Source organism: Lentzea cavernae (assembly GCF_014653695.1).
Taxonomy (GTDB): Bacteria; Actinomycetota; Actinomycetes; order Mycobacteriales; family Pseudonocardiaceae; genus Lentzea; species Lentzea cavernae.
On the sequence record NZ_BNAR01000015.1, the window covers coordinates 1 to 187,693 of the forward strand.

At 69.4% G+C, this 187,693-nt stretch carries 183 protein-coding genes, 4 tRNA genes and 1 pseudogene; 84 read left to right on the forward strand and 104 right to left on the reverse strand.

The annotated features are described in order from the left end of the window. Window positions 1–211 precede the first annotated feature (211 nt). Window positions 212–334, reverse strand: a complete 123-nt coding sequence (locus tag IE307_RS47355; protein ID WP_268250447.1) for a hypothetical protein — start codon at window positions 332–334, stop codon at window positions 212–214. Between the two features lie 141 nt (window positions 335–475). Here IE307_RS47355 and IE307_RS35685 point away from each other — a divergent pair, with 141 nt between their 5' ends. The 3 genes from IE307_RS35685 to IE307_RS35695 all read left to right on the forward strand — a co-directional run bounded on the left by IE307_RS35685 (window position 476) and on the right by IE307_RS35695 (window position 4,448). Further along, the gene (locus IE307_RS35685; RefSeq protein WP_191303843.1) at window positions 476–1,429 is read left to right on the forward strand and encodes a lycopene cyclase family protein; all 954 of its coding nucleotides are present in this window, start codon (window positions 476–478) and stop codon (window positions 1,427–1,429) included. A 123-nt stretch (window positions 1,430–1,552) separates the two neighbouring features. After that, a complete protein-coding gene (locus IE307_RS35690; protein ID WP_191303844.1) occupies window positions 1,553–3,229 on the forward strand; it encodes a GGDEF domain-containing protein in 1,677 nt (558 codons plus the stop codon). Between the two features lie 154 nt (window positions 3,230–3,383). Then, window positions 3,384–4,448: a carboxylate-amine ligase gene (locus IE307_RS35695; protein WP_229905405.1), complete on the forward strand. Its 1,065-nt coding sequence runs from the start codon at window positions 3,384–3,386 to the stop codon at window positions 4,446–4,448. Window positions 4,449–4,467: 19 nt separating this feature from the next. Here the strand turns inward: IE307_RS35695 and IE307_RS35700 are convergent, their stop codons facing one another. The 14 genes from IE307_RS35700 to IE307_RS35765 all read right to left on the reverse strand — a co-directional run bounded on the left by IE307_RS35700 (window position 4,468) and on the right by IE307_RS35765 (window position 13,304). Continuing rightward, the gene (locus IE307_RS35700) at window positions 4,468–4,914 is read right to left on the reverse strand and encodes an NUDIX domain-containing protein (protein ID WP_229905406.1); all 447 of its coding nucleotides are present in this window, start codon (window positions 4,912–4,914) and stop codon (window positions 4,468–4,470) included. Between the two features lie 16 nt (window positions 4,915–4,930). Beyond that, the gene (locus IE307_RS35705; protein ID WP_505744288.1) at window positions 4,931–5,782 is read right to left on the reverse strand and encodes a DUF72 domain-containing protein; all 852 of its coding nucleotides are present in this window, start codon (window positions 5,780–5,782) and stop codon (window positions 4,931–4,933) included. A gap of 56 nt (window positions 5,783–5,838) precedes the next feature. After that, window positions 5,839–5,916: transfer RNA gene (locus IE307_RS35710), tRNA-Ile, on the reverse strand. Between the two features lie 88 nt (window positions 5,917–6,004). Beyond that, a tRNA-Leu gene (locus IE307_RS35715) sits at window positions 6,005–6,077 on the reverse strand. Window positions 6,078–6,162: 85 nt separating this feature from the next. Continuing rightward, window positions 6,163–6,235, reverse strand: a tRNA-Gly gene (locus tag IE307_RS35720). 15 nt (window positions 6,236–6,250) lie between these two features. Further along, window positions 6,251–6,319 (reverse strand) — tRNA-Trp (locus IE307_RS35725). 417 nt (window positions 6,320–6,736) lie between these two features. Continuing rightward, window positions 6,737–7,114: a metal-sulfur cluster assembly factor gene (locus IE307_RS35730; protein WP_191303846.1), complete on the reverse strand. Its 378-nt coding sequence runs from the start codon at window positions 7,112–7,114 to the stop codon at window positions 6,737–6,739. Beyond that, window positions 7,111–7,551, reverse strand: coding sequence for a Fe-S cluster assembly sulfur transfer protein SufU (gene sufU, locus IE307_RS35735; protein ID WP_191303847.1), 441 nt, complete (start codon window positions 7,549–7,551; stop codon window positions 7,111–7,113). Before sufU ends, IE307_RS35730 begins: the two co-directional genes overlap by 4 nt. Before the next feature lies 1 nt (window position 7,552). Beyond that, on the reverse strand, window positions 7,553–8,830 hold the full coding sequence (locus tag IE307_RS35740) for a cysteine desulfurase (protein WP_191303848.1): 1,278 nt from the start codon (window positions 8,828–8,830) through the stop codon (window positions 7,553–7,555). Between the two features lie 26 nt (window positions 8,831–8,856). After that, entirely contained in the window at window positions 8,857–9,630 is a 774-nt protein-coding gene (sufC, locus tag IE307_RS35745; RefSeq protein WP_191303849.1) for a Fe-S cluster assembly ATPase SufC, read from the reverse strand. 33 nt (window positions 9,631–9,663) lie between these two features. Beyond that, window positions 9,664–9,978, reverse strand: a complete 315-nt coding sequence (locus tag IE307_RS35750) for a non-heme iron oxygenase ferredoxin subunit (RefSeq protein ID WP_191303850.1) — start codon at window positions 9,976–9,978, stop codon at window positions 9,664–9,666. Then, window positions 9,975–11,132 carry a Fe-S cluster assembly protein SufD gene (gene sufD, locus IE307_RS35755; protein WP_191303851.1) on the reverse strand — a complete coding sequence of 386 codons (1,158 nt, stop codon included), beginning with the start codon at window positions 11,130–11,132 and terminating at the stop codon, window positions 9,975–9,977. Before sufD ends, IE307_RS35750 begins: the two co-directional genes overlap by 4 nt. A 1-nt stretch (window position 11,133) precedes the next feature. After that, complete coding sequence (gene sufB / locus IE307_RS35760; protein WP_191303852.1) at window positions 11,134–12,588, reverse strand: Fe-S cluster assembly protein SufB; 1,455 nt, start codon at window positions 12,586–12,588, stop codon at window positions 11,134–11,136. Beyond that, window positions 12,585–13,304, reverse strand: coding sequence for a helix-turn-helix transcriptional regulator (locus tag IE307_RS35765; protein WP_229905407.1), 720 nt, complete (start codon window positions 13,302–13,304; stop codon window positions 12,585–12,587). Before IE307_RS35765 ends, sufB begins: the two co-directional genes overlap by 4 nt. 94 nt (window positions 13,305–13,398) lie before the next feature. Here IE307_RS35765 and mptB point away from each other — a divergent pair, with 94 nt between their 5' ends. From mptB to IE307_RS35785, 4 genes are all read left to right on the forward strand, one after another. Continuing rightward, the gene (mptB, locus tag IE307_RS35770; RefSeq protein WP_191303854.1) at window positions 13,399–14,946 is read left to right on the forward strand and encodes a polyprenol phosphomannose-dependent alpha 1,6 mannosyltransferase MptB; all 1,548 of its coding nucleotides are present in this window, start codon (window positions 13,399–13,401) and stop codon (window positions 14,944–14,946) included. Window positions 14,947–15,019: 73 nt separating this feature from the next. After that, window positions 15,020–18,667 carry a patatin-like protein gene (locus IE307_RS35775; RefSeq protein ID WP_191303855.1) on the forward strand — a complete coding sequence of 1,216 codons (3,648 nt, stop codon included), beginning with the start codon at window positions 15,020–15,022 and terminating at the stop codon, window positions 18,665–18,667. After that, complete coding sequence (locus IE307_RS35780) at window positions 18,664–19,203, forward strand: TetR/AcrR family transcriptional regulator (RefSeq protein WP_191303856.1); 540 nt, start codon at window positions 18,664–18,666, stop codon at window positions 19,201–19,203. The genes IE307_RS35775 and IE307_RS35780 overlap by 4 nt, the downstream gene beginning before the upstream one ends. An 83-nt stretch (window positions 19,204–19,286) precedes the next feature. Then, on the forward strand, window positions 19,287–20,129 hold the full coding sequence (locus IE307_RS35785) for an oxidoreductase (protein ID WP_191303857.1): 843 nt from the start codon (window positions 19,287–19,289) through the stop codon (window positions 20,127–20,129). Between the two features lie 51 nt (window positions 20,130–20,180). Here the strand turns inward: IE307_RS35785 and IE307_RS35790 are convergent, their stop codons facing one another. Next, window positions 20,181–22,166 carry a glycosyltransferase gene (locus tag IE307_RS35790; protein WP_191303858.1) on the reverse strand — a complete coding sequence of 662 codons (1,986 nt, stop codon included), beginning with the start codon at window positions 22,164–22,166 and terminating at the stop codon, window positions 20,181–20,183. Then, window positions 22,163–22,738, reverse strand: a complete 576-nt coding sequence (locus tag IE307_RS35795; protein ID WP_191303859.1) for a DUF998 domain-containing protein — start codon at window positions 22,736–22,738, stop codon at window positions 22,163–22,165. The genes IE307_RS35790 and IE307_RS35795 overlap by 4 nt, the downstream gene beginning before the upstream one ends. A 201-nt stretch (window positions 22,739–22,939) precedes the next feature. Here IE307_RS35795 and IE307_RS35800 point away from each other — a divergent pair, with 201 nt between their 5' ends. From IE307_RS35800 to IE307_RS35810, 3 genes are read left to right on the forward strand one after another with little or no spacing between them, the layout of a single operon-like run. After that, entirely contained in the window at window positions 22,940–23,845 is a 906-nt protein-coding gene (locus tag IE307_RS35800; protein ID WP_229905436.1) for an ABC transporter ATP-binding protein, read from the forward strand. Continuing rightward, the gene (locus IE307_RS35805; protein WP_229905408.1) at window positions 23,842–24,600 is read left to right on the forward strand and encodes an ABC transporter permease; all 759 of its coding nucleotides are present in this window, start codon (window positions 23,842–23,844) and stop codon (window positions 24,598–24,600) included. The genes IE307_RS35800 and IE307_RS35805 overlap by 4 nt, the downstream gene beginning before the upstream one ends. Before the next feature lie 20 nt (window positions 24,601–24,620). Next, entirely contained in the window at window positions 24,621–25,535 is a 915-nt protein-coding gene (locus tag IE307_RS35810) for a COX15/CtaA family protein (protein WP_229905409.1), read from the forward strand. Here the strand turns inward: IE307_RS35810 and IE307_RS35815 are convergent. The 7 genes from IE307_RS35815 to IE307_RS35845 all read right to left on the reverse strand — a co-directional run bounded on the left by IE307_RS35815 (window position 25,514) and on the right by IE307_RS35845 (window position 32,129). Next, window positions 25,514–26,617 (reverse strand): ankyrin repeat domain-containing protein, encoded by a 1,104-nt coding sequence (locus IE307_RS35815; RefSeq protein WP_191303861.1) that lies wholly within the window; start codon window positions 26,615–26,617, stop codon window positions 25,514–25,516. The two genes, IE307_RS35810 and IE307_RS35815, sit on opposite strands and share 22 nt — an antisense overlap. 9 nt (window positions 26,618–26,626) lie before the next feature. Beyond that, the gene (locus tag IE307_RS35820) at window positions 26,627–27,091 is read right to left on the reverse strand and encodes a GbsR/MarR family transcriptional regulator (RefSeq protein WP_191303862.1); all 465 of its coding nucleotides are present in this window, start codon (window positions 27,089–27,091) and stop codon (window positions 26,627–26,629) included. Between the two features lie 103 nt (window positions 27,092–27,194). Then, window positions 27,195–27,761 carry a Uma2 family endonuclease gene (locus IE307_RS35825; protein ID WP_191303863.1) on the reverse strand — a complete coding sequence of 189 codons (567 nt, stop codon included), beginning with the start codon at window positions 27,759–27,761 and terminating at the stop codon, window positions 27,195–27,197. Window positions 27,762–27,941: 180 nt separating this feature from the next. Then, window positions 27,942–28,460, reverse strand: a complete 519-nt coding sequence (locus tag IE307_RS35830) for an ATP-binding protein (protein WP_191303864.1) — start codon at window positions 28,458–28,460, stop codon at window positions 27,942–27,944. Between the two features lie 79 nt (window positions 28,461–28,539). Then, entirely contained in the window at window positions 28,540–29,085 is a 546-nt protein-coding gene (locus IE307_RS35835; protein WP_191303865.1) for a DUF742 domain-containing protein, read from the reverse strand. A 3-nt stretch (window positions 29,086–29,088) separates the two neighbouring features. Next, window positions 29,089–29,508, reverse strand: coding sequence for a roadblock/LC7 domain-containing protein (locus IE307_RS35840; RefSeq protein ID WP_191303866.1), 420 nt, complete (start codon window positions 29,506–29,508; stop codon window positions 29,089–29,091). Continuing rightward, a complete protein-coding gene (locus IE307_RS35845) occupies window positions 29,505–32,129 on the reverse strand; it encodes a sensor histidine kinase (RefSeq protein ID WP_229905410.1) in 2,625 nt (874 codons plus the stop codon). Before IE307_RS35845 ends, IE307_RS35840 begins: the two co-directional genes overlap by 4 nt. Window positions 32,130–32,462: 333 nt before the next feature. On the opposite strand from IE307_RS35845, the gene IE307_RS35850 reads away from it, so the two are divergent. Both IE307_RS35850 and IE307_RS35855 read left to right on the forward strand, forming a co-directional pair. Beyond that, entirely contained in the window at window positions 32,463–32,873 is a 411-nt protein-coding gene (locus IE307_RS35850; RefSeq protein WP_191303867.1) for a DUF485 domain-containing protein, read from the forward strand. After that, window positions 32,870–34,447, forward strand: coding sequence for a monocarboxylic acid transporter (locus IE307_RS35855; RefSeq protein WP_191303868.1), 1,578 nt, complete (start codon window positions 32,870–32,872; stop codon window positions 34,445–34,447). Before IE307_RS35850 ends, IE307_RS35855 begins: the two co-directional genes overlap by 4 nt. Here the strand turns inward: IE307_RS35855 and IE307_RS35860 are convergent. Continuing rightward, window positions 34,433–35,218, reverse strand: coding sequence for an alpha/beta fold hydrolase (locus IE307_RS35860; RefSeq protein ID WP_191303869.1), 786 nt, complete (start codon window positions 35,216–35,218; stop codon window positions 34,433–34,435). The genes IE307_RS35855 and IE307_RS35860 overlap by 15 nt on opposite strands. A 68-nt stretch (window positions 35,219–35,286) precedes the next feature. Here IE307_RS35860 and IE307_RS35865 point away from each other — a divergent pair, with 68 nt between their 5' ends. After that, window positions 35,287–36,582, forward strand: a complete 1,296-nt coding sequence (locus IE307_RS35865) for an aminotransferase-like domain-containing protein (RefSeq protein ID WP_505744289.1) — start codon at window positions 35,287–35,289, stop codon at window positions 36,580–36,582. Here IE307_RS35865 and IE307_RS35870 read toward each other — a convergent pair. Together IE307_RS35870 and IE307_RS35875 are read right to left on the reverse strand one after the other, a co-directional pair. Continuing rightward, window positions 36,571–37,419: an ATP-grasp domain-containing protein gene (locus IE307_RS35870; RefSeq protein ID WP_191303871.1), complete on the reverse strand. Its 849-nt coding sequence runs from the start codon at window positions 37,417–37,419 to the stop codon at window positions 36,571–36,573. The two genes, IE307_RS35865 and IE307_RS35870, sit on opposite strands and share 12 nt — an antisense overlap. Further along, window positions 37,416–37,706 (reverse strand): hypothetical protein, encoded by a 291-nt coding sequence (locus IE307_RS35875; RefSeq protein WP_229905411.1) that lies wholly within the window; start codon window positions 37,704–37,706, stop codon window positions 37,416–37,418. Before IE307_RS35875 ends, IE307_RS35870 begins: the two co-directional genes overlap by 4 nt. Window positions 37,707–37,742: 36 nt before the next feature. Here IE307_RS35875 and IE307_RS35880 point away from each other — a divergent pair, with 36 nt between their 5' ends. Further along, a complete protein-coding gene (locus tag IE307_RS35880) occupies window positions 37,743–39,329 on the forward strand; it encodes a DUF885 domain-containing protein (protein WP_229905412.1) in 1,587 nt (528 codons plus the stop codon). Window positions 39,330–39,342: 13 nt separating this feature from the next. Here IE307_RS35880 and IE307_RS35885 read toward each other — a convergent pair whose 3' ends face one another. Beyond that, the gene (locus IE307_RS35885; RefSeq protein WP_191303873.1) at window positions 39,343–40,131 is read right to left on the reverse strand and encodes a glycoside hydrolase family protein; all 789 of its coding nucleotides are present in this window, start codon (window positions 40,129–40,131) and stop codon (window positions 39,343–39,345) included. 185 nt (window positions 40,132–40,316) lie between these two features. Here IE307_RS35885 and IE307_RS35890 point away from each other — a divergent pair, with 185 nt between their 5' ends. Beyond that, on the forward strand, window positions 40,317–41,258 hold the full coding sequence (locus IE307_RS35890; RefSeq protein ID WP_191303874.1) for a quinone oxidoreductase family protein: 942 nt from the start codon (window positions 40,317–40,319) through the stop codon (window positions 41,256–41,258). 51 nt (window positions 41,259–41,309) lie between these two features. Here IE307_RS35890 and IE307_RS35895 read toward each other — a convergent pair whose 3' ends face one another. Continuing rightward, entirely contained in the window at window positions 41,310–41,837 is a 528-nt protein-coding gene (locus IE307_RS35895; RefSeq protein ID WP_191303875.1) for an FKBP-type peptidyl-prolyl cis-trans isomerase, read from the reverse strand. A 305-nt stretch (window positions 41,838–42,142) separates the two neighbouring features. On the opposite strand from IE307_RS35895, the gene IE307_RS35900 reads away from it, so the two are divergent. The 4 genes from IE307_RS35900 to IE307_RS35915 are packed head-to-tail and all read left to right on the forward strand — an operon-like array spanning window position 42,143 to window position 44,899. Then, window positions 42,143–43,216 (forward strand): hypothetical protein, encoded by a 1,074-nt coding sequence (locus IE307_RS35900; RefSeq protein WP_373306068.1) that lies wholly within the window; start codon window positions 42,143–42,145, stop codon window positions 43,214–43,216. Window positions 43,217–43,222: 6 nt separating this feature from the next. After that, window positions 43,223–43,870, forward strand: coding sequence for a hypothetical protein (locus IE307_RS35905; protein WP_191303876.1), 648 nt, complete (start codon window positions 43,223–43,225; stop codon window positions 43,868–43,870). Between the two features lie 58 nt (window positions 43,871–43,928). Next, window positions 43,929–44,582 (forward strand): HD domain-containing protein, encoded by a 654-nt coding sequence (locus IE307_RS35910; protein ID WP_373306069.1) that lies wholly within the window; start codon window positions 43,929–43,931, stop codon window positions 44,580–44,582. After that, a complete protein-coding gene (locus IE307_RS35915; protein ID WP_191303881.1) occupies window positions 44,546–44,899 on the forward strand; it encodes a hypothetical protein in 354 nt (117 codons plus the stop codon). The genes IE307_RS35910 and IE307_RS35915 overlap by 37 nt, the downstream gene beginning before the upstream one ends. Here IE307_RS35915 and IE307_RS35920 read toward each other — a convergent pair. Next, on the reverse strand, window positions 44,892–46,805 hold the full coding sequence (locus tag IE307_RS35920) for a hypothetical protein (RefSeq protein WP_191303882.1): 1,914 nt from the start codon (window positions 46,803–46,805) through the stop codon (window positions 44,892–44,894). The genes IE307_RS35915 and IE307_RS35920 overlap by 8 nt on opposite strands. Window positions 46,806–46,827: 22 nt before the next feature. Further along, window positions 46,828–47,760, reverse strand: coding sequence for a heme o synthase (locus tag IE307_RS35925; RefSeq protein ID WP_191303884.1), 933 nt, complete (start codon window positions 47,758–47,760; stop codon window positions 46,828–46,830). Window positions 47,761–48,012: 252 nt separating this feature from the next. Here IE307_RS35925 and tkt point away from each other — a divergent pair, with 252 nt between their 5' ends. Genes tkt through pgl form a run of 6 tightly spaced genes read left to right on the forward strand, consistent with a single transcriptional unit; the run spans window position 48,013 to window position 56,157 of the window. Then, complete coding sequence (tkt, locus tag IE307_RS35930) at window positions 48,013–50,103, forward strand: transketolase (RefSeq protein ID WP_191303886.1); 2,091 nt, start codon at window positions 48,013–48,015, stop codon at window positions 50,101–50,103. Continuing rightward, a complete protein-coding gene (gene tal, locus IE307_RS35935) occupies window positions 50,100–51,212 on the forward strand; it encodes a transaldolase (protein WP_191303887.1) in 1,113 nt (370 codons plus the stop codon). Before tkt ends, tal begins: the two co-directional genes overlap by 4 nt. 25 nt (window positions 51,213–51,237) lie before the next feature. Further along, entirely contained in the window at window positions 51,238–52,824 is a 1,587-nt protein-coding gene (locus tag IE307_RS35940; RefSeq protein ID WP_229905413.1) for a phosphoglucose isomerase-related protein, read from the forward strand. A gap of 53 nt (window positions 52,825–52,877) precedes the next feature. Next, complete coding sequence (gene zwf, locus IE307_RS35945; RefSeq protein WP_229905438.1) at window positions 52,878–54,365, forward strand: glucose-6-phosphate dehydrogenase; 1,488 nt, start codon at window positions 52,878–52,880, stop codon at window positions 54,363–54,365. Continuing rightward, window positions 54,362–55,381: a glucose-6-phosphate dehydrogenase assembly protein OpcA gene (opcA, locus tag IE307_RS35950; protein WP_191303891.1), complete on the forward strand. Its 1,020-nt coding sequence runs from the start codon at window positions 54,362–54,364 to the stop codon at window positions 55,379–55,381. Before zwf ends, opcA begins: the two co-directional genes overlap by 4 nt. After that, window positions 55,378–56,157 (forward strand): 6-phosphogluconolactonase, encoded by a 780-nt coding sequence (gene pgl, locus IE307_RS35955; protein ID WP_191303892.1) that lies wholly within the window; start codon window positions 55,378–55,380, stop codon window positions 56,155–56,157. Before opcA ends, pgl begins: the two co-directional genes overlap by 4 nt. 2 nt (window positions 56,158–56,159) lie before the next feature. On the opposite strand, the gene IE307_RS35960 is transcribed toward pgl, so the two are convergent. Continuing rightward, window positions 56,160–57,050, reverse strand: coding sequence for a M48 family metalloprotease (locus IE307_RS35960; protein ID WP_191303893.1), 891 nt, complete (start codon window positions 57,048–57,050; stop codon window positions 56,160–56,162). Between the two features lie 149 nt (window positions 57,051–57,199). Here IE307_RS35960 and IE307_RS35965 point away from each other — a divergent pair, with 149 nt between their 5' ends. Beyond that, the gene (locus IE307_RS35965; RefSeq protein WP_191303894.1) at window positions 57,200–57,634 is read left to right on the forward strand and encodes a GNAT family N-acetyltransferase; all 435 of its coding nucleotides are present in this window, start codon (window positions 57,200–57,202) and stop codon (window positions 57,632–57,634) included. Here IE307_RS35965 and IE307_RS35970 read toward each other — a convergent pair. Next, window positions 57,618–58,982, reverse strand: a complete 1,365-nt coding sequence (locus tag IE307_RS35970; RefSeq protein WP_191303895.1) for a hypothetical protein — start codon at window positions 58,980–58,982, stop codon at window positions 57,618–57,620. The two genes, IE307_RS35965 and IE307_RS35970, sit on opposite strands and share 17 nt — an antisense overlap. Window positions 58,983–59,099: 117 nt before the next feature. On the opposite strand from IE307_RS35970, the gene IE307_RS35975 reads away from it, so the two are divergent. Continuing rightward, complete coding sequence (locus tag IE307_RS35975) at window positions 59,100–61,922, forward strand: substrate-binding domain-containing protein (RefSeq protein ID WP_191303896.1); 2,823 nt, start codon at window positions 59,100–59,102, stop codon at window positions 61,920–61,922. Here IE307_RS35975 and IE307_RS35980 read toward each other — a convergent pair. Further along, on the reverse strand, window positions 61,910–62,299 hold the full coding sequence (locus IE307_RS35980; protein ID WP_191303897.1) for a response regulator: 390 nt from the start codon (window positions 62,297–62,299) through the stop codon (window positions 61,910–61,912). The two genes, IE307_RS35975 and IE307_RS35980, sit on opposite strands and share 13 nt — an antisense overlap. Window positions 62,300–62,583: 284 nt before the next feature. Between IE307_RS35980 and IE307_RS35985 the strand changes: the two genes are divergently transcribed. The 3 genes from IE307_RS35985 to IE307_RS35995 all read left to right on the forward strand — a co-directional run bounded on the left by IE307_RS35985 (window position 62,584) and on the right by IE307_RS35995 (window position 65,214). Next, window positions 62,584–63,120, forward strand: coding sequence for a DUF4360 domain-containing protein (locus tag IE307_RS35985; RefSeq protein WP_229905414.1), 537 nt, complete (start codon window positions 62,584–62,586; stop codon window positions 63,118–63,120). A 75-nt stretch (window positions 63,121–63,195) separates the two neighbouring features. Beyond that, a complete protein-coding gene (locus IE307_RS35990; RefSeq protein WP_191303901.1) occupies window positions 63,196–63,825 on the forward strand; it encodes a DUF4360 domain-containing protein in 630 nt (209 codons plus the stop codon). Between the two features lie 132 nt (window positions 63,826–63,957). Further along, window positions 63,958–65,214: a sensor histidine kinase gene (locus tag IE307_RS35995; RefSeq protein ID WP_191303902.1), complete on the forward strand. Its 1,257-nt coding sequence runs from the start codon at window positions 63,958–63,960 to the stop codon at window positions 65,212–65,214. On the opposite strand, the gene IE307_RS36000 is transcribed toward IE307_RS35995, so the two are convergent. After that, window positions 65,204–66,295: a glycoside hydrolase family 113 protein gene (locus IE307_RS36000; RefSeq protein WP_191303904.1), complete on the reverse strand. Its 1,092-nt coding sequence runs from the start codon at window positions 66,293–66,295 to the stop codon at window positions 65,204–65,206. The genes IE307_RS35995 and IE307_RS36000 overlap by 11 nt on opposite strands. Before the next feature lie 39 nt (window positions 66,296–66,334). Here IE307_RS36000 and IE307_RS36005 point away from each other — a divergent pair, with 39 nt between their 5' ends. Continuing rightward, on the forward strand, window positions 66,335–66,955 hold the full coding sequence (locus IE307_RS36005; protein ID WP_191303905.1) for a TetR/AcrR family transcriptional regulator: 621 nt from the start codon (window positions 66,335–66,337) through the stop codon (window positions 66,953–66,955). Here the strand turns inward: IE307_RS36005 and IE307_RS36010 are convergent. Next, the gene (locus IE307_RS36010; RefSeq protein ID WP_191303906.1) at window positions 66,942–68,552 is read right to left on the reverse strand and encodes a serine/threonine-protein kinase; all 1,611 of its coding nucleotides are present in this window, start codon (window positions 68,550–68,552) and stop codon (window positions 66,942–66,944) included. The genes IE307_RS36005 and IE307_RS36010 overlap by 14 nt on opposite strands. Then, entirely contained in the window at window positions 68,549–69,268 is a 720-nt protein-coding gene (locus IE307_RS36015; RefSeq protein ID WP_229905415.1) for a hypothetical protein, read from the reverse strand. Before IE307_RS36015 ends, IE307_RS36010 begins: the two co-directional genes overlap by 4 nt. A 110-nt stretch (window positions 69,269–69,378) precedes the next feature. On the opposite strand from IE307_RS36015, the gene IE307_RS47080 reads away from it, so the two are divergent. Then, window positions 69,379–70,266 carry a hypothetical protein gene (locus IE307_RS47080; RefSeq protein ID WP_229905416.1) on the forward strand — a complete coding sequence of 296 codons (888 nt, stop codon included), beginning with the start codon at window positions 69,379–69,381 and terminating at the stop codon, window positions 70,264–70,266. 79 nt (window positions 70,267–70,345) lie between these two features. Here IE307_RS47080 and IE307_RS36025 read toward each other — a convergent pair whose 3' ends face one another. From IE307_RS36025 to IE307_RS36050, 6 genes are all read right to left on the reverse strand, one after another. Next, window positions 70,346–70,690 carry an RNA polymerase-binding protein RbpA gene (locus IE307_RS36025; protein WP_191303907.1) on the reverse strand — a complete coding sequence of 115 codons (345 nt, stop codon included), beginning with the start codon at window positions 70,688–70,690 and terminating at the stop codon, window positions 70,346–70,348. A gap of 69 nt (window positions 70,691–70,759) precedes the next feature. Further along, window positions 70,760–70,999 carry a preprotein translocase subunit SecG gene (gene secG, locus IE307_RS36030; RefSeq protein ID WP_030478109.1) on the reverse strand — a complete coding sequence of 80 codons (240 nt, stop codon included), beginning with the start codon at window positions 70,997–70,999 and terminating at the stop codon, window positions 70,760–70,762. 174 nt (window positions 71,000–71,173) lie between these two features. Next, window positions 71,174–71,962 carry a triose-phosphate isomerase gene (tpiA, locus tag IE307_RS36035; protein WP_191303908.1) on the reverse strand — a complete coding sequence of 263 codons (789 nt, stop codon included), beginning with the start codon at window positions 71,960–71,962 and terminating at the stop codon, window positions 71,174–71,176. After that, a complete protein-coding gene (locus IE307_RS36040; protein WP_191303909.1) occupies window positions 71,962–73,155 on the reverse strand; it encodes a phosphoglycerate kinase in 1,194 nt (397 codons plus the stop codon). Before IE307_RS36040 ends, tpiA begins: the two co-directional genes overlap by 1 nt. A gap of 16 nt (window positions 73,156–73,171) precedes the next feature. Then, a complete protein-coding gene (gene gap / locus IE307_RS36045; RefSeq protein ID WP_191303910.1) occupies window positions 73,172–74,176 on the reverse strand; it encodes a type I glyceraldehyde-3-phosphate dehydrogenase in 1,005 nt (334 codons plus the stop codon). Window positions 74,177–74,291: 115 nt separating this feature from the next. Then, the gene (locus tag IE307_RS36050) at window positions 74,292–74,498 is read right to left on the reverse strand and encodes a hypothetical protein (protein WP_191303911.1); all 207 of its coding nucleotides are present in this window, start codon (window positions 74,496–74,498) and stop codon (window positions 74,292–74,294) included. Between the two features lie 88 nt (window positions 74,499–74,586). Between IE307_RS36050 and IE307_RS36055 the strand changes: the two genes are divergently transcribed. Further along, window positions 74,587–74,877, forward strand: a complete 291-nt coding sequence (locus tag IE307_RS36055; RefSeq protein WP_191303912.1) for a hypothetical protein — start codon at window positions 74,587–74,589, stop codon at window positions 74,875–74,877. After that, window positions 74,861–76,930, forward strand: a complete 2,070-nt coding sequence (locus IE307_RS36060) for an ATP-binding protein (RefSeq protein ID WP_191303913.1) — start codon at window positions 74,861–74,863, stop codon at window positions 76,928–76,930. The genes IE307_RS36055 and IE307_RS36060 overlap by 17 nt, the downstream gene beginning before the upstream one ends. A 3-nt stretch (window positions 76,931–76,933) precedes the next feature. Here the strand turns inward: IE307_RS36060 and IE307_RS36065 are convergent, their stop codons facing one another. From IE307_RS36065 to IE307_RS36100, 8 genes are all read right to left on the reverse strand, one after another. Continuing rightward, window positions 76,934–77,842 (reverse strand): NAD-dependent epimerase/dehydratase family protein, encoded by a 909-nt coding sequence (locus tag IE307_RS36065; RefSeq protein ID WP_191303915.1) that lies wholly within the window; start codon window positions 77,840–77,842, stop codon window positions 76,934–76,936. Between the two features lie 124 nt (window positions 77,843–77,966). After that, window positions 77,967–78,953 (reverse strand): DNA-binding protein WhiA, encoded by a 987-nt coding sequence (gene whiA, locus IE307_RS36070; RefSeq protein WP_089912944.1) that lies wholly within the window; start codon window positions 78,951–78,953, stop codon window positions 77,967–77,969. After that, window positions 78,944–79,912 carry a gluconeogenesis factor YvcK family protein gene (locus IE307_RS36075; protein WP_191304028.1) on the reverse strand — a complete coding sequence of 323 codons (969 nt, stop codon included), beginning with the start codon at window positions 79,910–79,912 and terminating at the stop codon, window positions 78,944–78,946. The genes whiA and IE307_RS36075 overlap by 10 nt, the downstream gene beginning before the upstream one ends. Window positions 79,913–79,917: 5 nt before the next feature. Next, window positions 79,918–80,775 (reverse strand): RNase adapter RapZ, encoded by an 858-nt coding sequence (gene rapZ, locus IE307_RS36080; RefSeq protein ID WP_191304029.1) that lies wholly within the window; start codon window positions 80,773–80,775, stop codon window positions 79,918–79,920. A gap of 602 nt (window positions 80,776–81,377) precedes the next feature. Then, window positions 81,378–83,279, reverse strand: a complete 1,902-nt coding sequence (gene uvrC / locus IE307_RS36085) for an excinuclease ABC subunit UvrC (RefSeq protein ID WP_191303917.1) — start codon at window positions 83,277–83,279, stop codon at window positions 81,378–81,380. 42 nt (window positions 83,280–83,321) lie between these two features. Then, entirely contained in the window at window positions 83,322–83,804 is a 483-nt protein-coding gene (locus IE307_RS36090; protein ID WP_191303919.1) for a Rieske (2Fe-2S) protein, read from the reverse strand. Between the two features lie 106 nt (window positions 83,805–83,910). Next, the gene (locus tag IE307_RS47085) at window positions 83,911–84,315 is read right to left on the reverse strand and encodes a Rieske (2Fe-2S) protein (protein WP_308436431.1); all 405 of its coding nucleotides are present in this window, start codon (window positions 84,313–84,315) and stop codon (window positions 83,911–83,913) included. Window positions 84,316–84,318: 3 nt separating this feature from the next. Further along, entirely contained in the window at window positions 84,319–84,813 is a 495-nt protein-coding gene (locus IE307_RS36100) for a hypothetical protein (RefSeq protein WP_191303922.1), read from the reverse strand. A gap of 380 nt (window positions 84,814–85,193) precedes the next feature. On the opposite strand from IE307_RS36100, the gene IE307_RS36105 reads away from it, so the two are divergent. The 4 genes from IE307_RS36105 to IE307_RS47090 all read left to right on the forward strand — a co-directional run bounded on the left by IE307_RS36105 (window position 85,194) and on the right by IE307_RS47090 (window position 88,943). Next, window positions 85,194–86,627: a helix-turn-helix domain-containing protein gene (locus tag IE307_RS36105; RefSeq protein ID WP_229905418.1), complete on the forward strand. Its 1,434-nt coding sequence runs from the start codon at window positions 85,194–85,196 to the stop codon at window positions 86,625–86,627. Further along, window positions 86,627–87,103, forward strand: coding sequence for a hypothetical protein (locus tag IE307_RS36110; RefSeq protein WP_191303925.1), 477 nt, complete (start codon window positions 86,627–86,629; stop codon window positions 87,101–87,103). Before IE307_RS36105 ends, IE307_RS36110 begins: the two co-directional genes overlap by 1 nt. Before the next feature lie 524 nt (window positions 87,104–87,627). Then, window positions 87,628–88,089 (forward strand): hypothetical protein, encoded by a 462-nt coding sequence (locus IE307_RS36115; protein WP_191303926.1) that lies wholly within the window; start codon window positions 87,628–87,630, stop codon window positions 88,087–88,089. Beyond that, complete coding sequence (locus IE307_RS47090; protein WP_229905419.1) at window positions 88,065–88,943, forward strand: hypothetical protein; 879 nt, start codon at window positions 88,065–88,067, stop codon at window positions 88,941–88,943. Before IE307_RS36115 ends, IE307_RS47090 begins: the two co-directional genes overlap by 25 nt. 38 nt (window positions 88,944–88,981) lie before the next feature. On the opposite strand, the gene IE307_RS36125 is transcribed toward IE307_RS47090, so the two are convergent. Then, window positions 88,982–89,173: a S1 RNA-binding domain-containing protein gene (locus tag IE307_RS36125; RefSeq protein ID WP_191303927.1), complete on the reverse strand. Its 192-nt coding sequence runs from the start codon at window positions 89,171–89,173 to the stop codon at window positions 88,982–88,984. A 179-nt stretch (window positions 89,174–89,352) separates the two neighbouring features. Between IE307_RS36125 and IE307_RS36130 the strand changes: the two genes are divergently transcribed. Beyond that, window positions 89,353–90,315, forward strand: coding sequence for a helix-turn-helix transcriptional regulator (locus IE307_RS36130; protein WP_191303928.1), 963 nt, complete (start codon window positions 89,353–89,355; stop codon window positions 90,313–90,315). Next, complete coding sequence (locus IE307_RS36135) at window positions 90,312–91,229, forward strand: sigma-70 family RNA polymerase sigma factor (protein ID WP_191303930.1); 918 nt, start codon at window positions 90,312–90,314, stop codon at window positions 91,227–91,229. Before IE307_RS36130 ends, IE307_RS36135 begins: the two co-directional genes overlap by 4 nt. Here the strand turns inward: IE307_RS36135 and IE307_RS36140 are convergent. Further along, complete coding sequence (locus tag IE307_RS36140; RefSeq protein WP_191303931.1) at window positions 91,189–92,955, reverse strand: LamG-like jellyroll fold domain-containing protein; 1,767 nt, start codon at window positions 92,953–92,955, stop codon at window positions 91,189–91,191. The two genes, IE307_RS36135 and IE307_RS36140, sit on opposite strands and share 41 nt — an antisense overlap. A gap of 81 nt (window positions 92,956–93,036) precedes the next feature. On the opposite strand from IE307_RS36140, the gene IE307_RS36145 reads away from it, so the two are divergent. Further along, on the forward strand, window positions 93,037–93,756 hold the full coding sequence (locus IE307_RS36145) for a sulfite exporter TauE/SafE family protein (RefSeq protein WP_191303933.1): 720 nt from the start codon (window positions 93,037–93,039) through the stop codon (window positions 93,754–93,756). Between the two features lie 122 nt (window positions 93,757–93,878). Further along, window positions 93,879–94,028 (forward strand): hypothetical protein, encoded by a 150-nt coding sequence (locus IE307_RS47095; protein WP_229905420.1) that lies wholly within the window; start codon window positions 93,879–93,881, stop codon window positions 94,026–94,028. On the opposite strand, the gene IE307_RS36155 is transcribed toward IE307_RS47095, so the two are convergent. From IE307_RS36155 to IE307_RS36180, 6 genes are all read right to left on the reverse strand, one after another. Next, window positions 94,013–95,593, reverse strand: a complete 1,581-nt coding sequence (locus IE307_RS36155; RefSeq protein ID WP_191304031.1) for an alpha/beta hydrolase — start codon at window positions 95,591–95,593, stop codon at window positions 94,013–94,015. The genes IE307_RS47095 and IE307_RS36155 overlap by 16 nt on opposite strands. Before the next feature lie 108 nt (window positions 95,594–95,701). Further along, window positions 95,702–97,294 (reverse strand): alpha/beta hydrolase, encoded by a 1,593-nt coding sequence (locus IE307_RS36160; protein WP_191303936.1) that lies wholly within the window; start codon window positions 97,292–97,294, stop codon window positions 95,702–95,704. Window positions 97,295–97,357: 63 nt separating this feature from the next. Next, window positions 97,358–98,329, reverse strand: coding sequence for an L-histidine N(alpha)-methyltransferase (gene egtD, locus IE307_RS36165; protein WP_191303937.1), 972 nt, complete (start codon window positions 98,327–98,329; stop codon window positions 97,358–97,360). Then, entirely contained in the window at window positions 98,326–99,051 is a 726-nt protein-coding gene (gene egtC / locus IE307_RS36170) for an ergothioneine biosynthesis protein EgtC (RefSeq protein ID WP_191303939.1), read from the reverse strand. The genes egtD and egtC overlap by 4 nt, the downstream gene beginning before the upstream one ends. 4 nt (window positions 99,052–99,055) lie before the next feature. Further along, entirely contained in the window at window positions 99,056–100,360 is a 1,305-nt protein-coding gene (gene egtB, locus IE307_RS36175) for an ergothioneine biosynthesis protein EgtB (RefSeq protein ID WP_191303941.1), read from the reverse strand. Further along, a complete protein-coding gene (locus tag IE307_RS36180; RefSeq protein ID WP_444543467.1) occupies window positions 100,357–101,547 on the reverse strand; it encodes a glutamate-cysteine ligase family protein in 1,191 nt (396 codons plus the stop codon). The genes egtB and IE307_RS36180 overlap by 4 nt, the downstream gene beginning before the upstream one ends. Window positions 101,548–101,696: 149 nt before the next feature. On the opposite strand from IE307_RS36180, the gene IE307_RS47100 reads away from it, so the two are divergent. Further along, entirely contained in the window at window positions 101,697–101,867 is a 171-nt protein-coding gene (locus IE307_RS47100; protein WP_229905421.1) for a hypothetical protein, read from the forward strand. Here the strand turns inward: IE307_RS47100 and IE307_RS36185 are convergent. Continuing rightward, window positions 101,857–104,325 carry a PQQ-dependent sugar dehydrogenase gene (locus IE307_RS36185; RefSeq protein ID WP_229905422.1) on the reverse strand — a complete coding sequence of 823 codons (2,469 nt, stop codon included), beginning with the start codon at window positions 104,323–104,325 and terminating at the stop codon, window positions 101,857–101,859. The genes IE307_RS47100 and IE307_RS36185 overlap by 11 nt on opposite strands. A gap of 613 nt (window positions 104,326–104,938) precedes the next feature. Between IE307_RS36185 and IE307_RS36190 the strand changes: the two genes are divergently transcribed. Together IE307_RS36190 and IE307_RS36195 are read left to right on the forward strand one after the other, a co-directional pair. Continuing rightward, window positions 104,939–105,532: a TetR/AcrR family transcriptional regulator gene (locus IE307_RS36190; RefSeq protein ID WP_191303944.1), complete on the forward strand. Its 594-nt coding sequence runs from the start codon at window positions 104,939–104,941 to the stop codon at window positions 105,530–105,532. Window positions 105,533–105,564: 32 nt separating this feature from the next. After that, window positions 105,565–106,845 carry a cytochrome P450 gene (locus IE307_RS36195; protein ID WP_191303946.1) on the forward strand — a complete coding sequence of 427 codons (1,281 nt, stop codon included), beginning with the start codon at window positions 105,565–105,567 and terminating at the stop codon, window positions 106,843–106,845. 166 nt (window positions 106,846–107,011) lie between these two features. On the opposite strand, the gene IE307_RS36200 is transcribed toward IE307_RS36195, so the two are convergent. After that, complete coding sequence (locus IE307_RS36200; RefSeq protein ID WP_191303947.1) at window positions 107,012–108,487, reverse strand: peptide MFS transporter; 1,476 nt, start codon at window positions 108,485–108,487, stop codon at window positions 107,012–107,014. A 142-nt stretch (window positions 108,488–108,629) separates the two neighbouring features. Here IE307_RS36200 and IE307_RS36205 point away from each other — a divergent pair, with 142 nt between their 5' ends. Further along, complete coding sequence (locus tag IE307_RS36205; RefSeq protein WP_191303949.1) at window positions 108,630–109,193, forward strand: TIGR03086 family metal-binding protein; 564 nt, start codon at window positions 108,630–108,632, stop codon at window positions 109,191–109,193. 213 nt (window positions 109,194–109,406) lie between these two features. Here the strand turns inward: IE307_RS36205 and IE307_RS36210 are convergent, their stop codons facing one another. Both IE307_RS36210 and IE307_RS36215 read right to left on the reverse strand, forming a co-directional pair. Further along, window positions 109,407–109,874, reverse strand: a complete 468-nt coding sequence (locus IE307_RS36210; protein WP_229905424.1) for a GNAT family N-acetyltransferase — start codon at window positions 109,872–109,874, stop codon at window positions 109,407–109,409. Next, window positions 109,871–110,371, reverse strand: coding sequence for a DUF4262 domain-containing protein (locus tag IE307_RS36215; protein ID WP_229905425.1), 501 nt, complete (start codon window positions 110,369–110,371; stop codon window positions 109,871–109,873). Before IE307_RS36215 ends, IE307_RS36210 begins: the two co-directional genes overlap by 4 nt. A gap of 151 nt (window positions 110,372–110,522) precedes the next feature. Between IE307_RS36215 and IE307_RS36220 the strand changes: the two genes are divergently transcribed. Both IE307_RS36220 and IE307_RS36225 read left to right on the forward strand, forming a co-directional pair. Continuing rightward, a complete protein-coding gene (locus IE307_RS36220) occupies window positions 110,523–111,335 on the forward strand; it encodes a helix-turn-helix domain-containing protein (protein WP_191303951.1) in 813 nt (270 codons plus the stop codon). After that, entirely contained in the window at window positions 111,332–111,511 is a 180-nt protein-coding gene (locus tag IE307_RS36225; protein WP_191303953.1) for a DUF397 domain-containing protein, read from the forward strand. The genes IE307_RS36220 and IE307_RS36225 overlap by 4 nt, the downstream gene beginning before the upstream one ends. Here IE307_RS36225 and IE307_RS36230 read toward each other — a convergent pair. Beyond that, a complete protein-coding gene (locus tag IE307_RS36230) occupies window positions 111,479–112,054 on the reverse strand; it encodes a TetR/AcrR family transcriptional regulator (RefSeq protein WP_191303954.1) in 576 nt (191 codons plus the stop codon). The genes IE307_RS36225 and IE307_RS36230 overlap by 33 nt on opposite strands. A gap of 116 nt (window positions 112,055–112,170) precedes the next feature. Between IE307_RS36230 and IE307_RS36235 the strand changes: the two genes are divergently transcribed. The 3 genes from IE307_RS36235 to IE307_RS36245 all read left to right on the forward strand — a co-directional run bounded on the left by IE307_RS36235 (window position 112,171) and on the right by IE307_RS36245 (window position 114,306). Continuing rightward, window positions 112,171–113,097, forward strand: a complete 927-nt coding sequence (locus tag IE307_RS36235; RefSeq protein ID WP_191303955.1) for an alpha/beta hydrolase family protein — start codon at window positions 112,171–112,173, stop codon at window positions 113,095–113,097. A gap of 73 nt (window positions 113,098–113,170) precedes the next feature. Further along, on the forward strand, window positions 113,171–113,836 hold the full coding sequence (locus tag IE307_RS36240; protein WP_191303956.1) for a DddA-like double-stranded DNA deaminase toxin: 666 nt from the start codon (window positions 113,171–113,173) through the stop codon (window positions 113,834–113,836). Next, window positions 113,833–114,306 (forward strand): Imm1 family immunity protein, encoded by a 474-nt coding sequence (locus tag IE307_RS36245; RefSeq protein WP_191303957.1) that lies wholly within the window; start codon window positions 113,833–113,835, stop codon window positions 114,304–114,306. The genes IE307_RS36240 and IE307_RS36245 overlap by 4 nt, the downstream gene beginning before the upstream one ends. Window positions 114,307–114,362: 56 nt before the next feature. On the opposite strand, the gene IE307_RS36250 is transcribed toward IE307_RS36245, so the two are convergent. The 5 genes from IE307_RS36250 to IE307_RS36270 form a co-directional block, all read right to left on the reverse strand. Continuing rightward, the gene (locus IE307_RS36250) at window positions 114,363–115,112 is read right to left on the reverse strand and encodes a YebC/PmpR family DNA-binding transcriptional regulator (RefSeq protein WP_189155925.1); all 750 of its coding nucleotides are present in this window, start codon (window positions 115,110–115,112) and stop codon (window positions 114,363–114,365) included. Beyond that, window positions 115,109–115,738, reverse strand: a complete 630-nt coding sequence (pdxT, locus tag IE307_RS36255) for a pyridoxal 5'-phosphate synthase glutaminase subunit PdxT (RefSeq protein ID WP_191303958.1) — start codon at window positions 115,736–115,738, stop codon at window positions 115,109–115,111. Before pdxT ends, IE307_RS36250 begins: the two co-directional genes overlap by 4 nt. Before the next feature lie 24 nt (window positions 115,739–115,762). Beyond that, on the reverse strand, window positions 115,763–116,623 hold the full coding sequence (locus IE307_RS36260) for a DUF1963 domain-containing protein (protein WP_191303959.1): 861 nt from the start codon (window positions 116,621–116,623) through the stop codon (window positions 115,763–115,765). Window positions 116,624–116,691: 68 nt separating this feature from the next. Then, complete coding sequence (locus tag IE307_RS36265; protein WP_191304034.1) at window positions 116,692–118,023, reverse strand: amino acid permease; 1,332 nt, start codon at window positions 118,021–118,023, stop codon at window positions 116,692–116,694. A gap of 140 nt (window positions 118,024–118,163) precedes the next feature. Continuing rightward, the gene (locus IE307_RS36270; RefSeq protein WP_191303960.1) at window positions 118,164–119,351 is read right to left on the reverse strand and encodes a trans-sulfuration enzyme family protein; all 1,188 of its coding nucleotides are present in this window, start codon (window positions 119,349–119,351) and stop codon (window positions 118,164–118,166) included. A 74-nt stretch (window positions 119,352–119,425) separates the two neighbouring features. Here IE307_RS36270 and IE307_RS36275 point away from each other — a divergent pair, with 74 nt between their 5' ends. Then, entirely contained in the window at window positions 119,426–119,866 is a 441-nt protein-coding gene (locus tag IE307_RS36275; protein ID WP_191303961.1) for an Lrp/AsnC family transcriptional regulator, read from the forward strand. Here the strand turns inward: IE307_RS36275 and IE307_RS36280 are convergent. Together IE307_RS36280 and IE307_RS36285 are read right to left on the reverse strand one after the other, a co-directional pair. Continuing rightward, the gene (locus IE307_RS36280; protein WP_191303962.1) at window positions 119,863–120,171 is read right to left on the reverse strand and encodes an AzlD domain-containing protein; all 309 of its coding nucleotides are present in this window, start codon (window positions 120,169–120,171) and stop codon (window positions 119,863–119,865) included. The genes IE307_RS36275 and IE307_RS36280 overlap by 4 nt on opposite strands. Then, window positions 120,150–120,851, reverse strand: coding sequence for an AzlC family ABC transporter permease (locus IE307_RS36285; protein ID WP_191303963.1), 702 nt, complete (start codon window positions 120,849–120,851; stop codon window positions 120,150–120,152). Before IE307_RS36285 ends, IE307_RS36280 begins: the two co-directional genes overlap by 22 nt. A gap of 58 nt (window positions 120,852–120,909) precedes the next feature. Here IE307_RS36285 and IE307_RS36290 point away from each other — a divergent pair, with 58 nt between their 5' ends. After that, window positions 120,910–121,464, forward strand: a complete 555-nt coding sequence (locus tag IE307_RS36290) for a helix-turn-helix domain-containing protein (protein WP_229905426.1) — start codon at window positions 120,910–120,912, stop codon at window positions 121,462–121,464. Here IE307_RS36290 and IE307_RS36295 read toward each other — a convergent pair. Beyond that, a complete protein-coding gene (locus IE307_RS36295) occupies window positions 121,461–122,285 on the reverse strand; it encodes a hypothetical protein (protein WP_229905427.1) in 825 nt (274 codons plus the stop codon). The two genes, IE307_RS36290 and IE307_RS36295, sit on opposite strands and share 4 nt — an antisense overlap. A gap of 178 nt (window positions 122,286–122,463) precedes the next feature. On the opposite strand from IE307_RS36295, the gene helR reads away from it, so the two are divergent. The 3 genes from helR to IE307_RS36310 all read left to right on the forward strand — a co-directional run bounded on the left by helR (window position 122,464) and on the right by IE307_RS36310 (window position 126,135). Next, window positions 122,464–124,641 carry an RNA polymerase recycling motor ATPase HelR gene (helR, locus tag IE307_RS36300; RefSeq protein WP_229905428.1) on the forward strand — a complete coding sequence of 726 codons (2,178 nt, stop codon included), beginning with the start codon at window positions 122,464–122,466 and terminating at the stop codon, window positions 124,639–124,641. A gap of 42 nt (window positions 124,642–124,683) precedes the next feature. Next, window positions 124,684–125,478: an LppU/SCO3897 family protein gene (locus IE307_RS36305; protein ID WP_191303965.1), complete on the forward strand. Its 795-nt coding sequence runs from the start codon at window positions 124,684–124,686 to the stop codon at window positions 125,476–125,478. A gap of 174 nt (window positions 125,479–125,652) precedes the next feature. After that, the gene (locus IE307_RS36310; protein WP_191303966.1) at window positions 125,653–126,135 is read left to right on the forward strand and encodes an LppU/SCO3897 family protein; all 483 of its coding nucleotides are present in this window, start codon (window positions 125,653–125,655) and stop codon (window positions 126,133–126,135) included. Between the two features lie 51 nt (window positions 126,136–126,186). Here the strand turns inward: IE307_RS36310 and pdxS are convergent, their stop codons facing one another. Next, window positions 126,187–127,080 carry a pyridoxal 5'-phosphate synthase lyase subunit PdxS gene (gene pdxS / locus IE307_RS36315; protein ID WP_191303967.1) on the reverse strand — a complete coding sequence of 298 codons (894 nt, stop codon included), beginning with the start codon at window positions 127,078–127,080 and terminating at the stop codon, window positions 126,187–126,189. Between the two features lie 235 nt (window positions 127,081–127,315). Between pdxS and IE307_RS36320 the strand changes: the two genes are divergently transcribed. Together IE307_RS36320 and IE307_RS36325 are read left to right on the forward strand one after the other, a co-directional pair. After that, window positions 127,316–129,370 (forward strand): elongation factor G-like protein EF-G2, encoded by a 2,055-nt coding sequence (locus IE307_RS36320; protein ID WP_191303968.1) that lies wholly within the window; start codon window positions 127,316–127,318, stop codon window positions 129,368–129,370. Window positions 129,371–129,420: 50 nt separating this feature from the next. Then, on the forward strand, window positions 129,421–129,900 hold the full coding sequence (locus IE307_RS36325; RefSeq protein WP_191303969.1) for a hypothetical protein: 480 nt from the start codon (window positions 129,421–129,423) through the stop codon (window positions 129,898–129,900). On the opposite strand, the gene IE307_RS36330 is transcribed toward IE307_RS36325, so the two are convergent. Continuing rightward, window positions 129,885–132,710, reverse strand: coding sequence for a CHAT domain-containing protein (locus IE307_RS36330; protein WP_191303970.1), 2,826 nt, complete (start codon window positions 132,708–132,710; stop codon window positions 129,885–129,887). The two genes, IE307_RS36325 and IE307_RS36330, sit on opposite strands and share 16 nt — an antisense overlap. 161 nt (window positions 132,711–132,871) lie before the next feature. Further along, entirely contained in the window at window positions 132,872–133,579 is a 708-nt protein-coding gene (locus IE307_RS36335) for a DUF6338 family protein (protein ID WP_191303971.1), read from the reverse strand. Between the two features lie 95 nt (window positions 133,580–133,674). Between IE307_RS36335 and IE307_RS36340 the strand changes: the two genes are divergently transcribed. Further along, complete coding sequence (locus tag IE307_RS36340; protein WP_191303972.1) at window positions 133,675–133,851, forward strand: hypothetical protein; 177 nt, start codon at window positions 133,675–133,677, stop codon at window positions 133,849–133,851. Window positions 133,852–133,949: 98 nt separating this feature from the next. After that, the gene (locus tag IE307_RS36345; RefSeq protein ID WP_191303973.1) at window positions 133,950–134,240 is read left to right on the forward strand and encodes a hypothetical protein; all 291 of its coding nucleotides are present in this window, start codon (window positions 133,950–133,952) and stop codon (window positions 134,238–134,240) included. Window positions 134,241–134,336: 96 nt separating this feature from the next. Here the strand turns inward: IE307_RS36345 and IE307_RS36350 are convergent, their stop codons facing one another. Then, window positions 134,337–135,836, reverse strand: a complete 1,500-nt coding sequence (locus IE307_RS36350) for a CoA-acylating methylmalonate-semialdehyde dehydrogenase (RefSeq protein WP_229905429.1) — start codon at window positions 135,834–135,836, stop codon at window positions 134,337–134,339. After that, window positions 135,833–137,116 carry an aspartate aminotransferase family protein gene (locus IE307_RS36355; RefSeq protein WP_191303974.1) on the reverse strand — a complete coding sequence of 428 codons (1,284 nt, stop codon included), beginning with the start codon at window positions 137,114–137,116 and terminating at the stop codon, window positions 135,833–135,835. Before IE307_RS36355 ends, IE307_RS36350 begins: the two co-directional genes overlap by 4 nt. A 122-nt stretch (window positions 137,117–137,238) precedes the next feature. Between IE307_RS36355 and IE307_RS36360 the strand changes: the two genes are divergently transcribed. Next, window positions 137,239–138,831 (forward strand): PucR family transcriptional regulator, encoded by a 1,593-nt coding sequence (locus tag IE307_RS36360; protein ID WP_191303975.1) that lies wholly within the window; start codon window positions 137,239–137,241, stop codon window positions 138,829–138,831. A gap of 31 nt (window positions 138,832–138,862) precedes the next feature. On the opposite strand, the gene IE307_RS36365 is transcribed toward IE307_RS36360, so the two are convergent. Continuing rightward, the gene (locus IE307_RS36365) at window positions 138,863–139,318 is read right to left on the reverse strand and encodes a hypothetical protein (RefSeq protein WP_191303976.1); all 456 of its coding nucleotides are present in this window, start codon (window positions 139,316–139,318) and stop codon (window positions 138,863–138,865) included. Between the two features lie 485 nt (window positions 139,319–139,803). Between IE307_RS36365 and IE307_RS36370 the strand changes: the two genes are divergently transcribed. The 3 genes from IE307_RS36370 to IE307_RS36380 are packed head-to-tail and all read left to right on the forward strand — an operon-like array spanning window position 139,804 to window position 141,636. After that, window positions 139,804–140,463 carry a hypothetical protein gene (locus IE307_RS36370; RefSeq protein ID WP_191303977.1) on the forward strand — a complete coding sequence of 220 codons (660 nt, stop codon included), beginning with the start codon at window positions 139,804–139,806 and terminating at the stop codon, window positions 140,461–140,463. A gap of 9 nt (window positions 140,464–140,472) precedes the next feature. Beyond that, window positions 140,473–141,096 (forward strand): class I SAM-dependent methyltransferase, encoded by a 624-nt coding sequence (locus IE307_RS36375; protein WP_191303978.1) that lies wholly within the window; start codon window positions 140,473–140,475, stop codon window positions 141,094–141,096. A 36-nt stretch (window positions 141,097–141,132) separates the two neighbouring features. Further along, a complete protein-coding gene (locus IE307_RS36380) occupies window positions 141,133–141,636 on the forward strand; it encodes an RDD family protein (RefSeq protein ID WP_191303979.1) in 504 nt (167 codons plus the stop codon). On the opposite strand, the gene IE307_RS36385 is transcribed toward IE307_RS36380, so the two are convergent. Continuing rightward, on the reverse strand, window positions 141,617–142,318 hold the full coding sequence (locus IE307_RS36385) for an alpha/beta hydrolase (protein ID WP_191303980.1): 702 nt from the start codon (window positions 142,316–142,318) through the stop codon (window positions 141,617–141,619). The two genes, IE307_RS36380 and IE307_RS36385, sit on opposite strands and share 20 nt — an antisense overlap. A 143-nt stretch (window positions 142,319–142,461) precedes the next feature. On the opposite strand from IE307_RS36385, the gene IE307_RS36390 reads away from it, so the two are divergent. Genes IE307_RS36390 through IE307_RS36410 form a run of 5 tightly spaced genes read left to right on the forward strand, consistent with a single transcriptional unit; the run spans window position 142,462 to window position 149,265 of the window. After that, window positions 142,462–143,970 (forward strand): NCS1 family nucleobase:cation symporter-1, encoded by a 1,509-nt coding sequence (locus tag IE307_RS36390; RefSeq protein ID WP_191303981.1) that lies wholly within the window; start codon window positions 142,462–142,464, stop codon window positions 143,968–143,970. Then, a complete protein-coding gene (locus IE307_RS36395; RefSeq protein WP_191303982.1) occupies window positions 143,967–144,809 on the forward strand; it encodes a nitrilase-related carbon-nitrogen hydrolase in 843 nt (280 codons plus the stop codon). The genes IE307_RS36390 and IE307_RS36395 overlap by 4 nt, the downstream gene beginning before the upstream one ends. Beyond that, window positions 144,806–146,191 (forward strand): dihydropyrimidinase, encoded by a 1,386-nt coding sequence (gene hydA / locus IE307_RS36400; RefSeq protein ID WP_191303983.1) that lies wholly within the window; start codon window positions 144,806–144,808, stop codon window positions 146,189–146,191. Before IE307_RS36395 ends, hydA begins: the two co-directional genes overlap by 4 nt. A gap of 16 nt (window positions 146,192–146,207) precedes the next feature. Further along, complete coding sequence (locus IE307_RS36405; RefSeq protein ID WP_191303984.1) at window positions 146,208–147,200, forward strand: TIGR03842 family LLM class F420-dependent oxidoreductase; 993 nt, start codon at window positions 146,208–146,210, stop codon at window positions 147,198–147,200. Between the two features lie 16 nt (window positions 147,201–147,216). Further along, entirely contained in the window at window positions 147,217–149,265 is a 2,049-nt protein-coding gene (locus IE307_RS36410; protein ID WP_191303985.1) for an NB-ARC domain-containing protein, read from the forward strand. Here the strand turns inward: IE307_RS36410 and IE307_RS36415 are convergent. From IE307_RS36415 to IE307_RS36455, 9 genes are all read right to left on the reverse strand, one after another. Continuing rightward, complete coding sequence (locus IE307_RS36415; protein ID WP_191303986.1) at window positions 149,262–150,212, reverse strand: NUDIX hydrolase; 951 nt, start codon at window positions 150,210–150,212, stop codon at window positions 149,262–149,264. The two genes, IE307_RS36410 and IE307_RS36415, sit on opposite strands and share 4 nt — an antisense overlap. Next, window positions 150,209–151,321: a glycosyltransferase family 4 protein gene (locus IE307_RS36420; RefSeq protein ID WP_191303987.1), complete on the reverse strand. Its 1,113-nt coding sequence runs from the start codon at window positions 151,319–151,321 to the stop codon at window positions 150,209–150,211. The genes IE307_RS36415 and IE307_RS36420 overlap by 4 nt, the downstream gene beginning before the upstream one ends. Continuing rightward, window positions 151,318–152,220, reverse strand: a complete 903-nt coding sequence (locus IE307_RS36425) for a phosphatidylinositol mannoside acyltransferase (protein WP_191303988.1) — start codon at window positions 152,218–152,220, stop codon at window positions 151,318–151,320. The genes IE307_RS36420 and IE307_RS36425 overlap by 4 nt, the downstream gene beginning before the upstream one ends. Further along, the gene (pgsA, locus tag IE307_RS36430; protein ID WP_191303989.1) at window positions 152,217–152,819 is read right to left on the reverse strand and encodes a phosphatidylinositol phosphate synthase; all 603 of its coding nucleotides are present in this window, start codon (window positions 152,817–152,819) and stop codon (window positions 152,217–152,219) included. The genes IE307_RS36425 and pgsA overlap by 4 nt, the downstream gene beginning before the upstream one ends. Window positions 152,820–153,262: 443 nt before the next feature. Then, complete coding sequence (locus IE307_RS36435; RefSeq protein WP_191303990.1) at window positions 153,263–154,102, reverse strand: helix-turn-helix domain-containing protein; 840 nt, start codon at window positions 154,100–154,102, stop codon at window positions 153,263–153,265. Between the two features lie 276 nt (window positions 154,103–154,378). Next, window positions 154,379–154,558 (reverse strand): hypothetical protein, encoded by a 180-nt coding sequence (locus tag IE307_RS36440; protein ID WP_191303991.1) that lies wholly within the window; start codon window positions 154,556–154,558, stop codon window positions 154,379–154,381. 56 nt (window positions 154,559–154,614) lie between these two features. After that, window positions 154,615–155,163 (reverse strand): HIT family protein, encoded by a 549-nt coding sequence (locus tag IE307_RS36445; protein ID WP_191303992.1) that lies wholly within the window; start codon window positions 155,161–155,163, stop codon window positions 154,615–154,617. Continuing rightward, a complete protein-coding gene (thrS, locus tag IE307_RS36450; RefSeq protein WP_229905430.1) occupies window positions 155,160–157,208 on the reverse strand; it encodes a threonine--tRNA ligase in 2,049 nt (682 codons plus the stop codon). The genes IE307_RS36445 and thrS overlap by 4 nt, the downstream gene beginning before the upstream one ends. Before the next feature lie 35 nt (window positions 157,209–157,243). After that, window positions 157,244–157,735: a GNAT family N-acetyltransferase gene (locus tag IE307_RS36455; RefSeq protein WP_191303993.1), complete on the reverse strand. Its 492-nt coding sequence runs from the start codon at window positions 157,733–157,735 to the stop codon at window positions 157,244–157,246. A gap of 138 nt (window positions 157,736–157,873) precedes the next feature. Here IE307_RS36455 and IE307_RS36460 point away from each other — a divergent pair, with 138 nt between their 5' ends. Together IE307_RS36460 and IE307_RS36465 are read left to right on the forward strand one after the other, a co-directional pair. Beyond that, window positions 157,874–158,188, forward strand: coding sequence for a hypothetical protein (locus tag IE307_RS36460; RefSeq protein ID WP_191303994.1), 315 nt, complete (start codon window positions 157,874–157,876; stop codon window positions 158,186–158,188). Beyond that, entirely contained in the window at window positions 158,185–158,757 is a 573-nt protein-coding gene (locus IE307_RS36465) for a hypothetical protein (protein WP_191304042.1), read from the forward strand. Before IE307_RS36460 ends, IE307_RS36465 begins: the two co-directional genes overlap by 4 nt. A 139-nt stretch (window positions 158,758–158,896) precedes the next feature. Here IE307_RS36465 and IE307_RS36470 read toward each other — a convergent pair whose 3' ends face one another. The 6 genes from IE307_RS36470 to IE307_RS36495 all read right to left on the reverse strand — a co-directional run bounded on the left by IE307_RS36470 (window position 158,897) and on the right by IE307_RS36495 (window position 165,590). Continuing rightward, on the reverse strand, window positions 158,897–160,465 hold the full coding sequence (locus tag IE307_RS36470; RefSeq protein ID WP_229905431.1) for an AMP-binding protein: 1,569 nt from the start codon (window positions 160,463–160,465) through the stop codon (window positions 158,897–158,899). A gap of 261 nt (window positions 160,466–160,726) precedes the next feature. Beyond that, complete coding sequence (locus tag IE307_RS36475) at window positions 160,727–161,425, reverse strand: FadR/GntR family transcriptional regulator (RefSeq protein WP_191303996.1); 699 nt, start codon at window positions 161,423–161,425, stop codon at window positions 160,727–160,729. Further along, on the reverse strand, window positions 161,426–162,193 hold the full coding sequence (locus tag IE307_RS36480; protein ID WP_191303997.1) for a 3-oxoacyl-ACP reductase: 768 nt from the start codon (window positions 162,191–162,193) through the stop codon (window positions 161,426–161,428). It lies immediately after the preceding gene. A gap of 28 nt (window positions 162,194–162,221) precedes the next feature. Further along, window positions 162,222–163,574, reverse strand: coding sequence for an aldehyde dehydrogenase family protein (locus IE307_RS36485; protein ID WP_191303998.1), 1,353 nt, complete (start codon window positions 163,572–163,574; stop codon window positions 162,222–162,224). Further along, complete coding sequence (locus tag IE307_RS36490) at window positions 163,571–164,263, reverse strand: gamma-glutamyl-gamma-aminobutyrate hydrolase family protein (RefSeq protein WP_229905432.1); 693 nt, start codon at window positions 164,261–164,263, stop codon at window positions 163,571–163,573. The genes IE307_RS36485 and IE307_RS36490 overlap by 4 nt, the downstream gene beginning before the upstream one ends. Next, window positions 164,250–165,590: a glutamine synthetase family protein gene (locus IE307_RS36495; RefSeq protein ID WP_191303999.1), complete on the reverse strand. Its 1,341-nt coding sequence runs from the start codon at window positions 165,588–165,590 to the stop codon at window positions 164,250–164,252. Before IE307_RS36495 ends, IE307_RS36490 begins: the two co-directional genes overlap by 14 nt. 111 nt (window positions 165,591–165,701) lie before the next feature. Between IE307_RS36495 and eat the strand changes: the two genes are divergently transcribed. From eat to IE307_RS36515, 4 genes are all read left to right on the forward strand, one after another. Beyond that, window positions 165,702–167,126: an ethanolamine permease gene (gene eat, locus IE307_RS36500; RefSeq protein WP_191304000.1), complete on the forward strand. Its 1,425-nt coding sequence runs from the start codon at window positions 165,702–165,704 to the stop codon at window positions 167,124–167,126. Window positions 167,127–167,324: 198 nt separating this feature from the next. Continuing rightward, complete coding sequence (locus tag IE307_RS36505; protein ID WP_191304001.1) at window positions 167,325–168,083, forward strand: IniB N-terminal domain-containing protein; 759 nt, start codon at window positions 167,325–167,327, stop codon at window positions 168,081–168,083. Window positions 168,084–168,095: 12 nt separating this feature from the next. Continuing rightward, a complete protein-coding gene (locus IE307_RS36510) occupies window positions 168,096–168,989 on the forward strand; it encodes an NAD-dependent epimerase/dehydratase family protein (protein WP_229905433.1) in 894 nt (297 codons plus the stop codon). Continuing rightward, on the forward strand, window positions 168,982–169,845 hold the full coding sequence (locus IE307_RS36515) for a 3-hydroxybutyryl-CoA dehydrogenase (protein ID WP_191304002.1): 864 nt from the start codon (window positions 168,982–168,984) through the stop codon (window positions 169,843–169,845). Before IE307_RS36510 ends, IE307_RS36515 begins: the two co-directional genes overlap by 8 nt. 87 nt (window positions 169,846–169,932) lie before the next feature. Here the strand turns inward: IE307_RS36515 and IE307_RS36520 are convergent, their stop codons facing one another. From IE307_RS36520 to IE307_RS36565, 10 genes are all read right to left on the reverse strand, one after another. Beyond that, the gene (locus IE307_RS36520) at window positions 169,933–170,514 is read right to left on the reverse strand and encodes a GTP-binding protein (RefSeq protein WP_191304003.1); all 582 of its coding nucleotides are present in this window, start codon (window positions 170,512–170,514) and stop codon (window positions 169,933–169,935) included. Next, on the reverse strand, window positions 170,495–170,860 hold the full coding sequence (locus IE307_RS36525; RefSeq protein WP_089913169.1) for a DUF742 domain-containing protein: 366 nt from the start codon (window positions 170,858–170,860) through the stop codon (window positions 170,495–170,497). Before IE307_RS36525 ends, IE307_RS36520 begins: the two co-directional genes overlap by 20 nt. Further along, window positions 170,860–171,294: a roadblock/LC7 domain-containing protein gene (locus tag IE307_RS36530; protein WP_090103215.1), complete on the reverse strand. Its 435-nt coding sequence runs from the start codon at window positions 171,292–171,294 to the stop codon at window positions 170,860–170,862. Before IE307_RS36530 ends, IE307_RS36525 begins: the two co-directional genes overlap by 1 nt. Then, a complete protein-coding gene (locus IE307_RS36535; protein WP_308436433.1) occupies window positions 171,291–173,633 on the reverse strand; it encodes a sensor histidine kinase in 2,343 nt (780 codons plus the stop codon). Before IE307_RS36535 ends, IE307_RS36530 begins: the two co-directional genes overlap by 4 nt. A gap of 233 nt (window positions 173,634–173,866) precedes the next feature. Further along, complete coding sequence (locus IE307_RS36540) at window positions 173,867–174,766, reverse strand: NHL repeat-containing protein (RefSeq protein WP_191304005.1); 900 nt, start codon at window positions 174,764–174,766, stop codon at window positions 173,867–173,869. 98 nt (window positions 174,767–174,864) lie between these two features. Then, complete coding sequence (locus tag IE307_RS36545; protein WP_191304006.1) at window positions 174,865–175,707, reverse strand: helix-turn-helix domain-containing protein; 843 nt, start codon at window positions 175,705–175,707, stop codon at window positions 174,865–174,867. 112 nt (window positions 175,708–175,819) lie between these two features. Beyond that, window positions 175,820–176,557: a hypothetical protein gene (locus IE307_RS36550; protein ID WP_191304007.1), complete on the reverse strand. Its 738-nt coding sequence runs from the start codon at window positions 176,555–176,557 to the stop codon at window positions 175,820–175,822. A 50-nt stretch (window positions 176,558–176,607) separates the two neighbouring features. Continuing rightward, window positions 176,608–176,931 (reverse strand): hypothetical protein, encoded by a 324-nt coding sequence (locus tag IE307_RS36555; RefSeq protein WP_191304008.1) that lies wholly within the window; start codon window positions 176,929–176,931, stop codon window positions 176,608–176,610. 66 nt (window positions 176,932–176,997) lie between these two features. After that, window positions 176,998–177,252: a hypothetical protein gene (locus IE307_RS36560; RefSeq protein WP_191304009.1), complete on the reverse strand. Its 255-nt coding sequence runs from the start codon at window positions 177,250–177,252 to the stop codon at window positions 176,998–177,000. Between the two features lie 9 nt (window positions 177,253–177,261). Continuing rightward, window positions 177,262–178,701, reverse strand: coding sequence for a PucR family transcriptional regulator (locus IE307_RS36565; RefSeq protein WP_191304010.1), 1,440 nt, complete (start codon window positions 178,699–178,701; stop codon window positions 177,262–177,264). A 140-nt stretch (window positions 178,702–178,841) separates the two neighbouring features. On the opposite strand from IE307_RS36565, the gene uraH reads away from it, so the two are divergent. The 9 genes and pseudogenes from uraH to IE307_RS36610 all read left to right on the forward strand — a co-directional run. After that, entirely contained in the window at window positions 178,842–179,144 is a 303-nt protein-coding gene (gene uraH, locus IE307_RS36570; RefSeq protein ID WP_229905434.1) for a hydroxyisourate hydrolase, read from the forward strand. A gap of 2 nt (window positions 179,145–179,146) precedes the next feature. After that, window positions 179,147–180,007, forward strand: a complete 861-nt coding sequence (locus tag IE307_RS36575) for an FAD binding domain-containing protein (protein WP_191304012.1) — start codon at window positions 179,147–179,149, stop codon at window positions 180,005–180,007. Continuing rightward, a complete protein-coding gene (locus tag IE307_RS36580; protein ID WP_191304013.1) occupies window positions 179,998–180,459 on the forward strand; it encodes a (2Fe-2S)-binding protein in 462 nt (153 codons plus the stop codon). The genes IE307_RS36575 and IE307_RS36580 overlap by 10 nt, the downstream gene beginning before the upstream one ends. Next, window positions 180,456–181,808, forward strand: coding sequence for an 8-oxoguanine deaminase (locus IE307_RS36585; protein ID WP_191304014.1), 1,353 nt, complete (start codon window positions 180,456–180,458; stop codon window positions 181,806–181,808). The genes IE307_RS36580 and IE307_RS36585 overlap by 4 nt, the downstream gene beginning before the upstream one ends. After that, on the forward strand, window positions 181,805–183,991 hold the full coding sequence (locus IE307_RS36590) for a molybdopterin cofactor-binding domain-containing protein (RefSeq protein ID WP_191304015.1): 2,187 nt from the start codon (window positions 181,805–181,807) through the stop codon (window positions 183,989–183,991). Before IE307_RS36585 ends, IE307_RS36590 begins: the two co-directional genes overlap by 4 nt. Window positions 183,992–184,010: 19 nt before the next feature. Next, complete coding sequence (locus IE307_RS36595; RefSeq protein WP_229905435.1) at window positions 184,011–184,472, forward strand: nucleoside deaminase; 462 nt, start codon at window positions 184,011–184,013, stop codon at window positions 184,470–184,472. A 95-nt stretch (window positions 184,473–184,567) separates the two neighbouring features. Continuing rightward, window positions 184,568–185,974 carry an NCS2 family permease gene (locus tag IE307_RS36600; RefSeq protein WP_191304016.1) on the forward strand — a complete coding sequence of 469 codons (1,407 nt, stop codon included), beginning with the start codon at window positions 184,568–184,570 and terminating at the stop codon, window positions 185,972–185,974. Between the two features lie 55 nt (window positions 185,975–186,029). Further along, a complete protein-coding gene (locus tag IE307_RS36605) occupies window positions 186,030–187,112 on the forward strand; it encodes an XdhC family protein (RefSeq protein ID WP_191304017.1) in 1,083 nt (360 codons plus the stop codon). Beyond that, a pseudogene (locus IE307_RS36610) lies at window positions 187,009–187,326 on the forward strand (allophanate hydrolase-related protein); the annotation flags it as partial. The gene IE307_RS36605 and the pseudogene IE307_RS36610, both read left to right, overlap by 104 nt. Window positions 187,327–187,693: the final 367 nt, after the last annotated feature.

Here is a 187,693-nt window from a genome sequence, read left to right on the forward strand (position 1 = left end):
CACCGCAGTCACATCAGCTTTTCGCTGACTTACTTCCGGGGCTGTGTTTGAAGCTTATTTGGTCCTGCGAGCCGGTGTCAAATCGGCCTCTGAGAGGCTTTCAACTTCCGGCTTTTGTGTCAGGCCCGTTCCGGCTTGTTTTCCGGCCCGTGTCGCTCTGACTTGGAGAACATTACACGGGGCACTTTCGATCTCCAAATCGGGGGGTCCCTCAAGCGTCGAAACCGCCGCTGACCTGCGTGTTCGTCACCGCGAAGACCACGTGGCGGTCTGCCTCCGCCTCGAACGCCGAGACGGCGTCCCCGACCCGTGCGGCGGAGAAAGGCCTAGTCACGGGCTCTTCGCGTACATAAGTGGCGTGTACCGGCGCCACAACAGGTGCGGAAACCTCGTTCAAAATGGCTTGACGTGACCTACGTCCCTCTCGCGGAGGCGCTGACGGTGAGTTTCGGCCACACGGTCAATCATGGACGTCATGACGTTCGACGTGATGGTGATCGGTGGAGGTCCTGCGGGCCGTGCGCTCGCACGGGCCTGTGCACGGGAAGGGCTCAACACGGCGATCGTCGACCGTCACCCGGAACGCCCGTGGCCAGCGACGTACGGCGCGTGGGCCGACGAGCTCCCACCCGACACCCCAGTGAAGACGACGAGCACGACTGTTCGCGCGTACGTGCGCGAGGAGCACAAGATCGACCGCACCTACGTGGTTCTCGACAACGCGCGTCTGCACGAACTGCCGGAAGAGGTCACTGTCCTCCAACGGCCAGAGCCGGCACGGCACACGTTCAACGCCACGGGTGCGCGCAAGGGCCGTGCCGAGCAAACGGCTGTAGGCACGATCATCGAGTCGGACAGCACCGAGACCACGTTGATGGACTGGCGCGGCGACGGCGAGACGTTCCTCTACACAGTCCCTCTGGGCGATAACCGCCTTCTGGTCGAGGAGACCTGTCTGGCGCGCAGGCCGGGCATGCCGCTCAACGAACTGAGAGAACGTCTGCACGCTCGGCTCGAGCCGAGCGACGAAGAAGAACGCGTGCGCTTCCCCCTCGACGCACCCAGGGCAGGAGGAGCGTTCGGCGCGGCGGCCGGGTTCATCCACCCCGCGACGGGCTACAGCGTCGCCACCGCGCTCCAGCTTGCACCGCGGGTGGCCGCGGCCGTGAAAGCGGGCAAGGACCCGAAGCACGTCATCTGGTCTCCCAAGGCGCGGATCGTGCACGCGATGCGCAAGCACGGCCTGGAGGTCCTGCTCCGCTTCAACGCCGAGGAGACGAAGGACTTCTTCGAGGTGTTCTTCCGGCTCCCGCCCGAACTGCAGCGCGCCTACCTCTCCGGGCGCGAGGACCTGACGGGCAACGTCAAGGCCATGAACACCCTGTTCCTGACCGCTCCAGCCCACCTCAGGTGGAAACTCTTCTTCTGACGAACTCCCAGCGTGAACGCCGTGTCACCGAACGCAGCGCGGGTGTGGCAAATGGTCGCCAACACCGTGAACAGCTGGTGAACCCGCTTGGTGGTCGTCGTTCGCACCGGCACGATCGGAGGCGTGCCCGCATTGCTGGATGACGTCAGGTTCGCCTTCCAGCCGCTGTTCAACCTGAACACCGGGGGCGTCGTCGCGATCGAGGCTCTGGCCCGGCCGCACGACGGCAGCGTGCAGGATCTGCTCCAGGCCGCCTTCCGGGCGGGCCTGCTGGCCAACGCCGACGTCGGACTGGCCTGCCGCGCCATCCGCTCCGCGGCCGACTTCGACCTGATGCTGCCGTTGCACGTGAACCTGCTCGCGATCACGATCGCGGACAAGCCCGAGGTCATGAGCCCGATCTACGGCGCGCTGAGGGACGCGGGCCGTTCGCCGGACAGCGTCGTCGTCGAGATCGGCGAACCGTACTCACGGGCCAATCGCGCGCGCCTCGCTCGTGGCCTGCAGACGCTGCGGAACAACGGCTTCCGCATCGCGCTCGACTGCGTGGGCGAGGGCGACGTGCCGCTCGGCCTGCTGACCAGCGCGTCACCGGACTACATCAAGCTCGACCGCGAGATCGTCCGCACGCTGCCCGACGACGCCGCGCGGGGTGCGCTGGTGAAGTCGCTGGTGCACCTCGGCGAGTACACGGGCGGCCAGGTCGTGGCCGAGGGCGTGGAGACCGAGGCGGAGCTCGCGTACCTGCGCAAGCTGGGGGTGGGGTACGCGCAGGGCCGCTTCCTCGCTCCCCCGCAGCGAAGACCGGCGGTGAACGCCCGCATCGCGCCCGAGGCGGTCACGGAGACCGGGGAGATCCGCCGCAGCAACACCGGCCCGCGGATCACGGCCTTCCTGCACCCCGCGACGACGTTGCCCGAGCACGCGACCAGCGAAGAGGTACGTGAGGTCCTGGCGTCGCAGCCGTCGGTGACGGGTGTCGTGCTGCTGGACGACGAGGGCCGCCCGAAGTGGTCGGTGGACCGCAACCGGTTCCTGCTCGCCGTCACCGGGCCGTACGGGCACGCGTTGCACGCCAAGAGAGAGGCCGCACGGCTCGCGGACAAGCCTCACGTCATCGGCACCGAGTCGTCGGCGCTGGACCTGCTGGACGTGGTGGCGGGTGCGAACCGTGAGCGCACCAACGACGACCTCATCGTCGTGGACCACAACGAGCGGTGCATGGGCGTCGTGCGCGTGGCGGACGTTGTGCGCGGTGTCGCCGAGCTCAAGGTGGAGCAGGCGGCCGCGCTGAGCCCTCTCACGCGGCTGCCCGGCAGTGACGCGGTCGCGAAGGAGGTGGACCGGCGCATCGAGGCCGGTGAGATCTTCGCGATCTCGTGGCTGGACGTCGACGGCTTCAAGCTGGTCAACGACTCCGTCGGGTTCGCGGCGGGAGACGATCTGATCCGCGAGATCGGGCACGACCTGGCGGACCTCGCGCACGCGTTCCCGGGCGTTCACGTCGGGCACGTGGGCGGTGACGACTTCCTCCTCCTCGCGGGCCTCGACGAGACGGTGCCGCTGAGTGCTCGTCTGCTCGACAAGCCGTACACGGCAGAGGGACGACACATCACCGTCTCTCTTGCGACCCTTATCTGTGCTCCAGGATCAGTGGGGTCGTATCGCGAGGTGTCGCGGTTGCTGGCACCAGTGAAGGAGCACGCGAAGTCGCTCGCCGGATCCAGCTGGGTCATGGGCAGGCCGGGCACCGAACGACGCGACGTGCTGCGTGGTGTCGCGCAACGTGCGGTGAGTTGAGAAGTACAACCAAACGCCTCCTGTGCGGCGCACTGATCACTCATAGCATCGAGAGTGCTACTCAGTGCACAGGAGGTTCGGCGTGCAGGTCGGCAGCAGAACTCAAGCGGTACCCGCGCAACGCAGAAGCATGGACGGCCTCCTGACTGTTGGCGTGGAAGAGGAATTCGTTCTCGTAGAAGCCTCCACAGGCCATTTGGCCAACCGTGCCAACGAAGTTCTCGCCGGCGCCGACCGGTACGAGGTCGACCTGCAGCCGGAAATCGCGCAATACCAGGTGGAATCGGCCAGCGGCATCTGCACGGACATGGCCGTGCTGCGCGAGCAACTGGCCGTGGCGCGCAGGGCGTTGATCGAACGGGCCGCGGGTCACGACGCGAGGCTGGCCGCGACCGGGACGCCCGTGCTGGGCCTCACGATGCCGACGCCGCTGACGAACTCCCCGCGCTACCACCGGATGGCGCAGGAGATGGGCGCGCTCACCAACGACCTCGCGATCTGCGGCTGCCACGTGCACGTGGGCCTGCCCGACGACGAGTCGAAGATCTTCGTGAGCAACCACATGCGCCCGTGGCTGCCGACGTTGCTGGCGCTGGGCGCGAACTCGCCGTACTGGCTCGACGGCGACACGGGGTACGCGAGCTGGCGGTACGTGGTCTGGAACCGTTGGCCCACTTCGGGTGCGCCGCCGCACTTCGACTCCGCGGCCGAGTACTACGCGGCACGGGAGGAGATCGTCGCGAGCGGCGCGGCGATGGACGCCGGGATGCTGTACTGGGACGTCCGGCTCTCCGCCCGTCACCCCACGCTGGAGCTGCGCGTCTCCGACGTGGCGCCGACGGTCGAGGAGGCCGTGCTGATGGCCGCTCTGGTGCGCGGGATCGCCGCCACCGCGCTGAGTTCCGGCACGGCGCCGCTCAAGGTCCCGCCACACCTGCTGAAGGTGGCGATGTGGCGGGCCGCGCGCGACGGCCTGGAGGGCTTCGGCATCGACCCGGTGACGGGCGCGCCCACACCCGCATCGTCGATCGTCGCGTCGTTGCTGCGGTGGATCCGGCCGGCGCTCGAGTTCGCCGGCGACCACGAGATGGTGACCACGGCGATCGACCGGTTGCTGCTCGACGGCACCGGGGCGGTGCGGCAGCGCAGGGCGTTCGCGCGCCGCGGCCGGCTGGACGACGTGGTGGGGTTCCTGGTGGCGCAGACGGCTCCGGTCTGAGCCTCGAACGGGTCTGCGCCTAGCGCCTGCTGACGCCGTGTTCCAGGTAGCGGGTCTCGCCTGATTCCCGCGCGCGCAACGCTTCCGCGACCCTGCGCGCGAGTCTGGGGATCAGGCGTTCGCCGGCCAGCGGCGGCGGCACGAACTCGTAGGACCGCAGTTCCTCCGCCTGCAACCGGATCTCGTCCGCCGCGGTGATCAGGCCGCCCTCGAACACGAACAGCACGCGATCCTCGCCGTCGCGCGGAGCCCAGTCGGCCACGAGCAGTCGACCGGGTTCCCTGGCCAGGCCCAGTTCTTCCTCGATCTCCCGGCGGCAGGCCTCGCTCGGCGTCTCCCCGCGTTCGATCGCACCGCCCGGAATCTCCCAGTCCGGCTTGTAGGTGGGCTCGACGAGCAGAAGGCGCCCCGCTTCGTCGAAGAAGAGGGCGCCCGCCGCGGACAGTGCTCTGCTGGTGTGGTCCACGATCCCTTTGTACGGCTCAGAACAGGGTGGCGGGCTCGACCGGTTCCGGCTCGGGCAGCGGATCGAGCGCGGGAACCAACGCGCGCACGTCGTCGTGGAAGCGGCGGGCCAGCGCGGGCGCGTCGTCGTTGTTGGGCGTGTGCACGAAGAACGTCGGCGAGAGGCCCTCGTGAAGCCAGCCCGCGACCACCTCGGTCCACGGCCCCCACCCCCGCACGGTCTCCTCGACGGAGTCCCGGCCCAGGTAGCGGACGACCGGCCGGTCGGTCAGCGCGCGCGTCCGCCGCGGCATCCTCGGCTTCTTGGCCCACGCCTCCGCTTCGCCCTCGCTGGTCGGCGGGCTCTGGAACAGGACTTCGGTGTCGAACGGCACCCACTCGGCGGACGCGTCGCCGAGCGTCTCCTCGAGCAGCGACTCCGCACGCGTGTCGGTGAAGAAGTCGAGGTGGCGCACCTCCACCAGGCGCCGGCGGTCGGCGGGCAGCCTGCGCAGGAACCGGCCGAGGGCGTCAACGTCGTTCGGACCGAACGACGCGGGCAACTGGGTCCACAGGACGGCCCGCTCGCCGAGGGGCTCGATCGCGTCCAGGAACGCCCGCATCTCCGCCTCGACCCCGGCGAACCGGCGCTCGTGCGTGACGACCTTCGGCAGCTTCACCACGAACCGGAAGTCCGGATCGGTCTGCTGCGCCCAGGTCTGCACGGTGGTCCGGGCAGGGGTCGCGTAGAAGGTCGTGTTGCCCTCGACCGCGTTGCACCAGCCCGCATACGCCCGCAGGCGTTCCTTCGGGGGCAATGGCTGCGGCAGGAACCGTCCTGGCCACGCCTTGTGGTTCCACATCGCGCAGCCGACGTGCAGACGCGCCACTCCACCCACTCCCGTCGGTCGTGGGCTTGGAGTTTACTGGTTCGTGTGCGAACGTTTGGTCGTCCCGCCAGGACTTGAACCTGGGACCTACCGCGTATCAGACGGACGCTCTCACCGGACTGAGCTACGGGACGTGAGTGGAAGACGAGGGTGTCGAACCCTCCGGGGCGATCTTGCAAGGATCACCTGCGCGCCGGCGCGTCCCCCGATTCAGTTGTGCAGTGCCGCGGGCAGGATTCGAACCTGCACTGGACGCGTTCTGAGCGCGTTGCCTCTTCCGTTGGGCTACCGGGGCGTGCGGATCCGGGGAGTCGAACCCCGACTGTCATGGCCCTCGACCATGTGCCTCTGCCTATTGGGCTAGATCCACTTGTGTGCCGAGCGGTCGGAGGGCATCGAACCCTCTGCTTCGGTTTGGAAGACCGACGTGTCCGCCGAGTTCACCACGACCGCATTGTTTTCGAGCAGCACCGGTGGAAGGAGTCGAACCCTCGGGAAACGGGTTTGGAATCCGTTCCGCTTCCAAAGCTCACCGGTAGGCAAAAAGAAAACCGCCCACGTCGTCGTGGGCGGCTCCGAGGTCATGACCTGGGGATCAGGTCATGGCGTGGAGCCCCACGCCACCGCCAGCAGACCGCCGGCGATGAGGGCGAGAATTCGCCATCCCGCGAGCTGTGCGTTGGCAAGCATGTCTTCCTCCGGTTGATCTCTGTTGTTCGTGATGGGATCAAGTTATGGGACCGGCGCACCGGGGTGCAACGCATTTAACGGAGCTTCTCGCGGTGTTCCAGATCGTGGATTTCTGTTTCGATGGTGTTCATGACGGGTACGGGGCCTGCGCTCGGTGAGCGGCACCGCCCGGCGCGAGGTGCACGCCTGCCGCAGACCGTCCTCCGACCCTGAACGACGAACGGCGCGCACCCCGCAGGGCGCGCGCCGTCGTGGACGAACAGGTCAGACGGTGAAGCCCAACGCCCGCAGCTGCTCGCGGCCGTCGTCGGTGATCTTCTCCGGGCCCCACGGCGGCATCCACACCCAGTTGATGCGGAAGTCCGACACGAGACCGCCGCCGGTGAGGGCGGCGCGGGTCTGGTCCTCGATGACGTCGGTCAGCGGGCAGGCCGCCGACGTGAGCGTCATGTCGATGGTGGCGACGTTCTTCTCGTCGACGTGGATGTCGTAGACGAGGCCGAGGTCGACCACGTTGATGCCCAGTTCCGGGTCCACGACGTCGCGCATCGCTTCTTCCACGTCGTCCAACGCGGCGACGTCAGCCTTGGGCTCGAAGACCGGCATGCCTTCGGCTCCCCGGACCACTTCCTCGGTGCTCATGCTGCTCCCTGGCTTCGTGCTACTGCGTCTTTGAAGGCCATCCAGCCCAGCAGCGCGCACTTCACGCGCGCCGGGTACTTCGAGACGCCGGCGAAGGCGATGCCGTCTTCGAGGACGTCCTCGTCGGGCTCGATCTGGCCGCGGCTCTGCATCAGCTCGACGAACGCGTCCATCTTCTTGAACGCCTCGCCCACGGGCTTGCCCACGACGAGGTCCGTCAGCACCGACGTCGACGCCTGGCTGATCGAGCAGCCCTGGCCGTCGTAGGAGACGTCGGAGACGATCTCGCCGTCGAGCTTGACCCGCAGCGTCACCTCGTCGCCGCAGGTCGGGTTGACCTGGAACGACTCCGCGTCGAACGGGTCGCGCAGGCCTCGGCCGTGCGGGTTCTTGTAGTGGTCCAGGATGATCTCCTGGTACATCTGCTGGAGCTGCATCTCAGGCCACCCCGAAGAACTTCTGCGCTTCGCGGACGCCGTCGACCAGAGCATCGACCTCGTCCAGCGTGTTGTACAGGTAGAACGTCGCGCGCACCGACGACTGGGCGTTCAGGCAGCGGTGCAGCGGCCACGCGCAGTGGTGGCCGACGCGCACGGCGATGCCCAGGCTGTCGAGCACCTGGCCGGCGTCGTGCGGGTGGACGCCCTCGATCTCGAACGGCACGGCGCCGCCGCGGTTCACGGCGTCGGACGGGCCGATCAGCCGGACGCCCTTGACGGACGACAGACCCTCGAGGGCGGCAACGGTCAGCGCGTGCTCGTGGGCGTTGATCCGCTCCATGCCGACGACGCTCAGGTAGTCCACCGCGGCACCCAGGCCGACGGCCTGGGACGTCATCGGCGAACCGGCCTCGAAGCGCTGCGGCGGCGGGGCGAACGTCGAGCCCTCCATCTTCACCAGCTCGATCATCGAGCCGCCGGTGATGAAGGGGGGCAACGCCTCCAGCAGCTCACGACGTCCATAAAGGACACCGATGCCGGACGGGCCGAGCATCTTGTGGCCGGAGAACGACGCGAAGTCCACGCCCAGCTTCCGGAAGTTCACCGGGCTGTGCGGAACGGACTGGCACGCGTCCAGCACCGTCAGCGCGCCGACCTTCTGCGCCGCCGCGACGAGCACGTCGACCGGGTTGATCACGCCGGTGACGTTCGACTGGTGCGTGAACGCGACGACCTTGGCGCGCGGGGTGATCACGCTGTCCACATCGGACAGGTCGAGCCTGCCGTCGGGGGTCAGCTTGAACCACTTCAGCGTCGCACCGGTCCTAGCGGCGAGCTGCTGCCACGGAACGAGGTTCGCGTGGTGCTCCATCTCGGTCACGACGATCTCGTCGCCGGGACCCACGACGAAGCGCGCGGCCTCGGGACCCGAGGTCGCGGCGTTGCCCATCGCGTACGCCACGAGGTTGAAGCCCTCGGTGGCGTTCTTGGTGAACACCAGCTCGCCGAAGTCGGCGCCGACGAAGTCCGCGATGCGCTGACGCGCACCTTCGTACGCGTCGGTCGCCTCTTCAGCCAGCTGGTGGGCGCCGCGGTGCACAGCGGCGTTGTGCTGCTGCAAGAACGCTTTCTCAGCGTCCAGAACCTGCGTCGGGCGTTGCGAGGTGGCGCCGGAGTCCAGGTAGACCAGGCGCTTCCCGTCACGAACGGTGCGAGACAGGATGGGGAAGTCCGCCCTGAGGGCGGTTACGTCCAGTGGTGCTGCGGTGGTGGTCACAGCGCCTCCTCTCAACACCTTTAACGCTAGGAAAGTGCGGCGGCTTCCGTCTTGCCGGTGTACTTCACGTAACCCTCGGACTCGAGCACGTCGGCCAGCTCGCGGCCACCGGACTCGACGATCCGGCCGTTCGCGAAGACGTGCACGAAGTCCGGCTGGATGTACTTGAGGATCCGGGTGTAGTGCGTGATCAGCATGACGCCGACCTCACCGGAGGCCTTGTAGCGGTTGACGCCCTCGGACACGACGCGCAGGGCGTCGACGTCGAGACCCGAGTCGGTCTCGTCGAGGATCGCGACCTTCGGCTGGAGCAGGCCCAGCTGCAGGATCTCGTGGCGCTTCTTCTCACCGCCGGAGAAGCCCTCGTTCACCGAACGCTCGGCGAACGCCGGGTCGATGTCGAGCTCGGACATCGCACCCTTGACCTCCTTCACCCAGTGGCGAAGGGCCGGGGCCTCGCCGCGGACGGCGGTGGCGGCGGTGCGCAGGAAGTTCGACATCGAGACGCCGGGGACCTCGACCGGGTACTGCATGGCGAGGAAGAGGCCCGCGCGGGCGCGCTCGTCGACGGACATCTCGAGGACGTCCTCACCGTCGAGCGTGACGGTGCCCGAGGTGATCGTGTACTTCGGGTGCCCGGCGATCGCGTAGGACAGCGTGGACTTGCCGGAGCCGTTGGGGCCCATGATGGCGTGCGTCTCGCCGGCCTTGATCGTCAGGTCGACGCCCTTGAGGATCTCCTTGGGAGCATCCTCGCTGACGACCGAGACGTGCAGGTCCTTGATCTCAAGGGTGGCCATGACTTGCCGTTCTCCTGGTGGTGTAGCTAGAAGTCAGTTCGTGGTGACGGTGACGTCGACGAAGACGTCGCCGTCACGGATGTCGACGGCGTAGACGTCGACCGGTTCGCTTGCGGGCGGCGACGAGGGCGCGCCGGTCTCCAGGTCGAAGCACGACCCGTGCAACCAGCACTCGATCCCCTTGCGGGAGACCTCGCCCTCGCTCAGCGACACCGCGGCGTGCGAGCACAGATCCGCGAGCGCGTGCACCCGCTCGCCGTCGCGCACCAGAACGACATCGGTTCCCTCGACGTCGGCGGCGAACGGCTTGCGGTCGTCCAGTGAGGACAGTGCACACACCTTGATCACGCGCCGACCGCCTCGAGCTCTGCCTCGATGGCGGCCTCGAGGCGCTCGCGCACCTCGGGGACGGCGATCTTCGCGATCAGCTCCTGGAAGAAGCCGCGCACGACGAGACGCCGTGCCTGCTCCTCCGGGATGCCGCGCGCCTGCAGGTAGAAGAGCTGCTCGTCGTCGAACCGGCCGGTGGCGCTGGCGTGGCCCGCACCCTCGATCTCGCCGGTCTCGATCTCCAGGTTCGGCACCGAGTCGGCGCGGGCGCCGTCGGTCAGGATCAGGTTCCGGTTCAGCTCGAACGTCTCGGTGCCCTCGGCGGCGACACGGATGAGCACGTCACCGATCCACACGGCGTGCGCGCCCTCGCCCTGCAGCGCGCCCTTGTAGACGACGTTGCTGCGGCAGTTCGCCTGCGCGTGGTCGATGAACGGCCGGTGCTCCTGGTGCTGGCCCGCGTCCGCGAAGTACAGGCCGAACAGCTCGGCGTCTCCGCCGCGGCCCGCGTACTGCACGACCGGCGTCACGCGCACGACGTCGCCGCCGAGCGTGACCACGGTGTGCTTGATGGTCGCGTCGCGACCGAGCTTCACGTGGTGCTGCGAGACGTGCACGGCGTCGTCGGCCCAGTCGTGGATGGTGATCACCGTGAGGTGAGCGCCGTCCGCGACGAGGAACTCGACGTTGTCCGCGTACGCGCCGGAGCCGCGGAAGTCCAGGATCACGGTGCCCTCGGCGAACTGCGAGGCCTTGACCTGGATGTGGCCGTAGGCGACGGCACCGACGCCCGCGCCGGTCACCGTGACGGTGGTCGGCTCGGACTTGGCGTCGCCGGGCAGCGTCACGATCGTGGCGTTCTCGAAGGACGAGTACGCCTGCGCCGCGACGCGGTCACCGGGGACTCCGGCCTTGCCGAGGCGGTCGTCGTCACGACCGACCGTCTCGACGGTGACACCGGAGGCGGCGTTCACCTCGACGGCAGCGGAACCCGTTGCCGCAGCGCCGGAGTGCAGACCGGCGAGACGCTTGAGAGGCGTGAAGCGCCAGATCTCCTCACGGCCGCCCGGGACCTCGAACGCGTCCACGTCGTAGGACGTGAAGTGCTCCGCGCGAGAGGTCACCGGGACGACGGCACCGTGGGAGTGAGGTTGAGTCGACAGGGCGGCCATGTCAGCCGACGGCCCCTTCCATCTGCAGTTCGATCAGGCGGTTCAGCTCGAGGGCGTACTCCATGGGGAGCTCGCGCGCGATGGGCTCGACGAACCCGCGCACGATCATCGCCATGGCCTCGTCCTCGTTGAGGCCGCGCGACATCAGGTAGAACAGCTGGTCCTCGGAGACCTTCGAGACCGTGGCCTCGTGGCCCATCGCGACATCGTCCTCGCGGACGTCGACGTACGGGTAGGTGTCCGAACGGCTGATGGTGTCGACCAGCAGCGCGTCGCACTTCACTGTGGACTTCGAGTGGTGCGCCCGCTTGTTGACCTGGACCAGGCCGCGGTAGGACGTGCGGCCACCGCCCCGCGCGACCGACTTCGAGATGATCGTCGAAGAGGTGTGCGGTGCCATGTGGACCATCTTGGCGCCGGCGTCCTGGTGCTGGCCCTCGCCCGCGAACGCGATCGAGAGGACCTCGCCCTTGGCGTGCTCGCCCATCAGGAAGACGGCCGGGTACTTCATGGTCACCTTGGAGCCGATGTTGCCGTCGACCCACTCCATGGTCGCGCCCTCTTCGGCCTTGGCGCGCTTGGTGACCAGGTTGTAGACGTTGTTCGACCAGTTCTGGATCGTCGTGTAGCGGCAGCGGCCGCCCTTCTTCACGATGATCTCGACCACGGCCGAGTGCAGCGAGTCCGAGGAGTAGATCGGCGCCGTGCAGCCCTCGACGTAGTGCACGTAGGCACCCTCGTCGACGATGATCAGCGTGCGCTCGAACTGGCCCATGTTCTCGGTGTTGATCCGGAAGTAGGCCTGCAGCGGGATGTCCACGTGCACGCCCTTGGGGACGTAGATGAACGACCCACCGGACCACGTCGCGGCGTTCAGCGCGGAGAACTTGTTGTCACCCGCGGGGATGACCGAGCCGAAGTACTCCTTGAAGAGCTCCGGCTGCTCCTTGAGCGCCGTGTCGGTGTCCAGGAACAGGACACCCTTCTCCTCCAGGTCCTCGCGGATCTGGTGGTAGACGACCTCGGACTCGTACTGGGCGGCGACACCGGCGACGAGGCGCTGCTTCTCGGCCTCCGGGATGCCCAGGCGGTCGTAGGTGTTCTTGATGTCCTCGGGCAGGTCCTCCCAGGAGGTGGCCTGCTTCTCGGTCGAACGCACGAAGTACTTGATCGAGTCGAAGTCGATCCCAGAGAGGTCAGCGCCCCAGCTCGGCATCGGCTTGAGGTCGAAGAGCTTCAGCGCCTTCAACCGGTACTCGAGCATCCACTCGGGCTCGTCCTTCTTCGCCGAGATGTCGCGGACGACGTCCTCGTTGATTCCTCGGCGGGCGCTCGCGCCGGCAACGTCGGAGTCGGCCCAGCCGAACTCGTAGTTGCCCAGAGACGCAATCGTCTCTTCCTGCGTGAGCGGAGACTGCACCGTGGTGGGCGTGCGCTGCTCGGCAGCGGCAGTCATGCGGGCTCCCCTCCATCATCTGGGATGAGCTTTCCGGCAGAGCCGGGCTGAACGTTCGGGATGTGCGTCGTGCACACGGCGTGGCCGCGGGCGATCGTCGCGAGGCGCTGCACGTGGGTACCGAGGAGGTTCGCGAACGTCTCCGTCTCGGTCTCGCACAGCTGGGGGAACTCGGCGGCAACGTGGGCGACCGGGCAGTGGTGCTGGCACAACTGCTCACCCACCCCGACGTTTCGCGCCGATGAAGCGTAACCCTCCCTGGTCAACGCGGCTGCGAGGGCCTTCGCCCGTTCGGCGGGCGTGACCTGGGCCACGATCGCCGACCGATGCCGGTCCACCAGTGCGTCGACACGACTTTGCGCAAAAGCGCGCACAGCCTCTTCCCCACCCGTTTGGGCGAGGAACCTGATCGCGGCGACCGCGAGGTCGTCGTAGGCGTGGCCGAACCGGGCGCGTCCGGCATCCGTCAGCAGGAAGAGCTTCGCGGGACGGCCACGACCACGTTGGGTCTGCCGCGGTGCGTCCCTCGTGATCGCCTCGCCGTCCGTGAGCAGCGCGTCTATGTGACGACGCACGGCCGTGGGACTGATGCCCAGCTCCTCCGCGACAGCTGCCGCGGTGACCGGGCCCTGCTCCAGCAGGAGCCTGGCAACGGCGCGCCGAGTCTTGCCGTCGTGCTGGTGCACGGCGTCAAGGTGGGTCTCGGCGTTTTTCACAACACCAGTGTTGCGTATTTCGGCGGAGGTCGCAAAGATCGCGGTCACAGGGTGACCTGACTCACGGCTGAACAGGGCTCGATACTCTCCTGACATGCCCACCAACGGCGGAGTCGTGACTCCGGAGAGCGACCTCCTGAACGGCCGGGAGCGTCGCCAGCTGGACATCGTGCGCCGCTGGGGAACCATCGGCGCGTTGCTCCTGACCGTGGGCTCTCTGGGCGGCGGCGCGGCACCCATCTACTCACCGCTCTACGGCGTGCCCGTGCTGGGCCTCTTCTCCCGCATGCCGAGCGTCGCGATGGGCGTCGTCTGGACCGGCATCTTCATGATCGTGTCGGCCTGGCTGGCGCTGGGCCGGTTCGTCAAGCCCGGCAGGCCGAGGCTCATCTCGCGCGGTCAGATGGACCGCACGCTGCTCATGTGGACCGTTCCGCTGGTCTTCTGCGTGCCGATGTTCTCCCGCGACGTCTACTCCTACCTGGCGCAGAGCGAGATCGCGGCGCGCGGGCAGGACCCGTACGAGCTGGGCCCGGCGACGGCGCTGGGCGTCGACCACGTGCTGACGCGCGGTGTGCCGAACATCTGGCGCGAGACGCCGGCGCCGTACGGGCCGCTGTTCCTCGCGTTCGGCCGGTTGACCGCGATGCTGACGGGCGACCACGTGGTGTCCGGCGTGTTCGTGCACCGGCTGCTGGTGCTGGTCGGCCTGGGCATGATCGTGTGGGCGCTGCCCCGGCTCGCGGCCCGGTTCGGGGTGCCGCCGGTCGGCGCGTTGTGGCTCGGCGCGCTCAACCCGCTGGTGCTGTTCCACATCGTCATCGGCGTGCACAACGACGGCCTGGCGCTCGGCCTCATGCTCGTCGGCCTGGAGCTCGCGATGCGCGGGCTGGAACCGTTGAAGTGGTCGTGGATCGCCTTGGGGTCCGGGGTCATAGTCTGCGGCGCGATGGTGAAGATCCCCGCGATGGCCGCTCTGGGCTTCCTCGGTGTGCTGGTGGCGCGCAAGCTCGGCGGTCAGCTCAAGCACCTCGCGCTGGTGGCCGGGATCATGGCGGTCATCGCCGCCGTCGGGGTGGTGGTGATCTGCCTCGGCACCGGGTTCGGGTTCGGCTGGGTCGAGACGCTGAACGTCGCGTCGACCGTGAAGTCGTGGATGTCGCCGCCGACGGCGCTGGGCTTCCTCGGCGCCGGCACGGGCATCCTGCTCGGCCTGGGCAACCACACCGAGGCCATGATCTCGCTGACCCGCCTGCTCGGGCAGGCCGTGTCCGTGGTGATCACGGTCGTGCTGCTGTGGCGCAGCTTCAAGGGCCGGATCAAGGCGATGAACGGCCTCGGCGCGGCGCTGGGCGCGATCCTGGTGCTCGGGCCGGTGCTGCAGCCCTGGTACGTGCTGTGGGCCGCGCTCCCGCTGGCCACGGCGGTGGTCGGGCCGAAGTTCCGGATGTTCGCCATGGTCACCTCGGCGATCATCGCGATCATCCTGCCGCCGACCGGGTCCGCGTTCGACGGGCGCGCCTACACCGTGCCGCAGGCCGTCGCGGGCGCGGTGATCACGTTCGCTGTCTGCGTGCTGATCGCGCGCAAGCGGGTCGGGCCGTTCCTCAAGTCCGACCCCGCCGGTGGCGGACACGTCTGACAGCCGTAACCCGGAACCTCCGGCGGACGAGTAACGGGCATAGGAAGATCGTCGCCGGAGGGGGTGACGTGGCATGTCCGAAGAACCCATGTCGCGGGAAGAGGTCCGGTTCGCCGTCGTGCTCAACGGGGGCGTGAGCCTGGCCGTCTGGATGGGCGGCGTCGTGCTGGAGCTCGACCGGCTGACCAGGCCGGGATCGGTGTACCAGCCGCTGCTCGACCTGGTCGGCTGCACGGCGCGGGCGGACGTCATCGCGGGCACGTCGGCCGGTGGCATCAACGGGGCCGCGCTGGCGTTGTCGCAGGTCAACAAGCAGGCCGACCTGACGCGGCTGCGGGACCTGTGGGCCGAGCAGGGCCGGATGGAACAGCTGCTGCGGACGCCGTTCCGCGGCTCGCCCGCGTCGCTGCTCAAGGGCGACGAGTTCTTCCTGCCCCGGCTGCAGGAGGCGCTGGCCCGCCTCACCACCGACTTCGAGCCGACCGAGCGCAACGAGCGCCCGATCGACCTGCGGATCACCACCACGCTGCTCGGCGGCGTCCCGGCCACCAGCTACGACGACCTGGGGCAGCCGCTCACGCAGTCGGTGCACCAGGGCTCGTTCTCGTTCCGCCGCGACCCCTACGACTGGGTGTCCGGGGACACGCGCGACGACTTCACGGCGGAGTCGCTGAACTACCGCGTGCTGCAACTCGCGCTGGCCGCCCGCAGCAGTGCCAGCTTCCCGTTCGCGTTCGAGCCGAGCTTCATCCCCGTCGGCGGCCAGGCCACGCCGGACCGCCCGGACATGGCCGACGTCGCGAGCTGGGCCGGCAGCGGCGACCGCAGCCGGTTCGCGGTCGACGGCGGTGTTCTCGTGAACACGCCGACGAAGGAGGCGCTGGAGGCCATCGACCGGATGCCCGCGGACGGGCCGGTGCGGCGCGTGATGCTGCTGGTCTTCCCGCACGCCGAGCCGCTGGGCTCCGAGCCGGTGGCGGACGTGGTCGGCAAGGGGCTGACGACGGTCGGGTCCGGCGGCAAGCTGCTGGGAGCGATGTCCAGCCAGGCCGGCAGGACCTACGTCGAGAAGATCGAGGAGCACAACCGGCGGGCCGCGAGCAGCAGGGGCGGCCGGATGGCGTTGCTGGAGCGGCTGCACAAGGCGGGCGACGACGTCGTCGGCGAGGTGTACTCGTTGGCGGACAAGCTCTTCGGCCACTACGAGGACGTCGAGATCCGGCTCGCCGCCCGGCAGGTGACCGCGCAGCAGTTCGCGCTGCCCAGGGGGAACCCGGCGAACTGGTCGTTCGAACGGGCGCGCCGGGCCGCGGAGACCGCCCAGCGCAAGTGGAAGGAGCTGCACGGCGTCCTCCCCTACGTGCCGGGGGTGAGGCTGCCGGGTGTCGTGTGCCGCGGGGACGTGGGCTGGGAGTGGGGCATCACGATGGCCGAACGCCTCGGGGCGTCGGCGCTCGACCTGCTCAAGCGGCTGGTGTGGGTGGCGCCCGACGGCAAGGCCGCTGAGATCGCCGTCGCCCGCCGCGAACTCCACCAGGTCCGCGCGGAGCTCCGGAAGCTGCGGGAGGAGCTGTTCGACTGGAAGCCGTCCGACTCCCTCGGCGAGACCTACTGGACCGGCAGGCTCGGGAGCTACCACGAGCACATGATCGACGGGCACCTCGGCCTGGAGGTCCGGGCGCAGGTCGCCGAGATCGGCCGGATCGTCGGCGAGGCCCAGCGGGTGATCACGTCGCTCGACGGGCACCGGATGAAGCTCGGCGGGCTCGTCTGCTGGAACGCCCTGCTGGGTGCCCCCGCCACGCCGGCGGAGGCCGGTCTCGGTGACGCCGAGCGGTGGCTGAGCCGCATGCTGGCGCTGGAGATCGCCGGCACGTGCCTGTCCGACGACTCCTCGACGGGGCTGGACACGCCGGTCGAGCTGGTGCAGGTGTCGCTGCAGACGCGCAACGCGTTCGCGCGGCAGTCGATCACGGCCGACGACAAGGCGGGCGGCGCCTCGCTGTCGCGGTTCTCCGGGTTCCTCAAGCGGTCGTGGCGGGTCAACGACTGGATCTGGGGCCGCCTGGACGGCGCCACCATGCTGTGCCGCGTCCTGTTCGACCCCCGCCGGTTGCGGCGCATGGACCTGCTGGGCCGCCCGGAAGGCGACGAGCGCACGGCCGACGAGCGCGCGCAGGCCGTGGTCGACGACGTTCTGAAGAGCATGTTCGGGCTGGAGCTGCCGGTCCAGGTGGCGGCGTGCGCCGAGGAGGCGCGCAAGGAGCTCGCCGGCATCTACGAGACCGAGAACGAGCTGTCGCCGTCGTCGATGAAGCTCGCCGAGCTGGCCGCGTGGGGCCTGCACTGGCGGATCATCTGCGAGGAGCTCCCCCGGCTGCGGGCGGCGATCATCGCCGACCGCGGCGACGGCGCGGACAAGCGCTCGCGGGGTGAGCTGTTCCTGGAGGAGCACGCGGACCTGTTGCGGCGCCTGGAGAACCCGCAGGAGCACACGGTCTCGCTGGGCATGAGCGCGCTGAACGCCTTCGACCGCGCGGGCATCGGCCGCGAGCCCCTCACCCAGGAGGCGGCGTCGGACCAGATGATCCGCACGGCCGCGACCGCCGCGGCCGTCGCCGTCACGGTCGCCGACTCCGAACGGTCCGGGCTCGCCGCGGTGAGGCCCGTGACGCGGGTCGTGCGCGGCGCCGCCCTGCTCCCCTACTGGACGATCACCGGTCTGACCCGCGGCGGTCAGCTCGCGCAGTTCCTGGGGCTGCTGGGGCTGGCGGTCGGCGGCGCGCTGGTCGTGATGGCGTTGTTCGGCATGCTTCCGACCTGGGCCGCCGGTCCGGGCGCGGCGCTCGGCGCGGCCAGCCTGCTCGGCGCTTTCGGTTACGCGGCGCTGAGAAGCGGCACGATGCTGCACGGCCTGGTGCTGCTGTCGCCCGTGATCCCGTTGGTGGCCATAGCCGTCGACCGGCTGCCCGACGACCGTTCGGTGCTCACGACCGGCACGATCACGGTGGCCGGGGTCGCGTTCGTCGTGGCGGCGTTGCTCGTCCTCGGTTCGCTGCCCTCCCCGATCCGCACGCCGCTCGCGGTGCTGGCCGACTTCCGGCCGTGGCGGATCGTCGAGCGCCGCTGGAAGCAGGTGGCCGTGACGCTGGTGGTGGCGGCGATGGTGTGGTCGGTGTGGCGGTTCGAGCTGCACACCAAGCCGTGGCTGGTGATTCCCGTGTCCGTCCTCTGTGGAGCGTTCGGCGTCCACATGGCGCTGAGCGGCGGCAAGTCGCTGCAGCGGTGGCGCCGGGTCGAGGGCGTGTGGGGCACGGAACGCGCCGAACCGCCCGCCGCCGCGACCGCGGGATGGGCCGTGGTCTACGGCATCGGGTACCTCGCGGTCGCCGACGTGCTGCTGGTCGCCGGGCCGCGCGGGTGGGGCTGGCAGGCGGTGATCGGCACGGCGCTGGCGTTCGGACTGACGTTGCTGCTGATCACGCCCTGGTACGTGCCGCGCATCGAGCGCCGCCGGCTGCGCGAGCAGCTCGTCGACGAGGCGATCCCGGCGATCTACCCGCCCGGCTGCGACGTCGCGGCGACGTTGCGCGAACGGCTGGAGGGGCACGCCTCGCTGTACCGGTTCCTGGTGCACGGCGACGGCGAGCACCCGGCGGAACTCACGCTGTCGCAGGCCGGACTGGCTGTGGCGCAGAGGATCGAGGCCAAGCTCACATGAGGGCCGACGCGACCCGCAACATCCAGGCGGTGCTGCACGCGGCCGCCCGTGTGTTCTCCACCGACCCCCTCGCGCGGATCTCCGACGTCGCCGCCGCCGCGGGCGTGGACAAGCGGACCGTCTACCGCCGCTTCGACTCGCGCGAGGAGCTGCTGCTGGCGGTCTACCGCGCCCGGCTGGACGAGCTGGAGGCGTTGATCGACGCGACCCTCACCGGCGACCGGCCGGTGCGCGACGCGCTGCTGGCGTTCGCCGAGGGCGGCATCCGCCTGAGCCGCGACTGGCCCGTCGACATCCGCGCGGTGACCGACCCGGCCGTCCGGGAGCGGCGCGAGGAGCTGGACGCGCGGATGGCCGGTTTCCTGGACCGCGCCGAGGAGTCGGGGGTGATCGCGGCCGGGCTGCCGGCCGGGTGGTCGCTGCGGACGTTGCAGACCCAGCTGCACACGGTCGCGCAGGAGATGCCCGCGCTGCGGCCCGGTCCGGCCGCGGCCCTCGTGGTGGAGACGTTCCTGCACGGCGTCGGGGCCGTGTGACGAGGGCCATGTCCGCACCGGGCATTTCCGGGCCGGGTTCCGCGTCATAAGTGTCATAGAAAGTGACACTTAAGGAGCGGACGATGTCGAGGACGTGGCTCATCACCGGAGCGTCGAGGGGGTTCGGGCGCAAGCTCGCCGAGGCCGCGGCGGAGGCGGGCGACCGCGTCGTGGCGACCGCACGGCGGCCTGAGCAGCTCGAAGACCTGGTCGAGCGGTACGGGGACCGGGTGCGCGCGGTCGCGCTGGACGTGACCGACCCGGAGGCGGCCCGCCAGGCCGTCAAGCAGACCGTGGAGGCGTTCGGCTCGCTGGACGTGGTCGTCAACAACGCCGGCTACGCCAACAGCGCGCCCATCGAGGAGATGTCCGAGGCGGACTTCCGCGCCCAGGTCGAGGCGAACCTGTTCGGCGTCGTGAACGTGACCCGCGCGGCGCTGCCGGTGTTGCGCCAGCAGCGATCCGGGACCTTCGTGCAGTTCTCGTCCGTCGGCGGCCGCGCGGGCGGCACGCCGGGCATGGGCGCCTACCAGACCGCGAAGTTCGCGGTGGAGGGCTTCTCCGAGGTGCTGGCGAACGAGGTGGCGCCGTTCGGCGTGCGGGTCGTGATCGTCGAGCCGGGGGCGTTCCGCACGGACTGGCAGGGTTCGTCGATGGTCCGCCACGAGGTCGGCGCGGACTACGAGGAGACCGTAGGGGCGATCAACCGGTTCCGCGACGAGACCGACGGCAGGCAGCCGGGCGACCCCGGCCGTGCGGCTCGGGTGATCCTCGACGTGGTCGGCTCGGACTCACCGCCGCGCCGGTTGGTGCTGGGCGCCGCCGCCGTGGAGACGGTGCTGGCGGCGGAGGCCTCGCGCACCGCCGAGACCGAGAAGTGGGCCGCCGTGAGCGCGTCCGCGGACTTCCCGTCCGACGAGCGGTGACCGTCCCGCACGTCAGCCCGGCCGCGTGACGCGACCGGGCTGACCCCTCGATCAGGCCGCCAGCGCGATGACCGGCACCGTCTGCCCCATCGCCCGCGCGTACAGCGCCTCGAACCGGTCCAGCGTCGTGGCCAGCGCGTGGTGCGAGATGATCTCGCTGCTCGCGGCGCCCATCCGGGCCCGCATCGGCTCGTCGTGCACGAGCGTGTGCAGGCGCTGCGCCAGCTGGTTCACGTCACCGGGCTCGAACAGCCAGCCGTTGCGGCCGGGCTTCACCAGGTGCGGCAGCGCCATGGCGTTCGCCGCGATCACCGGCTTCCCGGCGGCCATGGCCTCCATGGTGGCGAGGCTCTGCAGTTCGGCGACGCCGGGCATGACGAACAGGTCGCAACGGGCGTAGGCGTCGAGCAGGTCGTCCTCGGAGACGAAGCCGTGGAAGCGGACCCGGTCGGTGATGCCCAGGTCGCGGGCCAGCAGCTCCCACTCCGCCTTGCACGTGCCGTCGCCGACGATCTCGCCGAACGCGCCGGGCACGCGGGCCAGGGCGCGCAGGAACTCGTCGACGCGCTTCTCCTCGTCCAGGCGGCCGACGAACAGCGCGGTCGGGCGGTCGTTGTGCGTCACCGAACGCTGGTAGCGGGCGATGTCGATGCCGCACGACACGGGCACCGCGGTCGCCGGGAAACCGCTGTCGTGCAACAACTGCACGGCGCGCGGGGTCGGTGCCGTGACCACGTCGGCGCGGCCGAAGACGCGGGCGAGGTCGCGGTAGGCCCACTTGCGCGAGAGGCCCTGCAGGAACGCCGGCACGTGGGCGTGGCTGAACAGGTTCTCCGGCATGAAGTGGTTCGTGGCCAGCGTCGGGATGCCTTGCGCCACAGCGGAGTTCAGGACGAACCGGCCCACCACGAAGTGCGCCTGCACGTGCACCACGTCCGGCTTGAGCGACTTGACGAGCGCGTCGGCCTCGCGGGAGGCCTGCCACGGCAGGCAGAAGCGGAAGTCCGGGTAGAACGGCAGCCGGTGCGACCGCAGCCGGTGGACCGTCACACCGGGGATCTCCGTCGCTCTGGGCGAGTCGGGGGCGATGACGTGGACGTCGTGGCCCTTCTCGGCGAGACCGACCGCCAGGCGCTGCGCGAAGCGCGCGGCACCGTTGACGTCCGGCGGGAACGTGTCGGCGGCGATGACGACGCGAAGCGCGCTGGAGGTGTTCACGGGAAGCTCCGTTCGGATGTTTTCACGAGGTTGACGAGCAAGTGCGAACACGCCGCAAACTGCGGCGAGAGAGCAGACGAACAGCGCGACACCGGTCACAGGGGACAAATGGGCTGCTTCGCCGAGCAGGAAGGCGCCGAGGCCAACGGCGACCAACGGGTCCACCACGGTCAGGCAGGCGACGGCGAGATGAGGGGGCCCGCCGGCGTAGGCGTGCTGGACGAGCCAGCCGCCGACAGCGAGCGAGAGCGCGATGCCGAGCACGGACGCGAGGTGCGAGAGGCCGAAACCGCCTTGCTGCACCGACTGCGAGACGGCGCGCATCAGCACCGACACGTACCCGTAGGCGACGCCACCGGCTGATGCGAACGCCACGGCGCGGATGCGTGCGTTGGACGTAAGGGCCGCGATGACGCCCGGCACCGCAATGAGGCCGAGAGTGACGAGTCCGGCCGTGAGTTCGACGTCCGGCACGACCTTCGTCGCGGTCGCACTGCCCGAGGCGAAGAACACGAACACACCGACGCCCACGGTCGTGAGCAGGATCGCCGGCAGTTCGCGGAAGCGGCGGTCCATCAACGCGGTCATGCCGATCGCGAGCACGCCGATCGGCTGCACGACGGTCAGCGGCGCCATGCCCAGCGCGGCCGCGTGCACTCCGGCACCGGCGACGAGCAGCGCGAGCCCGCCGAGCCAGCGGGGCTGCCTCAGGACGCTGGCGCGGGCACCGGTCGCGGCGACCGCGTCGTGCTGCAGGCGGGCGGCGAGCGCGAAGCACACGGCGCCGAGCACGGCGAGCGTGATGGCGAGCAGGGTCATGACGTGCGCCTCACCTGTAGTGCCGCGATGGCGAAAAGGAGAACGTAAAGAGATGCGAACAAAACGCGTTCCGTAAGTCCGCGAGCTTCGAAACCGCCGAAGGAAACGTGACTGACGAGAAACGCCGCGCTCGAGATGGTCGCCGTTGTTGCGATACCGAGCAGGGCCGGAAATTGACGGGCGATGAGCACTCCGGCGGCGGGCAACGCCACGAACATGACCGCGCCCGCGTACCGGTGGACGTAACCCGACATCGAGGTCGGCTCTCCCGTCGGGTCGGTCGGGAAGATCGTGGCCACGGTCAGACCTGCCGACCAGATTCCGATCAGCCACTGCGCTGACCTGCCTACACCCCGCAGGTTGACGGCGAGCAACGCCGAAACGGCCGCGAGGCTAAGAGACGTCGCCGCCAGCCAGCCCGTGCCGTTGTCGACGAACACGTAGTCGCTGATGACGTCCGAGACCGGGTTGAGCTGACCTGCCGACACCACATGCAGGTAGAGAATCGGGACCAGTGAGAACACCAGTCCCCCGACCACCAGACCTCGTCTTTTCGCCCCCGCTTCGACCACGGGAAAAGTCTCTTGTGAACGAGGTGATCAACCAATGGGGAACTCCCCCGAGGGGACCCTGAGGTGTCCCTGAGTCGCCGGGGTAGGGCTAGCCCCACCTTTTTCAGCTGTGCTTCAGGAATGGGCCGAATGACCCAACTGCGTGCGGATCGCCCGGTTCGCCTAGGCTGCGTGCTCGTGAGCCCGAATCCCCAGCCTGCGGTGGAAGTGTCGGGGCTGGTCAAGAGGTACGGCTCGAAGACCGCCGTCGACGGCCTCGATCTCGTTCAGCAGCCCGGCACCGTTCTCGCCCTGCTCGGGCCCAACGGCGCGGGCAAGACGACGACCGTCGAGATCTGCGAGGGCTTCCGCAGCGCCGACGCCGGTTCCGTGCGCGTGCTCGGACTGGAGGCCGGTTCCGAGGCGCTGCGGCCCCGCATCGGCGTGATGCCGCAGGGCGGTGGCGGTTATCCCGGCATCCGCGCCGAGGAGATGCTGAACCTCGTCGCGGCGTGCGCCGCGAACCCGCTCGATCCGAAGTGGCTGATCGAGGTCCTCGGGCTCGGCGGCGCGGTGCGCACCCCGTACAAGAGGCTCTCCGGCGGCCAGCAGCAGCGGTTGTCGCTCGCGTGCGCGTTGATCGGCAGGCCCGAGCTCGTGTTCCTGGACGAACCGACCGCGGGCATGGACCCGCAGGCGCGCCGTCTGGTGTGGGACCTCGTGGGCGCTCTGCGCGAAGACGGCGTGGCCGTGCTGCTGACGACGCACCTCATGGACGAGGCCGAGGCGCTGGCCGACGACGTCGTGATCATCGACGAGGGCCGCGTGGTCGCGCAGGGCTCGCCCGCCGAGCTGACCGCGAACCGCGCCGACGACCAGCAGCTGCGGTTCCGCGCCCGGCCGGGTCTCGACACGTCGTTGCTGTCCGCCGCACTGCCCGAGGGGCTGAAGGTGCGCGAGGCGACGAGGGGCGGCTACGTCGTGGAGGGGCTGATCGACCCGCAGGTCGTCTCCACCGTCACGTCGTGGTGCGCCCAGCAGGGTGTGCTGGCCGAGGAGCTGACGGTCGCCAAGCGCAGCCTCGAAGACGTTTTCCTGGAGCTGACCGGCAGGGAGCTGCGCTCGTGACCACCTTCGCTCCCGGCACGTTCAAGCCCGCGCCCGGCCGCGGTTCGTTGCCGCGCATGCTCTTCGTGCACGCGCGCACCGAGGCGATGCTGACGTTGCGCAACGGCGAGCAGATCCTGCTCACCGTGATCATCCCGCTGGCGCTGCTCGTTGCCCTGTCGGTGATGTCGGTGATCCCGATGCCCGAACCCCGCGTGGGGTCGGCGACCGCGCGGATCTTCGCGCTGGCGATCATCTCGTCGGCGTTCACCGGACAGGCCATCGCTCTCGGGTTCGACCGGCGCTACGGCGTGTTGAAGCGGCTTTCCGCCTCGGCGCTGCCCCGGTGGCTGCTCGTGGCCGGACGGGTGTGCGGCGCGCTGGTCGTGGTGGCGCTCCAGATCGTGCTGCTGGCGGTCACGGCGTTGATCCTGGGCTGGCGCTTCCCGTTGAGCGGTCTGCCCTGGGTCGTGTTGCTGATCATCCTGGGCACGCTGACGTTCGGTGCCCTGGGTGTGCTGCTGGGTGGCGCTCTCCGCGCCGAGATCGTGCTGGCGCTGGCGAACATCATCTGGTTCGTGCTGCTGATGGTCGGCGGTGTGGCGCTGTCGGTGCCGGTCGGGTTCGTGCACCTGCTGCCGTCGGCCGCTCTCGCGCAGGCCCTGGAGACTTCTGTGGTGCACGGCACGGCTCCGGGTGTGGGCCCCGTCGCAGTGCTCGTGGCCTGGGGCGTTGTGGCGGGCGCCTTGGCGACCCGGACGACTCGTCTTACCTAGCGAGACATACCATCAGGGGCGTGTCGAAGCTGACCGCCTTCCTCGTGTCCTGGCAGCGCGCGTTCGCGATTGCCGTCGTCATCGCGCAGGCCGGAATCGCGGTCACCGGGTCGATCGTCCGCGTGACCGGCTCGGGTCTCGGCTGCCCGACGTGGCCGGAGTGCGTCGACGGCAGCGTCGTCCCGGTGGAACACCCCGAGGTCGCGGCCCTGCACCAGTGGGTCGAGTTCGGCAACCGCACGCTGACCGGTGTCGTCGGCATCATCGCGGGCTTGTGCGTGCTGGCGGCGTGGTTCCACCTGCCGCGGCGCAGGCGGGTGCTGGTGCTCTCGCTCGTGCAGCTCGTCGGTGTCGCCGTGCAGGCGGTCGTCGGCGGCATCACGGTGCTGACGGGCCTCGCCTGGTACACCGTGTCGATCCACTTCATGATCTCCATGGGCCTCGTGTGGATGGCCGTGCTGCTCGTGAGCTCGCTGTCCGAGGGCGACGGTCCTGCCCGCCTGAAGGTGCCGGCGCCGTTGATGAAGCTCCAGGTCGTCATGGCCGTCGTGCTGGGCTTCCTGCTGCTCGCGGGCACCTGGGTGACCGCCGCCGGCCCGCACGCCGGTGACGCGTCGACGCCGCGCCTGGGCGTCGAGGTGGCCACGCTCGCGCAGGTCCACGTGGACCTGCTCTTCCTGTTCCTGGGCCTGCTGATCGCGGTCGGGTTCTTCACCCGCACCCGCACGTACTGGACGTTGGTCGGCGTCGTGCTCGCCCAGGGCGCGCTGGGCATGGTCCAGTACTGGACCGGTGTGCCCGAGGTGCTCGTGTCGATCCACGTGCTCGGCGCCGGCGCGGTCGTCGTCGCCACGGCGGCACTGTGGACGTCCTCACGCGAACGCACGCACGAGGTCGCACTGCCGTCGGACGATCAGGCGCTCAGCAAGGCCTGAGCTTCACCCTGGTCGTTGTGGCCGGCCCAGTTCGCGGGCGTGGCCTCGAAGTTGACGTCGGTGATGGACCTGTCGGCGCCCGCGTCCAGCAGGATGCGGATGACCGGCAGGTGGCCTCGTTCGGCCGCGAGGTGCAGCGCCGTCACGCCCTCGCCGTGCATCGGACCGCCGAACGTCGTGCGCTGGTTGGGGTTCGCGCCCAGGTCGAGCAACGTGCGGGTGGCGTTCTCCAGCCCGCACCACGCAGCCCACGCGAGCGCCGTGCCGCGGTAGACGTCCGCGTCGATCCGGGCACCGCGCTTGAGCAGGTCGCCCAGGACTTCCGCGCGGTCGTTGCGCGCGGCCCACGACAGCGCCTCGTCGAGCACTTCCTGCGGGTCGTTCGTCGGCCACCAGCGCGGGAACCCGCTGTGCGGGCGGTAATAGCCGCGCTTCGTCTCGGGTTCGGTGGCCAAGTCCAGGTTCCCCAGTCCGGCGGCCGTGCGCAGGTTCGGCGGGAGCACTCCGTGCCGCGCCAGGAGTTCGGCCGTCTCCGCGTTGCCCCAGAACAACGCGACGGTCAGCGGCGTACCGCCCTCGCCACGCGCGTCCAGGCCGGTGCTCGCGCCGTGGGCCAGCAGCAACTCGGCGAGGTTCCGCTGGTTCGCGTAGGCGGCCTGGTGCAACGCCGTCCACCCGTGGACGTTCTGGTGGTCGATGTCGGTGCCGTCGTTGAGCAGCACCTCGACCAGTCGCTCGTCGCACTTGGCCGTCGCGAGGCCGAGCAGGTCGTTCCCGTTGGTACCACTGGCCTTCACGAGCCACGGGTCCCGTGTGATGATCGCCTTGAGCTCACCGGGGTTCTGCATCTCGATCGCCTGGTAGGCACGGGCGAACGGGCGCGGCTTGCGAATGTTCGCCCTCAGCGCCTTCCAGTCCTCGCACCCGTGGGCCTGCGCGAGCACCATGTGCGCGCCCTCATCCGTCAGCGGGACGTCGTCGAAGACCTCCACCGCACCCGGCACGCCGTCCCACGCGGAGGCGAGCAGACCACGCGCTCGCTCCTCGTAGTACTCGATGTCATCGCGAAACGGGTGCCACATGGCACCACGCTACTTCGGCGAGGCGGGCCTGCGCTCCCACAAAGCGGGCAGTTCCTCCGAGAGCCAACCGTAGAGGTTGTCGACGGCCTTGAGCCTCTGCGCCCGCTCCGGGTCACCGCTGAGCAACCGCATACCGTCGTCGGTCAGCAGCTGGACGCTCGCGATCGCGGTGAACTTGCGCTGGATGAAGTCCGTCCACGCCTTCTCGTTGATCCGGTACTCGGCCGCCTGCCGCCCGCGCCGGGTCCGCTTGGTCACCAGACCGACGTTGACCAGGTACTTGAGGTTCGTGCTGATCGACCCGCTGCTCGCCTCCAACTCCTGCGACAGCTCCGCGGCCGTGCGCTCCACCGGCTGGCACACCAGCAGGTAGCCGAGGATGCGGCCGCCGATCAGCGGGATGCCCTCCTCGGCGAAGTGGGCGGCGAACCGCTCGATCCAGGCGGACAGTCTCGTCTCACGTCCGACGCTCACGATGATCCCTTTCGGTCAACACTGAAATCATCGTAGCTATCTTGTCAACGGTTCGGGGCATGAGAAAGGCCGGGAGGTCGTCCTCCCGGCCTCGTTCACGAGTTCAGCGGCGGCCGCGAGTCAGATCAGCCGGGTCGAACGTGACCGACACGGTGCTGGTGATGCTCACCGTCCCAGCCGTACCGGCTGTCAAAGTCGCCACCAGGGAATAGGCGCCTTCGTCCAGCTCGTAGCAGTAGATGGTGGGCTCGCCGCCGCCGACCATCTCCACCCGCCAGAAGCGTTCGACGCCGGCAGCCGCGAAGGCCGCGGGCTTCTCCAGCCTGTCGTTCTTCTTCGTGGACGGGCTGACCACCTCGACGACCAGTGTGACATCTCGGACGTCGACCGAACTCTCGTCGATGAACTCCGATGTCACGACGACATCGGGGATGTATCCGAGAGTTCGGTTGACGCGGACCGCGATCGCCGTCAGCGCTTCCATGCCCTCACGCGCGACAGCCGCGTCGAGCAGGGTCTGAAGCCGGTCAGCCACTCGCTGGTGCTTCATGGCGGGGGCCGCGTTCACGACGAACCGCCCGTCGACCAGTTCGATGCGGCGGCCCTCTTGAGGGTCAAGACTCTCCCAGTCGTCCAGCGTGTAGCCGTCCAGACGCCGCGCAGTGGTCACAGACTCTTCCCTTGCCTGGCTCTCTGACTCCGGTCGACCCACAGTTCAGTGTTACACGTGAGGCCACCATTGCCACAGCAACGACAACCGCCAGAACCGACGCTAGGAGGCGGAAGCCTTCCAACGCCAGCTGTGGGGGTCGGACAACCAGAAGGTGTGAGTGCTTGAAGCAGCTCCAACTCAGCACACAGGCGCGAGCGGAGTCGTCTCGTCGGGCCCGGGCCGCCGGCGCCACCGGTCCAGCTTCGCGTGCTCGGTCAGCGAGATCAGCGCCTCCCGCACGGAGGTGCGCACGCGCGGGTCGCAGTTCATCACCGGCACGTCGGGCGAGATGCCCATGCCGCGGATGATGGCGTTCACGTCCGACCGGACGGAGGAGTGCACGTTGTTCAGGGCGAGGACGTAGGGGATGTGGTGGTCCTCGAAGTACCGCATCGCGTCCACCGAGTCGGCGGGACGCATGATGTCGAAGAGCACGACGGCGCCCACGGCGCCGCGCACCACGTCGGTCCAGCCCGCGCGGGCGTCCTGCCACTGCGGTGCCACGAAGAGGTGCAGTGCGAGGCCCGGGTCGAGCCACACGCGTCCGAACTGGATGCGGACCAGTTCCGTAACGCCGCCCGCGCGCTCGGGCGGGAGTGCGCTCATCGAGAGGAGATCGCTCTCCACGATGGACCTGATGAAGGTGCTCTTGCCCACGCCGAAGCCACCGGCGACGACGATCTTGGCCGAGGTCAGCTCCCGACCGGGCGGCCCGGGGGGCCCGAATTGGGGAAATCTAGAGCCGACGTAGTCCACTAAGCACTCTCTCCATCAACCCGAGGTCCGGCGTGTCACCGCCTGCGGAAGCGGTCTGGTGCACGTCCACCAGACCTCGTTCCGCCATGTCGCCGAGCAGCACCTTCACGACTCCCAGCGGGAGGCGCATCAGTGCCGCCACCTCCGCGACGGATCGCGGGGTGTGGCAGAGCTCGACGACGCGTTGGTGCTCCGACTGCAAGATACCTGTCGAGTGCCGACTCTGATCATTGGCGGAGACAAGTGTCTCGATCTCGAGGTTGATGTTCGACCGAGTGCGCCCGCCCGTCCAGGCATATGCACGAACGATCGAGGCGTCGGACGGCTCCGCGAAGACGGAGTCGAACGACGGCACTTCCGGTTGCGGTGCAACGGGAGCCGCGTCCCGCGCGGGCACCTCGTCCGGTGCGGGCGCGCGCTTTCGGCCCGAGTCCAGGGAGAACCCGTTCATCAGGTCGGCGAAAGTCTGCTCGGCGGGCGTTTCGGCCCGCCTCCGTCGTCGGTGCGCGTCAGAGGACGAACTCATGGATCACCTCACGCTGTGCAGCTGCGCTCGCAGTTCGGGGGTGAGGATCTGGCCCACCTGGTCGACGACCACGGTCATCTCGTAGGCCACTTGACCGACATCGCTGTCGGGGGCGGCGAGAACCGCCAGACAGGACCCGTCTCGAATGGACATGAGGAGCATGATCCCGTAGTCCATCTCGATCACGGTGCGCAACACTCCGCCGCCGTCGAAGCAACGTGAGGCGCTCAGCGTGAGCGCCACGACGCCCGAGGCGATGGCCGAGAGCTGGTCCGCCCGCTCGGGCGGCAGGCCTGTCGACTTGGTGAGCAGCAGACCGTCCACGGAGATCACGATCGCGTGGGCGACACCGGCCACGCGGTCGGTGAAGTTCGTGATCAACCAGCCGAACTGGTCGATCTGCCGCGACTGAGGCGTGCTCATGCCTTCTCCCCGTTGTACTGGCCGTTCGCCTGGCCGTTCCCGTTCCCGTTGCTGCCGAGCGGCGCCTGGCGCAGGCCCGTCTGGTAGCTGGCGAGAAAGCCCCGTGCTCGTTCCGGATCGCGCTTCGGACCCGTGGTGGGACGCCCGCCGTTGTCGGGACGTTCCGCGAGATCGGGGAGCAGGTTCTTGCGCGGTGCCCGTTTCGGCAACCCGGCACCGGTCTCCCCGGCGTCCGTCACCGGGTCTCCTGCCTGCTCCCAGACGGTCCCGCCGGGCTTCTTGCCGAACCAGGATGCCACTACTGACGGTGACGACGTTGGGGAGGGTCCGAGGTCGGGCCGGGGTACCGGACGGTCGCCGCCGGACTGGTCCTCCTGGACCCCGCTGCCCGCGAACCAGGAGGACGTCGTCTCCGCCGGCGACTCGGGCGGCACGCCGTTGTGCGCGGCCGAGGCGGGACGGGGAGTGCGCTGCGGCAGCGACTCGTCGATCGCGGCGCCGCGGAACGACGACCACTCGGCCGACTCGCGCGGCTGCTCGATGGCCGGGGCGGGTGCAGGCGGCGGCGCGAGGTTCGGCGTCTTCACGACGACGTGCGGCTGCTTGGCGATCGCCGGCTTCGGCTGGGGCAGCGCGGCGTGGCGCGGCTGCGACGGTGCCGGGGCCTCGTCGTGCGTGCGGACGAGCTCCGCGGGCACGAGCACGAACGCGCGCAGGCCCTCACGGCCCTCTCCCGCACCGCGCAGGCGGACGGTGATGCCGTGGCGGCCCGCGAGCCTGCCGACGACGAACAGACCCATCTGGCGCGAGACGGGCACGTCTTCCTCGGTGCCCGACGACAGCCGCTCGTTGGCCTCGGTCAGCTCGGCCGGGCCCATGCCGATGCCCTGGTCGGCGACCTCGACGAGCACGGCGCCCTGCTGGTCGAGCCGCGAGCCGATCATGACCTGCGTGGTGGGCGCGGAGAACGCGGTGGCGTTGTCCAGCAGCTCCGCGATCAGGCGCACGAGGTCGCTGGCCGCGTAGCCGACGATCTCGACCGACGGCGTCGACTTCACCACGACGCGCTGGTAGTGCTCGATCTCCGACGCGGCGGCGCGCAGCACGTCCGCGAGCGGGACGGGCTGGTGGAACCGGCGGGCGACGTCGGTGCCGGACAGCACCATCAGGTTCTCGTTGTTGCGGCGCATGCGCGTCGCGAGGTGGTCGAGCTTGAACAGGTTCGCGAGCTGCTCGGGGTTCTCCTCGTGGCGCTCGAGCTCCTCCATGAGCTTGAGCTGGCGTTCGACGAGGCCCTGCGAGCGGCGCGAGAGGTTGACGAAGATGTTCTTCATGCCCGACCGCAGCGACGACTGCTCGACGGCGGAGCGGATGGCCTGCTCGTGCACGGCGTCGAACGCGCGTGCCAGCTGGCCGAACTCCTCCATGGAGTGCACGGGCACCGGCTCGATCTCGGTGTCCGGCTTGCGGTCGGCGCGGATCGCGGCCACGACCTCGGGGAGGTGGTGGTGCGCCACGTCGAGGGCGGAGCGCCGCAGCTCGGACAGCGAGCGCAGCAGGTAGCGGCCGATGACGAAGCCGAGCGTGCCGGCGATCAGCAGCATGGCGAGCAGGATGACCGCGGCGGCGCCCGCCTTGTTGGACGTGTCGTCCTGCAGCGAGGCGGCGGTGTTCGCGAGCTCGTCCTGCAGGCCGCGGGCGACCTGTTCCATCAGCCGCGCGGTGGTGCCGGAGGCCTTGTTCCAGTCCTCGACGGCGATGCCGAACTCCGCCGGGGGCTTGGGCTGGCCCGGTCGCGTGGCGGGCGGCGGGGTGCCGTCGGGCTGGGTGAGCGCGCGCTCCACGAACGCGTTGCGCAGCGCCACGGCGGCGCCGGTCACGGTCTGGTCGTAGGAACGGCGCTGCTCGGTGGTGCCGATGGCCTGGAAGTCGTTCAGGCGGTCCTGCAGGCGGATGTCGGACTGCTCGAGCGCGCGGACCTCGGGTCCGAGCAGCTTCGTGCGGCCGATCCCGGCTAAGACGATGGCGTGCTGCAGCGAGACCTGCTCCTGCGCGATGACCATGTTGTGCAGCGCCACGGCGGTGCCGGAGATGGCGTTGTCGTTGAACTGGCCGACGAGCGCCTGTTCGAAGTCCAGCAACGACTTCACGATCGCGGTGTAGCCGGAGGTGCCGCCCGACGGGTCGCCGCCGTCGCCGCCCTGCACGACCTTCTCGCGCAGGTTCTTGAGCGTCTCCAGCTGGCCGCCGAGCTCGAGGAACCGCTGGCGCGCGACGTCGCTGACGCCCTCGGTGCGCTCGACGCGGCGGCGCACGGTCGAGGCGGCGTTGTCGGTGGCGCTGATCTGGTTCTGGTAGGCGCCGACGCCGGAGCCGCTGGTGGCGCTCTGCGCGGCGAGCGTGCGCTCCTGCTGGACGCTGGAGATCAAAGGCGCGAGATCCGCCCTGAGACGAACCAGGCCCTGCATCTGGACGTAGTTGTCGGACCGGTCGACGTAACCGGAGATCTGCATCGCTCCCGCGCCGACGGCCACCGCGACCGGGACGGCCAGCACGACGCCGAGCTTGACGGGCAGGCGCCAGTTGCGCCAGTCGCTGATCTTTCTCCACTCGACATTCACGAAATGATCCCCAAGGCGCGCTCGAAGTGCCCCACTATCGGCTACCTCCTGGCCTGGTGAATCCCCGCGAGTCGATGTCCCCGCAGCTCGATATCTCCATCAGCCGTATCGGGTGTGAGCGGATAGTAGGCCAGAGAGCGTGACGCGACAACGACCTGGGGCGTGCACGATCGATCACCCACCGTGACCACCGACCTTTTGGGGTGGTCCTGCAGGTTCAGGGGATTGACTCGCCGCCACGCGTGGTTACGCTTGCGCCTCCCACCCCCGGATCGGACGCGCTGTGTGCGCGGAGCCTCGCCGGGCACTCCCCGTAACGAATGCGAGCGGTTGATGACGAAGGCGCTGCCCTCCGTGTCACGCCCGGCCACCCCCGGTTTCGCGACCTTTGACGAGACTCCTCACTCATTGCTCATCGATGGTGACGGTGAGCCTGATTTCGGTGCCATCCAAACGAGTGACGATTTCCTCGACCTGAAGCGACGGGTGAAGCGTTTCATTCTCCCGGCAACGCTGGCGTTCCTCGCTTGGTACGTCACGTTCGTATTGCTTTCCGCTTACGCCGCCGACTTCATGAGCACTCCGCTGTTCGGAACGGTGAACGTCGGCTTGACGATGGGATTCCTCCAGATCGTCACCACCATCATCATCACAATGGCGTACGCGCGTTACTCCAAGCGGAAGCTCGACCCCCAGGTCGACAAGGTGCGCGCGCTCGTGGAAACCGACGAGGAGCTCGCGTGACCGGGGCGAACACCGCGATCAACCTTTCCGTTTTCGGCATCTTCGTACTGCTGACGCTCTACATCGTTTATCGGGCGTCCACGCGGAACGTCAGTGCGTCGGACTACTACGCGGCGGGAAGCAGCTTCACGGGCACGCAGAACGGCATCGCGCTCTCGGGCGACTTCCTGTCCGCCGCGTCGTTCCTGGGCATCTCCGGCGCGATCGCCGTGAACGGCTACGACGGCTTCATGTACTCGATCGGGTGGGTCGTCGCCTGGCTGATCGGTCTCATGCTGATCTCGGAACGCCTGCGCAACACCGGCCGTTTCACCATGGGCGACGTGATGGCGTTCCGCATGCGCCAACGCCCCGTGCGCGCGGCCGCGGCGAACGCGACTCTGGTGATCTCGCTGTTCTACATGATCGCGCAGATGGCGGGCGCCGGCGGCCTGATGGCGTTGCTGCTGGACGTGCACAGCAAGGTCGGCCAGGCCATCATCATCGCGGTCGTGGGCATCGTCATGGTGCTGTACGTGCTCGTCGGCGGCATGAAGGGCACCACGTGGGTGCAGATCATCAAGGCCGTGCTGCTGCTCCTGACCGTGTCGCTGCTGACGATCTTCCTGATCGGCAAGTTCGGCTTCGACTTCTCCTCGATCCTCGACCGCGCGACCCAGCGCTCCCCGCTGGGTGAGGCCGTGTTGTCGCCGGGCGTGAAGTACGGCGCCTCGGACCTGTCGAAAATCGACTTCATCTCTCTCGCATTGGCTTTGGTGCTCGGCACCGCGTCATTGCCGCACGTGCTGATGCGCTTCTACACGGTGCCGAATGCCCGTGAAGCGCGTAAATCCGTCGTGTGGGCCACGTGGATGATGGCGATCTTCTACTCGTGCACCCTCGTCATCGGCTTCGGCGCGATGGCCCTGGTGGGCACCGACAAGATCACCAGCGCCCCCGGCGGCGAGAACTCCGCCGCACCGCTGCTCGCGTTCCAGGTCGGCGGCACCGTGCTGCTCGGCATCGTCTGCGCCGTGGCGTTCGCGACGATCCTCGCGGTGGTCGCGGGCCTCACCCTGACGGCGTCGGCCTCGTTCGCCCACGACGTCTACGCCAACGTGATCAAGCACGGCGAGGCCGACCCGCGCGACGAGGTGAAGGTCGCGCGCATCACCGCGGTGTGCGTCGGCGTCCTCGCGATCGTGGGCGGCATCGCCGCGAACGGCCAGAACGTCGCCTTCCTGGTCGCCCTCGCCTTCGCCCTGGCCGCCTCCGCGAACCTGCCGACGCTGCTGTACTCGTTGTTCTGGAAGCGGTTCAACACGCGCGGCACCCTGTGGAGCATCTACGGCGGCCTCACGTCGTGCGTGCTGCTCATCGTGTTCTCCCCCGCCATCTCCGGCTCGAAGTCGTCGGTGTTCCCGGACGTCGACTTCGCGCTCTTCCCGCTGTCGAACCCCGGCATCGTGTCGATCCCGCTGTCGTTCCTGGCCGGGTTCCTGGGCACGGTGATCGGCGGGGAGAAGGCGGATCCGGACAAACAGGCGGAGATGGAGGTGCGCGGGCTGACCGGTATCGGGTCAGGCCTGCGCTAGCAGTTCCTCCACCGCCTCGTTGAACACCTCGGGGCGTTCCAGGTTCGGCATGTGGGCGGCACCGTCGACCACGACCAGCGTCGAACCTGGAACCCGCGAGCTCATGTACTCGGCATCGCCGACGGGCGTGTACTCGTCCTCGCTGCCGACGATCACCAGCGTGGGCACGGCGATCGTGGACAGAATCTCGGTGTAGTCGGGACGTTCCGCACGCCCCCGCAACGCTGCTGCCGCGCCCTCCGGCGGCGCGTCGTGCATCAGCCGCGCGACGAACTCGCCGACGGCCTGGTTGTGCGGCGCCACCATCTTCCACCGCACCTCGGTCGCGTAGCCGGACATGCCCTCGCGCAGCAACCGGTCGGCCATGTCGTTGCGGGTGCGGCGGCCCTGCTCGGTCTCGGCCTGGGCGAACGTGTCGGCGAGGACCAGGCCGCGCAGGCGTCCGGGGAACGTCCGCGCGCACTCCAGGACGATCTGGCCGCCCATCGAGAGGCCGCCGAGCACGAACCTCTCCACGCCGAGGTGGTCCAGCAGGCCCGCGATGTCGGACGCGAAGACGTGCAGCGGTGTGGTGCCGGGAACGACGGTGGTCTCGCCGTAACCGCGCAGGTCCGCGGCGATCACGCGCCAGCCGGCGGAGACGAAGTGCTCGACCTGCGGGTGCCACATCGTGCGGTCGAAGGGGTGGCCGTGCACCAGCACCAGGACGTCGTCGCCGGCGCCTTGGTCGTCGTAGCCGATGGTGATGCCGTTGACCGTCGCGGTGCTCATGGATCCGACCGTAACCAGGGGTTTTGCTCGGTACAATCAACATTGCTCTCGGTGCAATGGGGGTTCTCGTGGAGGACTACCGCCGGATCGCCGACGCCGTGGCCGCGGACGTCGCGGCCGGGCGGCTTCGGCCGGGTGATCGGCTGCCGCCGCAACGCGCGTTCGCACGGCGGCGGCGCATCGCGGCGTCCACGGCGGCTCGGGTGTACGGCGAGCTGGCGCGGCGGGGGCTGGTCGTCGGGGAGGTCGGGCGCGGGACGTTCGTGCGCGCGGGAGCCGTGGAACCGGCGCTCGCCGATCCCGGTGGCGCGCCGGTCGACCTGCAGCTGAACTTCCCGGTGCTGCCCGAGCAGTCCGCGCTCATGGCGGCGAGCCTGGCCACGATGCTGCGCCCGGACGTGCTGGCGGAGGCGTTGCGGGCGGGCGGCGTGACGGGCACGGCGGCTGCCCGTGCCGCCGCGTCAGAACTGTTGGCGCGCACCGGGTGGCAGCCCTCGCCGTCGCGGATCCTGTTCACCGGCAACGGGAAGCAGTCCCTGGCGGCGACGATCGCGGCGCTCGTCCCGGTCGGCGGGCGGCTCGGGGTCGAGGCGCTCACCTACCCGGTGGTGCGCACGATCTGCGCGCGGCTCGGGATCACCGCGGTGCCGCTGGAGATGGACGAGCACGGCGTCGTCCCGGACTCGGTGCGCGCGGCGGCGGTGCGGGCGGTCTACCTCCAGCCCGTGCTGCACAACCCGCTGGGCGTCACGATGCCTCCGGCGCGGCGCGAGGACGTCGTCGCGGTGCTGGAGGAACTGGACCTCCCGGTGGTCGAGGACGCCGTGTACACGTTCCTGAGCGACGAGCCCCCGCTGGCCGCGCTCGCCCCGGAGCGCACGGTGCTGGTCGACAGCCTGTCCAAGCGGATCGCGCCGGGGCTGACGCTCGGTTTCGTCGTGCCGCCGGACCGGTTCTTCGACGAGATCGCCGCGACCGTGCGAGGTGGCGGGTGGACGGCGTCCCGGTTCGCGGTCGACGCGGCGGCGCACCACATCTCGGACGGCACGGCAGCCGTCGTCCAGCAGGCCAAGCGCGCCGACGCGAGGGCGCGCCAGCGGCTCGTCGCGGAGAAGCTGGACGTGCGGGCCGATCCGCGGGCCTACCACTGCTGGTGGGAGTTGCCGCCGCCGTGGCGGGCCGACACGTTCGCCGCCGCCGCGGCGGCGGAGGGCATCGCCGTGACGCCGGCTTCGGCGTTCGCGATCGGGGCGGCACCGAACGCCGTGCGGCTCGCGCTGGCCTCTCCGCCCGTGGACCGGTTGAGCGCGGCGCTCGACGTGCTGGCGCGCATCGCCCGCGGCACACCGGACCTAGACTCCTGAAGCGGCCGCCTGGATCACCTTGCTGAACCGCGACGCGGCATCCTCGGTCGTCAGCTTGAAGCCCAGCGACGGCTCGGTCAGCTCCAGTTCGAGCAGCAGCGGTTCACCGTCGGGACCTTCGACGACGTCCACACGGGCGTAGAGGAAGTCGCTGCGCCGCAACGACAACAGCGACGCGGCCTCGTCGAGCACCTGGTTCGCCAGCTCGAGCTGCAGCGAGGACGGCTCGATGCTGCCCAGCCGTTCCTCGACGTAGAGGCCGGACTCCGCCTCGGCGAGGCCCTGCGCCAGCATCGGTCCCTTGTGGAACGAGTGGGAGTACTCGCCGGCGAAGAAGACGAGTGCCGTCTCGCCGTGGGCGTCCACACTGGACTGGTACGGCTGCACCAACGCCTTCACGCCCAACGCGGAGAGGTGTGCGCGGGCCTCGGCGTGGTCGGTGAACCGGCCCGCACCGCGCGATCCCGCGCCCACGGCGGGCTTCACGACGAACTCGCCGCCGGGGAAGGCGGGCTCCTCCCCCGGCAGCACCACGGTGGTGGGCACCACGGCGACACCGCGCGACGCGAGCTCGGCCATGTAGGACTTGTCGATGTTCCAGCGGACCACCGGAAGCGGGTTCGCGAGCGCGGGCACGGTGGAGCACCACGTCAGGAACTCGTCCAGGTGGTCGGGGTAGTCCCAGGTGGTGCGCAGGACCACGAGGTCGGCCTCGACCTCACTGCCCCACGGCTGCCAGACGACGTCGACGCCGTCGCGCGTCAAAGCGGCCACGAGTGCTTCCTCGTCGCCGTCTCCGTTCGGCAGCCGCGAGCAGGAGGCGAGCACGACCTTCATGACTGCATCTTGGCCATCTTGCGGCGGTGGGCGGGGCCGATCTTGGTCGCGCCGGTGGTCTCGCGGTCCCACTCGGCCTGCTCGACGCCGTCGGAGGCCTCGACGGCGCTGGTGGCGGACTCGACGTCCTTCGCCATCACGTCCCCCATGGCGCCGTCCGCGCCGACCAGCACGATCCGCGCGCCGGCGCGGCCGATCGGCTCGACCACGGCCCTGACCGCCGTGCCCGGCTTGCCGTGGGCCTTCACGAACTCGGCGATGCGCTTCTGAATGGTTTGATCAGACACCCCCACACTGTAAAACCAGCGGGTAACTTCAGCCGGGTGACCACCGACACGCTGACGTCGTTCCTCTCGTGGTACTTCGACCACCATCCCGCGCACGCCGCGGGAGTCGGCTCGCTCGACCACCACTCGACGTTCGGGGACTTCTCCGCGGCGGCGTTCGAGCAGCGGACCAGGGAGAAGGGGACCTGGCTCGCGCGGCTGGAGGCGTTGCCGAGGTCGGTGGACCGCGACCTCGCCGTGTCGGTGCTGCGCGGGGCGTCGGCGATGGAGGCGTGGCCCGGCTGGCGGCGTGACCCGCACGAGTACTCCGGGATGATCTTCTTCGGGCTCCTGGGGCCGTTCCTGCACCGGTTGCTGCCCGAGGCCGACCTCGTCACCTCGGCCGTCGCCAAGCTGCGCGAGGTGCCGTCGGTCCTCGCGGCCGCGGAGGCGAACCTCGACGCGTCCCTGACGTCGTCGCTGGTCGTGCTGCGCACGCTCGGCCAGGTGCGGACGGGGCGCTCGTTCCTGCTGGACCAGCTGCCGCTGCAGGTGTCGACGCCCGAGCGGCGCGCGACGCTGGTCGCGGCCGCCGGACCGGCGGCGGACGCGTTCGACCGGCACGCGGTGTTCCTCGAGGACCTGGCGCTCAGGGCGTCAGGTGACTGGCGGATGGGCGAGAAGCTCTACTCCAGCATGTTGCAGGACAAGGAGCTCCTCGGCTACGGCGCACCGGAGCTGCACCAGCGCGGGCAGGACGCCTACGCCTCGCTGGAGGCCGAACTGGTCGAGCTCGCGGGCTCGCCGGACTGGCGTTCGGTGATGAGCTCGCTGCAGGACGACCACCCACCGACGATGGAGGCGATGCGGGCGGAGTACGAGGCGGAGACCTCACGAGCGCGCGCGGCGCTGATCGAGCACTCGCTCGTGACGATGCCCGAGGGCGAGGACTGCCAGGTCGTGTCGTCGCCACCGTTCCAGCGGGCGCTCATGTCCGTGGCGAGCTACCTCGGGCCACCCCCGTTGACCTCGAAGCGGACCGGCTACTTCTTCGTGCCGTTCACGCCCGACGGCGCGTCGGACGAGCAGGTCGCGCAACGCCTGCGCACCAACGCGCGCTCGCAGCTGCCGACGATCTCGGTGCACGAGGCCTACCCCGGCCACCACTGGCACTCGGCGTGGCTGGCGGCGCAGGGCCCGGCGCACCCGCTGCGCAAGGTGTTCCGGACGTCGTACTTCTCCGAGGGCTGGGCGCTGTACTCGGAGAAGCTGCTGCGCTCGGTCGGTTACTACCAGACCAAGGGCGCCCTGATGGGACACGTCGAGGCACGGCTGTTCCGGGCGGCGCGGATGATCGTCGACACGGCGTTGCACTGCGGCGACATGACTCCGCCCGAGGCCGAGGAGTTCATGGTGGCGCGCACGGCTTTGACGCCGGGCACGGCCGCGGGCGAGGTCAAGCGGTACTGCGCGTGGCCGACGCAGGCGCCGTCGTACCTGACGGGCGCGTTGGAGATCGACCTGATCCGCGACGAGTACCTGGCCGCGGAGCTGGGGTCGTTGCGCGACTTCCACGACAGGATCGCGGGGTCCGGCGCGCTGCCGCTGGGGCTCGCGCGCCGGGTCGCCCTCGGCGAGGACTAGGCGCAGGACAGCACTAGGCGGCCCTGTAAGCGTTTCCCGCCGCCGTCAGCGCGGTGCCGGTGGACAGTCCCGTGGGGCTGGTCTTCGTGGACAGGGTGAACCACGAGTACCGCTCCACGAAGGACAGTCCGTCGAGCATCCGCGTCGACGCGGTGATGAACGCCGTCTGCTGTTGCTGGCTCGGGTAGACGGCGCGGCCGGAGCGCCAGTCGATCAACGCGTACTCCGTGAGCCAGATCGGCTTCTTGTAACGGTTGTAGACGTTGCGCAGGTACGACTCCAGGTGTCCCGTGGCGGCCGCGGAGAAGTCCTGGCCGTACCAGTGGATCGGGATGAAGTCGACGCGCAGGTTGCGCGCCTTCGCCCCCGCCATGAACCGGTCGAGCCAGCCGCCCGCGACGTCCCCGCCGAACGCGACGCCGGGCGCGCCGAGCCTCAGCCCGGTGTTCTGCAGGCGTGGCCAGAGGTCGAGCGCGCGTTCGACCGTCATGTTCGCCTGGCCGGCCATGTCGGGTTCGTTGAACCCGAGCAGCTGCCTGCCGTTGGCCTTCGCCGTGTTCAGGTCGGCGTCGTTGACGTTGCCCGCGCCCCAGATCATGGGGACGAACTCCGCGTTGCTCTGAATCCCCCGGCGGTCCACGGCCCAGGTCCAGTACCAGCGGGCGTCGAGGGCGGTCATGGCCGCGCCGGCCGGGCCGGGGTCGTCGGCCGCGTTCACGCCCTTCTTGGCGGACGCGGCATGGGATGGAAGCGCTCCCATGAGAAGCAGACATGCGATCAGCAGCAGGGTTGTTTTTCGCATGGAACGGTCTTACCAGTGCCGTGTGTCCCCCGTCACCACACGAGCACTGAGAGTGCGGAAAGACGTGCCGAGCGAGACGGGCCGATCACGACCATGCTGGGGCCGCGGCGGATCCCAGCCGCTGGGAACGGGAAGATCGGGGCCGCGGCCCGGGTTGTGCGGGTCGAGTCGATCGAGGAGGACAGATGCCCAAGGCAGTGGTGGTGCGTTCGGCCGGTGGTCCGGAGGTGCTGGAGCACACCGACGTGCCGCCGCCCGTGCCCGGAGACGGCGAGCTGCTGGTGAAGGTGGCCGCGGCGGGCGTCAACTACATCGACACCTACCAGCGCAGCGGTCAGTACCAGATCCCGCTGCCGGCCACCCTGGGGCTCGAGGGCGCAGGCGAGGTCGTCGTCAGCAACTCCCCCGAGTTCGCCGTCGGCGACAAGGTCGGCTGGATGGGCGTGCTGGGCAGCTACGCGTCCGAGGTCGTCGTGCCCGCGTCGGCCGCGGTCCGGGTGCCGGACGGGCTGGACGTCGAACTCGCCGCGGCCTCGTTGCTGCAGGGCATCACCGCGCACTACCTGACCCACTCGACGCACGTCGTGAAGGAGGGCGACCGGGTGCTGGTGCACGCGGCGGCCGGTGGTGTCGGGTTGCTGCTGACGCAGTGGGCGAAGTCCAAGGGCGCCACGGTCGTCGCGACGGTGTCGACGGACGAGAAGGAGGCGCTGGCCCGCGAGGCCGGGGCCGACCAGGTGCTGCGGTACGGGGACTTCGCCTCGCAGATCGAGAAGGTCGACGTCGTGTACGACGGCGTCGGCGCGGACACGTTCGACCAGTCGCTGGCCTCGCTGAAGCCGCGCGGTCTGCTGGCGCTGTTCGGTGCGTCGTCCGGGCCGGTGCCGCCGGTCGACCCCCAGCGGCTCAACGCGGCCGGGTCGGTGTTCCTCACGCGCCCGTCGACCGGGTTCTACCTGCTCGACCGCGCGGAGCTCGAGTGGCGTGCGGGCGACCTGTTCTCCGCGATCGCGTCCGGTGAGCTGAACATCCGGATCGGCGGCCGCTACGAGCTGGAGGAGGCTGCGCAGGCGCACACCGACCTGCAGTCGCGCAGGACGACCGGCAAGCTGCTGCTCCTGCCGTGAGCGGACGACGAAGGCCCCGACCGGTGCCGGTCGGGGCCTTCGTCGCGAGGATCAGGCGGGGGTGACCTTCACGCCGTCGATGACGAAGACGAGCGTCTCGTTCGCCTTGATGCCCTGACCGCCCTTGCCGTAGCCCTTGGCGGGCGGCACCACCAGCAGGCGGCGGCCCTTCTCCTTGAGCCCGACGATGCCCTCGTTCCAGCCGTCGATGACCGGCGCCTGGCCGACGTTCTCAACGTCGAACGGCGCACCGCGCTCGAAGGAGCTGTCGAGGATCTTCTTGTCGGAGAACGTCGTGAGCTGGTAGTTGACCGAGGCCGTCGTGCCCGCCTTCACCTCGGCGCCGGTGCCGGGCACCAGGTCCTTGACGAGGAGCTCGTCGGTGGGCTTGCAGGACGGGATCTCGACCTTGGGCGCAGCGCCGAAGTCGCCGCTGACCTTGAAGTCGTCGATCTTGCAGGGGTTCGTCGGCGTGGCGGTCGACGACCCGCCCGCCGAGGGCTGGGCCGAGCCGGCGCAGCCGCTGAGGCCGGCGGCCGCCGCGAGCGCGACAGAAGCGATGAGCAGGACGTTACGCATGGTGGGTGAGCGTATTCGGACGGGTGTGAGCGGCGTGTAGCAGGCCGCGCCACCTCGTCTGGACCGCTCCGCCCGGCGGCCCAGCGCCGTGGAGGGCCGAGCGGGCTAAAACACGCGTGATGGGTGCGTTCGGGTGGGTGGGTCACCCTCATCCGACTCGTCGAGCGGCGGTGGCGACAGGGCGTCACCAACGCGCACGAGTGCGGACCGGCGACTGGGCCCAAGGGCGGTTATTCCGGTTCTGGATATCGCACGAATAGCAGCTTCCTTATCTTTTGACCGACGCGTACAGTAACTCCGCGCACATGATCGGACACCGAGAGCATTCGTCCGTTCGGGTAGCGACCAATCTGGTGACCCAGGAGGTGGAACACGTGTCCGCGGAGGCCGGAGGCATCCGCAGCAACCTGATCAGTGAGTTGTTCTGGACTCGGACCGGGTTGCTCCTCCTCATACTCGTCGTGACGTCGGGTGCGTCGCTGGCCATTTCCAGTCAAATGGATTCCGGGGCAGCGAGAAACCTGCTGACAGCGTTGGGGACGGGCACGCTCATTTCGGCGGTGGTCAGCTTCACGCAGACGCTGATCACGTCGAAAGCCGCGCAGAAAGCACTTCTCGCGCCGGTGATCGAGGAGAGCCGCAAGGCCCTGCGGGAGCTCACCCAGGAGTACCGGGCGCTCGACCGCGAGTTCTTCCCCAGTCACGTGTTCGAGCCGACGGCCAAGCCGGACCCGATGTTCAACCAGCTGATGATGCAGGACCTGGAGCGGACGCGGCTGTACTGCTTCCGCGGGTTCGCCGGGCGCTACGCGGCGGGAAGAGTGCTGCTCAGCCAGACGGAGTGCGAGCTCAGGGCCGTGCTGGCCGACCCGCGCGACGACAACGCGATCAGCGGCCGGGCGCGGTACCTGCTGCGCAACGAGGGCGCCGACGGCGACTACGACGAGATCCAGCGACAGCTCAAGGAGCAGATCTCCATAGGGCTCGTCGGGCTCTACGCCGCGCGCAGCCGGTGCACTCGCATCGACGTCACCATCGTTTCGGATCCGCCGCGCGACCGGCTCGAGTTGTTCGACGACTCCGTGTGGCTCACGCTCTACAGCAACACCGCGGGAGTGCTCAGGCCGTATCCGCGCACGCTCAGGTTCACCGAGAGCTCGTTCCTTTACGCGATGGAGCGCGCGGAGTTCCTGCGCATCAGCAATTCCAGGGCCGGCTACCACTTCGCCATCACGCCGGCGACGACGCGCGACGACTTCCTGGCGTTGTTCGAGAAGATCACCGGCGAAGCACTCACCAAAGACGGTTTCGCCGAACTCGAAGCCAAGTTCCACGCATTCCGTCGCGAATTCTCCGCATCCGCTCAGTTGAGGAGCTGATCGATCTTGCTAGCCGAGTTCACCGGGTTGTCCGCGCTCGAGGAGCTCGCCGCGCGGGTGAAGCGCGCCGAATTTCCCGTGGTCGACCACTGGGCCGACGTCGGCACCTGGTTCACCGAGTGGGCGGCCCGGCCCGAGCTGCGCAAAGAACTGCGCGCGCACATCGACGGCCTCTCGCCCCAGGACGCGACCTGGGTGATAGCGCACTCCCGCGAGACGACGACGCACTTCGCGTGGTGCCTCAGAGACGAAGCGGACGACCCGTTCACGTTCTGGCTGCACGAGTACAAACCGCTGGCCGACTGGCGGGCCGGCTACGCCGACTCCGTGCACAACCACCGCTACCACTTCTGCACCACCATCCTGAGCGGCGCCTACCTGCACGAACGCTTCGACGCCCGGCTCGGCATCGGCGGACGCACGATCGTCGGCACGGAGCTCACGAACCGCACCCAGTGCACCGAGGGCGCCACGGGCACGATGCTCGCGCACGAGTTCCACCGCATCCCCCGTGCGGCGGACGGGACCATGACGTTCCTGGTCAAGTCGCGCGCCGTGAACCCGTGGAGCCTGAGCTACGACCCGGACACCGGCATCAGCCACCGGCACGTGCCCGTCGAGGACAGGTTGGAGGATCTGACGAACCACCTGTGAAGCGCCACTGAGGCGCGTGCGACACGCCTACCATCAGCCCACCTGGTCGGGAGGGCTGATGATGCGTACGCGCACAAGGATTCCGAGGTCTGCCACAGCGGACGTGGAGCAACGGGTGAAGCGGCTGTGCGAGGACCTGGCCGCCAAGCTGCAGTTCCACGGCTGGCACCACGTGAGCTTCGTCCGCGACAAGTCCGTGCACTTCGCCGAACGCAACGGCGCCGCACGGGACGTCGTGGAGGTCGCGGCACTGGTGCACGACCTCAACTACATGGTCCGCCGCAACTCGCTGCCGACGGACGGGGCGGCGTTGCGCCGGAAGGTCCTCTTCGTCGCCGGCGTCTCGCAGGGCGACATCGAGTGGATCGAGCAGATCGTCCTCGAGGCCGAGATGCGCACGCGCTCCCGCGACATCTCGCTGGAGGCGCAGGCGCTGTCCGACGCGGACACGCTGTTCAAGGCGCTGCCGGTCACGCCGGTCGTCCTGGCGCACAAGTACCTGCAGGAGAACGGCATCACCTTGCGCGAACTCGCGCACAAGATCGTGGGCGAGCAGGTGGGCAAAGCCGACGAGGGCTACTACTTTTACGACCCGGAGGCCGCCGCGACCTACACCAAGTGGGCCGAGACGAACCTCCTGTTGTGGAAGTGCATCGTTGAGTCCCTCGACGACCCGTGCGTCGAGGACCTGCTGACCAAGGTGGCGTTCTGAGCACGTTCTTCGTCGAAAACGGCACGGAGTCGGTCGCCGCCGGCGACTACGACCCGCGTGAGGCCGTCGTCGTGTGGCATGAGGTGTTCAACGAGGTGTGGGCACCTCTGCCCGACGACAACGTTGTCGCGCTGCCCGAGGCGCTCGTGGCGCAGCTCGTCAAAGCCGATCCGGCGCGGATGCACGATGTCGCGCTCTCGTGGGCGCCTCTCGTCGGCATGGGCTTCCACGAGGCGTTCGCGCACCTCAGCGAGTTGTCGCAGCTCGCGCGCACGGCCGTGAGCCGAGCCGGGACGGTCTACCTGGAGATCACCTGAGGCGCAGGTCCGCGCCGGCGTGCAGGGCGTAGGCGAGCCCCAGCACGTTGCCGCGGCCGAGCATCTCCCAGCGCGTGCGCCGCACGGCCTCTCCAGCGGGCATGCCGCCGACGAGCCTCGCGAGCAGCATGCCGCTCACCCACCCCGCCATGCCCTGGTCGACGGGCACCTCCGGGCAGATCACGCCCGCGGCGCCCGCCCGGTTCACGAACGGGTCCACGAGGTGCCCGGCCGGTGAGGTCGTCACGACCAGGGGCCGGTGGGGCCAGCCGTCGATCTCCACGTCCTGCAGGACGCCGTCGCCGTAGACGAGGTGCAGGACGTCCGCGCGCACGTCCGCCAACGCGCGCGCGACCTCGGGTGGGCTGACGTAGGCGGACCAGAACGACTCCGGCGGCAGGAACGACATCAGCTCGGCCACGTGCCGCTGGCTCAGCGTCCTGTCCATGCCGGGGTCCACGGTCACCGCGACCTCGACCTGGCGCTCGGCCGGTGCGACCTGCCACGCGAGCGGGCCCGCCGGCTGTTCCAGCACGCGGGAGAGTCCCCAGAAACCGAAGGGGCACAGCACGTTGCCGCCGTGGTCCGGTTCCGGGCACAGCGGCGGGACCTCTCCCCCGGCGCCGAACGGGCCGAACCGCGACACGGACGCGCAGAGCCGGTACGGGCCTTCGGTGAACGGCAGTTCGTAGACGTGGGCCCACGGCACGCGCGTCGGGCCCACCACCGCGATCCCGCCACCGCGCCGGATCGCCGCGCCGTCCGGGAACAGCCGTGCGTGCAGCGCCGCACCCCGCACCGCGAACGCGGCCAGGTCCTCGCAGTACGCCGGGAAACCCTTGCCGTACCAGGGATCCAGCCCGGACACGGCGGGCAGCTCACCGGCGGCGCCCACGCCGGTCCACGACGGCACCCCGCCGGCCGACACCAGCCCTCGTTCGCCGAGCACCAGCACCGACGCCGCCCGCGAGGACAGCGGCCCGAGATCGGCGAACGTCCGCGACAACCGGAGCCGCAGGCGCGTGCGGGACTCACCGCCTCCGACCGGCAGCACGACCTGCTGGACGTGCACCGGCACGGCACCGCGGTAGACGACCAGCTCACCGGTCCACGGCACGGACGCGTAGGGCGTCGTCACCGGGAAGCTCACCCACGGCGGGGCCCCGTCGGCGGGCAGCACGAACGGCTCGGAAAGCACCTCGCGCCCGTTCATCGCGAGCACGATCCGCATGTCGAGGTCGGCGGGCAGCACGGGACCGGAGCCGACGCGCGCCCACACCTCGTACTCGGCACCCGGCCGCAACGCCCCCGCGATGCCCTCGGTCGCGCCGGGGAGCGCGACCATGACCGTCACGGACCGGTCCACGACCACGGGAGGCGGGGCGGGCAGCGAGGTGTAGGTCATCATCCGGCGCCGTTCCAGCTCGCGGAACTGCCAGATGACGTCCTCGACGCGACCCTCACCGGCACCGCGCGGCACGGCGAGCACCGTGTGGGGAGCGCTCCAGCCGACCAGCACCGACGCGGTGTCCACACCGGGCACCCACGTGTGGATGGCGGTGAACAGCACGACCGGCCGCCCGAGCCCGCGCAGTGACGCCACGACCGGCGCCGTGTCCCAGGAGCGCGTGTCGTGCAACGCCACGACGTCGCCGGGCACGGCCGCGAGCGAGGGCAGCGAGGAGGCCGACGAGAAGTGCCGGAGGTCGAGGACGGCGAACCGCAGCACGCGCACCTGCGTCGGCACCGCGGACGACCCGGCCGCTCCGACCGGCAGACCCCGGCTGACCTGCGCCCAGCCGCCCGGATCGGTGATCACGACGAGCGAGGAGGCCGGTGTCAGCGCCGCGACGAAGTCCAGTGGCGAGCCTTCACCACCGGTGACGGTGAACTCAACGGGCGCCACAGCCGTACGCCTGGAGGTGCAGCTAGAACGGCCAGCCAAGCACCGGCAACCCGACCACGGCGTCCACGGCGAGACCGCAGAACACGAGCATCAGGTAGAGGTTCGACATGTGGAAGAACTTCATGGTGTTCGTGGATCCGCCGCGGCGCACGACGTTGTGCAACTTGTGCGCGAAGACGGCGAACCACACGCCGGACAGCGCCGCGATCGCCACGTAGATCCACGAGGTGACCGGAGCCAGGGCGAGCGTGCAGAAGACGGTGATCCAGCTGTAGATCACGATCTGCCGCGTCACCTGCTGAGCTGTGGCCACCACGGGCAGCATCGGCACGCCTGCTCGGGCGTAGTCCTCCTTGAACTTCATCGCGAGGGCCCAGGTGTGCGGCGGGGTCCAGAAGAAGATCACGCCGAACATGACCAGGGCAGGCCACTCGACGGTGCCCGTCACCGCGCTCCAGCCGATGATCACCGGCATGCAGCCCGCCATGCCGCCCCAGATGATGTTCTGGGACGTGCGGCGCTTGAGGACCAGCGTGTAGACGAAGATGTAGAAGAGGATGGTCGCCACCGCGAACGCGGCCGACATCAGGTTGACGAAGATCCACAGGAACGCGAACGAGAAGACGCCGAGCGCGATGCCGAAGATCAGGGCGTTGCGCGGGGGGATGGCGTTGTGCGCGAGCGGGCGGGAGGCCGTCCGCTTCATGACCGAGTCGATGTCGGCGTCCACGAAGCAGTTGAGGGCGTTTGCCGACCCCGCGGCGAGGGTACCGCCGGTGAGAGTGCAGGCGATCAGCCACAGCGGCGGCAGGCCGTGCTGGGCGAGGAGCATCGCGGGGATCGTGGTGATCAGCAGGAGCTCGATGACCCGCGGCTTGGTGAGCGCCACGTAGGCGCCGACCACCTGGCGAGGCGTCCTCTGCGGGGCCTCAGCAACGAGATTGCCGGCACTCATCGCGTGAACGCTCCTCGTGTAGCAAGTGGTGGGAAATCCAGCGACTGATGGTAACCGCGGGAAGAATTCACAGCCCGTTCGGGTGCTGGTGTGCCCCGCCACACATGTGCCTGGGACCTTTCGGAGCACCTTCTGAATCTTCCAGGACTAGGCTGGCCGGAGGACGTGGGAGAGACGCGGGTGAGGCTCTTCGGGATCGATTCCGAAGGGGCTGCGCACCCGCCCTAGCGACAAGTTTGGAGCTGTAAGTCCGTGACCGTCACCGACGACATCGCCCGGCTCACCAAGGCCGATCTGCCTGACGACTGGACCGATCTCGACAAGCGCGCCGTCGACACCGCGCGCGTGCTCGCGGCGGACGCCGTGCAGAACGTCGGCAACGGCCATCCCGGTACGGCGATGAGCCTCGCCCCGCTCGCGTACACGCTGTTCCAGCGCGTCATGCGGCACGACCCCGCCGACGCGGACTGGATCGGCCGCGACCGGTTCGTGCTCTCCGCGGGCCACTCCAGCCTCACGCTGTACGTCCAGCTGTTCCTGTCGGGCTACGGCCTGGAGCTCGACGACCTCAAGCACCTGCGCAAGTGGGGCTCGAAGACGCCGGGCCACCCCGAGCACGGCCACACCAGGGGCGTCGAGATCACGACGGGCCCGCTGGGCTCCGGTCTCGCCTCCGCCGTCGGCATGGCCATGGCCGCCCGCCGCGAGCGCGGCCTGTTCGACCCGTCCGCCGCGCAGGGCGAGAGCCCGTTCGACCACCACATCTTCGTGATCGCCTCCGACGGTGACATCGAGGAGGGCGTCACCTCCGAGGCCTCGTCGATCGCGGGCACGCAGCAGCTGGGCAACCTGGTCGTCTTCTACGACGACAACAAGATCTCCATCGAGGACGACACGACGATCGCGCTGTCCGAGGACACCGCGGCGCGCTACGAGGCCTACGGCTGGCACGTCCAGGTCGTGGAGTCCGGCGAGAACGTCAAGGGCATCCTCGAGGCCGTCGAGAAGGCCAAGGCCGTCACCGACAAGCCGTCGTTCATCCTGCTGCGCACGATCATCGGCTTCCCTGCGCCGAACAAGCAGAACACCGGTGCCGCGCACGGTGCGGCGCTCGGCGTCGACGAGGTCAAGGCCACCAAGGAGATCCTCGGCTTCGACCCGGAGAAGTCCTTCGACGTCGCCGACGAGGTCCTGGCGCACGCCCGCGAGGTCGTCAAGCGCGGCGAGCACGCCAAGGCCGAGTGGCAGAAGAGCTTCGACGCGTGGGCCTCGGCCAACGCCGAGAACAAGGAGCTGCTCGACCGCCTCGTCGCCCGCGAGCTGCCGCAGGGCTGGGACGCCGACCTGCCCGCCTACGAGGTGGGCGGCAAGGAGATCTCGACCCGCAAGGCCTCCGGTGAGGCCATCAACGGGCTGGCGAAGCGCCTGCCCGAGCTGTGGGGCGGTTCGGCCGACCTGGCCGAGTCGAACCTGACCACGATCAAGGACGCCAAGTCGTTCGGCCCGGAGTCGATCTCCACGAAGATGTGGAAGGCCGACCCGTACGGCCGCGTGCTGCACTTCGGTGTCCGCGAGCACGCCATGGGCGCCATCCTCAACGGCATCGCGCTGCACGGCCCGACCCGCCCGTTCGGTGGCACGTTCCTCGTGTTCTCCGACTACATGCGCCCGTCGGTGCGCCTCGCCGCGATCATGCAGGCCGCCGTCACGTACGTGTGGACGCACGACTCCATCGGCCTGGGCGAGGACGGCCCGACGCACCAGCCGATCGAGCACCTCGCCGCCCTGCGCGCGATCCCGGACTTCGCCGTCGTCCGCCCCGGTGACGCGAACGAGACCGCGTACGCCTGGAAGGCCACCATCGAGCAGCTCGGCCCGGTCGGGTTCGCGCTGAGCCGGCAGAACCTGCCGATCCTGGAGGGCACCTCCGCGGAGGGCGTCAAGCGCGGCGGCTACGTGCTCTCCGGTGACGACAACCCCGAGATCGTGATCATCGGCACAGGCTCTGAGCTGCAGGTCGCCGCCGAGGCGGGGAAGGTCCTGCAGGGCGAGGGCGTTGCAGTGCGCGTGGTCTCCATGCCGTCGATCGAGTGGTTCGAGAAGCAGGACGCCGAGTACCGCGAGTCGGTCATCCCGTCCTCGGTCAGGGCGCGCGTCGTGGTGGAAGCCGGTATCGCGCAGCCGTGGTACCGCTACGTCGGCGACGCCGGCGAGATCGTCTCGATCGAGCACTTCGGTGCCTCGGCCGACTACCAGGTCCTGTTCAAGGAGTTCGGCTTCACGACGGACGACGTCGTCGCCGCCGCACGCCGTTCCCTTGACAACGTGAGGGGTAACAAGTGAGCAAGCCGAATCTGGACGCCCTGTCCGGCGCCGGAGTCTCCATCTGGCTCGACGACCTGTCCCGCGAGCGGCTCACCAGCGGCAACCTGGACGAGCTGATCCGCGACTGGAACGTCGTCGGCGTGACGACGAACCCGACGATCTTCGCGGGCGCCCTGTCGAAGGGCGAGTCCTACGACGAGCAGGTGCGCGAGCTGTCGTCGCGCGGTGCCGACGTCGAGGCGACCATCCGCGAGGTCACGACCACGGACGTGCGCAACGCGTGCGACAAGTTCCGCGACATCTACAACTCGACGAACGGTGTGGACGGCCGCGTCTCCATCGAGGTCGACCCGCGCCTCGCGTTCGAGACGGACAAGACCGTCGCCGAGGCGCAGGACCTGTGGAAGACCGTGGACCGGCCGAACCTGCTGGTGAAGATCCCGGCGACCGAGGCGGGCATCCCGGCCATCACCAAGGTGATCGCCGAGGGCATCTCCGTCAACGTGACGCTGATCTTCTCCGTCGAGCGGTACGAGAAGGTCATGGAGGCCTACGTCGCGGGCCTCGAGCAGGCCAAGGCGAACGGCCACGACCTGCGCTCGATCCACTCGGTCGCGTCGTTCTTCGTGTCGCGGGTGGACACCGAGATCGACAAGCGCCTGGACAAGATCGGCACGGACGAGGCGACCGCCCTCAAGGGCAAGGCCGCCCTCGCCAACGCGTGGATCGCCTACGGAGCGTTCGAGAAGACGTTCCAGGGCGAGCGCTGGGAGGCCCTCAAGGCGGACGGCGCCCACGCGCAGCGTCCGCTGTGGGCGTCGACCGGTGTGAAGGACCCGAGTTACTCCCCCACCCTCTACGTCGACCAGCTCGTCGTCGCCGACGTCGTGAACACGATGCCGGAGAAGACGCTGCACGCGGTCGCCGACGGCGGCAAGATCACCGGTGACACGGTCACCGGTCGCGCTGCCGAGGGCCAGGAAGTGTTCGACCGGCTCGCCGCCGTGGGAATCGACCTCCAGGACGTGTTCGTCGCGCTGGAGACCGAGGGCGTCGAGAAGTTCGAGAAGTCCTGGGTGGAGTTGCTCGAGACGGTGAAGAACCAACTGGCTCAACTGAAGGGCTGATCACCAAGTGACCTCCGTCGAAATCGTGAGGTCACCGAACGCCGACCAGGTCAGCACGATCGCTGCTGACCTGGTCGCGGATTCGGTGCCGAGCAAGCTGACCGCGCAGGACCCGACCCTGTGGGGGCCGGAAGCCGAGTCCGAGGCGAGCATTCGCCTCTCGTGGACGACGTTGCACGAGACGTCCCGTGCTCTGCTCCCCGATCTCGTGGCACTGCGCGAGGAACTGCACGCCGAGGGCGTCGACCGCGTCGTGCTCGCCGGGATGGGCGGCTCGTCGCTCGCCCCCGAGGTGATCACGCGGACCGCGGGCGTGCCGCTGGTCGTGCTGGACACCACCGATCCCGCCCAGGTCGCCGACGCTCTCGCCGGTGACCTCGAGCGCACGGTGATCGTGGTGTCGTCCAAGTCCGGTGGGACCGTTGAGACCGACAGCCACCGGCGCATCTTCGAGAAGGCCTTCACCGACGCGGGCATCAACGCCGCGTCGCGCATCGTGGTGGTCACCGACCCCGGCTCGCCGTTGCAGAAGGCGTCCGAGGAAGCGGGCTACCGCAAGGTGTTCCTGGCCGACCCGAACGTCGGCGGCCGGTACTCGGCGCTGACGGCGTTCGGCCTGGTGCCGTCCTACCTGGCCGGTGCGGACGTCGAGGAACTCCTCGACGACGCGGCCGAGGTCGCGAAGCTGGTCTCGGAGGACTCCGCCGAGAACCCCGCCGTCGTCCTCGCCGGGATCTTCGGCGCCGCGCACGCGCACGGTGCCGAGAAGATCGTCTTCGCCGACACCGGTTCCGGCATCAAGGGCTTCGGCGACTGGGCCGAGCAGCTGATCGCCGAGTCGACCGGCAAGAACGGCACCGGCCTGCTGCCGGTCGTCGTCGAGGGCCCCGGCGCTCCCGGTTTCGTGGACGCGCGTTCCGACGCCACGACCGTCGCGATCGGTCCGGCCACCGGCTCCGCGCACGTCGCGGTCGAGGGCAAGCTCGGCGCGCAGTTCCTGTTGTGGGAGTACGCGACCGCGCTCGTCGGCCGGGTGCTCGGCATCAACCCGTTCGACCAGCCCGACGTCGAGGCCGCGAAGAAGGCCTCCCGCGCGCTGCTCGACGCGCCGGCCGTCGCCGCGACCGTTCCGTCTTTCGTGGACGGTCCGGTGCAGGGCCACGGCACGGACTGGGCGCCGCGCAAGGTGCACACCGTCGCGGAGGCGCTGGCGGCGATCGTCGAGGTGGCGCCCGAGCACGGCTACATCTCCGTCCAGGCGTACCTGGACAGGATCGACGACGCGTCGTTCGAGCTGCTGCGCGCGGAGATCGCGAAGAAGACGCACCTGCAGACCACGTTCGGCTGGGGCCCGCGCTTCCTGCACTCGACCGGCCAGTACCACAAGGGCGGTCACCAGAACGGCGTGTTCGTCCAGATCACCGGCGAGTCCGGCGACGACCTGGAGGTGCCCGGCCGTCCCTACACGCTGGCGCAGCTGCAGCTCGCGCAGGCGCTCGGCGACGGTCAGGTGCTCGCCGAGCACGGTCGCCCGGTGCTGCGCCTGCACCTCGAGGACCGGATCTCCGGACTGGCCCAGCTCGTCGAGGCAGTCCAGGAGGACGGCTCGTGACCACATCCGCCGCCCAGTGGAACAACCCGCTGCGGGACGCGCGCGACAAGCGCATGCCCCGCATCGCGGGCCCGAGCGCGCTGGTCATCTTCGGTGTCACCGGTGACCTGTCGCGCAAGAAGCTCATGCCGGCGATCTACGACCTCGCGAACCGGGGTCTGCTGCCGCCGGGCTTCGGTCTCGTCGGGTTCGCCCGCCGCGACTGGGCCGACCAGGACTTCATGAAGGTCGTCCACGACGCCGTCAAGGAGCACGCGCGCACGCCGTTCAACGAGGCCGTGTGGCAGCAGCTCGCCGAAGGCATCCGGTTCGTGCAGGGCACGTTCGACGACGACGCGTCGTTCGACAACCTGGCCTCGTGCCTGGCCGCCCTGGACGCCGAGCGCGGCACGGGCGGCAACCACGCGTTCTACCTGTCGATCCCGCCGGGCGCGTTCCCGACGGTGGTCAACCAGCTCAAGCGCGCGGGCCTCGCCCAGACGGCACCGGACCAGTGGCGCCGCGTCGTCATCGAGAAGCCGTTCGGTCACGACCTGGCCTCCGCCAAGGAGCTCAACCGCACGGTCAACGAGGTCTTCCCCGAGGAGTCGGTGTTCCGCATCGACCACTACCTCGGCAAGGAGACCGTGCAGAACATCCTGGCGCTGCGGTTCGCGAACCAGCTGTACGAACCCATCTGGAACTCGAACTACGTCGACCACGTGCAGATCACCATGGCCGAGGACATCGGTCTCGGTGGCCGCGCGGGGTACTACGACGGCATCGGCGCCACGCGTGACGTGATCCAGAACCACCTGCTGCAGCTGCTCGCGCTGATCGCGATGGAGGAGCCGGTCTCGTTCAAGCCGGCCGACCTGCGCGCGGAGAAGGTGAAGATCCTCTCGGCGACGCGTCCCGCGCAGCCGTTCGAGGAGACCACCTCGCGCGGTCAGTACACCGGTGGCTGGCAGGGCGGCCAGAAGGTCCCGGGCCTGCTCGAGGAGGGCGGTTTCTCGCCCGAGTCGAAGACCGAGACGTTCGGCGCGATCACCTGCGAGGTCAACACCCGCCGCTGGGCCGGGGTGCCGTTCTACCTGCGCACCGGCAAGCGCCTGGGCCGTCGTGTCACCGAGGTGGCCGTGGTGTTCAAGCGGGCGCCGCACCTGCCGTTCGACGACACCGCGACCGAGGAGCTCGGTCAGAACGCCCTGGTGGTCCGGGTTCAGCCGGACGAGGGCGTGACGATCCGGTTCGGGTCGAAGGTGCCGGGCAACACGATGGAGGTCCGCGACGTCACGATGGACTTCGGCTACGGCCACTCGTTCACCGAGTCGTCGCCGGAGGCCTACGAGCGGCTGCTGCTCGACGTGCTGCTCGGTGAGCCGTCGCTGTTCCCGAAGAACGACGAGGTCGAGCTCTCCTGGGAGATCCTCGACCCGATCCTCGACTTCTGGGCGCGCAAGGACGAACCCGCTCTGGAGAAGTACAAGGCCGGAACCTGGGGCCCGCCGTCGGCGGAGACGATGACCTCCAGGACCGGAAGGCAGTGGAGGCGTCCGTGATCATCGACCTGCCCTCGACCACCACCTCCCAGATCAACTCGCGGCTGGTCCGCCTCCGTGACGAAGGCGGTGCGACGACCCTGGGCCGCGTGCTGACCCTCGTGATCGTCACGGAGGACGGCCAGCGCACCGACGCCGCGATCGACGCGGCCAACGACGCCTCGCGCGAGCACCCGTGTCGCGTGATCGTCGTGGCCCGCGGCGCTCGTCAGGCGGCTCCCCGCCTGGACGCGCAGATCCGCGTCGGTGGCGACGCGGGTGCCTCGGAAGTCGTCGTGCTGCGGCTCTACGGTGAACTGGCCAAGGAAGGCGCCTCGTGCGTCATGCCGCTGCTGCTGCCGGACACCCCGGTCGTGGCGTGGTGGCCGTTCGACGCGCCGGTGTCGCCGTCGAAGGACCCGATCGGCCAGCTCGCGCAGCGCCGCATCACCGACGCGGCCGCCGAGAAGAACCCGATCAAGGCCCTGGAGACCCGACGTGCGCACTACGCGCCGGGCGACACGGACCTGGCGTGGACGCGCCTGACGTTGTGGCGCGCCATGCTCGCCTCGTCGCTGGACCTGCCCCCGTACGAGAAGGTCTCGGAGGCGGAGGTGACCGGCGAGGCCGACTCGCCGTCCACGGACCTGCTCGCCGCGTGGCTGTCGGACCGGCTGAAGGTGCCGGCCAAGCGCTTCAAGGCGACGTCGGGTGAGGGCATCGTGGAGGTGCGGCTCGTCCGCCCGTCCGGCGACGTCGACCTGTTGCGCCCGGACGGCAAGGTGGGCACGCTCTCGCAGCCCGGCCAGCCCGAGCGCAGGGTGGCGCTGCAGCGCCGTTCGGTGCGCGACTGCCTCGCCGAGGAGCTGCGCCGTCTCGACCCCGACGAGGTCTACGCGGCGGCGCTGAAGTCGCTGGCGAAGGTCTCGAAGGGCCGTGCGCACGCTCCGAAGTCCGAGGAGCAGGCCGCGGACGCGTCGAACGGCGAGGCGGCCGCCCCGGTCGCGAAGAAGTCCAAGGCGAAGGCGAGTTCGTGAGCACTCCCCAAGTCGTGGTGCACCGCGACGGCGACCTCCTGGCCGCCGCCGCGGCGGCACGCCTGGTCACCCGCATGGTCGACGCCCAGGCCGCACGCGGCCACGCGTCGGTCGTGCTGACCGGCGGCCGCACCGGCACCGCCGTCCTGGAACACCTGAACCGCAACGCGGCACGCGACGCCGTGGACTGGTCGCGCGTCGACCTGTTCTGGGGCGACGAGCGCTTCCTGCCTTCCGGGCACCCGGATCGCAACGAGACGCAGGCCCGCGCCGCCCTGCTGGACCACGTCCCGCTGGACCCGTCGCGGGTGCACGTGATGGAGCCCTCGGACGGCAAGTTCGGCGACGACCCCGAGGCGGCCGCCGCGGCCTACGCGGACGTGCTCGCCTCGTTGGCCCGGCCGGAGGACCACAGCGACGTGCCCACGTTCGACGTGTGCCTGCTGGGCGTCGGCGAGGAGGGGCACGTGGCGTCGGTGTTCCCCGACTCCCCTGCCGTGCACGAGGAGGAACGCACGGTCGTCGCCGTGCGCAACTGCCCGAAGCCGCCTCCCACCCGTGTCTCGCTGACGTTGTCGTCGGTGCGGCGCGCGCAGGAGGTCTGGCTGATGACGACAGGCGAGGCCAAGGCCGCCGCGGTGGCCATGGCCCTGACCGGCGCCGGCGAGGTGCAACTGCCCGCCGCGGGTGCCACGGGGCAGCGCAGGACGTTGTGGCTGCTGGACACGGCGGCCTCCTCGAAGGTCCCGGCGTTGTTCACACCGCCACTGGCTTGACGTCAGGCCCTCAGGCTCCGGCCTGAGGGCCTTTCCTTTTCGTGCAGCTTCCTGATGCGATGCGCGCACGACGGGTGCGAGGCCAGCATCCGCGCCTTGAGGCCGGCCCTGGCGCGTTGCTCGTCGTGCCCCTGCTTCACCCACCGCTGCAACACCTCGAGCAACATCGGCCCGTACCCCAGCTCGGCCGAGATCCGGTCCGCGTACAACTCGGTCCGCCTGCTCGACAGCGCCAGCAACGGCGCGATCACCGGCACCAGCAAGACCCACGGACTCGCCACCACCGCCACCGCCGCCAGCCCCACGATCACCACGACGCTGGCGGCCAGCGCCCACCAGGTGCCGATCCTCCGCCCGATGCCGTAGACGCCCGCCCCCGTGCGCACCACGAGCCGCACCACCGCCCGCGCCGGCAACTCGTACCACCACCGCAACAACGAGATCCTGGTGTGCCCGGCGAGGTGGTGCCCGACCTCGTGCGCCAGCACCGCCTCCAACTGCCGCGCGGGCAACCCGAGCGCCGCCGTCGACACCGCCACGACGTGCCCGCCGACCGCCATCGCGTTGATCTCCTTGGAGTTCTCGATCCGCAGCCAGTACCGCACCGGATCCACCCCCGCCGCCCCGCACACCTCCTCGAGCAACGGCTCCAGCACAGCGCGCTCCTTCCCTGTCGGCCCGCGCAGGTTGAGGGCGAGGACGGCGATCGCCCGGTCCATCAGCGGCACGAACACGACCAGCCCGGACACCAGCCACAGCACCGGGAACAACCACAGCCGCTCCGGCACCACGGCCCTGCCGACGAGGCCGACCAGCAGCAGGCTGCTCAGCACCGTCGGCACCCCGAGCAGCAACTCGAACACGGCGGGCAGGTCGAAGCGTCGTCGGCGCACCGTCATCACCTCGACGGTCGAGCGTTCCAGCCGGTTCCCGTTTGTGTCCAGCCGATTCGCCCGTCCCGCCCAGTGCGGCCGGGGTGCGATCGGGGGAGGTGAGTTCGGGATCGAGACGTGGTTGGGTGGAGGGGTCAACCGAGGGGGTCGTGTTGCACATCCGGGACGTGCTGGCGGAGGACGCGCCGGCGATCTGCCAGATCAACCGCGAGGCGCTGGGCTACGAGTTCCCGCTGCCCGACACGCTGGCCCAGTTGGAGCGCATCATCAAGGCTCCCAACGTGGTGCTGCTCGTGGCCGTCGACGGCGCGGAGGTGCTCGGGTACGTCCAGCTCAGCGACTACGAGAACACCTACCACCGGCCGTTGAAGAACCTGATCACCCTGGCCGTCTCGCCCCGGCACCAGCGCCGGGGTGCGGGGTGGGCGCTGCTGGCCGCCGGCGAGGAGTGGGCGCGTGCCGACGGCGCGTTCGGGGTGCGGCTGGTGACGGGGGCCAACCGGGTGGACGCGCGGGAGTTCTACGCGGCCAACGGGTACGTGGTCCGCAAGGAGCAGACCAACCTGATCAAGTGGTGGGACTGACCGGCACCAGGCGCTCCATCACCCGCACCGGCAGCGAGGGGTTCGACGCCGCCGCCCTCGCCGTGAACTCACTGCCCAGCATCCTGACGATCTCGTCCACCGGCAGATGGGGGTGACCGGCGGCGAGGTACCGGGCCTGGGCATCTCCCAAGCACAGCAACAAAGTCTCCCCCGATGCGTTCGGGTGCCGGGCAATCGCCCGGCAGGTCTCCCCCACCGAAGAACCCCGCAAAGCCATGTGCTGCAACAACTCGGCCGGACACAAGGGATTCAGCGCCACACGGGGAAACACCCCAGGGCGCGAGACCAGCTCCCACAGCTGCGCGACCGAAACCGAAGGGCTGGTCACCACCGCCGCCACGACACCGTCATCGGGATCGCCCACCAACCCGGCGACCACGTCCAAGGGCAGATCGGGCCGCGCGGCCACCATCATCCGCACCTGCGCCACCGGTGACGCCGCCAGCTCACGAAGCTCGGCGGCAGAAGCAGAAGCGATGCGCGGCACCGGATCAGAGCCGATGCGGGCGACCGGGGCCAGCTCCACCAGCAGGTCGAGCGGAACCGCCGGGTTGCGCAGCAGCACGTGCCGCAAAGCGCGGGTGTCGGTGAGCTGACGCAGCACGTGCGCCGGGACGGCCGGGTTCGACGCGAGCCGGGTGAGGATGCCGGGCTCGAACTCCGACGCGAGCTCCTCGTACACCGGCACGGGCAGGTCGGTGCGCGAGGCGAGGAAGTAGCGGGAGGCGTGGTGGCGCACCAGGTCCGCGGCCACCGGCGGTGGTGTGGCGGGGTTCGACGCCAGCTCGCGGGCGAGGTCGTCCTCAGAGCTCAGGGCCACCAGCACCGGAGCCGAAGTGAAGGAGCTGGCGGCCACGGCGCGGCGCACGTCGATGCTCGGGTGGCGGCTCAACGCCCAAGTCACAGCAGGGGGAAGGGCGTGGGAGGCGGCCAGTTCGGCGGCCACCTCCGGGGTGTCGCAGGCCAGGCGGTCGATCACGTCCGCGGGCAGGGAGTGAGCGTGTTCGGGGAGGCGCCGGCGGACGGTGGGGTCCGGGTGGAACGCCAGCGCGCGGGTCAGGGAGGAGTCCGTGGCGGGGTGGCCGGTCAGGACGAGTGCTACTGACTCGTTGGCGACGGGGACGTCCGCCGGATGGACCAATCCCTTCTCCAGCAGTGTGTGCACGGCTGAGGGGTTGCCGTGAGAGAGCAGGGTGCGCACGTGGGATGCCGACAGGTCTGCACGTTCGGCCAGCAAGGGCGCCAACGACGGGATGGCGGCCAAACGGTCGAGCAAGGGGGCCGGTAGCGCCGGGTTCGACGCCAGGCCCTCCAGTTCAGCGCTCACCACTCTCCCCGGTAACACGGCAGGCATTCCCCCCGACAACGCGTATCATCCCCAATCGCGTTGAGTAGCGGGGGTTTTGTGGCTGACGGCAGTGCGAGGCGACGTCCCACCATCGGGATGATCACCGCTGGACCGCTCATCGAGCTCGCGGGTGAGCAGTGGCGCGGTGTGAGTGACGGCGCTCGGCACCACGGGTGCGACCTGGTCTGCTTCGTCGGCAGCGAGTTGGACCACCCGGATCCGCACAAGCGACGGGCCAACACCGTCTACGACCTCATTTCGCCGAACCGCATCGATGCGCTCGTTGTGTGGAGCACGCGCGTGGGGCAGCTCATCGGCTCCGAGGGCATGCAGGAGTACGTGAAGCAGTACGCGCCGATGCCGATCGTGAGTGTGGAGACGCCTCTCGCGCAATGGCCCACCATCCTGATGGACAACCGCAACGGGATGAAGCAGGCCGTCGACCACCTCATCGAGGTGCACGGCAAGCGCAGGATCGCGTTCATCAGGGGGCCGCAAACGCATGCGGGCGCCCAAGAGCGGTTCTGGGGTTACGCGGACTCGTTGCGCAACCACGGGATCGCGTTCGACCCGGCCCTCGTGAGCATGCCGGGGTCGCTGATCTGGGAACCGAACCGCGCCGCCGACACCGTGCGCCGGATGCTCGCCCGTGCCGGGGAACCGCCGGACGCCATCGCGGCCGCGAACGACGACTACGCGATCGGTGTCGTGTCCGCGCTGGAGGAGATGGGTTTCCGCACGCCCGAGGAGATCGCCGTCGTCGGGTACGACAACCACACCAACGTTCGCACGAACGATCTCACCACCGTGCGCGCGCCGTTCCGCGAGATGGGCTTTCGCGCCGTGGAACTGGCCGTGGCACTGGTGAAGGGCGAGCACACGCGTCACCGCCAGACCATGCCGACCGAGCTGATCGTGCGGCGGTCGTGCGGTTGCCTGCCGTCCGGGCTCGGCGACCACGCTCCCGCGCACGACCGGCTCACCATCAACGAGTCCGCGACGGCGTCCACGGTCGCCGACCACCTGCGCGACTCGCTCGGGCAGGCCTCGGGGTCGTTGCCGGACGGCTGGGCGGAGCAGCTCGTCGTCGAGCTGATGGCGGCGGGGCGCGGTGAGGTCGAGGGTGCCGAGTTCCTGAAGCTGCTGGCCGAGTACATCCGCTGGAGCGCGCGCGTCGGGTGTGAACCGGCGCAGTGGTGGCCACCGCTGTTCGACCTGCATCGGTTCGTGACGGCGCGCATCAGTGACGCGACGATCATCAACGACCTGTGGTTGCGCGTGCAGCTGCTCCTGGGCGATGCGTTCGCCACGGACGCGCGCTTCAAGTACCTCTCGCACGAGCGTCACGACCAGACGGTGCGTGAAGCAGGGCAGAGGCTCATCGCGTCGAGGGACGTCTACGAGCTGACGAACGCCCTCGCCGAGGAACTCCCCCGCCTCGCCATCCCCGGTTGTCACGTCATGGCGTACGACACGCCAGGCACGGCGCGCACACTCGTCCGGTACGAGAGCGGCGAGCTGAAGGCGCCGACGGCCACACCGTTCCCCACGATCAACCTGACGCCGTACCCGTTCCGGCGCGACGTCCCGTTCAGCGCGCTCGTCGCCCCGCTCTACACCGACGAGGACCACCTCGGGTACGTGATCTTCGAGGAGGGCCCGAAGCCCGGCTGGATCTACGAGGCCGTGCAGCAGCAGCTCAGCAGCGCGTTGCGGAGCATCAGGCTGATGCAGGAGCTGAAGGACGCGCGCGCACGTCTCGAAGAACGCGTCGGCGAGACGGAAGCGCAGCTGCGGCACGCACAGAAGATGGAGGCCATCGGCCGGTTGACCGGTGGCATCGCGCACGACTTCAACAACATCCTCACGGTCGTGAACGGCAACAGCGAGATGCTGCTGCGCCGCACCCTCCAGGACGATCCGAGGCGCACGGCGATCGAGGACATAAGGCACGCGGGCGAACGGGCCGCGAACCTGACCAGGCAGCTGCTCGCGTTCACCCGCCAGCAGGTCCTGCACCCGGAGTCCCTGGACCTCAAGGAGAACCTCACCAAGGTCCACTCGATGCTGCGCACGCTCGTCGGCGACCACATCGAGCTGGAGATGCACTTGCCCGAGGACGTCGCGCAGGTGTGGGCGGACGCGGGCCAGGTCGAGCAGATCCTGTTCAACCTCGCGGTCAACTCCCGCGACGCCATGCCCGACGGCGGCCTGCTCAGGGTCGAGATCGCGAACAGGCCCCTGCACGGCGACGACACCGGCCGCATCGTCGGCGTGCGGCCGGGCGAGTACGTCGTGATGCGCGTCCAGGACACCGGCGCCGGCATGGCCCCGGACGTGCAGGCGCAGGTGTTCGAGCCGTACTTCACCACCAAACCGGTCGGCAAGGGCACGGGACTCGGCCTGTCCACGGTGTTCGGCATCGTGCAGCAGTCCGGCGGCCAGATCGAGCTGATCAGCGCACCCGGCGAGGGCACGACCGTGGAGGTCTACCTGCCGGTGCCGATCGAACACAACGGCACGCCGGAAGCACCGTGCGCGCGTCGCACCACCACGCACCAGGGCGTCGGCACGGTGCTCCTCGTGGAGGACGACGCGCAGGTGCGGATCATGACCAGGCGGTCGCTGGAGACCGCGGGCTACGCGGTGATCGAGGCGGGCGACGGCCAGGAGGCGCTGCAGTTCGCCACGGCGCACCGCAGCACGATCGACCTCGTGCTCACCGACGTCGTGATGCCGAAGATGGGCGGCCCCGAGCTCGTCCGGCTGCTGCGCTCGACCGGCGCGGCGCCCGCCGTGATCTACATGTCCGGGTACACGACCGACGAGTTCCTCGACGACGAGGTGCTGATCACCAAGCCGTACGTGGAATCGGTCCTGCTCGAACGCGTCCGCCAGGTCCTGAGTCAGGACGCCTGAGCCCGGCCGGTCACGGCGCGGCGGACCGTCTCGTCGAGCGTCTCGATCCGGAACGGCTTCTGCAGGTAGCCGGCGATGTCGTGCCCGGCGAACCGCCGCTCGAGCGACGCGCGGTCGTAGCCGCTGGTCAGCACCACCGGCACGGTCAGGCCCTCGCGCTCCAGCTCGGCGAGCACCTCCTCGCCGGACAGGCCGGGCATGCTGTGGTCGAGCAGCATCGCGATGATGTCGGCGGACCTCTCGCGCACGAGCGCGATCGCCTCGACGCCGTCGGTGGCCTGCAGGACGGTGAAGCCCAGCTCCTCGAGCAGGCTCACGGTGTACCTCCGCACGGGGTCCTCGTCCTCGACCACGAGCACCAGCCCAGCCAGCGACATGTCGGCAAGTATGCCTGAAACTATTCGTTCCCTCAGCACCAGGTGGCCGACTATTTCTGGTAATTCTTCACGAACTGCTCCATCAGGATGACATGGGCCATTTGGATCACACCATTGGTTGAGGGTCTGCGCTAACCTTCGCGGCACCGCTGCCGCTCCACGCTGAGAAAGAGGCACCAGGAAAGGCCAACTTCATGCGTAAAGCGACGGCAGCAGCCGCTCTGGCCGTGCTGTTCACATTGTCGTCAGCACCCGCTCACGCCGCGACGATTCCTACCGAGCGCGTGACGATCGACGTGGTGACGGTGAACGGTTCCGGGTGCAAGCAGGGCACCGCCGAAGTGGTCGTCTCCCCGGACAACACCTCGTTCTGGGTCATCTACAGCGACTACCTGGCCCAGGCGGGCAAGGGCGCCGGTGCGACCGACTTCCGGAAGAACTGCCAGCTGACCTTGCAGGTCAACGTCCCGCAGGGCTTCTCGTACGGCATCGCGGAAGCCACCTACGCGGGCTACGGGTACCTCAAACCCGGCGCCAGCGGGTACCAGACGGTGAATTACTACTTCCAGGGACAATCGGCCACCACCACGTGGAAGCACAGCTTCAACGGGCCGTTCGACGACAACTGGTCGATCACTCATCGAACCGAGTTCTCGGAGATCGTCTACGCGCCGTGCGGCGAGAAGAAGAATCTCAACGTCAACAGCTCCCTGCGCGTCGACAAAGGTAGCTCGGACGCCAATGCGAACAGTTTCATGACCATGGACCACCAACGCGGAGAAGTGCGCACTCTGCACCACTTCTCCTGGAAGCGCTGCTGATTTCCCGATAAAGGCCGCCGCCACCGAAGTCCAACCGCCGCCACACCCTGCACGTTGCGTTGGAAAGGTGCCCCCATGCTCAACGCGGTTGCCGCTGCCCTGCTGGCCTCGGTCATCGTCATCCCACCCGGCGCGCCGAACGAGACGCCGCCGCCCGACCACATCACCATCGACGTCGTCACCGTCAACGGCTCGGGCTGCCCGGCCGGCACGGCGGCCGTCGCGGTCTCGGAGGACAACAAGGCGTTCACCGTCACCTACAGCGACTACCTGGCCCAGGTCGGCGTCGGCGCGCGGCCGACCGACTTCCGCAAGAACTGCCAGCTCAACCTGAGGGTCAACGTCCCGCAGGGCTTCACCTACGGCATCGCCCAGGCCGACTACAGAGGGTTCGCGCACCTGGAGAGAGGCGCGTACGCCATCCAGAAGGCCAACTACTACTTCCAGGGCATGTCGCAGAACGACTCGGCGCAGCACCGGTACAACGGCCCGCACAGCGACGACTGGCAGGCCACGGACACGACCGAGGTCGCCGCGATCGTCTACTCGCCGTGCGGCGAGAAGCGGAACTTCAACATCAACACAGAGCTCCGCGTCTACCCCGGCTCGTCGAACACGGCCACGACGACGAGCTTCGTCTCGATGGACTCCACGGACGGTGCGATCGACACGACCTACCAGTTCTCCTGGAAGACATGCCCTTAGTAGTGCTGTGGCTACCGCACGCGCTCGCACGAGCGTGTGCGGTAGCACATATGTGAGCCAACAGCCGTACAGATTCGCGTGTGCGGGCGTCTTACCCCCATGACGGGGCAGGTCGGGGTGAAGGGGCAGCCAATGCCAACCGCCGCATACGCGCAGTACGGTGAGGGTCAGAAGGCTCACAGGGGAGGTCGGATCCTGACCACGACGCTGCTTCCGGCCAGACGGTCGGAGGAGACCGCGGCCGGTTCGCGCTGGCCGCTGAGTGGTGACTACCGCCAGGTCCTCGCCGATCTGGCGCTGATCTTCTTCGCCGTGCTCGACGTCTGGCTGTACGGGCTGTGGCTCGAAGCCGACCCGATCACGGACCTCCCGCCGATCGAGGACTACCAGCTGTGGCTCAACTGGCTCGCGGTCGGCGCGCTGGTGCTGCGCCGCCGGTTCCCGTTCCTGACGCTGGTGCTGACCATCCCCGGCTTCTTCGTCGGCTGGTCGCAGCTCGCCGCGATGATCGCCCTGTACTCGGTCGCCCGCCGCTACGTCGGCGGCTGGCAGACGGGCCTCGCGGCCGCGCTGGTGTGGCTCTGCAGGTTCGTGGCCTGGCCGTTCGAGGAGCTGATCGAGAGGCCCGCGTCGGGCCACTTCCACTCGGCGATCTACGGCTTCCTGGTCTCGGGCCTGCCGATCGCGATCGGCCTGCTGGTGCACGTCCGCCAGCAGCTGTCGGACCGCATCTCCGAACTGGCCGAATCCCGCGAGAGAGAGCGTGTGCTGCACGCGCACGCCATCCGTGCCGACGAACGGGCAAAGCTCGCTCGCGAGATGCACGACGTCGTGTCGCACCAGGTCAGCCTCATCGCCATGCAGGCGGGCGCGCTGCGCATGGCCGTGGTCGACGCCGAGCACAAGCAGGTCGCCGGCACCATCCGCACGTTGTCGACGCGCACGCTCGACGAGCTCCGTCAGCTGGTGTCCGTCCTGCGCACCACGGACGACAACCAGCCGAGTCTCGACGACCTGCCCGACCTGGCCGCCGACGCGGGCTTCGAGGTCACCATCCAGCTCAAGGGCCCGGTCGAGGACCTGGCCGCACCGGTGTCCGGTGCCGTCTACCGGACGGTGCAGGAGGCCCTGACCAACATCCGCAAGCACGCCGTGGGAGCGAGCGCGACGGTCTTCATCGACGCCCAGTACGACGACAACGTGCAGGTCGAGGTGCGCAACACCGCCCCGTCGAGCCCGTCGTCGTCGCTGCCCGGCGGAGGTCACGGCCTGGTCGGCCTGCGCGAGCGCGCCACGTTGCTCGGCGGCGAGTTCTCGGCGGGGCCGACCGAGGACGGCGGCTTCCTGGTGACGGCGTCGTTCCCGAGGGAACGCGTCATCAACGATTGAAGCGCTGGAAGGCGTGGAACGACTTCTTGGGCTCCAGGCGGTAAGGCGATCTCTCGTCGTCGAACCGCTCACGAACCGTGCGCAGCAAGCTGTACGAGGCCATGTCGTAGTCGAGATCGCGGGACGTCGGGTGGTGCGGCGAGTCCGGCGCGATGATCGAGTACAGGTGTGAGCCCTCGACATCGGGCTGTGCGGCGAACACGCGCAGCATGCGGGCGACGTGGTCGGCCTGCTCGCGTTCGTTCCGCACGTAGCCGGGCTTGATCACCGGCGGGACGGCCTCCCAGTCGACGATGTCCCAGCCGAGCCCGCCCGCCTCCGCGGCGCCGGTGAACGTGCAGCAGCCGTACTCGAGGACCATCAGCGGCTTGCCCCAGCGCCGGTACCGCTCCAGGTCCGTCGCGTACTCGGTGTCGGTCTCGAAGTGCCGGTAGTAGTCGAGGCCGACCAGGTCGAACAACGACCAGTCGTTCCACTCGGCGTCGGCGCCCGCGGCCGCGCCGTAGGTGATGCGGCCGCGGAACTCCCGGCGCGCCACCTCGACGGCCCGCGCCATGAACTCGCGGAAGCGCTGGATGACCGCGGGCCAGTCCGTGATCGCCGGGATGTTCGCGAGCCGGTCCAGGAACGTGTCGCCGGGGATGATGCCCGGCGTGAACAGGAAGTGCTCGCAGCCGGCGACGAACGTGATGTCGTCGCCACGCCGCTTCCGCTCGGCCGTGCGCGCGGCCTCGGCCATGTGCTCCAGGACCTCGTCCTGCGGGTGGTCGTAGAGACGGGGCTGCACGAAGACCTTCAGACCGCGGCGCAGTGCCACGTCCGTCGTCTCGGCGAGGCGGCCGAGCTCCGTGCCGAACGCCGTGATCGACGGGCACCGCAGATCGGCGATCAGGCCGATCTCCCGTTCCAGCAGCCGGCGGCTCCACCGCACCCGGCTCAACGGGCCCCCTGCCGCGTGCAGCACGCCCACGTCGTAGCAGACCCCGCCGCGCTTCCCCGGCGACGCTGACGCCGTTCCGCTGACGCTCGCCAGCGCGACGGCACCCGCGACGGACTTCAGGAACACCTTTCGACTGATCATCGTTCCCCCCGAACTAGTTGCTCAACTAGGATGCTGTTCATGCAACCAGAAAATCGGCCGGGCGGCCAGAAGCGCAGCTTCATCGAGGACGCCCGGCGCGGTCAGATCGTGGCCGCGACCATCGCGACGATCGCCGAGATCGGGTACGCCAAGGCGTCGTTCGTGCAGATCGCCCAGCGTGCGGAGATCAGCCCGGGCCTCATCACGTACCACTTCGCCAAGCGCGGGGAACTGATGAAGCAGGTCATGCTGACCGTGCACGACTCGATGGACCGGGCGCTGACCGCGTACACCGAGAACGCCACGGACCACGTCACGGCGCTACGGCAACTCATCAAGGGCTTCGTGCACTACTGCGCCGAGCACCCTGCGGAGCTCATCGCGATCTCCCAGATCGCGGCCGCCGCACGCGACGCCGAAGCCGCACGGGCGTGGGCGGAGGCGCAGAACACGGCCACACTGGACGAGTTGGAGGACATGTTCCGCGAGGGCCAGGCGCTCGGCGAACTGCGGGCGTTCTCGCCGCGCGTGATGGCCGTGTCGGTGCTGGCCGCGATGGAGGCGGCACCGGCCGAGCTGATGACCCGGCCGGACACCGACGTCTCCGAGTACGCGAAGGAGCTCGCGGACCTGTTCGAACGAGCGGTCAGGGCCGCTTAGAAGCCAGCGACGCGCTCAACGCCGCCGCCGCACCCAGCACACCGCAGGTGAGCGCGATCGACATCGTCGGCTCGCGCGTGAGCAGCACCGACACCAGCAGCCACACGGCGAGCCCCAGCACGAGCCCGAGCGGCACCGACGCGATGATCGCCGCCACGCCGGTCTGCCGCCGCCGCAACGCGCGCAGGTTCGACTCCAGGTACGCGAACGCGAACAGCAGCAACAGCACCGAACCGGTGCCCATGAGGCTCAGCCACGGCGTCTGGCTCGACACCAGCAGGAACGGCGGCTGCTCGTCGACCTGGGCCCGCACGGCGCCGCCGACGATCCACCGCGTGACGCCGGGCAGCACGAAGCCCTCCGGCGTGCGCTCCGGCACGTCCGCGATCGGGATCCCCGCCGCCGTCACGACGAGGTGCGTGCCCTCGGCCTTCACCGGATCCGCGAGGTCCAGCGTGACCGACGTCGTGAGCGTGTTCGCCGTCGCCACGAACGGCACGACGACCATGGCGATCAACGCGAGCGCGGCCACCAGCCACAACGCCCACGGCGTCGACGGCGGCTTGATCACCTGCGCGGCCGGCACCAGCGTGCTGCTGCCGCTCAGCCGCGCGGCCGGGACCGGGTCGACCAGCGTGGCCCGGATCCGCTGCCCCGTGAGCGTCACCGTGTCGCGTTCGGGCACGGGCCGCAGCGACGGACGCGTGGACGACGCCGACACCTGCGGTGCGAGGTGCACGGGCATACCGAGGCGCACGAGCCAGTCAGGACCGAACAGGTGCCCCGCCGCGCTCGCCAGGTCGATCGCGAACGTCTCGGCGTTGCGGTAGCGCGCCTCCGGTTCGCGCGCGATGCTGCGCATGACCACGCCCGCAAGTGGTTCCGGCACCTTCGGCAACGGCCGCGGTTCCTGGAACACCCGCTTCTGGATCATCGCGATCGGACCGCCACCGCGTTCGAACGGCAGGTCGCCGCAGAGCAGTTCGTAGAGCATCGTGCCGGTCGCGTAGACGTCCGCCGCCGGCGACAGCGGGTTGCCCATCGCCTGTTCCGGCGCGATGTACGCGGGCGTGCCGAGCACCGCGCCACCGTGCGTCACGAGCGTCGCGCCCTCCGACACGACCTGGGAGATGCCGAAGTCCGCCACCTTCACCGCGCCGTTCGAGGTGAAGAGGAGGTTCTTGGGCTTCACGTCGAGGTGCAGCACACCGGCCTCGTGCGCCGCGTGCAGTCCGGACAACGCCGCCAGCACGATCCCGCACGACTGCTGCGCGGTCAGGCCGTCGCCCGCGAACCGCGACCAGACCGTGCCGCCGTCGAGCCGTTCCATCACCAGCAGGTGCTCGCCCTGCTGACGGACGTAGTCGTAGACGGGCACGATGTGCGGGTGGTCGAGACGGGCCAGCAACCGCGCCTCGTGCTCGAAGCGCTCGCTCATCCTCGGGTCCTCGGCCACGGCGTGCGGCAGCCGTTTGATCGCCACGGGACGGCCGAGCTGACGGTGCACACCGCCGTAGACGACGCCCATGCCGCCCTCGCCGATCTGCTCGCCGACGGCGTACTGCGGCAGGGCGGCGACCACACTGGACTGGTTCACAGCCGGAACCTCACGGTCTCCGCATCCACTGAGGACGGTTGCTGCTCACCCGGATGCGGTGTCACGTAGCCGAGGATGAACGCGGCCGCGGCGGCACCGACGATGAACGGGATCTCCGCCGTCGGCGACGGCGCCACCAGTCGCAGCACCGACAACGAGATCACCGCGACCAGTCCCGTCCCGATGCCGGCGGGCAGGAACCGCATGGCCCGCTGCCACCGGTTCGCGGGCAGCCGCCGGCGGGCCAGCGCGAGCAGCGCCCCCGCCCACGACAGCGCGGTCAGCACGAGCACGCCCAGGCCGAACGCCCCGTAGACCGACCAGAGCGACCCCTTCACGTCCCCGGTCGTCTCGACGGACGCGATGCTCTCGCGCTGCACGTCGATGACCTCGACCGTGACCGGGAGGAGACCGATCGCCTGCGAGCCGAGGTCGGTGGGCTCCAGCGGGAACGAACGGGTCTCGGAGGACTTCGCCGGCACGTCGAACGGAACCGTTGTGTCGTAAGCGAAGAAGGTCAACGCCAGCGCGGTGCCGCTGATGCGCACGGTCTTCACGCGCTGCACGGTGTTCGTGTTGTTGCGGACCGTGATGGAGACCTTGGCGGTCTGCGACGGGTCCAGGACCAGATTCCCTACTCCGACCGGCCTACCGTCCACATCGGCCTCGAGGATCACCGACCCGCCCTGTGCGGACGCCGTTGACGGGAGCAGCATAATTCCGCACCACAGCAGTAAACCTGCACCGGCCATGCGACGTCTCACTTAGCGCACCTTAGGTTCTGATCCGGGGAGAGGGAATGCGGTCTTTAGGCTTACTCGTGGCCATGGTGGCCGGTGTTACGGTGCTGGTCGCCACACCGGCGACGGCCCAGCAGCCGCCGGCGCTCACCCTGAGCCCCAACGCCGGCGCCCCCGGATCCGGCTTCAAGGTCTCGTGGACCGGGATCTACTTCCCCCGGACGTGCGAGTTCCCCACCGTGCGCGTTCTCTGGGACGGCCAGACAGTAGTGGGCAGCGGCTCCGGCAGCAGCAACGGCACGGGTTCCGGTTCGGCAACGGTTCCGGCGAACGCCACGGCGGGTGGCCACCGCGTGACGGTCCAGCCCACCTCGTGCACGGCGAGCTCGGCGTCCAACACCTTCACGGTCCGCATCCCGCCGACCACCACCACGACGCGGCCGCCCGTCACCACGCAGCCGCCTGTCACCAACCCGCCGGTGACGAACCCGCCCGTGACGACGCGCCCACCGGCCGTCACGACCACCACCACTCCCCCGGTGACCACCACCACGACGACGACCACGACCACCACGGACTCGTCGACGCCGGCGTCGTCCACCGACGCGCTGACCAACCCGGACGACGGCGTCCTCGTCCTGGACAAGGACAACATCCAGCCCGGTGACGACCTGACCGCGACCGGCACGGGCTGCCCCAAGGGCGCGAACGTGACGCTGAGGTCGCTCGGCCAGGACGTCGGCAAGACCACGGCCGACGACAACGGCGCCTTCACCTCTCCGGTGCGGTTCGCGAACATCGAGCCCGGCCGCCACAAGGTGCGCGCGGAGTGCGGCATCGTGCTCGTGGGCAACGTGGACGTGACGCTGTCCAGCTCGTCGGGCGGCACGACCAGCACGCTCGTGGTGCTGCTGTTCTTCCTGCTCGTCGGAGCCGCGATGCTGCGCCGTCAGTTCTCCGGCTTGAGGCGATAACACCCGGACGTGCGAAAGGCCCCCTCTCCGCAGTAGAGGGGGCCTTTCGCATTGTTCAGAAATGTATCGCGAGCCAGACTTACGGCACTTCGCGCTGACGACGGAGCTTGGCGAGAGCCTCTTCGAGGATCGCCTCGCCGTCCGCGTCGGAGCGCCGCTCCTTCACGTACGCAAGGTGCGTCTTGTAGGGCTCGTTGCGCGGAGGCGCGGGTGGCGTCTGCTCGTCACGACCTGCCGGCAGGCCGCAGCGCGGGCAGTCCCAGTTCTCCGGTACATCCGCGTCGACCGCGAAGGAAGGCCGGGACTCGTGACCGTTCGCGCACCAGTACGACACCCGACGACGAGGCGCGGACTCGCCGCGCTCCGATTCGCCCATCGGGCCTGCGCCGACGCGGGTACCGCGAATCGCGTTACCACCGGACATCGACCGTTACACCCCCACCAAGTGGTTACTACCCCAAGCCCCTGAGGGCTTCTGCCGCTGAACGGAAGATCAGGCTCCGGGGAGCTTGATCAGCAGCCCGATGCCCACGATGGCGATGACCCAGATCGCGCCGACGAACAGAGTCAGGCGGTCGAGGTTCTTCTCGACAACGGAGGAACCGGACAGACTCGACTGCATACCGCCGCCGAACAGCGAGGAAAGGCCGCCACCACGGCCGCGGTGCAACAGCACGAGCAGCACCAGCAGCACGCTGGAGACGATCAACAGGATCTGCAGGAACAGGATCATTTCTTCCTCGCTGTCAGGCAGCCGACGCCACAGAGTACCTGTTCGACTGCCGAACGTGTGCAACCAGTGGGATTAGGGAGTAAGTGCGCTGACCGCCCACCTTAGCCGCCGGTTTTCGGTGTTCAGCGAGACACCGGAACAACGGCCAGGGCAGGCGGTCGGCACTTGGTCAACTTAGGGCAGCGGCCCGCCGGCAGCCAATGCGCACAGCTTGGTGAATTCGTCGGCCTGAAGGCTGGCACCGCCGACAAGAGCACCGTCGACGTCCTTCTGCTGGATCAGTTCGCCGATGTTCGACGACTTCACCGAACCGCCGTACAGCACGCGGACGACGGCGGCGGTCTCCTCGCCGTACTTCTCCGCGACGAACGAGCGGACCAGCGAGCACACCTCCTGCGCGTCGGCCGAGGAGGCGGTGCGACCGGTGCCGATGGCCCACACGGGCTCGTAGGCGAACACGATCTTGGCGACCTGCTCCGCGGTGAAGCCCTTGAGGCCGTCCTCCAGCTGCTGGCGCACCAGCTCCAGGTGGCCCTTGGCCTCGCGGACGTCCAGCTTCTCGCCGAAGCAGAAGATGGGCGTGACCTCGTTCGTCAGCGCCGCCTTGACCTTGGCGTTGATGATCGCGTCCGTCTCGCCGTGGTACTCGCGGCGCTCGGAGTGCCCGACGACCACGTAGTGGCAGCCGAGCTTGGCGATCATCTTGCCGGAGATCTCACCGGTGTAGGCGCCGGACTCGTGCTGCGAGATGTCCTGCGCGCCGTACTTGATGAGCAGCTTGTCGCCGTCGACCAGCGTCTGGATGCTGCGGATGTCGACGAACGGGGGGAGAACGGCGACCTCGACCTTGGCGAAGTACTTCTCCGGGAGGGAGAAGGCGATCTTCTGCACGAGGCCGATGGCCTCGAGGTGGTTGAGGTTCATCTTCCAGTTGCCCGCGATGAGCGGGAGCCGGGCTGCCATCAGGACTCCAAAACGCTGATGCCGGGGAGTTCCTTGCCTTCAAGGAACTCGAGAGACGCGCCACCACCGGTGGAGATGTGCGAGAAGCCGTCCTCGGGCAGACCCAGCGCACGCACCGCGGCAGCCGAGTCGCCGCCGCCGACGACGGTGAACGCCTCGGACTTCACGAGGGCCTCGGCGACGGCACGGGTGCCGCCGGCGTAGGTCTCGATCTCGAAGACGCCCATCGGGCCGTTCCAGAACACGGTCTTGGCGTCGGCGAGCTTCGACGCGAAGAGCTCGCGCGACTTCGGGCCGATGTCGAGGCCCATCTTGTCGGCGGGGATCTCGGAGGCCGAGACGACCTCGTGCTCGACGTTGCCGAACTCGGCCGTGACCAGCACGTCGACCGGCAGCACGAGCTCGACGCCGCGCTTCCCGGCCTCCGCGAGGAAGCCCTTGACCTGGTCGATCTGGTCTTCCTGCAGCAGCGACGTGCCGACCTCGTGGCCCTGGGCCCTGAGGAACGTGTACGCCATGCCGCCGCCGATGAGCAGCTTGTCGACCTTGGACAGCAGGTTCGCGATGACGCCGAGCTTGTCGGACACCTTCGACCCGCCGAGCGCCACGACGTACGGGCGCTCCAGGTCGTCGGTGAGCTTGCGCAGCACACCGAGCTCGGCCTCGACGAGACCGCCGACGTACGCGGGGAGCTTCTGCGCCACGTCGTAGACCGAGGCCTGCTTGCGGTGCACGACACCGAAGCCGTCGGACACGAACGCGTCCGCGAACGAGGCGAGCTCGTCCGCGAGCTCCGCGCGCTCCGCGTCGACCTTCGAGGTCTCGCGGGCGTCGAAGCGGACGTTCTCCAGCATCACGACGCCACCGTCGGTCAGCGAGCCGACCACGGAGGTGGCGGACGGGCCGACGAGGTCGGAAGCGAGCGGGACCTCGGTGCCGAGCAGCTCACCGAGGCGAGCGGCGGCCGGGGCCAGGGAGAACTTGGGGTCCGGCTCACCCTTGGGGCGGCCGAGGTGAGCGGTGACGACCACGCGGGCGCCCGCGTCGGCGAGGGCCTTGATCGTCGGGACCGACGCGCGCACGCGGCCGTCGTCGGTGATCTTGTCTCCGTCGAGGGGGACGTTCAGGTCGGCGCGCACGAGCACGCGCCGACCTGCGACACCCTCGGCGAGCAGGTCGCTGAGAGTCTTCAACGTTCTGCTCCCGAACTCAGATCTTGGAGGCGACGAGCTTGACCAGGTCCGCGAGGCGGTTGGAGTAGCCCCACTCGTTGTCGTACCAGCCGACGACCTTGACCTGGTTGCCGATGACCTTGGTCAGCGGCGCGTCGTAGATGCACGAGTGCGGGTCGGTGACGATGTCGGCCGACACGATCGGGTCGGTCGAGTACTTGAGGATGCCGGCCAGGGGGCCCTCGGCGGCGGCCTTGTACGCGGCGTTGACCTCGTCGACGGTGACCTCGCGCTTGAGCGTGACGGTCAGGTCGGTGGCCGAGCCGGTGGGGATCGGCACGCGCAGCGCGTAGCCGTCGAGCTTGCCCTTGAGCTCCGGCAGCACCAGGCCGATGGCCTTCGCGGCACCCGTGGAGGTCGGGACGATGTTCAGCGCGGCGGCGCGGGCGCGGCGGAGGTCGCTGTGCGGCGCGTCCTGCAGGTTCTGGTCCTGCGTGTACGCGTGGATCGTGGTCATGAGGCCCTGCTCGACGCCGAAGCTGTCGTTGAGGACCTTGGCCAGCGGCGCGAGGCAGTTGGTGGTGCAGGACGCGTTCGAGATGATCGTCTGCGAACCGTCGTACTTCTCCTCGTTCGCGCCGATGACGACCGTCAGGTCCTCGTTCTTGGCCGGCGCGGAGACGATGACCTTCTTGGCGCCGCCCTCGTCCACGTGCGCGCGGGCCTTGGTGGCGTCGGTGAAGAAGCCGGTCGACTCGACCACGACGTCGACGCCGAGGTCCTTCCAGGGCAGAGCGCCCGGGTTGCGCTCGGCGAGGGCCTTGATGACCTTGCCGTCGACGGAGATGCCCTCATCGGTGACCTGCACGTCGGCGTCCAGACGACCGAGGATGCTGTCGTACTTCAGCAGGTGCGCCATCGTGGCGACGTCACCGAGGTCGTTGAACGCGACGATCTCGATGTCGTGGCCACCGGCCCTCACGGCGCGGAAGAAGTTGCGCCCGATGCGACCGAAACCGTTGACACCTACACGAACCGTCACGACTGACTCCTTGCGTTCAGCTTGGTAGGAACAAGCCCACCCTATCTGCCGAACTGCGTCCCTGGTCACAGGGATAGTGCGTATCTCTTGATCGAGCCAGAAAAATGGCCCCTGATTAGGCCGTTCGGCGGCGCGAGGCGCGGAGCATCCAGAGGTACGCGCTCAGTTCCTCCGCCGCCTCCGCGGCGGTCCGGCAGGCCTCCGGACCGGTCTCCTGCGCTCCCCTCCCGACGACGGCCGTGATCCGCGCGAGCCACTCGTCCACGACGGGGCGGTCCTGGGGCGGTACGAGCGGGCTTCCTGGTCCGGTCTGCGCTGTCATCCCCGGATCGTGCCGACGGCCGGGAGGTGCGTTCAATACGCAGAACAGCGGGTGTTACGGGCCGTTACGCGCCCGGTACGGTCGAGTCATGACGGCCACCGCCGCCTGCGTGACATGCGGGAACCCGCTCACCGAGCCCGTCGCGGGGCGGCGCCACTGTTCCAACGCGTGCCGTCAGCGCGCCTACCGCGAACGCGCCTCCAGGCGGGAGGACTCCCCGCTCACCGAGGCGGTCCCGGCGCCGCTCGACACCTTCGTGGGCCGCCGCGAGGAGCTCGCCTCGCTGGCGCGCGGCGAGTCGCACCGGCTCGTCTCGCTGGTCGGCCCGGCGGGCGGGCAAGACCAGGCTGGCCGTCCAGCACGTGCACAGACGCGCTGACCAGACGTGGTGGGTGGCGCTGGCGCCGGTGTCCGGCGCGGTCCAGGCGATCCACCACGCGGTCGGCGCGCACCCGTTGCCCCACCGGCCGGTGCTCGACGCGGTGGTCGCCGAGGTCGAGCGGCACCGGCGGCCGTTGCTCGTGCTCGACAACTGCGAGCACCTGCTGGCCGACGTCGCCGGCGTGGTGTCGGAGTTGCTGGCCCGCTGCCCGCGGTTGCGCGTCCTGGTGACGTCGCGGGAGCCGCTCCGCCTCGCCGGGGAACAGGTCTTCGCGGTCGGTGAGCTCACGCTGCCGGCCGCGGACGCCGACGTCGCCGAGGCGCTGCGCCACGACGCGGTGGCGCTGTTCCGCGACCGCGCCGTCTCGGTGGACCGCTCGTTCGAGGTGGACGCCGCGAACGTCGCCGACGTCGTGGCCGTGTGCCGTTCGCTGGACGGGATGCCGCTCGCCATCGAGCTGGCCGCCCGCCGCACCACCGTGCTCTCGCCCGCCGACGTCCTCGCCCGCCTGGGCGACCGGCTCGCGTTGCTGACCGGGCCGCGTGCCGCCGACGACCGGCACCGCACGCTGCGGACCGCGATCGGCTGGAGCTACGACCTGCTGTCCGAGGAGGAACAGGCCGCCTCCCGCCGCCTCGCGGTGCTGGGCGTGCCGTTCGACCTCGGGGTGGCGAGCGCGGTCTGCGGGGTTCCCGACGCCCTGGAGCTGCTCAGCGGCCTCGAGCAGAAGTCGCTGCTGGTCGCCGAACGGGCCGGCGGGCGCACGACGTTCCGCCAGCTCGAGTCGATCCGGCTCTACTGCCACGAGCGCGCCATCGCGCACGGGGATCTCTCTCTCGTGGCCGACCGTGTCGTCGAGTGGGTGTGTTCGGTCGTGGAGCCGGAGATCTCGTCGTTCTTCCCGTCGCCGCCCGTGGTGTTGCGCCTGGACCGCAACGTGGGCCTGCTGGACCTGGCCGTGGCCAGGACGGCGGCGACCGGCGACTGGTCGCGGCATGCGCTCGCGATCGTCGCGACGGCCTGGACGTCGACCCCGCGCGGCCCTCGCGGCGCCCCCACCGAGCTGCTGCACCAGGCCCTGTCGCGGCCGATGCCGCAGACCTACCGGAGCGTCCTCGCGGTGCTGGCCGCGATGCACCACAGGACGCGGGGCGGCTGGCACGCGACCCGGCGGTTCGCCGAGGAGTCGCTGGCGATCGAACGGGCCGACGGCCGCCGTCCGGGGACGACCGCCCGCGCGCTCGAGGTGCTCGCCTCCGCCGAGGCCCACACCGGTGATCCCGAACTGGCCTACCGGCTGTTCGACGAGGCCGCCGCGTTGCTGCGCGAGCCGGACGACAAGCTCGCGCGGGCCATCCTGCTGAACTCCTACGGCTGGACGTTGCTGCAGCACGGCTTCGCCGACCGGGCGGCTCCGCTGGTCCGCGAGGCGCTGACGCTCACCCGCCTGATCGGCCTGCCGCACATGCTGAACCCCGTCCTGCACACCGCGGGCGCGATCGCGTTGGCGCGCAAGAGCTTTCCCGAGGCCGTCGAACTGTTCCGCGAAGGCCTGCAGGCCGGCTCCGAGCACCCCGTGGACCAGTACTACGACCTGGAAGGGCTGGCGCTCGGCCTGCTCGGTGTGGGGTCCGACGACGAACGCGCGCTCTCGCTGCTGACGTCCGCCGCCGTCGTCCGCACCCGCTACGACTTCCGCGCCGAGCCGTACTGGCAGGCCCTGCTGGACGACGCGCGCGCCGTCTGCCGCGAGCGGATCAGCGCCGCACGACTGCGGGCGGCCGAGTCGACGGGCGAGCGGATGTCGTTGGCACAGGCCATCTCCTACGCGCTGACCGCACAACCGCCCGCCGATTCCGACGGGGTGGTCTCCGCCCGCGAACGGCACGTGGCGACGCTGGTCGCGGAGGGGCTGACGAACCGGCAGATCGGGCAGCGGCTCGGCATCTCACCGCACACCGTCGCCCGGCACGTCACGCACGCGCGGTCGAAGCTGGGGCTCCGGTCCCGCGCCCAGCTCGCCGTGTGGGCGGGCCGGCAGACCTCTTAGGCGTCACGGCAGGGGCATGTCGCGTTCGATCCAGTCGACGACGGACGGGCGGGAGGGACGCCAGCCGAGGGCACGGGCGCGGGTGGCGCGGACCCGGCTGTTGGCGCCGAGGGCGTAGCGGGCGAACCCCTCGCCCCACGCGGCACCGGCGGAGCGCAGGTCCCACGGCTCGATGGGCCCCAGGCCGAGGCGGCGGGCGATCGCCTCCCTGATCTCCGCGAACGAGGCGTCCGCACCGCCCTCCACGAAGTGGAACCCCGTGGCCGCGGGATCGGTGAGGGCCAGGTGGTAGAGGTCGGCCACGTCGTCGACGTGCACGGTCGACCAGCGGTTGAGGCCGCGTCCGACCACCCGGACCACTCCGCTGCCGAGGGCTTGGCGGACCAGCGGCGGGATCAGCACGGTCTGCGGGCGGGGGCCCGTGCCGTTGCCGTAGATCAGCGAGTTGCACAGCACGACCGTGCGCAGCCCCGTGTCGCCGGCGTCGGTCACAGCGCGGTCGACGTCGTAGCGGGCACGCCGGACGGGGTGGTCGCCTGGGCTGAACGGCACGGCGTCGTCGAACACCGTGCCGGAGGCGCTGCGGCCCTGGGCGTCGTCACCGATCACGCTGGTGCCGCTGGTGTGGATCAGGACCTTCCCCGAGCCGCGCAACGCGCCGACGAAGGTGTCGACGGCGCCGCGGTGGTCGCTGTCGGCGGTGTTGACGACCGCGTCCGCCCGCCGGGCCTCCCGCTCGAGCAGGGCGACGTCGCCGAGGTCGCCGACGACCGGCTCGATCCCCGCCGCGGCCAGAGCACCGGCCACGCCGGGGGTGCGGGTCAGACCGCGCACGGTGTGGCCGGCGCGGACCAGTCTCCGCGCGACGGCTCCGCCGATGTAGCCGCTCGCGCCCGTGAGGAAGACGTTCATGCCGCGAGGCGTTCGTCGATCATGGTCCGACCGTGCCAGCCGTGCCGGAATCCCGGCCACCTTCGTTGCCGTCGCGGCAACGGACAGCCGGTGGGGTGAGGGCCCGGAGAGCCCTCACCGCTGCTCAGACCTCGGCTTCGAGCATGTCCGCGGTGACCGCGGACTCGGTGTCCGGCAGTCCCAGGTCCTTGGCCCGCTTGTCCGCCATGGCCAGAAGACGCCTTATACGGCCTGCCACCGCGTCCTTGGTCATCTGCGGGTCCGACAGCTGGCCCAGCTCCTCGAGCGACGCCTGGCGGTGCGCGAGGCGCAGCTGACCGGCGGCGGCCAGGTGGTCCGGCGCCTCCGGGCCGAGGATCTCGAGTGCCCGCGCCACCCGTGCGGCCGCCGCGACGGCCGCGCGGGCCGAGCGGCGCAGGTTCGCGTCGTCGAAGTTCGCCAGCCTGTTCGCGGTCGCGCGGACCTCACGCCGCATCCGGCGCTCTTCCCACGCCATCACGCTGTCGTGCGCGCCGAGCTTGGTCAGCATCGCCCCGATGGCGTCGCCGTCCCGTATCACCACGCGCTCGGCCCCGCGGACCTCGCGCGACTTGGACGAGATGCCCATCCGGCGTGCCGCGCCGACCAGTGCCAGCGCCGCCTCCGGACCGGGGCAGGTGATCTCCAGCGACGAGCTGCGGCCCGGTTCGGTCAGCGAGCCGTGCGCCAGGAAGGCACCGCGCCACGCGGCCTCCGCGTCGCACACGCCACCGGACACCACGGGCGCGGGCAGACCGCGCACCGGACGGCCGCGCGGGTCGAGCAGACCCGTCTGGCGGGCCAGTCCCTCGCCGTCCTTGACCACGCGGACGACGTACCGGGTGCCCTTGCGCAGGCCGTTGGACTGGATCGTGAAGACCTCGGCGTGGTGGCCGTAGAGCGCCTGGATCTCCTTGAGCAGCCTGCGGGCCGCGGATCCCAGGTCGAGCTCGGCCTCGACGACGACCCGGCCGGACACGATGTGCAGGCCGCCCGCGAACCTGAGCAGGGAGGACACCTCCGCGCGGCGGCAACAGGTCTTGGATACCGCGAGCCTGCTCAGCTCGTCCTTGACCGCCGACGTCATCGCCACGGGCTCGTCCCTCCTGCTCCGGTCTCCTCGACCACTTGCCTCAGACAACCGGCAAGCGCCTCCGGATCATGCCGTTCAGCGGCGTCCGGTGCGGCGATCTTCGCCAGATGCGTACGCGCACCCAGTGCCGAGGCGGCTCGCGTCAGCCGGTCCGGGGTGGGGACCGAGTCGACGTCGGCGATCACCGCGTCCACCTTCAGCTCGGGTGCGTGTTCGCAGACTACGTCCAAATGCCGCTCCGGAGAGAAACCAGCGGTTTCACCCGGTTGGGGGACGAGATTGAGCACCAGGACCTTCTTGGCACGCGTGCGGACCAGCGCGTCGTGCAGATCGGGCACCAGCAGATGCGGCAACACGCTGGTGAACCACGACCCCGGGCCGAGTAGCACGAGATCGGCGTCAAGTACAGCCTGTACTGCTTCCGGACAGCCGGCAGGTCGCCCGTTCGGGGCAGTCAGCCGGATGCGCCGCACCAGCCCCGGAGTGGTCGCGATGGCGACCTGGCCCCGAATGCGCCGCACGTCCGTCACGTCCTCGTCGAGGCCCATGACGTCGGCCTCGATGTCGAGCGGGTCGTTCGACATCGGCAGCACCCTGCCCTTGACGCCGAGCAGCCTGCTCGTGAGGTCGAGCACCGCGACCGGGTCGCCGAGCTGCTCGAGCAGCCCGGCGATCACCAGGTTGCCGACCGCGTGCCCCGCGAGGGCCCCCGTGCCGCCGAACCGGTGCTTGAACAACGACGTCCAGCGCTGGCTGGCCTCGTCCTCCCCCGCCAGCGCCGCCATGGCCTTGCGCAGGTCACCCGGCGGCAGCAGGTCCGACAGCTCACGCCGCAGACGTCCCGAGGAACCCCCGTCGTCCGCGACGGTCACCACGGCCGTCACGTCGTCGGTGACCTTCCTCAGCGCGGTCAGCGTCGCGTGCAGCCCGTGCCCGCCGCCCAAAGCAACAGCTTTCAACTTCGTCACTCACGTCCCAGATCCCTGTGCACGACCTTCACGGCCATGCCGTCCTCGCTCGCCAGCCGCCCGGCCAGCTCTTCGCTCAGGGCCACACTGCGGTGCTTGCCGCCGGTGCAGCCGATCGCGAGCGTCAGGTAGCGCTTGCCCTCACGCCGGTACCCGGCCCCGATGAGCCTGAGGAGCTCGTGGTACCGATCAAGGAACTCGTCAGCGCCCTCCTGGGACAGCACGTAGTTGCGCACCTCACCATCCAGACCCGTCTGCTCGCGCAGCTCGGGGATCCAGAACGGGTTCGGCAGGAACCGCACGTCCATGACGAGGTCGGCGTCCATCGGCAGCCCGTACTTGTAGCCGAAGCTCAGCACCGTGACCCTGGTCCTGGTGGCCGCCTCGGTGCCGAACGAGTCCTCGATCTTGGCCCGCAGCTGGTGGATGGAGAGCGCACTGGTGTCGAGCACCAGGTCGGCCTCCTGCTTGAGCGGCGTGAGCAGGATCCGCTCGGCCTCGATGCCGTCCTGCAACCGCCCGTCCCCCTGCATCGGGTGACCGCGGCGCACCGCCTCGAACCGCCGGATCAGCACGGCGTCGGTGGCCTCGAGGAAGAGCACCCGCGGCTTGTACCCGCGCGCGTCGAGGTCCTTGATGATGGCGGCCAGGTCCTCGGTGAACGCGCGGCTGCGCACGTCCATCACGACGGCGACCCTGGTGATGGCCCCGCGCGCCTGGGCGCCGAGCTCGACCATGGTGGCGATGAGTTCCGGGGGCAGGTTGTCCACGACGAACCAGCCGAGGTCCTCCAGGCACTTGGCCGCGGTGCTGCGGCCCGCACCGGACAGCCCGGTCACCACGGCGACTTCGATGCCGGACTTCTCCGCGTTCACGACTACGACTCCGTTACCTGTTCATGAGCGCGCTCAGGGCGCTCTCGTTTGGGCCAACTCGTTGCCGGGGCGGCGCCACGACCGGGCGGCCCCTCCCCTGAGTCTCCCTCGGAACGGCTGCCGGGTGCGGCAGGTTCGGCGGTTGAGTGGGGCGCGTCGTGGCCGCGATCACGATCCTCACCCGGTCGGCGGTCTGTTCGCGGGGTGGGTGAGGCCGGTGCGGCGGGTGGGACGGGTGGGGAAGTGCCGCTTTCGCTCCCGGCTGCGGCCCGGCCGGACGCGCTTCGGCCCGCCACGCCTCGTCCGCGCGGCCCGGTACGACACCGGGCCGGGCTCGCGGTGGTCCGCGTCTCGCCGGTGGGACGGACAGGCCACCCCACCACGACGTGGACGCGGGCAGGGTTCCGGTTCTTCCCCGGTGACTCCGGCAAGGGAGGCACTTCCCACCTCAGCCACACCGCACCTCGCACCCACCTGCTCGCACCGGACAACTCAGCCCGAACAACCCGTTGGCGTGCAACGTTCTTCCCGCAGCACCCGGCCCTGGAGCCGATCGCTCCCAACGCCACGGTGCCGCCCCGTCAAGCCTTCCCGGCCGCCGAAGCCAGCGTCGCCACCACCGCCTCGGCGGTGCGGCGCCCCACCCCCGGCACGTCGCTGATCTCGTCCACTGTGGCCTGTCGCAGCTTCTTCACCGACCCGAAGTGCTTGAGCAGCGCGGCTTTGCGCGTCTCGCCCAGGCCGGGGACCTCGTCCAGCTCGGAGGTGGTCATGCGCTTCGAGCGCTTCTGCCGGTGGTAGGCGATGGCGAAGCGGTGGGCCTCGTCGCGGACCCGTTGGAGCAGGTACAGGGCGTCGCTGGTGCGCGGGAGGATGACCGGGTCCGGTTCGCCGGGGACCCAGACCTCCTCCAGGCGCTTCGCCAGGCCGACCACCGCGACGTCGTTGATGCCCAGTTCGGTGAGGACGTCGGAGGCGGCGGCGGCCTGGGGGCCCGCGCCGTCGACCACGAGGAGGTTGGGCGGGTAGGCGAACTTGCGGGGTTTGCCGGTGTCCGGGTCGATGCCGGGGTTGGGGCCGCCGGAGGCGGTCTCGCGGAGCATCGCCTGGAAGCGGCGGCGGACGACCTCGGCGATCGAGGCGACGTCGCCCTCGGTGGCGGCCTCGCGGATGGCGAAGCGGCGGTACTCGGACTTGCGGGCCAGGCCGTCCTCGAAGACGACCAGGGAGGCGACGACGTCGGTGCCCTGGACGTGGCTGATGTCGATGCACTCGATGCGCAGGGGCGCGGTGTCGAGGGCCAGCGCGTCCTGGATCTCCTGCAGGGCCGCCGAGCGCGCGGTCAGGTCGCCGGCGCGGCGGAGTTTGTGCTGTGCGAAGGCTTCCGAGGCGTTGCGGGCCACGGTCTCCATCAGGGCGCGCTTGTCGCCCCGTTGCGGGACGCGCAGGGCGACGCGGGAGCCCCGTTGTTCGGACAGCAGTTCTTCCAGTGCCGTCGCGTCGTCCGGCAGCACGGGGACGAGCACCTCGCGGGGCGTGCTCTCCGTGTTGTCGCCGTAGAACTGCATGATGAACTGGTCGACGATGGCGCCGTCGTCGACGGCCTCGACCTTGTCGACCACCCAGCCGCGCTGGCCGCGCACCCGGCCGCCGCGCACGTGGAACACCTGGACCGAGACCTCGAGCTCGTCCTGCGCGAACGCCATCACGTCGGCGTCCGTGCCGTCGCCGAGCACGACGGCCTGCTTCTCCATCGCACGGCGCAACGCGCCCAGGTCGTCGCGCAGCCGGGCCGCGCGTTCGAACTCCAGCTCCTCCGAGGCCTGCAGCATCTCCCGCTCCAGGCGGCGGACCATGTTGTCCGTCTTGCCCGCCAGGAAGTCGCAGAAGTCGAGGACGATGTCGCGGTGCTCGTCGGCCGACACCTTGCCCACGCACGGCGCCGAGCACTTGTCGATGTACCCGAGCAGGCACGGGCGGCCGATCTGGCTGTGCCGCTTGAAAACGCCCGCCGAGCACGTGCGCGCCGGGAACACCCGCAGCAGCAGGTCCAGCGTCTCGCGGATGGCCCACGCGTGCGCGAACGGCCCGAAGTACCGCACGCCCTTCTTGCGCGGCCCCCGGTACACGTGCAGCCGCGGGTAGTCCTCGTGCAGCGTGACGGCCAGCACCGGGTACGACTTGTCGTCGCGGTACCGGACGTTGAAGCGCGGGTCGAACTCCTTGATCCAGTTGTACTCGAGCTGCAGCGCCTCGACCTCGGTGGTGACGACCGTCCACTCGACGGAGGCCGCCGTCGTCACCATCTGCCGCGTGCGCGGGTGCATCCCGGCCAGATCCGCGAAGTACGAGTTCAGCCTGCTGCGCAAGCTCTTCGCCTTGCCGACGTACACGACCCGGCCACCGGCGTCGCGGAACTTGTAGACGCCGGGAGCCTCAGGAATCGTGCCCACCGCGGGGCGGTACGTCGAGGGATCTGCCACGCCGCCAAGACTATCGACGTGGTCCGACAAAAACAGAAAGGGTCAGGTCAGGACCACCTGGTCACCGTCGACCTTCACCGAGACCGCGCGCAGCCCGGTGGTCGCGGGCCCCTTCTTCACGGCGCCGTCGGAAGCGCCGAACTGGCTTCCGTGCGAAGGACACGTGATGGTGCCGCCGGAAGGCTCCGCGACCATCGAACCCTGGTGCGGGCAGGTCGCGTCGAAGGCCTTCACCTCGGTCGCGGAGATGCGCGCGACGACGATCTTCTTGCCGCCGGGGGCGTCGACGACGGCCCCTCCGCCCTCGGGCACGTCAGCCAGGGCGACCAGCGCGGTACCGCTGGTGCCGGCGGAACCCGTGGATCCGGTGGATCCGGTGGGGGTCGATCCGCCCTGGGTGGGCGTGGTGTCTCCGGAACCGGCCGGGGTGGAACTGCACGCCGTCACGAGCCCGCTGGGAACGGCGAGGGCAACCGCGATTCCGCACAGCGCCGCCCGCCTGCTGACCAGGCTTTCGGTGTTCACGACCGATCCTCCGTGGTGGTGGGTGTTCGGGGTCACACCACAGCATTACGCGAATCGGTTCGCCAAAGTTCAGCGAGACGCACGATGCACAGCAAATGCACAGGTCTCAGCCGAGCACCAAATCATCACCGGAACGGACGAGAGCGACCTCCGCCAACCCCGAAGTCGCAGGTCCTTTGCGGACTTCTCCGGTGGACGGGTCGAAAGTGCTCCCGTGCAAAGGGCACGTGATCGCGCCACCGGCGGGCGGATTCACGAAGGAACCGACATGTGGGCACGAGGGGTTGAACGCGCGGAATTCACCCGATCGGGACTGCACGACCAACAGCTGGGCGTTTCCCGGCATGTCCACGAGGAGTCCGGAACCCGAGGGCACCTGGGACACCGCGACGACCCGGTCCCCCGGCCGGGCGGTGCCGGCACCACCCGTCTTGCGAGGAGCGGGCTCGCCACAGGCGCTCAAGGCGGCGGCGAGCCCACACAACAACACCGTTCTGCGATCCACGAGCACCGATTATCGGCGCTGGTCCTCCGCGGCCGCCTGGCGGGCCAGGGCGAGCACGGCCGTGAACGGCGGGAACCAGTGCCGCGAGTGCGACGGCGGGTTCGCCCAGCGCAGCGATCCGTACCTGGTCATCGTCGGCGGGAGCGCGATCCGGTGCGGCGAGCGCACGAACTGGACCTCCGGCGGCGCCTTCAGGTGCGTGGGCAGCAGCGCCACCAGCTCGGCGAGGAAGATCCAGTGCTCGCGGGGGCCGGGGATGACCGTGACCGGCCCGGCGAGCATGCGGGACTTCAGGTCGGCCAGGACGCGCGACCCGATCCGCGCCGGCATCGCCAGTGCTGTCGTGGCGGGGCCCAGGGGCAGGAAGACGCCCTGCTCCGTGACTGTCACCTGCCAGCCGAGCAACCGGTATCCGGCGACGGCCTCGCCGATCGCACGTGCGTGTCCTCTGTTCTGTGGGATCCCGGCACTTCCGGTACCGGTCTCCGCGGCTGTGAGGCTCATCGGCGGTTGTCCTCCCCGTTGGTGGGTGGCACTGGCCACGGCCACGGGGATCGACCCGCAGCCTGACGAGAGCAGGGTCCTTCCCGCCTTCCGCCAACACCACTCGCCTGATGCATGCGCCTCATGCATCAGGCGTATGAAGCTCATCCACCGCACGGGGGCACCAGAACTGCGACACGCGAATCCATTACGTCTTATGCATGAGATGGATGGACTGACGATCACACGTCCGTACACTGGGGAAACGCTCAGTGACGGGGGCGAGGCCGATGGATTCAGCGACACCCAGATCCAGACGCGCTTGCCCGTGCGGAGCGTTCATCGCCGCCGACAACCCCGATCGGCTGTGTCACCGGTGCCGCCGCAACGCTCGTGCGGACGTGCACGGACCACCTGAGGTCCCGAACGACTTCTGGGACCACCCCGCGATCGCCGCCGCGTGCACGGACCGCGACATGGGTGCGCTGATCTCGGCGTACCGGCACCACCCCCAGCACTTGAGCCGCGTCACCCAGGACCGCATGGCCGGGTGGCTCGGCATCAGCCAGGCGCAGCTCTCTCGTTACGAGTCGGGCGAGAACCAGATCGACCGCCTCGACCGGCTGCGCCACTTCGCGCAAGTGCTCGGTGTACCTGGCGAACGACTGTGGTTCGACCGAGTCGTCATCCCAGCTCAGGTGGGCTCCCCCGAAACGGGCCCGCCAGACGTGCTCGCCGCCCCCTGGGAGGCGACGAGCATCGCACGTTCGGTCGAGGAGACGGCGAGGAGCGACTTGGCGATCAGCAGACGAGCGGCGCTCACAGGAGCCGCCGCGGTGACGGTGGGGTCCGCACTGGTCGAACCGCTGCAGCGGTGGCTGCACCCCCTGCAGAACCTGTCGAAGTGGTCGTCGCACTCGGCGATCAGCGAGGAGGAGCTCTTCGCGTTGCAGCGCGTGGCCGACGGCCTGCGCGGCTGGGGTGGCCGGGGCGGCTACGGACTGGCCCGCAAGGCCGTCCTGGGCCAGCTGGACGAACTGGCCGAACGCCTGGGCCGGGCCCCGTCCGGCCCGACGACGGAACGCGCGTTCTTCATCGGCGCCGAACTGTCGAAGGTGGCGGCGAGCATGTCGTTCGACGCCGGCCTGCACAACGCGGCCCAGCGCTACTACGTGCTGGCCGTCCGCATGGCCAAGGCGGGCCACAACGACGGCTTCGCGGCCCTCTGCCTGGCCGCCATGGCGAGGCAGATGTTCGACCTGGGCCGCCCCGAGGACGGCTTGGAGCTGGTCCAACTGGGCCAGTACGGCACCCGCCGAACAGGCACGCCGACCCTCAAGGCGCTCCTGCTCACCCGCGAGGCCTGGGCCTACGCCAGCATGGGCAAGACCAGGGAGTTCCACCAGGCAGTGGGCCTGGCACAGGACAGCTTCGCCCAACGGGACGCGGACAACGAACCCCGCTACCTGCACAGCTTCGACGAGGCCGAACTGGAGGGCGTCATCGGCGCCCGATGCCGCGACCTCGCGATGCACGACCCCACCCAGGCAGTCTTCGCCGAACAGCACATCCGGCGGGCCCTGGCACTACGTGACCCGTCCAAGGTGCGCAACCGCGCCTTCGACGTGATCGGACTGGCGCGCACCAAAATGGTGGCGGGAGACCCGGAGGCAGCGTGCGGGTTGATCAACGAGGTCCTGCCGACAGCGGCGAAGCTCTCCTCAGGACGCGTCCTGCGCAAACTGGAGGACTTCGCGAAGGAAGCGGCACAGCACCGCCACATCCCCGCCGTGCAGGACACCAGGGACGCGATCAGAGCGATCCGGACAGCATGATGCGAGTAGGCATCACCGGCCACAGCAACCTGGTCCCGGAATGCGTCCCGGCAGTCCAGGCCGCCATCACCGAAACCCTCACCAAACTGGGCGGCACCCTGGTGGGCGTCACCTGCCTGGCCCCAGGCGCAGACCAGGTCTTCGCCAGAGCGGTCCTGGACCTGGGCGGCCAGGTGGAGGTGGTCCTCCCCGCCCTGGACTACCGGGACCGCCTGAAACCACACCAGGTCCCCGAGTACGACGAACTCCGAGCAGCGGCCACCGTGGTCAGCGTCCTCCCGCACATGTCGAGCGGACGCCTGGCCTACGTGGCGGCGAACGAACGCATGCTCGCCTCCGTGGAGGTCCTGGTGGCGGTGTGGGACGGCGTACCGGCCCAGGGCAAGGGCGGCACGGCGGACGTGGTGGAACAGGCCAGAGCATCAGGCGTGCCGATCGAGGTCGTATGGCCCGAGGGGGCCCGCAGGAAGTCCTAAGGAGGACGCCAAAGGCACCCCCACCCCACGCGATGCCGAAGGCGAGCCGTCTTTCCCATACGGCTTGGGCGGTGGGGTCCCGTCACGAGTCGCACCACAGCTCCTGCTGCATGCAGGTAGGGGTGTCAAGCGGACACGCTCTTCGTCCGCTTGACACCCCTACCTGCATGTGGCCAGCTCCTGGTGCGACTCGTGACGGGACCCCACCGCCAACGCACCCGACTAAGCAACGCGCAGCCGCCCAACGCAACAGGCGTGCCATCTACCTACGGGCGGCGCCACCCCCGGATCAGATTGCCGGGGGTCTGGGGGCAGAGCCCCCAGGGGAAGCACGCAACCGCAACACGCCGCACCCAAGGCGACCCACCCACCAACCCGCGACCCGCAACCCAACCCACCAACCCGCGACCCACCCACCAACCCGCAACCCCCACTACTCCGAGCGAGGGAAGTTGGTCGGCAACCGGCCCAACTCCCACCCAACCCCTAGCCCCACCAACCCACCTTGATCACGATTTCCGGACATGGCAGCCGATCCGTTCGCCCGCCTGGCCGACCGCCAGCAGTCACTGCGAACAGCCCTGAGAGCCCTCCAAGCCGCAGGCCCAGGCAGCCCGGACTTCCCCACCCTCATAGCCCGAACGAACGACGAAGTAGAAGCCGTCATCAACGCCCGACGGGACGTGGAAGCAGCCAGACTCACCACCCCGAACCGAGCGATCGCCACAGCCACGACAGCAGCGGCGCTGATCATCGCCGTGGGCTGGTTCGACGCCTGGTCCCTGCTCTCCCTGCTACTGGCCACGGCCACAGCCGCGGCAGTCCTGGTGGACCCGGCGGGCCGCACACCCTGGGACCCCAGAGCCAGAACAGCGGCGATCACGGCAGCCCTGGTGGCGACTCTCCTGACCCCACCCCTGAACGGCTGGGCGACACTGATCACAGCAGCGGGCATTGCCTGGTGGGCCTGGAGGACGCGAACGTGAACATCGACCCGTTGAAGGCCCTGGAAGCCAAGGTCGAGCGCCTCAAGAAAGACCTGAAAACCCTCGAAACCCGCCTGGAAAACTCGCAAACAGACGCGGCGCACAACCAGCTGACCCAGTCGAACCAGCTCAAAGACACCTCCCGCAAGCTGGCAAAGACGAACGACCGCGTGACGGACCTGGCCGAAAGCGTCCACCGCCTGGAACGCCTGCTGGTGGCGCTGAACAGAAAAGTCCGGGCGGGCGAAACCCGGAAAGCCGACTTCGAGAACTGGCCGGAGATCGAGAAGGAGGAACTGGCCAAGATCTTCCACGGCCAGGAGGCCTACGCCCGCAGGAAGTTCACCCCGCAGGAAGCCAAGGACACCCGCAAGGCCATCGCCGAGTACGACAGGAAGGCCCACGAGGCCATCGAGGCTGCTGAGTCCCTGACCCACCTGCCGCCGAACGCGGAGTCGTTGTGGCGCAAGCACTACAAGCAGTGGAACGCCATCACCACCCGCGTGCGCCCGGAGGTCCCGGACGACGACACGCATGCCAGGGACACCGTCGCCAAGTCGGCCGGCAACGAGGCCATAAAGCGCATACGCCAGCAGATCCGCGCACGCATCGAGGACGCGGTCGCGGGCGATCTGCTGTTCCCGGCGTGGTTCGAGAACGTGCTCGGACCCGCCGCCCCACCCGGCAGGGCGGACGATTGGCTTTACACAGCAACGGATGTCGTGCTGTACCGGCTGCTGCACGACGTCACGAGCCCTGCGGACGCGCTGGGGCCGGCGCCCGAAGAAGAAGGGCACCGCAAGACCCTGCACGACCGCCTGACGAACGAGTGCGCGGAGTACCGCAAGCCGTGAGAAAGCCCGGGCAGGGCGCCTCTGCCCGAGCACTCACATCACGCCAGCTCCAGGCTGAAACGCTGTTGCACGGCGTCCACCGCGAGCACCTTCACCTGCACGGAGGCACCGACCTCGGCCTGCTGGCCGTGCAGGAGCCCGTGTGCACCGGCGGGGTGCTCGACGAAGGAACCGAAGGGAACGGTCGAGACGACCTTCCCCGAAAAGACATCACCAACGTTGGGAAGCATTGCGCATCACCTCCTCTCCCAAGCGCGCGTCCCTAGGAACAGGCGCGGGGGTGGAGGGGCCCTGATCAAGTCAGGGCCGGGCAACCGTTCCGCTCACGGCACAAGGCCGACCCGGCAGTCATGGGAGCAACCCTAACCACTGAGGGCCGCTGTCCGCAATGGAATCTAGAATCGCTCCCATGCTCGAGACGTCCGCACGGCTGCTGAAGCTGCTGTCCCTCTTGCAGGTGCGGCGCGACTGGACGGGCCCGGAACTCGCGGACCGGCTCAGCGTCGACGTGCGCACGATTCGCCGTGACGTCGACAAGCTGCGCAGCCTCGGTTACCCCGTCACGTCCCTGCCGGGCGCCACCGGCGGGTACCAGCTCGGGGCCGGCGCGGAGCTGCCTCCGCTGCTGCTCGACGACGACGAGGCGGTCGCCGTCGCGGTGGGGCTCAGGACGGCGGCGAACGGGAGCGTCGAGGGCATCGAGGAGACGTCGGTCCGCGCCCTCACCAAGCTGGAACAGGTTCTGCCGTCCCGGCTCCGCCGGCGCGTGCAGGCGCTCCAGACGCACACCACTCCCCTGATCGCCGTCGGTCCGACCGTCGACCCGGAGACGCTCACGATCATCGCCGCCGCCTGCCGCGACCACCAGCAGCTGCGGTTCACCTACGCTCCGACGCAGGGCGAACCCGCGAGGAGGCTCGCGGAACCGCAGGGCCTGGTGCACACGGGCCGCAGGTGGTACCTGGTCGCATGGGACGTGTCCAAAGAGGACTGGCGAACGTTCCGGGTGGACCGCATCACCGGGGAACCGGCGCTCGCCGCGAGGTTCACGCCCCGCGAGCCTCCCGCGGAGTCGCTGGGCGAGTTCGTGTCCCGGCAGATCTCCTCGAACGTCTACACCTACCAGGCCGTGCTCAAGATCCACGCCCCGCTGCGGGTCGTCGCGGAGCGCACGTCGCCGATGTCGGTGTCGCTCGAACCGGTCGACGACGGGACCTGCCTCATGCGCACGGGCGCCGAGGCGCTCGACCGGATCGTCTTCTACCTGCTGTACCTGGACCTCGACTTCGAGATCCACGAGCCGCAGCGGCTCAAAGAGCACGTGGGTACGCTCATCACCCGACTCCAGAGGTCGATCGGAGCACAGGCATGACAGTGGACTTCGAGACCGTCGCGGACCCGTTCAGACGGGAGCTCCTCGCGCACTGCTACCGGATGCTCGGCTCGCTGCACGACGCCGAGGACCTGGTGCAGGAGACGTACCTGCGCGCGTGGAAGGCCTACGACCGGTTCGAGGGCCGCTCGTCGGTGCGCACCTGGCTGTACCGGATCGCGACGAACGCCTGCCTCACCGCGCTCGACGGCAAGTCCAAGCGCCCCTTGCCGTTCGGCCTCGGCACCCAGGGCGCCACGGAGAACGACCCGCTCACCCAGGACCACGAGGTGCCGTGGCTGGAGCCGTTCCCGACCGACCCGGCCGCGATCGTCACCGAACGCGAGTCCACCCGGCTGGCGTTCGTCGCGGCCCTGCAGCACCTACCGCCGAGGCAACGCGCGGTGCTGGTCCTGCGCGACGTCCTGAAGCTCACCGCCGCCGAGACCGCCGACGAGCTGGAGATGACGGTCGCGGCCGTCAACAGCGCGTTGCAACGGGCGCACGCGCAACTCAAGGACCTCACCGAGGACGAGGTCGTCGAGCCGGCGGACGCCAAGCAGTTGCTCGACCGGTGGGTGAAGGCGTTCGAGGCCAAGGACATCCCGGCGATCATCGGCATGTTCGCCGAGGACGTCGTCTGGGAGATGCCGCCGTTCCCGCAGTTCTACCGGGGCCCGGCGATGGTCGCGTGGCACCTCGCGAACCAGTGCCCGTCGGTCCCGCACGGCTCCAGGATGGTCGCCACCGAGGCGAACGGCCAGCCCGCGTTCGGCCTCTACCTGCGGGCGGAGGACGGCGTGTTCCGGCCGTTCAACCTCCAGGTCCTGGAGGTGGGAGACCGGATCACGCGCGTCTCGTCGTTCTTCGACCTCAGTCTGTTCCCGCGGTTCGGGCTGCCTTCGACCGCATGAACTCCGCGCGGCCGAGGGCGCGGTTCACGATCCGCACGTCACCGACCCAGCCGTGCAACGACTTCTCGACGACCCCGTTGTACGCGTAGGCGCCGACGAGCCACGGGTCACCGGCGGTCGAGATGCCGCGCGCCGGCGTGGACGGGTTGCGCAGCAACGGAGATCCGTCGACGTACATCGTGGTGTGCCTGCCGTCGTTGACCACGGCGATGTGCCACCACGTCTCGTAGTCCATCTCGTGACCCCAGTTGGTGGAGATCCCGGTCTGGTCGCGCGGGAACACCGCCCACTGCAGCTGGCCGCCGCCGGCCACGTTCAGGGTCGCGATCGGCTCGCTCGGGTCGTCCCCGGTCTTTCCAGCGGCCGATCCGGGCGCGAGCTTGGTGAGCAGGCCGCACCACGGGTGGTCGAATCCGTTGGGCAGCTTGAGGAACATCTCGACGGTGTACCCGCGCTCGAACGCCTCGCGGTTCACCGGCGCCGACTCCACAGTGGACAGGTAGCCGTCCTTGCCGAAGTACAGCGAGCGGTGCGACGGCGCGAACCGGCTGTGGTCGTCCGAGGCGGTCAGCGTGCCGGTCTGCTTGAGATCGTTCCCGTTGCCCGACAGGTCCTTGAGCCCTTCGCCGAGCCGCCAGTACGCGACGGTGCCGCGCACCAGCACGTCGCGAACGGGCTGAGCGGGAGGCAGCACGGGCGGGTCGAACCGGGCGAACCGCTGCTCGAAGTCGATCGGCACGCTGAACCGGTCGGCCGGTCCGGTCAACTCGGTCTCCCTGCGCTCCAACGGGTTGAGCGACTTCTTGCCGAGCAGCCACGGCGAGATCGTGCGGACGTCGACCACCCCGCGGTCCAGGTCGAAGTGGTAGAGCCGGATCATCGCGCCGCCGCCGTAGTAGCGGTCCTGGTAGTTCGTGATGTGCACGTGCACGTCGTTGCCGAACGCGTTCTTCATCGTCGTCCGCGCGGGCGGCCAGAAGTGCCCGTTGAGCGTCAGGAAGATCTGGTCGTTGTCGTTGATCAGCTCGTTCCACAGCCTGCGGCCGTAGTCGGACATGGCCGCGGCGCCGTCACCGCCGTCGAACGCCAGCTCGTGCGTGGTGAGGATGACAGGAAGCTTGGCGTGCTTCGCCAGCACGGAACGCGCCCACTCGAACCCCTTGGCGGACATGCGCCAGTCCAGCGCGAGCACCAGCCATTCCCGCCCGCCCGCGCGGAACACGTGGAACGAGTTGTAGCCGTCGGCGCTGGAGCCCCGGTACGTCGGCGAGGTGCGGAACCGCTGCGGCCCGAACCTGTCGAGGTACGGCGTGCGGCCGCGCTGGTCGTCGAGGCGCGAGTCCGGCACGTCGTGGTTGCCGGCGAGCACGCTGTAGCCGATCCGGCGGCGGTCGAGCACCTCGAACCGCTCGCTGATGTCGTCGATCTCGCTCTGACGCGCGTTCTCGACGAGGTCGCCGAGGTGACTGATGAACGCGATGTTGTCGGACCGCCGGTGCTCGACCAGGTGCTGCAGCGTGGCCTTCAACGGCGCGGAGTCACCGCGGTCGAGGTCGAACATGTACTGCGTGTCCGGGATCACGGCGAGCGTGAACCGCCGCGCCTCGGGGTCGGGCCTGCCGTACCCGACAGCGTTGTCAGCGGCTGCGGTACCAGGTGTGACCAGCGCGGCAGCGGCGGCGGTCGCACCGGTGCCGAGCAGGAAGGAGCGGCGGGACGCGGTCATGGCGCGGAGCGTAGGTGCGCTCGGCCAACGGCAGGCGAACGCGGGAAAAACCTCGGACACCGATGTGTAGCCTTGCTAACCATGTCCTGGGGGTTGCTGGCGGTCGCGGGTGTGGTCGTCGCGTGCGGAGGGTTGCTGCAGGGGTTGATCGGCTTCGGCCTGGCGCTGATCGCCGTGCCGCTGCTCGCGTTGCTGGACCCGGCACTGGTCCCGGCGCCGGTCCTCGTCATCGCCTGCGCGCACGCGATCATGTCGCTGGCCAGGGAGTTCGGCCACGTCGACTGGCGCGGCGTCGGCTGGGCGATGCTCGGCCGCCTGCCCGGCACGGTCGTCGGCATCTGGATCGTCGACTCGCTCGACCCGCGCAGCTTCGGCATCGTCGTCGGGGCCGCCGTGCTGGCGTGCGTGCTGCTGTCGATCACGTCCTGGCGCCCGCAGCCGACTCCGCCGTCGCTGGTGACCGCCGGCGTGGCGAGCGGCTCGTTCGGCACGGCCACGTCGGTCGGCGGCCCGATGGTCGCGCTGCTCTACCAGAACCAGGCGGGGCCGCAGGTGAGGGCGACGCTGGCGGCGTTCTTCGTACTCGGCTCGGGTGCCTCGCTCATCGGCCTGGGGGTCACCGGCAACGTGACGGCGCACCAGTTGTGGAGCGGGGTGCTGCTGATCCCGTTCCTGATCGCCGGGTTCCTGTTGTCCGGGCCGTTGCGGAAGAAGTTCGACGCCAAGGGGGTTCGGACGCCGACGTTGGTCGTGGCTGGGGCGAGCGCGGTGGTGCTGATCGTGCGGAGCTTGCTGTCGTGAAGGTTCCCGCTTGGGCCGTGCTGGCCGTCGGCGCGCTGACTGCCGGCATGTGCTCGTTCCTGCCAGGCACCGAAGAATCTCAGCCGGGTTCGGGAAGCTACGAAACACTCCGTGGAGTCGAGATGAGCCGTCGGTTCATCGAGCCCGAACCTGTCCACAGTTCCACAGCGCCTTGGCTGGTCATAGCAGCCGTGCTGGCCGTCGCCGCCGCGGTGGCGGTGCTGCGCGAGCACCGCCACCGCTTCCGGCGAAAAGGTCAGGCGAACGGCTGAACGTTCGGCTGGAACACCTGCCCGTCAACCGGTGCGACCAGGTCCACCAGGTACCTCGCGACCGCCGCATCCGTGTCCGCCGACCGGCCCAGGATGCAGTGGCCGAAGGCGTCGACGCTGATCAGCCGCGCGTTGCCGAGCTGCTTGGCCATGCGCTGCGCGAACAGGTACTGCGTCGCCGGGTCGAAGTAGTTGCCGACGACCACGATCGGGTTCTTGGTCTTCTTGTTCCACGGGCCGATCCACCGGTCCGGGTTGCGCGTCGGCCACGTCGCGCAGGTCAGCAGGTCGGACGCGGCCTGGTAGCGGCCGAACGTCGGCGACTCCTTCTCCCACTTCGCCGCGGTGGCGGCCCAGGTGCGGGTGGTGCGGGAGAACGGCTTGTCGATGCAGTTGACGCCGTAGTACGAGTCGTCCGAGGTGTACGGGGTGTCGGGCAGCGGGTCGACGTCGAAGCGGCCACCGCCGTTGTTCAACGGCGCGGCCAGCTCCACAGTGGACTGAACGCTGGCGACCGCCAGTGACGGGTTCAGGGCGTTGTGCACGCTCTGCAGCCACGCCGCCAGGGGTGCGATGCGGGCGATCGAGTACAGGTCGCCCGCGACGCGGCCCACGACGTCGGACAAGGTCACGCGAGTGCCGTCCGGCAACGTCGCGGGCCCCTTGGCCAGGGAAACCTTGAGGGCCTCGAACTTGGCGCGGGCGTCACCGGCGAACGCGCACTTCGCCACACCGGCGGAGTCGCAGCGCTTCAGCATGGCGTCGAGGGCGATCTCGAAGCCGCGGGCGCGCTCGCGGTCGTACTGGGCGCCGTCGGTCAGGCGCAGGCGCGGGTCGACGTTGCCGTCGATCACCATCGCCCGCGTGCGGTGCGGGAAGATGTTCGCGTACGTCGAGCCGAGCAGGGTGCCGTACGAGAAGCCGACGAAGTTGAGCTGGGCGTCGCCCACGGCCTCGCGCATGACGTCGAGGTCGCGTGCGACGGCCTCGGTCGACATGTGGTTGAGCAGCGGACCGGCGTTGATCCTGCAGTAGTCCGTGTAGGCCTTGGACTGGCGGATCGAGCTGGCGATCTCGTCCTTCGTGATGGGCAGGGAGAACCAGCCGTCGTTGACGGCGGCGGCCTCCTCCTGGGTGCGGAAGCACTTCATCGGCGCGCTGCGGGCGACGCCGCGCGGGTCGAAGCCGACGACGTCGAACCGGTCGAGCACCGAGGGCTGGAAGTAGTTCTTCGCGATGGCGCCGCGGATGAGGCCCGAACCGCCGGGACCACCGGGGTTGAGGAAGATCGAGCCGATCTTGCGCGACGGGTCGTTGGCGGGGCGCTTCATCATGGCGATGCCGGTCTTCTCCCCGCGCGGGCGCGAGTGGTCGACGGGCACTTCCTGGATGGCGCACGTGAGCCGCGCGCGTTCCTCGGGCGTCACGGTGGAGGGAAGGGTGGCGAGCACGTCGGCCGCGCACTGCCCCCAGGCAGCGGGTCTGACGGCGGGGCCGGGCTCGGCAGAAGCCGTGCCCAGCCCGGAGACGATGGTGCCGAGCACGAGCGCGCCCGCGAGCACCATGCGCACAGAAGAAGATGACGTCACGGATGCACCCCACCACTCAGCGTGCATCGTTTGTACCCGCCTATCGTCGGGTTGTGGCCCGACGACAGGCGGCACGCGCGAGAACTAGAACGGTTGCGCGTTCGGCTGGAACACCTGGCCGTTGGCCGGTGCCACCAGGTCCACGAGGTACCTCGTCACCGCCGCGTCGGCGCCGGCCGAGTCACCGAGGATGCAGTGACCGAAGGCGTCGACGCTGATCAGGCGCGCGTTGCCCAGTTGCTTGGCCATACGCTGCGAGAACAGGTACTGCGTCGCCGGGTCGTAGTAGTTGCCCACCACGACGACCGGGTTCTTGGTCTTCTTGTTCCACGGGCCGATCCAGCGGTCCGGGTGACGAGCCGGCCAGGTCGGGCACGTGAGCAGGTCGGACGCGGCCTGGTAGCGGCCGAACGTCGGCGACTCCTTCTCCCACTTCGCGGCCGTCGACGCCCAGTTGCGGTTCGAGCGCGCGAACGGCTTGTCGATGCAGTTCACGGCGTAGTACGAGTCGTCGCTGGTGTACGGCGTCTCGGGCAGCGCCCGCACGTCGGCGCGGCCGTTCAGGTTGTTCACCACCGGAACGTCCACAACGGACTGAACGGTCAGGGCACCGGGGTTCTGGGCGGCGTGGATCGACTGCAGCCACGCGGTGAGGGCCTTGAACGTCGTCGGGCTGTACAGGTTGCTCGCCGTGCGGCCGACGACGTCGGTGAGCGTCACCGTGGCGCCGCCGGGCAACGTCGTGGGGCCCTTGCGCAGCGACTCGCGGATCGCGTCGAACTTCTTGCGCGCGTCACCGGCGAACGCGCACCGCTCGACCCCGACGGAGTCGCAGCGCTTCAGCATGGCGTCCAGCGCGATCTCGAAACCGCGGGCGCGCTCGCGGTCGTACTGGGCGCCGTCGGTCAGGCGCAGGCGCGGGTCGACGTTGCCGTCCAGCACCAGCGCACGAGACTTCGACGGGAAGATGTTCGCGTAGGTCGCGCCGAGCAGCGTGCCGTAGGAGAACCCGACGAACGTGAGCTGCCTGTCCCCCACCGATTCGCGCATCACGTCGAGGTCGCGCGCGACGGCCTCGGTCGACATGTGGTCGAGGAGCGGACCGGCGTTGATCCCGCAGTAGTCCGTGTAGACCTTCGACTGGCGGATCGAGCTCGCGATCTCGTCCTGGGTGATCGGCAGCGCGTACCAGCCGACGTTCACCGCGTCGGCCTCCTCCTGCGTGCGGAAGCAGCGCAGCGGAGCGCTGCGGCCCACACCGCGCGGGTCGAAGCCGATGAGGTCGAACTTCTCGAGGATCTCGGGCGTGAAGAAGCTGGAGCCGTAGGCGCTGTAGATCAGGCCGGCGCCACCGGGGCCGCCGGGGTTGATGAACAGCGAGCCGATCTTCTTGGCCGGGTCGCCGGCGGGCCGCTTCATCATGGCGATGCCCGTCGAGTCCCCGCGCGGGCGCGAGTGGTCGACGGGCACCACCTGGACGGCACAGCTGACCTTGGTGCGCTCGGCCGCGGGGATCTCGGCGAGCACGTCCGCCGCGCACGGACCCCATTGCGCGGGTCTGGCGGCGGAGGCGGCTTCGGGCTGGGCGGACGCGCTGCCCAGGCCGGTGATGACGGTGCCGAGCGCGAGCGCACTGGCGAGCGCCACGCGCACGGCACGCGTAGTTGCGGAAGTCATCGTTGCAGCCCATCACCGGGCGTGCACCGTGTGTACCCGCCTATCGGAGGGTTGTGACCCCGCTTACACCGCTTGGGCGAGCGAGACCGCGAACCTGCCCTCCGCGTCGGTCCACCAGCGGTGCAGCGAGAACCCGCCGGCCTCCAGCTCCTGCTTCACGCCCTCCTCGCGGAACTTGGCCGACACCTCGGTCCGCAGTTCCTCGCCCTCGTGGAACTCGACGGTCAGGCCGAGCTCGGCGAGCGTCACGCGCATCGCCCGCTTCGCCCGCAGGCGCATCTCGATCCACTCCTGCTCGGCGTTCCACAACGCCACGTGCTCGAACGCGTCGACGTCGAAGTCGCCGCCGACTTCGCGGTTGAGCACGTTCAGCACGTTGCGGTTGAACTCCGCCGTCACGCCCTGCTCGTCGTCGTACGCGCGCACCAGCGTCTGCTCGTCCTTCACCAGGTCCGTGCCGAGCAGCAGCCACTCCCCCGGCTCCAGCACGTCGCGGACCGTGCGGAGGAACTTCTCGCGCTCCTCCGGGATCAGGTTGCCGATCGTGCCGCCCAGGAACGCGACCACGCGCGGCGACTCGCCCGGCAGCAACGCGAGGTGCTGGGTGAAGTCGCCGACCACCCCGTGCACCCGCAGGCCCGGGTAGTCCGCGATGATCGCGTGCGCGGCCTCGGTGAGCGCCGACACCGACACGTCCTGCGGCACGAACTCCCGCAGCGTCCCGTGCTCCCGCAACGCGCTGAGCAGCAGCCTCGTCTTCTCCGACGAGCCGGAACCCAGCTCCACCAACGAGTGCGCGCCCGTCGTCGCCGCGATCTCGCCCGCCCGTTCGGCGAGCACCTCGCGTTCGGCACGGGTCGGGTAGTACTCGGGCAGTCGCGTGATGTCCTCGAACAACGCGCTGCCGACGGCGTCGTAGAACCACTTCGGCGAGACCCACTTCGGGTCCGCGGTCAGTCCGGCCCGCACATCGGCACGTAGCGCGTGTGCGGCGTCCTCCGGCTTGAGATGAACGTCCAGCACCGGCTCGGTCATATCGGTCGAACCTCCACAGTGGATGGATCCGCGGTGACCACGTGCCGGTCGGGGATCTCCCGCCAGCCCGGGTCGTCGTCGAGCCGTTCGGACGCGATGGTCACGCCCTGGCCCTTCTGCAGCACCCACAGGGCGTGTGTCCACGTCGTCCCCGCGAGCACCTTTCCGTTGGTCAGCAGGAAGTTCAGCCGCGACCTCGGCGCCGCGTCCGCGACTTCCCGCACGAGTTCGGCGAGCGCCCCGGCCGGGTCCTTCCCCGTCTCCAGCCGACGCCTCAGCACCGTCCACAACAACGCGGAGTCGGTGGGGGCGTCCATGGTGAGCAGGTCGGTCATGTCGAGCGTCTTCGCGAGCCCCGCCGCGGTGTGCGGCCAGCCGTCGACGCGTCCGTTGTGGCTGAACAACCACGTGCCGTCGGTGAACGGAGCGCAGGCCGCGTCCGAGACCGGCATGCCCGTGGTCGCGGACCGCACCGCCGCCAGGAACGCCGTCGACTCGGCGGACGCGAGCTGGCGCAGGTTCGCGTCGCTCCACAACGTCCCGGCGCGCCGGTACCGCACCGGGCCGGGGAACCAGCCGACGCCGTAGCCGTCGACGTTCACGGTTCCGCCGGCCCGCATGTCGGCGGGCGCGTAGGACTGGTGCTCCAACGAGTGCGGTGCGTCGTACAGCAGGCTGGCGACGGGCACGGCTGCGCCCAGGTAAGCCAGATGGCGGCACATCGGCCTAGGCGTCCCTGGCGCAGCGGAAGCCGGCGAAGATCTGCCTCCTGATCGGGTAGTCCCAGTTGCGGAAGGTCGCGCGGACCGCGGAGGAGTCGGTGCCGAACGAGCCGCCGCGCAGCACCTTGTAGTCCGGCCCGAAGAAGACCTCGGAGTACTCCTTGTACGGGAACACCTCAAAGCCGGGGTAGGGACCGAAGTCGCTGGAGGTCCACTCCCACACGTCACCCATGAGCTGGTGCACCCCCGCCGGGGACGCACCCCGCGGGTACGCGCCGACCGGGGCCGGGCGCAGGTGGCGCTGGCCGAGGTTCGCGTGCGCCTCGGTCGGCTGCTCGTCGCCCCACGGGTAGCGGCGGGTCTTCCCGGAGGCCGTGTCGAACCGGGCCGCCTTCTCCCACTCGGGCTCCGTCGGCAGGCGCTTGCCGGCCCACCTCGCGTAGGCCTGCGCCTCGTGGAAGCACACGTGCACAACGGGTTCGTCCGGCACGATCGGCTCCGTCACGCCGAACGCCGTGCGCACGAACGAGTTCTCCTCGCGCTGCCAGAACCTCGGCGCGACCAGCTTCGCCGTCGTGCGGTGCTCCCAGCCCTCGTCCGTCCACAGGCGACGGTCGTCGTACCCGCCGGCGAGGACGAACTGGGCGTACTCGCCGTTCGTGACCGGGGTGGTGTCGATGAAGAACGAGTCGACGTGGACGGCGTGCGCGGGCCGTTCGTTGTCCAGCGCCCACGGTTCGTCCGAAGTGCCCATCTCGAACGGTCCGCCCGGGATGAACACCTCCGTCGTGGGCACGAGGCTCCCGGAGGGCGGCGGCGGTGCGTGCAGCACCGGTTCGCCCGTGCGGAGCTGGTGCGTGGCGAGCATCGTCTCGTCGTGCTGCTGCTCGTGCTGCACGATCATGCCGAACGCGAAGGCGTTCTCGACGAGCCGGCGGCCTTGCAGCGGCACCTTCTCCAGCACGTCGAACACCTTGCCGCGCACGTCCCCGACGTACTGGCGGGTCTCGCTGGGGTTGAGCAGCGGCAACTCGGGCCGCACGCTGCGCGAGAACTTGAACGCGTCGTAGTACTCGTCGATGTCGCTGCGCACCGGTTCGCGTCCGCCGACGTCGCGAACGAGCCACAGCTCTTCCTGGTTGCCGATGTGCGCCAGGTCCCAGACCAGGGGCGACATCAGTTTCGAGTGCTGCCGCACGAGGTCGTGCTCGTCGACGGCGTCGGTCAGGGCGGTGGAACGCGCACGCGAGCGCAGCAGTTGCTCCGCCACTTGCTCGCGGAGGCGGTCTCCGTCGATTTGGCTGGTCACAGCTTCCCCTCAAGCTCCCGGCTGATCAAGCCGATCTGGTCGTGGGAGAGTCCGGTGCGGGGCAGGGCCTCGATGCCCAGCGCCACAACGTCTTTCGCGGCACGCGCGATGCGTTCGTCCGCCAAACCGTGCCGCGCGGCCATGAGCCACCGCCCGGCCGCCCGATCCGTCGCCGCCAGCACACCGTCCACAACGGACGGGTCGCTGAACAGCGCGACGAGCAGCGCACTCGGCGCGATCCACCCGCCGGGCGCGGGTGTGTCGAGGTACCTGATCTCGATGTACCCGCGCGGCCGGACCGGCGGGAACATCAACGACATGTGGTAGTCGAGGTCGTCGCTCGTCGGGGCGCGGTCGTGCGCCCCGCCGATCCACTCCGCGAACGTGAACTTCCTTTGCGGAATCCAGCTGGAACTGGGCCCGCGCACCACGATGACGGGTGTGTCGACGACTCTTCGCGCATAGGCCTGAGCCGGATCGGCGCACACGGCACTGGGTCTGGTGCGCACGGGATCACAGCCGTAGAGCGCCCGCATGCGCGCGGACGCCCAGTCCTGGTGCATGCCACCGATGCTGGGCGAGTTCGCGAACAACGCGATCATCACCGGCCCGAGCTGGTGCACGGCGGCCCACCTGTCCTGCACGTGCTTCTGCTCGCCGAAGTCGAGGCACACCTGCAGGCCCGCGGTGTTGCACATCATCGAGATGCCGTCCTGGCCGAGCGCGCCGAACGCGTGCTCCATCGCCGCGTACCGGGGCACCTGCAGCATGCGCGTGGGACGTCGGTGCACGTCAGCACCCTTGTCACCGAGGACGAGACCGTGCTCGGCCAGCATCGCGGTGAGCAGGGAGATGTCCTGGGTGACCGTGGAGAAGAGTTCCGGGAGGCTGGTGCAGGGAGGAGTGGAGATCTCGACCTGCCCGCCCGGTTCGACGGTCAGCGGGGTGCCGCTGGGAAGCGGCCTCTGCGGGCTGTCCGGAACCAAAGTGGGTGGTGCGTGGTCGCCCAGTGCCGCGGCGAGCCGATGTCGATCGAGGACCTGCGCAGGGTCTTCGGCATGGTGCACGGTCCATTCGAGCTCCACGCCGAAGAGCTTCGGAGGCCCGTGCTTGAAACAGACCGAGGCGACGTACGCCTCAGCCTCGGCGCGGTCGGCGAACCTCGCCGGCGCCCTTTTGCTACGCAACGCAGTCACGCTGCCACACTCCCCGTGATCGTCTGGCCCGTTCGACGCTACACGCGGGGTCTGACACTCGCAGCCCTCCAATCCTTACGAAACAAGTGATGCCGCCCGTGTGCACGCGTGCACACGGGCAGCTGTCCCACAGTCTGGAGATGTGTTCTTACGTCCTGGCATTCGAACGGCCGCGCAACACCGTGTTGGCGGTTGACGCGTTCTTGATCGCCGTCCCGATCCGGGCCGTCGACGGTCCGGAAGTGATTCCCGGCACGGTCGCGGTGTTCAACGCGTACAAGGTGAACGCGTACGGAGGACTCACGGCCTGAAAGCGCTCCCTCCCTCATAGACGACGTCGATGTGCAGGATCCGGTCGTTGCCCGCCGACCCGTCCTTGTCGGTCGTCGTCGTCAGCCAGATGTCGCCTTCGGAGTCCACCTCGACCGTCCGCAGCCGGTTGTAGGTGCCCTGGAAGTAGATCTGCTGGTCGACGAGGTTGCCGTTCGCGTCGATGCGCATCCGGTAGATGCGCTGGCCGACGGTCGTGGCCACGAACACGTGGTCGTTGATGATCGTCAGGCCCGACGGCGACGCCTGCGAGGTCGGCCAGGTCTTCTTCGGGGCGACGGTGCCGGCGCAGTTGCCGATCGTGCCCTCGCAGGGCTCCCAGCCGTAGTTGCCGCCCTTGGTGATGAGGTTGACCTCGTCCTGCTGCGAGTTGCCGAACTCCGAGGCCCACAGGCGGCCCTGCGAGTCGAAGTCGAGGCCCTGCACGTTGCGGTGGCCGTAGCTCCAGATCGCCTTGCCGGGGAACGGGTTGTCGGACGGGATGGAGCCGTCCGCGTTGAGGCGCAGGATCTTGCCTGCGTTGGTGTTCAGGTTCTGCGCGTTGTTGCCGTTCTGCGCGTCCCCGGTCGAGACGAACAGGTACCGGCCGTCCGGGCTGAACCGCAGACGCCCGCCGTTGTGGTAGCGGTTCTTCGGCACACCGTCGAGCAACGTCGTCCAGCCGGAGAGCCCCGTGCCGTCGAACTGGGCCCTGACCAGCCGGTTTCCGTTCGCGTAGGTGTGGTAGACGTAGATGAACCGGTCGGAGGCGAAGTTCTTCGACACCTCGATGCCGAGCGCGCCGCCCTCACCGTTGGTGCCGACCGCGCCGGGCACCTTGCCGACGACGGTCTTGGCACCGGCCTCGGTCACCCTCAGCACGTTGAACGTCTCGCGCTCGGTGACCAGCGCCGAGCCGTCGGGCAGGAACGCGAGCCCCCACGCCACGTCGACACCGGACGCGATCTGCTTGACCGCGCCGGGGTTCGGCACCCCGGTGCCACCACCCGCGACGGGCTTGACGGAGATCTCGCCGGAGAACGCCGAGAGGTTGCCCGCCGCGTCCTTGGCCCGCACCTTCACCGCGTACGTCTGCCCGGTGGTCAGACCGGCGACCGTCGCCGATGTGGCCGACCCGTCCGCGGTCTGCTTCAGCGCGCCGTCGAAGTGGATCTCGTACCCGGTGACGCCCACGTTGTCGCTCGACGCGCCCCACGCGAGGGAGACGCTGGTCGACGTGGCCCCGGTGGACCGCGGCGCACCCGGAACGGTGGGCGCCTGGTCGTCCGCGGGCGCGGGCTTGGTGCGGCCCGGCACGTTGTTGGAGGCCTGCGAGACGTTGCCCGCGCGGTCCTTCGCGAACACGGTCCAGTCGTACTCGACGTCAGCCCGCAACCCGGTGGCCGTCGCCTCCAGCACGTTCCCGACACTCGTGACGAGCTGCCCGTGCTGGTAGACGTCGTACCCGGTGACCCCGACGTTGTCCGTGGCCGCCTCCCACTTCAACGACACCGAGTTGTGCGTCGAGGACACGAACCGCAGGTTCCGCGGCGGCGTCGGCGCCTCGTCGTCCGGCGGCCCGACCAGCACCGCACTCACCTTGTCCGCGTTCGGCCCGCCGTTGACGGTGGTCGAGGTCGCCTTGATCCTGTTGGCACCGGCGTGCAACACGGCCCGCACGGTCCGCGTCTGCCACGTCGTCCACGCCCCCGTCCCGGGGAACGACACCGCCTGCGCGTTCACCCCGTCCACCGTCACCGACACGGGCCGGTCCGCCGTGGTCCCGTTGGCGTAGCGGAACGTGAGGTCGTGCTCCCCACCGGACTCCGCGTTGATCGTGTACTCGACCGACGACCCGATGACGTTGTCGTAGTTGACGAACCCCCGCCCGGAGAAGCCGGCCCAGTTCGACTCCACGACCCCCTGGCCGACGACCGCGTCCTCCGCCTCCTGCTCGAGCGCGGCAGCGGCCTCCTCGACCTCCAGGTAGTCGAGGTTGGGCCCACCCGTGGCACCGGTGGACGTGACCTTGATCTTGTTCACGCCCGCGTTCACCGTGACCGTGTTCTCGGCCGACACCCACGCCGTCCACGCACCGGTACCAGCGAAGGCGCGCTCGTCGACGGCCAGCGCACCGTTGACGCTCACGTCAGCGGGCCGGTTGTCCGCGGACCCGTTGGCGTACCGCAGGACCAGCTTCACCTGCCCCGCCTTCGCCGCGTTCACGGTGAACTCGACCGAACTCCCCACGACGTTGTCGACGTTCACGAACCCGGCCCCCGAAAACCCGGCGTGGTTCGACTCCACCACACCCTGCGAGACGACCGCGTTCTCCGCTTCGTACCGCACCGGCGCCCCGAGGGCCGCCTCCGGTACCGACATGACCGCGACGGCCGTCGCACAGCCAACGCCCATCGCGCCGAACGCGCGCAACGCTGTTCGGCTTCTACTCGGTGCCACTGTTGTGCCTCCCACAAGACGGGTAGGGGGATCACGACGAGCGGCGGCGGATTCAGTTTAGAAACTTTCCTAACTGTCGCGCAGATCACACCACCACGCGGCAGCTGAGTCAACCCTGTCGGCGACGTGCGGGAAAGCGCTTACCGGGATTCCGATACGTATCCCGGTCCTCTTTTCGGGGCGATGTGCGGTGCCCCCAGGCACTGGCCCGCGCAAAGCGACCGCGAGCCCGGCGCCTGGCAAGCCGTCCATGCGCCAAGCCTGGCATGGCGACGCGCGACGAGCAGTCTGAACATTCAGGTCCGGGTAGCGGTGCACCCCGCGAAGGCCTACCGCTCCCTCTGCTCAGCCAAAGCCGCGATCAAATCCGAAACCCCGCGGCTCAACAACAGATCCACCACGTGGACGCCTCTGGACTCACGCCGCTGCCACCCCAGGCGCTCCACGAGCGCAGACAGCTGAGTGGTCTCCCGCGTCTCCATGAGCCGAAACAATAAGCGCGCCGAACACCCCACCAGCACACCCCGGCCTGATGATCCACTCGAAAGGATCACAGGGTCCAATCCGTACGTACGGATTGGATTTCCCACCCACTCCCTGCGACCATCTACAGGTGCCCAGGGTGAGTCAGGACCACCTCGACGCCCGCCGCCGTCAGATCCTCGACGGCGCGCGTGCCTGTTTCGCGCGACACGGCTACGAGGGTGCCACCGTACGCCGCCTGGAGGAGGCCACGAGCCTTTCCCGCGGTGCGATCTTCCACCACTTCCGCGACAAGGAGTCGCTCTTCCTCGCGCTGGCCGAGGACGACGCGCTCCGGATGGCGGACGTGGTCGCCGAGCAGGGCCTCGTCCAGGTCATGCGCGACCTCCTCGACGAGCCGGAGAAGCGCACCGAGGAGCACGCCGCCGACTGGCTCGGCACGCGCCTCGAAGTCTCCCGCAGGCTCCGGACGGACCCCGACTTCCGCGCACGGTGGGCCAAAAGATCAGAACAGCTCACCGCCGCCACCCGCCAGCGCCTCATCCGGCAGCGCGAGGCCGGCAACCTGCGCGACGACGTCGACGTGACCGTGCTGACGAACTTCCTCGAGCTCGTGCTCGAGGGTCTCGTCTCCCACCTCGCCATGGGCCTGCCCGCGGACGACATGGAGCCGGTGCTCGATCTGGTGGAGGAAACCGTGCGGCGTCACCGTCGCAGCTCTTGAAACCGCGGTACCCGAAACCTCACTGTGGACCCATGTCCACGATGAAGACCGCCGCGCAGTTCTTCGCGCTGCGCACGCTCGTCCGCGGCTACGCGCTCCTGGGCGACCCGTACGCGGGCGTCATGGCCTCGCCGCCGGACCGCGACCCGTACCCCATGTACGAGAAGGTGCGCGCGAAGGGCGACATGGTGCGCAGCCGCATGGGCGCGTACGTCACGCCGAGCCGCGCGATCTGCGACTCGGTGCTGCGGGACAACAGGTTCATCACCGCGACCTTCGACGAGGCGTCGATGGTGCCGATCACGCTCGTCCAGGACGGCGAGAAGATCGTGAACCCGGTGCAGGACTCGTTCCTGATGAAGAACCCGCCGGACCACACGCGGCTGCGCAAGCTCGTGCAGCCGTTCTTCACGCCCCGCGCGCTGAAGGACCGCACGGAGTCCATCAAGCGGATCGTGACCGACCACCTCGACCGGCTGGGCGACAGGTTCGACGTGGTCGCCGAGTTCGCCTCGCAGGTGCCGATCCAGGTCATCGCGGACCTGCTGGGCGTGCCGGACGAGAACAAGGAGATCTTCGCGCGCTGGGGCAGTTCGCTGGCCGAGACGCTCGACGGCGTGTGGTCGCACCAGCAGCTCAAGAACCTGCACGCCACGATCATCGAGTACAACGACTTCATCGACGTCCTGATCGACGAGCGCCGCCGCGACCCGAAGGACGACATCGTCAGCCACCTGGTGACGCAGCACGAGGACCTCAGCCGCGAGGACCTCGTCGCCACCACCGGGTTGCTGCTCTTCGCCGGGTTCGAGACGACGGTGAACCTGATCAGCAACGGCGTGCTGAAGGCGTTCGAGAACCCGCACACCGTGGCGCCGCTGTCGCAGAGCCCCGAGTACGCCGAGGGGTTCGTGGAGGAGGTGCTGCGGCTCGACCCGCCCGTGCAGTACACGATCCGCTGGCCCAAGGAACGCCTGGAGCTCGCCGGCGTCTCGTTGCCGAAGGGCATGCCGGTGATGCTGATGCTGGCGGCCGCGAACCGCGACCCGCGCGTCTTCAAAGATCCGTTGAAGTTCGACCCGACGCGGTCCAACGCGCGCGAGCACCTCGCGTTCAGCGCGGGAATCCACTACTGCATCGGGGCGGGACTGAGCCGCATCGAGGGCTCGATCGCGTTGCACGAACTGTTCAAGCGCTTCCCGCACCTCGCCGCGGACGGCCCGGTCACGCGACGGAAGTCGAAGCTGATCCGCGGCGCGTTGCGACTTCCGGTTCGAGCAAACGAAACCAAACGGTCACTGGCCGTGAAGTAGAGCTGACCCCGGGCGAAATTTGTTGCGGCGAGTGCTCGACTTCACCCGGCTGGAGCAATGTTCGTGCCCCAATGACACATCTCCGTAGTGCATGCTTGAAAGCGAGAGGGAGACCCGCCGCACCGCCGCCGCGACGGGCCTCCCTCTCACCTGTTCCTCCGGCGACCTACTCGACGCCCGCCATCAGCTTCTTGATGGCCGGAGCCGCCACCGCGAGCGCGACACCGAGGACCACGGCCGCGCCGCCCAGCGTGAAGAAGTACGCCGAGGGGCTCGTCGTGTAGAACTTCACGAGCTGCGCGGCCACACCGGTGCCGGCGGAGACCGCGAGGAACCACAGGCTCATCGTCTGCGACGCGAACGCCTTGGGCGCCAGCTTCGTCGTGACCGACAGGCCTACCGGCGAGAGCATGAGCTCACCCGCGGTCATGATCAGGAACATCAGCACCAGCCACAGCGGCGTCACCTTGCCGTCGGCGGCCGAGTTGCTCGCGAAGTACATGAGCACGAACGACAGGCCGACGAGCACCAGGGCACCGGCGAACTTGCGCGGGGTCGACGGGGCGCGGGTGCCGAGCTTGAGCCACAGCCACGCGAACACCGGCGCCAGCGCGATGATCATGATCGGGTTGATCGACTGGAACCAGGCGACCGGGAACTCCCAGCCGAACACGTGGTTGTCGACGTTCGAGTCGGCGAACTCCGCGATGACCGACGCGCTCTGCTCGAAGATCAGCCAGAACATCGCCGCCGCGATGAACAGCGGGATGTACGCGAGGACGCGCGGCTTCTCCTGCGGCAGCGTCTTCTTGCTGCGGTACATGACGGTGAAGTACGTGATCGGCAGGACGATCGACAGGATGCTGATCATCAGGATGACGCCCTCGACGTCACCGAGAAGGTACGAGACGACGCCGATCACGCCGATGGCGACCGCGATGCCACCGATGAAGCCGTAGACGCGGCCCTTCTCCTTCGGGTGCAACGGGTTCGTCGGCACGGCGGCCGAGCCGCGCAGGTGCTTGCGGCCCATCCGGTACTGGATCAGGCCGGCGGCCATGCCGATCGCGGCGACGGCGAACCCGGCGTGGAAGCCGATGCCGTCCGCGAGCGCGCCGGTGATCAGCGGCGACACGAAGCCACCGATGTTGATCGCCATGTAGAACACCGTGAAGCCGGCGTCACGACGTGTGTCGTCGCGGTCGTAGAGGCCGCCGACGACGGTCGAGATGTTCGGCTTGAGCAGGCCGGTGCCGGCGACGATGAAGATCAGGCCCAGGTAGACGCCCGTGATGCCGATCGGGATCGCCAGCGCGATGTGACCGCACATGATCAGCACGCCGCCGTAGAACGTCGCGCGCTGGCCGCCCCACACGCGGTCGGCGAGCCAGCCGCCCGCGACACCGGACATGTAGACCGCCGTGCCGTAGATGGCGACGACCGACAGCGCGAGCGCCTTGTCGACGCCGAGACCGCCCTCGGACACGGCTGTCCACAGGTAGAGGCCGAGGATGGCCTTCATCCCGTAGAACGAGAAACGTTCCCAGAGTTCGGTGAAGAACAGCGTGGACAGGCCCCGGGGGTGCCCGAAGAACCCCTTGTCCTGGTTGGAGATGCTGGCGCTAGGGGCGCTCACAGTCATCGTCCTCTCGTGTCAACGATGTCACGGTGATCCGGTCGAGATTACGCCGAACGCGTGTACGGCTTGCAAATCAGGTTGCGTCCGAGTGGCCCAGCTCTCACGCCGGCGTGCGGGGTCGGCCAGGATTTGATGCACTGCTGGGATGGACTTGATCCAGGCGCACGGCATGGCGATGACGGAGTTCGACCGGAGGGTGCGGGAGGTCGCACCGGACCAGTGGGAACTCGGCACCCCCTGCCGGGAGTGGTCGGTCAGAGACCTCATCGGCCACCTCGTCCACGAGCAGCTCTGGGCCCCAGAGTTGCTCGCCGGGTGCACCGTGAAACAGGTCGGCGACAGGTTCGACCACGACAACCTGGGAGACGACCCGCTCGTGTCCTGGGTCGTGGCGGCCACGGCGGCGCGCGAGGCGTGGCTGGAGCCGTCCGCGCTGGCGAAGTCCGTGAGCGTGTCGAGCGGGACGATGAACTCCGAGGAGTACTGCTGGCAGATGACAGCGGACCTCGCGGTCCACGCCTGGGACCTGGCGCGCTCGATCGGCGCGGACGAGCGGATCGACCCCGAGCTCGCGTCGGCCGTCCTCGCCTACGTGGAGAGCAACATCGACGACTGGAGCGGCTCGTCGATGTTCGATTCACCGGTTCCGGTCTCCTCGGGGGCGGACGACCAAACACGACTGATCGGGCTCCTGGGACGCAAGCCCTAGGTCCCCGGTGTTGAAGCGCCCCGCTCCGCATCCCCCTGGTGCCTCCTGCGAGGCGGGGCGCTCCTCCCCCGGTCGCGACCTCCAGATCCCCCCGGACTGGCGGCCGCACCGCATTTCTACAGGCAGATCGTTGTCCGGTGTCGTGGCGTTCTGAGCGGACAACGACCTCCGGACAACGATTCGGTCACCCCGGACGCGGCGCTGCCCTGAACGTCAGACGACCTCCTGCTCCAGGGTGACGCACCTGATGCCGACCGCGTCGAGGTGCTCGCTGACCCGCACGAACCCGGCGCTCTCGTAGAACCTGATGTTGTCGTCGCTCTCGGCCCCGGTGAACAACCAGACGACGTTCACGGCAGCGGGCGCGCTCTCGCTGATCGCCCGCAGGAGCCTGCGCCCGACGCCACCGCCCTGGACGTCCGGCGCGACGGCCAACCGCGCGACCTCCATCCGCTCCCCGTCGACCCGGCTGCGCACGGACCCCACGAGCCTCGCCCCGGCGAACGCCCCGAGCGCGGGCGTGCCGTCGGCGAGGTGCGCGCGGATCCCGTCGAGCGTCTCGACGAGCGGCGGCAGGTCCCACGCCCCGTAGCGGCGCGCCTCCTGGAGGTACGCGGCGCGCTGGACCGTCATGACCTCACCGGCGTGCTCCTCCGTCAGAGGTCCGATGTGGACGGTCACGGTCCGGTGACCCCCGGCGTCCAGCTCTCCGGCAGACCGCTCTCCGTGAGGATGATCTGGTGGTCGCCGAACCCCTGCGGCGCGTCCGGCTGCCACGGCCACTGCCCCTGCGGGGTGGGCACGATGATCTGCAGCGCGGCGAAGTCCGACCCGTCGTAGAGCAGGTACGCGCTCCCGAAGAACTCGGGGTAGAACCCCTTGTAGACCCGCTCGAACGCGATCGGCACGCCCTCGAAGAAGTCGTGGTAGAGCTGCCCCGGCACGAACCGCTCGCCACCGCTGGCCCGCTTCACGTACATGTTGACCAGGTTCTCGCCCATGCCCTGCGGCAGCCCGATCACGACGGCCTCGGCCACCCCGAACCGCCGCCAGGCCCCCACCGAGAACACGTACCCCGGCCCCTCGGCGTCGGGGTTCACGACGATGTTGGTGTGGCCGTGCCGGTCGGCCGCGGACAGCAGCCGCGCCCTCAGCTCGATGTCTTCGTCGGAAAGCACGGCACCCAGCCTACGGCACCGTTCCGGCGCCTTATGCCTGCTTGGAGCTGGTCCAACTCTCCCACCTTCAGGCAGATTTGGCGCGAAACGATAGAGCTTTCGCGGGTCCCGGCCCTACCTTCCGTGGATGCCCAAGAGATCGTCCAGCGTGGTGGGCCGCGAGTTCGGCAACGGCGTGCGAGCCGCCGTCGAAAGCACCGGCATGACCCAGCGCCAGCTCGCCGAAGCACTTGGCTGGCAAGAGGCCAAGCTGTCCGACATGCTCGCCGGCAAGGGCGGTGTCAACGAGTCCGAGGTTCGCGAACTCCTCGCCTACTGCCGCACACCGCTCGAGGAACGCGAGCGGCTGCTCGAGCTGTTCAGCGAGCAAGGAAGCGTCTACCTGCAGATTCCAGCCGAAGGTGTGCCGGATCAGGTCCGCACGCTGATCAGCCACGAGAAGGAGGCCATCGAGATCACCGACTGGTCGATGATCCTCGTTCCAGGCCTGCTTCAAACCTACGAGTACGTCGAGGCTGTCACGGCAAAAGCCCAGACAGTCTCAGAGGAGAACATCCCCAAGACCGTTGCGGCGAGAGCCGCCCGAGCGGAGATTCTCGAATACACCCGGACGTTCACGTTCTACGTGCACGAGCAGGCACTGTGGCTTCCGGTCGGTGGCGAGGAGGTCTGGCGCGAGCAGCTCGCCCATCTGCTGCGGTTGTCGGTGCGGAAGTACATCAGCATCCGGATCGTCCCGAGATCGATCGGCATGCACGCAGGCACATGCGGTGACTTCCGGCTGATGAAGTTCCCGAAGTACCCGCCGGTCGTCTACATCGAGAGCGTCCGGTGCTGCTTGTTCTTCGACGACAAGGAAACCGTCGACACCTACGAGAACATCCTGAAGGACCTCGCGGCCGGCGCATTGGATGAGGAACAATCGAGGGCGGTGATCAACAGCATCTTGGAGGGCCTCCAATGACGAACTGGCGCAAGAGCAGCTATAGCGGAGATGGCAACAACTGCGTCGAGGTCGGCACCGGTGTCGGCATCCGGGACAGCAAGGCGCCCGCCACCCACCTGCCCGTGAGCGCGCAGGCGTGGACGGCGTTCCTGAAGGTGGCCTCAGCCGAGGTATCGGCAGCCGTCGAGCAGTAGGCCGATGGCGAACCGCGCGTCGTAGTCGGGGCCTGCTGTCTCGGCTCCCGCGCAGATGTCGCCGATCGCGCGGAGCAGGTGCAGGGGTGGGATGCCCGCCCTGATCTCACCCGCTTCGCGCGCCGCGTCGAGGATCTCGGCGAGCACCGGCAGGAGCCGCTCGAGGAAAAGCCCGTGCAGGGCGGTGAAGCCGTCGGGGTCGTTGCGGCTCGCGGCGGCGAGGCCGTGCTTGGTCACCAGGAAGTTCACGAAGAGGTCCACCCAGTCCCGCAGCGCCGCGAACGGCGACTCCGCCGACGCGAGCAGCGCGGGCCCGGCCTCGGCGCACGCGTCGACCTGGTGCCGGTAGACGGCCACGACCAGGTCCGCCCGCGTCGGGAAGTGCCGGTAGATCGTCCCCATGCCCACGCCCGCCTCGGCGGCGATGCGGCGCACCGGCGCGTCCACCCCGTCGGTGACGAACACCGCCGCGGCGGCGTCGAGCAGCGCCTTCTCGTTGCGCCGCGCGTCCGAGCGCTTCGCGGTCGACTCCTTCGCACCCACGCGGGCACTCCTCTCCACCACGGCACTTGCCAAGCGGAACACTGCTCCGTATATTCGGAACCACGCTCCGGTTCGGAGCCTATCAGCTTCCCCAAGCCTTCCAGAAGGACCTCGTCATGCCTGTGACCAGCACCGCGCTCCCCACCTTCACCACCGGGACCATCAGCGTCAAACCGGTCGTCCTGCCCGCCCCGGACCGCGGCGACGACCTTCAGGTGCGCGTGTCCGCACCGGTCTCCGGCAGCGGCCTCCCGATCATCCTGCTGGCCCACGGCTTCAGCGGGTCGATGTCGGGCTACGACCCGTTGGTGGACTTCTGGACGGACAACGGTTTCGTCGTCGTCCAGCCGACGTTCCTCGACTCGCTCACCCTCGGCCTCACGCCCGCCGACCCCCGCCACCCGGACATCGCGCGGGTGCGCGTCGAGGACGTCCAGCGCGTGCTCGACGACCTCGACCAGCTGCTCGGCGCGGTCCCCGGCCTCTCCGAACGCGCCGACCGCGACCGCATCGCCGTCGCCGGCCACTCCTGGGGAGCGCAGACCGTCGGCATGCTCCTCGGCGCCCGCGTCCTCGACGAGAACGGGCAGCCGGGACCCGACCTGTCCGACCCGCGGGTGAAGGCCGGCGTGCTCTTCGCGGCGACCGGGTTCGGCGGCGACACCCTGACCCCGTTCGCACGGGACAACTTCGGCTCGTTCATGTCCCCCGACTTCGAACGGCTGACCACGCCGTTCCTCGCCGTCGCCGGCGACGCGGACCAGTCGATGCTCAGCACCCGCGGCCCCGACTGGTTCACCGACGTCTACCACCACGCCCCCGGCGCCCGCGGCCTGCTCACCTTGTTCGAAGGCGAGCACTCGCTCGGCGGCATCCACGGCTACAACGTCACCGACACCACCGACGAGAGCGTCGAGCGCGTCGCGCTGATCCGCCGGGTGGCGTGGGCGTTCCTGCGCGACGCCCTGGGGGTCGACGACCTCGCGTGGAAGCAGGTGCGGGCGGAGGACCTCGCCCCGGCAGGCCGCCTCGACGTGAGGTGAGCCGACACTGACCACCCGATCGTGTGCGTGGCTTGGAGACCTTCCAAGCCGCACACTTCGATCGGGGGGTCAGATGTCGTTCGCTGATGTCTCGGCTCTGTTGAGCCGGGTCGCCGAGTTGGCCGCGCAGGCACTTCAGGCGTTGCGGCACGTGTCCGACAGCGCCGAGGACTGCGGCAAGCTGATCACGGAGTCCACAGCGGGCACGACGAACGAGTACGAGGCCTCAGCGATCACGGCCGACTTCGAGGCGGTGCGCGCTGGGGCTTTGCTGCAGTGCAAGGCGCTAGAAGCCGCGCTGCAGGGCGTGGAGCAGATCCGGGCCCGGTTCGAGGTGGGCGCCACGCCCGCAGCGGAGCCGACCTGGGCCGAGCAGCGCCGACGACACCTGCCGTCGTACATCACCAGCGGCTTCTACCTCGACCCCGACGGCTACACCGAACTCGTCCAAAGCGGAAGCGAACCCGACGGCGAACACAAACGCATCAACGATCACCTGGTCGAAGTGGAAGCAATTCCACCAAGGCAGGTCGAAACGAGCAAGCATGTCGAAATGAAGGTCGCTTGGCGCATGCGGCACAGCGGCATCGACCGAGTTGACCTTGTCATAAATGAAGAGCTGTGCACGGGCCGCTTCTCCTGCACGGTTTTACTACCGGACGTGCTCCTACCGGGCCAGACTCTCGTAATTCACGATCCGGTAAAGTCGCATGAGATCTGCGGAAGGGACGATTCGTGAGCATCACACTGGAGTTCTGGTACTACTCCGACGCTGCCCGATCGGGAGGACCAGTGGTGGCGACATCGGAATCGGAGATCGACGGTGTGCTTGCGGACCTCCTCCAGCAGCGCGTTCAGCCTCACCCCACCCAGATAGTCGCACCGGAGCTGCCGACCTTCGGCCGCTTGAAGCTGCCCGACCGGATGTTCAAGATGGACCTCGACCCGGAAAGCACCATCGGAGCGCTGCACTTCTACGGGCCTGACCCGGACAGCGAAACCGGCGAGTCCTGGTCCTGGGCGTCGGTCTCGAACGAAGAGATCACCAGCTGGCCGCCTGTCCTGTACATCGACAAGCAGAACCCGACGCTCTTCCCGCCCAAATCAGCCATCACTCTGGAAACCATCAAGAAAGCGCTGTACGAGTTCCACCAAACCGGGACTCGGCCGACGTGCATCCAGTGGCAGGACACAGGTGGCATCATTTAGAACACGGAAAACGCCGGCCACGCAATGCGTGACCGGCGTTCCCAGCACCGCGGGTCTCAGCCGACCTCGGCCATGACCTCGTCCGACACGTCGAAGTTCGCGAAGACGTTCTGCACGTCGTCGCAGTCCTCCAGCGCGTCGATCAGCTTGAAGATCTTCTTCGCGCCCTCGGCCTCGAGCTGCACCGACACCGACGGCAGGAAGCTGGACTCGGCCGACTCGTAGTCGATGCCCGCCTCCTGCAGCGCCTTGCGGACCGGGATGAGGTCGCCGGCCTCGGACACGACCTCGAAGGCCTCGCCCAGGTCGTTGACCTCCTCGGCACCGGCCTCGAGCACCGACATCATCACGTCGTCCTCGGTCGTGCCCGCCTTCGGCACGATCACGACGCCCTTGCGGCTGAACATGTACGACACCGAGCCGGGGTCGGCCATCGAACCGCCGTTGCGCGTCATCGCCGTGCGGACCTCGGTGGCGGCGCGGTTGCGGTTGTCCGTGAGGCACTCGATGAGCACCGCGACACCGTTGGGCCCGTAGCCCTCGTACATGATGGTCTGCCAGTCGGCGCCGCCGGCCTCTTCGCCGCCGCCGCGCTTGCGGGCGCGCTCGATGTTGTCCAGCGGCACCGAGTTCTTGCGGGCCTTCTGGATGGCGTCGAACAGCGTCGGGTTGCCGTCCGGGTCCCCACCACCGGTGCGGGCCGCCACCTCGATGTTCTTGATCAGCCGCGCGAAGAGCTTGCCGCGCTTGGCGTCGATGGCGGCCTTCTTGTGCTTGGTGGTCGCCCACTTGGAGTGGCCGCTCATTTCTCCTCCGAACCAGTCAAACCACGAACCATGTCCACGAACAGGCGGTGGACGCGCTCATCCCCCGTGAGCTCCGGATGAAACGCCGTGGCCAGCACCTTGCCCTGCCTGACCGCGACGATCCTACCGGCGGCATCGCCCGCCTCAGCCGTAACGGGCACCGTAGCGAGAACCTCCACGTCCCCGCTCACCGCCTCCACCCACGGCGCACGGATGAACACGGCGTGCACCGTCTCCCCGACGAGGTCGAGGTCGGTCTCGAACGAGTCGACCTGCCGCCCGAACGCGTTCCGGCGCACGGTGATGTCGAGGCCGCCGAGCTGGTGCTGGTCCTCGCGGCCGTCGAGCACGTCGTTGGCCAGCAGGATCATGCCCGCGCACGACCCGTAGGCCGGGAAGCCCGCCTTGATCTTCGCCCGCAGCGGCTCCAGCAGCTCGAAGTTGTCGAGCAGCTTGCTCATGGTCGTCGACTCGCCGCCGGGGATGACGATCCCGTCCAGTTCGTCCAACTCCTCGGCGCGGCGCACGGGCCGTGCGGTCACATCGCACTTGGCGAGCGACACGAGATGTTCCTGGACGTCGCCCTGGAGGGCGAGCACGCCGATGACGGGTGGGGCTGCAACCATGCTCACCAGCATATTCGAGGCGGATCAGGGGTTGTAGAAGACCTGGGCGAACGCACGGTCGAGGCGTCCCGCGGCCAGGTCTTCCCGCTGGATGCCCCAGTGGACGGTGGCGCTCTCCCAGCCGTACACGTCCGCTCCCGCGTACCAGTCGGCGAGGAGCACCCAGTCCGCGACGTCGTCCGACACCGGGCCGTCCCACTTGCCCTTCTCCGCCGACCTCACGGCACGGAGCACGACGTGGTCGAGCGGGTCCGTGTAGACGGCTTCCTCGTCCGCGTAGCCGCCGATCTGCAGCGATCCTTCGGCGTTGATGCCCTCACGGGTGTCGTGCCAGGCGTCGACGAGGTCCTCGGCGCGCGGGTGGCCGGGGATCGGGCCGGCCCTGCGCTCCCCGCGGACCTGGAACGCGTGGTGGACGGGCAGGGACACGTCGGCCATCGCGCGCACCGGCCCCTGCGGGAACTCCTTGAACATCGTCTCGTAGTCGTCGATGTCCCACTCGTTCCAGGCGTGGAGGTCCCGTTCCACCACTGCCGTGCCGGCCGGGACGTAGATCGCGCTGCCCATGCTCACGGGATCGCCCTCGTCCTCGGGGAACGCGAACAGCAACAACTGCCCGTCGCGCGGCAGTGCCAGGTCCGTGAAATCGGCGGGCAGGGCCGCGAGGTCGATGGTGGCGACGTACGGGAAGGCGGGGTCCGGAACGTCCGCCGGGAGCAGGAGCGGGCCCCCGAACCGGCCCACGACCGGTCCCTCCCCCTTCTGCGTCAACGTCGCGCAGGGCCGGGTCAGCGTTAACCAGCGGTCGACGTCTTCTTCGGGGATTCCCCGTTCGACCGCCTTGTCGCGGAAGGGGGTCATGCGGTCGGCGAACTCAAAAGTCATGGAGGAACATTAGTGGGTACAAAAAGGCCTCCTCGCCCTGGGACGAGGAGGCCATTCGAGACGGCAGGTCAGTCGACGCTGACGAGTTCGTTCTGCGCCTCGCGCGACTTCACGTAACGCCACCCGAGGAACAACACCAGCGCCAGCACCGGAATCGACCAGAACGCGATCTTCTCGGCCGTCCCCGCGAACGCCATCTGCCCGATCACCAGCGCAAGGAACGCCAACGTCCCGTACGAGGTGTAAGGCGCACCGGGCATCCGATAGGAGGGCCGCTGGATCTCGCCCGCCAACGCCTTCTTGCGCAACCGGAGCTGGCAGATGATCAGCGTGGCCCACGTCGACACGACACCCAGCGACGCCACCGCGATCGCGATGTCGAACGCCTCCTTCGGCACGATGTAGTTGAGCACCACGCCGAAGAGGTAGGCGACACCGGTGAACAGGATGCCGCCGTAGGGAACGTGCCGGGAGTTCATCCGGCCGGTGATCGCGGGCGCCTCGCCCTTCTGCGCCAACGACCTCAGGATGCGGCCGGTCGAGTAGAGGCCGGAGTTGCACGAGGACAGCGCGGCGGTCAGCACCACGGCGTTCATGATGTCGCCGACCACCGGGATGCCCAGCGCCGAGAACACGGTCACGAACGGCGACTCGGTGCCCGTGAAGTGGTCCCAGGGCAACAACATCGTCAGCAGCAGCACCGAACCGACGTAGAAGATCGCGATGCGGTAGACCACGCCGTTGATGGCGCGCGGCATGACCTTCTCGGGGTCCTTGGTCTCGCCGGCGGCGATGCCGACGAGCTCGATGGCCGCGTAGGCGAAGACGACGGCCTGCAACGTCATGAGGGCGATGCCGACGCCCGCCGGGAACAGGCCGCCGTGGCCGAGGGTGTTCGAGACCGAGGCCGTCGTGCCGCCGATGTCGGCGTTGCCGATCACCAGGCCCGTGCCGACCACCAGGAACACGACGATGGCCGTGACCTTGATGACGGAGAACCAGAACTCCAGTTCACCGAAGAGCTTCACCGACAACAGGTTGATGGCCACGAGGACCACCAGCGCCACGAGAGCGGTGATCCACTGCGGGAGGTCCGGGAACCACTTGTGCATGTAGATCGCGATGGCGGTGATCTCGGCGATGCCCGTCATCGCCCAGTTCAGCCAGTAGAGCCAGCCCGATGTGAAACCGGCCCACGGACCGATGAACTCGCGGGCGTACTCGACGAAGCTGCCCGACACGGGGCGGTGGAGCACCAGTTCGCCCAGTGCGCGCATGACGAAGAACGCCGCGAGGCCGCACACCGCGTAGGACAGGATCAGCGACGGCCCCGCTGTGGCGAGGCGTCCGCCCGCACCCAGGAAGAGGCCGACGCCGATCGCGCCACCGATGGCGATCATCTGCACCTGGCGCTTGCTCAGCGCCTTGGTGTAGCCGTCCGCATCAGTTTCCACAGAACTCACGAAGAGGTTCCTTCCGAAAACGGAAAAATGCTCGCGTCGGAACCTCCCGCGCCCCGACGCGCTGAATGCGGGGAACCCTAGCGAGTGGCGGTCATCACCAAGAAATCAGTTGGGCAAGACTTAACGTAAGGGACGTCACAGAGCGCTGCGTTCAGATCCTCCCAAATGTCCTCGACGTGCTCGAGGCCCACGGAAATGCGCAGCAAATTGTCCGGAACGCCGGAAGCTCGCAGTTCTTCACCGGGAACCAGGCGATGTGTCAAAGCCGAGGGGTGCTCGATCAACGTGTCGACCGAACCCAATGAGACGGCCGGGGTGATGAGCTTCAACCGACGCATCACCTCGACGGGATCGCCGTGCACGCCGAACGCGATCATGGCGCCCGTTCCGCGCATCTGCCGTGACATGGACGGGTAGCGCACGAACTCCACGGCGTCGTGCTCGGCCAAGCGCAGCGCCAGCGTCGCGGCCGAGCGGGAGGCCGCCTCGACGCGCAACGGCAGGGTGGCCAGGCCGCGGTGCAGCAGGTAGCCGCCCAACGGGTGCAGCACGGCGCCCGTGATGATCCTGACCTGCCGCAACGCCGCCGCCAGCTCCTCCGAACACGCCACGACGCCACCCAGGACGTCGCCGTGCCCGCCGAGGTACTTGGTGCCGGAGTGCAGCACGTACGAGGCGCCGTGCAGCGCCGGGTTCTGCAGGATCGGCGTGGCGAAGGTGTTGTCGACCATGACCGGCACCGAGCCCGCCTGCCGCACGACGTGCTCGATGTCGACGAGGTCGAGGTTGGGGTTGGCCGGGGTCTCGACCACGACGAGCCCGGTGTCCGGCCGGATCGCGGAGGACACCAGGCCCGCTTCGACATACGTGGTCGTGACGCCCAGGAGACCGGACGACAGCAGGTGGTCGGTGCCGCCGTACAACGGCCGCACGGCTACGACGTGCGGTTTTCCCGCCATCACGCAGGCGGCCTGGACGACGGCGGTCACCGCAGCCATGCCGCTGCCGAACGCCACGGACGTCTCGGTGTGCTCGAGAGCCGCGAGCGCCTGCTCGAACCGGGCCACCGTCGGGTTGTGCAGCCGCGCGTAGACGGGCGAGGCAGCCCGCGCGGCGCCGGTGGCCCACTGTCCCAGCGCCTCCCCGCCGAGCGCCTGGTCGGGCACGGGGTAGGTGGTGGACAGGTCGATGGGAGGAGCGTGCACGCCGAGCTCCGCGAGGTCGTCGCGGCCGCCGTGCACTGCGATGGTCTCGATGCGCGTCATGGCCCGAATGGTGGAGACTTCCTCGGCAGAGTGGACGAGGAACCGCAGCCGATTCGGCGGAACGGAGAAGAGCCGTGCTGGATTCGATCGACGAGGCCATCGTGCGGGAGCTGCGGAAGGACGCGCGCCTGCAGAACAAGGACCTGGCCGAACGCGTCAACGTCGCCCAGTCCACGGCGGTCGTCCGGCACCGGGCCCTGCGCGAGCGCGGCGTGATCACCGGCTACCACGCCGAGGTGGACCCCAAGGCCGTCGGACAGCACGTGCAGGCGATGCTCGCGGTGAAGATCCGCCCGCACACCAAGGAGATCGTCGACCCGTTCATGGCTTACGTGCTGTCTCTCCCGGAAACACTCGCGCTCTCACACGTGACGGGTCCAGAAGATTTCCTGGTGCACGTCGCGGTTTCCGACGTCGGCCATCTGCAACGACTCGTGCTCGACAAGTTCACGAGCCGGCGAGAGGTGACGGAGGTTCACACGAACCTGCTTTTCTCCCACGTCAGAAAGCACTAAGACACGCCGACGAGCCTCAGTCCGGCAGTCGTCACCGCGGCCAGAACAATTACTGCGACAAAAGGCAGTTTCCGCCACGCGGCGAGGCCGCCGACCGCGACTCCGGCGGCGAGCGCCCAGCCGCCGAACTGCTTGCCGTTCGTCAAGGCCGAGACCGCGACGAGCGCCAGCAACAACACCGTCGCGGACGCGGACATCAGTTCGCGGACCCGGTCCGGCAACGTCACGCGGTCGCGCAACAACGGCCCGGCGATCCGGATCGCGAAGGTGCCGGCGGCCAGGATCAGGACTGCGGTGACGGGCACGGCTCCTCCTTCTTCTTCGGTGCGCGGAACGCGAACAACCCGGCCAACGCGAGCAGCACGGGCACACCAGCGGGCAGGAACGGCGTCGTGGCCAGCGCGATCGCGGAACCGGCCAGCGCCGCGTTGCGCGTGGCCGCGTCCTTCAGCGCCGGAAGCGTGAGCGCCAGCAGTGCCGCCGGGAACGCCGCGTCGAGCCCGAACGTCATCGGGTCCCCGATCGCTTGCCCCACAAGCGCGCCGATGAGCACACCCGTGTTCCAGCTGAAGAACAACGACACGCCACACGCCCAGTAGGCCGCACGCGCTCTCGCGGGATCCTTCTGCGCCATCGCGAACGCCGTCGACTCGTCGATCAGCAGGTGACTGCCGACGATCCGCGCGAGCGGGTTCCTGCCCAGCACGTCCCCCACCGCGAGGCCGAACGGCAGGTGCCGCGCGTTGAGCACGAGACCGGCCAGCACCGCGGCAGCAGGGCTGCCACCAGCGGCGACCACACCCACGGCCATGAACTGCGAGCCGCCCGCGAAGATCAGCAACGACATCAGCACCGGCATCCACCACGGCAGGCCGGAGCCGACCGAGATCGCGCCGAAGCTGGCACCGGTCACCGCGGCACCGAGCGCCACCGCGGCCACGTCACGCAGGAGCCCGGCATCAAGAGTTCGCCATATCGAACGCACCACCCATTAAGATGAACACCTGGGATCGGTGTTCGTCAAGACGAACGGATGGACTTCTGTGTCGAACGCACCACTCGACCTCATCGCGGCCAACCTCAAGCGGGAGCGCGACCGCACGGGCATGTCGCTCTCCGAGGTCGCCAAGAAGGCCGGCATCGCGAAGTCCACGCTCTCCCAGCTGGAGTCGGGCGCCGGAAACCCCAGCGTGGAGACCCTGTGGGCCCTCGGCGTCGCCCTGGGCGTCCCGTTCAGCCGGCTCGTCGAACCCGCCGTGCCCCGCGTGCAGGTGATCCGCGCGGGCGAGGGCCCAGTCATCCACTCCGAGCGCGCGCACTACTCCGCCACGCTGCTGGCCGCGTGCCGTCCGGGCACCAAGCACGACATCTACTGGCTGGCCCTCGAACCGGGCGGCGCCCGCGAGTCGCTGCCGCACGTGCCGGGCAGCGTCGAGCACATGATCGTGGCGTCCGGGCGGTGCCTGGCCGGGCTGGCCGACGACCCCGTGGAGCTCGGGCCCGGTGACTACATCGTCTACCCCGGCGACCTGCCGCACATCTGCAAGGCGCTGGAGCCGGGGACGACGGCGATGATGGTCATGGAGCACACCGTCTAGCTGAGCGTGCTCCGCAGCGTGCGCAACCACGGTTCGCTGAGCGCGGGCTCGCCGTCGATCGCGCGCGCGATCATCCGCCGGACTTGCTTGGTGCGCCCCAGTTCGACGAGCCGGACCGCCTCGGCGAGCGCCTTGCGGGTCCGCTCGTCCCGCTCGGTCTCCCTCGCGCCCTCGATCCACCCGCGCGTCCCGAAGGACTTCGTCACCTTCTGCTGGCGGTCGCCGAAGTACGACCAGATCGCCGCGTCGAGCGAGACGTTCACGACCGACGCGGCGGGCAGCCGGCGCGTCCAGTCCGCGTGTTGCTGCCACCGCCACGTATTCGGGCTGGTGTCCTCCTCGACCGTCACCCCGACGAAGCGGAGCTTGAGGCGGATCACGGGCCACGTCTCGCGTTCCTCGGCGATCCAGTCGTCCAGCAGGGTGAAGAGGCTCTTGTAGGTCGAGCCCGAGGACACCACGTCGACGAACGTGACCGGCCGCGAGCGGCGGGCCAGCGAGGCGGGGGTGATGCCCAGGTCCGCGAGGACCTCCCTGGCCCGCAGGACCTCCTGCCTCGAGTACTCGTAGCGGCGCGGGAACGACAGCGGGAGCCGGGCGAGCACGTGACCGGTGCCCTCCAGCGCACCGCCGAGCAGGTCGAACATCGAGTCGAGCGACCTCCCGACGAACACCAGGTCGCCGTTGCCGCCGCGGGCCAGCACCTTGCCCGTGCACCGGGCCAGCTCGGTGAGGTAAGCCACCTCGGGGGTCGCGACGTCGTCGAGCAGCGACCCGAGGTGGTCGGGCGTCACCAGGTCCCAGCGGAAAGGCACGTTCACCCGGCCATGATGGCCAGTGGCACCCGACCGCGCCAACGAGAAACGGGCCCGGCCGCACCCGCGACCAGACCCGTTCTTCCACTCAAACGTATAGCAGAAGGGGGCCCTTGCCACAAGACCCCGTGCATCGTTCACACTCATCGCCTCAAGCCAGAAAACCAGGCGCACTGGGGAGCACGTGGGTTACGAAGAAGAACTGCAGTCCGAGCGCGACTACGTGGCCGGTCTCTACGCACGGCTCGATGGCGACCGTGCGCGTGTGAAGGCGGCGTACCTGTCCGCGCTGGGTGGCACCGGCGAGACCGCGATGGAACGCGACAACGAGGTGCGCGCCCGGCACCGCGAGATGAAGCGCCTGAACGTGGCCGACTACGGCCTGTGCTTCGGGCGGCTCGACGGTGTCGACGGGAGCATCTCCTACGTCGGCAGGATCGGTCTGTTCGACGAGTTCGACGACTTCGAACCGTTGCTGCTCGACTGGCGGGCGCCGGCGGCGCGGCCGTTCTACACCGCCACGGGTGCCAACGCCGAGGGCATGCGCCGGCGGCGCCAGTTCCTCACGCGCCGCCGTTCGGTGGCCGGGTTCACCGACGAGGTGTTCGGCAAGCTCGGCGAGGAGCAGGGTGACGTCGCCCTGCTGGAGGCGTTGAACGCGCCGCGCGGCGCGGGCATGCGCGACATCGTGGCGACGATCCAGTCCGAACAGGACGCGATCATCCGGCTCGACCACCCCGGCGTGCTGGTGATCGAGGGCGGTCCCGGCACCGGCAAGACGGTCGTGGCGCTGCACCGCGTCGCCTACCTGATGTACACGCAACGAGAGCGCATGGAACGCCACGGCGTGCTCGTCGTGGGTCCGAACCCGGCGTTCCTCAACCACATCAGCCGTGTGCTGCCGTCGCTCGGTGAGTCGGACGTCGTGTTCTCGACCGCCGGCAACCTGTTGCCGGGCCTGTCCGCGACCGCCGAGGACGCCCCGGACGTCGCGCGGATCAAGGGGGCGCGCGCGATGGTGGACGTGCTGAAGGCGGCCGTCGCGGCACGGCAGCGCGTCCCCGAGGACCCGATCCCGATCGGCATGAAGGACGTCGTCGTCGAGATCGGCGCGGACGTCGCCGAGTGGGCCCGCCAGGAGGCGCGGGACAGCGGCCTGCCGCACAACGAGGCGCGCGCGGTGTTCCGCGAGATCGTCACGTACGTCCTGACCGAGCGGGCGATCGGCCGGATCGGCAAGGGCTGGATGTCCCGGTCGGACAAGCAGGCCTGGGAGGAGATGCGGACCGGCTTGGTCAAGGACCTCGCCGACGACGAGGCGTTCATCGCGGCGATCGACTCCCTGTGGCCGATCATGACGCCGTTCGAGCTGCTGAGCGCGCTCTACGCGTCACCGGAGCAGCTCGCGGCGGCGGGCGCCGACCCGTCGCTGCGGCGCGCCGAGGACGAGCCGTGGACGATCTCGGACGTGCCGCTGCTCGACGAGCTGCACGACCTGCTCGGCAAGGACGGCCGGGAGCAGGCCGAGGACCAGGCCGCGGCGGCCGAACGCGCGTCCGAGGCCCGGTACGCGGCCGAGGTGCTCGACAGCATGGTCGGCCGCTTCGACCACATGGACGACGAGGACCACCTCTTCGCCTCGGACATGCTGGAGGCCGACGACCTGGCCGAGCGCTTCGAGCAGCACGACCAGCGCACGCTCGTCGAACGCGCCCTCGCGGACCGCGGCTGGACCTACCGGCACGTGGTGGTGGACGAGGCGCAGGAACTGTCCGAAATGGACTGGCGCGTCCTGATGCGCCGCTGCCCCGGCCGTTCCTTCACGGTCGTGGGCGACCTGGCGCAGCGCCGTGCCCCGGCGGGCGCCACGTCGTGGGGCCAGATGCTGGACCCGTACGTGCCTGGCCGCTGGGAGTACCGGTCGCTGACGGTCAACTACCGCACGCCGGCGGAGATCATGGCCGTCGCAGCGCAGGTGCTCGCCGAGTTCGCACCGGACGTCCGCGCGCCGGAATCCGTGCGCGCCAACGGTGTCCAGCCGTGGTCGCGGCAGCTGACCGAGGACGAGCTGCCGGCCGCCGTCGAGGAGTTCACGAAGCTCGAGGCGGAACTCGAGGGAACGAGCGTCGTGATCGGGCCGCCCGGCGTCCCCGGCACGGTGCCCGCCTCGGAGACCAAGGGCCTGGAGTACGACTCGGTGCTCGTCGTCGCGCCGGAACGGATCCTGGCCGACGGACCGCGCGGCGCGGCGGAGCTCTACGTGGCGCTCACCCGTGCCACGCAACGGCTCGGCGTGCTGCACCACAACCCGTTGCCGGCCGCTTTGTCCGGCCTGACCGAGACGGTGCGCACACCTGGTTAATTCGGTGGGTGCAGGCCTCTGACCAGCTCTAAAGTGCGGCCCGTGACCACACCACCTGGCAGACCCGAGGAGCCGGAGAACCCGTGGGCCGCGCCCGCGGGCCCGGCCCACGGGTCGGCGCCGAACCCGCACGACGCCATGTACGGCCCCGTCGACCCCAACCCGTTCGGGGCGTACTCGGGCCCGGCGCCGCAGTACCCGCAGCAGCAGTGGGACGGCCCCCGCCCGACCCTGCACGTCGCACCGCAACGGTCTTCGCGCACCGGGCTGCTGATCAGCCTCGGCGTGCTCGTGGTCGTGGTCGCGATCGGCGCCGCGATGCTGTGGTTCGTGCGCAAGGACGACATGAAGTTCGGCAGCGGGGTCGCCGCGACCACCACGGCGGCCCCCACCACGACGACCACCGTGAAGCCGAAGCCGTTCGCGGAGATCGGCGACTGCGTGCTGCTCGGCGGCGGGTCGTTCAACCCGAAGTTCGAGAAGACCCCGTGCGCCGAGAACAAGCACAACTACGTCGTCACCAAGATGCCGGCCACCTCCACCGAGGAGTGCGGCGAGACCAAGGACGGCTACGTCAAGTACACCAGGGGTGCGAGCGTCAACGTGTGCATGGCGCCGGTGTTCGTCGACGGCGAGTGCTACGACTTCACCCTCGCGTCACTGCAGGCGGAGTTCCCGAAGAAGGCGTGCGGCGGCTACATGGTCGTGAAGGCGAAGGTGATCGCCGGCACCGCGGACAAGGCGGCGTGCGGGCAGGACGAGCGGCTGGCCCTGGCGCTGGCGTACCCGGAGATCAAGACGACCTACTGCCTGACCCACACGTTCACGATCGGCTGACAGCCCGGCGGTCCGGTGCCGGTTAGGATGAGCCGAAGTCTGGGGGGACTGCTCGCGTCGGCCAGACGACCACATCCGCGTCCGAGCCGCACCGGGGGTTCCATGACAACTCCGCCCGAGCCGACCCACGCCGCTCCCATCGTCCCTCCACAGAGGACTTCCCGGGTCGGCCTGGTGATCGTCGGCTGCCTCGGCGTCCTGCTGGTGGGGTCGCTGTTGACGGTCTTCTTCCTGTTCCCGGACACCCGCGCCTCCAGCCCCGCGGTCGGCGACTGCGTGAAGCTGACCGGCGTGGAGACCAACATGAAGTACGAGAAGGTCTCCTGCGACGGCAAGCTGCACAACTACGTCGTGAGCAAGGTGATGGGCGTCCTGGACATGAAGTGCGGCGAAGACCCGGACTCCTACACGACCTACACCGGCCACGACGGCGAGGAGCTGTGCCTGATCCCGGTCTTCTTCGACGGGGAGTGCCACGACTTCGTGCTCGCCTCGCTCACCGCCGAGAACAAGGCGGTGGACTGCGGTGCGCGCGGTGCGATCAAGGTGCGGGTGCTCACGAACACCGCGGACGAGGCGGCCTGCGGTGCGGACTCGGTGAAGGCCATGGCCTACCAGGAAACGAAGACCACGTACTGCTTCACACCGGGGTCATGACGGCGGAAGGGCGTGTCCGCGTGGACGCGCCCTTCCGGCAACCACGGAGATCTACCAGCCGCGCTCGGCCAGGCGGTGCGGCTCCGGCACGTCCGCGACGTTGATGCCGACCATGGCCTCGCCCAGTCCGCGCGAGACCTTCGCGATGACGTCGGGGTCGTCGTGGAAGGTCGTGGCCTTCACGATGGCCTCGGCGCGCTGGGCCGGGTTGCCGGACTTGAAGATGCCGGAACCGACGAACACGCCCTCAGCGCCGAGCTGCATCATCATCGCGGCGTCGGCCGGGGTCGCGATGCCGCCGGCGGTGAACAGCACGACGGGGAGCTTGCCGTTCTGCGCGATCTCCTTGACCAGCTCGTACGGCGCCTGGAGTTCCTTGGCCGCCACGTAGAGCTCGTCCTCGGGGAGGTTCTGCAGGCGGCGGATCTCCTGGCGGATCTTGCGCATGTGCGTGGTGGCGTTCGAGACGTCACCGGTGCCGGCCTCGCCCTTGGAGCGGATCATGGCCGCGCCCTCGGTGATGCGGCGCAGGGCCTCGCCCAGGTTCGTGGCACCGCAGACGAAGGGGACGGTGAACGCCCACTTGTCGATGTGGTTCGCGTAGTCAGCCGGGGTGAGCACCTCGGACTCGTCGATGTAGTCGACGCCGAGCGACGCGAGGACCTGGGCCTCGACGAAGTGGCCGATGCGGGCCTTCGCCATGACCGGGATCGAGACGGCGTTGATGATCCCGTCGATCAGGTCGGGATCGCTCATGCGCGCGACACCGCCCTGGGCGCGGATGTCGGCGGGAACGCGCTCGAGGGCCATGACGGCGACGGCGCCCGCGTCCTCCGCGATCTTCGCCTGGGTGGCGTCGACCACGTCCATGATGACGCCGCCCTTGAGCATCTCGGCCATGCCGCGCTTGACGCGGGCGGTACCCGTGACCTGATCAGTGCTCACCGGGGCAACCTTTCACGAGGGGAAGTTCTGGTGAATTCACCGTACGACCGGTGTGGCCCCCTCGCCCAAGCCACTGGAGCCGCGAATCAGAAGGCCACTTCCCGATCAACCGCAGGTGGTGAGGTCGCTCACTCCAACGAGTGCGAACGCCGGTGGGCGACCAGTCGGGTCTCCGGGGTTGTCCCGGAACGTCATCGGGTGTGAGATCGAACACTACGACTTGACGGAGGTCGCCATGGGAAGCAAGAACTCCGACAACGGCACATCGGCAGGCGCGGTCGCTGTGGACGACCCGGCCAAGGTCCGCAACGTCGTGCTCGTGGGCCCGTCCGGCGCGGGCAAGACGACGCTCACCGAGGCCGTGCTCGCCGCCACCGGCGTCCTGACCCGCGCGGGGTCGGTCACCGAGGGCACCACGGTCTGCGACCACGACCCGGCGGCCGTGCGACAACAACGGTCGGTCGGCCTCGCTGTAGCCCCGGTCCAGCACGGGGACATCAAGATCAACCTGATCGACACCCCTGGCTACGTCGACTTCGTGGGTGAGCTCAGGGCAGGACTTCGGGCCGCGGACGCGGCCCTTTTTGTTGTCAACGCCTTCGAGGGCGTCGACGCGGCCACCATCGCGTTGTGGCAGGAGTGCGCTCTCGTCGGCATGCCTCGCGCCGTCGTCATCACACGCACCGACCACCACCGCGCGAACTTCATCAACGAGGTCATCGAGTGCCAGGCGGCGTTCGGGGCCGGCGTCGTGCCGTTGTACATGCAGGAGGGCGACGCGTTGGTAGGGCTGCTGACGTCCGGTGAGAACTACCCGGACGAACGCGCCGCGCTGATCGAGGGGATCATCGCCGAGAGCGAGGACGAGACCCTCATGGACCGCTACCTCGCGGGCGAGGACATCGACCAGGACACGCTCATCGCCGACCTGGAGACCGCCGTCTCGCGCGGCGCGTTCCACCCCGTGATGCCCGTGTGCGCCGCGACCGGCATGGGCCTGACAGAGCTGTTGGACGGCATCGCGCGCGCGTTCCCGTCACCGCTGGAACACGAACTCCCGTCCGTGACGTCGGTGGACGGCATCCCGCAACCCCGCATGGCAGCCGACCCGGACGGGCCACTCGTCGCCGAGGTGGTCCGCACAGCAGTGGACTCCTACGTCGGCCGCGTGTCGTTGGTCCGCGTCTTCTCCGGCACGTTGCGCCCCGAACGCCCCGTGCACGTCTCCGGCCACGGCATGGCCGACCGCGGTCACGAGGACCACGACGCCGACGAGCGCGTCGCCCACATCTACTCGCCGCTCGGCTCCTCCCTGCGCGAGGTGCCCTACTGCGTGGCCGGCGACCTCTGCGCCCTCACCAAGCTCACCACCGCCGAGACCGGCGACACCGTCTCCGCCCCCGAGCAGCCACTCCTGATGGCGCCGTGGGACATGCCGGAACCGTTGCTGCCCATCGCCGTCGTGCCACGCACCCGCAGCGACGAGGACAACCTCGCCCGCAACCTCAACCGCCTGGTCGCGAGCGACCCGACCCTGCGCCTGGACCGCAACGCCGAGACCCACCAGATGGTGCTGTGGTGCATGGGCGAGGCGCACGCCGACGTCGTGCTGGCCCGCCTGCGCGCCGGCGGCGCGGAGATCGACACCGAACCGGTCCGCGTGCCGTTCCGCGAAACCTTCGCGGGGCCTGCGAAAGGCCACGGCCGGCACGTCAAGCAATCTGGAGGTCACGGCCAGTACGCGGTGTGCGACATCGTGGTCGAACCGCTCCCCCGCGGCTCCGGCTTCGAGTTCGTGGACAAGGTCGTCGGCGGCTCGGTCCCCCACCAGTTCATCCCGTCCGTCGAGAAGGGCGTGCGCGCCCAGCTGGAACGAGGCCTGCGCGACGGCACCCCTGTCGTCGACGTGCGGGTGACCCTCGTCGACGGCAAGGCGCACTCCGTCGACTCGTCGGACGCCGCGTTCCAGACCGCGGGCGCCCTGGCGTTGAAGGAGGCAGCCGCCGCCGCGAGCACACAACTGCTGGAGCCCATGGACGAGCTCGCGATCCGGCTGCCCGACGAGCACCTGGGAACGGTGCTGGGCGACCTGTCCGGACGACGCGGGCGCGTGCTCGGCACCGAGTCGGACGAGGGCGGGCGCACGGTGATCCGCGCCGAGGTGCCGTCGTCGGAGCTGCTGCGGTACGCGATCGAGCTGCGGTCGCTGACGTCCGGGACGGGCACGTTCACGCGCCGGTTCTCGCGTTACGACCCGGTGCCGGAGGCGGTGGCGGCCCGGGCGAGGTAACTCATCCACGGTCCGTCGATCGTCTACTCAGGACGGTAGGCGGACCGTTCATGTTCGGCGGTAACGCTGCTCCGCAGGGGCGCGATATCGGCGGCATGTCCTGGTTCAGCCGCAAACCTCGATCCAGATTTCCCTCCGACATGGCACAACGCCTGGAGATGCTTGGCCGTTTCGAGTTCGATGTCCACAACTCGGGAGTGGACTCCGCCGACATCTTCCCCTACTGCCTGGAACCGTTCTGGCCCATCGCGCAGGAAGATCCGATCGGGCTTCTCGCGGACCTTCGTGAATTCGTCAAGGACGACGACTCCGGCTTCGTCACCTACGGGGCGAGCCGTCTTGCCCGCGAACTGGTCGACAAGGAGCACTTGAGCACTCCGGACGCGTTGGCGTTGCTGGACGGCGCGATCGAGTTCAAGCGGATGCGCAACCTGCCCAGTGCCATGCTCACGGGCCACGAATGGAGCCGGTGGTTGGACGTGCACGGCCAAGGCACGTGGCCACACGGCCGCACTCACCCTCCCGTGTAGGCGAAGGCTGCCCAGTACCACGGATGTTCGAAGGGATGCGGCCCTCTGTTGGACGGGGGCAGCGGAAACGACGGTGCGACAGCGGCCAGCTCGTCGAATCCCGCACTCCTGAGCCAGTTCTGCGCGACGGCCAGCGCGACAGCCGGATGCGCTCCGTCCCTCAGCACCTGGTGGAACCGTGCCATCAGAAACGCCGTCGCTCTCTCGTACACCGGCCAGGACGCGGCGATCACTCCGGCAAAACCCAGCTGCAGCAACGCCGACGGCAAACCGACCACCTCGTTCGGCGCGTCGGCTCCGACGTTCTGCATGTCGCACGCTGAGATGACCGCCAACCGGCGGGGCGCGAAGCGAAGCCGCTCACGCAGGTCCCCCACCGTCACGTCGCGGTCGGTGAAAGCGAGCGAGCTCAGGAAGATCTCCTGTGACTCCACACTGCCGTGACACACGACGTGCCAGATGTCGTGGTGGTGCGCGGCGGGTTCGAATGCTGCCCAGGTCGCTTCGGTCAGCCGCGTGCATTGGCCGGACCAGATCCCTGCCACCGCGGCGGTCTCGGCCGGCGCTAGTTCCAACTCGGCCTGCCCCGGCGCCTTCGGCACGTCGGCCACGAGCACTCGTGCCGGACGATCGGCCATCTTCGCGGCGCGGGACCGGCACCAGTGCAACGTGCGTGCGTTCGGGGCGTACCGGACAGCGGGGAAGTGCAGCGCGCGGCCTGCAGTGGCGTGCAGGGGCAGCAAAGTCAGCGCACCGATCGGGATCAGCGTGATGATCGAACCGTGGGCGAAGAACGCCAACAGGTCACGCATTCCCCTGAGCCACAACCAGTCCAGGTCCTCGCTCAGCCGGGACTCGCGGCCCTTCACCTCCCCCGACTGACTCCGCAGCCACTCCTCCACGGGGAACCTGCCGAGGTCCGGCAGCCACACGCACTGCGGGTCGTGGGCCGCCGCCACGATCAACGCGTAACCACCTGCCTCCGCGGAGGCGACGTAAACCAGCGCTCCCTCCCCGGTCGCACGGGTGATGTCCGCGTACTCGACCACGGGTTCCACCGGGTCGGCCCCGATCACGTCGGCCACCTCGCGCGCGACCGCCCGAAAACGCGCCCACGTCCGATGGTCGTCGCCCCTTCCCACCGCGGCCAGCGCGTCCTGGTAACGCGCCTGCAGATCGCCGCGGCCGACGTCCAGCAACGCCTGTCCTACGACAGGGTCGTCCCGCTCCACGAGGGTGCTCAGGGCGACCGCTCGGCCCATCTCCAACGCTACGGCCGCGTCCCGGAACCGCCGTGCCTTGGCGAGCCAGTACCCGGCCTCCTCGGTGTGCTCGCGCACCGTCGCCAGCACCCGCGCTTGGGCGTCGGCGCGGTACCGGATCCTGACGAGCGCGGGCAGGAGTGAGACGACGTTGTGGTAGGCCTCCGCCGCCAGTTCCGTGTGACCGGTACCGAGCGCCCACCGCACCCATGCGGTCGCCAGCCGCATTTGTGCGTCGACCGGAGCGCCCTGCGCGGCTCTCACCGCGGAACGCCACGCGCGCAACCGCTTCGAAACATCGCCCCGCCCGGTCAGCGCCGCGAGCGCCGACTTCGCCTCTTGGGCGACCGCCGGCGCGCCGGCTCGCTTGGCCAGCCGAAACGCCTCCTGCAGCAACGGGACAGCTTCGTCGACGGAGGTGCGCCGGTGCAGCGCCTTCTCCACGAGCAGGCCCGCAAGCACCGGGTCAGCCGCCGTGCTCCGTCCTCTTCCCAGCTCACGACCTGCCCGGCAGGCGGCGATCCCCGAGTCGAGCCCGCCCGGTTCGAGCCGCACGGCGAGCCATCCGCTCATCGCGTGCAGCTGCGGCAGCAACCCGAGCCTCACCCCGTCCTGGCTGTGCAGGGCGTCCTCGATCTCCTTCGCCGCGAGGGAGATCTCACCCACGACGACGTGAGCGCGGGCTCGGAGGAGGTGGGTCAGCGCCGAGGACGGATCGAGGCGAGCCGCTGCGGCAACCAGCGGCGCGGGGTCGTCGTGGATGTCGGCGATGGCGAGTACCGCACCAGCAAGGACTTCGGCCGCACTGATCGCGATCGAGGTTCCGCTGTGCTCCGACGTCATGCGGGCCATGTCGTCGACCACTCCGGCCAGCTCTTCCATGCGCTTCCCGCGTTTCGCGGCGGTGACGACCGCTGCGGCTGCCTTCAGCCGGTTGCGGACGGGTCCGGGCAGATCCCTGTCGTCGGCGAGTGAGGACACCTCCGCTGGAGGCATCCACTCGGTAACCCGAGGCCGTGCGGCTCCCCGCGACATGGCGCGCAACCGCATGGCGCGATCCCGGTCCTCGTCCAGCGAGGCCATCGAGAACTGGTGCTCCCGAAGGAAGTCGTGCCTCTCCACCATGACGGCGGCGACCTCGTTCTCCCGCGGGTGCCTGACCGACCGTTCGTGACAGAGGAACGTCAGACAGGCACCGACGAACGACCGCACCTCGGCCCTGGGAAGGTTCACCTCCAGGTCGTCCTCGTCAATATCCCGGACGTCCTCGTAGAAGGCCAGGATCTCTTCCGCCGCGAGGTCCAGCGCACCGTGCCGCAGAGCGGAATTGATGACGCTCCACCGGCCGCGGCCCCGATGAGCCTCCAGTCGCCCCAGGTCCGCTCGTGCCTCGTCCGCCGCCGGGCGATCGTCGTGACGCAACGCTTCTTCGAACCGCCACTCGCAGAGGTCGGCAGTGGCGTAACCTCGGACGACCTCATCGGCAGACGCGACGAGGGACCGCAACTCGTACCCCTTGGCCTCGTGCGCCCAAGGTTCGGCGAACACCGGATCGACGGGATGCTCGCAGTTGTCACAGAAATGCGGCCAGGTCCGCGGAATCTCGTCATCGCTGCGGTGACAGCCGTCGTGGTGGCATCTCCAGCCCACCACCTCCGCCCGGCGTGGCGCGGTGTAGCCGAACATCGTCACCGGCGGCCTTCGTGCCATCAGGAGTCTGCTTTCTCCGGCTCCTGCGCCGGTGTCTCCGGCGGCGGGGCGAGATAGGTGACGGTCAGGAACTGGATGCTGCGCGCGCTGATGCTCACAGCACCGACGTTGTTCAACACCCGCGCGGCTGAGTCCTCACCCGGTTCGCGGTAGGTGATCTCGTCGCGCAAGGTGAGTTCGCGATCTCCCGACTCCTTGCCGACACGGCTGTAGCTGTGCAGGCGGCCGCTGAGGTATCCCCCGTCGGTCAGATAGCACCCGACGTGGACCGGCACCGAGGCTGGATGCTCCTCGAACAGCAACCACCAGGCCGAGGCGTGGGGTTCGGTCGACGCGGTGCGGCGAGTTGTCCGCCGCACGAGCGCCTGGACACGGCGGCCCGCAGCGAGATACCCGACCACGACGGCGATTCCCAGCACGGCTGCCGACCACCCCAGCAACCTGGCGGGATGTGCGGCCAGGTATGCGGACGGTCCGAGTACCAGCTTGCTCAGGTCGACGGCGCTGCCGGGGATCAGCGCCCACAACCCGCTGACAGCAGCCAGGCCGAGGCCGTCCAGGAGCAGGCCGGTGAACAGGATGGTCAGCGCCTCCTGCAACGCGGTCTCCTCGGCCGCCGGCCGGTCGCGGGCACGACGGCGCTGGAAGACGAAACCGGGCACGAGCAGCAGGACGAAGATGATCAGCCCGGTGAGGGTCGACGGCATCTCGGCTCCCTCCGCGAGTGCAAGACCAGATTGCCGATTGCGATTTCCGGACCGAAGTTGCGAACCTGGTCCCCGACCGCAGAGGAGAGTAGACCATGGACGACAGAACCGATGGCGAAACCACGGACGACTTCGAATTCGCCGACGAACTCCGCACCCACAGGAAGAAGGTCGAACAGCAGATCCCGATCTCCGAGGGACTTCCCGAGGCTTCATCTCCCACGAATCCGCCGAGGCTCCGCGGCTTCCGACCGAGTGAGCCGAACGAGTGAATCCGCCGGAGGCACACACCAAGAGGTAACGCCATGTCGGCGTTTTCGATGAACCCTCACACACGGAATCGGAAGCTATAAGGAAAGGCCAGGACGGCATGGGAGCCGCATTCGGGATCACCTACTTCATCGGCATGCTCGTCTCGGCCGGGGTCGGCCGATCCCGCGCCGGCATCAGCCAGCGAGGCAGCTTGTCCCTGCTCACCATTCTGATGAGCCTGCCCTGGTTCCTGACTCAGATGGCCACGATGTTCGTGTGGCCCATCGTTCTCGGCGTCTGGCTGGCGCGCGGCAAGCCGAAGTCACCGTGGCGCGCGATGAACACAGGGGACGGCACCGTGATCATTCGGCGCACGGAGAGCTTGAACCTGCCACAGCAGCAACGATAAGCATTCTATTCCACGCAGAAACATCGCCGGCAAACGACTGCGGGGGGTGACCGTTAATAACCGGTCACCCCCCCCGTTAGGCCCTGCTCTGCGACTCTAGGTGTTCTGCGGGAACCCCAGGTTCACGCCACCGTGCGACGGGTCGAGCCAGCGCGAGGTGACGACCTTCGAGCGGGTGAAGAAATGCACCCCGTGCGGCCCGTAAGCGTGCGCGTCGCCGAACAACGATTCCTTCCAGCCGCCGAACGAGTAGTAGGCCACCGGCACGGGGATCGGCACGTTCACGCCGACCATGCCGACCTCGATCTCGTTCTGGAACCGGCGGGCCGCGCCACCGTCGTTGGTGAAGATCGCGGTGCCGTTGCCGTACCGGTTGCTGTTGACCACCTCGACGGCTTCTTCGTAGGTGTCGCGGCGGACCACCGAGAGGACCGGGCCGAAGATCTCGTCGGTGTAGATCGTCATGTCCGTGCCGACGTGGTCGAAGAGCGTCGGGCCGAGCCAGAACCCGCTCGCGTCACCGTCGATCGGGTGGTCGCGGCCGTCGACCGCGAGCACCGCGCCCTCGGACACGCCGGCGTCCAAATAGGACGTGACCTTGTCCCTGTGCACGCCGGTGACCAGGGGTCCCATTTCGCAGGAGGCGCCGGAACCGACCTTCACGTCGGCGATCCGCGACTTGATCCGCTCGACCAGCGAGTCGCCCACCTCGCCCACGGCGACGACGACCGAGATCGCCATGCACCGCTCCCCCGCCGACCCGAAGCCGGCCGAGACGGCGGCGTCGGCGGCCAGGTCGAGGTCGGCGTCGGGGAGGACGACCATGTGGTTCTTGGCGCCGCCCAGGGCCTGCACGCGCTTGCCGTGGGAGGTGCCGGTCTCGTAGACGTACCGGGCGATCGGGGTGGAGCCGACGAACGAGATCGCTTTGACGTCCGGGTGTTCCAGCAGGCGGTCGACGGCCACCTTGTCGCCGTGCACGACGTTCAGGACGCCGTCCGGGAGGCCTGCCTCGGCGAAGAGCTCGGCGATGAAGTTCGACGACGAAGGGTCCTTTTCGGACGGTTTGAGCACCACCGCGTTGCCGCAAGCGATTGCGGTCGGCACGAACCACAGCGGGACCATCGCGGGGAAGTTGAACGGCGAGATGACGCCGACCACGCCCACGGGCTGCTGGATCGAGTAGACGTCGACGCGGGTCGACGCGTTCTCGCTGAAACCGCCCTTGAGCAGCTGCGGGATCCCGCACGCGTACTCGACCGACTCCAGCGCGCGCTGGATCTCGCCGCCGGCGTCGGACACGACCTTGCCGTGCTCCGCCGACACGATCTTCGCCAGGTCGCCCTTGCGGTCGTTGAGCAGCTCGCGGAACTTGAACATCACGGTCGTGCGCTGCGCCAGAGAAGCGTTCCGCCAGGACGCAAACGCTTCCGCGGCCGACGACACCGCCGCGTCCACTTCGGACACCGAGGCGAAGGCGACCTGCTGGGCCACCTTGCCGGTCGTCGGGTCGTAGACGTCACCGAGGCGTTGCGGGGAGTCGTCCCAGGGCTTGCCGTTGATCCAGTGCTTGATCCACTTCTGGGCATTGATCACGCCTTCTCCACCGCCTGCGCCAGAATTCCCAAGGCCTCTTCCAGCTCGTCCTCGGTCAGCGTCATCGGCGGGGCCAGGCGGATCACGTTGCCGTACAGGCCCCCCTTGCCGACGAGCAGGCCGCGGGCCTTCGACTCTGCGAGCACCGTCGAAGCGGCAGCGGCGTTCGGCTCGCCCTCGGGGCCGACGAACTCGACTCCGACCATCAGGCCCTTGCCGCGCACGTCGCCGATCACCGGGTGCTTCTCGGCCAGTTCGCGCAGGCCGCCGAGCAGCCGCGAGCCGAGCTTGGCCGCGTTGGCCTGCAGGTCGTGGTCGAGCAGGTAGTTCACGGTGGCGAGCGCTCCGGCCGTGGAGACCGGGTTGCCGCCGAACGTGGAGATCGAGTTGGCGTTGATCGTGTCCATCAGGTCGCCGCGCGCGACCACGCCGCCGATCGCGAGACCGTTGCCGAGGCCCTTGGCGAACGTCATCGCGTCCGGCACCACGTCGTGCGCCTGGATGCCCCAGAAGTGCTCGCCGGTGCGGCCCCAGCCGGTCTGCACCTCGTCGGAGATGAACAGGATCCCGTACTCGTCCAGGACGTCCTTGAACGCGCGGAACAGGCCGTCAGGCGGGGAGGTGAAGCCGCCGACGCCCTGGATCGGCTCGGCGATCATGCAGGCGACGTCGCCGGACGTGGTGGTCTCGATGATCTCGCGCAGGTCGTCGACGCACGCCTTGATGTAGTCGGCGTCGGTAAAGGACTTGAACGGGCTGCGGTAGCGGTAGCCGCCGTGCACCCAGCTGACCTTGATCGGCGACAGCGCGGACGCCGACCAGCCGCGGTTGCCCGTGATGGCGATCGTGGCGAACGCACGGCCGTGGTAGCTGTTGCGCAGCGCCAGCACCTGTTCGCTGCGGCGCGCCTGGGTGGCGAGCATCAACGCGGTCTCGTTGGCCTCGGTGCCGGAGTTGGTGAAGAACACCTTGGCGTCCGGGATGCCGCTCAGCTCCGCGATCTTCTCGGCGAGCTCGATCTGGTTCTTGATCAGGTAGAGCGTGGAGCTGTGCAGCACGCCCGTGTCGAGCTGCGACCGGATCGCGTCGCTGATCTCGGCCACGTCGTAGCCGATGGCGTTGGTCAGGATGCCCGCGAAGAAGTCCAGGTAGGTCGTGCCCTCGCGGTCGGTCACCCGGCGCCCGGAGGCGCTCGCGATCTCGATGGGCTCGTCGTAGTAGAGGGCCAGCCACTTCGGCATCACCGCGCGGTGACGTGCCAGCAGCTCCTTGTGGGCCATCTCGCCTCCAGGGGTCTACGCCTTGCCAAGAGAGACCGACACAGCGGAGTCTGCTGGCGCGCGGGCTCAGCCGCCATGCACAACCTGTACCCGGATCGGCTGGTTGGCATTACGTTGTGTCCATGTACCCGACGGTCGCCGAAGTCGTCGCGCTGCCGGTGATCCGGCAGGGGAAGCCCCGGCTCGTGGCGGGGTCCGCCGGCCTGAACCGCAGGGTGCGGTGGGTGCACGTGGCGGAGATCGCGGACATCGCGCCGTTGCTGCGCGGCGGCGAACTGGTGCTCACGACCGGTGTGATGCTGCCCGAGTCCGGTCTCGCCCGGTACGTCGAGGAACTGGCCGCCGTGGGTTGCGCCGGGCTGGTGGTCGAGCTGGGGCGGCGGTGGCGCGACGACGTGCCGGCCGCGCTGGTCACCGAGGCCGAACGGCACGGGCTGCCCCTGGTCACGCTGACCGAGGAGACCAAGTACGTCGCCGTGACCGAGGCCGTCGTGGGGCTGATCGTGGACGCCCAGCTCGCCGAGCTGCGAGCCGCGGAGCAGGTGCACGAAACGTTCACGGCGCTGACGGTCGCGGGCGCCGAACCGTCCGAGGTGCTGCGCGAGGTGGCGCGGACGTCCGGACTGTCGGTCGTGCTGGAGACGCTGGGGCACGAGGTGCTCGCCTACGACGCGGCGGGCAACGACCCCGTGACGCTGCTGGACGACTGGGCGGCGCGCTCGCGGGCCGTCACGGTGACCGAGCGGACCGCCTACGACGTGGCCTCCGGCTGGTTGATCACGATCGTCGGGGCGCGCGGGGCGGACTGGGGCCGGCTCGTGATGGTCTCCCCGGAGGCGCCACCGCACCGGCACGTCGTGGTCGCCGAACGCGCCGCGTCGGCGTTGGCCGTGCATCGGCTCGTGGCGCGCGACCGGGAGTCGCTGGAACGCCAGACGCACCGGACGTTGCTGGCCCAGCTGCTCGGCCAGTCACCGCAGGCACCGGATCTCGGCGCGCGGGCGGCGGCGCTGGGCGTTCCGCTGGAACGGCGGCAGCTCATCGGCGTGGCGGTCCGGCCGGTGTCCGTGCTGCAGGGGCAGACGCTCGCCACGCAGGAGGTCCTGCGGGATCTCGCCGAGGCGACGGCGCTGGCGGGCCGGCGCGTGACGGTCGCGGCGCTGGTCGGCGTCGTGGACGACACGTCGGTGCGGGCGCTGCTGTCGGTGCCGATGACCGTCGGCGTGGAAGGGGTCCTGCGCAAGGTCGCCCGCGAGGTCCACCGGACGGCGGCCTCGCCCGTGGTCATCGCCGTCGGCACGACCGTGACGTCCACAACGGACGTTCGGCGTTCGCTCGGCGAGGCCGCGCACGTGGCGGGGGCGGCGCTGCGAGCACCGGGAAGCCAGCTCTACCACCGGCTCGACGACGTCCGGCTGCGCGGGCTGCTGCACCTGCTGCGCGAGGACGAACGGGTTCGGGCGTTCGCGGACCGCGAGCTCGGGCCGTTGCTGGCACGGGACTCGGCGCAAGGGTCACGGCTCGTCGAGCTGCTGCGGTGCCTGTGCGAGAACGGTGGCAACAAGTCGGCTGCGGCCGCGGCGGCACACCTGTCGCGCACGGCCTACTACCAGCAGCTGGGGCGGATCGAACAGGTCCTCGGCGTCTCGCTGGAGGACCCGGAGTCCGTGCTCTCGCTCTACGTCGCCCTGCTGGTACACGAAATGGGCCCGTGAGCGCGCACGGGCCCATTTTCGACGTGTGAACTCAGCCGTTGATGGTCGGCAGGACGCCGGACAGCACGGTCGGGTTCGGCACGGCGCCTTCGGTGGGCAGGCCGGTCGGCACGGGGGCCTTGACCGAGCCGAGGTGCGTGTTGCCGCCGTGAGCCTCGGGGGTCTTCACGTCGGGCAGGGCGTCCAGGCCGGGCGTGGCCGGGAGCGAGCGCTCCGCGGCGGCGGCCGGGAGGGCGGGGACGGGCAGGGCACCGGCCACGGGCAGGTCGCTCGCCACGGGCGCGCCGACGTGCGGCAGCTGGACCGCGGAGGCGGCGTCGAGGGGGTTCGCGAGCTGGCCGGCGTCGGCGACGAGCTTGTCCGCGCCGACGTCGGGAAGACCGCCGCCCAGCTGCGGGAGCTCGGCGGCGCTGGCGGAACCCGCGAGGAGCGGGGCCGCGCTGGCGGCGAGCAGGGCGGCGGCACGGAACAGTCCGGAACGGGACACAGTTTTCCTCAATCTGGTTTTGGGGACCGATCTTCGATTTCATCGGCGCGTTCGGTTCGCGAATTAACCCGCTCGATCGGGTGGTGAGGGTTTGCACCTCACGCCACGGGAGGTCCTGCGGTCGTCGTGTGACCCGTTGGAGCGTCGGTGACCTGGCAAAGGCGAGCGGGCCGACCGTTCCCACCACGACGAGATCGGACTGGTCGTCGCCTTCCGAGCGCACCGCATCCGGTCACCGTCGGTACACACCGGACGATGTTCGCCGCCTCTATCAGGTGAGGTCGTTCTGTCGCTCGGGGAAGTCCGACCGGCACTGTCCCGTTCGGACTCGCTGCGGTCGCGCCTCACCTCGTTGCTCGACGGGCGCACGACCGGGTCCCTTCTGTCCACTGTGGACATGACGTCCGGCGCGAGGTTCACCGGCGGCGATCTGATCCGCCGAAACCCATCTCGCGGCCGACAGCAGCCCGCTAGGGTCGAGACCTGTGAGCCGACGTCCGTCAGACGACCAGCCGAACGTCCGGAACAGCGTCGAGAACAGCACCGTGAGCGGGCAGGTCGTCCAGGCCGGGTCGATCTCCGGCGGCGTGCACCACCACACGACGAACGTGGGTTCGCAGCACTTCACGGTGAACGTGGGCGCTCCGGGCCACGCCGCGAACGCGCGCTCCCCGAAGGCCGCCGCGCGCCAGACCTGGGCGGGCGTGGTGTTGCACGCCAAGCTCGCGGCCGCCCTGGCGCCGCCGTTCCTGCTCTCCCTGGTCGTCGTGAGCACCGTCAGCTTCCTCACCCGCGGAGCGCACCTCGGCGTGCAACTGTTCCTCGTCGTGACGGTGCTGGCGCTGGTCCTGGCGCTGATCGCCCCGTGGCCGGTGCTGCGCGAGCGCGGGATCACCGGTCTGCTGGGAGCGGCCCTCGACAGGACGATCCCGCGGTTCGTGAAGGCGCTGCCCCTGCACGCGCTGGTCCAGTTCGGCGTCTACGTCGTGGCCTGGACCGCGTTGTGGGTGTTCGCGATCGTCAGGGAGCCCTCCGCGAACTCGGAGCGGCCCGAGGCCGCCACCTCGATCTTCGTGTTCACGTTCCTCGTCCTCTTCGGCGCCCAGACCGGGCGGGCGATCGCGCTCCGCCGCCGGGTTGGGTAGAAGTGGGTCATGTCCGCTGATGACGACGCACGCCGCCTGCAGGTGGCAGACCCGACAGGCTGGTTCGAGAAGCTCTACGCGGAGGCCGCCGCCGGCACGGCCTCCGTCCCCTGGGACCTCCCCACCCCGCAACCGCACCTCGTCGAGTGGGCCGAGGGCGTCGACGGCACCGGCAGGCGGGCTCTCGTCGTGGGCTGCGGCTACGGCCGTGACGCGGAGTTCCTGGCCTCGCTGGGGTTCGAGGTGACCGCGTTCGACATCTCCCCCACCGCCGTGGCGGCCGTCCAGGAGCGCCACCCGTCCTCTCCCGTCTCGTACGTGGTCGCCGACCTGCTGAACCCGCCTGCCGAATGGCACCGCGCGTTCGACCTCGTCGTCGAGAACATGACGGTGCAGGCGCTGCCCGTGAACCTGCACGCCGAGGCCGCCGAGCAGGTGTCGTCGCTGACCGGCTCCGAACTGCTGGTGCTCGCGGTGGCGCGGGACGAGGGCCCCACGCCGGACGGCCCGCCGTGGCCGTTGACGCCCGCCGAGGTCGAGGCGTTCGCGGGCGACGGCCTGACCTCGCGGTCGATCCGGCGCGACAACGGCAGGTGGGTGGCCGAGTTCGTGCGGCAAGTGGCCATGAACTGACCACTTATGACGGACTTCTGCCGCTTAGCGTGAATCATGCTCGTTCGTCGGCTGCTCGCCCGTTTGCTCGACTGGCTCCTGGTGCTGGTCGTGGCGTGGCCGTTGGTCCACGAACCCGTGCTGGTGGTGCTCTGCGCGGCGGTCTACGACGTCCTGCTGCTCCGCCTGAACACACTCGGCAAGGCCCTGACGGGGCTGCGGGTGGTGGGGCCCGCGTCGGGCCTGAGCCTGCGACGGGCGCTGACCCGCACGCTCATCACGACCGCGCTGCCCGGCGCGGGCGTCGTGCTCGTGCTGACCGGCCTGGGCTGGCGGGAGCCCGCGCTGATGGCGGGCCTCGGCTGGCAGCAGCCGTGGGTCGTCATCGGCGAGCACGTCGCCATGGGGTCGGCGGGCTGGCTCGCCTCGTTGCTGCTGGTGGGCGGTTTCGTGCTGCTCTCGCTCTCCGTCGTGGAGGCGCTGGACCTGCGCGGCACCCGGACGTGGCACGACCGCAAGGCGGGCACGGCCGTGGTGCGGCTCAAAGTCGCTGCGCGATGAACCTCAACGCGTCCGGCAGCACGCGGCGCCAGTAGCCGTCGCCGTGCTCGCCGTGCTCGAACGACCCCTCGGCGCCGACCGCCTCCGCCAGCCGCCGCGCCGGGTCGTGGAACGGATCCTCCCGCCCGCACCACACCCCGACCGGCGACTTGATCCTGTCGGTGTGCCGCAACGGTTCGTGCGCCTCCCACACCTCTCGCGACGCGAACCCGTCGATCCGCTGGGCGTCCTCCCACGACGGGAACAGCGCCGGGCTCACCGCCGCCACGGCCTTCACAGACCGCCGGGACGCGATGTCGAGCACGCCGAAGCCGCCCATCGACACGCCCAGCGCGGCCTCGAACGGCACGGGCGGGTCGAGCGAGACCCAGTAGTCGTCGCCACCGTCGACCACCGCGCACCGGAACCCGCACCCGTTCAGGAACCTCGGCAACCCCAGGGCCTCCCACCAGCCGACGCTGCCGCCGCGGCCGTGCAGCACGAGCACCGCCGGGCCTGCCGCACCCATCCAGGCACCCCAGGGCATGGGCTGAACGGGTACAGGTTCGACGTCGGGGACCACACCGTCGGGGCCGGTCCAGCCGAGCGCACGACGGCCGCGCGGGGTGAGCGCGCCGTACGTCCCCGCTGCTCCCACCACGCCCACGCCACCGAGCAGGACGGCTCGCCGAGAGATGCCCATGACCGCCAGTGGAACACAATGTGCGCCGATCATGACAAGCGTGGACACTCTGACACTGCCAGACCTGCACCGGCGCACCCAGGATTCCGGGGTGGAATAGACCGGGTTGGCGTTGTTTCAGCAGCGTAACAGGGGGTTGTCCGATGGCAGTCGAGTCCTCACCGCCCCAGGTCACACCTGATGGCCGCGTCGAACTGAGCGACGTGGGTCCCATCCAGGACAGCAGGTTCTTCAACCCCGAACTCGCCCCCGTGCCCGTCGAGCAGCGGACGTGGACGACGTACAACTTCTTCGCGCTGTGGATGGGCATGGCGCACAACATCCCCAGTTACACGCTCGCGGCGTCGTTGATCGCGATCGGCATGGACTGGGTGCAGGCCTTCCTCACGATCACCCTGGGCAACCTGATCGTGCTGGTCCCCATGCTGCTCAACAGCCACGCGGGCACGAAGTACGGCATCCCGTTCCCCGTGTTCGCCCGTGCGTTCTACGGCATCCGCGGCGCGAACCTGGTGGCGTTGCTGAGGGCGTTCATCGCGTGCGCCTGGTTCGGCATCCAGACGTGGGTGGGCGGCAAGGCGCTGCACGTGATCATCGGGCGGCTGGCGGGCGACGGGTGGACCAACGCGTCGTCGGTCGGTGGTCAGCCGTGGACGCTGTGGTTGTGCTTCTTCGGCTTCTGGGTCGTGCAGATGCTGGTGATCTGGCGCGGCATGGAGGCGATCCGGCGGTTCGAGAACTGGACGGCGCCGCTCGTCAGCATCGGGTTCCTGATCCTGCTGGGCTACGTGCTGGTGAAGGCGGGCGGGTTCGGACCGATCCTCGACGCGCCCAGCAAGCTCGGCTGGGGACCGGACTTCTGGAAGCTCTTCTTCCCCGCGCTGATGGGCATGATCGCGTTCTGGTCGACGCTGTCGCTGAACATGCCGGACTTCACCCGGTTCGGAGGGTCGCAGAAGAAGCAGGTCACCGGTCAGATCCTCGGTCTGCCGACCACGATGTCGTTCATCGCGATCGTCGCGATCCTGACCACGTCGGGCGCGCAGGCGCTCTACGGCGAGGCGATCTGGGACCCGGCGGACCTCGCGTCCCGCTTCGACAACACGTTCCTGGTGATCATCGCGCTGGTCTCGCTGGTGCTGGCCACGATCTCGGCGAACCTCGCGGCGAACGTCGTCAGCCCGTCCTACGACTTCTCCAACGCCTTCCCGAAGCGCATCACGTTCGCGATCGGCGGTCTGATCACCGGTGTCATCGGCATCGTGATCCAGCCGTGGCGGCTGATCTCCGACCCGAACATCTACATCTTCGCGTGGCTCGGGTTCTACGGCGGACTCCTCGCCAGCGTGGCCGGTGTGTTCGTCGCCGGGTACTGGGTGATCAAGAAGACCAGCCTCGAGCTCGCCGACCTCTACATGGACGGCAAGGGCGCGTACTGGTTCAACGGCGGCTGGAACTGGCGGGCTGTGCTGGCGACGCTCGTGGGCTCGGTGCTCGCGGTCGGCGGCGCCCACGGCGGGCCGTTCCCGGCGGACGGGCTGATCCCGTTCCTCAAGTTCCTCTACGACTACAACTGGGTCGTCGGCTTCGCGGCCGGCTTCCTGGTCTTCCTCGCTCTGAAGGACACCACGGCAAAGGAGACGACCAGGTGAGCAACATCATCCGGGCGGCGCTCGTCCAGCAGAAGTGGACGGGCGACAAGGAGTCGATGATCGCGAACGCGGTCGAGCACATCCGCGCTGCCGCATCCCAGGGCGCGCAGGTGCTCTGCCTCCAGGAACTCTTCTACGGCCCGTACTTCTGCCAGGTCCAGGACGCGGACTACTACTCCTACACCGAGTCCATCCCGGACGGTCCGACGACGGCGCTGATGCAGGAAGTCGCCGCGCAGAACAACATCGTGCTGATCGTGCCGATGTATGAGGTGGAACAGCCGGGCGTCTACTACAACACCGCGGCCGTGATCGACGCCGACGGCACGTACCTCGGCAAGTACCGCAAGAACCACATCCCGCAGGTGAAGGGCTTCTGGGAGAAGTTCTACTTCAAGCCGGGCAACCTCGGCTATCCCGTGTTCGACACCGCGGTCGGGCGGATCGGCGTCTACATCTGCTACGAACGTCACTTCCCCGAGGGCTGGCGCGCACTGGGGCTCGCCGGCGCGAAGATCGTGTTCAACCCGTCGGCGACCTCCCGGTCGTTGAGCGAGTACCTGTGGAAGCTGGAGCAGCCCGCCGCGGCCGTCGCGAACGAGTACTTCGTCGGCGCGATCAACCGGGTGGGCGTGGAACCGCTGGGCGACAACGACTTCTACGGCCAGACGTACTTCGTCTCACCGCGCGGGCAGCTCGTCGGTGACGCGGCGTCCGACACCGAGGAGGAGCTCGTGGTGCGCGACCTCGACCTGGACCTGCTGACCGAGGTCCGCGACACGTGGGCGTTCTACCGCGACCGCCGCCCCGACACCTACGAGGGCCTGGTGAACCCGTGAGCACTCTGATCAAGAACGGCCTGGTCGTCAACGCGACCGGCTCGCACGCGGCCGACGTGCTGATCGACGGCGAGCACATCGCCGCGATGGTCACGCCGGGGTTCTCCGTCCAGGCCGACGAGGTGATCGACGCGGCCGGGAAGTACGTGATCCCCGGCGGCATCGACGCGCACACGCACATGGAGATGCCGTTCGGCGGCACCCAGTCCGCGGACACCTTCGAGACCGGCACGACCGCGGCGGCGTGGGGCGGCACGACCACGATCGTCGACTTCGCCGTGCAGCCCAAGGGAAGCTCCTTGTTGTCCACTCTGGACAAGTGGCACAGCAAGGCGGACGGCAACTGCGCCGTCGACTACGGCTTCCACATGATCATCTCCGACGTGACCGACGAGTCGCTCAAGGAGATGGACTCGTGCATCGCGGCCGGTGTGAACAGCTTCAAGATGTTCATGGCCTACCCCGGCGTCTTCTACGCGACCGACGGCGAGATCCTGCGCGCCATGCAGAAGGCGCGCGAGACCGGTGCCACGATCATGATGCACGCGGAGAACGGCATCGCGATCGACCAGCTCGTCGCGCAGGCGCTCGCGTCGGGCCTGGGCGACCCGGTGCAGCACGGCCTGACCCGGCCGCCGGAGCTGGAGGGCGAGGCCACGTCCCGCGCGATCCAGCTGGCCAAGGTCACCGGTTCCCCGCTGTACATCGTGCACCTGTCGGCCTCACAGGCGCTCGACGCCGTGACGGCGGCGCGGGACACGGGCCAGAACGTGTTCGCCGAGACGTGCCCGCAGTACCTGTACCTGTCGCTGGAGGACCTGGCGAAGCCGGGCTTCGAGGGCGCGAAGTACGTGGCGTCGCCTCCGTTGCGGCCCAAGGAGCACCAGTCGTCGTTGTGGCGCGGGCTGCGGACCAACGACCTCTCGGTGGTGAGCACCGACCACTGCCCGTTCTGCTTCAAGGACCAGAAGCAGCTGGGCGTCGGCGACTTCTCGAAGATCCCCAACGGCATGCCCGGCGTCGAGCACCGCGTCGACCTGCTGCACCAGGGCGTCGTGAGGGGTGAGATCACCCGCGAACGCTGGGTCGAGATCGTCTCCACGACCCCGGCGCGCATGTTCGGCATGTACCCGCGCAAGGGCGTGATCGCACCGGGAGCCGACGCGGACGTCGTGGTCTACGACCCGAAGGCCTCGCAGACGATCTCCGCCGAGACCCACCACATGGCCGTGGACTACTCGGCCTACGAGGGCTTCGAGGTCACCGGTCGCGTGGAGACGGTCTTCTCCCGCGGCCGCAAGGTGATCGCGGACGGCGCGTACCACGGTTCGACCGGCCACGGCCGCTTCGTGACCCGCGACCTCAACCAGTACCTCGTCTGAGAAAGGCGGTCCAGTAGTGGACTTCGGTGTAGTGCTGCAGACCGACCCGCCGGCGCGGGACGTGGTGGAGGGCCTCCGCGCGGCCGAGGACTGCGGCTTCCGCTACGGCTGGACGTTCGACTCCTGCGTGCTCTGGCAGGAACCGTTCGTCATCTACTCGCAGGTGTTGAGCGCCACCCGGGACCTGGTGATCGGCCCGATGGTCACCAACCCGTCGACCCGCGACTGGTCGGTCACGGCCTCGCTCTTCGCGACGCTGAACGACATGTTCGGCAACCGCACGGTCTGCGGCATCGGCCGCGGCGACTCCGCGCGCCGCGTCATCGGCCAGAAACCCGCCTCCCTCGCCACCCTGGGCTCCGCGATGCACGTGATCAAGGAACTGGCCGAGGGAAGGGAGGTCGAGCACCACGGCACACCGGTCCAGATCCCCTGGGTGCGCAACGGGAAGCTCGAGATGTGGATGGCCGCCTACGGTCCCCGTGCGCTGAAGATGGTCGGTGAACAGGCCGACGGCTTCATCCTGCAGACCGCGGACCCGGACATCGCCCGCTGGACGATCGGCTCGGTCCGCGAGGCCGCTGCCGCCGCCGGGCGCGACCCGTCGGCCATCACGATGTGCGTGGCGGCACCGGCCTACGTGGGCACGGACCTCGCGCACCAGCGCGACCAGCTGCGGTGGTTCGGCGGCATGGTCGGCAACCACGTGGCGGACCTCGTCGCGCGCTACGGCGACTCGGGCGTCGTGCCCAAGGCGCTGACCGACTACATCAAGGACCGCGAGGGCTACGACTACGCCCACCACGGCAAGGCGGGCAACCGTTCCACCGACTTCGTGCCGGACGCGATCGTGGACCGCTTCTGCCTCGTCGGCCCGGAGTCGGCGCACGTCGAGCGGTTGCAGGAGCTGAAGGAGATCGGTGTCGACAACTTCGCGCTGTACCTGATGCACGACGAGAAGGACAAGACGCGCGACGCCTACGGATCGTCGATCATCTCCGCGGTCTGACGGGCATACTGCATGCGTGTCTGATGATCTGCCTTGGTCCGTGCACAACTCCGTGCACGGTGACGTCCACGGATTGAACCTGCAGATCGGTGACATCAGAGGCGATTTCACGCTGCACCACCACTCGACGATCCGACCGCCGGCGGAGCTCCCCCTCCTGGTCGGCGTGGTCCCGCGACGGGCCGCGTCGTTCCAGGAGAGGCGGCCGCTGCCCGGCTCCCCCACCGTCGTGCTGTCCGGGATGGGCGGGGTCGGCAAGACCCAGCTCGCCGCCCACCACGCCGCCTCGGCGTGGGCCTCGGGCGAGACCCGGCTGCTGGTGTGGGTGACGGCCGGGTCGCGGGAAGCGGTCGTCTCCGTCTTCGCCGAGGCCGCCGCCGAGCTGACCGGGCGGGACGAGACCGAGCCCGAACGGGGCGCGCGCAGGCTGCTGGAGTGGCTGGCACGCGGCTCCGAACCGTGGCTCGTGGTGCTCGACGACGTCGAGGACCCGGCGGACCTCGAAGGCCTGTGGCCGCCGGACAACGGCCGGACGCTCGTCACCACCCGGCGCCGCGACGCTGCCCTGCACGGCGACCAGCGGGCCGTGGTCGACGTCGAGTCGTTCAGCGAGGACGAGGGCCTGAGCTACCTGCGGACCGTTCTGGCGGACCGGCCGCAGCTGCTCGACGGCGCCGCGGAGGTCGTGCGGGAACTGGGCTGCCTGCCGCTCGCGCTGGCCCAGGCGGGCGCGTACATGCTGGACATGCACCTCTCCGGCACCGAGTACCTGAGCAGGCTGGGGAAGTCGCGGCGCACGGGCGTGGCGGGCACCTGGTCGCTGTCGATCAAGCAGGCGAACGGCCTGCGCCCCAAGCGGGTCGCGGGGCACCTGCTCGACCTCGCCTGCCTCCTCGACCCCAACGGCGTCCCGCTCGGCGTGCTGACCAGTCCCCGCGCGCGGAAGTACCTGACCGACCGGACCGGGCACGAGCTCGACGAGACCGGCGTCCGCGACGTGCTCGCGCACCTGCACCGGCTGGGCGTGGTCACCCTCGACACCGGCTCCGCGCACCGCGAGGTCAAGGTGCACGCGCAGGTGCAACGCGCCCACCGGGAGAACTGGTCCACGAGGCAGCTGAGGCGGGCGTGCCGTGCCGCCGCCGAAGCGCTGAACGGCGTGTGGCCGGAGGTCGAGCTGTCCAAGGACGAGGGTCACGTCCTGCGTGCCAACGGCGAGGCGCTCATGGCGGCCGCCGGCGTGAAGGTGTGGGTGCGCGAAGCCATGTACTTGTCGATCACGCTGGGGAACAGCATCGGTGAGAGCGGTCGGGCGGCCGAGGCGAGGGACTACTTCGACCGCCTCAGTGCGGAGTCCGGGCGACTGGAACACGTCCTCGACCTCCAGACCATCATCCTGCGCGGCTGCCGGGCCCACTGGCGAGCCAAGGCCGGCGATCCGGCCGGTGCCCTGCGCGACTTCGAGCAGATCGCGGCGGACGAACCCCGGATCTCCCGGTTCTTCCGGCGGTTCACCCCGCACTTCATGCAGTACAACCGGCACGACATCGCGATCATGCGGGCCGAGACCGGTGATCTGGAAGGCGCCATCGCCGGACTCGAGGACGTGCTCGCCGAGCGGCTCCTGCAGCACGGGCCGGACCACTCCTCGGTGCTGAGCACGCGGACCTCCCTCGCGAGGCTCCGCGCGGAGACCACCACGGGCGATCCCCTGGCGGAGTTCGAGGGGCTCGTCCCCGACCTGTGCCGGGTGCTCGGGCCGCTGAGCCGCGAAACCCTGATGGCCAAGGGCAGTCGCGCGTACTGGCTCGCGCGGACCGGGGACACGGCGGCCGCCATCACCGAGCGCGAACAGCTCGTCCTGGACTTCACCGAGGTCTTCGGTCCCGAGCACCAGCGCACCCTGCTCGTCCGCGCCGACCTCGCCCGCTCCCTGCACGACGGCGGGCAGGCGGAGCTCGCGGCGCAGGAGGGCGAGCGGCTCCTGGCCGATCAGGTCAGGATTCTCGGCACCGACCACGAGGACACCGAGGACACACGGCGCATGCTCGACGGCTGGCGCTAGCGGACCGTGCGGGTCTCGCCGTCCCAGTCCCGGGTGAGCGCGGGCAGGAGCTCGGCCAGCTGCACCGGGTACACGGTGTCCTCGGCCTCTTCCAGCTCCTGCGCGCTCCACCACCGGTGCGCGGTGATCGAGGTTTCCTCGACGTCGTTGAATCCCGAGGTGTCGACCGTCAGATCACCCTCGACCGAGGCGTGGAAGAACCACTCCTCCGCGTCGAACGTCTCGCCGCCGAAGCTGAACACCGCGCGGCGGCGCCACACGGGGCCGACCAGCTGTTCGGGCGCGAGCTTCAGGCCCGTCTCCTCGAAGGCCTCGCGGACGGCCGTGTCGCGCAGCTCCTCGCCGTTCTCCACGCCGCCGCCGACGGTGAACCAGAAGGACTCCTGGGGGCGGGCGGGGTCGAAGCCCTGGAACAGCAGCACCCGGCCGGCGCCGTCGGTCAGGACCACGCGCGCGGACGGGCGGGGCTTGAGCATCACGGCGTCGGACGGGGTGGACGGTTCGGCGATCTCGAAGTACGACGGTTGCGGGGCGGTGCCGGCCAGGCGCAGCCAGCGGACCACCCGGCGGCGGCGCAGCAGGAGGGTGTCGCGGACGGCGTCGTTGTGGACACGGCGGGCCAGCACGACCCGTTCCTCGGCATCGGCGAGCTCGAAGGCCAGCGCCGGGGCCAGAGCGGAGCGGTCCAGGGTGCCGAGGAGGCCGGAGAGCTCGTTCTCCGCCAGTTCGCGGTCGGTCCGGGATGCCGACTCGGCTCCGGACGCCGCGGCGGCGAGGGCGGGATCGAGCAGGGCACGCGCGACGACCGCGCGGCGGGCCAGCGCCGCGTCCAGGGCGGCCCAGGCCGCGTCGGTGCGGACGTGGAGGCGGTCGAGGCGGTTCGCGATCGACAGGACCCAGACGGCGAGCAGCGACGCCACCAGGACGACGACCAGACCGGTGATCACGCCTCGCTCACCCGGCGCGGGTCGGCGGCGATGGCGGTCTCGTACACGCGCAGCACCTGCGAGGCGACCACGGACCAGTCGAAGGCCTGCACCCGTTGGGAGGCGAGGTCGACGTACTCGGCGCGCTGAGCCGAATCGCGCAGCACCGAGCGCAGCGCGTCGGCCAGGGCGTGGGCGTCGCCCACCGGGAACAGCGCGCCCGCCTTGCCGTCGTCCAGCACGCGCCGGAACGCGTCGAGGTCCGAGGCCACCACGGCGGTGCCGGCGGACATGGCCTCGGTCAGGATGATGCCGAACGACTCGCCGCCGGTGTTCGGGGCGACGTAGACGTCGACCGAGCGCAGCATCCGGGCCTTGTCCTCGTCGCTGACCTGGCCCAGGAGGTCGACGCGGTCGGCGAAGCGGCCCTCGAACGGGTTGTCGCCGCGGCCCACCACGAGCAGGCGCAGGTCGGGGAACTCGTCGGCGATCAGGCCGAACGCCTCCCACAGGATCGGCATGCCCTTGCGCGGTTCGTCGTAGCGGCCGACGAAACCGAGGGTGCCGCCCGGCCGCGGGTAGCCGTCCAAAGTGGACGCCGAGGCGAAGAAGTCGACGTCGACGCCGTTCGGGATCTCCACCGCGTCACCGCCGAGGTGCTCGACCTGGACGCGCCGCGCCAGGGCCGAGACGGCGATGCGGGCGGTGACCTTCTCGAGGAACGGCTGCAGCACGGGCTGGAACGCCGACAGCATCTTGGAGCGCGGCGTCGAGGTGTGGAAGGTGGCGACGATCGGGCCGTCCGCCACCACCAGGGCCAGGAACGACAGCGACGGCGCCGTCGGCTCGTGCAGGTGCAGGACGTCGAACTGGTGCTCGTCGATCCAGCGGCGCACCCGCGCGTACGAGACGGGGCCGAAGGAAAGCCGTGCCACGGAACCGTTGTAGGGAATCGCGACAGCGCGGCCCGCGGAGGTGACGAACGACGGCAGCGCCTGGTCGTCGTCGGCGGGCGCGAAGACGTTCACGTCGTGCCCGAGGCCGATGAGGGCGCGCGCGAGGTCGACGACGTGCGCCTGCACTCCCCCCGGCACGTCCAACGAGTACGGGCAGACGATGCCGATCTTCACCGCGCGAGCCTCCTGGCGAGGGCGGCGCGGCGGCTCTCCGGCAGGTCGGCGAGCCAGAGCTTCTGCAGCATGTGCCAGTCGGCCGGGTGCGCGGCGATGTCGGCGGCGAACACGTCCGCGACGGCCTGCGTGGCGGCCTGGACCGTGCTCACCTTGATCGGCGGGTGGATGCGGAAGTGCCAGCCGTCGCCGGTGAACCAGCAGCCGACCGGCAGCAGCGCGGCGCCCGTCGTCGACGCCAGGTGCGCCGGTCCCGCGGGCATCAGGGTCTGCTCGCCGAAGAACGTCACGGGCACGCCCGACGACGTCAGGTCGCGGTCCGCCAGCAGGCACACGACCTTGTTGTCGCGCAGCCGTTCGGCCAGCACCGTCGCGGGTGGACGGTCGCCGCCGTTGAGCGGCAGCACCTCGAAGCCGAGCGTCTCGCGGAACTCCACGAACTTGCGGTACAGCGACTCGGGCTTGAGCCGCTCGGCCACCGTCGTGAACGGGCCGGAGTGGCCGACGAGCCAGACGCCCGCCATGTCCCAGTTGCCGCTGTGCGGAAGGGCGACGACCGCGCCGGTGCCGTTCTTCAGCGCGGCGTCGAGGTTCTCCACACCGGACACCTGCGAGTCGCACTTCTCGTAGGCGGCGCGCAGGTCCATCGACGGCAGCCGGAACGCCTCGCACCAGTACCGCGCGTAGGACCGCAGCGACTCGCGCACCAGCCCGTCGAGCTCGTCCTCGCCCGCCTGCGGCACGACCCGCCGCAGGTTCGTGCGCAACTGCTCGACGCTCGCGCCACCACGACGTGCCGCGTAGTCGGCGCCCGCGCGGAACAACCCGCGCGCCCACGACTCCGGCAGCAGGCGGATCAGCCGCCACCCGGCGCTGTACCCGAGGGTCGCGAGGTTCACGCCGCCTCCCGCGCCGACCGCGCCACCGCGAAGACCCGCTGCAGCACCGTCACGACGGTCATGGCCGCGAGCAGCCACAACGAGATCGCCAGGAGGTGCGGCACGCCCAGCCCCTGCACCCCGGCCCCGAGCAGCGCGACGATGAACCGCTCAGCGCGCTCGGCCAGCCCGCCGTCGGCGGACAACCCGGACGCGTCGGCACGCGCCTTCACGTACGAGATGACCTGCGAGGCCACCAGGCAGATGAACCCGGCCGCGGCCGTCCACCTGTCCCCGGTGTCGAACGCGTACCAGGTCAGCGCCGCGAACAGCGCCCCGTCCGCGATGCGGTCGCAGGTGGCGTCGAGGACGGCACCGAACCTCGTGGGCCCCTGCGCACGGGCCATGGCCCCGTCGATGAGGTCGAGCAGCACGAAGAACGTCACCAGCGCACAGCCCAGGAACAGCTGCCCGCGGGGGATGAACCACAGAGCGCTCGCCACGGCACCGATCGTGCCGACGACGGTCACGGTGTTGGGGGTGAGGCCACGCGCCAGCAGCCACGCCCCGATCGGATCGGTGACGCGCGAGACGGACGCGCGAGCGAAGATGTTCAGCATGGCAGCCGCAGCCTAGCTGGACTGGTGAAACGCACCGCCCGCGGGTGAGGCGGCGGGTGCGGGACGGGGCCGCGCTGTGGTGGGGCAGCGGGTGCCGCCGGTGCGCGGGTGAGGTGGTGGGGCGGGTCGTGAGTGGGGGCCGCGTGGTGGGGCCCGGCCAGGCGGGACGTCCGGGGATCGCACGGCGGGTGCCCGGCGATCGCGACTGCGGGCAGGAACAGACCCGTGTGAATGGCGTCGAGGCGGCGGTGCGAGAACCCGGCCCCGGTGAAAGCGAGGAGGCGGGCCGGCGAGGTGCCACCAGCACCCCGCGAACAGCCCGCCCAACCCCTCTCCGACCCATGACCTGCCCGAGCCAGCGGCCCGCGGGCAACCCGGACCAGGCGCTGCCAGCCCGAGCCAGCGGCCCGTGAGCAACCCGGGCCGGTACCGGCCCAGCCGGGCTACCCGAGCCGCCGGTGGTCCTCGGCGATGCGCTTGAGCAACCCCTGCAACTCCTCCCCCCGCACCGCCAGCCGCTCCAACCGGCTGAACAACCCGAGGTACTCGCGCACGTCGAGCGGGTCGGTGATGGTGGCGTTGCCGGTCAGCACGCTGACCGTGACGACGCGCTCGTCGTAGATGTGGAAACCGTGCAGGGCGACCACGTTCGCGTCCGCCGACCACGGCACGACGCCGAGGCGGACGTTCGGGCGGCGCTGCATGGCGGCCAGGTGCTCGACCTGTTCCGCCATGAGTTCGGCCGAGCCCATCCGCCAGCGCAGCGCGCTCTCGGAGAGGACGAACACGAACTGCTTCGCCAGGTCGTCCATGCGGGAACGACGGGTGCGCAGGGCTGCCACCGCGGCCTCCTGCTCGGAATGCGGCATCGTCCCCAGCACGATCCGCAGGTAGGACTCGGACTGCAACAGCGAGGGCACCAGGTTGACCTGGAAGAACCTCGACGTCGCGGCCCGCGCCTCCACGCGGCTGATCGTCTGCTGGTGGCGGTGCGCTCCTCGGTGCAGCACGACGCGGCGGGTCTCCGCCTCCGCGTGCAGCGACCTGGCGAGTTCGACCAGTTCGATGCGCGTCTCCCTCGCGGCGGCCAGTTCCGCCACGAGGCGCTCCACGTCCGTGACGGACGGGAGCAGCATGCCGTTCTCGATCTTCGACAGCTTGGACTGGCTCATCCCGGTGGCACGGGCGGTGGCCGTGCCGGTCATCTTCGCCTCGGTGCGCAACCGGCGTAGTTCACGCGAAAGCCGCTCTCTCGCTAATCGCGAACGCTCAGGTGCGGTCATGTTCGCACCGTAACCATTCGCACACGGTGAGACGATCGGCCATAGGCGGGGACTTGACTCGCAGTTGACACCTCCAGGTGGGTGATCTCACCTACCTGGAATCGCTTTGTGCTGGCGTTACGTCTCGAACTGACCGAGAAATGCACCCAAAAGAAGTAACCGAAAGCTATTCCACGCGATGCGGAAACGGAAACGATTGTCCAGTGCGGACAACGCCGGTGGTTTTTGTCACTCTTTTGTCCAGGAATTCGTACGGATTTCAATCACAGCCGACGGCTAAACGCTCCGTTTAGTCCGCAAAACAGTGCGAACGGCAAGCCCGATGCCGCCGAAAATCAGCAGGAAACCGATGAGTCCGAGTCCGGGGGCGTCGTCGTGGTGGGCGGCCGTGATGGCGCCGACGCCGAGCGCGGCGAGCAGGACGCAGCCCAGCAGGGGCAGCAGGAGTCGAGGCATAGATCGACTATCGCGCGCGATCTATCGAAAGTCAACAGATAGGCACCGCGAAACGATCAGTCGAGAGCCTTCCAGCCGTCCGCCAGCAGCTGGCGGGTCTCGCCGAGCAGCTGCGGCAGCACCTTGGTGTGCCCGATGACCGGCATGAAGTTCGCGTCCCCGCCCCACCGCGGCACGACGTGCTGGTGCAGGTGGGCGGCGATCCCGGCCCCGGCCACGACGCCCTGGTTCATGCCGATGTTGAACCCGTGCGGGCCCGCCACGTGCCGACCGACCTTCATGGCCTTCTGCGTGAACGCGGCCAGCTCGGCGGTCTCGCCGGCGGAGAGCTCGGTGTAGTCCGCCACGTGCCGGTACGGCAGCACCATCAGGTGGCCGGGGTTGTACGGGTACAGGTTGAGCAGCGCGAAGACCTCCGCCCCGCGCGCGATGATCAGGCCGTCGGCGTCGGACAGCTCGACCACGCGGCAGAACGGGCAGCCGGCGGGTTCGTCGCCGTCGGCCTTGCCCGTGCCCTGCACGTACGACAGGCGGTGCGGGGTCCACAGGCGCTGCAACGCGTCCGGGACCCCCACACCGTCCTGGGAGGAGTACTCAGTCGTCACGAGAGCAGTTCCGCCGTGGGCGAGGCGTTCTCACGGCGCTGCACCCACTCGACGATCTGCTCGACGGCCCGCTCGACCGGCACGCCGTTGATCTGCGTGCCGTCGCGGAACCGGAACGACACCGCGTTCGCCTCCACGTCCTTGGCGCCGGCCAGGAGCATGAACGGCACCTTCTGCATGGTGTGGTTGCGGATCTTCTTCTGCATGCGGTCGTCCGACGCGTCCACGTCGACCCGGATGCCCTTGCGGCGCAGCACCTCGCGGAGGGCGAACAGGTGGTCGGCGTTCTCGGACGTCACCGGGATGCCCACGACCTGCACCGGCGCGAGCCACGCCGGGAACGCGCCCGCGTAGTGCTCGGTCATGACGCCGAAGAACCGCTCGACCGAGCCGAACAGCGCGCGGTGGATCATGACCGGGCGCACGCGCGAGCCGTCGGGCCCGGTGTACTCGAGCTCGAAGCGCTCCGGCAGGTTGAAGTCGAGCTGGATGGTCGACATCTGCCAGGTGCGGCCCAGCGCGTCACGGCACTGCACCGAGATCTTCGGGCCGTAGAACGCGGCGCCGCCGGGGTCGGGCACGAGCTCGAGACCGGACTCCTGGGCCACCGACGCGAGCGTCTCGGTCGCCTCGTCCCAGATCTCGTCCGAACCCACGTACTTCTCCGGGTTCTTGGTCGAGAGCTCGAGGTAGAAGTCGTCGAGGCCGTAGTCGCGCAGCAGGTCGAGCACGAACGTCAGCAGCGACCGCAGCTCGTCGCGCACCTGGTCCTTGGTGCAGAAGATGTGCGCGTCGTCCTGCGTCATGCCGCGCACGCGGGTCAGGCCGTGCACCACGCCGGACTTCTCGTACCGGTAGACGCCGCCGAACTCGAACATGCGCAGCGGCAGCTCGCGGTAGGAACGGCCGCGCGACTTGAAGATCAGGTCGTGGAACGGGCAGTTCATCGGCTTGAGGTAGTAGTCCTGGCCCGGCTTGCGAACGGTGCCGTCCTCGTTCAGCTCGGCGTCGAGGTGCATCGCCGGGTACATGCCGTCCTTGTACCAGTCGAGGTGGCCGGAGACCTCGAACAGGTTGCCCTTGGTGATGTGGGGCGAGTAGACGAACTCGTAGCCCTCTTCGGTGTGCCGCTGGCGGGAGTAGTCCTCCATCGCCTTGCGGATGATGCCGCCCTTGGGGTGGAACACCGCGAGGCCGGAGCCGATCTCGTCCGGGAACGAGAACAGGTCGAGCTCCACGCCCAGCTTGCGGTGGTCGCGGCGCTCGGCCTCGGCCAGGCGCTCCAGGTACGCGTCCTGCGCCTCCTGCGACTCCCACGCGGTGCCGTAGATGCGCTGCAGCTGCGGGTTGTTCTCGTTGCCGCGCCAGTACGCGGCGGCCACGCGGGTCAGCTTGAACGCCGGGATGTGCTTGGTGGTCGGCACGTGCGGGCCGCGGCACAGGTCGCCCCAGACCTGCTCACCGGAGCGCGGGTCGAGGTTGTCGTAGATCGTCAGCTCGCCGCCGCCGACCTCCATGACCTCGCTGGTGTCGACGTCGCTCTTGATGTCGACGAGCTCCAGCTTGAACGGCTCGGACGCGAGCTCGGTCTTCGCGGAGTCGACCGACTCGACCACGCGGCGCGAGAACCGCTGCGAGGACTTGATGATCTGCTTCATGCGCTTCTCGAGCGCCTGCAGGTCCTCGGGCGTGAAGGGCTTCTCGACCTGGAAGTCGTAGTAGAAGCCGTCCTTCACGGGCGGGCCGATGCCGAGCTTGGCCTCGGGGAACTGCTGCTGCACGGCCTGCGCCAGCACGTGGGCGGCGGAGTGGCGCACGACGCTGCGGCCGTCCTCGGTGTCGGCGGCGACGGCCTCGACCTCGACGTCGACCTGCGGGGTCCACGACAGGTCGCGCAGGTGGCCCTCGGCGTCGCGCACGACGACGATCGCGTCGGAACCCTTGCCCGGGAGGCCGGCTTCGCGCACGGCCGTGCCCGCCGTCGTCCCAGCCGGAACCACCACGCGCGGCGGGTTCTGGGCGACTGCTGGGCTCGACTCGGACACGGTGACTCCTAGTTCGACGATTCGGGGTGTTCGGATCAGATGTTATCGGTGCTCAAGATGGACATGACGATCGCGTCGTGGAAGACGCCGTCCCAGAGCAGGGCGTCCCTCAACCGGCCCTCCTCGCGGAAGCCGAGCTTCTTGTAGACGTGGATCGCCCTGTCGTTGAAGTCGTACACCTCCAGATCCACCCGGTGGAGGTTCAGAACGGTGAACGCGTGGTCGAGGACGTGCCTGATGGCGATCGACCCGTAACCCTTGCCGAATCCGTCCCACAACGCGATCCGCAGGCCCGCCGAACGGTTGTGCGGATTGATGGTGAGAACGACCTCGCCGAGGAACTCGCCGTCCTCGGTTATCGCGCGCGTGTAGCGGTCCGGGTCGTTCAGGGTGCGTTCGACGTAGGCCTCGTAATCCTCCAACGTGAACGTCGCGTGCGTACCGGTGAGGCGGTCGACCTCGGCGTCGTTCGGACGGCTCCTGGCCATCGCCTGCGCGAACTCCCTGCGGAGCGGTACGAGTTCCATGGTCCGATTGAAGCGCGCGGGTGCAAGTGGATTGCGCCGCGACACCTACGCAGCCGCTTCTGAGTGGTTTTTCGGATGCGTGCCGGGGCCCGGGGCGAGCACTCTGTTGTCCCCGGCCCGCCGAACGGAGCACCGATCATGTCCGACCTGACCGTCGAATGCCCGGTCCGCCTCACCGAGTCCAACCGGGACGAACTGCGCCTGCTCTACGCCGACCTGCACGAGCACTACGCCCGCCGCGACGCCCGCGACGGCACGCGCACCACGTTGCACTTCCTGTGGTCCGGCGTCCTCGACGCCGAGCTCTTCGGTGCGACCTACGCCGACCAGCGGCACGTTTTCGCTGGTTCCAGGCCCGTGATGAACTCCGCGCGCAATCCCGGCGGGCTTCAGGAAACGAACAGGTGGCTGTCAGCCCCAGCTCAGCAGAGCGGCGCATCGTTGAGGACATGAGCGAGCAGGGACAGACGCCTCCGCCGAAGGAGCCGTCGAAGGACGAACCGCGGGCCGCCCAGCCCGCACCGGACCAGGCGACGACCCCGCTGCCGGCCGGCGCACCGGCCACGCCTGGTCACCCGACCACCGAGCTACCGGCCACCCCGGCCGCGGCGCCCGGCCCGCAGCAGACCACCGAGCTTCCCGCGACACCACCGCCCGCGGCAGGTCACGCGGCCACTGGGGCCCCGGCCGCGGCATCCGCGGCGGAAGGCCCGGCAGCAGCGGGACCGCCGCCTCCTCCGGCCGCGACCCCTCCGGTCGCCGTGCCGGTGGGCCCAGGCCGTGGCAGGCGGTTCGTACGCCACCGCGCCACCCAGCTGGTCGCCGTGGGCCTGCTGGGTCTGGTCCTCGGCGGCGGCATCGTGGGAGCGGTGGCGGCCAACCGGTTCGACGACCGCGGCGGCCCCGGCCACGTGCGGATGTACGAGCGCGGCGAGCGAGGCCCCGACCGCGGTGGCGACCGCTTCGACCAGCGCGGGCCGTTCGGCGACCGGAACGACCGGGGCGACCGCTTCGAGCGGTGATCCGACCGAGCGCACGACCCGTGTCATCCGATTCCCCGACGACCGACACGGGTCGTGCGCTCCCCAAAATCCAGGAACGCGCGCCACAGCCGAATTAGTCCCCCTCGTTCTGCTGTGGCGTGCGTTCCGCCCTGAAGCACTAATGCGGCTGCGGTCCGAGCCGGATCGCCAGCAGCTGGCGCCGCACCACCTTGCCCGTGGCGTTGCGCGGCAGCTGCGGCACGACGACGACCTCCCGCGGGACCTTGTGCCGCGCGAGCCGGGTGCGCACGAACTCCCGCAGCTCCCGCACGTCGATCCGCGTCCCCGCCACCGGCACCACGAACGCGCGCAACCGTTGTCCGTACTCGGGATCCGGTACGCCGAGCACCGCCGCGTCGCGCACCCGGTAGTGCGTCATGAGCAGGTTCTCGACCTCGACCGGGTACACGTTCTCGCCGCCGGACACGATCATGTCGTCCTCGCGGCCGTCGAAGTACAGCCGGCCGCTGGGGTCGAAGTGCCCGAGGTCGCCGGTCGCGACGAGCCCGTCGATGGAGTCCTTCTGCGTGCCGTCGGTGTAGAGGTCGACGGTGAGCGAGCCGCGCACGTAGATGCGGCCCGTGACGAACGACCGCGTGATGCGGTTGCCGTTCTCGTCGTAGATGCGCACGACGCAGTTGTGCGGGGGCAGGCCGACGCTGGACGGCGCGGCCGCCAGGTCCTCCGGTGTGGCGACGGTGGCGACGGCGACTTCCGTTGAGCCGTAGAGGTTGTAGAGCACCGGGCCGAGCACGGCCTGGGTGCGCTGGACGAGGTCCGTCGAGATCGGCGCGCCGGAGGAGAACACGACGTCCAGGTGCGACAGGTCGAACGAGCCGATCACGTGGCGGTCGAGCTCCATGATCCGCTGCAGCATCGTCGGCACCAGGACGAGCGTCGTGCACCGCTGGCCCTGCACCGACCACAGCGTCTTGCGGGGGTCGAACCGGCGGTGCAGCACCGCGCGGGAGCCGAGCGACATCGCGAGCGTCAGGTGCGAGTAGCCCACGGAGTGGAAGATCGGCGCCGCGATGAACGTCGACTCGCCCGAGCGCATCGGGATGCGGTCGAGGAAGTCGGACGCGGTCAGCACCGACTTGATCTCACGCGCCGTGCCCTTGGGCGTGCCGGTCGTGCCGGACGTCAGCTGGATCACGACACCCGGTTCGCGCGGCGGCTGCAGTTCGCCGCGCGGCGCCTTGGCCACGAGCTGGTCGAGTGTCGGCGTGCGACGGTCGAGGCCGTCGCGCGACCACGAGAGCCAGCGCGGGATCGACGGCGGCAACTGGTGGAACAGAGGGGTGAACTCCTCGTCGTGGATGACGAGCGACGCGCGTTCGCGTTGCAGCAGGTCCATGACGACCGGGGCACCGAACCCGGTGTTCACCAGCAGCACCCGCACGCCGAGCTTCGCGCACGCCAGCAGCGACTCGACCATGCCGCGGTGGTTGCGGCACATCAGCGCGACGATGTGCGTGTGCTGGATCCCCAGCGCCCGCAGACCCTGGGCGATCGCGTTTGAACGTCTGTCCAACTGGCGGTAGGTGACCGAGCCGCGTTCGTCGACGATCGCGACGCCGTCGGGGTTCAGCCGGACGGACCGGCGCAGCGCCGTCACGTTCGGTCCCCAGACCTTGACCTCCTGCAACGCCTGCACGGACATCTTGATGTTCGTCAGACTGACCATGCCGGCTTCGGACAAGACACGGAGTGAGTGCACCCGGCCCATGGCGTCGCGAAACACCTTGCGCAACCCTGGCATCAACAGCTCCTCGCGCTGCAAGTCCCCGAGGTATTCGGACGGTAACCGTCTGCAAGGCTCAGGCCAAGCCTTGTTCCATGCGGAATTCGCATGACAACGGGACATTTGAACCTGTAAACGTTTTCAGGTTGCGTGCAACTTCGTGGTCAGCTTCTCACACTGCTGCGTTCGCAGGAGTCTGACCGGTCAGACCAGGAAGCCGCGCAACAACGACGCCGTCCCGTCCAGGTGCTCGGCCATCGCCCGGCGGGCCGCGGCGGGGTCTCCGTCCAAAATGGAGGCGATGATGCGCTCGTGCTGGGCGTTGGAGTGCGCGAGGTTCGGTTCGAGCAGCGGGATGTGGTCCAGCAGCTCGTTCGCGCGCATCCGCGACTCGGCGACGGCGGCGGTCAGCGCCGCGGACCCGGTCGCCTCGGCGATCGCGAGGTGCAGCCGCGAGTCCTTGCGCCGGTACTCCACGAGCGCCGAGGTCGAGGCCTCCTCCAGACGAGCGCGCAGCCCCCGTCGTTCGGCGGGACCCAGCGACCGTCCCGCCGCCGTCTCCGCGGCGCCGGTCTCCAGCACCCTGCGCAGCGTCAGCACGTCGTGGAGGTCGCCGAACTCCTTGCCGGGAGCCGACTTCGGGAGCACCTCGCGGACGAACGTGCCGCCGTAGCGCCCCCTTCGCGACTCGACGTAATGGTTCTCCTGCAACGACCTGATGGCCTCGCGCACGGTCACCCGGCTCACGCCGAGCCGGGTGGCCAGGTCCCGTTCGGACGGCAGCCTCTCCCCCGGCGCGACGACGCCGAGCCGGATGGACTGCATGAGCCGTTCGACGGTCTCCTCGAAGGCGTTGCCCGCCCGCACCGGGCGGAACAACGCCTCCTGCGCGTGCTCCACCATCTACAGCGGTGTCACGTACGCGCCGGCGATGCCGCCGTCCACGAGGAAGTTCGACGCCGTCATGAACGAGGAGTCGTCGGACGCGAGGAACGCGACCGCGGCGGCGATTTCCTCAGGTTCCGCGAACCGGCCGAGCGGTACGTGGACGAGCCTGCGCGCCGCGCGCTCCGGGTCCTTCGCGAACAGCTCCCGCAGCAGCGGGGTGTTGACCGGGCCGGGCGACAGGGCGTTGACGCGGATGCCCTCGCGGGCGAACTGCACGCCGAGCTCGCGCGACATCGCGAGCACGCCGCCCTTCGACGCGGTGTAGGAGATCTGCGACGTCGCCGCGCCCATCGTCGCGACGAACGACGCGGTGTTGATGATCGAGCCCTTGCCGTTGGCCTGCATGTGCGGGAGGGCGTACTTGCAACACAAATAAGCCGACGTGAGGTTCACCTTCTGGACGCGCTCCCACGCCTCGATGCCCGTCGTGAGGATCGAGTCGTCGTCGGGCGGCGAGATACCGGCGTTGTTGAACGCGACGTCCAGCTTGCCGTAAGTGTCCACAGTGGTCTGGAAGAGCGCCTTGACCTGTTCCTCGTCGGTCACGTCGACCTGGACGAACAGTCCGCCGACCTCGTCCGCGGCCGCCTTGCCGGTCGCGGGGTCGAGATCGGCGACGACGACCTTCGCGCCCTCGCTCGCGAACCGGCGCGCGGTCGCGAGTCCGATGCCGCTGCCGCCACCCGTCACGACGGCCACGCGGCCCTCGAGTCGCTGCACCATCTCTTGTTCTCCTCGTTGCTCGGGTAGCTCAGGTAGCGATGAAGACGTTCTTGACTTCGGTGAAGGCGTCGAGCGCGTCGGGCCCGAGCTCGCGACCGAGACCCGACTGCTTCACGCCGCCGAACGGCGTCCAGTAGCGGACGGACGAGTGCGAGTTCACCGACAGGTTGCCGGCCTCCACGGCCCGCGAGACGCGGATCGCGCGGCCGACGTCGTTCGTCCAGATGGAACCGGACAGGCCGTACTCGGAGTCGTTCGCGATGCGGATCGCATCGGCCTCGTCGGTGAACGGCAGCACGACGACGACCGGTCCGAAGATCTCCTCGGTGACCGTCGGGTGGTTCGCGGGCGGTGTGAGGACCGTCGGCGGGAACCAGAAACCGGAACCGTCCGGGGACGAGCCGCGGAACGCGACGTGGGAGTCGTCTGGGACGTAAGACGCGACCTTCCCGAGGTGCGCCGCGGTGATGAGCGGCCCCATCTCGGTGGCCTCGTCGCCGGGCTCGCCGACCTTGACGCCCTTGACCGCGGGCTCCAGCAGTTCCATGAACCTGTCGTAGACGCTCGCCTGCACGAGGATCCGCGAACGCGCGCAGCAGTCCTGCCCGGCGTTGTCGAACACCCCGTACGGCGCCGTGGCCGCCGCCTTCTCCAGGTCGGAGTCCGCGAAGACGATGTTGGCGGACTTGCCGCCCAGCTCCAGGGTCACCCGCTTCACCTGCTGCGCGCAGCCGGCCATGATCTGCTTGCCGACCTCGGTCGAGCCGGTGAAGACCACCTTGCGCACCAACGGGTGCGTGACGAACCGGTTGCCGACGACGCTGCCCTTGCCCGGCAGCACCTGGAACACGCCCTCGGGGATGCCCGCCTCCAGCGCGAGCTCACCGAGCCGGATCGCGGTCAGCGGCGTGACCTCGGCGGGTTTGAGCACGACGGTGTTGCCCGCCGCGAGCGCCGGGGCGAACCCCCAGCCCGCGATGGGCATCGGGAAGTTCCACGGCACGATCACGCCGACGACGCCGAGCGGTTCGTGGAACGTGACGTCGAGCCCGCCCGCGACCGGGATCTGCTTGCCGAACAGGCGTTCCGGCGCGGCCGAGTAGTACTGCAGCACGTCGCGGACGTTGCCCGCCTCCCACCGGGCGTTGCCGATGGTGTGGCCGGAGTTCTCGACCTCCAGCAGGGCGAGCTCCTCGACGTGCGCGTCGACGACCTCCGCGAACTTGCGCAGCAGCCGGGCGCGATCTCCCGGGGCGACGTTGCGCCAGCTCTCGAACGCCTGCTGCGCCCGGCCGATCGCCGCGTCCGTGTCGCCGAGGGTGGTGTGCGGGACGGACCGCACGACCTTCTCGGTGGCCGGGTTGATGACGTCGAAGGTCACGCTTCTCTCCTCGCCGCGCTCACAAGAGCCTCGAACAGCCTCAGGTCTTCGATGTCCTGCTCGGGGTGCGACTGCACGCCGACGACGAACCGCGCCCCCTCCAGTTCGACGGCCTCGACCGTGCCGTCCGGAGCCTGCGCGGTGACCCCGAGGCCGTCCGCGATCCGGTCCAGCGACTGGTGGTGATGACATTGAACGGTCGTCCGCCCGCCGAGGATCCCGTGCAGCGCGGTGCCTTCCGCGATGGCGATCTCGGTGTGCTCGAACACGGCGGGCGCCGGGTTGTGCCCCTCGACGTGCTGGTGCAGCGTGCCGCCCAGCGCCACGTTGAGGACCTGCATGCCCCGGCACACGCCGAGCACCGGCAGATCGAGCTTCAGCGCGGCCCCGACCAGTGCGAACTCGGTCTCGTCGCGGTCGCGCCGCGGCTCGCCGGTCTTCTCGTGCTTCTCGGCGCCGTAGGTCGCGGGGTCGATGTCCGCGCCGCCCGCGATCACCAGGGCGTCCAGGAACGCGATGGACTCGGCGTCCCAGGTGCCGACCGGCGGCAGCATGACGGGGTTGCCGCCCGCGCGGACCACGCAGTCGAGGTAGCCGCGGTAGAGCACCGCGGCCTCCACGTCCCAGTGCCCGAAGCGCGTGCGCTCCAGGTACGTGCTGATGCCGACGAGGGGCTTAGAGGCGCTCAAACCCGCGTACCTTCTCCCAGTCCGTGACCGCCGCGTCGAACGCGGTGAGCTCGACCTTCGCCGCGTTCAGGTAGTGGTCGACGACGTCCTGACCGAACGCCGAGCGCGCGATCTCGCTTCCCGCCAGCAGGTCCGCGGCCTCGCGCAGCGTCGTCGGCACCGTCGGCCGGTCGGACGCGTAGGCGTTGCCCACGAACTCGTCCTCCAGCTCCAGTTCCTGCTCGACGCCGTGCAGACCGGCCGCGATCAGCGCCGCCACCGCGAGGTACGGGTTCACGTCCCCGCCGGGGACCCGGTTCTCGAAGCGCAGGCCGTGGCCGTGACCGACGACCCGCAGCGCGCACGTGCGGTTGTCCCGGCCCCACGCCACCGCCGTCGGCGCGAACGAGCCCTGCACGAAGCGCTTGTAGGAGTTGATGTTCGGGGCGAGGAAGTAGGTGAGCTCCCGCAGCCCGGCCAGCTGGCCCGCCAGGAAGTGCTTCATGAGCTTGGACATGCCGTGGCCCTCGGCGAAGACGGGGTCGCCGTCCTTGGAGCGCAACGACAGGTGGATGTGGCATGAGTTGCCCTCGCGTTCGTTGTACTTCGCCATGAACGTGAGCGCCTTGCCCTGCTGCGACGCGATCTCCTTGGAACCGTTCTTGTAGATCGCGTGCTGGTCACACGTGCGCAGCGCCGTCGTGTACTTGAACGCGATCTCGTGCTGGCCGGGGTTGCACTCGCCCTTGGCCGACTCGACGACCATGCCCGCGCCCGTCATGCCGTTGCGGATGGACCGCAGCAACGGCTCTACGCGCGCGGTGCCGAGCAACGAGTAGTCGACGTTGTACTGGTTGGACGGCGTGAGGTTGCGGTAGCCGGCGTTCCACGCCTGCTCGTAGGTGTCGTCGAAGAGGATGAACTCGAGCTCGGTGCCGACGTACGCGTCGAACCCGAGCGCGGAGAGCCGGTCGAGCTGCTTGCGCAGGACCTGGCGCGGCGAGGCGACGACCGGGTCGCCGTTCTCCCAGACGACGTCGCACATCACGAGCGCGGTGCCCTCCTGCCACGGCACCCTGCGCAGGGTCTCGACGTCCGGCTTCATCACGAAGTCGCCGTACCCGCGCTCCCAGCTCGACATCTCGAAGCCGCTGACCGGGTTCATCTCCACGTCGACGGCCATCAGGTAGTTGCAGCCCTCCGCGGAATGGCCGAGGACCTCGTCGAGGAAGTACTGCGCGGCACACCGCTTGCCCTGCAGGCGGCCCTGCATGTCCACGATCGCGACCAGGACGGTGTCGATCTCACCGGCGTCCACGGCCTCGCGCAACTCCTCGACGGTCAGCATCTCCGCGTTCCTCCAAAGGTATGTCTGCGAGCCATTGGCGGGACCATCTTGACACCGCCTGGTGACGAGCGCCACCCTCAACCACTGCTTAAAGGACTATTAGGAGTCCATATGGCCAAGCACGTCGAGTACGAGAAGGTGAGCAGCGACTACCTGGAGCACCGACAGCTCAAAAGAGGCGCGGCGGGGTGGGTCCTGCTGGCCGGGCTGGGAGTCTCGTACGTGATCTCCGGCGACTTCGCCGGGTGGAACTTCGGCCTCGCCCAGGGCGGCTGGGGCGGGTTGCTGATCGCCACGATCCTGATGGCGACGATGTACACGTGCATGGTGTTCGGTCTCGCCGAACTGGCCTCGGCACTGCCCGTGGCAGGCGCCGGTTACGGTTTCGCGAGGCGCGCACTCGGCCCGTTGGGCGGGTACGCAACAGGTGTAGCCATCCTGATCGAGTACGCCATCGCTCCCGCGGCGATCTCGGTGTTCATCGGCGACTACGTCAAAGCACTCGGCCTGCTGGACGCCACGTGGCCCGTGTACCTCGCGTGCTACATCATCTTCGTCGGCATCCACCTCTACGGCGTCGGCGAGGCGCTGCGGGTGATGTTCGTGATCACCGGTGTAGCGGTCGTGGCCCTGGTCGTGTTCGTGGCGGGTATGATCCCGAAGTTCAACGCGGACAACCTCTTCACCGTCGGCGACGGCTCGTTCCTGCCGATGGGCGTGACGGGCGCGTGGGGCGCGATCGTGTTCGCGATCTGGTTCTTCCTCGCGGTGGAGGGTGTGCCACTCGCCGCCGAGGAGGCGCGGGATCCCAAGCGGGACATGCCTCGCGGCATCATCGGCGCGATGGTGGTGCTGCTGGTGTTCGCGGCGGCGATCCTCCTGGTCGCCCCCGGTGGCGCCGGCGCGAAGGCGCTGGAGGCGTCCGGAAACCCGTTGCCCGAGGCGGTGCGCGCGGCCTACGGCGGCGACACGTTCCTGGCGCAGCTGGTGAACTACGTCGGCCTGGCGGGTCTGGTCGCGTCGTTCTTCTCGATCATCTACGCCTACTCGCGGCAGCTGTTCGCGTTGTCGCGCGCGGGATATCTGCCCCGGTGGCTGTCGAAGACCGGCAAGCGCAAGACGCCCTACCTGGCGTTGATCGTGCCCGGCACCATCGGTTTCGTCCTGGCGACCACGATGAAGACGATCGACCCCGTGACCGGTGGCGCGCGGCTCATCAACATCGCGGTGTTCGGTGCGGCGCTGTCCTACGTGCTGATGATGGTGTCGCACATCGTTCTGCGCAAAACGGCGCCTGATCTGCCTCGTCCCTACCGGACTCCTGGCGGTGTGGTGACCACGGGCGTGGCTTTGGTCCTGGCCGTGGCCGCGGTCATCGCGACGTTCTTCGTCGACGAGATCGCGGCCGCCGTGACGGCGGGCATCGTGGTGATCGCCGTCGCGTACTACTGGTTCTACAGCCGGCACCACCTGGTCGCGAACGCTCCGGAGGAGGAGTTCGCGGCCATCGCGAAGGCGGAGGCCGAGCTCGACTGAGCAGGCGAGCGGCGGCACGGGCCTCGTCGGCCGTGCCGCCGCCCCCTAACGAGGTGGGGCATCCCCCTAACGGGTGACCTCAGCCCCTAGGGAGCCCGTCCGCCCGAGATCTAGGGTTCGCACCCGATGCCAGGGGGATGTTGATCTCACTACGGTTGCCGGCGACATCCCCCGACGCGCCGTAGGAGCTCCACTTCCATGATGCAGCAGGACATCCAGCCGGCCACGCCGCAGCAGCCCGTTCAGACCGTCGCGCCCGTGGCGGCCACCCCCGTGGCCGTGCCGCAGGAGGCCCAGCCGGCCACGCTGCAGGAGTTCGCCCTGAACCTCCTGAACGACCCGGCGGCCCTGTCGGCGTTCACCCTCGACCCCGAAGGCGTCCTGGGCTCCTGCGGTCTGAGCGACATCACCCCCGGTGACGTCCAGGAGATCCTGCCGCTGGTGCTCGACGCCGCCTCGATCGCGGACCTCGACGGCGTCAACGGCCTCGTCGGCGACCTGTCCGGTCTCGGCGACGTGTCGGGCACCCTCGACGGCATCACCGGTGTCACGGGCGTCGTCCCCGGCCTCGGTGACGTGACGAGCCTGGGCGGCGTAACTGACCTTGGCGGCATCGCGGACCTCGGCGGCGTCACCGACCTGTCCGGTGTCACGGGTCTCGCCGGCACCGGCGACGTGCTCGGCACGGTGACCGGGGTGGCGGACGTCGGCGGCGTCCTCGGCACCGTCACCGGCGTGACCGACGTCGTCTCCGTCGACGTCACGACGGTCACGACCGTGGTCCACGACGTCGTCCCGGACGTCGCGCCCGTCAGCGACGTGCACGACACCGTCCACGGCGTCGTCGACGGCACCGTCGGGAACGTCCTCGGCGGCGACGTGCTCGGTGGCGTCACCGACCTCGACCTGCTCGACGGCGTCGGCGGCCTGACCGAAGGCCTCGGTCTCGGCCTCTGATCTGATGCTCTGGTGAGCGGACGAGCGTTGATCCTCGGCGGCACGGGCCTCATCGGCCGTGCCGCCGCTCGGCGTTTGAGGCAGGCGGGCTGGACGGTCGACGCCCCCGGCCGCGAGGTCGACCGCGGCGACCCCGGAGCCCTGGCCGCCGCGATGGGCGACGGCGCGGACCTCCTCGTCGACACCCTCTGCTACTCGGCCGCGGACGCCCGGACGCTGCTCCCGTTGGCGCGCAAGGCCCGTTCCGTCGTGATGATCTCGGCCAAGGCCGTGTACGCGGACTCCGCCGGCAGACACGCCAACTCGGAGCAGGCGCCCCGGTTCGACGGCCCGGTCACCGAGGACCAGCCCACACTCGCGCCACTCGACTCGGACCCGTTCACCCGCTCCGGCTACGGCCCGAACAAGGTCGCGGCGGAACGCACGCTGCTCGACAGCGGCCTTCCGGTCACCGTGCTGCGACCGTCCAAAGTGCACGGTCCCGGCAACAAACGCCCGCTGGAGTCGTACTTCGTCGACCGGATCCTCGCGGGGCACAAGGTCGTGGTGCTCGCGGCCCGCGGCGAGGGCGTCGACCACCCGACCGCCGCCGCGAACCTGGCCGCGCTGATCGAGACCGCCGCCCTGAACCCCGGCGCGCGCGTGCTGAACGCCGCCGACCCGGACGCGCCGAACGGCCTGGAGATCTCGCGGATCATCGCGGACCACTTCGGCCACCGGTGGCACGAGATCCTGCTCGACCACTCCGAGGCCGGCCTGCACCCGTGGCGCCGCGGCTTCGTCCTCGACACCACGGCGGCCACGCGGCTCGGCCACCAGCCGGTCGGCGACTACGCGAGCACCGTCCAGGAGACGCTCCGCGACCTCGCGTCGAGCCACTCGTGGCAGGATCGGTCGCGTGAGTGACATTCAACGTGTGGGAGTCGTCGGTTCCGGCCTCATGGGCTCCGGGATCGCCGAGGTGAGTGCACGCGCCGGCCTCGACGTCATCGTCGTCGAGGTCAACGCGGGCGCGGCCGAGGCAGCGCAGGGGCGGATCGCCACCTCGCTCGCCAGGGGCGTCAAGTCCGGCAAGCTCAGCGAGGAAGACCGCGACGCCGCCATCGGCCGCATCCGGTTCACCACCGACATCGGCGAGTTCGCCGACCGGCAGTTCGTGGTCGAGGCGGTCGCCGAGAACGAGCAGATCAAGACCGACGTCTTCACCGCGCTCGACAAGGTCGTGACGGACGAGGACGCCATCTTCGCGTCCAACACGTCGTCCATCCCGATCATGAAGCTCGGCATGGCGACGGGCAGGCCCGAGCAGGTCATCGGCGTGCACTTCTTCAACCCGGTGCCCGTGCTCAAGCTCGTGGAGATCGTGCCGTCCCTGCTGACCGGCGCCACCACGCAGGACCGCGCCGAGGCGTTCGTGCGCGAGACCCTGCACAAGGAGGTCATCCGCTCGCAGGACCGCGCCGGCTTCGTGGTCAACGCGCTGCTGATCCCCTACCTGCTCTCCTCGATCCGCATGCTCGAGTCCGGCTTCGCCTCGGCCGACGACATCGACAACGGCATGGTGCTCGGCTGCGCGCACCCGATGGGCCCGCTGCGCCTCACCGACCTGATCGGCCTCGACACCACGAAGGCCATCGCCGAGTCGATGTACGACGAGTTCAAGGAGCCGCTCTACTCGCCGCCGCCGCTGCTGCTGCGCATGGTGGACGCGGGCCTGCTGGGCAAGAAGTCGGGCCGCGGTTTCCACAACTACGCCAAGTAGGTCTCCACGACGACCTGGCCGCCGTCGAGCCGCGGCTCGCAGGCGAGAGGCCCGCTCCCCGGAGCGGGCCTTCTTCGTGCTGACGGCCTAGACCGCCGCCAGCCGGTTCATCGAGTGCTGGATCAACCCGACCAGCACCGCCTTCGACGACGCGCGGTCCCGCGCGTCGCACAGCATCACCGGGATCTGCTCGTCGAGGTCCAGGGCGTGCCGCACCTCGTCCACCGTGTACATCTGCGACCCGTCGAAGCAGTTCACGGCGACGATGAACGGGATCCCGCGGTGCTCGAAGAAGTCGATCGAGGGGAACGACGAGTCGAGCCGCCGCGTGTCCACCAGCACGACGGCGCCGATGGCACCGGTCGCCAGCTCGTCCCACATGAACCAGAACCGGTTCTGCCCAGGAGTGCCGAACAGGTACAGCACCACCTTGGTGTTGATGGTGATGCGACCGAAGTCGAGGGCGACGGTGGTGGTGTCCTTGCCCTCGATGCCGGCGAGGTCGTCGACGTGCACACCGGCCTCGGTGAGCAGTTCCTCGGTCCGGAGCGGCGGGATCTCGGACACCGACGCGACCATGGTGGTCTTGCCGGTGCCGAACCCGCCCGCGATGACGATCTTGACCGCGGTCGGCACGGTCAGCTGGCCATCAGATCCCACGAACACCATCCAGTACGGCCTGCAGGAGATCCCTGTCGGGGATCTTGGGGGTGGAGGTCTGCACGAGCACGTCACCCCGCTCGATGAGGTCCGACAGCAGGACCTTCACCACGACGAGCGGGACGTCGAGGTAGGCGGCGACCTCGGCGACCGAGAGGGGGCGTGCGCACAGGGCCATGATCTCGCGATGTTCGACCGTCAGCGACGTCTGGTCGGACGCAAACGAGGACGCCCGGACCTGCGTCACGAGGTGAAGGTCGGGCGCGTTCGGCCGGGTGCGGCCGCGCACCATCGCGTAGGGCCGCACCAGCGGCCCCGCGGCCTCGTCGTACCACCAGTCGTCGCGCCCGGTCATCAGCGCGACTCACGCGCCGAAGGGACGGTCGCGGTCTCCGCGCGAGGAGCCGACGAGAGGTACGTGCCCACCCGCTTGACCAGCATGTTCATCTCGTACGCGATCATGCCCATGTCCGCGTCCTCCTCGCCCAGGACGGCCAGGCACGCGCCGTGCCCGGCAGCCGTCACGAAAAGATAAGCATGCTCCATCTCCACGATGGTCTGCCGAACGGCGCCACCACCGAAATGGCGGCCTGTCCCCCTGGCGAGCGACTGGAACGCGGATGCCATCGCGGACAGGTGCTCCGAGTCGTCGCGGGACAGCCCGGCCGACCGGCCGAGCAGGAGTCCGTCCGCCGACAGCACGACCGCGTGGCGGGCGCCGACCACGCGCTGGATGAGGTCCTCCAGCAGCCAGTTCAGTTCGCCGTGCTGGTTGGTGTTGTCCTTCATGACGAGGGGGCTCCTTCTGATCTCCAGTCGTCGGTCAGCCGGGCGTCACGGGTGCCGCGCTGGAACGCGGCGAGCCCGTCACGGGTCCGCTCGGCCGCCCGTTCGCCGGTCACCGGCTCGGCGTGCGACGGCTCCTCCGAGGACTGCATGAGCTGCGGCGCGAGGTTCTGCCGCTTCTTCCTGCGGGGAAGGGGTGCCTTCCCGTCCTTCACCGGAGGTGCCGCGGGGGTGGTTTCGTCCACAGGGGCAACAGCGCTCATGTCAGGTTCTACGAGCGCGTCCAGCCCCGCGTTCAGTGCCTCCTGCACTTCGGGATTCACCTTCACGGGAAAGCTCGGGTGGTCCTCGGCGTGCCCGTGGTACGTGTCGTGGAACGACCGCAACGGCATCTGCGTGGTCTCGGTGATGTCGCCCGCGGTGTTGTGCGGGGCGACGATGTTCGGCGGCAGGACGCACAACGCCACTGTCCCGCCGTAGGGCGAGTCGCGCAGCTCCACCTTGATGCCCCGCCGCGCGGCGAGCCTCGCGACGACGAACAGCCCGAGCCGGGACTCGCCCCGGAACGCCATCGTCTCGAAGTCCGGCGGGTTGGAGAGCTTCGCGTTGGCCTGGAGGCGCTCCTCCTGCGTCATGCCGAGGCCGTGGTCCTCGATCTCGATCACGATCCCGTGCGGCACGGCGCTGGAGTGGACGGTCACCTCCGAGCGCGGCGACGAGAACGCCGTGGCGTTGTCGACGAGCTCCGCGAGCAGGTGCACGGTGTCGGCGACGGCGACGCCCACCAGCGCGCGGTCGGGCACCGGGTTGACCCTGACCCGGACGTACTGCTCGGTCTCGGCGACGGCGGAGCGGATGACGTCGCTCAGGCGCACCGGCTTGCGCCATTGCCGTCCCGGCTGCTCTCCGGCGAGGATGATCAGGTTCTCCGCGTTGCGGCGGGCGCGGGTCGCCAGGTGGTCGAGCTGGAACAGCGAGTCGAGCTGCTCGGGGTGCTCCTCCTCGCGCTCCAGCTTGTCGAGGATCTTGAGCTGCCGGTGCACGAGGCCCTGGTTGCGGTGGGCGATGTCGAGGAAGACCCGGTTCACGCCCTCGCGCGCCTGCGTCTCCTTCACCGCCGCCGCGACCGCCGTGTACTGGGCGGCGTTGAACGCGTCCGCGACCTGGCCGATCTCGTCGTTGCCGTAGTCGAGCGGCGGCATGTCGCGGTGGACGTCGACCTGCTCGCCACCGCGCAGGCGCGCCACGATGTGCGGCAGCCGTTCCTGGGCGAGCCGCAGCGTGTCCTCCCGCAACGACGTCAGCCGCGTGACCAGGGCTCTCGACACGAGCCGGTTCGAGATGCGCAACGCCAGCACGATGCCGACGACGACCGCGAGCAACGCGATCAGGCTGCCGATCAGCACCGCGGCGACCCGGCTGTCGGCCTTGTCGAGGCCCAGGTCGGCGGCGTTGCGGGCCTGGGTGACCGCGAGCCCGACGAGGTTGTCGTGCACCGGCCCGGCCGTCCCGCGCCACTGCTGGTCGGTGACGCCCGCGTCGGCGTTGATGATCCGGCCCTCGAGGTCGAGCAGTGCCCGGTACTCGGTGCTGCCGCGCAACGCGTCGTACTGCGAGCGCGGCTGCTCCAGCGCGAACGGGATCGTGGAGTCGAGGCCCGAGTGGTAGGCGCCGACCAGGCGGGAGAACTCGACGCGTTCCGGCGCGGTGAACGTGCCGTTGAGCAACCCGCGCGACCCGATCGTGGCACCGCGCGAGAGCCAGTCGGCCGCCTGGAAGATCGTGACGGCCGCGACGTTCGCCTGGCTCGCCTCCGAGTCGGGCACCAGGCGCGCCTGCCGGGACAGCAGCGCGACGCCCGAGTCGAGCAGGCCGTTGTAGTAGTCGTAGACCGCCTGGGGGTTCGCGGACCCCGACTCGACGCGGGCGCGCTGCTGCGGCAGTTCGCCGAGCACGGTGTCGAGGGCGTTGATCCGGTCGTTGATGTCCTGCGGCGCGCTGCCGGAGAGGTCGGCGAACGCGGCCCTCATCTTCCGGACGGCCTCGTCGGTGACTTCCTGCTGGCGCTTCAACCCGGCCTTGTCGGCCCCCTGGGTCCCGCTGAGGACCTCAAGGCTTTGCTGGCGTTCCTTCTGCAGACCGGCGAGCGCCTCGACGGACGGGATCGCCGTGCCCTTCACGCCGGACGCGACGGAACGCATGTAGAAACCGTCAAAAAGTGTGTACGAGGAGAAAACGGCCCACATGACCAGCAGCACCACGCTGGGAACGACCACGACACCGGCCAGCCGCGACCGAATGGTCCGGTAGTTGGTCGGTGTGTAACCGCTCTTCTCGTTCACAGCGCTCTCGGTCTCCTGTGTCCCACGGCTAGCGCTGCGGGTTACCTGAGTAACTCCTTCGGCTGTATTTAGGTTACGGCGAGAGATCATCGTTACCCAATGACAGCGATCACACGCTCTACGCGGTGGGAAGGCTACCCAGTCGAGTGAGCGGAGCAACACCCGGTACGGGGGTTCTCACAAGGCAAGAACCCCCGTACGGGCTAGTTCCGTCGTTCGTTCCGCTACCGCCCCTACGGGCGCTCCACCGCGACAACGTTGTAAGTCGTCTCCGGCGTCGGAGGCGTGGTGAACCGGGCATTCGGCAGGTAGAGGCGCTTGCCGAACGCGGCGACCGTCGTGGGAACGTCGAACCGCGCGTCCGTGCGTTCCGCGGCAAGCGTCGCGCCATCACGGCTCAACGTGTACCGCGCGACTTTGTTCAGCCGGTTTTGCACCACGTACAACTGACGTCCCTCACGCAACAGACCGTCACCATTGGTGAGTGTTTGACCGCTCAAATTGATCTCGGTCGATTTACCACTCCGGGGATCGATCCTGAACAACTTTCCGGTGTTGCTCTGCACGACGATCAGACCGCCGTCGAGCCCGGTGACGATCCCGTTGAGGTTCGTCGCGCCGGGGGTGACGACGAGATCGCCCGTCAGCGCGAGCGTGCGGTGCGGCTTGAGGCTCAACGGCACCTCGTAGAGCACCGCCTTGCGCGAGTCGGTGAACCAGGCCGACCTCTCCGTCAGCACCACGTCGTTCACGAACGTGTCCGCGGTCGCGAACTGGAACCGCGCGAGCAGCTTGCCGGAGCGCGTGTCGTAGACCCGCGCGTCGCCGCCGGTGCCGCCCGCGACCCACAGCCGCTTGCGCGCGTCGACCTTCAGGCCGAGCGACGGCGTGCCGGGCCCCTTGGCGAGCACCGTGCCGGCACCGGTGCGCAGGTCGGCCGCGTAGATCGACCCGTCGGCCCGCGATCCGAAGTAGGCCTTGGTGCCGCTGATCGCGATGCCTTCCGGTTGCCACCCGGCGGGCAGGGAGAACTCCGTCGGAAAGTGCTTCGAACCGTCTGCGGTGGCCGGCGCCGCGGCCGTGAGCGAGACGCCCAGGACCGCCGCGAGCAGGACACCGAATCTGCGGTACATGCCGCCTCCTTGCCAGAGGGGATATCTCGGGTTGTGGTGCGTCCCGATCCTGCTCCAGGTGGCGGCCGAACAGGAGATTTCTCAGGATTCCGACATCTCTACAGGTCAGCGGCGGCCTCGGCGAGGAGTTCCAGCGACTCGCCCTCCCCCAGCGCCACCGACCGCAGGGCCGCGAACCGCTGCGCGCACTGCTCGGCCATCCCCTGTTCCTCGACGTACTCGCCCCTCACGAACGTCTCCAGGTACGCCACGTCGTCGTGCTGCCGGTGCGGGAACCCGAGCAACGTGAACGGCGACCCCATCGCCGGATAGGCGCCGGCACCGCGCGGCACCACCCGCACGCTCACCGTCTCGTGCTCGCTGACCTCCATCAGGTGCAGCAGCTGCGCCTTCATCACCCGCGGGCCGCCGACCACCGGCCGCAGCACCGCCTCCGGAAACACCGCCTGCACGATCAGCGGGTCCTTGTCCCGCAACCGCGTCGCCCACGCCTCCCGCACCATCGCGAGCCGTGCGGTGCGCACCGGATCGTCGGTCTGCATCACGGCGTCGGTGTAACCGGGGAGCTGGAAGACCGCCGGAACGAGGTCCGTCGTGAACACGCGCAGCACCGTCGACTCGAACACCAGGTTCGCGAAGTCGGCCGCCGGGTCGAAGTTCACCACGGCGCCCGGCCCGCGTGTGCGCACCCGTTCCGCGTGCTGCGCCCGCAGGACCACCGCCTGCCACTCCGGTGTCGGCACCTTGTAGACGTACCCGAGCGCCATGACGTCCACCGGCGCCGAGGGCTGCACGGCGTTCTCCATCATGGACAGCTTGGCGCTGCTGAAACCCACGCGCTGGCCGGCCTCGACGAGGCTCAGCTCGCGCTCGGAGCGCCACCCGGCCAGCTGACGCCCGATGGCGCGTTCGAGCGTCGTGGCCCGGAAATCCTTCGGCATGACGCGAAGGATATGACCAATTCGGATCCCCGAAAGGGACGGGCGGTGTGGACAACCCTTTACTGCCAACGAAGTTCGTTAGATGGAACGCTCTGCGTTAAACGGGCCCTGCTTACGATTGATAGCGCTTTGCGCGCGCATGAGCACGCACGAGATCATGGAACCGGAACGCGTCGTCACCGACCTCGGTCAGCAACGACTTCTCGACCAGATCGTCCAGCGCGTCCTCGACGTCGCACTCGGGCTCGCCCGCGATCGCCGCCGCGACCGGCACGCCGAACGCCCCCGGCTCCCACGCGCACAGCCGGTACAGTCGCGCCTGCCGTTCTCCCAGCTCCACATAGGACAGATCGAGCAACGGCCCGAGCCGCCCGTCGTCGGCGAGCGGTTCGACCGCGATGTGCCGCGCCTGCGGGAGGTCCAGCCTCGAACGACTCGTGACGAGCACGGTTCCCGACGCGGGCAGCAGCGGCGTCACCTGGTCGGCCGAGTCAGCGTTGTCCAGCAACAGGGTGAACTGCCGCCGCGTGACGAGCCCGCGGAAGACCGCCGCCTCGTCGGCGGGATCGGCGTTGAGCCCGAACGCCCGCAGCACCCGCCCCAGGTCGTGCGCGGCCAGGTCGACGTGCACCTGGGCACCAGATCCCCTGTCCCGCAACCACTTCAGCGCCAGCGCGGTCTTCCCCACCCCGCCCGCGCCGTGCAACACCGTCACCCCGGCCCTGACGCCCGCGAGCTCGGCGTCCCTGCCGACGAAGTGCCGCGGCGGCGCCGGTGGCCGGAACCGCGGCGGTACGTCGTCGCGCCCCCTGACGACCCCGGTGGCGCCGACTGCCACAACTCCACTCATCACCCGCACCTCCCCAACACGTTGAAGTTACGGGCTTTCCTCGTCTTTCATCAGACGGCCATAGAGTGATCGCACGTGAGCGCGGCCCCGGTCCTCGACGTCGACGACCTCACCTGCCGCCCGTTGACGATGATCTTGCACGTGAGCTCGCCGCGCACGCCCTCGAGCCGGATGACGACCCTGCCCTTGCGCTTGCCCATGCGCTCGAAGGGCATGTCGGGGTTGCGCAGGGTGCGTTCCTCCTCGCCGGGGAACGTGTAGCTGAGCCGGTCGGTCGTGCCCGATCCCTCGACGACCACGCGGATGGTGGGCGCTGCCGCGCAGCCGGTGCTTCCGGCCAGCAACAGGCCCACGAGTAAAGCGGCGGTCTTCATGCCCCGAACGGTAGGAAGCCCGGAGGCGCTCCGGCATCAGCCTGAAGGCTCAAGCGGTATCAGCCATCAGAGTGACAACCCCTGATGCTTCAGGCACTCCTCGACCCTGAACCGCTCGACCTCGCGGTCCAGCCCCTCGGGCAGCGCGCTCAACCGGTGCTCGACGCCGAGCGCCCCGCAGGCCTGGACGAGCAGGGCGTCGTAGGCCTGACGAGCACCGATCTTCTTGGCGGCCGACGCGCCGGGCGCGAAGCACGCCCGTGCCCGGCGCACGCGACGAAGGTCGGCCGCGATTTGTTCGATCGGCCGATGTTCGGACACCGGTTCACGCTACCCCGCCTGCAACGCGAGGAAGAGGTCCACGCGCGCCTCGAACTCCGCCAGGTCGGCGCCGAGCAGCTCCTCGACGCGTCCCACCCGGTACCGCAACGTGTTCACGTGGACGTGCAGCCGGGCGGCCGCCGCGGTCCACGAGCCCGAACAGTCCAGGAACACCTTCAGGGTGCCCACGAGGTCCGAGCCGTGTTCGGCGTCGTAGTCCAGCACCGGGCCGAGCAGCCGCCGCCGCAACGACGTGCGCAACTCCTCCGGCACGCCCGCGAGCAGCAGTTGGTGCAGTGCGATCTCCTCGCCCGCCACCACGCACGTGCGTCCGCCACGGCGCTCTCCCAGCCGGCGCGCGTGTGCGGCTTCCTCCGCTGCGCCGCGGAGACCCCGGGACGCGACAGGAGAGCTGATGCCGACGAGCACGCGGGTCGAGCCGAGGCCCGGTTCCATCACGCGCATGGCCTCGCGGAGGTCGTCGGGCATCGAGTCTCCCGCCTTCGCGATGGCGCAGACGGTGTCGCCGACGGGGGTCACGAGTGCCTGCGGCAGGGCCTCCTCCAGCACGGCGGCCGCCAGGTCGGTCCGCTGGTCGGACGTGACGGCGCTGATCACCCTCAGCTGGGCGCGTTCCAGGCCGGCGGCCGCGAGACGGGACTCCAGGTCGGCCGACCCGTTCAGCACGGCGGAGACCAGGGGCGCGGCGGTGCGGTTCTCGATCTGGCGGCCCTGCGCCTCGCGGAGCCGTTCCAGGCCGACCAGCGACGCCAGCTCGGCGGCCGCCTCCTGCTGCACCGAGCCGCCGACGACGAGGATCCAGCTGGTGAGCCGGTTGCCGCCGCGTTCGGACACGGGCACCAGCGTGACGCCCCTGACCGTCTTGGGCAGCCGGTCGGCCTGCAGGAACTCCTTCACCAGGGTCAGGCGCTCCGGCAGCTCGCCGCCCGCGACGACCCGTCCCGCCGTGGACAGCACCCAGCACGGCTCCCCCAGCTCGTGGCTGCCGGCGAGCAGCAGCGCGGGCAGGCCGGAGCCCTCCGCGACGACGTTGAGCAGCCGGCGGTGGCGCGAGAGCCCGACGAGTTCCATCGAGACGCGTTCGGTGATGGTCGCGAAGGAGAGGTCGACGGGCACCTCGAGCAACGGCACGTGGTGGCGGAGGCAGGCGTCGACGAGGTCAAAAGGTAGCTCTCGGTTCTCCGTCTCGGACGCGGCCAGGCCGGCGACGCGGGCCGTGGCGAGCGAGCGGACGAACCTCTCGGAGTCCTGCGGGCCGTGGTGCCAGAGCAGGCCGGACAGCACGAGCTCCCCGCCGGACAGGTACCGGCTGGGGTCGGGCAGCTCCGTTCCGTACACACGCGTGACCGTGCGGTCGAGCTGGTCCTCACCGGTGTGCAGGCTCAGGCGCAGTTCCGGCATCTGCAGCAACGTCCGCAGCAACAACATGGCAGGTCACTTTCGTCCATTCGTGTTTGTAGGAAAGCACAAATCCCCGTCGTGCAGGAGCCCGGTGATTCATGTACTCCTGCCGTAGAGGAAGGCAGCCGTACCTCTGTGTACTGGCTCACAACGAGAGGGGAGGGCGAGTGACGATCTCCACGCACGTGCTGGACGCGGCGCGAGGCAGGCCGTTCGCGGGCATCGCGGTGTCGTTGCAGCGCCGCGACGGGACCGAGGTGGCGCGCGCCGAGACGGACGCCGACGGCCGGATCACCGGATGGGGTGACGGTCTGGAGGCCGGCGTGTACCGGCTGGTGTTCGACACGGCGGAGGCGGCACCGTTCTTCCCCGAGGTCGTGCTCACGTTCGACCACTCCGATCCGGCGCAGCACTACCACGTGCCGTTGCTGCTCTCGCCGTTCGCCTACTCCACCTACCGAGGTAGCTGACGATGGACTTCCTTCGACCGGAAACGCTCGCCGAGGCGTTGGAGCTGAAGGCTTCGAGGCCGGACGCCGTGCCGATCGCCGGCGGCACCGACGTCATGGTGGAGCTGAACTACGACCACCGCAGGCCTTCCGCCCTGCTCGACCTGACACGGGTCCCCGAGCTCCAGCAGTGGTCCGGCGGGCTGCGGGTCGGCGCGGGCGTGCCGTACGTGCGGATCATCGACGAGCTGGGCGACCAGCTGCCGGGACTCGCCATGGCGTCGCGCACGGTCGGTTCGCCGCAGATCCGCAACCGCGGCACGGTCGGCGGCAACCTCGGCGCGGCCTCTCCCGCCGGGGACACGCACCCGGTGCTGCTGGCGTCGGACGCGGTCGTCGAGGTGGCCTCCGTGCGCGGCACGCGGATGATCCCCGCGGCCGAGTTCTACCTGGGGGTGAAGCGGAACGCGCTGGAGCCCGACGAACTGATCGTGGCCGTTCACCTGACGCCTGCCCAGGGGCCGCAGCAGTTCTCCAAGGTCGGCACGCGCAACGCCATGGTGATCGCGGTGTGCTCGTTCGCGATCTCGCTGTTCCCCGACGAGAACCGGGTCGGCGCGGCGGTCGGATCGGCCGCCCCGACACCGCGGCGGGCACTCGAGGCCGAGCAGTTCCTGGCCTCGGCACTGGACTTCAAGGCGCCGAAGCCGTTGCTGGACTCGGTGAAGCGCGAGTTCGGCGAGCTGGTCTCGCGGGCCGCGTCTCCGATCGACGACGTGCGCGGGTCGGCCGCGTACCGCAAGCACGCACTGGCCGTGATGGCACGCAGGACGCTGGGCTGGGCCTGGCAGGAACTCTTGGACGGGGAGCGGGCATGCGCGTGAACGTGACGGTCAACGGCGAGCAGCGCCAGGCCGACGACGTGTGGGAGGGCGAGTCGCTGCTGTTCGTGCTGCGCGAGCGGCTCGGGCTGCCCGGCTCGAAGAACGCCTGCGAGCAGGGCGAGTGCGGTTCGTGCACGGTGTACCTGGACGACGTGCCGGTGTGCGCGTGCCTGGTCGCGGCCGGGCAGGTGCAGGACCGCGAGGTGCGCACGGTCGAGGGACTCGCGGACGGCGACTCGCTGGACCCCGTGCAGGAGGCGTTCGTCGAGGCGGGCGCGGTGCAGTGCGGGTTCTGCACGCCCGGTCTCGTGGTGCAGGCGCACGACCTGCTGGACCGCGTGCCGAACCCGTCGGACCCCGAGATCCGCGAGGCGCTGGCCGGGAACCTGTGCCGCTGCACCGGGTACGAGAAGATCCTGGACGCCGTGCGACTGGCTGCGTCGCGCCGATGATCGTCCTCGACCGCTGCGCGGTGTCCACTGTGGATCCGGCCGGGACCGAGCACGCGTCCGGGCACGTCGTGGTCGGCGGCGGGCGGATCCGGTCCGTCGGATCGGGTCCTGCTCCCCGGCCCTCCGAGGAGCACACCTACGTCGACGCGTCGTCGTGCCTGGTCACGCCGGGGCTGATCAACACGCACCACCACCTCTACCAGTGGGCGACGCGGGGTCTCGCCACGGACGCGACGCTGTTCGAGTGGCTCACCACGCTGTACCCGGTGTGGCGTGGGCTCGACGACACCGTGACGCACGCGGCGGCGTCGGCCGGCCTCGCGAAGCTGGCGTTGACGGGCTGCACGCTGGCCGCCGACCACCACTACGTCTTCCCCTCCGGCGGCGGCGACGTGTTCGACGCGCTGGTGTCGGCGGGCCGGCGGATCGGCATCCGGTTGGAGGCGATCCGCGGGTCGATGGACCGGGGCGAGTCGCAGGGCGGGCTGCCGCCGGACAACCTGGTCGAGGAGACCGAGGCCGCGCTGATCGCGACCGAGCGGGCGATCGGCGACTACCACTCGACCGCCGACGACGCGCTGGTGCGCGTGGCGGTCGGGCCCTGCTCGCCGTTCTCGGTGTCGAAGGAGCTGATGACCGGGGCCGCCTCGCTGGCCCGCCGTCACGGCGTCCGCCTGCACACGCACCTCGCCGAGACGATCGACGAGGAAGAGCAGTGCCTGGCGGAGAACGGGTGCACACCGACCGAGTACGCCGAGCAGCTGGGCTGGCTGGGGCCGGACGTGTGGCTCGCGCACACCGTGCACCTCAACTCCGACGCCGTTAAGCGGCTGGGAGCGACGTCGACCGGGTCCGCGCACTGCCCGACGTCGAACGGGCGGCTGGGCACGGGGATCGCTCCGGTGCGCGACCTGCTGGACGCCGGCGCGCCGGTCGGGCTCGGCGTCGACGGGGCCGCGTCCAATGAGGACGGAGGTCTGGTGGTCGAGCTGAGGTCGGCTCTGCACCAGGCACGTCAGCGCGGCGGGCCGGGTGCGATGGACGCCCGCAAGGCGTTGTGGATGGGCACGATGGGCGGCGCTCAGGTGCTGGGCCGCGCCGGCTCGCTGGGCTCGATCGAACCGGGCAAGGTCGCGGACCTCGCCGTGTGGGACCTGTCCGGAATGGACCACGCCGGGATCGCGGACCCGGTGGCGGCACTGGTGCTCGGCACTCCCCCGCCGTTGAAACTGTTGGTCGTCGGCGGTGAGGTCGTGGTGCGGGACGGTGTCCTGCTCACGGCGTCCACCGACGAGCTGGCGCGGGAGCTCTCCGCCGCCAGCCTGAAGCTCCAGGAGGCAGCGCGATGACCCTCACTCCCGCCGAACTCACCTCCGCGGTTTCGGGTGGCATCGGGACGTCACCGCAGCGCCCGGACGGCAACCTCAAGGTGCGCGGCGAGTTCGCCTACGCGTCCGACCTGTGGCACGAGGACATGATCTGGGGCGCGACCCTGCGCTCACCGCACCCGTACGCCCGCATCACGTCGGTGGACATCACCGAGGCGTTGAAGGTGCCGGGCGTGTACGCGGTGCTGACCCACTCCGACGTGCCCGGCCGCAACCTCTACGGGCTGGAGCACAAGGACCAGCCGGTGCTGGCCGTGGACGTCGTGCGCTACCAGGGCGAGCCCATCGCACTCGTGGGCGCGGACCACCCGGAGACCGCGCAGCGGGCGATGAAGAAGATCGTCGTGACCTACGACGTGCTCGAACCCGTGGTGGACATGGAGACCGCCGCCGACGACACCCCGTTGCACCCCGGCGGGAACCTGGTGCGGCACGTGCCGATCCGGCGCGGCTCGCAGGACGTCGAGGCCGAGGTCGTGGTGACCGGGCGCTACGAGGTCGGCATGCAGGACCAGGCGTTCCTCGGGCCGGAGTCCGGGCTCGCGGTGCCGGCCACCGACGGTTCGGTGGACCTGTACATCGCGACGCAGTGGCTGCACGTCGACCGCGACCAGATCGCGGCCGCCCTCGGGTTGCCGCAGGAGCAGGTGCGGCTGACGCTGTCCGGCGTCGGTGGCGCGTTCGGTGGCCGCGAGGACCTGTCGATGCAGGTGCACGCCTGTCTGCTGGCCCTGCACACCGGCAAGCCCGTGAAGATGGTCTACAACCGCGAAGAGTCGTTCTACGGGCACGTGCACCGGCACCCGGCCGTGCTGTACTACGAGCACGGCGCCGACCACACCGGCAAACTCGTCTACGTCCGCACCCGCATGTACTTGGACGGCGGCGCTTACGCCTCGTCAACGCCCGCTGTCGTGGCCAACGCCGCGACGCTGGGCGTCGGACCGTACGAGGTCGACAACGTCACGATCGACGCCTACGGCCTCTACACGAACAACCCGCCGTGCGGTGCGATGCGCGGATTCGGTGCTGTGCAGGCAGGTTTCGCCTACGAGTCCCAGATGGACAAGCTGGCCGAGGCGCTGGGCATGTCACCGGTCGACGTCCGGGTGCGCAACGCGATGACCGAGGGTTCGGTCATGCCGACGGGCCAGGTCGTCGACTCGGCCGCACCCGTCGCGCAGTTGCTGAAGCTGGTGCAGGACAAGCCGTTGCCCGCCGGCACGTCCTCGGACATCCGCGAACTTCCCGGTGGCGTCTCGAACACCACGCACGGCGAGGGCGTCGTCCGCGGCGTCGGGTTCGCGGTCGGCATCAAGAACATCTGCTTCTCCGAGGGCTACGACGACTACTCGACCGCCCGCGTCCGGGTCTCGATGGTCAACGGGGAGCTGGCCGCCGCGGTGCACACCGCCGCGTGCGAGGTCGGCCAGGGCCTGGTGACGATCATGCAGCAGATCGTGCGGACCGAGCTCGGCATCGAACGCGTGACCGTGCTGCCGATGGACACCACGATCGGCAACGGCGGCTCGACCTCGGCCTCACGCCAGACCTATGTCACCGGTGGTGCGGTGAAGGCCGCCTGTGCTCTTGTTCTGGCGCGTTTGGACGGTCGCACCGACATCGGCGACGAGATCATCGACGAGACCACCGAGTGGCGGCACCGCGCGACCGAGGCGCTCGATCCCGAGACCGGTCAGGGCAACGCGCACGTCCAGTACGGTTTCGCCGCTCACCGCGCCGTCGTCGACGTGGACGTCGACCTCGGCCTGGTGCGGGTGGTCTCCCTCGACTGCGCGCAGGACGTGGGCCGTGCGCTGAACCCGCAGGCCGTGGTGGGCCAGATCCAGGGCGGTTCCGCCCAGGGCCTCGGTCTCGCGGTGATGGAGGAGATCCAGACCTCCGGCGGCAAGGTGCGCAACCCGTCCTTCACCGACTACCTCATCCCCACCGTGCTCGACATGCCGCCGATGAGCATCGACGTGCTCGAGCTCGCCGATCCCCACGCCCCGTACGGGATCCGTGGCGTCGGCGAACCGCCCACCATCTCGTCGACCCCGGCGATCGTGGCGGCGATCCGCGCGGCGACCGGCCTGGCGCTCACCCGCGTCCCGGTCCGCCCGGAACACCTCACCGGTACCTGAGTTTCTTGGAGTTTCTGCTGTGAACGCACATCTGCTCGCCACCATCGACCTCGCCACCCAGAACGTGGCCTCCGGTGGGGGCCCGTTCGGCGCGATGATCGTCCGCGACGGCGAGGTGATCGCCACCGGAGTGAACCAGGTGACGCCGAACCTCGACCCCACCGCCCACGCCGAGGTGGTCGCGATCCGCGCGGCCTGCCAGGCGATCGGTGATTTCCGCCTGACCGGCTGCACGCTGATCTCGTCGTGCGAGCCCTGCCCCTTGTGCTTGTCCGCCGCGCTCTGGGCGCGCGTGGACAAGGTGATCTACGCCGCCGACCGCCACGACGCGGCCGCGGCCGGGTTCGACGACCGGGAGTTCTACGAGCTGTTCGGCAAGCCCCGTTCCGAGTGGGACCTGCCTGTGCACCAGATCTCCACCGGCGAGAACAACGCCCCGTTCACAGCGTGGATGTCTCTCGCGACCCGTATCGATTACTGACGGCCACAAGCCTGTCTAGCTGACCGGAGCTTGCACTTGCTTAAACGCGTTCCGGCGTTGGAACGCGCCCACCGGCATGGGAAAGGCCGTCCTCCATGACCCAGTTACGGAGCCGACAACCGACGTCGGCCCTCGACCAGTTCTTCCGCATCACCGAACGTGGCAGCTCTTTGGGCCGTGAGGTGCGCGGTGGCATCACGACGTTCGTCGCGATGTCGTACATCGTGCTGCTGAACCCGTTGATCCTCGGCGCGTCCGCGGACATCACCGGCGCCAAGCTCACCATCGCCGAGATCACCACCGCGACGGCGCTGGCCGCCGGCGTGATGACCGTCCTCATGGGACTCGTCGGCAACGCGCCCCTCGCCATCGCCGCCGGACTCGGCGTCAACGGCGTGGTGGCCTTCCAGATGGCGCCGACGATGACGTGGGCGCAGGCCTTCGGTCTCGTGGTGCTGGAAGGCATCTGCATCGTGATCATGGCCGCGTCGGGGGTCCGCGAGCGGATCATCAACGCGATCCCGGAGCCGTTGAAGATCGCGATCACCGTGGGCATCGGCCTCTACATCGCTTTGGTGGGACTGGTCTCGGCCGGTTTCGTGACCCGCACGCCGGACGCGGCCCACTCCACGGTGCCGGTGCGGATGGGCGTAGACGGCCACCTGAGCGGCTGGCCGATCGCGATCTTCTGCCTGGGTCTGCTGCTGATGATCGTGCTGCTGGCGCGCGGCGTGCCCGGTGCGGTGCTGATCAGCATCGTGGTGGCCACCCTCGTCGCCATCGGCGTGAACGCCGCGTTCGACGTGCAGGGCTGGGGGCTCGTGACCCCGTCGCTGCCCTCGTCGGTGGTGAGTTCGCCGGACTTCGGCCTGTTCGGACGTGTGGACCTGTTCGGCGGCTTCGTGTCCGCCGGGGTGATCGCGGCGACGATCTTCCTGTTCACCCTGGTGCTGTCCGGCTTCTTCGACGCCATGGGCACGATCACCTCGGTGTCCGACGAGGCGGGTCTCACCAAGGACGGCAAGGTCGAGGGCATGGGCAAGATCCTCATGGTCGACGGCGCCGGCGCGATCGCCGGTGGCGTCACGGGGTCCGCCCCGAACACCGTGTTCCTGGAGTCGGCCGCGGGCGTTGGCGAAGGCGCCCGGACCGGCCTGGCCTCGGTGGTGACCGGTGGACTGTTCCTGGTGGCACTGCTGTTCACACCGCTGGCGACGGTCGTGCCCGCACAGGCGGCGGCACCGGCTCTGGTGGTGATCGGCGGGCTGATGATGACCCAGATCCGTCGAATCCCCTGGCAGGAAACGGATTACACGATCCCGGTCTTCCTGACGATCGCCATCATCCCGTTCACCTACTCGATCACCAACGGCATCGGCGCCGGGCTCGTGTCCTACGTCGTGCTGCGCATCTGCAAGGGCCGCTGGCCGGGCTGGCTGATGACCGGCCTCGCCCTGATGTTCGCCGTGTACTTCGGCGTGGACCTGATCAGCGGCAAGTGACGTGCGGCCCGGCCGGGCGGCCACCCGGCCGGGCCGCGTTCCCGAGGAGGACTGGATGCGTGACCTCGCTTCGACATTGCTGTCGTGGGACCGGTTCGCCGTCGCGTCGGTGGTGGCCGTGCGCGGCAGCGCGCCCCGCCCGGTCGGCGCCGCGATGGCCGTCGGACCCTCGGGCGAGGTGATCGGCAGCGTGTCCGGCGGCTGCGTGGAGGCCGAGGTGTACGACCTGGCGTGCCAGGTGCTTGCGAGCGGTGTCCCCGCGCTCGCCTCGTTCGGCTACTCCGACGACACGGCGTTCGCGGTCGGCCTCACCTGCGGCGGTTCGCTGGACGTGGCGGTGCAGCGCGATTCCCCGTCCCTGCGCGCGGCCCTGCAGGCCTCCTCCGACGGAGTTCCGGTGTCGGTGCGCTTCGAAGCCGAGGGGCGGGTCTTCACCGAGTCGTGGCTGCCACCTCCGCGCCTGCTGGTGTTCGGCGCCATCGACCACGCCGCCGCCGTGGCCGAGATCGGCCGTTTCCTCGGCTATCACGTGACCGTGTGCGACGCACGCCCCGTGTTCGCCACTCCCGAACGTTTCCCCGCGGCGCACTCCGTCGTCGTCGACTGGCCGCACCGCTACCTCGCGTCCACCCGCACCGACCCGTCCACCGCCGTCGTGGTGCTGACCCACGACCCGAAGTTCGACATCCCCGTGCTGACCGAGGCCCTGTCGCGCCCGTTGGCGTTCGTCGGCGCGCTGGGCTCCCGCCGCACGCACCTGGAAAGGCTCGCACGGCTGCGCGAGGAGGGCGTCCCGGAGGAGTCGCTGGCGCGGCTGCGCTCCCCCGTCGGCCTCGACCTGGGCGGCCGCACCCCCGCCGAGACCGCCGTGTCGATCGCCGCCGAACTCGTGGCCGTGCGGCACGGCGGCTCCGGCCTGCCCCTCTCGGCGCTGTCCACCCCCATCCACCGAACCCTGGAGAGTCATGGCACTGATCTTCCTCAACGGCGGCGGCATGAAGGGCGGCCCGCTGCACTCCCAGCTCCAGGGCACACCGATGGTGTGCCGGGCCCGCAGTGCGGCCAGGTACCGCTACTTCTCGGTGCGGGGGAAGTTCCCCGCGATGCACGAGTCGGGCTCGGCCTCGGTCGTCGGTGAGCTCTACGACCTGCCGCTGAAGGTGCTGCGCGACCACCTGGTCCCCGCCGAACCCGCCGAGCTCGAGATCGGCGTCATCGAGCTGGAGGACGGCAGCGCCGCCCTGGCCACCGTCCTGCGGGACGCGATGGTCGACCCGCTGCTCCAGACGGGTGACATCCGGGACATCTCGTATCTGGGCGACTGGCGGGAGTTCCTCCATCGCGAGGGGTGAGGGAAGTGGCATCGGGGGGTGCCACGGCAAGGGGGAGTTGCCGAAGGCGGCGGGACCGACCGAAGTGGTCCCGCCGCACGGGTCTCCCAGCGCCCGTCCCCAGCGCCTGTCCCCAGCGCCCGTTGCCCAGCGCCTGTCCCCAGCGCCTGTCCCCAGCGCCCGTTGCCCAGCGCCTGTCCCCAGCGCCTGTCCCCAGCGCCCGTTGCCCAGCGCCCGTTGCCCAGCGCCCGTTGCCCAGCGCCCGTTGCCCAGCGCCCGTTGCCCAGCGCCCGTTGCCCAGCGCCCGTTGCCCAGCGCCCGTTGCCCAGCGCCCGTCCCCAGCGCCCGTCCCCAGCGCCCGTCCCCAGCGCCCGTCCCCAGCGCCCGT

Excerpts from the sequence above, each read along its gene's own strand:
- IE307_RS36125 (WP_191303927.1), bottom strand. The coding sequence starts at position 89,173 with ATGCTTCCCAACGTTGGTGATGTCTTTTCGGGGAAGGTCGTCTCGACC.
- IE307_RS36135 (WP_191303930.1), top strand. The coding sequence starts at position 90,312 with ATGACAGTGGACTTCGAGACCGTCGCGGACCCGTTCAGACGGGAGCTC.
- IE307_RS35780 (WP_191303856.1), top strand. The coding sequence starts at position 18,664 with ATGAGGGCCGACGCGACCCGCAACATCCAGGCGGTGCTGCACGCGGCC.
- IE307_RS35815 (WP_191303861.1), bottom strand. The coding sequence starts at position 26,617 with ATGTGGCACCCGTTTCGCGATGACATCGAGTACTACGAGGAGCGAGCG.
- IE307_RS36470 (WP_229905431.1), bottom strand. The coding sequence starts at position 160,465 with ATGGTCAGTCTGACGAACATCAAGATGTCCGTGCAGGCGTTGCAGGAG.
- IE307_RS36025 (WP_191303907.1), bottom strand. The coding sequence starts at position 70,690 with ATGTCCGGTGGTAACGCGATTCGCGGTACCCGCGTCGGCGCAGGCCCG.
- IE307_RS47095 (WP_229905420.1), top strand. The coding sequence starts at position 93,879 with ATGAGCCGTCGGTTCATCGAGCCCGAACCTGTCCACAGTTCCACAGCG.
- IE307_RS35775 (WP_191303855.1), top strand. The coding sequence starts at position 15,020 with ATGTCCGAAGAACCCATGTCGCGGGAAGAGGTCCGGTTCGCCGTCGTG.
- IE307_RS36015 (WP_229905415.1), bottom strand. The coding sequence starts at position 69,268 with ATGCTGCTCCCGTCAACGGCGTCCGCACAGGGCGGGTCGGTGATCCTC.
- IE307_RS36100 (WP_191303922.1), bottom strand. The coding sequence starts at position 84,813 with ATGAGCCTCACAGCCGCGGAGACCGGTACCGGAAGTGCCGGGATCCCA.
- IE307_RS36110 (WP_191303925.1), top strand. The coding sequence starts at position 86,627 with ATGCGAGTAGGCATCACCGGCCACAGCAACCTGGTCCCGGAATGCGTC.
- tpiA (WP_191303908.1), bottom strand. The coding sequence starts at position 71,962 with ATGGCAGCCCGGCTCCCGCTCATCGCGGGCAACTGGAAGATGAACCTC.
- IE307_RS36130 (WP_191303928.1), top strand. The coding sequence starts at position 89,353 with ATGCTCGAGACGTCCGCACGGCTGCTGAAGCTGCTGTCCCTCTTGCAG.
- IE307_RS36225 (WP_191303953.1), top strand. The coding sequence starts at position 111,332 with ATGACGAACTGGCGCAAGAGCAGCTATAGCGGAGATGGCAACAACTGC.
- sufU (WP_191303847.1), bottom strand. The coding sequence starts at position 7,551 with ATGCAGCTCCAGCAGATGTACCAGGAGATCATCCTGGACCACTACAAG.
- IE307_RS36005 (WP_191303905.1), top strand. The coding sequence starts at position 66,335 with ATGCAACCAGAAAATCGGCCGGGCGGCCAGAAGCGCAGCTTCATCGAG.
- IE307_RS36115 (WP_191303926.1), top strand. The coding sequence starts at position 87,628 with ATGGCAGCCGATCCGTTCGCCCGCCTGGCCGACCGCCAGCAGTCACTG.
- IE307_RS36320 (WP_191303968.1), top strand. The coding sequence starts at position 127,316 with ATGGGAAGCAAGAACTCCGACAACGGCACATCGGCAGGCGCGGTCGCT.
- IE307_RS36200 (WP_191303947.1), bottom strand. The coding sequence starts at position 108,487 with ATGACTGTGAGCGCCCCTAGCGCCAGCATCTCCAACCAGGACAAGGGG.
- egtD (WP_191303937.1), bottom strand. The coding sequence starts at position 98,329 with ATGACCGAGCCGGTGCTGGACGTTCATCTCAAGCCGGAGGACGCCGCA.
- IE307_RS36605 (WP_191304017.1), top strand. The coding sequence starts at position 186,030 with ATGCGTGACCTCGCTTCGACATTGCTGTCGTGGGACCGGTTCGCCGTC.
- zwf (WP_229905438.1), top strand. The coding sequence starts at position 52,878 with ATGCCCCGCATCGCGGGCCCGAGCGCGCTGGTCATCTTCGGTGTCACC.
- eat (WP_191304000.1), top strand. The coding sequence starts at position 165,702 with ATGGCCAAGCACGTCGAGTACGAGAAGGTGAGCAGCGACTACCTGGAG.
- IE307_RS35995 (WP_191303902.1), top strand. The coding sequence starts at position 63,958 with ATGCCAACCGCCGCATACGCGCAGTACGGTGAGGGTCAGAAGGCTCAC.
- sufC (WP_191303849.1), bottom strand. The coding sequence starts at position 9,630 with ATGGCCACCCTTGAGATCAAGGACCTGCACGTCTCGGTCGTCAGCGAG.
- IE307_RS35890 (WP_191303874.1), top strand. The coding sequence starts at position 40,317 with ATGCCCAAGGCAGTGGTGGTGCGTTCGGCCGGTGGTCCGGAGGTGCTG.
- IE307_RS47100 (WP_229905421.1), top strand. The coding sequence starts at position 101,697 with ATGTGTTCTTACGTCCTGGCATTCGAACGGCCGCGCAACACCGTGTTG.
- IE307_RS36530 (WP_090103215.1), bottom strand. The coding sequence starts at position 171,294 with ATGAAGGACAACACCAACCAGCACGGCGAACTGAACTGGCTGCTGGAG.
- IE307_RS35835 (WP_191303865.1), bottom strand. The coding sequence starts at position 29,085 with ATGAGTTCGTCCTCTGACGCGCACCGACGACGGAGGCGGGCCGAAACG.
- IE307_RS36465 (WP_191304042.1), top strand. The coding sequence starts at position 158,185 with ATGAGCGAGCAGGGACAGACGCCTCCGCCGAAGGAGCCGTCGAAGGAC.
- IE307_RS36265 (WP_191304034.1), bottom strand. The coding sequence starts at position 118,023 with ATGATCGCCATCGGTGGCGCGATCGGCGTCGGCCTCTTCCTGGGTGCG.
- IE307_RS35790 (WP_191303858.1), bottom strand. The coding sequence starts at position 22,166 with ATGACCCTGCTCGCCATCACGCTCGCCGTGCTCGGCGCCGTGTGCTTC.
- IE307_RS36325 (WP_191303969.1), top strand. The coding sequence starts at position 129,421 with ATGTTCGGCGGTAACGCTGCTCCGCAGGGGCGCGATATCGGCGGCATG.
- IE307_RS36145 (WP_191303933.1), top strand. The coding sequence starts at position 93,037 with ATGTCCTGGGGGTTGCTGGCGGTCGCGGGTGTGGTCGTCGCGTGCGGA.
- IE307_RS35850 (WP_191303867.1), top strand. The coding sequence starts at position 32,463 with ATGACGAAGGCGCTGCCCTCCGTGTCACGCCCGGCCACCCCCGGTTTC.
- IE307_RS36065 (WP_191303915.1), bottom strand. The coding sequence starts at position 77,842 with ATGAACGTCTTCCTCACGGGCGCGAGCGGCTACATCGGCGGAGCCGTC.
- pgsA (WP_191303989.1), bottom strand. The coding sequence starts at position 152,819 with ATGCTGAACATCTTCGCTCGCGCGTCCGTCTCGCGCGTCACCGATCCG.
- IE307_RS35990 (WP_191303901.1), top strand. The coding sequence starts at position 63,196 with ATGCTCAACGCGGTTGCCGCTGCCCTGCTGGCCTCGGTCATCGTCATC.
- IE307_RS36205 (WP_191303949.1), top strand. The coding sequence starts at position 108,630 with ATGGACTTGATCCAGGCGCACGGCATGGCGATGACGGAGTTCGACCGG.
- IE307_RS36540 (WP_191304005.1), bottom strand. The coding sequence starts at position 174,766 with ATGTACCGCAGATTCGGTGTCCTGCTCGCGGCGGTCCTGGGCGTCTCG.
- pdxT (WP_191303958.1), bottom strand. The coding sequence starts at position 115,738 with ATGGTTGCAGCCCCACCCGTCATCGGCGTGCTCGCCCTCCAGGGCGAC.
- IE307_RS36555 (WP_191304008.1), bottom strand. The coding sequence starts at position 176,931 with ATGAAGACCGCCGCTTTACTCGTGGGCCTGTTGCTGGCCGGAAGCACC.
- IE307_RS36575 (WP_191304012.1), top strand. The coding sequence starts at position 179,147 with ATGGACTTCCTTCGACCGGAAACGCTCGCCGAGGCGTTGGAGCTGAAG.
- IE307_RS36195 (WP_191303946.1), top strand. The coding sequence starts at position 105,565 with ATGTCCACGATGAAGACCGCCGCGCAGTTCTTCGCGCTGCGCACGCTC.
- IE307_RS36435 (WP_191303990.1), bottom strand. The coding sequence starts at position 154,102 with ATGACCGCACCTGAGCGTTCGCGATTAGCGAGAGAGCGGCTTTCGCGT.
- IE307_RS36505 (WP_191304001.1), top strand. The coding sequence starts at position 167,325 with ATGATGCAGCAGGACATCCAGCCGGCCACGCCGCAGCAGCCCGTTCAG.
- IE307_RS36565 (WP_191304010.1), bottom strand. The coding sequence starts at position 178,701 with ATGTTGTTGCTGCGGACGTTGCTGCAGATGCCGGAACTGCGCCTGAGC.
- IE307_RS35925 (WP_191303884.1), bottom strand. The coding sequence starts at position 47,760 with ATGAGTGCCGGCAATCTCGTTGCTGAGGCCCCGCAGAGGACGCCTCGC.
- sufB (WP_191303852.1), bottom strand. The coding sequence starts at position 12,588 with ATGACTGCCGCTGCCGAGCAGCGCACGCCCACCACGGTGCAGTCTCCG.
- IE307_RS36335 (WP_191303971.1), bottom strand. The coding sequence starts at position 133,579 with ATGCCGTCGACCCTCACCGGGCTGATCATCTTCGTCCTGCTGCTCGTG.
- IE307_RS36355 (WP_191303974.1), bottom strand. The coding sequence starts at position 137,116 with ATGGCCCACAAGGAGCTGCTGGCACGTCACCGCGCGGTGATGCCGAAG.
- IE307_RS36250 (WP_189155925.1), bottom strand. The coding sequence starts at position 115,112 with ATGAGCGGCCACTCCAAGTGGGCGACCACCAAGCACAAGAAGGCCGCC.
- mptB (WP_191303854.1), top strand. The coding sequence starts at position 13,399 with ATGCCCACCAACGGCGGAGTCGTGACTCCGGAGAGCGACCTCCTGAAC.
- IE307_RS35910 (WP_373306069.1), top strand. The coding sequence starts at position 43,929 with ATGATGCGTACGCGCACAAGGATTCCGAGGTCTGCCACAGCGGACGTG.
- IE307_RS36550 (WP_191304007.1), bottom strand. The coding sequence starts at position 176,557 with ATGAGTGGAGTTGTGGCAGTCGGCGCCACCGGGGTCGTCAGGGGGCGC.
- IE307_RS36580 (WP_191304013.1), top strand. The coding sequence starts at position 179,998 with ATGCGCGTGAACGTGACGGTCAACGGCGAGCAGCGCCAGGCCGACGAC.
- IE307_RS36340 (WP_191303972.1), top strand. The coding sequence starts at position 133,675 with ATGGACGACAGAACCGATGGCGAAACCACGGACGACTTCGAATTCGCC.
- IE307_RS36160 (WP_191303936.1), bottom strand. The coding sequence starts at position 97,294 with ATGACTTCCGCAACTACGCGTGCCGTGCGCGTGGCGCTCGCCAGTGCG.
- IE307_RS36520 (WP_191304003.1), bottom strand. The coding sequence starts at position 170,514 with ATGGTGTTCGTGGGATCTGATGGCCAGCTGACCGTGCCGACCGCGGTC.
- egtC (WP_191303939.1), bottom strand. The coding sequence starts at position 99,051 with ATGTGCCGCCATCTGGCTTACCTGGGCGCAGCCGTGCCCGTCGCCAGC.
- IE307_RS35980 (WP_191303897.1), bottom strand. The coding sequence starts at position 62,299 with ATGTCGCTGGCTGGGCTGGTGCTCGTGGTCGAGGACGAGGACCCCGTG.
- IE307_RS36545 (WP_191304006.1), bottom strand. The coding sequence starts at position 175,707 with ATGCCGAAGGATTTCCGGGCCACGACGCTCGAACGCGCCATCGGGCGT.
- IE307_RS35840 (WP_191303866.1), bottom strand. The coding sequence starts at position 29,508 with ATGAGCACGCCTCAGTCGCGGCAGATCGACCAGTTCGGCTGGTTGATC.
- IE307_RS36050 (WP_191303911.1), bottom strand. The coding sequence starts at position 74,498 with ATGACAGCGCAGACCGGACCAGGAAGCCCGCTCGTACCGCCCCAGGAC.
- IE307_RS36375 (WP_191303978.1), top strand. The coding sequence starts at position 140,473 with ATGTCCGCTGATGACGACGCACGCCGCCTGCAGGTGGCAGACCCGACA.
- IE307_RS36385 (WP_191303980.1), bottom strand. The coding sequence starts at position 142,318 with ATGGGCATCTCTCGGCGAGCCGTCCTGCTCGGTGGCGTGGGCGTGGTG.
- IE307_RS36495 (WP_191303999.1), bottom strand. The coding sequence starts at position 165,590 with ATGCTGACCGTCGAGGAGTTGCGCGAGGCCGTGGACGCCGGTGAGATC.
- IE307_RS36235 (WP_191303955.1), top strand. The coding sequence starts at position 112,171 with ATGCCTGTGACCAGCACCGCGCTCCCCACCTTCACCACCGGGACCATC.
- IE307_RS36140 (WP_191303931.1), bottom strand. The coding sequence starts at position 92,955 with ATGACCGCGTCCCGCCGCTCCTTCCTGCTCGGCACCGGTGCGACCGCC.
- IE307_RS36480 (WP_191303997.1), bottom strand. The coding sequence starts at position 162,193 with ATGGTGCAGCGACTCGAGGGCCGCGTGGCCGTCGTGACGGGTGGCGGC.
- secG (WP_030478109.1), bottom strand. The coding sequence starts at position 70,999 with ATGATCCTGTTCCTGCAGATCCTGTTGATCGTCTCCAGCGTGCTGCTG.
- IE307_RS36440 (WP_191303991.1), bottom strand. The coding sequence starts at position 154,558 with ATGCCTCGACTCCTGCTGCCCCTGCTGGGCTGCGTCCTGCTCGCCGCG.
- sufD (WP_191303851.1), bottom strand. The coding sequence starts at position 11,132 with ATGGCCGCCCTGTCGACTCAACCTCACTCCCACGGTGCCGTCGTCCCG.
- IE307_RS36390 (WP_191303981.1), top strand. The coding sequence starts at position 142,462 with ATGGCAGTCGAGTCCTCACCGCCCCAGGTCACACCTGATGGCCGCGTC.
- IE307_RS35885 (WP_191303873.1), bottom strand. The coding sequence starts at position 40,131 with ATGCGAAAAACAACCCTGCTGCTGATCGCATGTCTGCTTCTCATGGGA.
- IE307_RS36585 (WP_191304014.1), top strand. The coding sequence starts at position 180,456 with ATGATCGTCCTCGACCGCTGCGCGGTGTCCACTGTGGATCCGGCCGGG.
- IE307_RS36460 (WP_191303994.1), top strand. The coding sequence starts at position 157,874 with ATGTCCGACCTGACCGTCGAATGCCCGGTCCGCCTCACCGAGTCCAAC.
- IE307_RS36525 (WP_089913169.1), bottom strand. The coding sequence starts at position 170,860 with ATGACCGGGCGCGACGACTGGTGGTACGACGAGGCCGCGGGGCCGCTG.
- IE307_RS36380 (WP_191303979.1), top strand. The coding sequence starts at position 141,133 with ATGCTCGTTCGTCGGCTGCTCGCCCGTTTGCTCGACTGGCTCCTGGTG.
- IE307_RS36345 (WP_191303973.1), top strand. The coding sequence starts at position 133,950 with ATGGGAGCCGCATTCGGGATCACCTACTTCATCGGCATGCTCGTCTCG.
- IE307_RS35685 (WP_191303843.1), top strand. The coding sequence starts at position 476 with ATGACGTTCGACGTGATGGTGATCGGTGGAGGTCCTGCGGGCCGTGCG.
- IE307_RS35860 (WP_191303869.1), bottom strand. The coding sequence starts at position 35,218 with ATGAGCACCGCGACGGTCAACGGCATCACCATCGGCTACGACGACCAA.
- IE307_RS35975 (WP_191303896.1), top strand. The coding sequence starts at position 59,100 with ATGATCACCGCTGGACCGCTCATCGAGCTCGCGGGTGAGCAGTGGCGC.
- IE307_RS35900 (WP_373306068.1), top strand. The coding sequence starts at position 42,143 with ATGATCGGACACCGAGAGCATTCGTCCGTTCGGGTAGCGACCAATCTG.
- IE307_RS35870 (WP_191303871.1), bottom strand. The coding sequence starts at position 37,419 with ATGAAGGTCGTGCTCGCCTCCTGCTCGCGGCTGCCGAACGGAGACGGC.
- IE307_RS36260 (WP_191303959.1), bottom strand. The coding sequence starts at position 116,623 with ATGACTTTTGAGTTCGCCGACCGCATGACCCCCTTCCGCGACAAGGCG.
- IE307_RS36600 (WP_191304016.1), top strand. The coding sequence starts at position 184,568 with ATGACCCAGTTACGGAGCCGACAACCGACGTCGGCCCTCGACCAGTTC.
- IE307_RS36055 (WP_191303912.1), top strand. The coding sequence starts at position 74,587 with ATGACGGCCACCGCCGCCTGCGTGACATGCGGGAACCCGCTCACCGAG.
- IE307_RS36590 (WP_191304015.1), top strand. The coding sequence starts at position 181,805 with ATGACCCTCACTCCCGCCGAACTCACCTCCGCGGTTTCGGGTGGCATC.
- IE307_RS36270 (WP_191303960.1), bottom strand. The coding sequence starts at position 119,351 with ATGACGCGCATCGAGACCATCGCAGTGCACGGCGGCCGCGACGACCTC.
- IE307_RS36360 (WP_191303975.1), top strand. The coding sequence starts at position 137,239 with ATGTACCCGACGGTCGCCGAAGTCGTCGCGCTGCCGGTGATCCGGCAG.
- IE307_RS35785 (WP_191303857.1), top strand. The coding sequence starts at position 19,287 with ATGTCGAGGACGTGGCTCATCACCGGAGCGTCGAGGGGGTTCGGGCGC.
- IE307_RS47080 (WP_229905416.1), top strand. The coding sequence starts at position 69,379 with ATGGTGGCCGGTGTTACGGTGCTGGTCGCCACACCGGCGACGGCCCAG.
- IE307_RS36240 (WP_191303956.1), top strand. The coding sequence starts at position 113,171 with ATGTCGTTCGCTGATGTCTCGGCTCTGTTGAGCCGGGTCGCCGAGTTG.
- IE307_RS35730 (WP_191303846.1), bottom strand. The coding sequence starts at position 7,114 with ATGAGCACCGAGGAAGTGGTCCGGGGAGCCGAAGGCATGCCGGTCTTC.
- IE307_RS36475 (WP_191303996.1), bottom strand. The coding sequence starts at position 161,425 with ATGGTGGAGCACGCGCAGGAGGCGTTGTTCCGCCCGGTGCGGGCGGGC.
- IE307_RS35895 (WP_191303875.1), bottom strand. The coding sequence starts at position 41,837 with ATGCGTAACGTCCTGCTCATCGCTTCTGTCGCGCTCGCGGCGGCCGCC.
- IE307_RS36155 (WP_191304031.1), bottom strand. The coding sequence starts at position 95,593 with ATGGTGCTCGCGGGCGCGCTCGTGCTCGGCACCATCGTCTCCGGGCTG.
- IE307_RS36000 (WP_191303904.1), bottom strand. The coding sequence starts at position 66,295 with ATGATCAGTCGAAAGGTGTTCCTGAAGTCCGTCGCGGGTGCCGTCGCG.
- IE307_RS36455 (WP_191303993.1), bottom strand. The coding sequence starts at position 157,735 with ATGGAACTCGTACCGCTCCGCAGGGAGTTCGCGCAGGCGATGGCCAGG.